Here is a 225,544-nt window from a genome sequence, read left to right on the forward strand (position 1 = left end):
CTGTTCTCGGCCGCGAAGGCCGAATTCAAGCACCTGGAATTCTTCTACTTCCACAACTGCGTGTACGACCACCTGTGGAAGAACAACCGCCGCCGCCACTCGGAGCGCACCGCGACGTGGGACGTGCTGCACAAGTTCACGCCCGACTACAAGCTGATCTTCGTCGGCGACGCGACGATGAGCCCGTACGAAGTGCTGCAGCCCGGCGGCTCGGTCGAATACAACAACCCGGAAGCCGGCGCCGTATGGCTGCGCCGCCTCGCCGACCAGTTCCCCCATCATGCGTGGCTCAACCCCGAGCCCGAGCGGCTATGGGAATACCGGCAGTCGGTCGCGGTCATCCGCGACCTGCTCGGCCATCGCATGTATCCGCTCACGCTCGCGGGCCTCGAAACCGCGATGCGCGCACTCAGCAAGTAACGCATCCAACCAGCAGACACGAAGGCCGCGTCCAGGCGGCCTCCTCCCGGAGATAGCATGAACCCCTCGCCCACCGCGAGCGCGGGCCGCGCCGGCGGCCGCCGCTTTTTCGCCGACACGTCCGTCTCGGCGCTCGTCGCCGGCTTCGTCGCGATGATGACGGGCTACACGAGTTCGCTCGTGCTGATGTTCCAGGCCGGCCGCGCCGCGCACCTCACCGATGCGCAGATCTCGTCGTGGATCTGGGCGCTGTCGATCGGCATGGCGCTGACGACGATCGGCCTGTCGCTGCGCTTTCGCGCGCCGGTCGTCGTCGCGTGGTCGACGCCCGGCGCAGCGCTCTTGATCGCGTCGCTGCCCGGCGTGCCCTACGCCGAGGCGATCGGCGCGTTCGTCGTGTGTGCGCTGCTGCTGACGGCCATCGGCGTAAGCGGCCTGTTCGACACGCTGATGCGCCGGATTCCGGCCGGCATCGCAGCGGCCTTGCTCGCGGGCATCCTGTTCGAGATCGGCATCGAGATCTTCCGCGCCGCGCAGTTCCAGACCGCGCTCGTGCTCGCGATGTTCTTCACGTACCTGATCGTCAAGCGGCTCGCGCCGCGCTATGCGATCGTAACGACGCTGATCGTCGGCACGGCGGTGGCCGGCGGCCTCGGCCTGCTCGACTTCAGCCGCTTCCACGTCGCGCTCGCGCAGCCCGTGTTCACGATGCCCGCGTTTTCGATCGCGTCGATCGTCAGCATCGGCATTCCGCTGTTCGTCGTCGCGATGGCGTCGCAGAACGTGCCGGGCATCGCGGTGCTGCGCGCGGACGGCTATCGGACGCCGTCGTCGCCGCTGATCGCGACGACCGGCCTCGCGTCGCTGCTGCTCGCGCCGTTCGGCTCGCACGGCGTGAACCTCGCGGCGATCACCGCCGCGATCTGCACGGGCCCCGAAGCGCATGAAGATCACGCGAAGCGCTACACGGCCGCCGTGTGGTGCGGCACGTTCTACCTGGTCGCCGGAGTCTTCGGCGCGACGATCGCCGCGCTGTTCGCGGCGCTTCCGAAGGCGCTCGTCGTGTCGGTCGCCGCGCTCGCGCTGTTCGGCTCGATCATGAGCGGGCTCGCGAACGCGATGCAGGACGTGAAGCAGCGCGAAGCCGCGCTCGTCACGTTCATGGTCACCGCGTCGGGCCTCACGCTGCTGTCGATCGGCTCGGCGTTCTGGGGGCTCGTCGCGGGGATCGTCACGCAGGTGATCCTGAACGCGCGACGCCCGGCGTGACGCGGCTCGCCGCCCGCCGCGGCGGTTGACGTGCACACCGCGGGACGTCCCAAAACGTGCCCGACACGAATCGGGCCTAAAATGATGGATCGAAAGCGGCGCCCGGCGCCGCTTCGCTTCGCCGCCGCGCTCGCGCGGCCCGTGAGAACCCGGCGCCCCGCGCCCTTCTTCCGAATCGCCATGACTACCGCACTCGACCAGCTGAAGCAGTACACGACCGTCGTCGCCGACACGGGCGACTTCCAGCAGCTTGCGCAATACAAGCCGCAGGACGCGACCACGAACCCGTCGCTGATCCTGAAGGCCGTCCAGAAGGATGCGTACAAGCCGATCCTCGAGAAAACCGTCCGCGATCATCGCAACGAAAGCACCGACTTCATCATCGACCGCCTGCTGATCGCGTTCGGCACCGAGATCCTGAAGCTGATCCCGGGCCGCGTGTCGACCGAGGTCGACGCGCGCCTGTCGTTCGACGCGAAGCGCTCGATCGACAAGGCGCACGAACTGATCAAGCTGTACGAAGCAGCCGGCATCGGCCGCGAGCGCATCCTGATCAAGCTCGCGTCGACGTGGGAAGGCATCCGCGCGGCCGAGGTGCTGCAGAAGGAAGGGATCAAGTGCAACATGACCCTGCTTTTCTCGCTCGTGCAGGCCGCCGCGTGCGCGGAAGCCGGCGCACAACTGATTTCCCCGTTCGTCGGCCGCATCTACGACTGGTACAAGAAGCAGGCCGGCGCGGAATGGGATGAAGCGAAGGACGGCGGTGCGAACGACCCTGGCGTGCAGTCGGTGCGCCGCATCTACACGTACTACAAGACGTTCGGCTACAACACCGAAGTGATGGGTGCGAGCTTCCGCACGACCAGCCAGATCATCGAACTCGCCGGCTGCGACCTGCTGACGATCAGTCCCGATTTGCTGCAGAAGCTGCAGGACAGCAACGAGACGGTTTCGCGCAAGCTGTCGCCGGAAGCGCTGCAGGACAAGCCGGCCGAACGCGTGGCGATCGACGAGGCGTCGTTCCGCTTCCAGTTGAACGACGAAGCGATGGCAACCGAAAAGCTCGCCGAAGGCATCCGCGTGTTCGCCGCCGATGCGGTGAAGCTCGAGAAGCTGATCGACGCGCTGCGCTGAAGCGTGCCGCGCGTCAGCGGCTGTCAGCAGCACTGACAACAGCCGTCAGCAAGCGCGCCGCAAACGGCCGCGAACGTGATGTTCGCGGCCGTTTTATTTTTCATTCCATCGTCAAGCACGCGCACTACAATCCACGTCACGGGTGCGCCGGCCGCCTCTCGACGTGCCCCTTCCCAGTCAATCTTGCACGACGCCGAACCCGCGCCGACGCGCGGGCCCGACCCACTACAGGAGACAACGATGCAAGTTCAACCGTACCTGACGTTCTACGGTCGCGCCGACGAAGCCCTTCGATTCTACGAAAAGGCGCTCGGCGCGAAGACGATGTTCAAGATGCACTTCAAGGATGCGCCGCCGAATCCCGAACACGCGATCACGCCCGAGATGGCCGACAAGGTAATGCATGCGAGCTTCACGATCGGCGACTCGATGATCATGTGCTCGGACGGCGACTGCAGCCAGCCGGCCGGCACGCACGCCGGCTATTCGCTGTCGCTGAACCCGGCGACGGTCGAGGAAGGCAAGAAGCTGTTCGATGCGCTCGCCGACGGCGGCGAAGTGACGATGCCGTTCGGCAAGACGTTCTGGGCGCTCGGCTTCGGGATGGCGAAGGACCGTTTCGGCGTGCACTGGATGGTCAACGTCGAGGATCTGTCGCAACGCGAGGAACTCGCGAAGCGCGCACAGGGCTGACGTAAAAAACACGCCCGCCACCTCACGGTGGCGGGCGTGTTCGTTGTTGCGTCGCGCGAGCCGCGGCGGCGGCCGTCGCGCCGCCCGCGTCAGCCTTCGACGACGTCGAGATAATCCTCCGGCCGCGTGCGATCCTCCGCATGCGCCATGCCCAATACGCGCACCAGCACGCTCACCACGATCGATACCACGAGGTTCACGATCAGCGACCACACGGCCGCGTAGCCGGGAATCGCGAGGCCGAACAGGTGGATCGTGAAGATCGAGCTCGCGAGCTTCAGCGACACCGCCATCCACGTGCCGCACACGATGCCGGCCGCCCAGCCGATCAGCAGGCCGCGATGGTCGAGCAGCCGCGTGTACAGGCCGAGCACGATCGCGGGCAGCGTCTGGATGATCCAGATTCCGCCGAGCAGTTGCAACTGGATCGCGTAGGTCAGCGGCAGCCCGAGGATGAACGCGACCGCGCCGACCTTCACGATCAGCGAAGTGAGCTTCGCGACGTGCGTCTCCTGGTCGTGCGTCATGTTGCGGTTGATGAACTCGCGGTGGATGTTGCGCGTGTACAGGTTCGCGGCCGCGATCGACATGATCGCCGCCGGCACCAGCGCGCCGATGCCGATCGCCGCGAACGCGACGCCGACGAACCACGACGGGAAATACTCGAGGAACAGCGCGGGCACCGCGAAGTTCGGGCCGAACGCCTTGAAGTACGGCGCGTACTGCGGCATGTCCTTCACGCCCGCCGCAAGCGCCATGTAGCCGAGCAGCGCGAGCAGGCCGAGCACGAACGAGTAAGCGGGCAGCATCGCCATGTTGCGGCGGATCGAGTTGCCCGACGACGACGACAGGATGGCCGTGACCGAGTGCGGATACAGGAACAGCGCGAGCGCCGAGCCGATCGCGAGCGTCACGTACGCGCTGTAGCCGTTCAGGCTCGCCGCGTCCGGCGCCTTCAGCAGCAGCTTCGCGGGCGGCACGTGAGCGAAGATCTGCCCGAAGCCGCCGAGCTTCGCGGGAATCACGATGACCGCCGCGGCAATCGTGATGTAGATCAGGACGTCCTTCACGATCGCGATCATCGCGGGCGCGCGCAGCCCCGACGTGTACGTGTACGCGGCGAGGATCGCGAACGCGATGATCAGCGGCAGGTCGCCGACGAAGCCGGTCGTGTCGAAACCGAGCGCGCCGATCACCACCTCGATGCCGACGAGCTGCAGCGCGATGTACGGCATCGTCGCGAGGATGCCCGTCACCGCGATCGCGAGTGCGAGCATCCGGCTGCCGTAGCGCGCATTGACGAAGTCGGCGGCCGTCACGTAGCCATGCCGCTTCGCGATGCTCCACAGCTTCGGAAACACGACGAACGCGAACGGATAGATCAGGATCGTATAAGGCAGCGCGAAGAAGCCCATCGCGCCGGCGCCGAACACGAGCGCGGGCACCGCGACGAACGTATATGCCGTGTAGAGGTCGCCGCCGAGCAGGAACCATGTGACGATCGTGCCGAAGCGGCGTCCGCCGAGGCCCCATTCGTCGAGATGGGCAAGATCGCCGCGCCGCCAGTTCGCAGCCAGGAAACCGATGATCGTGACGCCGATGAACAGCAGGACGAAGACGAAGGTTGCGCCGAGATTCATCGCGCACCTCCCTGCGGGCCGCTCGCCTTCCACGCGTTCTTGGTCTTGAAGTACACGAACGCGGTGATCGCCGCGCTAATGAAGACCCACAGCAACTGGTACCAGTAGAAAAACGGAAAGCCGAGCCATTGCGGATCGACCTTGTTGTACGACGGCACCCAGACCATCGCGATCAGCGGCAGTACCAGCAGCCAGAGCCAGCGCTTGGCGGCTCGGTTGGCGTCGGCATCGTGAGCCATGACGTCTCCTCATCTTTCCCGGTTATCGATCTTGTTGAGCGGGTACGGCGGCGAGAGGAGCGGCAAAACGGGTAGGCTGCGGCTCCGCTGGCTTCGCGCCAGTATAGGAGCCGCGAGCACGCGGTCAAGCAGGGGCGAACCCGAGGTGATCCGCCCCTTGTCGCGCGGTTGCACCGGCATGCCGCCGGCGCATGAAGCGTCAGATCGCGAACGACGCGTCGCGTGCGCCGGTCGTTTCTTTCAAAGCTTTCACCCACTTGCGCGCGGGCAGCTTCAGCGTGTCCTCGATCAGCTTCGCGCGTGCGTCGAGCTGCGCGAACGGCACGTCGAGCGCGGGGCCCGAGAACGCGATCGCGATCCGGTTGCCGTCGTGCACTTCGGGCAGCGCGATCACGCGATGATCGAACGCCGCGTTCAGGTGCTTCATGTTGCGCACGAAGCTCGGATGATCGCCGAACAGATTGATCGTCGCGATACCCGCGTCGGCGAGGCAGCCGCGCACCGCGCGGTAGAACGCGACGCTGTCGAGCACGGGGCCGCGCGCGGTCGCGTCGTACAGGTCGATCTGGATCGCGCCCGTCGTGCCGCGATTGGCCGGATCGTTGACGAAATCCCAGGCGTCGGCTTCGTGCACGGCGAGGCGCGCGTCGTCAGGCGGCATCGCGAACATCGTGCGCGCGGCGACGATCACGGCCGGGTTCAGCTCGACGGCCTCGACCTTCGCGTGCGGCAGGAAGCGGTGCGAGAACTTGGTCAGCGCGCCGGTGCCGAGCCCGAGCTGGACGATCCGCTCGGGCGTTTCGAGGAACAGCAGCCACGCCATCATCTGCTGTGCGTATTCGAGTTCGATATGCAGCGGCTTCGAAATCCGCATCGCACCCTGCACCCATTCGGTGCCGAAGTGCAGGAAGCGCACGCCGCCCTCTTCGGAGAACGTGACGGGCGCGAAGCGCGGCTTGCGCGGCGCTTCGAGCACGGGCACGTCGTCGTATTCGTCGATTTCCGGGCGGCGCTTCACGCGCGGCGGCTGGAGTTTTTCGGAGCCGTTGTAGGAGGACGGCTTGCCTTGCTTGAACGCACGCGCCTCGGCGGACGCACGCTTGATCAGTCGGGTCATGATTGAATCTCGTTGGGTGACGCTGGATGAGCGGACGAGAGGATAGCATTGGTGCGGGTGGGGGCCGCCGAGACGGATCGCCCCTTGCGCTCCGTCGACCGACCGACGTGCAACCGCGCTCGGCGTGAACGATAATGCATCGCATCGGCGTTAGAGGAAGTTGCCTGATGAAGACCGCCACCTTTCCGCCCGTCCACGTCGAGCCGCAACGGCTCGCTGCCACGACGAGGGACCACATGGCCTCGAACGACAAGAAGAGTTGCTGGAATGGCTCATACTGGAAAACCTGGAGGTTTCAATGGCCGATCACGACAGACAACATCCACTACGCCCGTTCCTGAAAAACTGGGTTTGGGAGCACGGTCGAATCGGGACTCGCTATCTCGACTGCGTCGATGGCGAAATCAAGTTCGACGAAGGCAAGAAATCGCATTTCGCTGCCGAGAAATATATCTACGTGCCCCTGGGTAAGAACGCTGACGACGATGCCTCTGCGGATGGTCCTGCGATCCACGAGTCGGGACTCGCCCGCTTTTTGCGGGCTGCGCAGTTGGGCACGCCAGAGGAAGCCGGTTCCGTAGCGGAGGTTCAGCGCGCAGTGCAGGACTGCGTGGAGATCGGCATGTTCAGCGCGTATCAATGGGAGGCTCGAAAGGCATTTGCCCGCTACGCGCAGGAACCCATGTTCGAGGACGAGATCCGCGCGGCGGTTGTCGACGACATCCGGCGAATTTACGTCGGCATGAGAGAGCAGCTGGCGCTGTACGATTTCAGTGTGCTCTACGGCTTGCCCACGCCGCTGCTGATCAGCGATACACCCTTCATCGACTGGCGCGTGATCGCCAGTCCGGCACTTCCGTTCGTATCGCTTCCGCTGGGACCTTACTGCCTGCTGGTAGGCGCGCCGTCGGGCAGGAGCAGCCGAGTCGGCCCGGTGGTCTGGAAGGCCGCTGCCGCGATGGGTCCGTTGAAGGACCACAACCGTCGGATCGAGGAGCACGCACGTCTGTGGCTGGTGGCGACCACCGATGACCAACTCGTCGCTGCACAAAGTCGCATTGCCGCGGCCATGGGCGCCAAGCAAGGCGATGCGAAGCCCTGACCCGTGGAGTCGAGTCGTGGCGCGGCAGCTTCGGGTTCGGTTTGTCCGTTGCCGCTCCTTTCGATTTCGCAACCGGCCGTTCGGCGCGGAGAAGTCGAACGGCACTGAAGGTTCGCGAGGCACGATCGCGTACTGCTGCATCGCGACGCGCCTCTCCTGGCATCCATAGTATGCCGATCGGGAGGATCGATGGATCGCCGCCATTTCCTCAAGTCGTCGACCTTTTTCACGATTGCGGCAGCCACCGGTACGCTTGGCGTTCCGCGGTCGGTCCCGTCTGCCGGCACAGTGCGCAAAGGCCGGTATCGGTTCCCGCAGGGCGTCGCCAGCGGCGATCCGCGCGATCGCTCCATCGTGTTCTGGACGCGATGCGTGCCAGTCTTCGAGGACGCGCGGCACCGCGCAAAAGGCGTCGCGCACACGATACCGTTACGGCTCGAAGTATCGACGCGGCCGGATTTCTCGACTCTCGTCGCCAGCGTACCGTTGAGGGCACGCGCCACCTATGATTTCACCGTGCGCGCGAAGGTCACGCAGCTCTCACCGAATATCACGTATCACTACCGGTTCGTCGCCGGCGACGACGCGAGTGCCAGCGGCGTCGCGCGCACGGCTCCGGATGCCCATGAGGCCAACGACCGCGTTCGCTTCGCATGGCTCACCTGCCAGGACTGGAGCATCAATCACTGGCAAGCCATGAGCCTGCTGGCAGCCGAAAGCGATCTCGATTTCGTCGTGCATGTGGGCGATTACATCTATGAAACGGTTGGGGCCTCGAGACCCGGCGCAGTCGAGGCGGCGCATCCTCCGCTGCGCCTGCCTGACGGAAAACCTCTCGCCGATGGCCGCCTGTATGCCGATACGCTCGAAGACTATCGGACGCTCTACCGCACCTATCGTACCGACCCGCGCTTGCAGACGCTGCACCGGCGCCTGCCGATGATCGCGATATGGGACGACCACGAATTTTCCGACGACTGCTGGCAGGATCGTCAGGTCTACACCAACGAGGAAAGGCAGGAGACGCAGCGTCGCCGCAACGCCAGTCGCGCATGGGCGGAGTACATGCCGGTGGACTGGAGCGACGTGCGCTTCGAACCGGACAATCCGTCGTACACCAACATTCGCATCTATCGCGAATTTCGCTTCGGCATGCTGATGCATCTCGTGATGACGGACGAGCGGCTGTATCGCGACGACCATGTCGTAAGCGAGGCGGCTGTCGCGCGCACACACGGGCACGACCCGGTCAATGGCGATGACGCAGCCGGCTCGCGCTACTTCGTCAACCAGAATGTGCTGCAGCGCTTCGAGGCGCGGGATACCGCGCAGCTTGGTCGCGCGCCGTCGATGCTCGGCCCGGAGCAGACGCAATGGTGGAAGGCTACGCTAAAGGGTTCGCCCGCGACCTGGAAGGTGTGGGGCAACGAGGTGATGTTGAACCGTCTGTGGGCCGTGATGCCAGGCGCGCCGAAGACACCGGCAGCACGCCTCGTGGTCGATTGCGACGCATGGGACGGTTATCCGGCGCACAAACACGAACTGCTCTCATACTTGAACGAACAGGGGATCCGCAACGTCGTCGCGATCAGCGGGGACCTGCATGCGTTTCAGTGCGGCGTCGTGCGGGACGACCCCGATCCTGCAACAGGTACGCCCGTGGCAGTCGATTTCGTCTGCGCAGGCATCAGCAGCGCGTCCTTCTATTCCTACGTGAAAGCCGCATGGGGCGGCACGCCGCTTGCGTCGCTGGCCGCCACCCCGGCCAAACTCGACACCTTCCTGATGACGAACAACCCCGACCTGCGCTACGCCGACCACGACGCACAGGGTTATGCGTCGGCCACCGTCACGCCGGAGCGTTTTTCCGTGGTGTTCAACAAAGTGAGGCCGTTGAACCCGGACGGCACCGCACCCGCTGATGCCCTGCTCGACCGCACGCGGCTGACCGTGCCCAAGGACTCGGTCGAGGTACGCGTCGAGCGCTTCTAGCTTCTAGCTTCACGCTTCAGCGATGGCGCATGCTCGCGCAGCGCATCGAAGTCGTTCGAACCGGTTGAGGTCTGGCTAATTTTCGACTTCGCGCCAACGCAGCAGCTTTTGCTCGAACGAAAGCGAAGCATTTGCCGGGCTCGAAGACGGCAGAACGAGCGTTTCGTAACCGGCGGCGCCGATCACTTCAGCAAACCGCCCTGCCGTCTTGCCGTTGAAGCAGACCTTCTTCAGCAACGGCGCATGCTCACGCAATGAGTCGAAGTCGTTCGGCTTCGCATTCCGAATCGCCGAATCGAGACTGCCTTCGCGATGGCACGCGGCGAGCACGTCCCAGATGCCGATGCCGTGCTTCAGCACGCGTTCGAGCCGCGCATCGTAAGCGAGCGCGTGCAGTTCCGGCTCACGCAGAACCGCCCCCAAAAGCCGCCAGAACTGATTGCGCGGATGCGCGTAATACTGCGCGGCATCGAGCGATGCCTCGCCCGGAAAGCTGCCGAGGATCATCGTATGCGTATTCGGCCCGACCACCGGCCCGAAGCCCTGCAGCATCACGCGCCTCCGCCCTGGCCGCCCGAGCGCGGCCCGTCGCCATGCGCGTCGAGATGACGCCACAGCGCCGGCAGCATGCACTCGGTGACCATCAACGGTTTGCCGTGACGCTGGAACACCGAGCGCCGCGCCACGAACGCGTGCGGCGCTCGCGCGCCTGCGCCAAGCGCATGACTGGCAAGCGCATACAGCGGATGGCCGGCGATCACGCGCCGGCTGACGAGCGCCGAGCGCTCGACCTGCGGATCGCTGTACAGCAGCTCCGCAAGCGGCCGCGTGCGCAGCCGCCGCATCGCCTGCCATACGCCCTTGCTTGCGGCGAGCGGCGCGATGCTGTGCGCGGCGACGTACGGCGTACCGTCGACCGACAGGATCACCTCGCGCACCCACATCGGTGCGCGCGGCGAACTGGCGAGCGCGTCGGGCTCGTCGAACCACGGACAGTCGACGGCCTCGCGCGTCACGCGCACGTTCACGCGGCCGAGCCGCGCGAGATGCGCGGTCAGCGATCCGCCGCGCGTCAGCCAGTCGCGCTGATCGAGCGTGCAGCCAGGCCGCGGCGTCTCGCGCCAGCCGGCCTGACCGCCGTCGAATCGCATGCGCGCGTTCACGCGGCGCGCGACAGCAGCAGCGCGTTGGTCCGCTTCACGAAGCTCGCCGGATCGTCGAGCATGCCGCCTTCTGCCAGCAGCGCCTGGTCGAACAGCAGATGGCACCAGTCGCCGAAATCCGCGCTGTCGGCGTTCAGCTGTTTCACGAGCGCATGCTCGGGGTTGATCTCGAGGATCGGCTGCATCGCCGGCGCGTTCTGGCCGGCCGCCTTCAGCATCCGCTGCAGGTAGCCGCTCATGTCGTTGTCGTCCGCGACGAGGCACGACGGCGAATCGGTCAGGCGGAACGTGACGCGTACTTCCTTCACCCTGTCGCCGAGCGCTTCCTTCATCTTCTCGACCACGGGCTTGATCGCCTCGCCCGCCTGTTCCTGCGCCTTCTTCTCTTCGTCGTTCAGTTCGCCGAGATCGAGGTCGCCGCGCGCGACGCTCGCGAGCGGCTTGCCGTCGAACTCGTTGAGGAACGACAGCATCCATTCGTCGACGCGGTCGGTCAGCAGCAGCACCTCGACGCCCTTCTTGCGGAACACTTCGAGATGCGGGCTGTTCTTCGCGGCCTGCCACGTATCGGCCGTCACGTAGTAGATCTTGCTCTGCTCGGGCTTCATGCGCGACACGTAGTCGGCGAGCGACACGTCCTGCGCGTCGGTGTCGCCGTGCGTCGACGCGAAGCGCAGCAGCTTCGCGATGCGCTCGCGGTTCGCGTGATCCTCGCCGAGGCCTTCCTTCAGCACCTGGCCGAACGCGCCCCAGAACGTCTTGTACTTTTCCTTGCCGGCATCCTCTTCCGCGTTCGCGAGCTCTTCGAGCATCGACAGCGCGCGCTTCGTCACGCCTTCGCGGATCGCCTTCACGTCGCGGCTTTCCTGCAGGATCTCGCGCGACACGTTCAGCGGCAGGTCGGCCGAATCGACGACGCCCTTCACGAAACGCAGGTATTGCGGCAGCAGTTGCTCGGCGTCGTCCATGATGAACACGCGCTTCACGTACAGCTTCAGGCCGCCGCGATAGTCGCGGTTCCACAGGTCGAACGGCGCGTGCGACGGCACGAACAGCAGTTGCGTGTATTCGCTGCGGCCCTCGACGCGGTTGTGCGTCCACGTGAGCGGATCCTGGTGGTCGTGCGCGACGTGCTGGTAGAACTGCGTGTACTGCTCGTCGGTGATGTCGCTCTTCGAACGCGTCCACAGCGCGCTCGCCTGGTTGACGGTCTCGTCCTCGTCCTTCAGGACCATCTCGCCCTTTTCCTGATCCCATTCTTCCTTCTGCATCAGGATCGGCAGCGCGATGTGGTCGGAGTACTTCTGGATGATCGACTTCAGGCGGTGCGACGACAGCAGCTCGTCCTCGCCTTCGCGCAGATGCAGCGTGATCGTCGTGCCGCGCTGCGCGCGCTCGATCGCGTCGATCGTGAAATCGCCCTCGCCCGCGCTTTCCCAGCGCACGGCTTCGTTCGCCGGCAGGCCCGCGCGGCGCGTCTCGACGGTGATCTTGTCCGCGACGATGAAGCCCGAGTAGAAGCCGACGCCGAACTGGCCGATCAGCGCCGCGTCCTTCTGCTGGTCGCCGGACAGTTTCGTGAAGAATTCCTTGGTGCCCGAACGCGCGATCGTGCCGAGGTTCGCGATCGCCTCGTCGCGGCTCATGCCGATGCCGTTGTCGTCGATCGTGATCGTGCGCGCGGCCTTGTCGTAGCCGATGCGGATGCGCAGGTTCGGATCGTTCTCGTACAGCGCGTTGTCCGCGAGCCCCTCGAAACGCAGCTTGTCGGCCGCGTCGGACGCGTTCGACACCAGTTCGCGCAGGAAGATTTCCTTGTTGCTGTAGAGCGAATGGATCATCAGGTGGAGGAGTTGCTTGACCTCTGCCTGAAAGCTCATCGTTTCATGTGCCATGGATATTGTTTCCTCTTACTTGAACTTGAATGGTGTGGCGCAGGCGGCCGGCGCGCGATGCCGCGAGGCCCGCGCACGGGCGACCGCCCGGCGCCGGCGGTTCGCGCGCCTATCTGGGGCCGGTGCGCCCGATTTCAAGGGCCGGCGTGCCGCGCCGCGTCACGACGCGCGCCGCACCGCCGAATCGATATAGCGCGCGAGAAACCCCGGCAACGCCGGATCGCCGCAGTTCGCGACGTTGAAGCGTGTCCACGTCGACGGCGACTGCTGCGGCGAAAACAGGCTGCCGGGCGTCAGCAGGAACCCCTCTTCGTGCGCGGCGGCCGCGAGCGCGTCCGAATCGACGCCCGTGTCGGCCCACAGGAACATCCCGGCCGCCGGCATCGCGAAGAGCCCCAGCCCGGTGCGTTCGAGCATCCGCGCGGTCTTGTCGCGCACGCCGTCGAGCCGCGCGCGCAGCCGTTCGACATGGCGCCGGTAATGCCCCTCGGTCAGGATCTTGTAAAGCACGCGCTCGTTGAGCTCGGGCGTCGTCATCCCGACCAGCATCTTCTGGTCGGTGACCGCCTTCGCGATCTCCGGCGCGCACGCGACGTAGCCGACCCGCAGGTTCGCCGCGAGCGTCTTCGAATAGCTGCCGAGGTAGATCACGCGCTTCAGCTGGTCGAGGCTCGCGAGCCGCGTGGCCGGATAGCTCGGCGGGCACAGGTCGCCGTACACGTCGTCCTCGACGACGAGGAAGTCGTACGCCTCCGCGAGCTTCAGGATCCGGAATGCCTGCGCGGCCGACAGCGACGTGCCGGTCGGGTTCTGCAGCACCGAGTTGATCACGAGCATCTTCGGTCGCCACATCTGCACGAGCGTCTCGAGCGCGTCGAGATCGGGGCCGTCCGGCGTGTACGGCATCCCGACGAGCTGTGCGCCCTGCGACGCGAAGCGGCCGAACATCTGGAACCACGCGGGATCACCGACGATCACCGCGTCGCCCGGCCGAACATAGATCCGCGAGATCAGGTCGATTGCCTGCGTGATCCCCGATACCAGCACGAGCTGGTCAGGCGTCGCGCCGATCTCGACTTCGGCGAGGCGCGTCTGCAGTTGCTGGCGCAGCGGCAGGAAACCCTGCGCGGTGCCGAAGCCGAGCATCTGCGCGCCGGACTGGCGCCCGAGCGCGCGCAGCGCGCCGGTGATCAGCTCGCCGTCGAGCCAGCGGCCCGGCAGGTAGCCGAGACCGGGCCCCTTTTCCGGGCTGACGGTGTGCAGCATGTTGCGCAGCAGCCAGACGACGTCGATCGTGTTGTGCACGGGCGCGGCTTCGGATACGCGCGCCACGTTGTCGACCGGCTGCGGGCCGGCCGTGCGCTCGCGCACGTAGAAGCCGGAGCCGCGCCGCGAGTCGAGGTAACCCTGCGCGACGAGGCGCTCGTACGCCTCGACGACGGTAAAGCGCGACACGCTCTTGTCGAGCGCGAGCTTGCGGATCGACGGCATCCGCATGCCGGGACGGAACACGCGCTCGTCGATGCGCCGCCGGGCCCACTGGACCAGCTGGTCGACGAGCGTGAGCGTGGCCGTATCGTGCGGCACGGGAATCTGGGCGAGGGGGACGGTGGACATGAGGCGGCAACTCCAACTGTACCGAAGGCTATCGCGCCGATTGTACCGTTACTGTGCCGGTGCCGACGATTACAGTTGACCGCAATGGCGACCGTGCGGCCGCCGTTCCGGCCCCGCCGCACCTGGAGCCGCGCCGGCCGGCCTGATCCGCGGCCCGTGCGCCGGCCGGTCCGGCAACCGCCCGGCGCAACGCCCGCCTACCATGACACTTTCGCTCCCCGACCGACGTTCATGCCAGCCCGTTCCCTGACACTCGACCATCTCGTGATCGCCGCGCGCACGCTCGACGAAGGCGTGCGCCATGTCGCCGACGCGCTCGGCATCGAACCGGCCGGCGGCGGCCGCCACCCGCTGATGCGGACCCACAATGCGCTGTTCGGCGCATGGGGCGGGCTCTACCTCGAAGTGATCGCGATCGACCCCGATGCCCCCGCCCCGGACGACGGTGCAGGGCCGCCGCGCGCGCGGCTGTTCGGGCTCGACGATCCGGCGATGCACGCCCGGCTCGCGCAGGGCCCGTTTCTCGCGCACTGGGTTGCGCGCGTCGACCGCCCGCGCCAGCTCGCGCTGTGGCAGAGCCAGTACCCGGCCCGCATCCCGCCCGTCGTCGCGATGCGACGCGGCGACCTGAGCTGGGGCCTCACGGTGCCCGACGACGGCGCGCTCCCCGCATGGCAGGGTGCGGGCGACGGCCTCGTGCCGTCGCTGATCCAGTGGGACAGCCCGCGCCATCCGGCCGAATCGCTGCCGAACGACGGTATCGCGCTGAAGTCGCTCAAGGGCGCCCACCCGCGCGCGGAGGTCATCCGCGAGCAGCTCGACTGGCTCGGCGCCGCCCACCTGCTCGACCTGGAAACCGGCGACGGCCCGCCCGCGCTGGTCGCCGAATTCGATACGCCGCAGGGCTCACGCTCGCTGCGCTGAAAGCCCGTCCATTACAACCACCCTGCAATTCGGAGACACCTTCGACATGAATTCGCGCGAAACCCGGGGCATGCTGCTCGGCCTGATCGGCGTGATGATCTTCAGCCTGACGCTGCCGATGACGCGCATCGTCGTGTCCGAACTCAATCCGCTGCTCAACGGGCTCGGCCGCGCGCTCGCCGCCGCCGTGCCGGCCGGCCTGCTGCTGTGGTGGCGCCGCGAGCCGCTGCCGACGCGCGCGCAGCTGAAAAGCCTCGCGATCACGTCGGCCGGCGTGATCATCGCGTATCCGGTGTTCTCCGCGTGGGCGATGAAATCCGTACCGGCCTCGCACGGCGCGGTCGTCAACGGGCTGCAGCCGCTGTTCGTCGCGCTGTATGCGGCATGGCTGTCGCACGAGCGGCCGTCGAAGGCGTTCTGGGCCAGCGCGGTGGCCGGCAGCGCGCTCGTGATCGCATTCGCGCTGCGCGACGGCGGCGGCACCGTGCAGGCCGGCGACGCGCTGATGCTCGTCGCGGTCGGCATCGGCGCGCTCGGCTATGCGGAAGGCGCGCGCCTCGCGCGCCAGATCGGCGGCTGGCAGGTGATCTGCTGGGCGCTCGTCGTGTCCGCGCCGTTCCTCGTGCTGCCGGTCGGCTGGCTCGCGTGGCTGCAGCATGCCGCGCATCCGGGCCCGCTCGCGCTGCGCACGTGGCTCGCGTTCGGCTACGTGACCCTCTTTTCGCAGTTCATCGGCTTCTTCGCGTGGTACGCGGGGCTCGCGATGGGCGGCATCGCGCGCGTCGGCCAGGTGCAGCTGCTGCAGATTTTCTTCACGATTGCATTTTCCGCGCTGCTGTTCGGCGAAACGGTCACGCCGTCGACGTGGCTGTTCGCGGCCGCCGTGATCGCCACCGTGGTGCTCGGGCGCCGCTCGGCGGTCGCCACCACCGCGCAACCGGCTCGCGCCGGCTGAACAGGTGCGCCATAATGACTGTTTTGCCTGATCGGTTTTGCCCACCCAGCCGCGAAGGCTCGACCGCGCTCGCGCATGCCTACCCGGAAGCGTCGAAGCGATCCGCCCGAACGACCTTTCTTGACTGACCACGATATCCGAACGAGGAGACTATGAATCCGAGCGACCTGCATCCGCCGCACTGGCAGCTTTCCGAACGCGCCCGCAAGCTGACGAGCTCTGCGATCCGCGAGATCCTGAAGGTCACGGAACGCCCCGAGGTCATCTCGTTCGCCGGCGGCCTGCCCGCCCCCGCGACGTTCCCGGCCGAGCGCATGCGCGCCGCCGCCGACCGCGTGCTGCGCGACGCGCCGGCCGCCGCGCTCCAGTACAGCGCGACCGAAGGCTACCTGCCGCTGCGCGAGTGGATCGCCGAGCGCTACAGCGTACGCGTGTCGCAGGTGCTGATCACGACCGGCTCGCAGCAGGCGCTCGACCTGCTCGGCAAGGCGCTTATCGATCCGGGCAGCCCGATCCTCGTCGAAACGCCGACCTACCTCGGCGCGCTGCAGTCGTTCTCGCTGTACGAGCCGCGCTACGTGCAGGTGCCGACCGACGAGCAGGGCCTGCTGCCGGAAGGCCTCACACCCGAACTCACGCGAGGCGCGCGCCTCCTGTACGCGCAGCCGAACTTCCAGAACCCGACCGGCCGCCGCCTGCCCGTCGAGCGCCGCCGCGCGCTCGCCGCGTTCGCGCAGACGAGCCCGTTCCCGGTGCTGGAAGACGATCCGTACGGCGCGCTGAACTACCGCGGCGAGCCGCTGCCGACGATGTTGTCGATGGCGCCCGACCACGTCGTGCACCTCGGCACGTTCTCGAAGGTGCTCGCACCGGGCCTGCGGATCGGCTACATCATTGCCCCCGAGGAACTCCACTTCAAGCTCGTACAGGCCAAGCAGGCCACCGACCTGCACACGCCGACGCTGACGCAGCGCATCGCGCACGAAGTGATCAAGGACGGCTTCCTCGACGAACACATCCCGACGATCCGCGAGCTGTACAGCGCGCAATGCGACGCGATGCTCGGCGCGCTGGCACGCCACATGCCGGAAGGCGTCACGTGGAACCGCCCGGAAGGCGGGATGTTCATCTGGGTGAACCTGCCCGCGCAGATCGACAGCATGAAGCTGCTCGCCACGGCCGTCGACAACCACGTCGCCTTCGTGCCGGGCGCACCGTTCTTCGCGAACGATGCGCAGCCGAACACGCTGCGCCTGTCGTTCGTCACGGTGCCGCCCGAGAAGATCGAGGAAGGCGTAGCTCGCCTCGGCAAGCTGCTGCGCGAGCGCCTCTGATCCCACCCTTTTCCTGTCACGACTCTCTAAGAGGAATCGAACGCATGGCTAACGTCTACGACAAACTGAAGTCGCTCGGCATCGAGCTCCCGACCGCCGGCGCACCGGCCGCCGCCTACGTGATGAGCGCGCAAAGCGGCAATACGGTCTACCTGTCGGGCCACATCGCGAAGAAGGACGGCAAGGTCTGGGCCGGCAAGCTTGGCGCGGATCTGCAGACGGAAGACGGCAAGGCGGCCGCGCGCTCGATCGCGATCGACCTGCTCGCCACGCTGCACGCGCACACCGGCGACCTGAACAAGGTCACGCGCATCGTCAAGCTGATGAGCCTCGTCAACTCGACGCTCGACTTCACCGAACAGCACATCGTGACGAACGGCGCGTCGGAGCTGATCGCCGAAGTGTTCGGCGATGCGGGCAAGCACGCACGCTCGGCCTTCGGCGTCGCGCAGATCCCGCTCGGCGCGTGCGTCGAGATCGAGCTGATCGCCGAAGTCGCGTAACGGGCGCAGCGCGATGCCCGGTCATCTCGTCCGCTTCAAGCAGGTCGACGTGTTCACGTCGGTACCGTTCAAGGGCAACCCGCTCGCCGTGGTGTTCGACGCCGATTCGCTCGGCGACGACGACATGCTCGCGATCGCCCGCTGGACCAACCTGTCGGAGACGACGTTCGTCTGCACCCCGACCGATCCGGAAGCCGACTACCGCGTGCGAATCTTCACGCCGGGCGGCGAACTGCCGTTCGCCGGCCACCCGACGCTCGGCACCGCGCATGCGTTCCTGGAAAGCGGCGCGCGGCCGCGCACGCCGGGCCGGCTGATCCAGCAGTGCGGGGTCGGCCGGGTCGCGCTGCGCGAGCAGGCCAACGGCTGGGCGTTCGCCGCGCCGCCGGCACGCGTCACGCCGCTCGACCGTTCGGACTACGCGGCGCTGGCTGCCGCGTTGCGCAGCGACGCGCTCGACCTGGATGCGCAGCCGTGCGCGGTCGACAACGGCGCGCCGTGGCTGGTCGTGCGGCTGACGTCGGCCGACGCATGCATCGGCCTGTCGCCCGATCCGGCCGCGCTGGAAGCGATCACGCACCGCTACGGCACGCACGGCCTCGCGGTCTATGCGCCGCACGCCGACGGCGGCCCCGCCACGTTCGAAATCCGCTGCCTGATGACGGGCGGCGGCTTCGGCGTCGGCGAGGACCCCGTCACGGGCAGCGCCAACGCCGCGCTGGCCGGGCTGCTGACGCGGCAGGAACGCCGCCCCGGCAGATCGTATACGGCCCGCCAGGGCACGGCGATCGGCCGCGACGGCCGCATCTTCGTCAGCTACGACGAGGACGGCACGACGTGGATCGGCGGCCACACCGTCACGGTCGTCGACGGCACGTTCCGGTCACCTGACTGACATTTCGCGATGTGCGATGGCGCCGGCCCGTCCGGCGCCCCTCCGATTCGCCCAACTATCGCAAAAACCCTCCAGCCAGTAATATCGGGCCTAATCCGTTGTTTCGGAGGTCTGTCGATGGTTGCGCATCCCGCGAACGAACAGACGCCGGGGCGACCCGAACCATAGCCGGCCATCCCGACGGATGGCGCACGCGAGCAGGACGCCACCCTCTTCGATGAGCTCCGCCCGGTCCAACCCTACGCCGCCTACCCGGCCGCTGCGCGCGCCGCGCAAATCGCGCCGGCGTGCGCTATTCGCGATCCCGCTGCTCGGGATGCTGGCGCTTGCGCTGCTGTGGGCCGTGATCGTCGCGCGTCTGTCGGTCGAGAAGGACAGCGCGTACAAGGAAGCCGCGGCGTCCGCGGCGATCCTGTCCTCCGCGCTCGAGCAGCATACGGTCAAGGCGATCCACCAGGTCGACCAGATCACCCGCTTCGTCAAGTTCGAGTTCGAGAAGTCGCCCGCGCGCTTCAATCTCGCGAGCACCGTCGAGAAAGGCGTCGTGCCGAGCGACACGCTGATCCAGGTGTCGCTCGTCAACGCCAGGGGCATCCTGTTCGCGAACACCGCCGAAATCCATCCGCAGCCGATCAACCTGTCCGATCGCGAGCACTTCAAGGTCCACCTCGCGCACAACGACGACCGCCTCTATATCAGCAAGCCCGTGCTCGGCCGCGTGTCGAGCCACTGGACGCTGCAGATGACGCGGCGCCTGAACAACCCGGACGGCAGCTTCGCGGGCATCGTCGTCGTGTCGGAAGACCCGAGCTATTTCACGAACGACTTCTACAACAACGCGGCGATCGGCAAGGAAGGCGTGATCGCGGTCGTGTCCGACACGGGCGGCGTGCTCGCGCGGCGCACGGGCTCGCTCAGCAACGCGCCGGGCGCGTTTTCGGCATCGGGCGTCTACCCGATCGCCGAGCGCGTGACGGGCACCATCATCGACCCGATCGACGGCGTGACGCGCATCGTGTCGTACCGCCACCTCGACGGCTACCCGCTCGCGGTGATGGTCGGGCTGTCGCAGACCGAGGAATTCGCGGATTACTACCACACGCGCAACGTCTACCTGCTGATGACGAGCTTCATCACGCTCGCGATGCTCGCGTTCTTCGGCGTCGCGACGGGCCTGATCGGCAAGCTGCTCGGCCGCGAGCGCGAGATGACGCAGCTGGCGGAATTCGACCTGCTCACCGGCCTCGCGAACCGCTATGCGACGCTGCGCGGGCTGCGCAACGACGTGTCGATGCCGGCGAGCCTGTCGCGGCTCGGCCTGTTGTTCATCGATCTCGACAACTTCAAGACCGTCAACGACACGCTCGGCCACAACGCCGGCGACATCGTGCTGCAGATGACCGCGTCGCGCCTGTCCGATGCGGTCGGCGACGAAGGCTCGCTCGCGCGCATCGGCGGCGACGAGTTCGTCGTCGTGATGAAGGGCGACGACGTCGAGCGGCGCGCGGTGCACCTCGCCGAAGCGATCATCCGGATGTTCGCCGAGCCGTTCGACGTGCGCGGCAGTTCGTTCGTGCTGCATGCGAGCATCGGCATCGCGCTGCACTCCGTCGCGAACGAGAGCGAGATCGACCTGCTGAAGAAGGCCGACCTCGCGATGTACAGCGCGAAGGACGCCGGCAAGAACTGCTACCAGTTCTATGCGCCGCACCTGTCGCACCGTGCCGACCACCTGATGCGCTGGGAACAGCAATTGCGCGTCGCGCTCGCCGAGGGGCAGCTGTTCCTCGCATACCAGCCGAAGATCGACCTCACGCACCGCACCATCACCGGCTTCGAGGCGCTCGCGCGCTGGGACCACCCCGAGCACGGGATCATTTCCGCGAACGAATTCATTTCGATCGCCGAATCGACGGGCCTGATCGTGCCGATCGGCGACTTCGTGATCCGCACCGCGTGCGAGCAGATCGCGCGCTGGCGCGACGAGGGCCACGACACGCTGACGCTCGCGGTCAACATCTCGCCCGTGCAGTTCTGGCGCGGCGACCTGATCGAGACGATCTCGAGCACGCTGCAGGAAACCGGCATCGACGCGAACCGGCTCGAACTCGAGATCACCGAAACCGCGATGATGGAATATCCGGAACTCGTGTCCGAGAAGATCGTCGCGCTGAAGAAGCTCGGCATCCGGATCGCACTCGACGATTTCGGCACCGGCTATTCGTCGCTGTCGTACCTGCACCGCTTCTCCGTCGACACGCTGAAGGTCGACCGCTCGTTCGTGCAGGCGATCCCGACCGATCGCAGCGTGTGCGTGATGGTGTCGTCGATCGTGCATCTCGCGCGCTCGCTCGGCCTGACCGTCGTCGTCGAAGGCACGGAAACCGAGGAGCAGATCACGTGGCTGTCCGCGCTCGGCGAGATCGAGGCGCAGGGCTTCCTGTTCTCTCGCCCGGTGCCGGCCGACGCGATTCCCGCGCTGATCGCGCGCTTCGGCGTGCGCGGCGACCATCCGAACGTCATCGCGCACCGCGCGACGGGCAGCACCGGCGCCTGAGTGCACCGCGGCTGCGGCTGCACAGCCGTGGCACTCGTTGCGCGCTGCCACAATTATTTCGTTTTCCGATCTTATTCTTCAGTTTATTAATTAGCGTTTCCGCGCATGGCAGTGTCGCGATGCGCGGCGGACAATCGGGAGGGCCAACGTATCGGCGGGCCGCCGTCAGCGTCTATACGCGCGAGATCTGGCCTGCGCCAACACCACAATCATGACAACCGTCGAAGTCGAAGTGACCGCTCGTGTCGAAGAGGCACCGGCATCCCTATGGACCTTGTTCAAGGTCGTCGCCGGCATTTCGGCGATCTCGTGGGGCGGGCTTTCGATGATGGCGCAACTCGAACGCCATTACGTGGAACGGCTGCAGCGCATCGAACCGCACGTATTCGGCGATCTCGTCGCGCTCGCGTGGCTCGTGCCGGGTCCCGTCGGCTGCAATGTTGCGGTGCAGGTCGGCCAGACGCTGCACGGTCGCGCCGGCGCATGGGTCGCCGGCCTCGCGAGCGTGCTGCCGTTTTCCATCCTGATGACGCTGTTCGCGATCTTCTATCGCACGCCGCTCGTGCGCTCGCTTGCCGCGCCGATGCTGATCAATCACTTCGGGATGGTGCTCGCCGCGCTGATCGGCATCACGTGGGTCAAGCAGTTGCGCATGCTCGCGCGCACGCGGCTCGAACAGGCGATCGCCGCGCTGTCGACGATTCTGCTCGCGTTCGCGCATAGTCCGGCCGCTTTCGTCGGGATTCTTTTCGCTGCGTTTGCAGCGGGCTGGCTGACCGGGCCGACGCAACGCGACGCGGTCGATTTCACGCTGTCGAGACGCGACCGCAACCTGCTCGTGCTGCTCGGCGTGCTCGTCGCGTTGTTCGCCGTGCCGCTGCCAGGCGATTACCAGGAGCAACTGCTGTGGCCGCGCCTCGCGGGCGCCGGCATGACGCTGTTCGGCGGCGGCTTCTCCGCGCTGCCGGTGCTCAAGACGCTGTTCGTCTCGCCGGCCACGGGCATCTCCGATCACGACTTCACGCTGGCGTTCGCGCTGTCCCCCGTGGCGCCGGGACCGCTGCTGAACGTCGTGCCGTTTCTCGGCTACCTGACCGACGGCTGGGTCGGCGCGCTGCTCGCCACGGCCGCGCTGTTCATTCCGTCGGGTTGTCTCGTCGTGTTTGCTCAGAACCACCTGTCCCGGCTCAAGCGCCATTCGCGCTTCGAGCACGGGATGCGCCTGTTGCGCGCGGCGACGACGGGCTTTCTCGTCGTCGCCGTCGTGAAGATTCTGCATCGCGAGCCGGCCGACCCGATTTACTGGCTGACGGGCGCGTTCGCGACGCTGTGCTTCACGCGCCTCAGGGTGCCCGTCTATGCCGTCTACGGCGCGGTCGCGGTTGTCTGCGGCGTGTGGCTGTGGGCCGCGCGCTGACGGGCGGCCGTCACTCTACCGGACTCGACCGGCACTCACCGGCACCAGGCGGCTTCACCCCGCCTGCACCGCGACCCGGCGTGCCATCCAGCGGGCGCGCAGCGCGTCGTACGCGAGGTTGAAGCAGAACGTGTAGGGCAGGAAGAACAGCACGATGCCGAGGTCGAGCAGCAGCGCCTCGACGAGGCTCACGTTCAGCCACCACGCGGCAACCGGCACCACCATCGCGACGAGGCCGAGCTCGAAGACGACCGCGTGCGCGATCCGCATGCCGAGCGTGCGCGACAGCCCCGCGCGCCGTTCGAAGCGGTCGAACAGCGTGTTGAAGGTCATGTTCCACGCCATCGCGATCAGCGACACCATCACCGTCAGCACGCCGACGTGCGATACCGGCATGTCGAGCAGCCACGCGCCGATCGGCGCGCACAGCGCGATCGCGACCAGCTCGAACGTCAGCGCATGCAGCAACCGTTCCGTCACCGTTTTGTTCATCTGTTTCATGGTTCCCTCCGATTCGTTACGTCATTCATGTCGGTCATTTTGATCGGCGCAACCGTATGAATCCAGTTTGATATCATCGGTTTTACCGATATTACAAAGTCTGGAGCGCCACATGCGCCACGCCCCCGAAGCCCTGCTCGCATTCGCCGAAGCCGCGCTGCTCGGCTCGTTCACGGCCGCCGCGCGCAAGCTCGGCAAGCGCCAGTCGACCGTGTCGGAGGCGATCGCGAACCTCGAGATCGATCTCGGCGTGCAGTTGTTCGACCGCTCGACGCGCGCACCGACGCTGACCGATGCCGGGCGCGCGCTGCTGCCGCAGGTGCAGCGCACACTCGAGGCCGGCGCGGCGATCGACCGCACGGCCGCGCGGCTCGCACGCGGCGAGGAAGCACGGCTGACGCTCGTCGTGTCCGATACGTACCAGTCGAAGCGCTACGAGGAAACGTTGATGGCACTCGAACGGCGCTTTCCGGCGCTCGAGCTCGAATGCCAGATCGCCGAGCACGAAGACGTGCTCGACCTGATCCAGCAGGGTCGCGCGCAGCTCGGGCTGATGGCCGCGCGCGCTGCCTACCCGGCCGATATCGGCGCGGCGACGGTGGCGGAGGAATCGGAGATCGGGCTGTTCGTCGGGCGCACGCATGCGCTTGCGGAATACGGCGATACGGAAGTGCCGCACGCGGCGTTGCGCGACGTGCGCGAACTGCGCCTCAACACCTATGTGAAAACGGAAGGCCGCAGCGCCGACGACCGAATCGTCGTCGGCACGCAGCACTGGCTGGCACCGAGCTACCTGATGCTGCTGGAGATGGCGGTGCTGGGGTTCGGCTGGGCCGAGCTGCCGCGCTGGATGGTCGACCACTTCGCGCGCGATCGCCTGTGCGAACTGCGCGCACGCGGCTGGCCGCGCCGTGTGCGGGTGGATGCGGTATGGTCGCGCAACCGCCCGCTCGGCCCGGCCGGCTCCTGGCTGCTCGACGCGATGCTGGCCGCGTAGCGGCGCATGCCGGCGCGCCCGCGGTTGGCGCCGGCATGCGCCTGAAGATCAGAAGCCGCGCGACAGCACGGCCGCACCGACCGTGACGACACCGAGCACGAGATTGACGACGACGAGCAGGCGCACCGCGTTCACCGCGCGCGCGCCGTCCGGCCAGTTCTGCGCCTGCACCGCGCGGCGGATGCGCGGAAACAGCGCGAAGCGGATGTGCCCGAAGATCAGCATCATCACGACGCCGAGCCCGGCCATCGCGTGCAGCGACCATGTCGCGTGCGCGCCGCCGAATTCCACGAGCAGGAAGCCGCCGGACAGCAGGATCACGATCACGGAACCCGCCACCCAGTTGAAGAAGCGGCCGAACACGCCTTCGATCAGCGGCAACCGGAGCTGCGGCGACAGGTCGGACAATGCCGGACGCAGGCAGAAGTTCGCGAAGACCATCCCGCCCACCCACACGGCAACGGCCAGCAGATGAAGAAACAGCGCGACGGCAACAGCGTGGGACATGGCGACAATCCTGTGATGGGGTGGGTGCTGCGAACGGCCGCGTCGCACGCGGCATCGAACGTCGTTCGACCGGCCTGTCGCCGCGCGGTTCAGGCCCCAGGCGCGATTTGACAATATTTTGCAAGTTCCGCGTGACAGCGCCACGCTTGCTTACCCGAATCACCCGCATCCGCGGTCCCAAAGAAAAGGCCGCACGTCCGCCGAAGCGGAGGTGCGGCCTTCGATCGCGGCCGAACCGGACGATCGCGCGCGGTGTCAGCCGAGCAGCGGACGCAACTCGTTGACGACCTTGAGCTTCGTGTCCGGCGCGCGGCCCTTGCGTGCGCGCTTGCCGATATGCGGCGCGAGCCCCGCATACGACAGCGTGTCGTCCTGCGCCTTGCCGCCGCGGCCGGTGCCGATCAGCACGACGCCCGCCGGATCGATCGCGAGCGCCTGCACGAGCGTTTCCTTGTCGTCGAGCGCCATCAGGATCACGCCGCGGCCGCCGCCGGACAGCGTCTTCATCTCGTCCATCCCGAACACGAGCAGCCGGCCGCCGCTCGACAGGCACGCGACCTGCGTCGCGTTCGGCAGCACGGGCATCGGCGCGAGCGGCACCGCGCCCGTGTCGATCGTCATGAACGACTTGCCGGCCTTCACGCGGCTCACCATGTCGCCGACCTTCGCAAGGAAGCCGAAGCCGTTGCTCGATGCGAGCAGCAGTTGCTGGTCGGCCGGCGCCGCATAGTAGTGCATCAGGTGCGAACCCGATTCGAGCTCGATCAGCGACGTGACCGGCACGCCGTCACCGCGCCCGCCCGGCAGCACCGACACGTCGACCGAATACACGCGGCCGCTGCTGCCCCATGCGATCAGGCGATCGGGCGTGCGGCACTGGAACGCCGCATACAGATGGTCGCCGGCCTTGAACGTGAAGCCGGCCGGGTCGAGCCCGTGGCCCTTCAGCGCGCGTACCCAGCCCTTCTGCGACACGACGACCGTCACCGGCTCGTCGACCACCTTCGCCTCGAACGTCGCGCGCTTTTCCTGCTGGATCAGCGTGCGGCGCTCGTCGCCGTACTGCTTCGCGTCGGCCTCGATCTCCTTGATCATCAGCCGCTTCATCGCGCTTTCGTTCGCGAGCAGTTCCTCGAGCTTCGCCTTCTCGTCGCGCAGCGCTTCGAGTTCCTTCTCGATCTTGATCTTCTCGAGCCGCGCGAGCTGGCGCAGCCGGATTTCGAGAATGTCCTCGGCCTGCCGCTCGGAGAGGCCGAACGCGTTCATCAGCGCAGCCTTCGGCTCGTCCGACTCGCGGATGATGCGGATCACCTCGTCGATGTTCAGGAAGACGATCATCCGCCCTTCGAGGATATGGATGCGGTCGTCGACCTTCGCGAGACGATGGCGCGTGCGCCGCGTCATCGTCAGCTGGCGGAACTTCACCCATTCGTCGAGGATCGTCAGCAGGCCCTTCTGGCCCGGCCGGCCGTCGGCGCCGATCATCACGAGGTTCAGCGTCGCGTTCGATTCGAGACTCGTGTACGCGAGCAGCGTGTTCACGAATTCCGTCTGATCGATCGTGCGCGACTTCGGCTCGAACACGAGCCGCACCGCCGCTTCCTTGCCCGACTCGTCGCGCACCGCGTCGAGCAGGTCGAGCATCGCCTTCTTCGTGTTGAGCTGTTCAGGCGTCAGCGTCTTCTTGCCGAGCTTGAGCTTCGGGTTGGTCAGTTCCTCGATTTCCTCGAGCACCTTCTGGCCCGACGTGCTCGGCGGCAGCTCGGTCACGACGAGCTGCCACTGGCCACGCGCGAGATCCTCGATCTTCCAGCGCGCGCGCACCTTCAGGCTGCCGCGGCCCGTTTCGTAGGCCGCCGCGATTTCCGTGTCGCTCGAAATGATCTGGCCGCCGCCCGGGAAGTCCGGGCCGGGGATCAGGTTCATCAGCTCCGCGTGCGAAAGCTTCGGATTGCGGATCAGTGCAACCGCCGCGGCCGCCACTTCGCGCAGGTTGTGCGACGGGATTTCCGTCGCGAGGCCGACCGCGATGCCCGACGCGCCGTTCAGCAGCACGAACGGCATGCGGCTCGGCAGCGTCTTCGGTTCGTCGAACGAGCCGTCGTAGTTCGGCATGAAGTCGACCGTGCCCTGGTCGATCTCGTCGAGCAGCAGCTTCGCGATCGGCGTGAGCCGCGCTTCGGTGTAACGCATTGCCGCCGCGCCGTCGCCGTCGCGCGAGCCGAAGTTGCCCTGCCCGTCGATCAGCGGGTAGCGCAGCGAGAAATCCTGCGCGAGACGCACGAGCGCGTCGTATGCCGACTGGTCGCCGTGCGGGTGGTATTTACCGAGCACGTCGCCGACCACGCGCGCCGACTTCACCGGCTTCGCGTCCGGGCCGAGGCCCATTTCGTTCATCGCGAACAGAATCCGGCGCTGCACCGGCTTCTGGCCGTCGCACACGTCGGGCAGCGCGCGGCTCTTCACGACGCTGACCGCGTAGCTGAGATACGCCTGCTCCGCGTAGTTGCCGAGCGTCAACGCGTCGCTCTCGGGCGCGTCGGGGCTGGCAAAGAGATCGGAAGTGTTGTCGTCCATCTGAATTCCGTATTCGTAAGTGGCGTGAGGCCGGGCCGGGCGTCATGCCCGGCCGCGCGCAGGGGGCTAGATATCCGCTTCGACGTCGTTGCCCTTTTCCTCGAGCCAGCCGCGCCGCGCGGCTGCCTCGCCCTTGCCCATCAGCATCGTCATCCGCGCGACGGTCGCGTCGAAGTCGAGCTCGCCGAGCTTGATCGGCATCAGGCGGCGCGTGTCGGGGTTCATCGTCGTGTCCCAAAGCTGCTCGGCGCTCATTTCGCCAAGCCCCTTGAAGCGGCTGATGCTCCACTGCGTCTCGCGCGCGCCGTCCTTGCGCAGCTTGTCGAGGATCGCTTCCAGCTCGCCGTCGTCGAGCGCATAGAGCTTCTGCGCGGGCTTCTTGCCGCGCGCGGGCGCGTCGACGCGGAACAGCGGCGGCCGTGCGACATACACGTGGCCGCGCTCGATCAGTTGCGGGAAATGCTTGAAGAACAGCGTGAGCAGCAGCACCTGGATGTGCGAGCCGTCGACGTCCGCGTCCGACAGGATGCAGATCTTGCCGTAGCGCAGATTCGACAGGTCGATGGTGTCGTCCGGGCTGTGCGGATCGACGCCGATCGCAACCGAGATGTCGTGCACTTCGTTGTTCGCGAACAGGCGGTCGCGCTCGGTTTCCCAGGTATTCAGCACCTTGCCGCGCAGCGGCAGGATCGCCTGGTACTCCTTGTCGCGGCCCATCTTCGCGGAGCCGCCCGCCGAATCGCCCTCGACGAGGAACAGCTCGTTGCGCTCGATATCCTCGGTCTCGCAGTCGGTCAGCTTGCCGGGCAGCACCGCGACGCCCGAGCTCTTGCGCTTCTCGACCTTCTGGCCCGCGCGCGTGCGCGCCTGCGCCTGCTTGATCACGAGTTCGGCAAGCTTCTTGCCGTGCTCGACGTGCTGGTTCAGCCACAGTTCGAGCGCGGGGCGCGAGAACGACGACACGAGCTTCACCGCGTCGCGGCTGTTCAGGCGTTCCTTGATCTGCCCCTGGAACTGCGGATCGAGCACCTTCGCGGACAGCACGAACGACACGCGCGCGAACACGTCTTCGGCGAGCAGCTTCACGCCCTTCGGCTGCAGATTGTGCAGCTCGACGAAGCTTTTCACCGCCTGATAGAGACCGTCGCGCAGCCCCGACTCGTGCGTGCCGCCTGCCGGCGTCGGGATCAGGTTCACGTACGACTCGCGCACGAGCGAGCCTTCCTCGCTCCAGGCGACGACCCACGACGCGCCCTCGCCCTCGGCGAACGTATCGTCGCCCGAACGCGAATCGGCGAAACGCTCGCCTTCGAACAGCGGGATCAGCAGCTCGCTGCCGTTCATTTCGTCGAGCAGGTAGCCGCGCAGGCCGTCCTCGTACTTCCACGTCTGGCGCTCGCCGGTCTTTTCGTTGACGAGCACGACCTCGACGCCCGGCAGCAGCACGGCCTTCGAGCGCAGCAGGCGCTGCAGTTCGCCGAGCGGCAGGTTCGGCGAATCGAAGTATTTCGGGTTCGGCCACACCTGTACGCGCGTGCCGGATTTCTTCTCGCCCCGGCCCGCGCCCTGCGTCGTCAGCGGCTTCACGACGTCGCCGTCGGCGAAGCCGAGTTCGGCGATCTTGCCGTCGCGCCAGACCGTTACGTCGAGGCGCGTCGCGAGCGCGTTCGTCACCGACACGCCGACGCCGTGCAGGCCGCCCGAGAACGTATACGCGCCGCCCGCGGCCTTGTCGAACTTGCCGCCCGCATGCAGGCGCGTGAACACGATCTCGACGACCGGCACGCCTTCTTCGGGGTGCATGCCGAACGGGATGCCGCGGCCGTCGTCCTCGACCGACACCGACTGGTCGGTGTGCAGCGTGACCGTGATCTGCTTGCCGTAGCCGCCGAGTGCCTCGTCGGACGCGTTGTCGATGACTTCCTGGATGATGTGCAGCGGATTCTCGGTACGGGTGTACATGCCGGGCCGCTGCTTGACCGGCTCGAGACCCTTGAGCACCTTGATCGATGCTTCGCTATAGGCCGCGCTGGGTTTCTTCGTTGACATAGGCGCTGAATTTCGTCATTCATCGGGACGTTGTCCACACCTCGTGTGGATAACGTCGTGGACAAAACGTTGAGTTCCGTAAAAAAGCGAATCGAAACAACGGTGTGCTTGGACTGCTCCGAAAGCGGGCGCGCGGCGTGCTGCGCTACCCGGGACGCGCGGTATTTTACTGGTTCCACGTGGCATGCCAATCGCGAGATCATCGCGCGGCCATCGCCGGCCGCGCGGCGCGCGACGCGCGACGCGCGTTATGCCGGCTTGCGCTTCGCCTCGAGCGTTTCCCACCGTTCGAGCGAGGCGAGCAATTCGTCGTCGATCGCCGCGAACCGCTCGGTCAGGCGCGTGCCTTCCTGCGGATCCTTCGCGAAAATCGAGCCGTCCTCGAGCTGCGCATTGATCGTCTTCTGCTCTTCTTCGAGCGCGGCGATCTTCTCCGGCAGCGAATCGAGTTCGCGCTGCTCGTTGAACGACAGCTTCACCGTGCGCTGCGCATTGCGGCCCGCGGCGCTCTTCGCCGGCTCTTCCTTGACGGGCGCCGCCTCCTTGACCGCGCGCTTCGCGGCTTCCTGCTGCGCGAGCTGCTCCGAGCGCTCGCTCTGGATCTGCCAGTCGGTGAAGCCGCCGACGTATTCGCGCCACTTGCCGTCGCCTTCGGCCGCGATCACCGACGTCACGACGTTGTCGAGGAACGCGCGATCGTGGCTGACGAGCAGCACCGTGCCGTCGTAGTCGGCCAGCAACTCTTCGAGCAGTTCGAGCGTCGGGATGTCGAGGTCGTTGGTCGGTTCATCGAGCACCAGCACGTTGGCCGGACGCGCGAACAGGCGCGCGAGCAGCAGCCGGTTGCGCTCGCCGCCCGACAGCGACTTCACCGGCGAACGCGCGCGTTCCGGCGCGAACAGGAAGTCGCCGAGATAGCTCATCACGTGCTTGCGCACGCCGCCGATCTCGACCCATTCGCTGCCGGGGCTGATGGTATCCGCGAGGCTCTTCTCCTGGTCGAGCTGCGCGCGCATCTGGTCGAAATACGCGACCTGAAGGTTCGTGCCGGTGCGCACCGTGCCTTCGTCGGGCTTCAGCTCGCCGAGGATCAGCTTGAGCAGCGTGGTCTTGCCCGCGCCGTTCGGGCCGACGAAGCCGATCTTGTCGCCGCGCATGACCGTCGTCGAGAAGCGGTCGACGACCGTACGGCCGCCGTAGCGCTTCGTCACGTCGGTCAGCTCCGCGACGATCTTGCCGGACTTCTCGCCCTGCGCGACGTCGAGCCTTACGTTGCCCTGCGAATTGCGGCGCTCCGCGCGCTCGTGACGCATCTGCTCGAGCCGCGCGACGCGACCGACGCTGCGCGTGCGGCGCGCCTCGACGCCCTTGCGGATCCACACCTCTTCCTGCGCGAGCAGCTTGTCGAACTTGTCGTTTTCCACGCGCTCGACTTCGAGCTGCTGAGCCTTGCGGGTCTGGTACGCGGAGAAATTGCCCGGGTACGACAGCAGCCGGCCGCGGTCGAGCTCGACGATGCGCGTCGCGACGCGGTCGAGGAACGCGCGATCGTGCGTGATGAACAGCAGGCCCGCGCGCTGCGCGACGAGCAGCTCTTCCAGCCAGCGGATGCCGTCGAAGTCGAGGTGATTGGTCGGTTCGTCGAGCAGCAGCACGTCGGGCTGCAGCACCAGCGCGCGCGCCAGCGCGACGCGCTTCTGCATCCCGCCCGACAGCGCGTCGACGCTCGCGTCGCCGTCCGGCAGGCCGATCTGCGCGAGCGTCATCGACACGCGCGTGCGCCAGCTCCATGCGTCGTGCGCGTCGAGCGACGATTGCAGCGCGTTCATCCGCGCGAGCAGCGCATCGTGCTCTGCGCCTTCCGGTATATCCGCGAGGCGGTGCGCGATCGAATCGTATTCTTCGAGCAGTTCGCGCGTGTGCGTGAGCCCCGACGCGACCGCATCGAACACCGTCGCGCCCGGCTCGAATTCGGGCTCCTGCGGCACGTAGACGGTCACCAGTTCCTGCTGGCGCGTGACCAGCCCGTCGTCGGGCTTCGCGAGGCCGGCGACGATCTTCAGCAGCGACGACTTGCCCGCGCCGTTGCGGCCGATCAGGCCGACGCGCTCGCCGGCTTCCAGCGAGAAATCCGCGTGATCGAGCAACGCGACGTGACCGAACGCAAGCTGCGCGCCGGTAATGGAATAGAGCGACATGGGGAGACGGCGGAGAGAGAGGAATCGGAAGCGCCCATTGTACCGGTCGCGGACGCCGCAACCGGTATGGCCGGACGGACTAGCCCTGCGAGCGGCACTCGAACCGCGTCGACGCGGTGCGATGGAGCGTTGCCATGTATGGCTTGCGGCCGGTTTCCGGTTTCCGGTGCCGGATGCCGGCCGCGGATTGCGCGCGACCGGATGCACGGGCGAATGCCGGCCCGATGCCCGCGGCCGGTCGGCCGGCCATCCCGCGGATGGCGCATCGGGCGCCCGCGCGGGATGCGCGGTTACTTCACGTTGACCGTGATCGTCGAACTCATTTCGGGACCGTACGAACGGTGCGCACCGTCGCCGAGCTGCAGCGTCAGCGTGTGCGGGCCGGGCGGCAGCTTCACATCGGTTTCGGTCTGGCCCTTGCCGAAATGCAGAGAATGGTCGGACGCCGGGATCACGTCGCCCTTCGGCACCGGCTTGCCGTCGATCAGCAGGTGATGGTGGCCCGTATTCGGCGTCATGTCGCCGGCCGGCTTGAGCGCCACGCCTTCGAGACCGAACTTCACATGCACGGGGCTGGACACCGTCGCGCCGTCCTGCGGCTCGACAAAGAACACGCGTGCTTCGGCGCGCGCGAGCGTCGACACGGCCAGCGCCGCGACACAAACCGCACCCGCGATCCACTTTCTGTTGAGCATCGTTTCCTCCTTCAGATTGACAGGCCCACGAAGCATACACTGCAAGCCCGCCGCACGCGATGACACCCAATGTTCGCGATGCGTACGTTTAAAACGACGTTGCGCAGGCGTTCGGCGAAATTCCGGTAACATTGCGCCTTTCGTCCGCCGGCGAGGCTGCGGACGGCATCATCGAGTTTCCATTATTCCGAGCGCTACATGAGCGAAGTAACCGAATACCAGAGCTGGGTCTGCCTGATTTGCGGGTGGGTCTACAACGAAGCGGAAGGGCTGCCCGACGAGGGCATCGCACCCGGCACCCGTTTTGCCGACATTCCCGCCGACTGGCGGTGCCCGCTGTGCGACGTGGGCAAGGAAGATTTCGTCGTCGTCGATTTCTGATCGCGGCAGACCGCGCGATACGCGCGTCGGCGTGCAATCCGCCCGCCGAGGCGCCGCGCGTTTGCTATACTCTGCGCGCTGTCCACATCGCCGTCCGGTTCGCGTTTTTCGCGCGATCGGCCGGACATGGCTCTCCCCGTAGTTCAGGGGGTGGAATGAGAAGTGCAAGGCTTATCCAGCACGGCTCCCGCCGCGTGCTGTAGCAAATCTGTAGCACACAAAAAAGCCCGCTCGCAGCGGGCTTTCAAGCTTCTGAGCACCGTCCATTTCGTTGCTACCCACGCCCAGATCCTGGAACCGAGGAGATCAGCGAAGCCCCACACGAAGTCTTGTGGCCATCGAACGACGCAAAGCCACCGTCTACCTCAAAGTCTGCGTCACCTTCGACGATCACGCATTCGCCATGAATCGGACAGGTGCAGCGGTCACCGATTCGCGCGACCGCGCGCCCCATAACCTCGCTATTGGGGGCACCCGACTCGACTCGTCCACCGTGACTGTGAACGTCCCCTACCCGAACAATGCCGCGCATGGAAGCTCCTGCTCCTGATTCAAAATCGATACAGACACTACCGCACAATCTCGTCGACTTCCCAACACAAAGACAATCCGCGCACCGTGGTCATACCGGTTCATTTGCGCGCTCTGAATCCTTTGACCAAACCAATGATGATCAGGATAAGTCCAGCTGCAACGATAAGAACCGGCACGGACAGAACAAAACCTATCTGGGCGTCGCTTTGAATATGCCATTGGTCAAATGCACCAATGGCCAGAAACACAATAAGGATAGAAAAAAGGCCGACTCCCGCGACAAGCATCCCACCTCCCCACGCCAATATTTGAAGATGGCGAGAAGGTTTGTACGCCCCAAGTTCCATGGATCCTCCAAGACAAGCGCAGACGGTACACAGCCGGCGCAGCGCTCACATCGAACACCGCCGCACGACATCATTATCCCTAGAAGCTATAGCCCTGCCCGTACTGACTGTAATCGACATCGTGGCGCTTGCCCCACCACGGCAGATAAGCATTGCCTTCGCCAGCAGCGCGGAACCACGGTTTCTTTGGATCGACGGGATTCACCTTCGCCGGCGGCACCACGACAACTGCGGTAGGGTGTTCCGCGTCTGTGGTACCGACCACGAGTGTGTTGCCACCGAGATGGTTTGCGCGACCGATCGCCAGGGCGACGTCCGTCAACGCGGTACCGGCACCCATCTCGCCGAGGAGCGCCGGCGTGTTGAACGTCTGCTTCTTGTAGTCATATTCCGGCAGCACTTCGGTCAACGTCTGCGACAACGCACCAAGGCGAGCGGACGCAGCGTCGCTCCCCTTGCCCGCGTCGTGGACCACATAATGCAGGTCCGTCGTCACAACACCTGCATTGTGGGCAGCCTGCTCGATGGTCGATTTCCATGCCTGAACCGCGCGCGTCGTGCCGGACTTCTTCTCGAAGTCAGCAAGGTTGCCGACAGCGGCGCGCCCGATCCATGCGAGAGGTTCACGCTCCGTCTTGAAGTCGGGCCCGGTCAGAACGAGCAGCACCATGTTCTCATTCATCTGGTTGTCCTTCGGCGGGAAGCTCGGTGCGTCCCAGTTCATCACCCAAACGCTCCGATCGGGATGCGTTTGCAGGTAATCGAGCGCGCGATTCAGCGAAGTAAAGCCTGCGTTTGGGCCGCCAGGCGTGATATGGACATCAGGGGGGGTGTCGCTGCTCCACAGACTCGGTGCAGCTTTATTCCCTATCTCGTAGTAGTCGACAAACTGGTCGACGAGATATTTACGTGACTCTTCCGGATTGAGCTGTTTCTCAGGGATCGAGAATTCAATATGCGTACCTGCGAGTTCCCGCCAGCCTTTTCGATCCTTCGAGTGCACATTGTAAAAATACACCGGGCTCATCACGTAAATCTCAGCAAACAAGCTGAGCAGCTTATCGACATATTTTTCGTAAAATCCGTCGAACGTCTCGCGCCCATCGTTGCCATACGCAACACCCGCAACCGGTTGAACGGTCGTGAAGCTCTTCGGATCCTCCTTCACCATGTCATCGTGCTCATTGGGTCCGACGAGGCCCATTGTCCAAAGCAATTGCCATTCGGTCGGATAGTCGCGACGCTGGAGCGGGTTTAGCCACGCCAGTCCGACGACTTGTGCGCGGAACGGTTGGTCAGGGGCGGCAGTTGCTGCTGCAACACTTGTCGCTGTGCCGGCCGTTGTCGCCGCAGCCTTTTCTACGCCGGATTTCCGAAGTCCCGCCCAGAGCGCCAATACGGCGACCACAACTAGGAGCGGCAACACAATCAATCGTTTCATCCATTCCTCAACCGAGAGCGGCTGCGGCGCAGCCTGCTGAGCATAATACGTCCACGTGGCCGCTACTGCGACAGACAAGAGCAGAATGGCAAGCGCGACGCCAGTACGTCGCGGCCAAATCGAGAGTAGTGTATTCATAGGGCGTGCGTCGCACCGAGGATCATCCCGCCATCTCGCTCGTCAGCGATCTTCTTCGGCATATGCGCGTCTGCATCGGCCTTAACCCAGTCTGATAGAAACAAACCACTCATCTTTCCTTTTGAGAAATACGACGCGTACTTCCGGTGTGGATTAGATTTGTCCATACCTTCACCGAAGCGCCAGTCCGCCTCGATACGCAAATCCTTCCAATCTTCCGGTGTCAGTTTGCACACGCCGATTGCGACGTCGTAGGCGAGAGCGTGCTCCGCGTGCATCGCGTGCATCGCGTTGGTCATGATCGTCGAATGGTTCGTCGGATTGTTCTTCTCCGTCGCCCCGAGATAGGCTGTCACGGTGGACGACGAATACTGCCTCGCCTTGCCGTCAGCATTGGAACCGGGTTGCTCCGAGGTCACATTACCATCCGCGTCAATGAGCGCGCCATTTCCTTGCTCACGTTGGCGGACGGTCTGTCGCACAACCGCGTGCATTTCGTACCGCATATCTGCTTCGCTATCCTCGTTGCCTAGCGGCGTCGTGCCCTTGTAGTTGTCGATCGCGTCTCCGGGCTTTTTGTCAGCAGCAGCCTTGTTTTTATCGCGAGCGGCCGCGACCGGGTCATTGCCCTCGTTAAAGAGGCTGGTTGCTGCAGGGCCGTCATGGACGGGTGCGATCGGACTTCCAAATTTCATTGCCACAGGGGTGAACGGGTGATCAAGCTTTGGAGCGTCGATCGGAATTGCCCACCAGTCTGGTGGAGTCGCATTGACCGCCGGTCGTGCGAGGTTGACGAGCGAGCCGATACCTCGCATCTGCCAGATCCCCCACATGTCGTGAAGAGTCGTTCGGTTCTGCAATGACTTGACGATCGAGAATCGTGCCTCGGGCGATGGGGGATACCAGAAGCCTTGCGTCTTCCCTTTCTTGTAGCGCCAGTCATTCTTCGTGTAATCGTAAAGTTCGCCGGGCTTCTGGCCTACAAGGTAGCCCGAAGCGAACACCCGCTGCGTGAAGCAATCAGCACCGCCTGTGACTTCTATCTCGTAGGCGGTCAAGCCACGCCAGCCGATCCCCTGCACCGTTGTCGGAGCTAATGTCGGAAGTGGTGTACGGCGGTGTGGAGCGGAATCGGCGGGAGGCGGTGGCGATTGCAGGAGAATGTTGCTTTCCAAGGTAACGAACCCAGCAACCAATCCACCACCATGGCGAAACGTAATCGGGAAGCGAACGACAGTCAAGCAACGGAAACAGAATTCAAGGGGCCCGTCGGCCTGGACGAGTTGATCCAGCAAGGCGCGCGGCAGATTATCCAGCAAGCGATCGAGGCGGAATTGAAGGCATTGCTCGAGCAATATTCGAACGTGAAGACGCTGGACGGCCGGCGGGCGATCGTGCGCAACGGCTATCTGCCTGAGCGAGACGTTGTCACGGCAATCGGACCGGTAACGGTCCAGGTGCCGAAGGTCCGCGATCGCTCGGGCTCGGGGGTAAAGTTCAACTCGGAGATCGTGCCGCCCTACGTGCGCAAGTCGCCGCGTGTGTCGTCGGCGCTGCCGTGGCTGTATCTGCGCGGCGTCTCGACCGGCGACATGAGCGAAGCGCTCAGCGTATTGCTCGGCGACCAGGCGAAAGGCCTGTCGGCAAATACCGTCATTCGTCTCAAAGCGATCTGGGCGGACGAATTCGCGCAATGGAACAATCGGGACTTGTCGGCGGCCCGCTGGGTCTACTGGTGGGCCGACGGCATTCATACTGGGGCGCGCAGCGAGGATTCCGACGGGCAATGTCTGCTGGTGATCATCGGCGTGAAGCCAGACGGCAGCAAGGAACGCGTCGCGCTCGCCGACGGCTACCGCGAGTCGAAGGATTCGTGGGTCGAGCTACTGCTCGATCTGAAGGCTCGCGGTCTACAAGCCGGCCCACTGCTAGCCGTCGGCGACGGCGCGATGGGCTTGTGGGCGGCACTCGAGGAAGTGTTCCCGCAGACGCGGCACCAGCGCTGCTGGTTTCACAAGATCGGCAACGTGCTCAACGCGTTGCCGAAGTCGCAGCAGGGCAAGGCCAAGGCCGCGCTCGCGGAGATCTGGAACGCCGCGACGCGCGCCGATGCGATCGTCGCCTACGATCAGTTCGTCGCGACCTATACGGCCAAATATCCGAAAGCTGTCGAGAAGGTCACGAAGGATCGCGACGAGCTGCTCGCGTTTTACGACTTCCCGGCCGAGCACTGGCAGCATGTGCGCACGACGAATCCGATCGAGTCGACCTTCGCGACGGTCCGCCACCGCACGACCCGCACGCGAAACTGTCTGTCGCGCGCGACCTTCCTCGGCATGGCCTTCAAGCTCATCGAAGCAGCAGAGGAATCATGGCGCCGCATTCGCGGTGTCGACAAAATCGAACAGATCTTGAACGGCGTGCCCTTCAAGGACGGAACACCGGTGACCGAGAGCACACCGGCTCCTGCTCAACCGCTTGCCGCTTGATCATGCTGCTCGACTGTCGTACACCACATTTGACATTAGCTCCCGTTGTCGCCGAGATTACTTGATCATGCGGGCAGCAGTAGAGCGTGACGCGGCCATATGTGCGGAACGTGTTTCCGTAACCCGTCGGCCCCATTGACGTCTTACCCCAAACCTGAAGCCCGTGGGCCTCGCGATCCGCCGCAGCCGTGTACGGCTTGCCCTTCGACGACTTGCACACGTTTGACATCTCTGGATCGATATCGCCCGGTGTAGGTTCGAGGGCTGCACGCGCGCGGATGATGTCGAAGAAGTTCGACAGGGTGTGGACCCGAGCTTCCCATGTCTCGCGGCCGCGTCGACCCTCTGCATCCTTTGCGCGGCGTTGAGTCCAGGAATCGGGCACGTTGCTGGCAACCAAGCTGTACGGCGCGTTTGCCAATACATAGGCGTCGGCGACGCAACGGCCGGACTTCCCCTGACCATCCTTCACATCCGGCAATTGGTCGCCCAGAAACGCTGCTGTGAGCCCGACTATGTTGCCTTGACTATGACAAACCACGGTGATTGGACAATCCGCTTGCTTTTTTCTGATCGACTCGATCAATTTTGCGAGACGCAGTGCAGCCATCACCCCGTATTGACGGTTTGGTGTCGAGTACACCATGCGGGCGTCAACTGGATTCAAATCCTGGACCGACAGCCACAGGAACAGTCGATCGTTGACCCCGACGTTCCACAAATCCGGAAGACTTGAGCACCCATTTGCAAACGGCCCACCACCCCAGTAGTTTTGTTCATTAAGAAAAATGTTGCCGCCAAACTCCTGCAGTTCTTCTTTATTCGCCTTGTGTCCCCAGCGGAAATGGATGACCGGTGACCACGAAGGGGCGGGTTGCACGTAGGTTTGCGGCGTCATCTTCGGATTGATGAAGCCGTCCTTCGTCAGGAACTTGATGTACTTAGCCGGGGTGAGTTGTCCACCTTCCGGTCCTTTGAACATCATCTGATCGTCGAGCCGTCCAAGGCGCCGGTTCAACCCTCTGCAGAGCCCCTCTTCGGCCGGGCCGAACCACTCGCCCTCAGAGTTGACGCCGTGCACGAAAATCACGACGCCGGGCAGCGGCATTGGTTTGACAGCAACGAGTTCCGTCTTCTTGTTCGGCAGCACCGTACCCTTGGCGGTTGCTGCTGGAGTGCGTTGTGATGTTGGCATGACCAGTACCCTATCTCTGGTTTATTCGTCTTTCTTGAAGAATTTCACGACCACCTGTTCGAACTGGTTGTGATCGATCGGAGCCATCGTTCCCGCGCCGTCCGTCTGGCCGTTCGCGATTTCACCGGAAGCGTTGTGAACCTCGCCAACGTAACCTTCGATCGGATTGCCGTCGGAGGCTCGCACGAGCTTCGGCACGCGACCGAGCGGTGCATGATCGAACTTCGGCATGTCCGTACTCATGCTCGCTGGGCCCTGCCACGAATGGCCGGCGGACTTCACGGTGAACTTGCCCGGGCACCCGAGCTCGATGTCGCTGCCGTGCAGCTTCAGGTAGGCCCCACCCGACGTCGTGAAGACCACCTGATCGTTCGCCATACCGGTGATCTTTCCGTCGGCCGCCGTAAACTGAATGTTCTTCGCGGAATCGATCTCCGTGTCGTCGTTCTGGCTCTGCAAAGTCACTTTGCCGTGATTCGCGACTGCCGATACGCCGTCGCTGTGCGCGAACATCGCAACACCACGACCACCATGCATGTTGATACGCTGGCCGCTCGTCAACTGCAAATGGTTCTGTGCAACCTGATCAATGTTCTCCCCTGCGTACGTGACGTGCGTCTTCGGTGTGATGTTCAGCGAGCCCGCCTGTGCGCCGAACGCCATCAGGGCCTTCGAACCACCCGTACCGGCGCCAGCGGGACTATCTGAACCCGGCTTGCCGTTGCCGGGCGTCCACTCCTTGAACGCCTGCGCAATGGCCTGTTGACCCGCCGCATCGGTAGCCTGTCCGCCGTGCTGTCCTGCGTAATCACCGAGCGACTTGAACAGTTCCGTGCATTCACCAAGCAACTGCAGCAACTCGTCGCGATCGAGCTGTCCGCCGCTCGCCTGCGAGCGCGCATAGGTGGTCAACAAAATGCCCTGCGCCGCCCGCAGCGCTGCCGCTGCGTCGGTGCGCAGTTCGGCCCCCTCCCCGCGATCCTGACCAACGCCGTCGTTGCGCGGTTGCGTCAGATACCCGAGGTTTAATTGACTATGGGCGTGTTCGCTGGCTAATTGGGCGCTTATCTGCGACGGCGTATCGTCGAGTCGGAGCTGGTTATAACGCCTGCCCTTTATCTCTTTAGTCTTGATCCCCGACACATAGCGGTTGCCCGGCTGCGAACCGGTATGCGTGAATGCGGCCGGCGGATTCGCACCGTTCCCAAGTACGCAGAGGATCACCAACCGATCTGGATCACCCGCGATACTGCCAAGCAAGACTTCCATTCCGACACGCGGCAGAAACGACGCACCGAACTGCGTGCCCGCAAGACTCGACGCAACCCGGATCGGCGCGCTGTCGCCGACATTGTCGTTCGTGCCCGCTCCCTGCGCGTGCGCATGATCCACGGGATCGAGGCCGTGAATCCGCACGTAGACTCGCCCCATTTCGTCGCAGATCACCTCTTCGCCGTCCCGCGTCACGATCGTGCCGGTCATCAGCGGCACCGGCGGCAAGTCGATGGCAGGATCGTAGGCCGGCGTGAGCGGCACTCTGCGACGCACGCACGTGAAGGTGTTCTCGTAGCGCGTGTCCGGTTCGCCCGATTGCGCAGGCGGTTTCGACGGCGACGAGTTCGCAAGATGTCGGCTTGCCGCGAACAGCTCCATCACGCGTTCGGTGAGTCCTTTCGGGAGGTTGTTCCAAACCTCGTGACTAATCGACGTGATCACGAACTGTCGCTTATCGGTCGGCTGCATGTCCCATTCGGGATCGCCCGCCAGCGTGATCCACGCACCGACAGCCAGATCGCGCACACTGCTCACGCCGTCGTAGCGCTCGGCCTCGAACTGATGCGCGAGCATCCGCGCGCGCGTCAAACGCTCATGATCGGCCCACGAGTCGCCGGCATGCGGGATGTCGATCGCAACGTCGGTCAGCAGTCGCGCCAGGTCGTTGCCGGCCTCGCCCTGATCAACGCTGGCGGCAACCGTCGATTCGTCGACGCGCGCCTTCTTGTAGTCCCACGACGGTCGGCTGGCCGCACCCGGCACAAGCCGCGCATGCAGCGCGAACAACGTGACCGTGTCGCGCTCCTCGGTGCCGGCATCGCGGGGATGCAGGCGCACCGTGCCGGCGGGTGCCTCCGGCAACGACGCGGGATCGTCACAGCACACCAACGTATGTACAGGCGTATCGTCGTGAGCGTTGTTAGACGACTTGACCGGCCCGGCCTTCGCGAAAACCGTAATGCCTTCACGGCGCAACAGGCGACGCACGAACTTGGCGTCCGACTCGTTGACTTGCCGGGTCAGCTCGCGCGCCGGGTAACGATCGCGACTCAGGCCAGACAGATCGAACTCGAACGCGCGAGCGAGCGCGGGGCTGCGCTGCCGCCATTCGTTGAACAACGTAGCGAGAATGTCGACAACGCTCCGGGAACGGAATACGCGGGAATTGGTGCGCTTGTCCATCAGCGACAGGGCGTCGCACACCGTGAGCTGGCAAACGCACAATTCGCCATCGCTCTGACCGATCTGGACGTCCTGAACGATCGCATTGACGAAGTGGAGTTGACCGCGATCAGTAACGAGCCGCAACGAGACGGGCACGCCAATAAACAACTTCGGCGAAAGATCGTGGCGCGTCGATACGCAGGTCAGGTGCCCGTGAATGCCGGTCATCAGCCCTTCGCGAACGTTTGCGTGCTGAAGCGCAAGCAAGCGCCCCAAGCTACTTTGCAGCCGACCGAAATTCAGCGCCACCGAGCGCTTGTTCCAATCGACCATCCCCGACGCAAAGTTACTTATTGTTTCACTTAAAGACACGACCGCCCTCTCGATCTTTGTTGAATTCGTATTGATTCAGGCGATCGGGCCGCGTGTCGAGACGGGCGAACCGCCGATTTCTGGTCGGAGGATATCAAATTCGGCGGCGAGAACAGGAAAACGACACGTGGGTGGCGCGCCGAACGAGACGCTTTTAACCAAAATTGACATGCTGGCGTCCGGGCTTTGCCGTATCTTTCGCGGCGGAAGGATTATTAACGTCCGGTCCTTCCATACGCAGTAGTCGGCCCAAGCAGTAATTCGACCTGCCGCCCCTCTCGACGGCAGGTCGCTTTTCTTATCGAATCAGCACAGTCCCACGGGCTGTGCCGCGTCATCCCAACTGAAGATAATCAGCTCGTTTCGCTCGGCTGCCCTTCCGCCGCCCACGGTGTACTGGATCGGCACGATTTCGATATGAAACCCGGCGAACACCCGCCGAATATCCGGATGGTCGTTCAGGCTGGCTGCGAGTGACAGCATTGTTTGGCGAAATGCGAACCGTGACTGAATCTCGATATCATCCCACTGCGGTAAGGGAATCCAGTCCCGAACAATTCCCGGGCTGCCGAGGCTACGGCCGCTCGGCAAAAAACCGCCGAGCATCATCCAGCGAACTAACGGCACTATGAACGAAACCAAAGATATCGAGAACGCTGACTCTGGACCTTCATCAGGCGCGATCAAACTCGCCATCGCGACTTTCATCGGATTGTGGCTTCCGTGGATCGGATTTGCTTACTGGTATGTGGAGGTCGGCGGCTTTCATAGCGGCATCTTTGCCGAAGGCAGCATGAACTTCCTTGGATTCACCGCTGCTACGTGGGTCGCGACACCGCTCTTTACATTGATTTACCTCATTTATGCGAAGCGCTCAGCGCTTCGCAATACATACGACCAAGTAATGTTCGCCATCGAGTGCTTGGTTCTTCTTGGAATGTGGGCGGTTGCGGCCACTCCATTCCTCCGCCCCTAGATCGTCACGGGCGAGACGTGCGGCACTGCGGCTAACGCCACGATAGAGAGCGATCCGCCTCCATTGTTACGGTAAGGGGAAGCGGGCAAGTGGCGTGGGCGACTTGGCGCGCTAGCGCGCTGACGCGATATGAATGACCTCTGCTCCTGCCTTCGGACGATCTAGATGATCGCCCCATGCCGCATCATTCGCCGTCGTTCCGGCAGGTATTCAGCGTGGACGTAGGCCGCCGTCACTTGATTGCGTTCGGCGTGCGCCACGTCGAGCGCCTGTCGTGACAGCGGCACGATGTGCGGGTCGCGCATCTTCATGCGTTCCGGCGGCACGCGCCATTCTGCGGCGGTCTCGTCAAACTCTGGCCACTCCGCACGGATTATTTCCGTTGTCCGTATGAAGGTGAGTGCCATCAGGCGGAGTGGAGTCGGATGACTAGGTCGCCTTGGTAGGCGTCAATGTCACGCATGAGCTGCGGGATCTCCGTCGCCGTCCGTGAATTTGTACGGGGCCGCGCTGGCCTTCGCGAGCTAGAGGCCCGCCAGACGGGCTTGAGCGGGGGATTTCTTGTGAATCTCGGGGATGGTTTGGGGCATGGCTGGTCCCCCCGACAGGAATCGAACCTGTATCTAGCGCTTAGGAGGCGCTTGTTCTATCCATTGAACTACGGGGAGCGGATAGTTTGGGCGGGATGGATCGAACCCTCGTAAATCAGGTTCTTAGCCTTGTCCCGCTTGCCTTTCGAGGATTTTTGCCCGTTTACGAATGACGCGAAATGACGAGCAGTGAAGCATAGTTTAACGCCCTGCCTGCTACAAATCGACTCTGTAGCAGCGTATATGGGTGATGCATTGCTACAGTCCATAGACGGGGTATTTCATGGCTTCGATCCTGAAGATCGGCGACCGCTGGCGGGCACAAGTCCGCCGGCGGGGACAGAGTATAGCAAAGACATTCCGAACCAAGGGGGCGGCTGAAGCATGGGCGCGTGAGATTGAAGGCGGGATTGTCACCGTAAGTACCGCTAGCTTGGCTTGGCGACATTGCAACATCGAAAGCAATCACTTCCCCCGTCGCTGAGGCGAACGATAAAAAGCAGGTTGCGGCTTGTACCGAGACGTCGTCGCCCGCAGCACAAACACCGTGAGCCTTCCATCGACATGGGTTGACAGGAAGCGCGCAGGTTTCGCATCAATGCATCGCTTTGCACGGCTCCTCGCTTCTTTGTCGTTCCACCGTGACAGCACTACCGCGCCCGGTCATCGTCCGGTTTGACCTGTCGAAAAGCCGCCAGCAGCGACAGGTCATACGCGATCTTCAATGCGCCGCATACGACCAGCGGGGCACCGAGCCAGCCAAGACCGAACAAGCCGCCGGCCAACGTCGGTGCGACAGCGGCTGCGAGGCTGCGCGGAACAGACGTAAAGCTGGCAGCTGCCGGGCGCTCCGAAGGCGTGACGACCGCCATCACGTAGGCGGTTCGCGTCGGCACATCCATTTGCGAAAGTGCGCTGCGCATCAGCAGCAGCGCTAACGCAAGCGGCAGCGACGGCGCGAAAGCGGCGCCAATCAGGCAGACGCTCGACGGGATATGCGTGAACACCATGGTGTTCAGCAGGCCGATCCTGCGCGATAGCGGCGCGGCCGCAAGCTGCGAGCCGGCCGAGAGCAGGCCTGCCCAGAAGAAGAATTGGCCAGCAGCGGCGATCGAGAGTCCGAAGCGCTGCATCAACCACAGCGACAACAACGAGTTGACGACGAGACCGCCCGCGAACGCATCGATGCTGAACAGCATCGCAAGCCGCACGACAATGGGGCGCGACGGGCCGAGCGGGGGCGCCGCCTTCGACGCACGGGCATCGGCGCGCGGCAATCGCCGATACAGCATGAAGACGATGACGCCCGTCACCGCATAGACGAGAAACATGCCGCGCATCGCGCCGAGCGCCGTGATTGCGGTATGCGACGCAACCCAGATCGGCAGTCCTGCCGTCAGGGAACCGACCGCCGCCGATAAGGCCCCGACGAGGCTGTATCGTGCAAACAGTGCAGTGCGAACGTCGCCGCCGGCGGCTTCCGCCAGACGCGACTGTTCGAGCGGCAGAAACAGGCTGACATCGCCCGAACTCGGATTGAGCGTGCCGACGAAGGCGACGACGAGCAGCGGCCACAACGTGGCGAAGCTCACGAAGCCGATGCCCGTTGCGGCCATCAACGCCGCCGCGAGCGTCAACATGCGCCGCTGCGTGAAGCGGCTCGCCAGCATGCCGACTGCGATCGTCGCGATCGCGGAGCCCATCAGCGTCGTGGTGCTGATCAAGCCGACGTCCAGTTGCGAAAACCCGAGCGACAGCAGATACGCAGGCAGCAGCACGGCAATGAAGCCATCGCAGAAACCGCGCATGCCGCGGCTTGCGAGGATGAGCGATGCGGCCCGGTCCGCTCCCGCCGGCAGCATCCGACCGGCAAGCGACGACGCGAACCGGCTGCTAGGCACGTGCCTCACGCTGGCACCACGCGTAGAGCGCGTCGTACATCACCATGCCGTGCCGCAGTTGCTCGTGATCGTCTGCGAAGTTCGTGGAAAGGCCGATCGAGATCGCGTACAGGCCGGTGGCTTCCGGCGCGAGATCGAGCCGTCCGGTATCCGCGCCGCGCACGATCGCGGCGAGTTCGAGCAGCGCCGGGTCATTCAGTCGATACTTGTCGAGAAACGCATCGAAGCTGCAACGCTCGCCGTGGTGGCCAAGCTCGACGCCTGGCACGTCGTAGGGAACCGCGCCCGTTTCGTCCGCCAATCGCAGTACGTCCGCGCCCGGAACGTAGAGAAATTCCGGAGCGTCGTCGATAAACCGGGCGATCAACCATGGGCATGCGATGCGATCGATCTTCGGTCGTTCACGCGTAATCCACTTCATGGCGCTTCTCCTGTCTAGCGAAGTGGGTACGCCGACACCACCGCACGGTCGGTCGTCTTCCTCGCTCACCACCGAACGAATGTCGTCCGGTGCGTCTTGATCGCCGCCGCACCATGCAAATCAATGGTGCAGCAACGGGTAGGCCACCAGCCCGAAGAGTGCCGCCGCAGTGACGATTACCGGTTCCTGCAGCTTCTTGAAACGCCACAACAGCAGAACGGTTGCAATGGCGAGAACAGCGGTTGGAATGTCGACGATCGAGCGCTTCGCGATGACGAGGACGGAGCCCGTAATCGCACCGACGGCAGCCGCCGTGATGCCGTCGACGAACGCCTTGACGCTCGGCAGATGGCCGTACTTCTTCACGTAGGGTGCGGGAATGACCGTGAACAGATAGCACGGCAGGAACGTACCGAGCGCTGCGACGATCGCGCCGGGCAGCCCCGCCACCAGATATCCGATGAAGCCGACCGTGATCACGACCGGGCCGGGCGTGATCATCGCGACCGCGACCGCGTCGACGAACTGCTTGTCGTTGAGCCAGTGATGCTCGGTCACGACGCCGCCGTACAGGAACGGCACGATCGCGAGCCCGGAGCCGAACACGAACGCACCCGCTTTCGCGAAGAACGCGCCGATCTGTACGAGTTGCGGGAGATCGATGCCGCTCAGCATGCCGCTGGCCGCCGGTAGATTGGCGCCGGCGAGCGCATTCAACCCGCTCTTGTTCAGCCATTTGGGCGGAGCGCGCCACAGCCAGCCGATCAGCCCGGCGGCGATGAAGAGCCACGCGATTTCCGATTCCGTCACGAACGTGACGATCATGAGCGTCAGGAAGATCGCCCAAAGCAGCTTGTCGTTGCCGACGGTTTTCGTCGTGAGCTTGTACGCGCTCATCGCGATGATGCCGACCACCGCAGCCCCGACGCCATAGAAAACCGCCTGCATCCACGACAGCCCGCCGAAGTGCGAGTAGGCAAACCCGAGCGCGAGCACCATCAGGAACGACGGCAGCACGAACGCGAATCCGACGAGCGTCGCACCAAGGAGGCGATAGTGGACGAACCCCAGATAGATCGCGAGCTGGGCAGCCATCGGCCCGGGCGCGAGCTGCGCGAGTGTGATGCCTTCCTTGTAGTCCGCTTCCGTGATCCACCCTCGCCGTTCGACGAGATCGCGGCGCATGTATCCGGCGAGCGCCACCGGGCCGCCGAAGCCCAGCGCACCGAGTCTCAACATGTATCCGACCAGCTGGCCCAGCGAGTAACCTGGCGCGTTTGTCGTCACCGTCGCGGTCATGGCCGTCCCCCGGTTTCGTTCTTTCCGTTCGACTCGAAATGCGCATAAAGCGAGTCAAGCACCGCACTCATCTGTTCCAGCAGCTGATCGTCGTTTTCCGTGCGTTGACGCGTGCCGGCCATCACGGCCTCGAAGCCGATCGCCTCGGGCACGGCGGGACCGCCTACATCGAGCGAATGCACGATCTCCCCGAGCCGCAGCAGTGCCGAATCCTGATCGAGCCCAAAACTCGCGAGCAGCACCTCGAACGTGACGCGTTCGCCGACATGGGTGAATGCAGCACCATCGAAATCGAAGCCCAGCGCGTCAGCCGGGCAATCGGAAGACGACGCGAGCCAGATGAAGTGCGCACGCGGGTCGATGAAGCGGCGGATCAGCCACGCGCTGGCGACGCGATCGACCCACATGCGCTGTCGCGTCGCCCACTTGCGGCCCTGGTACTCGTCGATCGCGAGCAGGCGTATGGCGCGCTCTGCGGCGTGCGGCTCGCCCGGCGACAGCACGGTGTCGACAAGCGCGACGAAATCCTGCAGCGCGACTTCGGCACGTGTGGCCGCGTCGTCCGGGAAATAGTCGATCGCCCTGACAGCGTCGAAATCCTTGCGTACGCGGCGAAGCAGGCGCGTGAGTTCCGTGGCGGACTGTCCGGCAAGCGTCTTGCGGGCTTCGGTCAGTGTCTGGATGAAGGCGGCGTAATCCTCTCCGCGATCGAAGAGCATTCGGAATTCCAGCTCCTGCGACGCGTCAAGACTCGGCGCGCGTAACAGGTGAGCGGTGCCGCCGCTTTCGGCAATCACGCCCGCGAGTTCGCGCAGCGCCCCTTCATGCTCTTCCGTGCAGGGCAGAAAGTAGATGCCGTCGCGCAGCACGGCGCAGCCCTTCGCCTTGAGCGCGCGCCAGACCCGCATGCGGGCCGTAGCGTTCTGGGTGGGAAGGGTCAGAACGAGGATCGACCAAGCAGAGATAGCATTCATGTATTGAATGCTACTTTGTTGTAGTTAGCTCTACAAGTTTACCTTCGATGGTGAATCCATGACCGCTGGAACGGATCGGTTGCCGTCGTTCGACCTACCCTGCCTATGCCCCGTCGCCGGTTGGCATTTCTGTCGGCATCGATGGTCGGATATCGCCGCAAGACCCTTTACAGCCGAGAGATCTGCCGGAACCGCGCACGCAGAACGCCATCAGGCGACCGTACCCGTCCGCACGCCGAACCCCGCCCCCGCTCCTCACATCACTCCCGTCCGCACCTGCGGCATAAGACTCACATCCGCCCCCGTCACGGTAAACGCACCCGTCGCCGACGACCCTGACGGTCGTGCCAGCACGCTGCCGTCGCCCAGCCGGTTCGCGTCGACGACGATCTGGCTCGCCGCACAACCGCTCGACAACAGCGACACCGGCGAGCCTGCGATCGACGAGAACGTATTGCCCGTCACGCTGAACGAGCACACGTTTCCATACGCCCGGAAACCCGCATAACCGGAGCCGGACACGCGGTTGCCGGTCACCGCGACGTCCGCGACCGTTCCCGTCCACGTGTCGAGCTCGATCGCCGCCTGCTGCGTCGGCTGCAATCCGTTGTTCACACTCGAATTCTGGATGTTGGACACGACATTGCCGGCGATCACGACGTTCGACACGCCGTAGGTCTTCCAGCTGTCCTCCTGTGCAACGAGGATGCCCGCCGCCTTCTGCACGCCGTCGACCGTGTTGTTCGAGATCGTCACGGCCTGGCCGCCGACCACCGAAATGCCGCGCCCCCACGCGTTGCCGGACACCGCGTTATGGTCGATCAGCACATTGCTGTTGACGCGGCCGTCGCCGACATAGCTGACGACGGCGATCAGGTCGTCGCCGGTACCCGTCACCGTATTGTTCTGCACGAGCACGTTGGTCGAACCGTAGGTCGTATGGATGCCGTCGGCAAGCGTCGCACGAATCGTATTGCCGACGATCGCGACGCCGCTGCCGCCGAACACGAAGATCCCGCCACTGGCGCCGCCGTCTATCGTCACGCGAAGCACCTGGACGCCCGCGCCCGTCACCTCGACCTTGGTCGAAGCCGGCGTCGTGAGCCGCGTCGTGCCGGTGCCGGCCAGCGTCACGCCCACGAGCGTCGAACCGGCGCCGCTCATCACGATGGTCTGGTCGGCCGGATTCGTGGCAGCCAGCGTCGCGCCGTATCCGGAAATCACCACCTGGGGCACGGTCACCGCGAGCGAATGCCCGACGACGTAGCGGCCCGGCGCGATGACCAGGCGCTGGCCGGCCTTCAGGCTGTCGAATGCCCTTTGCATCGCGTCGGCCTGATCGCTGCCGTCGGCGGCCGGAAAGACCGTCACGTCAGCGACGAGAACAGGATTTGCGCCGGGGGTGGGTGAAAGCGTCGCGCCGGGCGTCGTACCGGCCGGACTGGCCGCCGGCGCCGGGCTGACGGGATTCGTCGACGAGGGCATCGTGCCGGATGCCGCGCTGGCAGGCTCGGCGGCGGATGTAGGTGTGCTCGCAACCGTCTGCGTTGCCGGCGCGGCATTGTTGTCGCCGCCGCCGCACGCGGTGAGGCCAAGGCAAAGCGCGGCAAGCATCACTCGATCGACTGTACGCATACGATTTCTTGCGAGCCCGAGGTGGCCTCATCGTAAGTACGCCCGGCGTTTTTGTAAATGAACTCCTTCGCCCGACCGGCTGCGCTGTGCGCCTCACGCGCACACCGTTGGCGGTCCTCTTCGATTCATCTCCACTACATGCGACATGTGATCGCACTTTTCCCGATCGCCACGGACACGCACTGGGCATTGCGTAGAATCCCGAACCTTTGCATGTACAACGGACCCAAGGACCCGACCATGATTCGAACGATCGCGGCACTGGCCGCGCTTTCGACCCTGACCTGCACGGCGAACGCCGCCGATACCGGCACCACATCCGGCACCGCGCACGCGAAGCAGCGCTACGTCAGCCCGGGCATCGCCAACATCACCGGCGCGGCAGCACCGCGCCCGGAAAACGCTTCCCCCGACGCACGCTGCAGGGAACTGGCCGCCGGCATCGATGCTGTCACGCATGCACCCGACCGCGGCCAGAAAATCGTGCGTGGAATCGGCCCGGACGGCAAGCCGCGTAACGAACTGCGCGCTTACGACAAGCGGGCCGACCTGGAAACCGAGCATCAACGGCTCGGCTGCCGATAACGAACGCAACGCCGCCCGGCCAAATCAGCCGGGCATCGGCATTTACGCGTTCGCGCCGCCATCGATCGTCAACCCGGTCCCGTTGATCGACCGCCCTTCCGGCCCGACGACGAACGCAACGAGCGCCGCCACGTCATCAGCCTTGCCGTACTGCGGAATCGCCATCCGCGAACGCTGCGCACCGGCATGTTCGCCGTCGGCCGGATTCATGTCGGTATCCGTCGACCCCGGATGCACGATGTTGACCGTGATGCCGCGCGGCCCGAGATCGCGCGCGAGCCCCTGCGTCCAGCCGATCAGCGCGGCCTTGCTCGCCGCATAGAGGCTCATCCCCGCATCGGGCACACGCGTCGCGAGGCAACTGCCGGTCGACACGATGCGCCCGCCCTCCCCGAGATGCCGCGCCGCCGCCTGCGAAGCGACGATCACCGCGCGCACGTTCACGTTCAGCGTCGCGTCGATATCGTCGAGCGTGAGGTCGCCCAGCGCGCCTGCGCGGAAGATCCCTGCGTTGTTCACGAGGATGTCGAGACCGCCGAACGCTTCCGCGGCACGATCGACCGCGTTGCGGACTGCGACCGGATCGGCACTATCGGCCTGGATCGCGACGGCGCGGCGGCCCAGCGCCTCGATGCCGGCGACGACGGCCTGCGCCCGCTCGGCCGATTTTTCGTAAGTGATCGCGACGTCCGCGCCATCGGCCGCCAGCCGTTTCGCGATGGCCGCGCCGATGCCGCGGCTGCCGCCCGTGATAAGTGCACGCTTGCCGTGAAGTCGATTCATGTTCGCTCCTTTCCTTATTTATGTAACGGTCAACACAGAATGTGGCAAGTTGCGCGGCGCTGTCAATTGAATTATTTTATCGATCGATACAGATATCGACGAAAGGATGGATGCAATGGCTGAACGGGGCCGACCGAGAAGCTTCGACAAGGAGGCGGCGCTGGATCGCGCAATGGAGGTGTTCTGGCGGCTCGGCTACGAGGGTGCGTCGATGGCGGACCTGACGGCCGCGATGGGCATTGCGTCACCGAGCCTGTATGCGGCGTTCGGCAGCAAGGAAGCGTTGTTCCGGCAGGCGCTCGAGCACTACCGCGCAACGGAGGGACGGGAAATCTGGGACGGCGTCGAACAGGCCGGCAGCGCGCACGACGCCATGCGGAACTACCTGATGGATACCGCGCGCGTGTTCACGCGGCGGTCGAAGCCGGCCGGCTGCCTGATCGTGCTGTCGGCGCTGCACCCGGCCGAGCGTTCCGACACCGTCCGGCAAACGCTGATCGCGATGCGCGAAAGCACGGTCGAAGCGTTGCGCGAGCGCCTCAGGCAAGGTGTCGCGACCGGCGAGATCGCGGCGCACGCGAACCTCGACGCAATCGCGCGGTACTACGTGACGGTTCAACAGGGGATGTCGATCCAGGCGCGCGACGGCGCGAGCCGCCGCGATCTGGAGGCGATCGCGCAGGCCGCGCTGGCCGCGTGGCCGGCGCTCGTCGGCGCGAGCGGCGTCTAGCCGCAGGACGCCGAAGCCGCGCGAGCCGGCACGTTACTGCTTCTCCGCCTGTTGCACGTCCTTCGACGCATGCCACACGCGATAGCGCACCTCGAAGCCGTCCGGCACATACACGACGAGCGGCAGGCGGCTGTTGTAGCGCAGCAGCTGGCCGTCGCCGCGCACCTGCACGAACCGCTGCTGCGGCGCCTGGCCCGGGCACGCCATCAGCGTCGATGCCGGCCCCTTCACGTCGGTAAGCCGGTAGTACGTGTAACCCCAGCCCTTCACGTCCTCGGCGGTCAGCTCGCCGCCGAACCACTGCTGGTTGCAGTCGGTCTGCAGCGTCTTGCCGATCATCAGCTCGACGCGTGCATCGCCCTCGTTCTCGAGCGCGGGCAGCGCGATCACGGCGCGCTGCTGGCCGGCCGCTGCTTGCGGAAACATCTTGATCGACTCGGCCGGCACGGTGGGCGCCGATGCGGGGGCGGCCACGCACGCGGCGGCAGTCGTGACGCAAAAAGCGGCCAGCGCGGCCCGGATCGCGAATTTCATCGATGTGCTCCTGAAAAACAAATGAGCCCCGGATGCTAACACTTTCGTCGCGAGACCTTACGACGCTGTAATTTGACGACACAATTCCGAACAGCCGGCAATCCCCGCGCGCGGTACTTATAGAGCAACCAACGGAGAACATCATGCTGAAGCTCATTGCTGCCGCCGGCGTCGCGACCCTGCTGGCCGGCTGCGTCGTCGCTCCCGACGCCGGATACGGATACGGCTATGGACAGCCCTACTATTCCGATCCCGGCTACGCGTACGGCCCTTCCCCCGTGTACGGCACGGTCAACATCTGGGGCGGTGGCGGCGGGCGCGACTGGGATCGCGGCCGGCGCGACTACCATCGCTGGGACGGCGATCGCGGCAACGGCTGGGGGCGCGGCGGCGGACGCCGCGGCGACTGGAACGACGGCGGCGGGCGCGGCGAAGGCGGCGGCGGCCATCGCCACTGACGCACATTTGCAACCGTTTGTATCCGCGCACGGCCCGCCGACGGCCGGCGCGTCACGCGGACGAACGGACGGGCGCGGAAAAACAAAGGCCCTCGCGTAAAAGCGAGGGCCTTTTGTCGTCCGGTCCGGCAAAGCAAACTTCAGTGGGTGCCGGCCAGCCGGCACCGAACCCGATCACGCGTCGCACACCCGCCTGCCCTGCCTGCTTACCAGCCGGCCGGTTGCGCGTAGCCGCGCGACACCGGCGCACCGCACACATACGCGCGCTGGTAGCGGTCGTAGCAATAGTTCGGGCCGTCGTCCTGGTACTCCGCCTGCTGGTAGGTCGGATAGGCAGGCTGCTGGTACGCAGGCGCCTGATAGTACGTCGGCGGCTGATAGGCCGGTGCCTGGTACACGGGCGCCTGGTACGCGACGGGCGGATTCATCGCGGACGTCACGATCGCGCCCAGCACCGCGCCGCCGATCAACGCGCCGATGACGGCGCCGCCGTCGCGGCCATGCGCTGACGCCGGGCCCGCCACGGCGAGCGAACCGGCGAGGACACACACTGCGGCAATCTTTTTCATGATGGACTCCCACGCGAAGTGGTACTGGATGCGATGCATTGTGGCGGCACGCGGCCGTAATAGATGCAGCAAGTGGTAACGCGCCATTACGCGTATCACGCACGCCGAAACGCGTCACCGCCGTGCTACGATTTTCGGCACACAGGAGACGCCTTCATGCAGCCCGAAACCGCCCGCCGTTTCGATACCGAATTCGCGCCGCGCATCGCGCAGGCAATCGCCGCCTTCTTCGCCGATCACGTGCTGACCGACGTCGTCCCGTACGGCGGGCACGGGCACCCGACGCGCGTACAGATCCGCAGCGCGCCGCACGAGCATGTGAGCGGCTTCGTGCATCCGCTGAATCTCGAACTGACCTGGGACACCGACGAAATCGAGCGGCTGATGGAGCCGGACGGCCCGCAGCGCTTCGAGCACTACCTGGCCGCGCTGCCGAAAAAGCTGGGCGCGTGGCAGGGCGCACGCGACATCGATCTCGCGTCGCGCACGCAGGCCGACCCGCTCGTGCGGCTCGGCGGCCTCGACTTCGAGGGCTGAACGCCAGCGCCGGCCGGCAGCCGCGCGCGCCGGCGTCGCGTAATGCGGCCCGGTGATACACTCGAGCGGCCCCGGTCCGGCGCAGCCGCGCGGGCCGGGCCGTTCATCGCCGCCTCCGCCCTTTCGCATGGTTGCGCACGCAACCGGAAACCGGGCGCGCGGACAACCACGCTTTCGCTCCCGTCATGAACGCCGATACCGGCCTGCCGCTTCCGCAACGCTACTGGGCGATCGTCTGCGTCGCACTGGGCATCACGCTCGCCGTGCTCGACGGTGCGATCGCGAACGTCGCACTGCCGACGATCGCGCGCGACCTGCACGCATCCGACGCCGCGTCGATCTGGATCGTCAACGCGTACCAGCTCGCGGTCACGATCACGCTGCTGCCGCTCGCGTCGCTCGGCGAGCGCATCGGCTATCGCCGCATCTACATCGCCGGGCTCGCGCTGTTCACCGCGGCGTCGCTCGGCTGCGCACTCGCCGGCTCGCTGCCGATGCTGGCCGTGATGCGCGTGATCCAGGGCTTCGGCGCGGCCGGCATCATGAGCGTCAACGCGGCGCTCGTGCGGATGATCTACCCGTCGTCGATGCTCGGGCGCGGGCTGTCGATCAATGCGATGGTGGTTGCGCTGTCGTCCGCAATCGGGCCGACGGTCGCGTCCGCGATCCTGTCGTTCGCGTCGTGGCCGTGGCTGTTCGCGGTCAACGTGCCGATCGGCATCGCCGCGGTACTCGGCAGCCTGCGCGCGCTGCCGGCCAACCCGCTGCACGACGCGCCGTACGATTTCCCGAGCGCGCTGATGAACGCGTGCGTGTTCGGCCTGCTGATCACGGCCGTCGACGGGCTCGGCCACGGCGAACGCCATGCATACGTCGCGGCCGAGCTGGCCGTCGCGTTCGTCGTCGGCTACTTCTTCGTGAAACGCCAGTTGTCGCAGCCGGCGCCGCTTTTGCCCGTCGACCTGATGCGCATCCCGATGTTCGCGCTGTCGGTCTATACGTCGACGGCGTCGTTCACGTCGCAGATGCTCGCGTTCGTCGCGCTGCCGTTCTGGCTGCAGAATTCGCTCGGCTTCTCGCAGGTCGAGACCGGCCTGTACATGACGCCGTGGCCGCTCGTGATCGTGTTCGCCGCGCCGCTCGCGGGCGTGCTGTCCGACCGCTATTCGGCCGGCATCCTCGGCGGGATCGGGCTCGCGCTGTTCGCGGCCGGGCTGCTGTCGCTCGCGACGATCGGCGCGCACCCGGGCACCGTCGACATCGTATGGCGGATGGCGCTGTGCGGTGCGGGCTTCGGGCTGTTCCAGTCGCCAAACAACCGCGCGATGCTGTCGTCGGCGCCGCGCGAGCGCAGCGGCGGCGCCGGCGGCATGCTGAGCACCGCGCGACTGACGGGCCAGACGCTCGGCGCCGCGCTCGTCGCGCTGATTTTCGGGCTCGCGCCCGATCGCGGGCCGACGGTCGCGCTCTATGTCGCCACGGCCTTCGCGGCGCTGGCCGCGGTCGTGAGCATGCTGCGCATCGCGTCGCCGCGGCCGGACGCGGCGGCCTGACACCAACGCGCGCCGCACAAGGCGCACCGGCGCGTCAGGCGGCGTCGAGCGCGTCCATCACGAAGCGCACGCGCGCCTTCACGCTCACGCGCGGCAACTCGATCAGCCGGTACCCGTACGCCGTATAGCAATCGACCATCGCGTCGTAGGTACGCACGGCTTCCGCAAAATCCTGCCGGCGCTCGGTGTCCTGCGCATAGATGTCCGGCCAGGGCGGCGCGATGAACACGCGCCGGTGATAACGGAAACGGCGCGCCGCGGCTTCCGCGTGCGCGGGCACGGCCAGCCCCGTCAGCCGCAGGTAGCCGACCACGTCCGGCACACCGCGGTCGAAGAACACGGGCCCGCGCGCGTGCCGCGCGAGATGGTACGAGCGCATCTCCCAGCTCAGCATCAGCTCGGCGAACGCTGCCGGGTCGCGCCACGGCAGCGCGTGGCCGTCGACGGCCACCTGGTCGCGGATCACGCCTCGGCCGGCCTCCTGCGAGCGCGTGAAACCGGCGCGCTCGAGCGCGTCGAGCAATGTACTCTTGCCCGAGCCCGGGCCGCCCGTCACGACGAAGAAACGGCCGGTGGCATCGCCGGTCGCGTCGTCGCCCTCGGCCCCGGCTCCGTGCACGAACTCACGCATGCGCGACCCGCCGGCCCGCGCGCTGCGTGACCGATACGGCCGCCGCGACACTGCGCAAGTCGGCGACGAACGTATCGCGCCAGACCGACAGGTCGTTCTCGCGCAGCCGCGCGAGGTTCTCCTCGTGACGCGCCTGCCGCTCCGCGAGCGGCATCGACAGCGCGCGCTCGAGCGCCTCGGCCATCTGCGACAGGTCGTACGGATTGACAAGGAGCGCGCCGGTCAGCTCGGCCGCCGCGCCCGCGAACTCCGACAGCACGAGCACGCCCGGATCGGCCGGATCCTGCGACGCGACGTATTCCTTCGCGACGAGATTCATCCCGTCGCGCAGCGGCGTCACGTAGCCGACCTGCGACATCCGGAAGAACGCCATCAACAGGTTGCGCTCGTACTTGCGGCTCAGGTACTGGATCGGCGTCCAGTCGAGCTGCGAAAAACGGCCGTTGATTCGGCCGGCTTCGCCTTCGAGCGTTTCGCGGATGTCCTGGTAGGTCTGCACGTCGGAGCGCGTCGGCGGCGCGATCTGCACGAGCGACACGCGCCCCTGCCAGCCCGGAGCGTTCGCGAGCATCCGCTCGAACGACTGGAAGCGCTCGACGAGCCCCTTCGAATAATCGAGGCGGTCGACGCTCATCACGAGCTTGCGGCCGTCGAGCGCCTCGCGCAGCATCTTCACCGGCTTGCGCGCGCCGTACTGGACGGCCGCCTGCGCGATCGCGTCCGGATGCACGCCGATCGGATAGGCGGCGACCTTCACGACGCGGCCGTGCGCGTGCAGCATCCCGTCCTCGCTCGCCGCGCCGATCCCGCGCCGCTCGATGTAGTCGGTGAACGCCTGCTTGTCGGCATCGGTCTGGAAGCCCGCGACGTCGTACGCGCACATGAACTTCACGAGTTCCTCGTGCGGCGGCACGAGGCGCAGCATGTCGGGCGACGGAAACGGGATGTGCAGGAAGAAGCCGATCGGGTTCTTCACGCCGAGCTCGCGCAGGAAATGCGCGAACGGCAGCAGATGATAGTCGTGCACCCAGATCAGGTCGTCGGGCCGCAGCAGCGCGGCGAGCTGCTTCGCGAGCATCGCGTTCACGCGCAGATACCCTGCGTACTCCTGCCGGTCGAAGCGCGCAAGATCGCCGCGGTAATGGAACACCGGCCACAGCGTCGCGTTCGAGAAACCGCGGTAGTACTGGTCGTAGTCGCGCCGGGTCAGCCCGACCGTCGCGTAGGTCACGTTGCCGTCCCGCTGGATCGCGGGCTCGGCGTCCGGCGCACCGACGATCTCGCCGTTCCAGCCGAACCAGACGCCGCCCGTTTCCTTCAGCGCGTCCATCACGCCGACGGCGAGGCCGCCCGCGCTCGGGCGCGTGTCCTCGCCGGCGGCGACACGGTTCGATACCACGATCAATCTGCTCATGCGGCTTCCCCTCCTCGATTCGATTGGCTGGCGCGGCGCGCGCGCCAAGGCGGACGCGGCTGCCCGAAGGCGGCCGCGCGGCGATTCAGTTCCGAGAAATGCAATGAAATGCGGCAGTGGAATGCGACGACGGGATCAAGCGTCCTGTTCCTGGCCGAGGTCGCGTTGATAGTCGAGCCCTTCCGGGCGGGCGCCGCCCTGGTTGTGATCGCCGTCGGACGGCGTCTCGCCGGGCTCACCGGCAGGCGGTGCGGGTGGTGCGTCGGTCTGCGGACGCGGGTGGTCTGCCCCCGCTTCGGATGGCCGGTGCGAAAACCGTTTCGAACGACGCATGGCTGGGTGTCTCATATGCGGTGCGGCTCGAAGCCGTCGTAGAAACATTCCATAACAAAACAGTCTAGGTCGGTTCCTCGCATGCCAAGGTAACAATTACCTTCAATTTGTAACGTTTCGACCCCTCGTCAGCCACCTGTCCGAAAATAGCGCCGCGCGCACGCGCGACATGCCGTCCGGCGATTTGTCAAAGCTTTGCATTTTTCCTATGACAATTGCGAAACAATGACGCGGCATGGGGCGCGCATGCGTCGCCGCTCACCCAGACAGGACTTGCATTCAGGGATGAACATTCGTTTCGAATCGTCGCGCCGGACCGTGCCGGCGCGCGTCGTGCTGGCCGCACTCGCCACAGCCGCACTGCTGTCCGGCTGCAACTCGCTGTACAGCGAAGGCGCGACAGCCGGTGCCGGTATCGCGGGCGCCGCGATCGCTTCCAAGGTCACCAACAACGCCGCCGTCGCGACGGGCATCGGCCTCGGTGCCGTGGCCGGCGCGCGTGCGGGCGTCCAGTACTCGCAGCGCGTCGCGCACCGCTACACGCAGGAACAGATCGCGAAGGCGGCCGGCCCGCTCGACGTGGGCGGCGTCGCGCCGTGGTCGACGCACCACTCGTTCCCGATCGAGGACGACGAACAGGGCCGCGTGACGGTCAGCCGGACGATCAGCGTCGGTCCGCTCGACTGCAAGGAAATCGTGTTCGCGGTCGACACGCCCGCGAAGCCCGACAAGGCCGCGCAATCGGCGTTCTACGTCGCCACCATCTGCCGCGACGGTCCCGTGTGGAAATGGGCGTCGGCCGAACCGGCAACCGAACGCTGGGGCGCGCTGCAATGAGCGTCGCGATCCGTATCGCGGCAATCGGCGCGCTATGCGCGGCGGCGGCCACGCTGTCGGGCTGCGGGTCGGTCGGCGCGGCGAGCGGCGCGCTCGCCGGCGCGGCGACGGGCCTCGTCACCGCGAACCCGGCGGTCGGCGTCGGCGTCGGGATTGCCGTGCAGGCCGCGACCGACGAGGCCGTCAACCGCACGATGAAGCAGCTCCATCAGAACCAGCAGGACGCGATCGCGAAGGCGGCCGGCAGCCTGGCCGTCGGCGAAGTGAAACCGTGGAAGGTGAAGAACACGCTGCCGCTGGAAAACGGCGAAGGCGAGGTGCGCGTCACGCGCGCGTACTCGTCGGCGCTCGCGCTGTGCAAGGAATTCGCGTTCTCGGTGAAGGACGGCGACAAGGCCGACTGGTATTTCGCGAATGCGTGCCAGCAAGGCACGCACTGGAAGTGGGCGTCGGCCGAACCGGCCGTCGACCGCTGGGGCAATTTGCAGTAACGGGGCGATGCGCCGCATGACGCGCGGCGCACGCGGCTGCCGGGCCGCACGGCCCGGCACGATCGATCAGGACTCGACGTCCTCGAGGCTGAAGATCTCGGTCTGGTCGTTATACGAGAAGATCTCGCCGTAACGGCCCCAGTCGATCACCGCGTCGAGCGTTTCCTCGGCCGCGCCGTCCGACAGGGAATCCTCGAGCTCCTGCTCGAAGCGCACACGCGGCGCACGATGGCCCGGACGCTCGTTCAGCACCTTCTTGATCCGTGCGGCGAGCGGCACGTGCTTCAGCAGGTGATCCGCGAACATCAGCTTGCGCTCCTGCGTGCCGAACTCGGCGAACACGCGCCCCGGCGGCGTCAGGAACACGTCGCCTTCCCGCACGTCCGCGAAACCGAGGTACTGCAGCACTTCGGCGATCGGGAACAGATCGTCGACTTCCAGATGCAGCGTGCGCGCGATTTCCGGCATGTCGGCACGGCCATGGTACGGCGCCATCGCGAGCGTTTCGATCAGGCCGGCCATCAGGTTGGTCGATACCTGCGGCAGCCAGCTGCCGAGCTCGAGCCCCTTCTTCGTCGCCTCGCCGGTCTGGCGGGCCGTCATCTTCGCGTAGATATCGTCGACGAGCTTGCGGAACGCCGGATCGAGACGGTTGCGCGGGTGCTTGAACGGCACCTTGATCTCGGCGATCACACGGCCCGGATTCGACGACAGCACGAGGATCCGGTCGCACATGAACACGGCTTCCTCGATGTTGTGCGTGACGATCAGCACCGACTTGATCGGCATCCGCCCTTGCGTCCACAGGTCGAGCAGGTCGGTACGCAGCGTTTCGGCCGTCAGCACGTCGAGCGCCGAGAACGGCTCGTCCATCAGCAGGATCGTCGGATCGACGACGAGCGCGCGCGCAAAGCCCACGCGCTGGCGCATGCCGCCCGACAGCTCGCGCGGATACGCGTTCTCGAAGCCGTCGAGACCGATCAGGTCGATCGCGGCCAGCGCGCGCTCGCGCCGCTCGCGCGCGCCGACGCCGAGCGCTTCGAGGCCGGCCTCCACGTTCTGCAGCACGGTGAGCCACGGGAACAGCGCAAAGGTCTGGAACACCATCGCGACGCCTTCGGCCGGGCCGCGCAGCGGCTGGCCGAGGTAGGTCACTTCACCGCCGGTCGGCTCGATCAGCCCGGCGATGATTCGCAGCAGCGTCGACTTGCCCGAGCCGGAGCGGCCAAGCAGCCCGACGATCTCGCCTTCGCGCAGCGACAGGTTCGCGTCGTCGAGCACGAGCAGCTCGCCCTGCGTCTTGTTGAAGCCGCGGCAGACGTGATCGACGCGCAGGATTTCCTCGCCGAGGCGCGGCGGCTGGGACGTCTGGACGGGGGCGTTTACAGCATTCGGATTGTGCATCGCGTTTCGCTCTCAATCGGTCTCAGTCGAGCCGCAGCTTCGCTTCGGCGAAGGCATACAGCGGACGCCACAGCAGACGGTTGAACAGGGTGACGAACAGGGACATCACGGCGATGCCCAGGATGATCTTCGGAAAGTCGCCGGCGGCGGTCGTTTGCGCGATATACGCGCCGAGGCCGTGCGCCTCGATCCTGGTGTTGCCCCACTGCACGGCTTCCGACACGATGCTCGCGTTCCACGCGCCGCCCGATGCGGTGATCGCTCCGGTCACGTAGTACGGGAAGATGCCGGGCAGGATCGCCTGCCGCCACCATTGCCAGCCGCGGATGCGGAAGTTCGTCGCCGCTTCGCGATAGTCGTTCGGGTAGGACGTTGCGCCGGCGATCACGTTGAACAGGATATACCACTGCGTACCGAGCACGATCAGCGGCGACAGCCAGATATCGGGGTTCAGGTGGAAGCGCGCGATCACGATCACGAACACCGGGAACAGCAGGTTGGCCGGGAACGCGGCGAGGAACTGCGCGAGCGGCTGCAGCTTCTCGGCCAGCCTCGGGCGCAGCCCGACCCACACGCCGATCGGCACCCAGATCACCGATGCGATCGCGATCAGCACAACCACGCGCAGCAGCGTGATGAGCCCGAGCATGATCACATGGCCGACCTCGGCCATCGTCACGCCGGTCGAAACGAAACTGACGACACGCCACACGATATGGGCCGTGCCGATCAGCACGAGGGCCGCCCATGCGATGTCGACCGTGCGCGACGCCTTCTTCTCGACGCGCGGCAGCGTGAAGCGCATCGCGCCCGACAGCGGCAGGCGCAGCGGAATCCGCGCCGCCTTGGCGAAGAACCAGCCGGCCGGCACGAGCAGTTGATGGATCAGGCGCGTGCGGCGCACGAGGTCGAGCAGCCACGATTCCGGCGCATTGCCCGAGCTCGTGTTCTCCATCCGGAACTTGTCGGCCCACGCGACGAGCGGGCGGAACAGGAACTGGTCATAGGCGAGGATCACGACCGTCATCGTGAGGATCACCCAGCCGATCGCGCCGAAGTTCTTCTCCGAGATCGCCTGCGCGAGATACGCGCCGATCCCCGGCAGTGTGATCGTCTGGTTGCCGACGGTGATCGCCTCCGACGCGACGACGAAGAACCAGCCGCCCGACATCGACATCATCATGTTCCAGATCAGGCCCGGCATCGAGAACGGCACCTCGAGCTTCCAGAAGCGCTGCCAGGACGTCAGGTGGAAGCCCCGCGACACTTCATCGAGATCGCGCGGCACCGTGCGCAGCGACTGGTAGAAACTGAACGTCATGTTCCACGCCTGGCTCGTGAAGATCGCGAAAATCGCCGCAAGCTCCGCGCCGAGCACACGGCTCGGGAACAGCGCGAGGAAGAACGTGACCGTAAACGAGATGAACCCGAGCACCGGCACCGACTGCAGGATGTCGAGGATCGGGATCAGCACCATGCCGGCGCGACGGCTCTTGGCCGCGAGCGTGCCGTAGACGAGCGTAAACACGAGCGCCGCGACCATCGCGGCCAGCATCCGCAGCGTGGTGCGCAACGCGTATTCGGGCAGGTTCGACGGATCGAGCGAGATCTTCTGCGTCTGCAGCACGCCGATCGGCGCCATCGTTTCGTGGAAACCGACGACCGCCATCGCGATCAGGCAGATGATCAGCGGAAACGCGATGAAGTCCCACCGGTTCGGCAGAACGCGCCACGCGGACGCGTTGGCGGTCCGGTTCGGATTGAAGAATCCGACGTCCATCAGGCGCCCTCCCCGGTAAGGCCGAACGAAGCCGGCAGTCGATGTTGATTCATGGCAAAGCGCACGGGCGCGGTAATTCGATTGACTGACGATCTCGCGCGGGCGCAATGCGCCGTGCGTGCAAGCTGCGCCCCGCGCGGTCGCGGTCGAGTCGGCCCGCGACGGCACGACACTACACCAACCTGTATTTCAGGTACAACCGTCCGGGGACGGCGCGACGGCGGCCGCCGCGCAGGCGGCGCACGGATCGTGCCCGGCGCGCGGGCGGCGGGTGCACGGTACGGAGCAGCCCGGCCGCAGTCCTTCGGCCGGCATGCAGGCCCGAATTATGCCGTGATCCGGGCCGGCCGTGAACCCGCCATCGGCACGCGGGTGCAAACCGTGCCGGGCATCAACAGCCGGACAAGGCGAAGCGGGTATGATCGGGGCTAGCCCCCAGGGTCTGTTGCGGCCGTTCTCGTGGCAACGCATGCGCGCTCCATACGTAAACAGACCTCGGGGATCGATCGACGAGCGGGAGGAAGGGAATGGCAGGAAACTTGGTGATCGTCTGCCGCGATCAGGATGCCGACGCGTTCTACGAACTGATGCAGGAGTACGGGTCGTTCCAGACGCGGCTGTCGTCGACGGCGTGGTACCTGAACATGAACGTCGTGCCGGAATCGCTGCAGGAGGAAATCCTGGAGCGCCTCGGCCGCTATACGACCGTCTACATCTTCGAGGCCACCACCGTGACCTACAACACGATCGACAGCAATGCAGCCGAGACGCTCGGCACGCTGTTCGGCGAATGACGCCGCGCGGCGCCTGCTCGGGCAGGCGCCGCAGCCGCTTACGCGGCTTGTTCGTGTGGTTCGTCCTTCGGCACGACCTCGAACGGGAACGTCATCGCGACGCGCAGGCCGCCTTCGGGGCGGTTGCCGATGTCGCACGTCCCGCCCAGCCTGAGCACGAGCCGCTCGACGATCGCAAGCCCGAGCCCGCTGTGGCCGTTGCCGCCGCGTGCGGGGTCGAGCCGCACGAACGGCCGCGTCGCGACCGCGAGGTCGCGCGGCGCGATCCCGCCGCCGCTGTCGCTGACCGCCAGCACGTAGCCGGTCGGCGTGCGCGCCGTCTCGACGAATACGGGCGGCGCGCCGTACGCATGCGCGTTGTCCAGCAGGTTCGACAGGATCCGGTCGAGCGTCGCCGTCGGCAGCCGGAAGCCCGGATCGGCGTCGAGCCGCGTCTGGACCGTCGGTGCGTTCGGCGCGACCGCACGATAGCTGCGTGCGATCCGCTCGCACGCCTGGTCGACCGGCACCGGCTCGCTGCGATCGGACCCGCCGTGCGCAAACACCAGAAACTGGTCGACGATGTGCGACATCGAGTCGACGTCGCGCACGACGCCGTCGCGCAAGCGCGCGTCGTCCATCATTTCCGCGCGCAGGCGCATCCGCGCAAGCGGCGTGCGCAGGTCGTGCGCAACGCCCGCCAGCATCACCGCGCGGTCGTTGTCGGCCTGCGACACCTGCTCGACCATCTGGTTGAAGCCATGCGTGAGCTGGCGCAGCTCGCGCGGGCCGCGCTCGCGCAGCGGCGGCACCGGCTGCCCGCGGCCGAAGCGCGCGACCGCGCGCGCGAGCGAGCGCAGCGGCTGCTGCAGCTGCCAGGCCGCGAACAGCGCGGCGATCACGCCAGCCGAGAAGATCGTGCCGAGCCACAACAGCATCCGGTCCAGCGAGCGCGGCGGACGCAGCGGCTGCACGGGCACCACGATCCAGTTGCGGTCGGTCGGCTCCTTGACCCACAGCACCGGCGGATGGCCCGGCGCGCCGATCTCGACGCGCGTACCGGGCGGCATCCGCTCGCCGACATCGTCGCGGAACCGCTTGAGTGCCGCCGGCAGGTTCGACAGATCGCCGTTCGGCACGTCGGCGCTGTCCGGCGTCACGAGCCGCACGCGCGACGGCAACGGCTGGTCGGGCGTGCGTTCGACGTGCTGGCGCACCGCGTCGACCAGGAACGCGGCCTCCTCGACCGCGTAGCGCGTCTGCATCTGGTTGCGCTCGAGCCGCATCGCGAAAAACCACGCGAAGTGCGACAGGAGCAGGACGCCGACGACGAGCAGCGCGAGCCGCCCGAACAGCGAATCAATGGGTTTGCGCATGGGCCTCGCCGTCGGGCACGAACACGTAGCCGCGCCCGCGGACCGTCTGGATGAAGCGCGGCGTCGACGGATCCGTTTCGAGGATGCGGCGCAGGCGCCACACCTGGACGTCGATGCCGCGGTCGGTGCCGTCGTACTCGGGCCCGTGCAGCAGCTCGAGCAGCCGCTCGCGCGTGAGCGTGCGCAGCGCATGGTTCACGAAGATCTTCAGCAGCGCGAATTCACTGCTCGACAGCGTCGCCGGCTTGCCGTCGACCGACAGCGTGCGCGCCTGGAAGTCGAGCACGAAGCGGCCGAACGCGAACGGTTCGCGCTGTTCGGGCGCGGCCGCCGACGGCGTCGCGCGGCGGCGGCGCAGCACGGCCTGCACGCGCGCGAGCAGCTCGCGCGGGTTGAACGGCTTGCCGAGGTAGTCGTCCGCGCCGAGTTCGAGCCCGACGATGCGGTCGACGTCGTCCGCACGCGCGGTCAGCATGATCACGGGAATGTCGTCGCCGGCCGCGCGCAACTGGCGCAGCGCGGTCAGGCCGTCCACGCCCGGCATCATCAGGTCCAGCACGATCAGGTCGGGCCGCTCGCGCTCGAGACGCTTCTCGAGCGTCGCCGCGTCGTGCAGCACGGACACTTCCATCCCCTGGCGCACGAGATAGTCGCGCAGCAGGTCTCGGAGTTCTTGGTCGTCGTCGACGATGAGGATCTGGGTAGTCATGGCTCGAAGTTTACCGCGCGAGGGCGGAGTCGAAGAACGAAACAAAGGGATGAAAGGGTTACTGCGGGTTACCGCGCAAGGGAACTGTAATGCGCGGTAACCGGGCCGCCGCCCCACGTAACACCGGCCGGGGCCGGCATCGCTAACCTGCTTCTTACCGGATGCGGTACACGGCTTTCCCCGTACCGCATCGCCGGACCCTTTGGATACAAGGAGTTTCTGAAATGTATAAGAAGACTTCCCGCGTGGCCATCGCGGCCGCCACTGTGCTCGCTCTCGCATTCGGCACCGCGCATGCCGCGCAGCCCACCGACATGCCGCCGCCGGGCGGCCCCGGCATGCACCAGATGCACGGGCACGACGGCGGCCCGTTCGGCGCAATCATGAAACTGCACGACCAGCTGAAGCTCAACGCGTCGCAGGAACAGCAATGGCAGACGGCCGTCAATACGATGAAGCAGAACCGTGATGCGATGCGCAAGAGCCACGAGCAGATGCGCGAGCAGTTCAAGGCGCAGCAGAACCAGCCGATCCTCGACCTGAACGCGATGCACGCCGCGCGCCAGCAGGCCGAACAGCAGAACGCGCAACTGCGCGAACAGACGTCAGCCGCGTGGCTCGCGTTCTACAACGGACTGAACGACCAGCAGAAGACCACGGTCAGCACGGCGCTCAAGCAGCAGTACGCGCAGATGCAACAGCGCCACGAGAAGATGAAGGAGCGCTGGGAACAGCATCGTGCGGCCAAGGGCGCATCGGCGCCGGTGCAGTAAGCCGGCAAGCCGCTCCGCGGAGCGGCGCCGAAGGGGACGCGGGCACCGGCTCGCGTCCCTTTTTTTGTTTCACACGACGTCGAACAGCAGCACCTCGGCCGCGCGCGAACGTGACCGCGTCCACGCCGCAATCCATCGACCGCGCGCCGGATCGTTGCATCCACGACCGCAATTGACGCAATACCCGCCGAGAATACCGCGATTGCCGCAACAGCCGAATCGAAGAATCGATCGATCGCGCCGGATTGCCGTTTTCCGGGTATCGCGTTCGGGTAAAATACCGCCCTTTTGGCGTTCGCCCGTCCGGCGGCCGCCATCGCCAGAACGCCGATCGGCGAATTTTGGCCGTCTAGAATACGCCGCGGCGCCCGGTCCGACCGGCCGCGAGCGCCCCCGGAAAGTCAGCAACAGAAGGATGGAAATGAAGAAGGCCGCCCTGTGCGCCGCCCTCGCCCTCGTGGCGGGCAGCGCCTTCGCGAAGGAGTGGAAGACCGTGCGGATCGGCGTCGATGCCAGCTACCCGCCGTTCGAGTCGACCGCGCCGAGCGGCGAGATCGTCGGTTTCGACGTCGATCTCGCCAAGGAGATCTGCAAGCGGATCAACGTGAAATGCGTGTGGGTGGCGCAGGACCTCGACGGGATCATCCCGGCGCTGAAGGCGAAGAAGTACGACGTCATCGTGTCATCGCTGACCGTCACGGACAAGCGCCGCGAGCAGATCGACTTCTCCGACAAGGTGTACGACGCACCGGCGCGGATGATCGCAAAGACCGGCTCGCCGCTGCTGCCGACGGTCGCGTCGCTGAAAGGCAAGCGCGTCGGCGTCGAGCAGGGCTCGACGCAGGAAACCTACGCGAAGGCGTACTGGGAACCGCAGGGCGTGACGGTCATTCCTTACCAGAATCAGGACCAGGTCTATACCGATCTCGGCTCGGGCCGCCTCGACGCGACGCTGCAGGACGAACTGCAGGCCGACTACGGCTTCCTGCGCACGCCGCGCGGCAAGGGCTTCGCATTCGCCGGGCCGGAAGTGAAGGATCCGAAAACGATCGGCGACGGCACCGCGATCGGCCTGCGCAAGGAAGATACGGACCTGAAGCTCAAGATCAACAACGCGCTGGCCGACATGCACAAGGACGGCACGTACGACCGGCTGTCGCACAAGTACTTCTCGTTCAGCGTCTATTCGGCTTCGGCCCGCTGAGCGCCGACAAGAAGAAGCAACGGATGCGGGGGCGGCCCTGCGTCCGGGCAGTACTGGCAGTACTGGCAGTACTGGCAGTCAACCACGCGCCGCCCGCCCCCTTGCCCGCCGCTCGCGCGACGGGCTGGCCCGGCACCGTTGCCGGGGCGGACGGTCATGATACGCACGGGGCGTTCCGCGCAGCTTGGCGGGCGCGTCTTTCGCGGCGCACCGCGTGCGCCCTCAGGGACCACACCAGGGACCACATATGTTTCTACAAGGTTACGGCCCGCTGATCCTCGCAGGCACCTGGCAAACCGTCAAACTGGCGGTGCTTTCGCTCGCGCTGTCGTTCCTGCTGGGTCTGCTCGGCGCGGGTGCAAAGCTGTCGCGCAACCGCGTGACGCACGGCATCGGCACCGTCTACACGACGCTGATCCGCGGCGTGCCCGACCTCGTGCTGATGCTGCTGCTGTTCTACAGCCTGCAGATCTGGCTGAACATCGCGACCGACGCGCTCGGCTGGGACCAGATCGACATCGACCCGTTCCTCGCCGGCGTGCTCGTGCTCGGCTTCATCTACGGCGCGTACTTCACCGAGACGTTCCGCGGCGCGTTCCTGTCGGTGCCGCGCGGCCAGCTCGAGGCCGGCAGCGCGTACGGGATGACGAACTGGCAGGTATTCACGCGGATCATGTTCCCGCAGATGATGCGCTTCGCGCTGCCGGGCATCGGCAACAACTGGCAGGTGCTCGTGAAGTCGACCGCGCTCGTGTCGATCATCGGCCTGGCCGACGTCGTGAAGGCGTCGCAGGACGCCGGCAAGGGCACGCTGCGGTTCTTCTTCTTCACGCTGATCGCGGGAGCGGTCTACCTCGCCATCACGACGATCTCGAACTTCGTGCTGATGTGGCTCGAAAAGCGCTACTCGACCGGTGTCCGCAAGGCTGACCTATGATCGAACTCATCCAAGAATACTGGCGCAACTATCTCTACACCGACGGCTATCGCATCACCGGCGTCGCGATCACGCTGTGGCTGCTGGTCGTGTCGATCGGCCTCGGCTTCTGCCTGTCGGTACCGCTCGCGGTCGCGCGCGTATCGAAGAGGAAGTGGCTGTCGAGCGCCGTGTGGCTCTACACGTACGTGTTCCGCGGCACGCCGCTCTACGTGCAGCTGCTGCTCTGCTACACGGGCCTCTACAGCCTGCAGGCCGTGCGCGGCACGCCGATGCTCGACGCGTTCTTCCGCGATGGGATGCACTGCACGCTGCTCGCGTTCACGCTGAACACCTGCGCGTACACCACCGAGATCTTCGCGGGCGCGATCAAGGCGACGTCGTACGGCGAGATCGAAGCCGCGCGCGCGTACGGGATGACGCCGTTCACGATGTACCGCCGCGTGATCCTGCCGTCGGCGCTGCGCCGCGCGCTGCCGCTGTACAGCAACGAAGTGATCCTGATGCTGCACGCGACGACGGTGGCGTTCACCGCGACCGTGCCGGACATCCTGAAGATCGCCCGCGACGTGAACTCGGCGACCTACATGTCGTTCCACGCGTTCGGCATCGCCGCCCTGCTCTACCTCGCGATCTCGTTCGCGCTCGTGTGGCTGTTCCGCCAGGCCGAGCGCCGCTGGCTCGCGTATCTGCGCCCGCAAGGCAAGTAAGTTTCCGCAGGACTATTGATGAATTCCCAGACCCAGAAGCTTTTCGTCGACGATCTCCACAAACGCTACGGCAGCAACGAGGTGCTCAAGGGCGTGTCGCTGAAGGCGAACGCCGGCGACGTGATCAGCGTGATCGGCTCGTCCGGCTCCGGCAAGAGCACGATGCTCCGCTGCATCAACTTCCTCGAACAGCCGAACGCCGGCCGCATCTTCGTCGACGGCGAGGAAGTGCGCACCGCCCTCGACAAGGCCGGCGCGCTGCGCGCGGCCGATCCGAAGCAGTTGCAGCGCGTGCGTACCAAGCTGTCGATGGTGTTCCAGCACTTCAATCTCTGGTCGCACATGAACGTGATCGAGAACGTGATGGAAGCACCGGTGAACGTGCTCGGCATCCCGAAGAAGGAAGCCGAGGATCGCGCGCGTGCGTATCTCGAGAAGGTCGGCCTCGCGCCGCGCGTCGAGAAGCAGTATCCGTCGCACCTGTCGGGCGGCCAGCAACAGCGTGTCGCGATCGCGCGCGCGCTGGCAATGCATCCGGACGTGATGCTGTTCGACGAGCCGACGTCGGCGCTCGACCCGGAGCTGGTGGGCGAAGTGCTGAAGGTAATGCAGAAGCTCGCCGAGGAAGGCCGCACGATGATCGTCGTCACGCATGAGATGGGCTTTGCGCGCAACGTGTCGAATCACGTGATGTTCCTGCACCAGGGCCGCGTCGAGGAAGAAGGCGTGCCGGCCGAGGTGTTTGCCAACCCGAAGAGCGAACGCCTGCGCGGGTTCCTGTCGGGCAGCCTCAAGTAACGCACGCAACGCACGACGTGCGAACGGGCGCCCCGCGGGGCGCCCGTTTTGCGCTTACGCGGCGCTCACCGGTGCGCCGTCGGCGAACGCGCGCAGTTCGTCGCCCGCGAGCCGGTAACGCACCCATTCGCTCTGCGGCGCGGCGCCGACGCTCTCGTAGAAACGGATCGCCGGCTCGTTCCAGTCGAGCACGCTCCATTCGAATCGCCCGCAGCCCGATTCAACCGCGATCCGCGCGAGCGCCTTCAGCAGCCGCAACCCGGCGCCCGCGCCGCGAAAGCGCGGCGACACGTACAGATCCTCGAGATACAGCCCCTGCCGGGCAAGCCAGGTCGAATACGAGAAGAAATACACGGCGAAGCCGGCCGGCTCGCCGTCGACCTCGCACACCAGCGCGCGCGCCGGTGAACCTTCGCCGAACAGGCTGCGCTCGAGCGACGCTGGCGTCGCGATCACTTCGTGCTCCGCCTTCTCGTAGACGGCCAGCTCGGTAATGAAACGCAGGATCAGCGGCACGTCGGCGACGGTGGCAGTACGGATGTCGATTTGCACGAGTTGAGCCCTCCTCCGGCCCGGACTTGAAACGGAAAACGGCGCCGCGCAACCGCGCTGGCGCCGATCGGACCGTCATGCTACGTTCATGCCAAGCCTGCAGGAAGTGCAGTTTCTTCATCTTGACCTGAACATGATGCATCCCGACCTGCGCCGTCTCGACCTGAACCTGCTGCTCGCGTTCGACGCGCTGTACCGCCACCGGTCGGTCGCCGCGGCCGCGCACGAGCTCGCGATGAGCCCGTCCGCGCTGAGCCACGCGCTCGCGCGGCTGCGCGACGCGATCGGCGACGCGCTGTTCGTGCGCCTCGGCAACGAGATGCAGCCGACCGTGCGCGCCGACGACATCGCCACGTGGGCCGGCGACGCGCTCGACGCAATGTCGAAGGGGCTCGCCCGCGCGCGCCGCTTCGATCCCGCGCAAAGCGATCGCACGTTCGTGTTCGCCGCGACCGACTACACGGCGTTCGCGGTGCTGCCGGCGTTCCTCGCCCGCATCCAGCATGTCGCGCCGCGGCTGCGGATCCGCGTCGTGCATTCCGACCGGAAGATTTCCGTCGACGAGCTGGCGGCCGGCCGCATCGATTTCGCGCTCGGCTACCACGAGGAATCGACGGCCGACGCGCCGGGTATCGAGGATTTCGACTGGTTCTCCGACGACTACGTCGTGATCGCAAGCGCCGCGCATCCGGACATCCGCCGGCGGCTGACGCTCGACCAGTACCTGGCGGCCCGCCACGTGGTCGTCACGCCGTGGAACGAAGCGCGCGGCGTCGTCGACTACGTGCTCGACCGGCTCGGCCTCGCGCGGCAGGTCGCCGTGCAGTTGCCGACCGTGCTCGCCGCGCCGTTCGTGATCGCGGAATCCGCACTCCTGATGACCGTGCCGAACCGCGCCGCGCAGGCGCTGCGGCACGCGGCGCCGATCCGCATCTTCCCCGCGCCGTTCGAAATCCCTCGCTACACGCTGAAGGTCTACTCGCACGCGAAGCATGCACGCACCGATGCGCACCGCTGGATTCGCGCGCAGTTGCTCGACGCACGGCCGGGCCCCGGCTGAACTCGATACGCCGCAGCCGCACGCCTTATGCGGCGGGCGTTGCAGGCATGGGACAGCGGCATCCGGCGGCCGCCGAATCATTACGAAATACTTACCGATTTCACCTCTTTCGCGCTTACGCCCGCGCCCCTGCAACGTCAATAGTGGCAATCCTTGACCCATGTACGCGGAATTCATGTCTCCCTTGCGGGACAAGGGTTTTCCGGTAATTGCGAACCCTTATGGCACCTGTTGCGCACTGTGTTGCATGGCAAATTGGCGACAGGTGTTAGTCAAACAACGATTTCCATCGCCACAAAATTGTATTTTTGCTAAATTAGTAACCAAAGTAGCAAAACGAAGTTCGTGAAATGTAGTTTAGCTTCACGACAATACAAGGAGACCCCGCAGGCCGACCCGGCTGCGCGGGACCGCTCAACGGTTTTCCGTCTGCTTGCCCGCGTGCCGCGCTTACCGGCCCTGCACGAGGTCTCCCTGGTTATCCCGCTTTTGCCCGGCGCTCGCGCTCCGGGCATCTCGTGCAGTCTGGGTTGACTTTTTGACAGGGTATGGAGGAGATGATGAAGAAAGCTTTGGTCGCGGCCGCGCTGATGGCTGCTGGGGTGGTGACGGCGCACGCGCAGAGCAGCGTCACGCTGTATGGCCGCCTGGATGCAGGCATCGAGTACATGAACGGCCTGCAAGACGGCCACCGAGTACGCGCTGAAAGCGGCGACTGGGGCACGAGCCTGTGGGGCTTGAAGGGTAGCGAGGACATCGGCGGCGGCAACAAGGTCCTGTTCCACCTCGAAGGCGCGTTCAACACGATGAACGGCGGTCTCGGCACGTCCGGCTCGATCTGGGATCGTTTCGCGACGGTCGGCATCTCGAACGACCGCTACGGTACGCTGCTGTTCGGTCGCGAACTCGCGATCGCGAACGGCGTGTGGGACTTCGATCCGCTGGGCCAGTCGAGCTGGTCGTCGGCATCGCTGGTGCGCGGCCGCAACTGGAACAAGACCAGCAACAACGTGTCGTACCAGTCGCCGCAGTTCTACGGCTTCGACTTCTACGGCCAGTTTGCGTTCTCGAACTCCACCAGCTTCAACGGCAACACGACGGCCGGCCAGCCGGGCCGTGCAGCCGGCGCGCAGATCACTTACACGAACTCGCTGTTCCAGTTGCGCGGCATCTACGACGAAACGCGCGACAGCAACGGCCGCTTCTCGGACGTGTTCAACTACTCGCGTGAATACTTCGCGGGCGCGAACGTGTTCCTCGGCCAGTTCAAGCTGCAGGCCGCCTACCAGTCGTCGCACGCGGACGGCAGCGGCGGCCCGGCCGTCAACAACGGCATCACCGGCACCCAGCAGGTCTGGGGCGGCGTGACGTGGCAGGCCACGCCGGCGGCGGCGCTGATCGCGGCCGTGTATCACGTGAACGCGAACCACGGCGGCGGCAACGCGAACATCTACACGGTCGGCGGCACGTACAACATCTCGAAGCGCACGCTGTTCGACGTGCAGGTCGCGACGGTGCGCAACAGCTCGACGGCCAACTTCAGCCTGAACGCGAACGGCGCGGGCACGGCCGTGTCGACCGGCAACCCGCATCCGGGCGGCAGCCAGACCGGCGTCTACGCCGGCATCCAGCACCTGTTCTGATCAGGCGCCGTCCAAAGAACGATTCGGCAACACTTTCCACGCTGCTGCGAGAGGCGCGTATCGGTGCGGTACCCTACCGGGTATCGCACCGTTTTTTATTGGCGGGCCGGTTTCGCACGGCCCACTGACGAATACGGTGCTCAGACGGCCGCTTCGTTCTCTTCGCCGGTACGGATGCGGATCACCCGTTCGACGTCCGACACGAAGATCTTGCCGTCGCCGATCTTGCCGGTGCGCGCCGCGCCGATCACCGCGTCGATCACCTGGTCGACCTGCGCTTCCGCGACGACCACCTCGATCTTCATCTTCGGCAGGAAGTCGACCACATATTCGGCGCCGCGATACAGCTCGGTATGCCCCTTCTGGCGACCGAAGCCCTTCACTTCCGTCACGGTCAGGCCCGTGAGACCCACTTCGGCGAGCGCTTCGCGGACTTCGTCCAGCTTGAACGGCTTGATGATGGCTGTGATGCGTTTCATGATGGTTGTCCCTCAATGCTCGTTTGGATGAAAAATCGCGATCCCGATTGTAAGCCGTGCAGTAAGCCGTGCGGCAAGCCGCGCACGGGTCAGTCGAGACGCTCGGTAAAGCGTGACGTGATCGGATAGCGCCAGTCGCGCCCGAATGCGCGATGCGTGACGCGGATACCGATCGGCGCCTGGCGGCGCTTGTATTCGTTGATCTTGATGAGCCGCGTCACGCGTTCGACGTCGGCCTGCGCGTAACCGGCCGCGACGATCTCGGCGAGCGGCCGGTCTTCTTCCATGTACATCCGCATGATCGCGTCGAGTACGTCGTACGGCGGCAGGCTGTCCTGGTCGGTCTGGTTCTCGCGCAGCTCGGCCGACGGCGCGCGCGTCAGGATTCGCTCGGGGATCACGTTGCGCAGCACGTAGTCGGCCGTCTCGTTGCGATAGCGGCAGAGCCGGTACACGAGCGTCTTCGCTATATCCTTGATCACCGCGAAACCACCGGCCATGTCGCCGTACAGCGTGCAGTAACCGACCGCCATCTCGCTCTTGTTGCCGGTCGTCAGCACGATCGAGCCGAACTTGTTCGACAGCGCCATCAGCAGCGTGCCGCGGATGCGCGCCTGGATGTTCTCCTCGGTCGCGTCTTCAGCGAGGCCCGCGAACTCGCCCGCGAGCGACGCGCGGAATGCGTCGAACATCGGCGCGATCGCGATCTCGTCGTAGCGCACGCCGACGCGCCGCGCCATCTCCGCCGCATCGGTGGTCGAGATGTCGGCCGTGAAGCGCGACGGCATCATCACCGCGCGCACGCGTTCGGGCCCGAGCGCATCGCATGCGACGGCCAGCACCAGCGCCGAATCGACGCCGCCCGACAGCCCGACGAGCACGCCGGGAAACCCGTTCTTGCCGATGTAGTCGCGCACGCCGGTCACGAGCGCGCGGTACACCTGCGCATCCGTCGATAACTCGGGCGCGATCGCGCCGGGCAGCGGCCGCGCGCCGTCGAATTCGACGATCGCGTGCCCTTCGTCGAACTGCGGCATCTTCGCGACGAGCGCGCCCTGCGCGTCGAGCACGAACGAGCCGCCGTCGAACACGAGCTCGTCCTGGCCGCCGACGAGGTTCACGTACACCATCGGCAGCCCGGTCTCGCGAATCCGCGCGCGCAGGATGTCGATGCGCACCGCTTCCTTGTTCATGTGGTACGGCGAGCCGTTCGGGATCAGCAGCACCTGCGCGCCGGCCGCCTTCGCGATCTGCGCGGCCGACGCGTGCCACGCGTCCTCGCAGATGATCACGCCGTATTTCACGCCGTTCAGTTCGAACACGAGCGGCTCGGCGTCCGTCGCGAAATAGCGCTTCTCGTCGAACACCTCGGCGTTGGGCAGATCCTGCTTGCGGTAGGTGCCGACGATCTCGCCGCCGACGATCAGCGACACCGCGTTGAAAGTGTCGGTGGGCGGCACGCCGCGCTCGATCGGGCGGTTTGCATTACCATCGACGGCTGACGCGAGCGGAGCGCCGCCCGGCGGATCGCCGCCCACGCCGCGCAACGGATGGCCGACCAGCACCGCGAGCCCGTCGAACGCCTTCAGCGCGTCGGCGAGCGAGTCGAGCGCGGCGGCGGCCGCCGCATAGAACGCGGGCCGCAGCAGCAGGTCTTCCGGCGGATAGCCGGACAGCGCGAGTTCGGGCGCGACCATCAGGTGCGCACCATCGTTGTGCGCGGCGCGCGCGGCCGCGACGATGCGCGCGACGTTGCCGGCGAAATCGCCGACGGTGACGTTGATCTGGGCGAGAGCGAGTCGGGTCTTCATGACGGGATCGGCGCAGCCCGGCGGCGCGCCCTGAACGGCTGACGAAATCGTCCCGGACGCGGGCCACGGCGGCACGCGTCCGGCAACATCCAACGGTACGGATTCACGCTTGAAACACGAACGCATCGATTATCGCACGGGCATCCTGTCGTCTCCCGCGGAGGTGCCGGCCGAAGAATGGAACGCGCTGCTCGCGCGCGACGCGCAGCCGACGCCGTTCCTGCGCCACGAATTCCTCGACGCGCTGCACGTCGCGCGCTGCGCGGTCGACGATACCGGCTGGTCGCCGCACTTCGTCACGCTGACCGATGCGGGCACCGGCCGCCTCGTTGCCGCCGCGCCCGTCTACGCGAAGCAGCATTCGTACGGCGAATACGTGTTCGACTGGGCGTGGGCCGACGCGTACCAGCGCAACGACCTGCCCTACTACCCGAAGCTGCTGTGCGCGGTGCCGTTCACGCCGGTGCAGGGCACGCGCCTGCTCGCGGCCGACGACGACGCGCGCCGCCGGCTCGCGGCCACGCTGCTCGCATTCGCCGAGCAGAGCGACGTGTCGTCGCTGCACGTACTGTTCCCGACGGGCGACGAAGCGCGGCTCCTCGAATCGATGGGGATGATGCTGCGCGAAGGCGTGCAGTTTCACTGGATCAACGACGGCTACCGCCACTTCGACGATTTCCTCGCCACGCTCGAGCAGAAGAAGCGCAAGAACATTCGCGCGGAGCGGCGCAAGGTGCACGATGCGGGCGTGACGTTCCGGCGGCTCACCGGCGACCGGATCACCGACGCCGACTGGCGCTTCTTCTCGCGCTGCTACCGGCAGACCTACCGCGAACACTTTTCGAGCCCGTACCTGAACCTCGACTTCTTCCGCACGATCGGCGCGACGATGCCCGAGAACCTGCTGCTCGTGATCGCGGAAGCCGACGGCCAGCCGATCGCGAGCGCGCTCGCCATCTATCGGCGCGGCGAGCACGGCGGCGGCACGCTGTACGGCCGCTACTGGGGTGCGCTCGAACACGTGCCCTGCCTGCATTTCGAAACGGCCTACTATCAGCTGCTCGAATTCTGCATCGAGGCCGGGCTCGATACGTTCGAAGGCGGCGCGCAAGGCGAGCACAAGCTCGCGCGCGGTTTCCTGCCGACCGTCACGCACTCCGCGCACTGGCTCGCGCACCCGGCGTTCTCGGATGCGGTCGCGCGCTTTCTCGAACGCGAGACCGAGCAGATTCACGCGTACGTCGACGAACTGCGCGAACACGATCCGTTCCGGCGCGGCACCGAGTAGCGCGAGACGGCTCGTGCGCCGCCCGCATCGGGCGAATTCGGCGCAGGGCCGGCCGGGGCGCCGCCCCGGGCCTGCCCTGCACATGATGCGGCCGGTCAGCGCGCCGCGAGCGACACCGCCTGCGACAGCGCCTGCGGATCGCGCGACGACGCGGCGGCCGTGAGCGTATAGCTGCCCGCGCTCACCCGCCATGCATGCGTGCCTACATCCCAGGTCGCAAACCGCTGCGCCGGCACCACGACGCTGACCGTGCGCGCTTCGCCCGGCTGCAGCGCAACCTTCGTCCAGCCGACGAGCCGCTTCGGCGGTTCGCCGAGCGATGCGGGCAGCGCCGCATAGATCTGCACCGTCTGCACGCCGGCCCGCGCGCCCGTGTTCGTCACCGTCACGCCGACCGTCACGTTGCCCGATGCGTCAGCCGCCGCGGTCATCCCGGAGAGCGCATACGTCGTGTACGACAGCCCGTAGCCGAACGGGAACAGCGGCTCGATTCCCTTCGCGTCGAACCAGCGATAACCGTACGGGAGGCCTTCCGCATAGACCGATTGCCGGCTCGCCGGGTCGATCGCCAGTTGCGGCAGGTCGGCTTCCTGCTTCGGGAACGTCAGCGGCAGCCGGCCCGACGGGTTCGCATCGCCGAACAGCAGGTCCGCGATCGCCTGGCCGCCCTGCACGCCTGGATACCACGCGTCGAGCACGCCGTGCACGTTCGCGAGCCACGGCATCAGCACGGGGCTGCCGTTCTCGAGCACGACGATCGTGCGCTTCGCCTTCGCCGCGACTGCCGCGATCAGCGCGTTCTGGTCGTACTGCTGGTTGTACGGATCGGCCTTCGCATCAGGCAGCGACAGGCTCGCCAGGTCGAGCCCTTCCGTCTGCCACTGCGTCGCGAACACGATCGCGACGTCGGCCTGCGCGGCCGCGGTCGCGGCGGCATTCGCGTCGTTCCCGTCGAAATAGCTGACCGACGCGTTCGGCGCCTTCGCGCGGATCGCCGCGAGCGGCGCGGACTTGTACCAGGTCGCGCAGCCGCCGAACAACGTGCCGGCCGGCTGCTGGCAGGTCGTCACCGCATTGCCGTCGATCGCCGGCACCGCACCCGAGCCGCCGCCCGACAGCACACCCACGTCAGCACGCCCGCCGATCACGACGACCGACTTGAGCGCACCGGCCGCCAGCGGCAGCACGGGCTGCGCATCGCCGGACGCGGCCGCGTTCTTCAGCAGCACCGCGGATTGCCGCGCGATCGCGAGCGCATCGGCGTTGCCCGCCGCTTCGTCGATCGCACCGCCCGCCTTCGGCGGCGCGTCCATCACGCCGATGCGGATCAACGTGCGCAGCTTGCGCTGCACCATGTCGTTCAAACGCGCGACCGATACGCTGCCGGCCTGCAGCGCCACACGCAGCTTCGTGTTGAAGAACGAGCCGAGCGGCGCGTTGCCGTCGTCGGCCGCGCCCGGCTGTTCCTCGTCGAGTCCCGCCTGTACGGCCGCGACCGTCGAATGCGTCGCACCCCAGTCCGACTGCACGACGCCCTTGAAGCCCCATTCGTTCTTCAGCACCGTCGTCAGCAGATACGGGTTCTCGCACGCATACACGCCGTTGAGCTTGTTGTACGAGCACATCACGTTGCCCGGCTGACCGTCCTTCACGCCGATCTCGAACGCGAGCAGCTCGGCCTCGCGCATGGTCCGTTCGTCGACGACCGAATCGATCGTCATCCGGTTGGTTTCCTGGTCGTTGAACGCGAAATGCTTGATCGTCGCGATCACCTTCTGCGCCTGCGTCGCGTTCGTGCGCGCGGCGCTCAGCGTGCCCGCGAGCACCGGATCCTCGCCCATGTATTCGAACGTGCGGCCGTTGCGCGGCTCGCGCGCGAGGTTCACGCCGCCGCCGAGCCCTTCCGCGAAACCGAGCGCGCGCAATTCGAGCGCGATGCGCGTGCCGTAGGTGCCCGCGAGCGCCGTATCCCACGTCGCCGCGAGCGCGACCGGCGCGGGCAGCGCGGTCACGCGCGCGTTCTTCACGTTCACGCCGCCCGCCGAATCGGCGCTGCTGACGCCCGGAATGCCGAGCCGCGGCACGCCCGGGATGTAGCTCGCGCCGTTCAGCGCGTCGGCCGGAAACGGGCCGCCCAGGCCGAGTGCGGGCATGCCCGTGCCGTGCACGAGTTGCAGCTTCTCGTCGGTCGTCAGTTGCGCGACGAGCGCGGCCGCGCGCTGGTCGGCCGCGGCATCGGGGTCGGCCGGCGCAACCGGGCCCGGCTGAATGTCGTCGCCGCCGCAAGACGCGAGCAGCACCGTGAGCGCGCACGCGGACGCGATCGTCGAACACCGGAACAGCGAAGTTTTCATTGATCCTCCTGAATCGATCTGTTGTACTTGTTGCCACACTCCAGCGTCCGAGTCTAAAAATCGACCGGTCACCACGCTTGACCGGCAGGAGCATGCGTTGACCTCTCGCAGCGGGGACAAACCCGAACGGCATGACGACAGGGAGACAGACATGGAGTTGAGACAGAAATCGGTATCCGTCCGGATCTACCGCTGGCTGTGCGAAGACGCGCGCGCGAACGGCATCGACATCGCGCCGCTGTACGAGACGCTCGGCATCGGCCCGGCCGAACTGGCCGACGACACGCGCCGCATCGCGGGCGACCGGCACGTCGCCGCGATGCGGCTGACGAGCGGATGGCCGCTGTCCTGGCACCGCTCGCCGCCGCAGGCCGTGCCGTGGCTCGTGCCGTTCCCGGAGCTCGCAGGCGTCACGTGCAACGCGGCGACGCTGCGCGACGCGCTGCACGGTTACCTGCACTATCGCGAACTGATCGGCAACGTCGACTGGGTCTTCGCGCACGAGAACGGCGATGCGATCGCGCTCGAATACGTGAACGAAGGAGAGGGCCGGCATGCGGGCAGCGCGCTCGCGAACCTCGCGATCCTCGCGGCGCTCGCGCGCCTGTACGATCCGCACGTGCGCGTCGGCGACGCGGAATTTGCGGGCCGGGCGTTCGCGCCCGCGGCCGCGCTGCGCGACATGCTCGGCGCGCCGGTGTCGTTCGACGCCGCGCACAACCGCATCGTGCTGCGCTCCGCGCACTTCGACACGCCGTTCGAGCGCTACAACGCGCCGCTCGCCGGCATCCAGCGTCATGCGGCCGACGCCGCGCGCGACCGGGTTCGCGTGCGCTCGACGTTCGGCTCGTCCGTCGAGCAATGCGTGCGGGACTGGCTGCGTACCTCCGACGACGCCGACGTGCCGACCGACACGCTGATGCAGCACGTGTGCACGCGCTTCGCGATGTCGCGCTGGACGCTGCGCCGGCGGCTGCATCGCGAAGCCGTCGGCTTTCACGCGCTCGTCGCGCAGGCGCGGCTCGGCGAGGCGCGCGACCTGCTGCTGAATACGCAATTGCCGATCGGCGAGATCGGCGTGCGCGTCGGCTTCCGGTCCACCAGCGCGTTCACGCGTTTCTTCACGCGCGAACTCGGCGCGGCGCCGAGCCGCTTCCGCGACGGACACGGCGATCGGTGGCGTTGACGCATGCCTTTTCTGAGACACTGGCGGCTTCGCATCCCGCCGCCCTGCCATGTCCTGGTTTCTGTATCTGATCGAATGCGCTGACGACAGCGTCTACACGGGCATCACGACCGACGTCGCCGCGCGCTTCGACGAGCATGCCGCCGGCAAGGGCGCGCGCTACACGCGCTCGCGCAAGCCGCGCGCGGTGCTCGCGTCGTTTCCGCTGCCCGACCGGTCGAGCGCGTCGCGCGCCGAATACTGGGTGAAGCGACTCACACCCACGCAGAAACGCGAGCTGGCGGCCGGGTTGCGGACGCTGGAATCGGTGCTGCCGGTTGGTGTGGCGGTCGACGGGAGTGGTGAGGCTGCCGGGTTGAAGGCGGGTGCGCGCGGGCGGAAGAAGGTGAAGGCAAAAGCGGAGAACGTCGATAGCGCGACGAAGACGGCTGAAACGGAGCAGCCTGCCGCGAAGACCGCAAAAGCCGGGAAAGCCGAGAAAGCCGAGAAAGCCGAGAAAGCCGAGAAAGCCGAGAAAGCCGAGAAAGCCGAGAAAGCCGAGAAAGCCGAGAAAGCCATCAAGTCTGCGAAAACCGCGAAGACCCGACAAGCCGCCAATGCTCCAAAGGCGGCAAAAGCCGCGCCGATCGCGAAGAACGCGAAGACCGGCGGCGATGCGGTCGTAAAAAAGACCTCGTCGCGCGGCACACCGGCAAAAAAAGACCAACCGGCCGCGTCCCCGTCGTCGAAAAGAAAAACGTCGGCAGCCAGCAGCAAACCCGTCGCGCCCGCACCGGTTCGCCGCCGTCCGTCGGCCACGAAACCCGCCGAAGCCACCGAAATCTCCGTTGTCCGTCGCCGCGCCGAACGCGCGAAGGACACACTGGATACCACCACCCCGCCCGCACCCGCATCGCCTTCCGCACGCAAGAAAACCGCGCGCGCAAAACAAAACCGCGCGGCCTCCTGAGGAGACACGCGCGGTTTTGCGTTTCACACGAACCGGCCGTCCGCCGGCGCGCCGCTTACTTCTTGTAGTTCGCGGCGCCGTCGGTGATTTCCTTGTGCGCGGCTTCGATGCCGGCCCAGCCTTCGACCTTCACCCACTTGCCCTTCTCGAGCGCCTTGTATTGCTCGAAGAAGTGCTTGATCTGGTCCTTCAGGTACTCGGGCACGTCGTCGATCGACTTCAGGTTCGCCGTCATCGGGCAGATCTTGTCGTGCGGCACCGCGACCAGCTTGGCGTCGACGCCCGACTCGTCGGTCATCTGCAGCATGCCGAGCACGCGCGAACGCACGATCGAGCCGGCCAGCAGCGGGAACGGCGTGATCACCAGCACGTCGACCGGATCGCCGTCGCCCGACAGCGTCTGCGGGATGTAGCCGTAGTTCACCGGATAGCGCATGCCCGTGCCGATGAAGCGATCGACGACGAGGAGGCCCAGCTCCTTGTCCGCCTCGTACTTCACCGGATCGCTTTGCGCGGGAATCTCGATGATCACGTTGAAATCTTGCGGCAGGTCCTTGCCGGCCGGAACATGATTGAAGCTCATGAGCGCTCTCTGTAGGTCGATGGGAATTCGGGACAGGGCGCCGCGGCCGATGCACCGCCGCAGGCGTCCCTCAACGGAATGCGCCATTATAGCCAATCGATCGGTGGCGTCCGGATGACGATCGGCGCGATAATCGTTCCGGATGTCCGGCCGTCGAACCACAAGCGGCGTTGCATGTCGACAGGAGCAGGCATGGAAGAGGCGAAGCACTTCATCGCGGGCGAATGGACGTTGCCCGCGCAACTGGAAACGATCGCGGTCGTCGATCCGTCCGACGGCCAGCCGTTCGCGACGATCGCGCGCGGCACCGCGCCCGACATCGAGCGCGCGGTCGCCGCGGCCCGCGATGCGTTCGCAGGCGCATGGGGCGCCGCGAGCGCCGCCGAGCGCGGCCGCGTGCTGATGCGGCTGTCGGCGCGCGTGGCCGATTCCATCGAGGAACTCGCGGCGATCGAGGCGCGCGACACCGGCAAGCCGCTGAAGCAGGCGCGCGCCGACGCGGCCGCGCTCGCGCGCTACTTCGAGTTCTATGCAGGCGCCGCCGACAAGCTGCACGGCGAAACCCTCCCCTACCAGGCCGGCTATACGGTGCTGACGGTGCGCGAGCCGCACGGCGTCACCGGCCACATCGTGCCGTGGAACTACCCGATGCAGATCTTCGGGCGCAGCGTCGGCGCGGCGCTCGCGGCCGGCAACGCTTGCGTCGTCAAGCCGGCCGAGGATGCGTGCCTGTCGGTGCTGCGCGTCGCCGAGCTGGCCGCCGAGGCCGGGCTGCCGGCCGGTGCGCTCAACATCGTCACCGGCTACGGCCATGAAGCCGGCGCCGCGCTCGCGCGCCATCCGGGCATCGACCACATCTCGTTTACGGGTTCGCCGGCCACCGGCAAGCTGGTCACGCAGATGGCGGCCGAGAACCACGTGCCGGTCACGCTCGAACTCGGCGGCAAGTCGCCGCAGATCGTGTTCGCCGATGCCGATCTCGAAGCGGCGCTGCCCGTGCTCGTGTCGGCGATCGTGCAGAACGGCGGCCAGACCTGCTCGGCCGGCAGCCGTGTGCTGGTCGAGCGCGCGGTCTACGAGCCGCTCCTCGAGCGCCTCGCCACCGCGTTCAACGGGCTGCGCGTCGGCCCGAGCCGCGCCGACCTCGACTGCGGCCCGCTGATCAACGCGAAGCAGCAGCAGCGCGTGTGGGATTTCCTGTCCGACGCGCAGCACGACGGCATTCCGATGGCCGCGCACGGGCAGGTCGTCGCCGACGCGCCCGAAAGCGGCTTCTACCAGGCGCCCGCGCTGTTGCGCGACGTGCCGCCGTCGCACCGGCTCGCGCAGGAGGAAGTGTTCGGCCCCGTGCTCGCCGCGATGCGCTTCGTCGACGAAGACGAAGCCGTCGCACTCGCGAACGGCACGCCGTATGGCCTCGTCGCAGGCATCTGGACGCGCGACGGCGCGCGCCAGATGCGCGTCGCGCGGCGCCTGCGCGCGGGCCAGGTGTTCATCAACAACTATGGCGCGGGCGGCGGCGTCGAACTGCCGTTCGGCGGCGTCGGCCACTCGGGTCACGGCCGCGAAAAAGGCTTCGAGGCGCTGTACGGCTTTACCGCGCTGAAGACGATCGCGATCCGGCACGGCTGAACGCGCGGCACGCGAAACGCGGCCGGCAGCGGCCGGCCGCATCGCGCAACACGACGACTCTCATAACCAGCACAGGAGACACACCATGCGGTTGAGCGGCAAGACGGCAATCGTCACGGGCGGCGGCTCGGGTTTCGGCGAAGGCATCGCGAAGACGTATGCGCGCGAAGGCGCGAACGTCGTCGTCAACGACGTGAACGGCGCGGCGGCCGAGCGCGTCGCGAGCGAGATCGCGCTCGCGGGCGGCAAGGCGATCGCGGTGGCGGGCGACGTGTCGAAGCAGGACGACTGGCACGCGCTGCTGCAGGCCGCGCTCGACGATTTCCATTCGGTGCAGATCGTCGTGAACAACGCAGGCACCACGCACCGCAACAAGCCGGTGCTCGACGTGACGGAAGCCGAGTTCGACCGCGTGTACGCGGTCAACATGAAGAGCCTGTTCTGGAGCGTGCAGACCTTCGTTCCGTACTTCCGCGCACAGGGCGGCGGCGTGTTCGTGAACGTCGCGTCGACGGCCGGCGTGCGGCCGCGCCCGGGCCTCGTCTGGTACAACAGCACGAAGGGCGCGATGATTACCGCGAGCAAGTCGCTCGCGGCCGAGCTCGGCGCCGACCGCATCCGCGTGAACTGCATCAACCCCGTGCTCGGCGAGACGGCCCTGATGACCGAATTCATGGGCTGCGAGGACACGCCCGACAACCGCAGCCGCTTCCTCGCGACAATCCCGCTCGGCCGCTTCTCGACCCCGCAGGACATCGCGAACGCAGCGCTTTACCTCGCGTCCGACGAGGCCGAATTCATCACGGGCGTCTGTCTCGAAGTCGACGGCGGACGCTGCATCTAGCCGCACCGGGCTGTTCGCGTGCCGCGTCGGGATTCACCGGCCGGCACGGCATTCATGTATTGCTTCGCACGAAACCGGATCGGGTGCCGATGTATCGGCTCCGGTCAACCATAAAAACCGCAAAGCATGGGATCCAAGCAAGCGCTAAAGCGCCAACTTGGGTCGACCGCATAGCATGGGACCCAAGTAAGCGCTAAAGCGCCAACTTGGGTCGACAGGAGACAACATGGCAACATCGACGCAATCGCTGCCGGGTTCGTCCGGCGCATTCGAGGAAGCAACCTACCGCAAGGTGTCGTGGAGGCTCACGCCGCTCCTGCTGCTGTGCTACGTGGTCGCGTATCTCGACCGCGTGAACGTCGGGTTCGCGAAGCTGCAGATGGCGAGCGACCTGAACCTGAGCGACACCGTCTACGGGCTCGGCGCCGGGATCTTCTTCTTCGGCTATTTCCTCTTCGAGGTGCCGAGCAACATCATCCTGCACAAGGTCGGCGCGCGCGTGTGGATCGCACGCATCATGGCGACGTGGGGCGTGATCTCGATCCTGACGATGTTCGTCACGACACCCACGATGTTCTACGTGATGCGCTTCCTGCTCGGGCTCGCCGAAGCCGGCTTCTTCCCCGGCGTGATTTTGTACCTCACCTACTGGTATCCCGCGCACCGGCGCGGCCGGATGACGACCTTCTTCATGACGGCAGTCGCCTTGTCCGGCGTGATCGGCGGGCCGCTGTCGGGCTTCATCCTGAAAGCGTTCGACGGCGTGAGCGGCTGGCACGGCTGGCAATGGCTGTTCCTGCTGGAAGGCATCCCGTCGGTGCTGGTCGGCGTGCTCGTGTTTCTCAAGCTCGACGACCGGATCGCGAAGGCGAACTGGCTGACCGACGACGAAAAGGCGCTGCTCGCGCGCAACGTCGATGCGGAGGAAGCGACGAAGGAAGACCTGCCGCTCGGCGCCGTGATGTCGAGCCCGCGCGTGTGGCTGATGGCGCTGATCTACTTCTCGTTCGTGATGGGGCTCTACGGCGTCGGCTTCTGGCTGCCGACGATCATCAAGGCGACGGGCGTCACCGACACGTTCGCGATCGGCCTGCTGTCGGCGATTCCGTATGCGGCTGCGGTGGTCGCGATGATCCTGATCGCGCGCAGCGCGGACAAGCGCCGCGAGCGCCGCTGGCACCTCGCGATTCCGGCCGCGATCGGTGCGCTGGGGCTCGTGCTGTCGGTGATCTGGGCGCACCAGACCGCGCTCGCGATGCTCGGCCTCACGCTCGCGACGATCGGCATCCTGACGACGCTGCCGCTGTTCTGGAGCCTGCCGACCGCGTTCCTCGGCGGTGCGGCCGCCGCGGCCGGCATCGCGATGATCAACTCGATCGGCAACCTCGCGGGCTTCCTGAGCCCCTACCTGATGGGTTGGCTCAAGCAGGCGACGGGCGTCAACGATGCGGGCATGTACATGCTCGCGGGGTTCCTCGTGCTCGGCGGGCTGCTCGCGCTGTCGGTGCCGAAGCGGCTGGTCGACAAGTGATGCGCGGGGCATAACGATCATGTCGACGGAGCCAACCCTCGTGCCCCACCGAATCGTTCAGGCGGCCGACAGCCGCGTACTGGTCCTGGATCCTTCCGCCGGCCGCGTGCAGCGGGAAAGCGATGCGCTCGACCTCGTCGCGCTCGCGCACGAGCATGAAGCCGACTGGGTCGCGGTCCCCGCCGACGCGCTGCACGACGACTTCTACCGGCTCGACAGCGGACTGGCCGGCGCGGTACTGCAGAAACTCGTCAACTACGGCGTGCGGCTCGGCGTGGTCGGCGACATCGACCGCTGGCTCGCGCGCAGCGAAGCGCTACGCGCGCTCGTTCGCGAGTCCAACCGCGGGAAATCGGTGTGGTTCGTCGCGAACGAGGACGACCTGCTGCGCAGGCTCGGTGCGTAGCGTATAAAGCGTCCGGCGCCGGCTCGCAACGAACAAAAAATGCCCCGAAAGCCGATCGGCTTTCGGGGCATTTTGCGCGGCGCAGCGGGCCGCCGGCAGCAGGCGGTCGCGGCTTGCGTCAGACCACGGTAATCGCGAGCGCGCTTTCGCGGTAGTGCTTCGCGGCCTTGTCGGTTTCGCCGAGCTGCTCGAACAGACGCGCGAGCGCGCGATGCGCACGCACCTTCAGCGCCTCGTTGTCGGCCAGCTTCAGCGCCGCTTCGAGGAACGATTGCGCCTTGCCCCACAGTTGCTGCTGCTGGCAGAGACGGCCGAGCGCGAACAGCAGGTCGGCATCCTCCGGGTGATCCTTCTTCCACCCTTCCGCCTTCTGGATCAGCGGCAGCGCATCGGCGCCGGCCGTGTCCGGGTAACGGCGCAGCAGGCGCGCATCCCAGTTGTGCGCGAGCGCTTCCTCGACGATGCGGCGCGCTTCGTTGCGACGCTCGAGCGACACGAGCAGGTCGGCCGCGAGATCGGCAAGACGCGGCGACTGGCGCTCGGCCGGCGACAGCGACTGCCACACCTCGAGCAGCGCGTCCGGGTCGTGCCGGCGTTCGCGCAGTAGGTTTTCCGCGGCCTGCTGGCGCAACCGCACGGCCGCGGCCGGATGCAGCGCCTCGCGCTTCTCGAGCGCCTTCGCGAGCTTCAGCACCTCGGCCCAGTTCTTCAACTGCTGCTGTGCGCGCAGCGCAACCTGCTGCGCATGGATGCGCTTGCCGCCCGCCTGCATGTCGGCCAGCGCGGCAAGCGCGCCGTCGGCATCGCGCGCGTCCGCGCGCATGTCGGCCGCGGCGAGCAAGCGCGCGTCCTGCCATTCGGGTGCATCGACCTTCGACAGCCAGTCGTCGCGGCGCGTGTACTCGTGCATCCGGTGCGCGGCGGTGGCCGCGACGAGACTCGCGGCGCCCAGGTTCGCGTCGACCGACAGCGCGTCACGCGCGGCCTTCTCCGCGCGCGAGAACCGGCCCGCGTACAGGTTCGAGATTGCATCGCGCAGCGACGCCTGCGCCTTCTCGTTGCGCGAACGCGCACGATACGCGGCGACCCGCTGCGGCATGCGCCAGATGTTGCGCACGATGCGCAGCAGCGCATACACGGCGATGAACAGCACGACGATGGCGATCACGAACAGGTTCAGCGACACGTCGATCCGGTACGGCGGATAGACGAGCAGCACCTGCCCCGCGTCGAAACGGCCGACGGTGGCGAGCGCCGCGGCGATCGCGAACAGGATCGCGAGCCAGACGATTCCTCGAAGCGTCATCGTTACCCCCGGCTCTTGAACTGCTGAACGGCGTTCAGGCTTGTGTTCAGGTTCGGCACCGCGACCGTCAGCGATGCGCCGTCAACCTGCTTGAGCAGATCCTCGACGGTCTGCGTGTCCTTCGACGCCTGATCGAAATACTTCCCGAGCGACGCCTGCGCGGCGTGCAGGTCGGCCTTCATCGCGCTGTCGTTGCGCGCGAGCAGCGACAGCCGCGCGGTGAGCAGGCGCAGCTTCACGTTCTCGCGCACGAAGTAGCCCTGGTCGGGCGACGCGAGCATCGCGTCCGCGTTGTCGATCCGGCGCACCTGCACGAGGCCCTTCAACTGCTGGCCGAGGCCGGCCGAGAAGTCGTGCCACCAGACCTTCCAGCGCGGCTCGCCTGCCACGGCCGTCGATGCGGCGGCGGCCGGCGCGGCCTTCGGCGCCGCATGCGGCACGATCGCCTCGCCGGACAGCGGCAGCGCGTCGATCTTGGCGATCGCGTCGTCGAGCTTGATCGCGAGGCCCGTGAGATCGGCCGCCGGCGCGGCCTTCAGCTTCTCGATGTCCAGCGCGAGCGCCTTGCGCACCGTGACGGCCTGCGCGCTCTGCGACGTCGCGAGACGCGCGTCGGCGTTCTGCAGCGCGATCAGCGCGAGCTGCGTGTTGCCCGTCAGCTGAAGCTGCTGGCTCGCGCTCGACAGCATCTGGTCGACTTCCTCGAGCATCCACGCATCGCGGTTGCGCGACAGGTCCTGGTATTGCTGCTGCAGCGCCTGCTGCGCGCTCTGCGCGTCGGCGAGCTTGCCGTCGAGCTGCGCGAGCTGCGTGTCGACCTGGTGCGTGCTCGCGAGCGCCTGCTCGGTCTTCATGCGCGTCTCGGCCGCCTGCGCGTCGAGCGCCTTCTGGCGCGCGACGAACGTGCCGTCGAGCCGGTCGATCTTGCGGTTCAGCGCATAGCCGCCGACGCCCGCCGCGCAGCCGAGCACGACGACGACGAACCACAGCAGCGCGCTGCCACCGCGGCGCGCGCGCGGCTCGGGCGCGAGATAAGGGGAACTGGACGGCGGTGCGGATGCAGCGGCCGGCTGGGAAGCGACGCTTTTGGAATCGTTGGTATCTGTCATGCGTTTAGTCACCGGTGCGGCTGTCGCCGGTTGGACGGCCTCGTCGGCCATCGTTCGAAACGCGCGGACGATGCGCTCATCGCCCGCGCCGGTCAGCGTAATCCTATCAAAACCCAATGCGCGCGCGGTCTGCTCGATCCGCGGGTGCGGCGTCACGAGCGGCGCATGCTTCAGCGCGTCGATTTCGGCATCGTTCAGGTGCGCCCGCGCGAGTTCGTGCAGGTTGCGCACGCCTTCCGAGCTCGTGACGAGCCACGCATGCGGTGCGCCGTCGAGCAGCGCATGCACGCGCTCCCATGCGCCGACGCGCGGCTCGGGCACGACGCGCCGGTACGCGGCGACGAGCGTGACGTCCGCGCCGGCCTCGCGCAGCCGGTCGGCAAGCCATTCGCGCCCGCCGTCGCCGCGCACGATCAGCACGCGCTTGGCCGCCAGCGCCTGCGCGCCGCCGAACGCGGCCTCGATGCACGCGAACAGGCTTTCCGAATCGTAACGGGGCACGCCGCCGTCGGCCGGCGCCTGCGGCGCGATCACGCGATGCGCGGGCGCCGCGATGCCGTGCCGCTCGAGCGCCGCGACGCTGCCCGGCCCGACCACGCCGACCGGCAGCGCATTCGGCCAGATCGCGCCGTACTGCGCGAGCGCGCGATCGATCGCGTTCGGCGACACGAAAATCACGAGCGCGTAGTCGGCAAGCGCCGCGAACGCGGCGTCGAGCGGCGCCGGATCGTCGACCGGCGCGATGTCGATCAGCGGGAATTCGAGCACGTCGCAGCCGGCATCGGCCAGTTGCGACGCAAGCGCGTCCGACTGGCCGTCCGGACGCGTCAGGACAGCGGTGAACGCGCGCCCGCCGCCCGCCATCAGGCGTCGCCCTTGCCGGCCTGCGAGCCGGCGAGCAGCGCCTTGACGATGTCGAGCGCGCCTTGCGCCTCGAGTTCGTCGGACACCGCGCGGCCGAGCGCGAGCGCATCGGCGACGGTCATGACGGCCCCGCACTCCTCGGCCGTCAGCACACGCTTGCCGTCGGTCGTCGACACGCGGCCCGTCAGGTACAGTTCGCCCGCGCGCCACACCGCGTGCGCGGCGAGCGGCACCTCACAGCTGCCGCCGAGCGCACGCGACACCATCCGCTCGGCCTCGACCGCGAGCGCGGTCCGCGGGTCGTGCAGCGGCGCGAGCCATGCGGCGACGTCGTCGCGGTGCGCGGCGATCTCGATGCCGAGCGCACCCTGGCCGGCCGCGGGCGGGCTGGTCTCGACGTCGAGCAGTGTGCGGATCCGCGCTTCGAGGCCGAGGCGCTTCAGGCCGGCCGCAGCGAGAATGATCGCCGCGTAGTCGCCGCGGTCGAGCTTCGCGAGGCGCGTATCGAGATTGCCGCGCAGCGGCAGCACGTCGAGGTGCGGATAGCGCGCGCGCAGCATCGCTTCGCGGCGCAGGCTCGACGTGCCGACGACCGCGCCGGCCGGCAGCGCGTCGAGCGACGCGTAGTCGTTCGACACGAACGCGTCGCGCGGGTCCTCGCGCTCCATGATCGCGGCAAGCGAGAAGCCGTCGGGCAGCGCCATCGGCACGTCCTTCAGCGAATGCACGGCGAGATCGGCGCGGCCGTCGGCCAGCGCGCTCTCCAGTTCCTTCACGAACAGGCCCTTGCCGCCGACCTTCGACAGCGTGCGATCGAGAATCTGGTCGCCGCGAGTCGTCATCCCGAGGATTTTCACGTCACAAGCTGGATATAATTTGCGCAGCGCATCACGCACATGTTCGGCTTGCCACATCGCCAGGCGGCTCTCGCGCGAAGCAATCGTCAACGTCGCGGGCGGCTGTGCCTGTTGCGGCCCGGCCGCAAGGGTCTCGGAATTCATTGCTGGAACATCGAAGGACGGGATTGAAGACCGAACAATGGTAGCACGCACGCCCCGGCCCGCCCGGGCCCGGAGCCTGCGCCAGGCCGGCCGCCGAGCGGGTCGCGGCGCCGATGCGCGGATGTGCCGCACGTAGCTGGTTGCTTGACCGCAGTTCCCGCAGTTTCGCAGTTCCTTTTGACTCGAGCTTTCCCAAGGAAACCCATCGTGAAGTCTTCCGGATCGGCGCGTACGGCGCGCCGCAATGCTGCCCTGTCCTCCTCCGACGCCCCGACGGACACCGTCGCCACCGCCGCGAACGGCCGTGCGAAAACGGCAACGAAACCGAAAGACCCGATACATCAGACAAAACGCACGACGAAAGCCGCCGGCCCCGCTGCCCGCAAGGCCGGCGCGCCGAAGTCCGGCACGCGCACGCGCGAGGACAAGGACGGCCCGCTGTTCGAGGACATCCGCTTCCTCGGCCGCCTGCTCGGCGACGTCGTGCGCGAGCAGGAAGGCGACACCGTGTTCGACGTCGTCGAGACGATCCGCCAGACCGCGGTCAAGTTCCGCCGCGAGGACGACAGCGAAGCCGCGCAGACGCTCGAGAAGAAGCTGCGCAAGCTGACGCCGGAGCAGACGGTGAGCGTCGTGCGCGCGTTCAGCTATTTCTCGCATCTCGCGAACATCGCGGAAGACCGCCACCACAACCGCCGCCGCCGCATCCACGCGCTGGCCGGCTCCGCGCCGCAGCCCGGCACGGTCGCGTACGCGCTCGATCAGCTGAAAACGACCGGCAACGCGTCGAAGCGCCTGCTGCAGCGCTTCTTCGACGATGCGCTGATCGTGCCGGTGCTGACCGCGCACCCGACCGAGGTGCAGCGCAAGAGCATCCTCGACGCGCAGCACGACATCGCGCGCCTGCTCGCCGAGCGCGACCAGGAGCTGACCGCGCGCGAGCGCCAGCACAACGAATCGATGCTGCGCGCGCGCGTGACCGCGCTGTGGCAGACGCGCATGCTGCGCGACGCGCGCCTGACGGTCGGCGACGAGATCGAGAACGCGCTGTCGTACTACCGCGCGACGTTCCTCGACGAGCTGCCCGCGCTGTACGGCGACATCGAGGCCGCGCTCGCCGAGCACGGCCTGTCCGCGCGCGTGCCCGCGTTCTTCCAGATGGGCAGCTGGATCGGCGGCGATCGCGACGGCAACCCGAACGTGACGGCGCCGACGCTCGACGAGGCGATCAACCGCCAGGCCGCGGTGATCCTCGAGCACTATCTGGAACAGGTGCACAAGCTCGGCGCCGAGCTGTCGGTGTCGAACCTGCTGGTCGGCGCGAGCGATGGCGTGAAGGCGCTCGCGGCCGCATCGCCCGACCAGTCGCCGCACCGCGTCGACGAACCGTATCGCCGCGCGCTGATCGGCATCTATACGCGGCTCGCCGCGAGCGCACGCGTGCGCCTGGGCGAAGGCACGGTGCCCGTGCGCAGCGCGGGCCGCGGCGCGCCGCCCGTGCGTGCGATCCCGTATGAGGATTCCGAAGCGTTCGTCGCCGACCTGAAGGTGCTGACCGCGTCGCTCGACGAACACCACGGTACGTCGCTCGCCGCGCCGCGCCTCGCGCCGCTCGTGCGCGCGGCCGAAGTGTTCGGCTTCCATCTCGCGAGCATCGACCTGCGCCAGAGCTCCGACATCCATGAAGCGGTGGTCGCCGAACTGTTCGCACGCGCGGGCGTCGAGGCCGACTACGCGGCGCTCGCCGAGGAAGACAAACTCCGCGTGCTGCTCGCCGCGCTCGCCGATCCGCGCCCGCTGCGCTCGCCGTACTTCGAATACTCGGCACTCGCGCAGAGCGAGCTCGGCGTGTTCGAGAAAGCGCGCGAGGTGCGCGCGCAATTCGGCGCGCGCGCGGTACGCAACTACATCATTTCGCATACGGAAACCGTCAGCGACCTCGTCGAGGTGCTGCTGCTGCAGAAGGAGACGGGGCTGCTCGAAGGTGCGCTCGGCGTGCCCGGCGGCCATGCAAGGAACAGCCTGATGGTGATTCCGCTGTTCGAGACGATCCCCGACCTGCGCGACGCGTCGCGCATCATGCGCGAATACTTCGCACTGCCGGGCGTCGACGCGCTGATCGCGCACCAGGGCGCCGAGCAGGAAGTGATGCTCGGCTACTCGGACAGCAACAAGGACGGCGGCTTCCTCACGTCGAACTGGGAGCTGTATCGCGCGGAACTCGCGCTCGTCGACCTGTTCCGCGACCGCAAGATCACGCTGCGGCTGTTCCACGGCCGCGGCGGCACGGTCGGCCGCGGCGGCGGCCCGACCTACCAGGCGATCCTGTCGCAGCCGCCGGGCACCGTGAACGGCCAGATCCGCCTGACCGAACAGGGCGAGGTGATCGCGAGCAAGTTCGCGAACCCCGAGATCGGCCGGCGCAACCTCGAGACGGTCGTCGCCGCGACGCTCGAGGCGTCGCTGCTGCCGCAGTCGAACGCCCCTGCGCAACTGCCCGCGTTCGAGGCTGCGATGCAGACGCTGTCCGACTCGGCGATGGCCGCGTACCGTGCGCTCGTCTATGAAACGCCCGGCTTCACCGACTACTTCTTCTCGTCGACGCCGATCACCGAGATCGCCGAGCTGAACATCGGCAGCCGCCCGGCTTCGCGCAAGCTGCAGGATCCGAAGCAGCGCAAGATCGAGGATCTGCGCGCGATTCCGTGGGGCTTCTCGTGGGGCCAGTGCCGGCTGCTGCTGACGGGCTGGTACGGCTTCGGCAGCGCGGTGAGCGCGTATCTCGACGGCGCGCAGGATGAAGCCGAGCGCACGAAGCGCGTCGCGCTGCTGAAGAAGATGAACAAGACCTGGCCGTTCTTCTCGAACCTGATGTCGAACATGGACATGGTGCTGGCGAAGACCGACCTCGCGGTCGCGTCGCGCTACGCGCAACTCGTCTCCGACCGCAAGCTGCGCAAGCACGTGTTCGAGCGGATCGTCGCGGAATGGGAGCGCACGTCGAACGCGCTGGCGGAAATCACCGGGCACGAAGGCCGCCTCGCGACCAACCCGCTGCTCGCGCGCTCGATCAAGAACCGCTTCCCGTACCTCGATCCGCTGAATCACCTGCAGGTCGAGCTGATCAAGCGTCACCGCGCGGGCGACACGAACGCGCGGCTGCGCCGCGGGATTCACCTGACGATCAACGGGATCGCGGCCGGCCTGCGCAACACGGGCTGATCCGCATGCGGCGCGGACCCGTTCCGCGCCAGCCGGCATCGCAAAAGCCGCGCTACGCCACCGTACCCACGGTGCGTATCGCGGCTTTTTTCATCGGAAGGCCGGCGCACATCGGCGTGCCGCGCCGGCTGGCCCGGTCAATGCGCGTCGATCAGCAGCGCGTCATGCTCGAACGAACCGTCGGGCCGCACCGCGTAGTAGCCGCGCACCTCGTCGGGCGCATGTGCCCACAGCGCGCGAATGCCGGCGACGCTGTCGGCCGGCGTGCGGATGCGCGCGACCCACGTGTCGAAATCGATCGGCAGCCGCCAGCGGCTGTGCACGTGCGCGTCGAAACCGGCATCGCGGAACATCGCGAGCCATTCGTCCGCGCGGTAGTCGCGCACGTGCGACGCGTCGCGCAGCACTTCGGCCGCCTGCAGGTACGTGTCGAGCAGCGGATGGTCGTTGCCCGCGATGTCGATCATCAGCACGCGTCCGCCCGGTTTCAGCACGCGGCGCACCTCGGCGAGCGCCGCGCGCATGTCGTGCCAGTGGTGCGCGCTCATCCGGCTCACGACCCAGTCGAACGTCGCCGTGTCGAACGGCAGCCGTTCCGCCGGGCCCTGCTGCGTGCGGATGTTCGCGAGCCCGCGCCCGCGCGCGGCCGCGTCGACGGTCGCGAGCATCGGCGCGGCGAGATCGTATGCAACCACGTCGCGCACGTGCGGCGCGACCGCGAAGCTCGCGTGGCCGGCACCGCAGCCGAGATCGAGCACGGCGGCATCGGGCGTCGCGCGCACCGCGTCGGCGAGCGTCTGCAGATCGGCGCCCGTCGCGTGGACCGTGCTGGTCAGATAGGCGGCGGCCGTCGTGCCGAATGCGTCGGCGACCTGGTCGTGGTGTTTCATCGTTCGCTCCTTTGTGCTGTCGACCGGAGTGAGCGCTTCGGCGCTTGTTCCGGCCCCTGCAACGCGTTTTGTGGGACGCCCGCTGCCTGCCAGCGCGCGAGCCGCTACAATAGGCCTGCGTTTGTACCAGTACAAGTTAAGCAGTTATTCTGGTATTCGATACACCTGTCTGATCGTTGCCGCGCCCTCGCCTCCACTTCGCCGTTTCCGCATGAACCAGCCGTCCTCCGCTCCCGTCCCGCCGCTCGACGCCACGCCCGCCCGCGCGCTCGGCGAATTCATCCGCGCCCACCGCGAGCGGCTGTCGCCGCAGACCGTCGGCCTGCCGCCCGGCCCGCGCCGCCGCACGCCGGGGCTGCGGCGCGAGGAAGTCGCGCAACTGTGCGGCGTCAGCCCGACCTGGTACACGTGGATCGAACAGGGCCGCCCGGTGTCGGCGTCGGCCGACGCGCTCGCGCGGATCGCCGTCGCGCTGCAGTTGTCGAAGGCCGAGCGCGCGTACCTGTTCGAACTGGCCGCGCAGCGCGATCCGGCCGAGCCCGACGTCGCTGGCGGCGACCTGCCGCCGACGCTCGCCGCGACCGTCGCGGCGATCGCGACACCCGCGTACGTGCTCGACCGGCAATGGAACGCGCTCGCGTGGAATGCGCCGGCCGCCGCGCTGTTTTCCGGCTGGCTCGACGGCGAGCACGACCGCAACCTGCTGCGCTTCACGTTCATGTCGCCGGCCGCGCGCACGCTGATCGTCGACTGGGAAACCCGCGCGCGGCGCCTCGCGGCCGAATTCCGCGCCGATTCGATCCGCCACCTGGCCGACGCGCCGACGCGCGCGCTGATCGACGCGCTGACTGCCGGCAGCGACGCATTCGCGCAGTACTGGGCGTCGCAGGACGTGTTCGAGCGCGAAGGCGGCCTGCGCGAATTCGACCATCCGGCCGACGGCCGCCTCGTGTACCAGCAGATCACGCTGAAGCCCGCGCACCGCGAGGACCTGAAGCTGGTCGTGCTGGTGCGCGACTGAGCCGGCTCAAAAACTGATCGTCGCGGTGATCGTGTCGCTGTAGCTGCCCGGCGCGGGCGTCGCCTGCGCGGGCACGCGACCGTAGACGGTGAGCGCCTGCGCGAACCCGCTGCCGGTGCCGGTCGCCATCGACGTGCCGCCGGTGCCGTCGCCCCATGGCGTCGTCAAGCCGCTGTCCTGGTAGAGCTGATAGCCGACCGAGCCGCCGCCGCCCGAGCGCTGCATCGTGCGGGCTGCGACGTTGCCGCTGCTGCCGCCGTTCAGCGCGATCTGGAACGCATCGCCGTTCGTGCATTGCGCGCTGATCGAGCCGCTCGCCGTCAGCGCCGACGCGAGCACGCCCGTTGCGGGAAACGCAACATTCGTCGCACTGATGAAGCAATTGTTCACGATGGTCGCGTTCGTCGAATACGCGAACGTGCCCGCCGACGCCTGCGACGTGCATGGCACCAGCTGGATGCCGAGCAGTGCGAAGTTGTAGCTGTACGACGCCTGGTTCCCGGCGAACGTCTGCGAGTAGAGCGTGCTGCTGTTGTTCACGCTCGGCACGGTCGGCTGGTTCGGCGCGATGCGGCCGTAAACGGTCAGGGTCGCATTCGCGCTCGTGCCGATCCCCGGCTTCGCCAGCGTGACCGACATCGGCGTCGTGCCGCTGGCGACCGCGCCCCAGACCTGCGTATAGCCGTTGTCCTGGTACAGGTCGTACTGCATCTGGTTGGCCCCGTTCGTCATCGCGCGCGGGCTCGTGGCGCCGAGATTCAGGCAGACCAGCGCGGTCGTGTTGAGACTCAACGTATCCCACGTGCACGTTACGCCCACCGTGCTGGTCGTCGTGTACGCTGCCTGCGTGATCGGGCTGACCGAACCGAAGCTCGTCGTCTGCGCGCTCACCGTGCAGCTGTCCGCCTGCGCGGACAGCCACGGCCCGCACAGCAGCGCGGCCAGCAGCCAGCACGCCACCCGATGCAGATACCGGTAAGCCCGCACGACTCGCCGCTCCGCCATGGTTTCCCCCGATAGAAAAGCATTCGCTCCGGTCGCTGCCCGGCTGCCGCCCCAACCGTTGATCCAGATCAAGCCGCCCGCCCGCACAATATTCAGACAATGCGAACTAGTCCTCATTTCTATCATTGCATGCAACCAAATGCGTAGAGTAATCTAGTCAGACGAATGTGCGGTTCGGTCGACACGTCGAATCACGCGGTTCGGGCACTGCAGGCCGGGGCGACATGCCCAGAACGGCTGGAGATCATCACAATGAACGCCATCACGCGTCACGGGCTGTCCACCGCCATCGCGGCGACCATCGCACTCACGCCGGCCTGGCGCCCTGTCGCCGCCGCCGTCTATTCCAACGGCACCGCCACCGCGCAATTCAACGTCACGCTGACCATCCAGGCGAACTGCTCGGTCAGCGTGAACCCGCTCGCCTTCGGCGCCTCGGGCGTACTGACGTCCGCGATCAACCAGCAGACCACGCTCTCCATCACCTGCAGCAACACGACGCCCTACAACGTCGGGATCGACGCCGGCGGCGTCTCCGGCTCGACGGTCAGCGCGCGGCTGATGGCCGGCACGACCAGCGGCAACACGGGCACGACGGTCGGTTTCCAGCTGTTCCAGGACAGCGGCCACACGACGATCTGGGGGAACACGCAGGGCACCGACACCGTCGGCGGCACCGGCAACGGCTCCGCCCAGACGATCAACGTATACGGTCAGGTGCAGACGCAAGCCACCCCGACACCGGACACCTACCAGGCCACCGTCACCGCGACCGTCTACTTCTGACCCGCCGTGGCGATCGGCCCCTGTTTTGTCGCCGCGCTGTGCGCCGCGTCGGCTGCAACCGCGCCGGCCGCGACGCTGCAGATTTCGCCGGTAACGCTCGAGCTGTCGCCGTCGGTCACGGCGGCGGGCGTCACGCTCAGCAATTCGGGCGTGCAGCCGATCTACGGCCAGGTGCGCACGTTCCGCTGGACGCAGGAGAACGGCGAGGACGTGCTGACGCCGACCGATTCGCTCGCCGCGTCGCCGCCGTTGCTGCAGATCAGCGCGAACGCCGAGCAGCTGATCCGCCTCGTGCGCACCACGCGCGCGAGCCCGGTCACGGAGGAAAGCTATCGCGTGCTGATCGACGAGCTGCCCGCGCCCGGCACACCGGCGCAGAACGGCATCACGATCCGCGTGCGCTACTCGGTGCCGGTGTTCGTCGAACCCGCCGCACCGCCCACCCCGCCGCAGCTCGACTGGCGCATCGAGGCCGATTCGCAGGGCCTGCGGCTGTCGGTCGCGAATCTCGGCGGCCGGCGCGCGCAGCTCTCCGCGGTGCAGCTCGTCGATGCGCACGGCAACGCGCACGAAGTCGCGCGCGGGCTGCTCGGCTACGCACTGGCCGGCAGCATGCGGCACTGGCCGCTCAAGCTCGACGCGCGCCCGTCGCCGTTCGTGAAAGTCCGCGCGACAGTAAATACGCAACCCGTCGAGGCCCGGCTGACGCCGCGCTGAATCCGGCGCTGGCGCCCTCCCGCCCCCGTTGCGCGTGCCGACGACGCGACATGCCAATCGAACGACGCCTGCCAGGCGATACGCGTGGCTCGCCGCCCTCACGCTGGCGCTGCGCGCGGGCACCGCGGGCGCGCAGCCGGCCCCCGAACTGCCCCCTTCCGCCGCCCCGGAGCCCGGCGTGCTGTACCTCGACGTGTCGATCAACGGCGAGCCGACCCACCGGATCGCGCGCTTCCGGCAGGCCGACGGGCACCTGTTCGCGGCGTCGGCCGACCTGAACGACTTCGGCATCGCCAGCGGCGACCGCGCGCAGCCGCTGTCGAACACGCCGGTCGCGCTCGACGCGCTCGCCGGCCTGCGCTACGACTACGATCCGGGCCGCCAGACGATCGACCTGCGCGTGCCCGACGCGCTGCGCATTCCGCACACGTTCGACGCGCGCGGGCTCGCCGCCACGCCGCCCGCGACGTCCGGCCGGGGCATCGTGCTGAACTACGACGCATACGCGCAGACCGCCGCGCATTCGCCGCTCGCGGTGTGGACCGAGGCGCGCTACTTCGATCCGGCCGGCGTGTTCAGCAACACCGGCATCGGCTACTTCCGTCGCGACGGGCAACGCTACATGCGCTACGACACGTCGTGGACGGTGTCCGACCCGCGCACGCTCACGACGACCCAATTCGGCGACACCATCTCGTCGTCGCTGTCGTGGACCCGCTCGTTGCGCATCGGCGGCGTGCAGTGGCGCAGCAACTTCGGCCTGCGCCCCGATCTCGTGACCTTCCCGGTGCCGGCGCTGTCGGGCAGCGCGGTCGTGCCGTCGGCGGTCGACCTGTACGTGAACAACGTGCGCCAGTTCAGCGGCAACGTGCCGGGCGGCCCGTTCGTGATCAACAGCGTGCCGGGCATCACCGGCGCCGGCAACGCAACGGTGATCACACGCGACGCGCTCGGCCGCACGATCGCCACGTCGATCCCGCTCTACGTCGACACGCGCCTGCTCGCGCCCGGCCTCGCCAGCTATTCGGTGGAGGCGGGCTTCCTGCGCCGCGCATACGGCCAGGACGCGTTCGACTATGCGCGCACGCCGGCCGCGAGCGGATCGGTGCGCTACGGCGTCACCGAGCGGCTGACGGCCGAGGCGCACGCCGAGGCGACGAGCGGCGTCTACAACGCCGGCGCGGGCGTGCTCGCGCGCATCGGCGGCGGGGGCGTCGCGAACGCGTCGCTGGCCGTCAGCGCCGGGCGCTTCTCCGGCGCGCAGGCCGGCCTCGGCTACCAGTACGTGACGCCGCGCTTCTCGGTCGACGCGCAAACGCTGCGCGCGTTCGGCGGCTACGGCGACCTCGGCGCGCGCGAAGGCACGCCGGTCGCGACCATCAGCGACCGCGTGACGGTGTCGTTCCCGTTCCTCCGCGCGCAGACGCTGTCGTTCAGCTATCTCGGCCTCAAATACCCGGGCGCGCCTGCATCGCGGATCGGCTCGGCGGCGTGGTCGGTCAACTTCGGGATGCTCGCGTCGATGACCGTCAGCGCATTCCAGGATTTCCGGCAGCACAACGCGCGTGGCTTCTTCGTCAGCCTGAGCGTCGGCCTCGGCGACAACACGTCGGTCGCGGCGAGCGTCGGCCGGCAGAACGGCGAGGCGACCCGCGCGGTCAGCGCGTCGCGCGCGCCCGACTACGACGGCGGCTTCGGCTGGAACGTGCAGGCTGGCGAGAACGGCCCGCTGCGCTACGGCCAGGGGCAGCTGCAATACCTGGGCCGCGCGGGCCAGGTCACGCTGCTCGGACAGTCGTTCGGCGGGCAGCGCGACGCGTCGGTCGACGTGACCGGCGCGCTCGTGCTGATGAACGGCCAGTTGCTGACGTCGCGCCGCATCGACGACGGCTTCGCGCTCGTGTCGACCGATGCCGGGCGCGTGCCGGTGCTGCACCAGAACCGGCCGATCGGCGAGACCGACCGCACGGGCTACCTGCTGGTCCCCGATCTGAGCGCGTACCAGCACAATCGCGTCGCGATCGACGGCACGACGCTGCCGGCCGATGCGCGCCTCGCGGACACGACGCTCGACGTCGTGCCGCAGGCCCGCTCGGGCGTGCTCGCGCGCTTCCCGGTCACGCGCTACCGCGCGGCGTCGATCGCGCTGCGCACGCCGGACGGCGCGCCGCTGCCGCCCGGCCTCGACGTCGTGCACGTCGAAAGCGGCCAGCACACGATCGTCGGCTACGACGGCCTCACGTTCGTCGACGGTCTGGTCGCGAACAACCACCTGGAAATCTCCGGCGGCGGCCACGACTGCGTCGTCGCGTTTGCGTACCGACGGCCGGACGACGGCACGCTGCCGCGGATCGGCCCGCTGACCTGCACGCCCCGCTAGCCCGCGCCGGCCGCCAGGCCCGCGAATGTTAGAATTGCGGGATTCCCTCGGCGGCGCACGCCGCCCAACTCCCCTTCGAAGAATCGCCATGACGTCCCAACTGCACAAAAAGGGCGAGGCCTGGTCGGCCCGCTTCTCGGAACCGATGTCGGAGCTGGTCAAGCGCTACACGTCGTCGGTGTTTTTCGACAAGCGCCTCGCGCTCGTCGACATCGCCGGCTCGCTCGCGCACGCGAACATGCTCGCCGCGCAGAAGATCATCAGCGCGGACGACCTGGCCGCGATCGAACGCGGGATGGCGCAGATCAAGGGCGAGATCGAGCGCGGCGAATTCGAATGGCAGCTCGATCTCGAGGACGTCCACCTGAACATCGAGGCGCGCCTGACCGCGCTGATCGGCGATGCCGGCAAGCGCCTGCACACGGGCCGCTCGCGCAACGACCAGGTCGCGACCGACATCCGCCTGTGGCTGCGCGGCGAGATCGACCGCATCGGCGGCCTGCTGAACGACCTGCGCGGCGCGCTGCTCGACCTCGCGGAACAGAACGCCGCCACGATCATGCCGGGCTTCACGCACCTGCAGGTCGCGCAGCCCGTCACGTTCGGCCACCACCTGCTCGCGTACGTCGAGATGTTCTCGCGCGACGCGGAGCGCATGCGCGACTGCCGCACGCGCGTGAACCGCCTGCCGCTCGGCGCGGCCGCACTCGCGGGCACGAGCTACCCGATCGATCGTCACGCGGTCGCGAAGACGCTCGGCTTCGACGGCATCTGCGCGAACTCGCTCGACGCCGTGTCGGATCGCGATTTCGCGATCGAATTCACGGCGGCTTCCGCGCTCGTGATGACGCACGTGTCACGTTTCTCCGAAGAACTCGTGCTGTGGATGAGCCCGCGCGTCGGCTTCATCGACATCGCCGACCGCTTCTGCACCGGCAGCTCGATCATGCCGCAGAAGAAGAACCCGGACGTGCCCGAGCTCGCGCGCGGCAAGACGGGCCGCGTGAACGGCCACCTGATGGCGCTCCTGACGCTGATGAAGGGCCAGCCGCTCGCGTACAACAAGGACAACCAGGAAGACAAGGAACCGCTGTTCGACACGGTCGACACCGTCGCCGACACGCTGCGGATCTTCGCCGAAATGGTCGCGGGCATCACCGTGAAGCCGGACGCGATGCGCGCAGCCGCGCTGCAGGGCTTCTCAACCGCCACCGACCTCGCCGACTATCTCGTGAAACGCGGCCTGCCGTTCCGCGACGCGCACGAAGCCGTCGCGCACGCGGTGCGGATCTGCGACGACCGCGGCATCGATCTCGCCGACCTGACGCTCGACGAGATGAAGCAGGAACTGCCGAACGTCGCGCACCTGATCGGCGACGACGTGTTCGGCTACCTGACGCTCGAGGGTTCGGTCGCCAGCCGCAACCATCCGGGCGGCACCGCACCCGACCAGGTGCGTGCGGCGGTCAAGGCCGCCCGCGCCGCACTCGGCCGGTAAGCCCGTTGTCCCGGACGGACGCCTTCGGCGTCCGTTTTTCATTCGGGCGGCCGTCGCGCCGCCCATTGCCTGCCCCGCTTCCCGGATGCCGCCGATGACCTTTTCCGCCGCACTCTTCGACATGGACGGCCTGCTCGTCGATTCCGAGCGGACCATCATGAACACGTGGATCGACGTGTCGAGCGCACACGGTGTCGTGCTGACGGCCACCGACTACCTGCAGATCGTCGGCCGCTCGTTCGCCGAGGGCCAGGTCATCCTGGCCCGGCTGATCGGAAACCCGGATACGTTCGACGCCGTGCGCATCCGCGTACGCGAACAGCTCGCGTCGCCCGAGCCCCATCCGAAGTTCCCGTTGAAGCCCGGCGCGTTCGCGCTGCTCGACACGCTCGCGCAGGCCGGCATCCCGTGCGCGGTCGCGTCGTCGTCCGCGTGCGACGTGATCCGCGCGCGGCTCGACGCGGTCGGCGTGCTGCCGTTCTTCCGCGCGATCGCGGGCGGCGACGAAGTCGCGCGCGGCAAGCCCGATCCGGCCGTCTACCGGCTCGCGGCCGAACGCCTCGGCGTGCCGGCACATACGTGCGTCGCGTTCGAGGACAGCGACTTCGGCGCGCAATCGGCCGCCAGCGCCGGCGCGTCGGTCGTCACCGTGCCCGACCTGAAGGCGCCGACGCCCGAAATCGTCGCGCTGAGCCTGCACGTGCTCGCGTCACTCGACGATGCGGTCGCGCTCGTGCCGTCGTGGTTCGGCCGGTACGATACGCAGAAGCCCGCGTAGCGCACGCGAGCGCGAAACACGGTGCGTTGCGCACCGCCGAATGCAAACGGGCACCCAAGGTGCCCGTTTTGCGTTGCCGCCGAACGACTGACGTCGCGACGGCTTCTAGTTGTTGCCGGCCGTCTCCGACAGCCGTTTCATCGTCGCGATGCGCGCGCCGATCAGGTCGACGCGCCCGTCCTCGCCGACGAGCGGCGCCGTCGCATCGCGGAACGCGACCCACGCGCGCTGCGCGCGCACCAGTGTCGCGGCCGAATGCGCAGGCATCTTGCGGCGCAGCTTCTGGTAATAGCGGTTCAGGTCGAACAACGCGTGCTCGCACGCGGCATCCTGTTCGCACGGCCGCACGCGGCGCACGGCCGGATCGCGCGGTGCGTTCGCAGCCGGCTTGCCGTTCGACGCGGCCCCGCCCTGGGCCCCGCCCTGGGCCGCGCCCTCGGCCGCGCCCGTGCCGCTCGTGGCCGCGACCGGTACGGCGGCGGGCAGCGGCGCATAACGATCGGCCGCGCCGCGCAGCGCCAGCGCGCGATCGCGCACGGGCTGCAACTGCATGTCGGCGCTCGACATCGTGTACGCGGTGCCGCGCGTCGTGTCGTACACGGCCTTCAGCAGAAGGACTTCATCCTTGCGCCACGTGACCCAGCGGCGCTGGCTGTCCTGCCAGCCGCGCTTCGCATCGGCCGGTGCATCCTTCAACAGGCGCTGGTACGCGCCGTCCATCACCGCCTGCCACTGCTGCTGTGCTTCGCCCATGCACTGGATCTGGCCGGCCGTCGACGACCGGTCGCGCCGCGCGAGGCATTGCCGCATCGCGACGTCGATCGGGTCGGCCGCCGCGACTTCCGCGTGTGCGACGCCCGACCCCGCCGGCCCCGCCGCCCCTGCCGCCCAGACGACGAGCGCGGCCACCGCCGCGCGCATCGCCCGGAATCGTCCGTGCGTCGCCATCAGTCGCGCACGCAGTCGACGTAGTACTCGACGCGGCCGTTCACCTCTTCCGCGACGAGGCCGTGGATGTCGGTGTGGAAGCCCGGGAAACGCTCGTTGAAGTCGCGCGCGAACCGCAGGTAGTTCACGATCGTCTTGTTGAAGCGCTCGCCCGGGATCAGCAGCGGAATGCCCGGCGGGTACGGCGTGAGCAGGATGCTCGTCACGCGGCCTTCGAGCTCGTCGAGCGGCACGCGGTCGATCTTGCGGTGCGCGAGCTTCGCGAACGCATCCGACGGCTTCATCGCCGGTTCCATGTCCGACAGGTACATCTCGGTCGTCAGGCGTGCGATGTCGTTCGCGCGGTACACGTCGTGGATCTGCGTGCACAGGTCGCGCAGGCCGACGCGCTCGTAGCGCGGATGCTGCGCGACGAATTCCGGCAGCACGCGCCACAGCGGCTGGTTGTTGTCGTAGTCGTCCTTGAACTGCTGCAGCTCGGTCACCATCGAGTTCCAGCGGCCCTTCGTGATGCCGATCGTGAACATGATGAAGAACGAGTACAGGCCGGTCTTCTCGACGATGATCCCGTGCTCGGCCAGATACTTCGTGACGATCGCGGCCGGAATGCCCGTCTCGCCGAACTCGCCGTCGACGTCGAGCCCCGGCGTGATGATCGTCGCCTTGATCGGGTCGAGCATGTTGAAGCCTTCCGCGAGCGGGCCAAAGCCGTGCCAGTGGTCATTCGGCTTCAGCATCCAGTCGTCGCGCGAACCGATGCCCTCTTCCGACAGGTTGTCCGGGCCCCACACGCTGAAGAACCAGTCGTCGCCGTATTCGGCATCGACCTTGCGCATCGCGCGGCGGAAGTCGATCGCCTCGGCGATCGATTCCTCGACGAGCGCGGTGCCGCCCGGTGGCTCCATCATCGCGGCCGCGACGTCGCACGACGCGATGATCGCGTACTGCGGGCTCGTCGACGTATGCATCAGGTACGCCTCGTTGAAGCGATGCTTGTCGAACGTGCGGTTCTCCGAATCCTGCACGACGATCTGCGACGCCTGCGAGATGCCGGCGAGCAGCTTGTGCGTCGAGTGCGTCGCGAACACGAGCGCGCCCGTGCGCGGGCGGCCGTCGCCGATCGCGTGCATGTCGCGGTAGAAATCGTGGAACGTCGCATGCGGCAGCCACGCTTCGTCGAAGTGCAGCGTGTCGAGCAGGTCGCCGAGCAGGTCCTTGATCATCTCGACGTTGTAGACGACGCCGTCGTACGTGCTCTGCGTGATCGTCAGGATCCGCGGCTTCATGTCCGGGTTCTCGCGCAGCGCCTCGCGCGCGAACGGGTTCGCCTCGATCTTCTTGCGGATGTTCTCCGGCTTGAATTCGTCGCGCGGGATCGGCCCGATGATGCCGAAATGGTTGCGCGTCGGCGTCAGGAACACCGGGATCGCGCCCGTCATCGTGATCGCGTGCAGGATCGACTTGTGGCAGTTGCGGTCGACCAGCACGATGTCGCCGGGCGCGACCGTCGCGTGCCAGACGATCTTGTTCGACGTCGACGTGCCGTTGGTCACGAAGAACAGGTGATCGGCGCTGAAGATACGCGCCGCATTGCGCTCGGACGCCGCGACCGGGCCCGTGTGATCGAGCAGCTGGCCGAGTTCGTCCACCGCGTTGCAGACGTCCGCGCGCAGCATGTTCTCGCCGAAGAACTGGTGGAACATCTGGCCGAGCGGGTTCTTCAGGAACGCGACGCCGCCCGAGTGGCCCGGGCAGTGCCACGAGTACGAGCCTTCGTCCGCGTACTTGACGAGTTCCTTGAAGAACGGCGGCGCGAGCGAGTCGAGATAGACCTTCGCCTCGCGGATGATGTGGCGCGCGACGAACTCCGGCGTGTCCTCGAACATGTGGATGAAGCCGTGCAGCTCGCGCAGGATGTCGTTCGGCAGATGCCGCGACGTGCGCGTCTCGCCGTACAGGAAGATCGGGATGTCCGCGTTGCGGCGGCGCACTTCGGTGACGAACGCGCGCAGCTCGATGATCGCGGTCGCGAGCTCGGGCAGCTCGCCGTCCGGGCCGGTTTCGCCGAGCATGAGTTCGTCGTCGTCGATCGACAGGATGAAGCACGACGCGCGGCTCGACTGCTGCGCGAACGACGTCAGATCGCCGTAGCTCGTGAGGCCGAGGACTTCGACGCCCTCTTTCTCGATCGCTTCGGCCAACGCCCGGATGCCGGAGCCCGAGATATTCTCGGAGCGGAAATCTTCGTCGATGATGACGACGGGGAAACGAAACTTCATGGGCGATTCTCCAAAAAGAACGACCGCGGCGCGTCACGCGCAGCGGTCACCCGGAAACTGGTGAGACGATATGCAACCAGATCAGGTTTTCGGCAGCGTGACACCGCGCTGCCCCTGATACTTGCCGCCGCGATCGGCGTACGACACGTCGCACACTTCGTCGCTCTCGAAGAAGAGCACCTGCGCGACGCCTTCGTTCGCGTAGATCTTCGCGGGCAGCGGCGTGGTGTTCGAGAATTCCAGCGTGACGTAGCCTTCCCACTCGGGCTCGAACGGCGTCACGTTGACGATGATCCCGCAGCGCGCATAGGTCGACTTGCCGAGGCAGACCGTCAGCACGGTGCGCGGGATGCGGAAATATTCGACGGTGCGGGCCAGCGCGAACGAGTTCGGCGGGATGATGCACACGTCGCCCTTGAAATCGACAAACGAACCCTCGTCGAAGTTCTTCGGATCGACGATCGTCGAGTTGATGTTCGTGAAGATCTTGAATTCGTCTGCGCAGCGGATGTCGTAGCCATAGCTCGACGTGCCGTAGCTGACGATCCGGCGGCCATCCTCGGACGCGCGAACCTGATCGGGCACGAACGGCTCGATCATCTTGTGCTCTTCGGCCATGCGCCGAATCCACTTGTCGGACTTGATGCTCATGTGAGCCTCCGCCGGGCCGTCCCAAGGAGGCTGACCGCCCCCTCGGGGGGCAGCGAACAAAGTGAGCGTGGGGGTCGATTCATATCGGGGCGCCAGGAAACGCTGCGTGACAGTCGGGAACGGCCGCTCGCGCGAGGCGGCGGCCGGGAAGGCGGACATTTTACGCGATCATCGGCCCGCGCACGCGGCAGCCGTCAGCGGATCACGCCGCAGGCGAGCGCGGGCCCCGCGCCATGCTGCGGAAACGCGGGATCGCCCGGGTCGCGGTGCACCAGCGCCGCGCGGCTCATCGCCGAGCGCACGCCATCGAGGGCCAGATCGGGAGCGACGATGAAGCCGGCCGCGACACCGTTCGCATCCGCATGGATGTTGCCGAGGTCGCCGGCGACGCGGGCGCCCGCGCGCAGACGGTCGGCGGCCGGCGCGAACACCTGGCCGGCGCTCGAGCCGTCGCCCGCGTTGCAGTCGCCGCGCTCGTGCACCTGCAGCGCGTGATCACTGTTCGGCGGCAGGCCGACCAGGTTGTAGGTGACCTGGACGCCGTCCGGACGCTCGACGAACGTCACCGCGCCGCGCGCCTGCGAGCCGACCGTCGGCTGCAGTTGTGCGTCGGCCCGTTTTTCGTGCGACGAGGAAAAGGAGGTGCAGCCGGCCAGCAGGCCCAGCGCGGCGCCGGCCAGCAGCGCGTGCCGCGCGCGGCCGGCGCGCACCCCGTGATGTCGTTGTTTCATTCGATCCTCATGCCGGCTGACGGCCGTTTGACACGGCGGCCGTGCCGGGCGGGTAAAGGGACCCGGGAAAAGTCGCCATGATACCGCGCCTCGCGGCGCCGTAAACAGCGTGAGGCCCCGCCCCGCAAGGGTTTTACGTATTTTGAACAACGATGGTCGGGAACTTCGACGTCATGTCGCGCGCGCGCTCGGCAATCGCCAGCGCGACCCCGCGCGCGATGTCGCGGTAGCGCCGCGCCAGCGCGCCGTCCGGATCGGCCGCGACCGTCGGCGTGCCGCTGTCGGCCCGCTCGCGGATCGCGATGTCGAGCGGCAGGCTGCCGAGCACGTTCACATCGTAGTCCTTCGCCATCCGCTCGGCCCCGCCGGCGCCGAAGATGTGCTCCTCGTGGCCGCAGTTCGAGCAGATGTGGATGCTCATGTTCTCGACGATGCCGAGGATCGGAATCCCGACCTTCTCGAACATCTTCAGGCCCTTCTTCGCGTCGAGCAGCGCGATGTCCTGCGGCGTCGTGACGATCACCGCGCCCGTGACGGGCACGCGCTGCGCGAGCGTCAACTGGATGTCGCCCGTGCCGGGCGGCATGTCGACGATCAGGTAGTCGAGCTCGCGCCAGTTGGTCTGGCGCAGCAACTGCTCGAGCGCGGAGGTCGCCATCGGGCCGCGCCACACCATCGGGTTGTCTTCCTCGATCAGGAAGCCGATCGAGTTCGCCTGCAGCCCGTGGCCGACGAGCGGGTTCATCGACTGGTTGTCGGGCGACTCGGGGCGCTGGCCGTGGATGCCGAGCATCGTCGGCAGCGACGGGCCATAGATGTCGGCGTCGAGAATGCCGACCGATGCGCCTTCCGCGGCGAGCGCGAGCGCGAGGTTCACGGCCGTCGTGCTCTTGCCGACACCGCCCTTGCCCGACGCCACCGCGACGATGTTCTTCACGTTCGGCAGCAGCTTCACGCCGCGCTGCACCGTGTGCGCGACGATCTCCTGCGACACGGCGACGCGCGCGTCGCGCACGCCCGGCACGGCCTGGAGCGCCGCCGCAACGCGTGCGCGCACGTCGTCGTGCTGACTGCGCGCGGGATAACCGAGCACCACGTCGAGCGCCACGACATCGCCGTCGATCGCGACGTTGCGCACGCCCTTGTTCGCCGCATACGGCCGGCCGGTATTGGGGTCGACGACAGCCGCCAGTGCGGCGTCGACTTGTGCCCGGTCAATGCTCATCGAAACTCCATGAAAACGTTTTTCTCGCGCGCAAACGTCAAAAAATATCAAATTACGCTGCGAAAATCGAGAAAAGTGAAAGAATCTGTTGCATGCCATTGCGCGAACGCGCGACCCGGCGCACTCTTCGCGTGCGGCACGCTATGGGGCCAAATCGGCCACTAACCGCCTATATTGTAGAGGCTGACACGTCGCGCTGTCCGAACAGCCATGTTGACGGACAGGGCATGCGGCCGCCTCGGCGGCTGCCGCGAGCGCCGGGCCCGCCCCTCCTTTTTCGGGCGGCCTGTGCGGGGAGCCGTAACTGTAGTTGTCGTTGTCGACTCGTTCAACCAAGAGAGGAATCCAAGATGAACATGAAAATCGCGACTCGCCTGTCCGTCTTCGCCCTGGCCGGTGCAGTGCTGGCCGGCTGCGCATCGCCGCAAGGCACCAACACGGCCGTCGGTACCGGCACGGGTGCGGCGCTGGGCGCGGGCATCGGCGCACTGGCGGGCGGCGGCAAGGGCGCGGCGATCGGCGCGGGCGTCGGCGCGCTGGTCGGCGGCGTGACGGGTTACAACTGGCAGGCGATCAGGAACAAGCTCGCGCCGTCGGCAGCGCAGACGGGCACGCAGGTGACCGAGCAGCCGGACGGCTCGCTGAAGCTGAACGTGCCGAGCTCGGTGACGTTCGCGACGAACCAGTACGCGATCACGCCGGCATTCACGCCGCTGCTGAACGACCTGGCGACGACGCTGAACCAGAACCCGCAAGTGACGGCATCGGTCGTCGGCTACACGGACAGCACGGGCTCGGCGCAGCTGAACCAGACGCTGTCGCAGAACCGCGCGCAAAGCGTCGTGAACGCGCTCGCGCAGCGCGGCGTCAACGGCGGCCGTCTGTCGGCGCAAGGCATGGGCGCATCGAACCCGATCGCGGACAACGCGACCGAAGCCGGCCGCGCACAAAACCGCCGCGTCGAAATCTACCTGCGCGCAGCGCAGGCGCAATAAGCGCACGACGAGGGGAAGGCGCGGGCACGCCGCCCGCGCAGCCCCGCCGGACAAGGCATCCGTCGGGGCCGGTAACAAATCGAAAAAATTTTCGAACTTCCGTGGCGGGCCGTGGTCAGTATTTACGGTACGTGGCTGGGAGTTGCCGGCGCGTCACCATTCTCCTCTTGTCGTTGTTGCTCCGGGGCCATATCCGCCCCGGTTTTTTTTGCCCGCAGAATTCGTGCTGCAGCGCAGCAGCACCGCCGGGCACGCCGTTTGCGCGACCCCGCCCGTTCCGGCACCGGCCACGCGGCGCCGGCCCGCCTCCCCGGCCCGCGCCCCTGCTAGAATCGCAGTTTCCCGTCGTATTTCCGCCGTTCCTCTACAGACCTTATGTCCGCAACCGACCTCACTTCCGTGCAGGCTGCGGCGCCGCAAGGCGCGCGCCAGATCCTCGTTACGTCCGCACTGCCCTATGCCAACGGGCAGATCCACATCGGCCACCTGGTCGAATACATCCAGACCGACATCTGGGTGCGGACGCTGCGAATGCACGGTCACGAGGTCTACTACATCGGCGCCGACGACACGCACGGCACGCCGATCATGCTGCGCGCGGAGAAGGAAGGCCTGAGCCCGAAGCAGTTGATCGATCGCGTCTGGACCGAGCACAAGCGCGATTTCGACAGCTTCGGCGTGCAGTTCGACAACTTCTACTCGACCGACTCGGACGAGAACCGCGTGCTGAGCGAGCAGATCTACCTCGCGCTGCGGGAAGCCGGCCTGATCGCCGAACGCGAGATCGAGCAGGCGTACGACCCGGTCAAGGAAATGTTCCTGCCGGACCGCTTCATCAAGGGCGAGTGCCCGAAGTGCCACGCGAAGGACCAGTACGGCGACAACTGCGAGGTGTGCGGCTCGACCTACCTGCCGACCGAACTGCTGAACCCGTATTCGGTCGTGTCGGGCGCGACGCCGGTGCGCAAGACGTCGAAGCACTACTTCTTCCGCCTGTCCGACCCGCGCTGCGAGACGTTCCTGCGCGAATGGGTGAGCGGCCTCGCGCAGCCCGAAGCGACCAACAAGATGCGCGAATGGCTCGGCGACGCCGGCGAGGCCAAGCTCGCCGACTGGGACATCTCGCGTGACGCGCCGTACTTCGGCTTCGAGATCCCCGGTGCGCCCGGCAAGTATTTCTACGTGTGGCTCGACGCGCCGGTCGGCTACTACGCGAGCTTCAAGAACCTGTGCGACCGCAACGGCATCGATTTCGACGCGTGGATCCGCGCGGGCTCGAAGGCCGAGCAGTACCACTTCATCGGCAAGGACATCCTGTATTTCCACACGCTGTTCTGGCCCGCGATGCTCGAGTTCTCGGGCCACCGCACGCCGACCAACGTGTTCGCGCACGGCTTCCTGACGGTCGACGGCGCGAAGATGTCGAAGTCGCGCGGCACGTTCATCACCGCGCAGAGCTACATCGACACGGGCCTGAACCCGGAATGGCTGCGCTACTACTTCGCCGCGAAGCTGAACGCGACCATGGAAGACATCGACCTGAACCTCGACGACTTCCAGGCACGCGTGAACAGCGACCTCGTCGGCAAGTACGTGAACATCGCGAGCCGCGCGGCCGGCTTCCTGCTCAAGCGCTTCGACGGCCGCGTGCAGGACAGCGCGATGAACCATCCGCTCGTCGCGAAGCTGCGCGATGCGATTCCCGCGATCGCCGCGAACTACGAAGCACGCGAATACAGCCGCGCGCTGCGCCACACGATGGAGCTCGCGGACGACGTGAACGCGTACGTCGACGGCGCCAAGCCGTGGGAGCTCGCGAAGGATCCGGCCAACGCGGTCGCGCTGCACGAAACCTGCAGCGTGAGCCTCGAGGCGTTCCGCCTGCTGTCGCTCGCGCTGAAGCCGGTGATGCCGCGCGTCGCCGAATCCGTCGAGTCGTTCTTCGGGATTGCGCCGCTCACGTGGGCCGATGCCGCGAAGCCGCTGTCGTCGGAACAGCCGATCAAGGCTTACCAGCACCTGATGACGCGCGTCGACGCGAAGCAGATCGACGCGCTGCTCGCCGCCAACCGCGATTCGCTGCAGGCCGACGCGGCCGCTCCGAGCGCGAACGCCGCGAAGGACTCGAAGGATGCGAAGAACGCCAAGGCGAACGCGAAGCCGGCCGTCGTGAACGGCGCCGACGACGCCCCCATCTCGATCGACGATTTCGCGAAGATCGACCTGCGCATCGCGAAGATCGTCGCGTGCCAGGCCGTCGAAGGCTCGGACAAGCTGCTGCAGCTCACGCTCGACATCGGCGAGGAAAAGACCCGCAACGTGTTCTCGGGCATCAAGTCCGCGTACCAGCCCGAGCAGCTCGTCGGCAAGCTGACGGTGATGGTCGCGAACCTCGCGCCGCGCAAGATGAAGTTCGGCCTGTCCGAAGGGATGGTGCTCGCGGCGTCGGCAACCGACGAGAAGGCCGAGCCGGGCCTCTACATCCTCGAGCCGCACAGCGGCGCGAAGCCCGGCATGCGCGTGAAGTAAGCAGCACACGCCACTGCTTGAGAAGAAAGCCTCGAACGATACGTGCGGGGCTTTTTTTCATGGCGTGGCGCACGCAGCACCGCCCGACGCGCAGCGCGCGAGTTCGGCTAACATGGCGACGACATCGGGCCCGCCGGATTCCGAAGACCGCATCCAGCGGTCCACCCAGGCCGTGGCGGCAGGCCCCACCCAAGAATAACGACATGACACACACTTCCGACACCCCGCCAGCGGAACGCACGCGTGCTTCGCCGCGCGCGAGCCATGCCCGCGCCCCGATCACGATTCCGCTCGTGCCGATCGCGCACGCCAACGCCGTCGCGCCGCTCGTCGCGCGCAGCCGCGCGTTCGACACGCTCGCCCGGCGCTTCGCGTGGCTCGCGTTGCGCGAGCCGCCCGCCGACGACAGCCGCCGCTGGCATGTCCATACCGTTGCCGGCCGAACGATCCGCTTCGCGCAGCCGCTCACGTTCACGCCGTACGCGGCGGCGCAGCCCTGCTCCGCGCGTTGCCGGTTCTGCTCGGAAACGCTGGTCGACGAAACCGCGTCGGGCCCGGTAGCGGCAGGCCTGCGCCCGGCGGCCGACTATTTCGACACGCTGCGGCGTGCGCTGAGCACCCTGCGCGGCGTGCCGCTGTCGTATTCGCTGTCCGGGCTCGAGAACACGGACGATCCGCGCTGGCTGCTGTCGCTCGTCGCGACGCTCGGCGCGGCCGGCGACGACGGTCCGGACGCAACCGGCAGCGTGCTGTACACAAACGGCGCCGGGCTCGTCGAACACGGCGACGCGCTGCTGCCGGCCCTCGCGGACTTCGGCATCTCATGGCTCGAATGGTCGCGGCATCACGACCGCGACGACGTGAACCAGTCGATCATGCGCTTTCGGCCAGGCCGGCACGTGAGGCACCAGCACGCGTTCGAAACGGCATTTGCCGCCGCGCGCGCGCACTTTCCGGTCAAGCTCGTCTGCATCGTGCAGCGCGGCGGCATCGAGACGCCGGCGGACGTGCTCCGCTATCTGGCCCATGCACGCGCGCTCGGGGCCCGCTCGGTGATCTTCCGCGAGTTCTCCGCGCTGCCCGACACCTATCGGCACAACGCGACGCGGCGCTACATCGACCGCACACGTGTTCCGATCGACGCGCTGCTGCTCGCCTGCGCGGCGGACGCCGCGTTTTCCGCGCAGTACGAACCGATCGCGCTGACGGCCGGCTACTACTTCTGGAATGCGCGCTGGACGCATCGCGACGGCTTCGAGGTCGTGTTCGAGACGTCCGACTACGGCGCGATGCGCGAGCACGAGTTGCGCGATGCCGTGTACAAGCTCGTGTTCCACCCGAACGGCAACCTGTGCGCCGGCTGGCATCCGGCGCGCGACATCCTGTGGAGCAACGATGACCGTCGTGACTAGCTGGCTGCGCCTGACCGACGAGGCCGCCGACACCACCCTGCCCGCCGACCTGCGCGCGCGGGATGCGTTTGCCGCGCGCGATTGCGGCTGGGTCGAGCAGATGATGCCATTCATCGGCAGCCACGCGACGCCGGGCGGCTGGATCGTCGATCCGTTCGGCGGCTTCGGCACGACGCTCGTCGCCGCCGCGCGATGCGGCGTGCCGGCGCTCGGCGTCGAGATCGACCCGGCGCGCGTCGCATTCGCACGCGAACGACTCGCGCGCACGGGCGCGCCACCCGCCCGCTATCCGGTGCTGGCCGGCGACCTGTCGAGCGACGCGACGCAGGCCGCGGCACGCCGCGCCGGCGGCCCGTTCACGCTGTGCCTGACGAGCGTGCCCTACTTCGGCTGCACGGGGTTGCCCGACAGCCCGCGCGACGGGCAACTGTACGGCGTCGATTGCTATGCGCCGTATCTCGAGCGGATGCGCAACGTGTTCGCCGGCGTGCATGCGCTGCTCGAGCCGGGCGGCTGGTGCATCGCGATGGCGCAGAACCTGCGGGTCGGCGGCCGGTTCGTGCCGCTGGCATGGGATGTCGCGCGATTGCTCGGCGAGCGCTTCGTGTTGCACGACGAACGCGTGCTGATCTACGAACGCGCCGACGGCCCGGCGCCGCACGGCGCCGGCGCCACCGACCGCACGCATGAATACGCGCTCGTGTGCCGCAAGGCGCCGCTCGCGAGTGACGTCGACGCAGCCCGCGCGCTGGTGGCCGCGCTGACGCGCGAGGGCTTCGCGTTCGCGGCGATCGGCGGCTTCGCGCAACGGCTCGCGGCGGCAGCGGACGATGCCGCCGCTGCGCCGCTGAACGACGTCGACCTCGTCGTGCCGCCCGACGATGCGGATCTGTCACGGCTGCTGCAATGGCTCGACGCCGACGGCTTCTCGATCGAATCGTGGAATGCGCGGGTGACGCCACCGGTCGCGGCTGCCGCGCTGCAATACCGCCACTACTTCCGCGCACGGCGGCTTGATGCACGTGGCCGCTGGCTGCAGGTCGACGTGACGGTCGCCGCTACGCGCGAAGCCTTCGACGCATGCCTGCGCGCCGACCCGAGGCCGGGCGCGTCGGGCTGAGCGGGGGCCGGAGCGCGCCCCTTGATCACCGCTGCCCGAACCAGCGATCGAAGCGCCGCGTGTAGTTCAGGTCGACGCCCTGGAACGTGCCGCCGTACGCGGACACCGACCAGAAGCGCGTCAGGTTGATCGTCGCCTTGAACGCGTTGCTGGCCGACTGCAGCCCCTGCTCGTAGCCGAGCACGAAGCGCTCGTTGATCGCCTTCGACACCTGCACGACCTGCGGGTCGGTCAGGCCGACGTCGCTGCGGCCGATCGAGAATTCGTCGAGGCCGATGGTCTGCGCGACGCGCTTGCCGGTCGCGCTGCCGAGCAGCGCGAGCGCGGCCGTCATCGCGCCCTGCTGGCCGACGTTGTTGCCCTGGTCGGTGCCGTGCCCGAACAGCAGCCACGACAGCTTCTCGTTGTCGGTGACGTTCGGCTCGGACACGAGCTTGACCGTCGACGACTGGATCATGCCCGTCACCTGCACGCCGGCCTCGACCTCCTGGTTGCGCCGCATCGCGAGGATGTTGACGCCCGGGTTCGACACGGGCCCGTTGAACGTGAAGAAGCCGTTCTCGATCGCGAGCTTGCGGCCGAACGCCGTGTACGTCGATCCTTCGGTCACGCGCACGTTGCCGACCGCACGCAGCGGCACGCCCGGCGCGCTCATCACGGTGATCGTGCCGCGCAGCCCGAGATCCGCGCCGTGGCCCTTGAAGCGGAAGTTGTTGCCGAGGCCGATGTCGATGTTCGCACGCGGCGCGACCGACGGCGCCGGCTTGTCCGTGGCCGGCGGCGGCTTCGCGACCGCGGTGCCGGTCGGCGTCTCGCCGCGCACCGTGCCGTCCGGCCGCACGATCACGACATCGTCGGACAGGTGCGGCGCCGTTTCCTCGGGCAGGTCGAACAACGCGCGGTCGACGACGAACTTGCCGTCGATCGACAGCGCGCCGCGCGGCCCGTCGTTCGCGACCGTCGCCTTGCCCGACAGCGACAGCTTGCGGTCCGGCGCAGCGAACAGTTCGAGCTTCTCCGCGACGATGCTCGCGGTCAGGTCGGGCGCCTCGCCGTCGAGGCGCACGCGGCCGAGCGCGCGCAGCGTGCCGTCGCCGCCGTGGAACTCGACCTGCTGGAATTCGACGAGGTTTTCCGAGAGCTTCACGCGCACAATGCCATCCTTCAACTGCACGCCCTGGTCGACGAGCGTCGCGGACAGGTCGTCGCCCGTCAGCATCCCCGACAGGTTCGGCTTCACCGGCGTGCCGGCGACCGTCAGCTTCAGCGCCGCGCGCCCGCCGAGCAGGTAGCTCGGCCCGAACAGGTTGCCGGTCGCTTTCAGCGACGGGATATCGGCGTCGATGCGGCCCGACAGCGGGCCGTCGTCGACGACCCCGAACATGCCGTCGCGCAGCGCGAACGGCACCGCGACGTTCGCATCGAGCGTGCCGATCCGGTTCGCCTTCGCGAGCGCCGTCACGTTGAGCCGGTTGCCGGGCGCGAAGCTCGCGCGCGCGGACAGGTCGGTCAGCCCCAGCGACGCGATGCCGCGCCCGCTCTCGATCGTCACGTCGCCGCCGCGGCGCTTCACCTGCACGTAGCCCGTCGCGTTCGCGCCGAGCGAGAAATCCCAGTCGGCATCGAGCACGACGTCGGTGCGCACCGGCGGCCGCTGGCCCGTCAGCTCCTGGCGAACCTCGAGGAAGCGTGCGACCGATGCGCCTCTCACCGAGCCCGCCGAGCGCATCTGGCCGTGATCGAACACGAACGACTTCAGGTCGATCGCCGCACCTTCGAGCGTGAGCCGCGTCGCGCCGAGCGCCACGCGGCCGGCGCCGGCCGACACGGTGAGCGGCGCCTGCAGCGCGACGGCCGGCGTGCCGCGGTTCGCGAGGCGCGTGACGGTGCCGTCCCAGCGCATCCCGTCGCGGTTCTCGACCACGCCGCCGTTCGCCGCGAGCGTCACGTCGATCACGCGGCCGCCGGTCGTCCCGAGCGCCGATACGTCGAGCGTGTGCTTCGCGCGCGTGCCGTTCAGATTCGCGCGCAGCGATTTCAGCTTCAGCGAGCCGAGCGCGATGTCGGTCGCGTCGGCCGTGAACACGAGTGCGCCGTGCGCGCCGTCGCGGATGTCCGCGCGGCCCTGTGCGGCGCCGATCCGGTTCGATCCGACGACGACGCGCTCGGCCTTGTAGGTGGCCGTCACGTTCGGGTGCGCGAAGCTGCCGGTCAGGTCGCCCTGCGCCTGCACGAGCCCTTCCACGCCGAAGCCGAGCCGGTCGAGCTGCGGCGCGTCGACGACGAAGCGCAGCCGGTCGCCGGGCGCGCCGAAGCTGCCGCGCAAATCGACGTGGTTGCCCGCGATCGACAGGTTCGCGTTGCTCGGCAGGATTCGCGAGCCGGCGAGCTGCACGACGCCGGCACCGGTCAGCGGCACGCCGTCGTACAGGCTGTCGCCGAGCTTGAAGGTCGCCTTCGTCGACACCTGCGGCGCAAACGCGCCCGACGCGGTCAGCGTGCCCGACACGCGCGTCTCGCCGCGCCTGGCCGGCGCCTTTGCGTTGGCGGCCGCCTTGCCGCCGCCAGCCTTCGGCGCGCTCATCGCGGCGAGCAGCAGCGGATCGAACGCCGTCAGCGTCGCCTTCGCGTCGTAGCTCGAGTGCGCGTCGTGGCGAAACACGCCCGTCAGGTCGATACGACCCTTGGCCGCAGTCACGCGCGCGTCGGTCAGCACGGTCTGCTGCGGCGTCAGCGCGACCTTCGCGCGCGCGCCGAGCGCGAGCTTCGGGTCGTTCAGGTCGAAATCGACGGTCGTCACGTCGCCCGCGAGCGTCACGCCGAGCGGGCCGCCCAGGCGCATCGGCCGCAACTCGGCGACGAATGCGTTCAGGTCGAGGTTCGCGACCTTCAGGTCGAAGCGGCCCTTGCCGCCCGTCAACGTGCCGTTGCCCGTCACGCTGCCGTCGCGGATCAGCTTCAGCGCGAGATCGTCGATCCGCTGCGCGTGCGCGTCGAGATGCACGTTCGCGTGCGCGTCGATCACCGGCAGCAGGTGATCGCCGAGCGTGCCGGGCTTCGCGTTGACGATCGACACGGGGCCCGTCACCGCGAAACCCTTCGCGGGTGCGGTGCCGGCAGGCGCGGTCACGGGCGCGAGCTCCGCGCGCACCGCGAGATCGGCGGCCGGCGCGCCGGGTGCGAGCGCCTGCGGATTCACGTGATCGAATGCGAGCGATGCGCGCGTGAGCGGCACCGCGCCGAACGGCGCGGCCTCGACGTGCGCGCGCCCGCTCAGCTTCATCCCGCTCGCATCGACGTCCGCGACGAGCGCCTCGAGCGAACCCGACACGCGGGCCCGCGCGTCGACCGGCTCGTCGGACAGCTTGCCCGCGTAGGTGGCTTCGCCCGTCAGCGCGAACGGCTTCACGCCGTCGAGCTTCGCGCGCGCGGTCAGCGCGCCGTACGGCGTGTCGATGCTGTCGAGCACGAGTTCATGATGACGGCCGTCGCTGCGGCCGTTCAGCGCGAGATGGTCGAGCTGCGTCGTCGATCCGCCGTCGTGAATCGCGAGGCGATCGACGCGCAGATCGTCGATCCGCAACTGCAGCGGCAGGCTGAGATCCTGCGGCGTCGTGCTCGGCGTCGACGGCCCCGGCGCGATCCGCACGTCGATCGTGCCCGCGCGAAGATAGGCGATGGACAGCCGCCACGGCGCGCGGGTCAATGCCCAGCTGCCGTCGAGCCGGTCGATGCGGACCTCGGTGCCGGTGCCGTCGGGGCTCGTCCACGCGAAGCCGCGCAACCGCACGCCGGTCGCAAGCGAGCCGCCTTCGAGCGTGCCCGCGAGCCGTGCGCCGAGCACGCGCCCGGCCACCTGCCACGCGAGCCGCGTGCCGCGCTCGGTCGTCGCCGCGGCCAGCACGAGCCCGGCGGCCAGCACGACGAGCAGCACGGCCGTGGCGAGCGTCCACGCGACGACGCGCACCGCGCGTCCGCGGCGCGGCGCGCGCGGCGGCGCGTCGGGCGCGCCGTCGGGCGAGTCCGGATCGTGAGGCGGCGGCGTGTCGTTCGGGTCCTTCGTCATGCGGTTCGTCGTGGATGAAACGGTACGTTCAGAAAGCGATGCCGAGCGTCAGGTACGGGCGCACGCTATGGTTGCGCAACCCGTACGCGACGTCGACGTTGATCGGGCCGACGGGGCTTCGCCAGCGCGCACCGATGCCGACGCCCGGATAAAACACCTTCTCGCCCCACGCATCGGTCGCGGTGCCGATGTCGAAGAACGTCGCGGCGCCCCAGTCGCGGTTGAACCAGTGCTGGTATTCGGCGGTGCCCGTCATCAGGTACTTGGTCGGCAACACGGAGCCGGCGACGCTGTTGCCGATGCTCTGGTAACCGTAACCGCGCACCGAGTTCGAGCCGCCCGCGCGGAACAGCAGCGACGCCGGCACGCCGGTCGAGCTGCCGCTCGTGAACACGCCGCCGAGCTCCGCGCGGAACACGAACAGGTCGCGCTTGCCGATCGGCAGGTACTGCTGGCCGCGCGCGTAGCCGCGGATGAAGGTCTGGTCGGTTGCCACGCCCTTGATCGCGAAGCCGGCCTCCGCGTGGATCAGGTTGCCCGAGCGCGGAAACAGCGGATCGTCGATGTTGCGGCGCGTCCAGGCCCATTGCGGTACGAGCGCGCGGCTCGTGGTCGGCCCCGCGCCGTTCTGGTCGAGCCGGTCCTGGTAGAACATCAGCGAATACGCATAGTCGATGAACTGGCCGGTGCGCGTGCGCTGCACGCCGACCCGCGCGCTGTAGATGCGCGTGTCCGACACGTTGGTGTTCGTATACGACGCGAGCACGCTGTTGGTCCACCCTTTCTCGCCCGGCGGCATCGACAGCTGGACCTGCCCGTACTGCTGGATCTGGTCGAGCCGGCCCGACACGGTCAGCGGCCATGCGGCGCCGAACGTGTCGAGATACGTATAGGAGCCCTGCACATGCGGGCCCGTGTCGGTTGCATAGCCGACGCCGCCGCGGATGTTGTTGTACGGGAACTCGCTGACCTTCACGTGCACGGGCGTGCGCTCGGGCTTCGTCGTATCGTCGCCGACGTCGATCGCGACGCTCGCGTAGTACGGCGTGTTCTGCAACTGCCGCTGCAATTCGGTGATCCGCTGCGCGTCGTAGATCTCGCCTTCCGACAGCGGATTGACGTTCGTGACGATCTTCTCCGGATAGCGGCGCACGCCGTCGACATCGACCTTGCCGATCGTAAACGTCGGGCCGCTGTCGAACGCGACCGCGAGCGTCGCGCGCTGCGTGCGCGGGTCGACGCGCGCCTCGGACGACACGATCTTCGCGCCGAGATAGCGGCGCGACTGCAGTTGCTTGAGCGCCGCGCCCTTCGCGCCGTCCCAGTCGGACTGCGTGAACGGGTCGCCCGGCTTCAGCGAGAACGCGAAGCGGGTCGCGGCCTCCTGCTTCGGATCTTCGGTGTCGACGGGGCCCTTGAACGTCAGGTCGACCGTCGACACGACGGTCTGCGGCCCCGGATCGACCGCGATGCGCACGTCGCGCTTGCCGTCGCGCATACGCACGTCGGTGCGCACGACCGGCGAGAAATAACCGGCCGTCGCGGTCAGGTCGCGCACCTGCTGCGGCGTGGCGGTCACGAGGAAGTCGAACTGGTCTTCGCTGATGTCGTCGCGCTTCGCGAAGCGCGCAATATCGAGATGCGACTTGAGCAGCTTGCGGACCGAGCGCGGCGCGTCGATGTCGACGTCGTACTTCGCGTGGGCCGGCAGCGCGAAGAACGCGGCGACGCACCCCGCGAGGGCCGCCCGCGCGGCGCGGGCCGCGGCGCCGGCGCGCTTGCGTGCCGCGCGCGGGCCCGGGTCATGCGCCATGTGTGCTTGCTGGTTCGACTGCCCCGCCAAATATGACCTCGCCCTCGGTTGTCACGGTTTCGTGGAAACCCTGTATTTGACCACAGGGCAGCGGCCATGCCCGCACGCGCAAGGCTTTGACGCTTGCGCGCAACGGCGCGCGCACCGGCCGGGGCCGCTTCGCCGCAGGTGCGGGCCCGCGGATTCGACGCGCGATTGGCGCCGGCCGTTCCCGCGATGCGGTAAAATCCCGCCAACGCGAATCCGGCGCATCGTGCGCCGCCCGAAACGGAAAATCCAGCCATGCCGTACCAGTCCGACGTCACGCAGTTCCTGAACCAGCTCAAGCAGCAGAAGCCGACGCTCGAGGAAGAGCAGCGCAAGGGCCGTTCGCTGCTGTGGGACAAGCAGCCGATCGACCTCGAAGAGCGCGCCGACCAGCAGGAATCGCGCGTGAAGCAAACGTCGTACGTCTACTACCAGAACTTCTGACGACGTGAGCGCCGCCGACGAGGCCAGCGCCGCCCGGCAGGACGACGCGATCGCCGCGCCCGCGGGCGCCGATTCGACGCCCGACACGGTCGACGGTGTCGCGGCGTTCGCGCGCCTGTACGGCGAGCCGCTCTTCAAGCTGCCGCAGGATCTCTACATCCCGCCCGACGCGCTCGAGATCTTCCTCGAGACGTTCGAAGGCCCGCTCGACCTGCTGCTGTACCTGATCCGCAAGCAGAACTTCAACGTGCTCGACATCCCGATGGCGCAGGTCACCGCGCAATACCTGGGCTATGTCGACCAGATCCGCACGTCGAACCTCGAACTGGCGGCCGAATACCTGCTGATGGCCGCGATGCTGATCGAGATCAAGTCGCGGATGCTGCTGCCGGTCAAGAAGGTCGACACCGGCGACGAAGCGGAGGATCCGCGTGCCGAACTCGTGCGCCGCCTGCTCGAATACGAGCAGATGAAGCTCGCCGCGCAGCGCCTCGACCAGTTGCCGCAACTCGGCCGCGACTTCCTGCGCGCCGAGGTCTACATCGAGCAAAGCATCACGCCGCGCTTTCCCGACGTGAACTCCGACGACCTGCGCGCCGCGTGGGCCGACGTGCTCAAGCGCGCGAAGCTCGTCCAGCACCACAAGATCTCCCGCGAGGAGCTGTCGGTACGCGAACACATGAGCCTGATCCTGCGCCGGCTGCAAAACGCGCGCTTCATGGAGTTCGCCGACCTGTTCGACACGTCGCGCGGCGTGCCGGTCGTCGTCGTGAACTTCATCGCGATGCTCGAACTCGCGCGCGAATCGCTCGTCGAGATCACGCAGCCGGAGCCGTTCGCGCCGATCTACGTGCGCCTCGCGTACCTCCCCGCTTAAGGCCCGCGCCCGCCCTTCCCGTTCTCCCGATTCACGCCGACGCTCGCCGCTTCGCCGCGGCGGGTGGCCGCGCCCCCCAGTCGCCGCTCGTTTTTCGGCACGCCCGATTAAAAAGTGAACGATCGTTCTCTTTTCGATGCGTTTGGCGGCCAAATCCTCTACAATCCGCCGACGCCCGATGCGCCGCCCGCGCGCCGGCGTTCTCCGCTTCGACCCCGACGCCGCTGCCGCGGCGCCAACGCGCGCATGCGCGAGGAACCCGCTACCCGATCATGAAAGTCATCAGCTCGATCCATGAACTGCGCGACCAGCTGCGCGGCCAGAACCGCACGGCGTTCGTGCCGACGATGGGCAACCTGCACGAAGGGCACCTGTCGCTGATGCGCCTCGCGCGCCAGCACGGCGACCCGGTCGTGGCGAGCATCTTCGTCAACCGGCTGCAGTTCGGCCCGAACGAGGATTTCGACAAATACCCGCGCACGCTGCAGGACGATATCGAGAAGCTGCAGAAGGAAAACGTCTACGTGCTGTTCGCGCCGACCGAGCGCGACATGTACCCGGAACCGCAGGAATACCGCGTGCTGCCGCCGGACGATCTCGGCGGGATCCTCGAAGGGGAATTCCGGCCCGGCTTCTTCACCGGCGTGTGCACGGTCGTGTCGAAGCTGATGGCCTGCGTGCAGCCGCGCGTCGCCGTGTTCGGCAAGAAGGACTACCAGCAGTTGATGATCGTGCGCCGCATGTGCCAGCAGCTCGCGCTGCCGGTCGACATCATCGCGGCCGAAACCGTGCGCGACGAGGATGGCCTCGCGCTGTCGTCGCGCAACCGCTACCTGTCGGCCGACGAGCGCCGGGAAGCGCCGGAACTCGCGAAGACGCTGCAGCGCATGCGCGAAAGCGTGCTCGGCGGCGAGCGCGATCTCGGCAAGCTCGAGCAGCAGGCGCGCACGCACCTGGCCGAGCGCGGCTGGGCGCCCGACTACCTGTCGATCCGCCGCCGCGCGAACCTGATCGCGCCGAGCGCCGCCGAACTCGAAGCCGGCGAGCCGCTCGTCGTGCTCGCGGCCGCGAAGCTCGGCGCGACGCGCCTCATCGACAACCTGGAAATCTGACGGGCCGCCCGCCCGCGCCTCTCACGACGCATCACGGAGACACCATGCAGCGCCACATGCTCAAATCGAAGATCCACCGCGCGGCAGTCACGCACTGCGAGCTGCATTACGAAGGCTCGTGCGCGATCGACGAAGACCTGCTCGAGGCGTCGAACATCGTCGAAAACGAACGGATCGACATCTGGAACATCAACAACGGCGAGCGCTTCTCGACGTACGCGATCAAGGGCGAGCGCGGCAGCGGGATGATCTCGCTGAACGGCTCGGCCGCGCGCCGTGCGCAGCTCGGCGACCTCGTGATCATCGCGGCGTTCGCGATGGTCGACGAAGCCGAACTGCAGGCCGGCTGGAAACCGAAGCTCGTGTTCATCGACGACGGCAACAAGATCAAGGGCCACCGCGATCACGTGCCGACGCAGAACTGGACCTAACCTGACTGACCGCCCGCCCGCGTGCCGTGGCGCGCGGGAGCGGCTGCGCCGCCTGCGGTTGAAGGGCCGGATCCCGTGCGACACGGGATCCGGCCCTTTCTCATTTCGCCGCGCACCGGCCTCACGGCCGCGCGCCCGGATCAGGACGCCTTGGCGGCCTTCTCCGCTTTCTCCGCCTTCGTCGCGCGGCGCTCGGCCCATTCGACGATCGGCCGCCACTGTTCGAGATCCTTTTCGACCCGGCTCTTCGCGACGTCCCACAGCGTGAGGCCGTGCGCGGCGATCTGCACGTAGTTCTGCGTGTCGCGCACGTAGCCGAGCACCGGCAGGCCGAGCCCTTCGACGAAGCGGTGCAGCTGGTCCGACGAGCGCGTGCGCGCATCGACCCGCATCCCGACGATCCCGACCTCGACGCTGCCCTTGCGCATGGCCTTCTCGCCGGCGAGGCGCTCCAGAAACTGCTGGGTCGCGAGGATATCGAACATCGACGGCTGCAGCGGCACGATCACCTTGTCGGCCAGTTGCAGCGCGACGCCGAGCCGGTTGCCGTGCAGGCCGGCCGGCGTATCGATCACCGCATATTCGAGGCCGCGCGGCGGCTTCGACGGCGCGTCCGGATCGAGATCCCACGACTCGATCGCCGGCAAGCCGGCCGGCCGCAGGTCGAGCCACGCATGCGCGGACTGCTGCCGGTCCAGGTCGGCGAGCGCGACCCACGCGCCCTGCGCCGCGAAATAGCCGGCAAGATTGGTGGACAGCGTGCTTTTCCCCACGCCGCCCTTCGGATTCGCCACCACGATCACCGTCATGAATTCCCCCGAAAAAGCCACGCGGCGCCGGCCGCATGGCTGGCGCCGCTCGATTGCGGATACAGGGAGCGATGATATCGGCAAACGGGGGATCACCGGAACGGGTCGCGCCGAACCGCGCGCCCCCGATACTTCCTTACACGCGCTGAACCGCGGCCTCCCGGGCGCCGATCGCGAACGCGCCGCCGCCCAGCAGCGCCTGCACGGCAAGCGTGACGGCCCAGAAGGCCGGATATTCCCAGCCACCGTTCGGCGACGAGAAGCTCCAGCCGTTCGGCAGATGCGCGGCCGTCGCGCCGAGCATGAACGGCAGCAGCGCGAGCGCGGCAACCCGCACGCGGAAACCCGCGAGCAGCGCCAGGCCGCCGGCCAGTTCGACGAACGTCGTCAGGTATGCGAGCCAACCCGGCAGGCCGATCGACGCGAAGAACTGCGCGGTGCCGGGCAGCGTGAAGACGAACACCTTCTGCGCGACGTGCGCGAGGTACAGCACGCCGAGCGCGACGCGCAGCAGCATCGCGGCGAAATCGTTCAGGCGATTGGGGTTCATGGCGGATTCCTTCGTGAGTGGATGAGAATGGGCCCCACTCTATTCGAACCGATTTGGCCGATAAACATGCCAATCCGCTTTAACTGATTCCCAACAGGAACGAATAAGATTCAAAAAAAAGGGGCACGACCGATCATGCCCCGATCCCCACTTCAGTACCCGCTCTTGCCTTGTGTGGCGTCGCCGGAACCGGACTGGCCGCCGCCCGGTGTGTACGAATCGCACGCGTGCGCAACCGCCGATGCGCCCAGCAGCGCCGCGAGCAGCACGCTCCACCACCATCGAACCTTCATCATCGGACTCCTTCAGGCGGACCTCCGCCCTCCTTGTGTTGTACGCGATCCGGCGGAAAAAGCGAGGGCGGCCCGGAGCCGCTTCAGCGAAACTCGGCGTACAGCGCGTCCAGGTCGAGATGTTCGGCGAACGTGTCGGCCAGCCGTTCCAGCGATGCCTCGCGCAGCGCCGGATAGTCGATGCGCTCCGCGCCGTCGAGCCCGGCCCACGCGAGCAGCGCCGCGCACGCGTCGGGCGCGTCGAACAGCCCGTGCACGTAGGTCGCGAGGATCTGGCCGTCGGCCGAAACCGCGCCGTCCGGGCGCGCGCCGTCCTGCGCGGTGTCGGCTGCCAGCGCCAGCGCGGGCGCGGCGAGCGCGGGCCCGCGCGTGTCGCCCATGTGGATCTCGTAGCCGCGCACGGCGGCCCCGCCCGGCAGCGCGAGATGACCGGTCACGTTCTTCAGCGTCTTGTCGGGCTGCAGCGTCGTGTCGAAATCGAGCAGCGCGAGCCCCGGCACGCTGCCGGGCGCGCCTTCGAGGCCGAGCGGATCGTCGAGCGTGCGGCCGAGCATCTGCATCCCGCCGCAGATGCCGATCACCTTGCCGCCGTAGCGCAGATGGCGACGGATCACCGCGTCCCAGCCCGCGTCGCGCAGCCATTCGAGATCGCGCTGCACGCTCTTCGAGCCGGGCAGGATCAGCAGGTCGGCATCCGGCACCGGGCCACTCTTCCAGTACGTGAACTCGACCTGCGGATGCGCGCGCAGCGGATCGAAATCGGTGTGGTTGCTGATGCGCGGCAGCGCGGGCACGACGACGCGCAGTACGCCGGCGGCGCCACGTGCGGCGGCGCTGCGCGCCTGCGCGGGCAGCATGTCCTCCGCATCGAGCAGCAGCCCGTGCAAGTACGGCAGCACGCCGAACACGGGCTTGCCGGTCTGCGCGCGCAGCCAGTCGAGCCCCGGTTCGAGCAGCTTGAAGTCGCCGCGGAAACGGTTGATCACGAAGCCGCGCACGCGCGCGCGCTCGCTGTCCGACAGGCACGCGAGCGTGCCGACCAGATGCGCGAACACGCCGCCGCGGTCGATGTCGGCGACGAGCACGACCGGGCAGTCGACGCGTTCGGCAAAGCCCATGTTCGCGATGTCGCCGTCGCGCAGGTTGATCTCGGCCGGGCTGCCTGCGCCCTCGACGATCACCGTGTCGTAACCGGCACGCAGGCGCGCGTACGACTCGAGCACCGCGTCGAACGCGACCGGCTTGTAGCCGTGATACGCCCGCGCGTCGAGGTTCGTGCGCGCCTTGCCGTGAATGATCACCTGCGCGCCGCGGTCGCTCGTCGGCTTCAGCAGCACGGGGTTGAAATCCGTATGCGGCGCGACGCCCGCGGCCAGCGCCTGCAGCGCCTGCGCGCGGCCGATCTCGCCGCCGTCGGCCGTCACCGCGCTGTTGAGCGCCATGTTCTGCGGCTTGAACGGCGCAACGCGCGCGCCGGCACGGCACGCCAGGCGGCACAGGCCCGCGACGAGCGTGCTCTTGCCCGCGTCGGAGGTCGTGCCCTGGATCATCAGCGTACCGCGCGGCCGCGGCTCGGGTGCATTCATCGTGTTAAAGGTCGTCGCGAAGCAAAGGCCGCATTATCGCCCGCACCGGTACGCCTGCGCCGTTACAATCACGCGATGATTCCGCACGACCTCACCTTCGTCCTCGGCGGCGCGCGCTCGGGCAAGAGCGCGCATGCCGAGCGGCTCGCGGCCGACAGCGGCCGCCCCGTCACCTACATCGCGACCGCGACCGCCGCCGATGCCGAATTCGCGCAGCGCATCGCGCATCATCGCGCGCGCCGGCCGGCCGACTGGGGGTTCGCCGATGCACCCGTCGACCTCGCCGGCACGCTCGCGCGGCTCGACGATCCGCATGCATGCCTGCTGGTCGACTGCCTGACGCTGTGGCTCACGAACCTGCTGTGCCCGGCCGACGGCGAACCGCTCGACGATGCGCAGTACGCCGCGCAGGTCGAGCGGCTCGAACACGCATTGCGCGGCACGCGTGCGAAGGTGATCGTCGTCAGCAACGAGATCGGGCTCGGCGTCGTGCCGCTCGGGGCGGCCACGCGCCGCTACGTCGACGAACTCGGGCGCCTGAACCAGCGCGTCGCCGCGCTCGCGACGCGCGTGACGCTGCTCGTCGCCGGGCTGCCGCTCGACCTCAAGACGGGAGCGCCGTCATGCTGATGCTGTCGCTGCCCGTCGTCGCGATGCTCGCGGTCGCGGCCGCGATCGTCGACCGCGCGATCGGCGAACCCGCCGGCTGGCATCCGCTCGTCGCGTTCGGCCGGCTCGCCGCGCGCATCGAAGGCGCATTGAACACGGGCCGGCGCGGCCGCGTGGTCGGTGTCGCCGCGTGGGCCGCGGCCGTCGTGCCGCCAGTGGCCGTCGCCGCATGGCTTGTGGCCGTGCTGCCGTGGCCGCTCGCGGCCGCGCTGCATGTCGCGCTACTGTGGTTCGCGCTCGGCGCGAAAAGCCTCTCCGACCATGTCGCGCCGATCGCCGCGGCGCTGCTGCGGCGCGATCTCGACGCCGCGCGTAAGCTGACCGCGCGCATCGTGTCGCGCGACACGAGCGACGCCGACGAAGGCGCGTTGTCGCGCGCGGCCGTCGAATCGGCGCTCGAAAACGGCAACGACGCGATCTTCGGCGCACTCTTCTGGTTCGTCGTCGCGGGCGGCCCCGGCGCGCTGCTGTTCCGGCTCGCGAACACGCTCGACGCGATGTGGGGCTACCGCACGCCGCGCTTCCTGACCTTCGGCTGGGCCGCCGCGCGCCTCGACGACGCGCTGAACTGGATTCCCGCGCGCCTCACGGCAGCAAGCTACGCGCTGCTCGGCGACACGGCCGCCGCATGGCGCTGCTGGCGCACGCAGGCGCGCCACTGGGACAGCCCGAACGCGGGCCCGGTAATGGCCGCGGGCGCCGGCAGCCTGAACGTCCAGCTCGGCGGCCCGGCCGTCTATCACGGCGAGATCGAGGATCGGCCGGCGCTCGGCACCGGTGCAACGGCGACCGCCGTCCACATCGTCGCCGCGCTATCGCTCGTCACACGCACGCTCGCACTGTGGCTCGCGCTGCTGGTCGCGAGCGGCGCTCTCGTCATGGCCACCCATCATGTCTGACACACGCATCGCGCACGGCGGCAACCTGCATGAAGCCGCACGCCGCCACGGCATTCCATACGACGCGTGGCTCGACCTATCGACCGGCATCAATCCGGTCGGCTATCCGGTGCCGCCCGTCCCGGCCGACGCGTGGCGCCGGCTGCCCGACGACGGCGACGGCCTCGCGGCCTGTGCCGCGCAGTACTACCACGCGCCCGATCCCGCGCACGTGCTGCCGGTCGCCGGCAGCCAGGCCGCGATCCGCGCATTGCCTGCGTTGCTGCCGACCGGCGACGCCGGCGTCGCGTCGCTCGCGTACGGCGAATACGCGCCCGCGTTCGCGCGTCACGGCCATCGCGTCGTTCCGCTCGACATCGGCACGGATACGCTGCCGGCGACGCTGCGCCACGTCATCGTCGGGAATCCGAACAACCCGACCGCCGAATTCGTGCCGGCCGAGCGCCTGCTCGGCTGGCATGCACAGTTGTCGGCCCGCGGCGGCACGCTGATCGTCGACGAGGCGTTCGCCGATACGGGCGCGACGCAATCGCTCGCGCCGCAGGTTGATCGGCCGGGGCTCGTCGTGCTGCGCTCGGTCGGCAAGTTCTTCGGTCTCGCCGGTATCCGCGCGGGCTTCGTGCTCGCATGCCCCGAACGGATCGTCGCGCTGCGCGACGTGCTCGGCGCATGGACGGTCGGCGGCCCCGCGCGTCACGCGGTCGCCGCGGCGTTCGCGGATCGCGCATGGCAGGCCGCCGCCCGCGAACGGCTCACGGCCGACGGCGAGCGGCTGGCCGCACTGCTGCGCGCGCACGGCTTCACGGTTCGCGCGACACCGCTGTTCAGCTGGACCGACGACCCGCGCGCCGCGGCGCTGCATGCGGCGCTCGCGGCACGCGGGATCTGGACGCGATACTTCGCGAAGCCGTCGAGCGTGCGCATCGGCCTGCCGGACAGCGAAGCCGAATGGCAGCGCCTCGGTGTTGCGCTCGCGCACTGCGTGCCGACGCTGCAACAGGAATCCGCATGAACCCACGCATGTTCCGCCGGCTGGCGCGGGCCGCGACGCTGGCCGCGCTCGCTCACGCGCCGTTCGTTCATGCCGATGTCACGACGCGCGACGACGCCGGCAATACGGTTACGCTGCCCGCGCCCGCGCAGCGCGTAATCAGCCTCGCGCCGCACGCGACCGAGCTGGTCTACGCGGCCGGCGGCGGTACGAAGCTCGTCGGCACCGTCACGTACAGCGACTATCCGCCCGCCGCGCAAGCGGTGCCGCGCGTCGGCGACAACAAGGCGCTCGACCTCGAACGAATTGCAGCGTTGAAGCCGGACCTGATCGTCGTCTGGCGGCACGGCAACGCCGAGCGGCAGACCGACGCGTTGCGCGCGCTGCATATCCCGCTGTTCTTCAGTGAGCCGAAACATCTCGACGACGTGTCGTCGTCGCTGCGCCGGCTCGGCACGCTGCTCGGCACGCAGCCGGCAGCCGATGCGGCCGCGGCGTCCTTTGCGCACGACATCGCGACGCTGCGCACACGCTACGCCGCGCGGCCGCCCGTCACGATGTTCTTCCAGGTCTGGGACCGCCCGCTGACGACGCTCAACGGCGCGCACCTGATCAACGACGTGATCGCGCTGTGCGGCGGCCGCAACGTGTTCGCGTCGCTCAAGCCGCTCGTGCCAAGCGTCACCGACGAGGCCGTGCTCGCGGCGAATCCGGAAGCGATCGTGACGACGAGCGCCGGTGCGACGCGCTCGGACGAACCGCTGCCGAGCCTTGCACGCTGGCGCGCGTGGCCCGCGCTGACGGCCGTGGCGCGCAACAACCTGTTCGCGATCGACGGCGATCTGCTGACGCGGCCGTCGCCGCGGATCGCGCAGGGCGCGGCCGCGCTGTGCGAGGATCTCGATGCCGCGCGTGCACGGCGGCCGGCGCGCTGATTTCCGCTGACTTGCGCGTTTGCCGCGCACCTACTGATGCGTTCGTGCTTGAGGTGGTTCGATCGCGCGTTGTGTCGTTCACATGCTGACTCAGGCGAGCCTATTCGTCCCAGTGCACGACTTCCCATGTTCGCGCCGCGTCGTCCGCACGCAGCCAGACGACACCGCCCGTCGGCACCGGCCGCGACAGCAGCGTATCGAGCGGCACACGCAACACATGCGATACGAACGCGCGGATCACGCCCGCATGCGTGACCGCCCATTGCGTCCGATCGACCTGCGCAACCGCGTCAGCCTGCCGCGCAACCCGCGCGGCGAACCGCGCGACGCTTTCGCCGCCATGCGCGCACGCATGCATCAGGTCGGCCGCCCACGCATCGAGCGCTGCACGGTCGATATCGTCCCAGCGCCGCATTTCCCACGCGCCGAAATCCATTTCCTGCCAGCCGGCATCGCGCTGCAGCGGCACATCGAATGCGTGCGCGAGCCGTTCGGCAACCGAAGCGCATCGCGTCAGCGGGCTCGTCCGGAGCTGTTCGGGCGGCGGCGCGCCGAGAGCCGACAGATGCGCACGCACGGCATGCGCGCCGACGTCGGCCGACGCGGCGAGCGGCACGTCGCTGCGTCCGTAACACATGCCCGGCTCGACGCCGACGGCCGGATGACGGATCAGGACGACGTCCATCCGAGCACCACGAGATAGATCACCAGTTCGCTCAGTTGCTGCGCGAAGCCGAGACAGTCGCCCGTATAACCGCCGATCCGTTTCACGAAGTAGCGGGCCACCCACACGCGCACGAGCACGAGCGCGACGCCCGCGGCGACACCCGTGCGCCAGTCCGGCCAGAACAGCCACGGCAACCCGAATACCGCCGCGACGCACGCCGCGCGTGCGCCCATCCGTTGCGCGACCGGCTTCGCCTTGCCTTCGGGCCGCACATAGTCGAGCGACATCAGCAGGCTGACGGCCGCCGCACGGCTCGCCGCATGCGCGGCGATCATCGTCCACGCGGCGCGCAGCGGCGGCATGGCCGCGAGCGCCTGCCATTTCAGGCCGAGCGCGATCACGAGCGCGACCGCGCCGAACGTGCCGATCCGCGAGTCGTGCATGATGCGCAACACGTCGTCGCGCGTATAGCCGCCGCCGAACGCATCGCAACTGTCGGCGAGGCCGTCCTCGTGGAATGCGCCGGTCGCGAGCAGCGTCGCAGCCATCGACAGCCCGACCGCGATCGACGCGGGCAGCACGCGCAACGCGGCGAGATAGACGAGCGCACCCCACGCGCCGACGCATGCGCCGACGAGCGGGAAATAGCGCGCGGCCTGGTCGAGATCGCCGGCTGCGTAGCCGATCGCGCGCGGCACGGGCACGCGCGTGAAATAGCCGAGCGCGACGAAGAAGTAGCGCAGTTCGGCACGCATGCCGCTTGCGCGATCAGGCGTCACGATTGTCGACGCCGGCGGACTCGAAGCTCGCCATCTCGCTGAGGAACGCGGCCGCCGCGCGCACGAGCGGCAGCGCGAGCGCCGCGCCCGTGCCTTCGCCGAGCCGCAGGTCGAGCGCGAGCAGCGGCTTCGCACCGAAATGCTCTAGCATGCGCCGGTGCCCGGCCTCGTGCGACGTATGCGAGAACACGCAGTAGTCGCGCACGCCGGGCGCGATGCGCTCGGCGACGAGCAGCGCGGCCGTCGCGATGAAACCGTCGACGAGGATCGTCATCCGCTCGCTCGCGGCCGCGAGATACGCGCCCGTCATCATCGCGATCTCGAAGCCGCCGAACGTCGCGAGGACGTCGAGCGGCGCGATCGCGTGCGAGTGCTTGACGAGCGCGCGGCCGAGCACCGCGCGCTTGTGCGCGAGGCCCTGGTCGTCGAGGCCCGTGCCGCGCCCGACGCACGCGTCGATCGGCACGTCGAGCAGGCGGCTCATCAGGCACGCGGCCGACGACGTGTTCGCGATCCCCATCTCGCCGAAGCCGATCACGTTCGTGCCGAGCGTTGCATGCAGGCGCACGCGTGCCGCACCGGCCGCGAGCGCCGTCATCGCCTCGTCGCGCGTCATCGCCGGCTCCGCCGCGAAGTTGCGCGTGCCGCGCGCGACCGGCAGCGACACCAGCCGGTCGGACAGCGGAAGCGGCGACGCAACGCCCGCATCGACGATCTCGAGCGTGCTCTGCGCGACGCCTGAGAACGCGTTGATCGCCGCGCCGCCGGCCAGGAAGTTCGCAACCATCTGCGCGGTCACCGCTTGAGGGTAAGGACTCACGCCCTCGGCCGCGATCCCGTGGTCGCCGGCGAACACGATCGTCACCGGGCGCTGCACGGTCGGCCGCTCGGTGTGCTGGATCAGGCCGATCTGCAGCGCGACCGCCTCGAGCTGGCCGAGGCTGCCGGGCGGCTTGGTCTTGTGGTCGATCACATGCTGCAGGCGCTTGCGCAGCGCGTCGTCGAGCGGCGCGATCGCGGGTGGGAAGTGGGTCGGAGTCGTCATCGGGAAGCCGTGTCGTTGGCGCGGCCTGCGCCGCGCATCGGAAAGGAAAAGGTCATTGTCGCTCGGGCCACGCAGGCAGCAGCGCGTCGCGGCCATGCTCGCGGATCAGCACGAGCGGATAGCCGAACGCATCACTCGCACGCTCGGGCGTCAGCACATCGTGCACGGGGCCGGCCCACGCATGACCGCGGCCGTCGAGCAACAGCGCATGCGTCGCGAAACGCCGCGCGAGATTCAGGTCGTGGCACGAGAACAGCACGGTGCGCGGGCCGGCGTCAAGCCACGCTGCCAGCGCCGTCAGGCAGTCGATCTGGTGATGCAGGTCGAGATGCGCGAGCGGCTCGTCGAGCAGCATCAGCGGCGCATCCTGGCACAGCGTCGCGGCCAGCGCGACGCGCTGCCGCTCGCCGCCCGATAGCGACAGCACGTCGCGCGACGCGAGCGCGGTCAGGTCGAACGTCGCGAGCGCGTCGTGCGCGGCCGCGCGGTCGCCGTCGCGCTCCCAGCCCCAGCCGCCGAGATACGGAAAGCGATTGAGCAGCACCGTGTCGAACACGGTCGCGCTGAATGCATCGTGCAGTTGCTGCGGCATCAGCGCACGGCGCTGCGCGAGTTGCGCCGGCTGCCACGCGGCGAGCGGCCGGCCGTCGATCTCGACCCGGCCGCCGGCCGGCGGCTGCAGCCCCGCGAGCGTCGCGAGCAGCGTCGTCTTGCCCGCGCCGTTCGGCCCCGCGACGCACCAGATTTCGCCGGGACGGAAGGCCTGCGTGAAGCCATCGAGCAGCGTGCGCGCGCCGGCCTTCAGCGTCAGGTCGACGGTCGCGCAGGCCATGTCGTTGACGGAAGCAGCGGCGTGCCGCGCAGTACCTGTCATCGCATCGGCCTCCTCAGCAACATCCACAGGAACACCGGCACGCCGATCAACGCGGTCATCACGCCGACCGGCAGTTGCGCGGGGGCGATCGCGGTGCGCGCGAGCAGGTCGGCCGCCATCACGCCGCCGCCGCCCGCGAGCATCGCGGCCGGCAGCAGCATGCGCTGGTCGTTGCCGAATGCGAGCCGCAGCGCGTGCGGCACGACGAGGCCGACGAAGCCGATCGTGCCCGCCGTCGTCACCGCGGCCGCCGCGGCCAGCGACGCGACGAGATAGATCCGCACGCGCAGGCGCGCGACGGGTACGCCGAGCGCAAGCGCGGTCGCGTCGCCACGCAGCAGCACGTTCAATTGCGGCGCGGCCGGCAGCGCGACACATGCGGCCAATAGCAGCGCGCCCCACGCGAACCACGGTGCGGTCACGCCGTTCAAGTCGCCCGTCAGCCAGAAGATGATCCCGCGCAACCGCGCATCGGGCGCGAGCGACAGCAGCAGCGTAACGAGCGCGCCCCACCCTGCCGCGATCACGACACCGGTGAGCAGCAGCCGCGGCGACGCGTCGCGCGCATCGCCGCGCCACAGCTCGCGGCGCGCGAGGCCGAGCACGAGCGCAACCGACACGAGCGCGCCGGCGAACGCCGACGCATCGACGAGCCACCACGCACCGCCCGCGATCATCGCGACCAGCGCGAACCCCGCCGCGCCGCCGGACACGCCGAGCACGTACGGTTCCGCGAGCGGGTTGCGCAGCAGCACCTGCAGCAGTGCACCGGCAAGCGCGAGCAGCGCGCCGCACGCGAAGCCCGCGAGCGCGCGCGGCAGGCGCAGCGTGCGGACGATGTCGGCGAACAGCGCATCGCCGCCATGCGGCGCGAGCGACGCGAGCGCCTGCCACGGCGACATCGGCACGCTGCCGATCGACAGCGACGCGACGAACAGCAACGCGACCGCGGCGGCCAGCGCGGCCCAGATCGCGGCGGCGCGCGCGGCGCTCATGCCGCGCACGGCGCTGCGCACGACGCGCGGCGCATCCGCTTACTGCTGCTGCCAGCCGAGCGTGACATAGGCGCCGCGCTTCGGCGTGTTGTAGGCATATGCAAGCTCGTAGTCCTTGTCGAGCAGGTTGTCGATACGCGCGCTGACGTACCACGACTTCGTGATGTTGTAGCGCGCGGACAGGTTGACGATCCCATAGCCGCCGAGCCGCCCGCCGCCCGAATCGTCGCGCGCGCCGCTCACGAGCCATTCGCCGCCGACACGCCACGCGCCGAACGCGCGGTTCACGGCCATCGACGCGAAACGTCGCGCGCGGCGGTCGAGATCCTGATTCTGCGTTTCGTTGACCGGGTTCTGCAACGTGGCGGCAACCCGTACGTCGGTCGCGCCGACATGCCCCTGCCACGATCCTTCGAGTCCCTGCACCTTCGCGCTGCCGACGTTCTGCGCAATATAGTAGAAACCGCTCCCGTCGGGCCGATAGTTGATCAGGTTCGCGTAGCGCGTCTGGAACGCGGTGAGCCGCATCACGCCCACTGTGTCGGACGCGTACTGCAGCGCGGCCTCGATCGAATGGCTGTGCTCCGGCTGGATCGACGGGTTGCCGGCCATCGGGTAATAGAGGTCGTTGAAGCTCGGCGCGCGAAACGCGTCCGAATAGCTCGCGGTCACCTTCCAGCGATCGGTCAGTTCGAGGCCGTAGCCGAGATAGTACGAGTTGGCACCGCCGAAGTCCGAGTACTGGTCGCGGCGCAGGTTCGCCTGGAACTGCTGGCGGCCGAAGCGCCCCGAATAACCGATCCAGCCGGAATTCACGTGACGCTGCGGCGCGGCATACGCATTCGACATGAATTGCTGGTCGAGCCGCTCGTAGCCGGCCTGGATCAGGTGATCCGGTGCGATCCGGAAATCGTTCTGCCACGTGTACTGGCGGTTGTCGGTATTGAAGTGATCGGTATAGACGCCGTTCAGCGCCGACTGGCTGCGATCGTTGCCGGTCGACACGCTCAGGCGAGCGGTCCACCAGTCGGTCAGCTTGCCGTTCGCGAACGCACGCACCTGCTGCACGCGCGAATAGAGGTTGTTCAGGTCGGTCGGCACGCCCCACGCATTGTCGTAGCTGTTGTTGCCGTTCGACTGGAAATAGCTGACGCCCGCATCCCAGCGATCGTTGAAGCGGTGGCGCAGCGCCGCGGTGATGCTCTCGTTCAGGTAGCCGTTCGCATTCGGGTTCGCGTTCGGCTTCTTCGCCGGGTCGAGCGCGGAAAAACCGTTGTCCTTGTCGCGTGCGATCGACACGCTGAACGTCGTCTTCCCGTCGCTGTCGAGCCGGCCCGCTACGCCGGCCTGCTGCGTCTGCGTGCCGTAGCTGCCGACGCCGACCGCGAAGTTGAAGCGCGGCGGATGATTGCCGCCGTCCTTCGTGAACACCTGCACGACGCCGCCGATCGCGCCCGAGCCGTACAGCGACGACACGTTGCCATTCACGATCTCGACGCGCTCGATCTGATCGAGCGGCAGCAGGCTCAGTTGCGCGGCACCGAGACTCGCGGAATCGACCCGCACGCCGTCGATCAGCACGAGCGACTGCGTCGACTCCGCGCCGCGCAGAAACATCGTCGTGCTCGCGCCGGGGCCACCGTTACGCACGATCTGCGCGCCCGGTGCGAACGCGAGCAGCGTCGGCAGGTCGGCGCCCGGATGCGCGGCGATATCCTGCGCGTCGAATACGGTGGTTTGCGGAATCGTGTCGGCCAGCGCCTGCGGCGCCCGCTGCGCGGTGACGACGACCGGTTCGAGCATGGTCGCAGCGGCAGGCCGGGCCGTTGGCGCGGCGGACGTTGCCGCGGGTACGGCGGGCGCCGCGGCATCGGCATTCGCCGCGGTCTGCGCGGCGGCGGCAAGCGGCAATCCGCAGAGCGCGCCGAGCGCCGTGCGGACGATTGGGGTCAGCATGAAGATAAATCCCGTGAAGCACTGCGCACCCCGCCTCCCCGCAGGCCGCGCGTCACGAAGCCCGTGCGGGCTCCCCGCCTCGGCCGGTATCCGGGCTGGCGGCGTACCGGCTCGCCTTCCCGCGCGATGACGCGCAGTGGCCCGCGCCCGCGTGCGAAACCTGCAGGCGGAACGCGCCTGAGCCGGCCTGCGTCACGGGACGCGGCCGCTTACCGTTGCGGGGGCAGCGCAGGTTGGCGGCCTCCCGGCGGAGCCCGCGCCCTGCTTCCCGTTTAACCGCGCGTTTCACGCGCGAGCACCGAGGCGGCGCCAGTTTAGGAGCCGCTCGCGCGAGCGTCAAGGAAGCGTCCGGACCCGCACGTGGCGCGCCTATTCGCGGCAAGAAGCGGGGGTGTTACGACTGGAAACGTTACAGATGTCGGATTGCGCGTTATTCCGCGCTAAAATGCTGGGTCTTTAGAGGACGCAGCAAATGCTCAACGAACTCGAAACCCTATCTCAAAATATTGGCCGTCTGATTTCGCTGAACAAGCGCTATCACTCGGAACGGCTCGCGCTCGAGGAGCAGGTCGCGCAATTGCGCGCGGAAGCGGACACGGTCCGCGCGGAACTCGCGCAACTGCGCGATGAACGCAATGCGCTCGCGGCCGAGCGCGACACGCTGTCGGCAAAGATCGACGACGCGCAGGTGAAACTGAACGCGATTCTCGAAAAGCTGCCGCGCTCGAAAAGCGCGGAGCAAGCCGACAACCAGCTCGACCTGCTGGATGCGCAGGCGCGTACGGATGGCGATGACGCGGCCAGCCACGGAGAACATGCATGAGCACCAAGCAGATCGAAGTCTCGATTCTCGGTCAGGCCTATCGTCTCGCCTGTTCGGCCGAGACCGAAGCGGCACTGCTCGAGGCGGTCGCGCGCGTCGACGCCGAAATGTCGAAAATCCGCTCGAACAGCTCGGTACGCGGCACCGATCGCATCGCGGTCATGGCGGCACTGTCGCTCGCATCGGAATTGCTGCGGCTGCAAACGAGCGTGCGGCACGGTGAAGCATTTCCGGCGGAGGAAATCCGTCGTACAATGCACCAGATGAACGAACAGCTCGGCGCTGTGCTCGCACAGCACGAGACGCAGTAACGTTTTAATCGATGCGTCGATTCCCCTTGATCTCGGCGATCAACGGTGGTCAAATTGGCGCATCGAAACACAGTTCAGTCAGCTTCCCTGCCTGGTTCGCCAAGGTCATATATTCCTTGAACCAATGCCATGTGCACGGTTGCGGAAATTTGTAGCACGGGCGCGCGCGTCACTCTGTCTGATGTACCCGAAGTGCTGCTAACTGCGACCAATTCTGAACCTCAGGTTCAGGATGCCGGCCTAGCGGCCAAGGCGGGGGCCTATCCAACGGCATCGGGCGAGTCCCGGTGCCGTTTTCTTTTTCAGGGTCTGTTTGCATGCGGAACGCGCATGCAAACAGACCATCATGCCTCCTGCTGCGTCGATCACGATCCATGCAATACTGGCTGATGAAGTCCGAACCGGACGAAGCAAGCATCGACGATCTCGCCAACGCACCGCAGCGCTCGCTGCCGTGGACCGGCGTGCGTAACTATCAGGCGCGCAATTTCATGCGCGACACGATGAAGATCGGCGACGGCGTGCTGTTCTATCACTCGAGCTGCCCCGAGCCGGGCATCGCGGGCCTCGCCGAAGTATCGTCGACGCCCTACCCCGATCCCACACAGTTCGATCCGAAAAGCCCCTATTACGACCCGAAGTCGACGCAGGAAGCGCCGCGCTGGCTGCTCGTCGACGTGCGCTACGTGAAAAAGTCGCCGCTCGTGCCGCTCGCCGCACTGCGCGAACACGACGAACTCGCCGACATGCGCGTGCTCGCACGCGGCAACCGGCTGTCGATCACGCCCGTCACGCGCGCCGAATGGCGGTTCATCACCGAAAAGCTGATGAAGTAGGCGCACGCAGTAGGCGCACGCGCCAAACGTCAAATCTGGTCAGCACGCGCTGCCGCCGCGGAACTCGCGGGTCTTTCGCGCAGCCTAAGCAACCGCTGTCGGCCAATCGGGCCGGCTGTTGTTTTCTTCGCGCGGTACGCCCGCGTCGCGCACGCGTGATCCGCGTGCGCGCCCTCGCACAAGGAGTCCAACAATGACCAAGAAATCCGCACTCGCGCTGTCGCTCGCACTCGCCGCCGCCGTTCCCGTCGCACTGACGCTCGCGTCGCCCGCCGCGCACGCGCAGACCGCGAACCCGCACTTCCCGGAACCGGCGGGCGTGCTGTCGCTTTCGTCGCAGGCCAGCGCCGACGTGCCGCAGGACATCATCCACATCACGCTGTTCTACGAGCAGCAGGCAAAGGATCCGGGCAGCCTCACGTCCGCGCTGAACCAGCGTGCCGATGCCGCGCTGTCGCAAGCGAAGGGCGTATCGGGCGTCACCGCGCACACGGGCGCATTCTCCGTGTATCCGAGCACCGATCGCGACGGGAAGATCTCCGCATGGCGCGGCCGCACCGAGGTCGCGCTCGAATCGCGCGATTTCGCCGCGGCGTCGAAGCTTGCAGGCCAGTTGTCGAACCTGATGCAGGTCGCGAACGTCGAGTTCTCGCTGTCGCCTGAAGCGCAGCGCACGGCCGAGCAGAAGCTCACGACCGAAGCGATCAAGTCGTTCCGCGCCCGCGCTGACGAAGCCGCGAAGGCGTTCGGCTACAGCAGCTACACGATCCGCGACGTCAACGTCGGCAGCGGCCGCAACGTGCAGCCGTACCCGCGCATGATGGCGATGGCCGCGGCGCCGATGGACAGCGCGAAGATGAGCGCACCGATCGCGGTCGAAGGCGGCAAGGCCACCGTGTCGGTCACCGTCAACGGCTCGGTGCAGATGAAGTAACGCGCAACGCGCGGCTGTCGGAAACGAAAAACGCCGGCCCGAGGGCCGGCGTTTTTCGTTTGCATCCGTGTTGCCGATACACGCGCCAGTTGCGCGCGCATCGGTATCGCATCACGCAACCGCATTCACCGCGCGGCGACGATACGCCCAGACCATCAGCGCGATGCCCCCGAGGATCATCGGCAGCGACAGCCACTGCCCCATCGACAGGCCGAGCGCAAGCAGGCCCAGGAAGTCGTCGGGCTCGCGCGCGAACTCGACCGTGAAGCGCGCGAGGCCGTAGCCGATCAGGAACAGCGCGGACACGGCGCCCATCGGCCGCGACTTGCGCGAGAAGAAGAACAGCGCGAAGAACAGCGCGATGCCTTCGAGCGCGATTTCATAGAGCTGCGAAGGATGGCGCGGCAGCATCTGGTACTGCATGAACACATCGGCGAGATGCCACTTCTCGACGAGCGCCGGATGTTTCGGCAGCCATGCCGCATCGTCGCGCATCGCGCCCGGGAACAGCATCGCCCACGGCGCCGCCGGGTCGGTCACGCGACCCCACAGCTCGCCGTTGATGAAGTTGCCGAGACGCCCGGCCGCGAGCCCCGTCGGCACCATCGGCGCGACGAAATCGGTGACCTGCAGCCAGTGGCGCTTGCGCTGCCACGCGAACAGCATCATCGCAAGCGTCACGCCGAGGAAGCCGCCGTGAAACGACATGCCGCCCTCCCACACCTTGAACACGTCGAGCGGATGCGAGAAGTAGAAATCGGCCTTGTAGAACAGCACGTAGCCGAGCCGGCCGCCGAGCACGGTGCCGAGCACGCCGTAGAACATCATGTCGTCGATGTCCTTCGCGGTCCAGCCCTGCGCCGCGACGTGCGGCAGCTTCAGGCGGACCCGGCCGACGACGATCGCCGCGATGAAGCCGACGAGATACATGAGGCCGTACCAGCGCACGGCCAGCGGCCCGAGATGGATCGCAACGGGGTCGAAATTCGGGTGAATGATCATGGGTTAGCGAAGAAGTTTTCGAATGCGGTACGGCCATCGCGAACGCGCAGCACCGCGCGTTGGACGGCACCGGCGCTCCATCGTTCACGTCACGCGGCGAGGCCCTGCGCGCGCACGACGTCGATGAAGCCGGCGAGCACGGGACTCACGTCGCCCGTGCGCCACACGAGGCCTGTCTCGACGACCGGTGCGTGACCGGCGAGCGGCCGGTAGACCACGCCGGTGCGCCGCAGGTTACGCAGCGATTGCGGCACCAGTGCGACGCCCATGCCGGCCGACACGAGGCTGACGATCGTCTGCATCTGGATCGCCTCCTGGCCGATGCGCGGAGTTTCCCCCGCCGCGCCGTAGCAGCCCGTAATGATGTCATAAAAGCCGGGCGCCAAACGACGCGGAAAGATCACGAGCGGCAATGCGGCGACATCGGCGAGATGCACGGGTTCGTCCTCGGGTGCGTCGGATGCTGCGGCCGGCATCGCGACCACCAGCGGCTCGCGCACGACGGGCAGGTACGACAGCCCGGCCGCGTGACGCGGCGGCACGGGCGGAATGACGAGCCCTGCGTCGATGCGGCCGGCGACGAGCTCGTCGATCTGCACGTCGCTCGTCGCCTCCGCGAGCTGCAGGCGCACCTGCGGATAGCGCGCGCCGAACGCGCGCAACAGCGACGGCAGCAGCCCGTAATCGGCGGTCGACACGAACGCAAGCGACAGCGAGCCGGCCTCGCCGCGTGCGAGCCGCCGCGCGAGCGGCGGCAGCGCATCGGCCGACGCAAGCAGCCGGCGCACGTCGGGCAACAGCGCCGCGCCGACCGCCGTCAACGCCACCGAGCGCTTGGTGCGCACGAACAGCGCGACGCCGAGCGCATCCTCGAGCGCCCGGATCGCCTGCGACAGCGGCGGCTGCGTCATCGACAGGCGTTCGGCCGCGCGGCCGAAATGGCGCTCGTCGGCAACGGCCATGAAATAGCGCCACTGGCGCAGGTCGGGTGTCGGATCGGCCATATGTCACTCATTCGCAAAACGACTTAATAGGCGACAAATAATATATTGGACATCCCAATCCGGACACTCCATTCTTGTTTCATCCGAACCGGCGCGCCGCTCACGGGCGTCGCCCAGACAACGATGGAGTCCCCCATGCCGTACAACCGTCGCTCGAAGCACATCACGCAAGGCGTGGCCCGTTCGCCGAATCGCTCGATGTATTACGCACTCGGCTACCAGAAGGACGATTTCGACAAGCCGATGGTCGGCATCGCGAACGGCCATTCGACGATCACGCCGTGCAATTCCGGCCTGCAGCGCCTGTCGGACGCGGCCGTCGCGGCCGTGAAGGCGTCCGGCGCGAACCCGCAGATCTTCGGCACGCCGACGATTTCGGACGGCATGTCGATGGGCACCGAGGGCATGAAGTACTCGCTCGTGTCGCGCGAGGTGATCGCCGACTGCATCGAGACCTGCGTGCAAGGGCAATGGATGGACGGCGTGGTCGTCGTCGGCGGCTGCGACAAGAACATGCCGGGCGGCATGATCGCGCTCGCTCGCCTGAACGTACCCGGCATCTACGTGTACGGCGGCACGATCCGCCCCGGCCACTGGAAGGGCCGCGACCTGACGATCGTGTCGTCGTTCGAGGCCGTCGGCGAATTCACCGCGGGCCGGATGTCGCAGGAGGATTTCGATGGCGTCGAGCAGAACGCGTGCCCGACGTCGGGTTCGTGCGGCGGCATGTACACCGCGAACACGATGAGTTCGTCGTTCGAGGCGCTCGGGATGTCGCTTCTGTACTCGTCGACGATGGCGAACCCCGACCAGGAGAAGGTCGATTCGGCGGCCGAATCGGCGCGCGTGCTCGTCGAGGCCGTGAAGCGCGACCTGAAGCCGCGCGACATCATCACGAAGGCGTCGATCGAGAACGCGGTGTCGGTGATCATGGCGACCGGCGGCTCGACCAATGCGGTGCTGCACTATCTCGCGATCGCGCATGCGGCCGAGGTCGACTGGACAATCGACGACTTCGAGCGCATCCGCAAGCGCGTGCCCGTGATCTGCGACCTGAAGCCGTCGGGCCGGTACGTCGCGACCGACCTGCACCGGGCCGGCGGGATTCCGCAGGTGCTGAAGATCCTGCTCGATGCGGGGCTGCTGCACGGCGACTGCATGACGATCACCGGCCGCACGATCGCCGATGAACTGAAGGACGTGCCGAGCGTGCCGCGCGCGGACCAGGACGTGATCTTCCCGATCGACCGCGCGCTGTACAAGGAAGGCCACCTGGCGATCCTGAAGGGCAATCTCGCGGAAGACGGCGCGGTTGCGAAGATCTCGGGCCTGAAGAACCCGGTGATCACGGGCCCGGCCCGCGTGTTCGACGACGAGCAGAGTGCGATGGATGCAATCCTCGGCGACCGGATTCGCGCAGGCGACATCCTCGTGCTGCGCTACCTTGGCCCGCAGGGCGGCCCCGGCATGCCGGAAATGCTCGCGCCGACGTCCGCGATCATCGGCAAGGGGCTCGGCGAATCGGTCGGCTTCATCACGGACGGCCGCTTCTCGGGCGGCACGTGGGGCATGGTGGTCGGCCACGTCGCGCCCGAGGCGTTCGTCGGCGGCACGATCGCGCTCGTGCAGGAAGGCGACTCGATCACGATCGACGCGCACCAGCTGCTGCTGGAGCTGAACGTCGACGATGCCGAGCTCGCGCGCCGTCGCGCCGCGTGGAAACAGCCGGCGCCGCGCTACACGCGCGGCGTGCTCGCGAAATTCGCGGCCCTCGCCCGGCCGGCGAACCAGGGCGCCGTCACGGGTTGACGCGATATCGCCGCCGCATGCGCCCCCAATGGATATGGCCGCCGGGGGAACGCGCAAAACGTGCGTTCCCTTTGCTTTTATAATGCGCGGACCATGAAGCCGGCCGTCCCCGCCGGCGGAGAACCGCATGAAACAGACGATATTGCGCGCGCTGCTCGTGATGCTGCTGACCGGCGGCGCAGCGGCGGCGCGCGCCGAACAGGCCGACGGGCTCGCGCTTGCGCAACGCAAGAACTGCATGGCCTGCCACGCGGTCGGCAAGCCGCTGATGGGCCCGTCGTTCCGCGACATCGCCGGCAAGTATGCGGCGCGCGGCGATGCCGTCGATTACCTTGGCCAATCGATCGTGAAAGGCAGCGTCGGTGTATGGGGCAGCGTGCCGATGCCCGCCAATACGCAACTGACGAGCGGCGAAGCCCACGCACTCGCGCAATGGGTACTGTCGCTGCGCTGAACCGGATGCCCCGGCGGGCATGACCGTTGTGCCGGGCGCCGCCGACAGGCGGGCTTGCCCGTCGCCGGCAGCTTCGCCGGCACTTACTGGAACCGCCCCTTTTTTCTGTCGCCGGAACGACCGGGCGTTCAGCCCGAATGACCGGCGCGGCGACGTGCAATTTCTTCGTCGACCGCGTCGCGGACCCAGTCCATGACCTCGGTTTCCAGCGTCAGCGCCACCTCGCGCGTGACCTGGCCGACCAGCCAGGCCGAATGCTCGTGCAGCGCGTCGCGGCAGCGGGCCTCGATGGCCTCGCGCCCTGCTCCGGTCAGATAGCTCGTCAGCCGATTGCGCAGGCGCTCGGCGATATGCTGCGCATCTTCCGGCGTCAGCCCGACGGCTGCCTGCCCATCCGGCTGCGGCGCCGCGACCGATACGACCACCTCCGGCATGGCCGCTTCAGACGCGTGGTCAACCGCATCACGCGCCACCTCTGCGAACGCATGCTGCGGCACATCGTCGTCGGCCAGCGACGACCGGAGCGGCGCATTCATGACCGCTGCGTCCGCGGCGACCACGTGCTCCGCGGCGCCCGGTTCGGCCGGCGCATCGGTCTCGCCCATTGCCGCCGCAGCAGCCGTCGCGACGTCGCCCGGCAGCTCGACCGCCGGCACGTGCAGCGTCGGCACGGGTTCGATCACGACGAATTCGGGGTCGGCCTCGGTTTTCGTGGAATCGGCCGGCGCGATCACGTCGGTCAACACCGGAATCGCCGCGCCGGCGTGCGGCTGCGGCGCGTCGGGCGCGGGCGAGCGCGCCGGCACCGGCTTGCCCGGCACCAGCACGTCGGTCAGCGTCGGGATCGAGGATGAATCGGCTTGTGTCACGGGAACGCTCCGTCGACGGTTGCGGCTAGCTGCCCTGCTTGTAGTTGTTCAGCGCGTATCCGCGATCGCGGTAGAAGCGATAGCGGTCGCGGCCCGCGGCCAGTTCGTCCGGCGCGTTGCCGACCACTTCGAGCAGGCGCTCGAAGCGGGCGAACTGCGCGGGCACGGCCGCGCCGAGGTTCAGCAGCACGTGATGATGCGGCGCCTTGTCGAGATCGGCGGCCAGCACGATCGGCGTGCCGGCCGCGTGCTCGCTGTCGACGCCGCAATGCGGAATGAAATCGAGCGGCGAGAACGTCCAGAGCCGCTCGTCGAGCGCGCGCAGGCGCGCGGGCTCGGCGAGCACGACGACCGGCTGCCCGGCCTGGTAGGCCTTGCGCAGCAGCCGGCACGCGTACGCGAGCGAATCGCCGACGTTCGAGTGGAAATCGATCCGCGTCATTGCCCGCGCACCCGCATCGTCGTCAGCACCGCCATCACTGGCCGGCGCGGTCGATCAGGAACTGCGCGAGCAGCGGCACCGGACGGCCCGTCGCCCCCTTCGCGGCGCCGCTCTTCCACGCGGTGCCCGCGATGTCGAGGTGGGCCCACGGGTAGCTCTCGGTGAAGCGCGACAGGAAGCACGCGGCCGTCACGCTGCCGGCCGGACGTCCGCCGATGTTCGCGAGATCCGCGAAGTTCGACTTCAACTGATCCTGGTACTCGTCGTCGAGCGGCAGGCGCCATGCCGGGTCGCCCGCCTCGCGCGACGCGTCGAGCAGTTCGCCCGCGAGCGCGTCGTCCTTCGAGAACAGGCCGCTGTTGTGATGGCCGAGCGCAATGATGCACGCGCCCGTCAGCGTCGCCACGTCGATCACCGCGGCCGGCTTGAAGCGCTCCGCATACGTGAGCGCGTCGCACAGGATCAGGCGGCCTTCGGCGTCGGTGTTCAGCACCTCGATCGTCAGGCCCTTCATGCTCGTGACGATGTCGCCCGGCTTCGTCGCGTTGCCGCCCGGCATGTTCTCGCAGGTCGGCACGATCGCGACGACGTTGATCTTCAGGCCCATCTCGGCAACCGCGCGCATCGTGCCGAGCACGGAACCGGCGCCGCACATGTCGTACTTCATCTCGTCCATGCCCTCGCCCGGCTTCAGCGAGATGCCGCCCGTGTCGAACGTGATGCCCTTGCCGACCAGCACGACCGGCGCGGCCTTCGCGGCGGCGCCCTGGTAGTGCAGCACGATGAACTGCGGCGGTTCGACCGACGCGCGTGCGACCGACAGGAACGAGCCCATCTTCAGCGCCTGGATCTGCTTGAGCCCGAGCACCTCGGCCTTCAGGCCCCAATCCTTCGCGAGCTTCTTCGCGGTATTGCCGAGATAGGTCGGCGTGCAGACGTTGCCGGGCAGGTTGCCGAGGTCGCGGGTGAGATCCATCCCGTTCGCGAGCGCAACGGCCTGCTTGACCGCGACCTTCGCAGCCTTTTCGTCCGACGGATCGACGCTGAACACGACGCGCTTGAGCGTGTGCGACACCGGTTCCGGCTTGCTCTTCATCTGCGTGAAGCGGTAGGTCTCGTTGCGCAGCGCGAGGATCGCCGCGCGCACGCCCCAGTCGGAGCTGCGCTCGTCGACCGGCAGTTGTGCGAGCGTGAACGTGACCTGGACGACCTTGGTCGCCAGCAGCGCGCGCCAGGCGGCCGTGGCCGCGTCGTTATAGGCTTTCTGGTTGAAAGCATCCTGCTTGCCGAGGCCGACGAGCAGCACGCGCGACGCGCCGATGCCCGACACTTCGTGCAGGAACAGCGTCTTGCCGCGCTTGCCGTCCATGTCGCCGGCCTTCACCACGCGCGAAATCAGCCCCTTGGTGGCCGTGTCGATGTCGAGCGCCGCGCCGGAAAGCGTCTGCGCCTCGAAGATGCCGAGCACGATGCAGTCGGACTTCCCGGTCAGGAACCCCTTGGCCTCGCCTTTGCTCCAATCACAGCCTTTTATGCTAAAGTCCATCGCGCTTGTCCTCGGATAAAATCTGGGCTAAGGATGAAAGCCGCAATTATCCGCTATTTTTCCCGTGGCGGCGCGAGCGCTCCACCACGCGTGCGCAGCCTCCCGCCCTCTTCTCATCAAGAATGATCTTCGAACGCTCCCTCCAGCGCGAGCTTGCGTATACGGCTGGCGCCGTGTTCATGGTGCTGCTCACGATCATGCTCACGACGATGATGATCCGCATCGTCGGCTACGCCGCGTCCGGCGAAATCGACCCGCGCGACGTGCTCGTGCTGATCGGCCTGACCGTGATCGGCTATCTCGCCGTGATGCTCGTCGTCACGCTGTTCGTGTCGATCCTGTTCGTGCTGACCCGGTGGTACCGGGACTCCGAAATGGTGGTGTGGCTCGCGTCGGGCGTGAGCCTCACGCGCCTCATCAAGCCGATCGGCGTGTTCGCCACGCCGATCATCCTGCTGATCGCGTTCTTCGCGTTCGTCGGCTGGCCGTGGTCGAACCAGCAGAGCAAGATGATCAAGGCACGCTTCCAGCAGCGCGACGAGATCTCGCTGCTCGCGCCGGGCCAGTTCCGCGAGTCGGCCTCGAACCATCGCGTGTTCTTCATCGAGAAGATGACGCCCGACCAGAGCAAGGTGCAGAACGTGTTCGTGACGTCGACCGAGAACGGCAAGGTCAACGTCGTCGTGTCGCAGACGGGCCATACGGAAACGTCGAAGGACGGCGACCGCTTCGTCGTCCTGGAAGACGGCCGCCGCTACGACGGCACGCCCGGCCAGCCGAACTTCAAGATCATGGAGTTCGAGCGCTACGGCGTGAAGATCACCAGCAAGCCGGTCGTGAACGTGCAGACCACCAACAGCACGCCGACGCCCGAGCTGCTGCGCAACCCGACGCGCGACAACCTCGCGGAATTCGCGTGGCGCGCGGGGCTGCCGCTGATCGCGCTCAACCTGATGGTGCTCGGCATCCCGCTCGCGTACCAGAACCCGCGCCGCAGCCGCACGATCAACCTCGTGATGGCCGTGCTGATCTACCTCACCTACTCGAACCTGCTGAACGTCGTGCAGGCGCAGATCGAGCAGGGCAAGATGTCGTTCGGCGTCGGCCTCGTCGGCCTGCACGCGCTCGTCGCGGCGATCGTCGCCGTCATCTTCTGGTTGCGCGTGCGCAATCGTCCGCTGTTTACACGCGCGCTGTTCGGCCGCTCGGGAGCATGATCGATGCGGCTCTATGAAAAGTACTTCGCGCGACAGATCTACGTCACGTTCATCTTCATCCTGTTCGCGTTCTCGGGCCTGTTCTTCTTCTTCGACCTGATCAGCGAACTGAATTCGGTCGGACACGGCAACTACAAGTTCGGCTACGCGGTGATGCGCGTCGCGCTGCAGACGCCGTCGCGCTTCTACGAGATCATCCCGGTCGCCGCGCTGATCAGCGCGATCTACGTGTTCGCGCAGATGGCCGCGAATTCGGAATTCACGATCTTCCGCGTATCGGGCCTCGCGACCAACCAGGCGCTGCGCTCGCTGCTGAAGATCGGCGTGCCGCTCGTGATCGTCACCTACCTGATCGGCGAATTCGTCGGCCCGTACGCCGACCAGTTGTCCGAACGCGTGCGGCTGCAGGCGCTCGGCGCGTCGGTGTCGTCGAACTTCCAGTCGGGCGTGTGGGTGAAGGACACGCTCGCGGCCCGCGAAAACGGCGAACAGGTCACGCGCTTCGTCAACGTCGGCAGCCTGTCGCCCGACTCGACGATCAGCAACGTGCGCATCTACGAGTTCGACTCGAAATTCCAGCTGCAGAACGTGCGGATCGCGCAGACGGGCCGCTACGAGCCGCCCGGCCACTGGCTGCTGACGGGTGTCACCGAAACGGAGCTCACGCCGATCAAGCCGATCAGCGGCCAGCCGGCCGACGCGCTGAACCCCGTCTACCGGTCGCAGCAGGTATCGCTGCCCGAATACCGGCTGCGTTCGGACCTGACGCCGCAGATCCTGTCGGTGCTGCTCGTGTCGCCGGAGCGCATGTCGATCATCAACCTGTTCCGCTACATCCAGCACTTGCGCGAAAACCAGCAGGACACGCAGCGCTACGACATCGCGCTGTGGCGCAAGCTGCTGTATCCGTTCGCGGTGTTCGTGATGCTCGTGCTGTCGCTGCCGTTCGCGTATTTGCACACACGCGCCGGCGTGGTCGGCGTGAAGGTGTTCGGCGGCATCATGCTCGGCATGAGCTTCCAGCTGCTCAATACGCTGTTCTCGCACATCGGCACGCTGAACACGTGGCCCGCACCGCTCACCGCCGCGACGCCGGGCCTGATCTATCTCGCGCTCGGCCTGTTCGCGCTAAAGTGGGTCGACCGGCACTGAGCGCCGCATCACGACGGAGACTTCGACATGAGCTCGCACGGCATCGTCCTGTTCGGCCACGGCGCCCGCGATCCGCGCTGGGCCGAGCCGTTCGAGCGGCTCGCCGCGCGGCTGCGCGGCGCCGGCTCCCCGGCGTCGCACGTGTCGCTCGCATTCCTCGAACTGATGACGCCGTCGCTCGGTGAGGCCGTGGCCGCGCAAGTTGCCGCCGGCTGCACGCGCATCACCGTGGTACCCGTGTTCTTCGGCCAGGGCGGCCATGTCCGCCGCGACCTGCCGCAGCTCGTCGATGCATGCCGCGCCGCGCATCCGGGCGTCGAGATCCGCTGCGCGACGGCTGTCGGCGAAGACGACGGCGTGCTCGATGCGATCGCACGCTATTGCATCGACCGGATCGGCGACGACGCGTAGGCGCAACGGCGGCTCCAAATAAAAAAGCGCTGGCTTCCGCCAGCGCTTTTTTCGTTTCGGACTGCGGCCGGATTCCGCTCAAGCCGCATCCCGCAGCGGATCGCCCGTTTTCGCGTGCCGTGCGCGCTCGGCGAACGCGTCGCCGATCATCAGCAGGCTCGGTTCCGCGGGATCGAGCCACGCCTGCGCGTCGCCCGCCGCCATCTGCGCGAGCGTCAGCGTCAGCGAGCGCTCGCGCGCGGTGCTGCATGCCTCGACGATCGCCACGGGCGTCGCCGGCGCACGGCCGGCATCGATCAGCTCCTGCGCGATGCCGGGGGCGCTGTCGCGGCCCATGTAGTAGACGATCGAATCGGCGCGCGCGGCTTCGCGGATCTCGTCGCTGCCCGGCGCACGGCTGTGCGTCGCGAACGCGACGCTGCGCGACACGCCGCGCAGCGTCAGCGAACGCTTCAGCGTCGCCGCGCCGGCCAGCGCCGCGGTGATGCCCGGCACGACCTCGTAGTCGATGCCGGCCTCATCGAGCGCGCGCATTTCCTCTTCGGCGCGACCGAACAGCATCGGGTCGCCGCCCTTCAGCCGCACGACGCACGCATGCTCGCGCGCCGCATCGACGATCTGCTTGTTGATGAAGTGCTGCGCGGTCGAGCGCTGCCCGCAGCGCTTGCCGACCGCGATCCTGCGCGCGTTCGGCGCGTAGTCGAGCATCGCGGGCTCGACCAGCGCGTCGTGCAGCACGACGTCGGCCTGCGCCAGCAGCCGCGCGCCGCGCACCGTGATGAGGTCCGCTGCGCCCGGCCCTGCTCCGATCAGATATACCTTGCCCATGTTGGTCGCTTCGCTTGTCCTGCGGACGGCGGCGTCCGGCTCGCGCCGCCGCATGGCGGCGCGGTTTGCCGGTGGTTACGCCGAGAACGCCCGGATCATGCCTGCGGCGACCGTGTGGTGCGTCGCCTCGTCGATCAGCACGAACGCGCCCGTGCCCGGATGCGCGTCGTAGGTGTCGCAGACGATCGGCTTCTGCAGCGTCAGCGCGACGCGGCCGATGTCGTTCATCTTCAGTTCGTGACGGTCGGTCGCGTGCGACAGCGTATGCACGTCGAGCACCTGCTTGACCGCGCCGATCTTCGCGAACACCGTGCTCGTGGTCTGCTTCAGCAGGTACTTGCGCTGCGGCGACAGCGGCGCTTCGTCGAACCAGCACAGGTCGGCCTCGAGCTTCTTGGCCGGCTCGACCGGCTCGACGGTCGTGACGAACATGTCGCCGCGCGACACGTCGACATCCTGTTCGAGACGGATCGTCACCGTCTGGCCCGCGAACGCTTGCGCGACGGACGCGGTGCCGCCCGGCACCGGCGCGACGATCTCGGCCACCGTCGCGGTACGGTTCGACGGCAGCACGACGATCTCGTCGCCGACCTTCACTTCACCCGACTCGATGCGGCCCATGTAGCCGCGGAAATCGTCGGCCGAGCTGCCGTCCTGGCGCGCGACCCACTGCACCGGGAAGCGCAGCGCGTCATGCGCCTGCGTCTCGACCGGCAGCGCCTCGAGCACGTCGAGCAGCGGCTCGCCCGCGTACCACGGCATGCGCTCGCTCGCGCCGACGATGTTGTCGCCCTTCAGCGCCGACACCGGCACGAAGCGCACGTCGTCGAGGCCGAGCTGCTTCGCGAGCGAAACGTACGCGTCGCGGATCTCGTTGAAGCGCGCCTCGCTGTAGTCGACGAGGTCCATCTTGTTGATCGCGACGATCACGTGCTGCAGCGCGAGCAGCTTGACGATCGCGCTGTGGCGTTTCGTTTGCGGCAGCAGTTCGGCAACGCCGTTCTCGACCGTCACGCGCGTCGCGTCGATCAGGATGATCGCCGCGTGCGCGGTCGACGCGCCGGTCACCATGTTGCGCGTGTACTGCTCGTGGCCCGGCGTATCGGCGATGATGAACTTGCGCTTCGCGGTCGCGAAGTAGCGGTATGCGACGTCGATCGTGATGCCCTGCTCGCGCTCGGCTTCCAGGCCGTCGGTCAGCAGCGCGAGGTCGAGCTCGTCGCCGACCGTGCGCTTGTTCTTCGCCCGCGACAGCGCGGACAGCTGGTCCGACAGCACGGCCTTGCTGTCGTACAGCAGGCGGCCGATCAGCGTGCTCTTGCCGTCGTCGACGCTGCCCGCGGTGATGAAGCGCAGCACGCCGAGGTCTTCGTGATTTTCGATGATGCTCATGATGTGAATGTCCTCGTGTGCTTCAGAAATAACCTTGCTTCTTGCGCTGTTCCATCGCGGCTTCGGAGGTCTGGTCGTCCATCCGCGTCGCACCGCGCTCGGTGATCTCGGTCACCGCCGTCTCGGCGATGATCTTCTCGACGTCGTCCGCGTCGCTCTCGACCGGGCACGTGCAGCTGATGTCGCCGACCGTGCGAAAGCGCACCTGGGCGACTTCGCTCGTCTCGCCGTCGCGCATCGGCGTAAGCGGCGTGACGGGCACGAGCAGGCCGTTGCGGCGCACGATCTCGCGCTGATGCGCGTAATAGATCGACGGCAGCTCGAGGTTCTCGCGCGCGATGTACTGCCACACGTCGAGCTCGGTCCAGTTCGAGATCGGGAACACGCGCAGGTGTTCGCCTTTATGCAGCCGTGCGTTGAAGAGGCTCCACAGCTCAGGGCGCTGTGCCTTCGGGTCCCACTGGCCGAATTCGTCGCGGAACGAGAAGATGCGCTCCTTCGCCCGCGCCTTCTCTTCGTCGCGGCGCGCGCCGCCGATCAGCGCGGTGTAGCCGTGCTGCTCGATCGTCTCGAGCAGCGTGACGGCCTGCGCGGCGTTGCGCGAATCGGTTTCGCGGCGCAGCACGACCGTGCCGCGCTTGATCGAATCCTCGACGTGGCCGACGATCAGCTCGGCGCCGAGCTCCTGCGCGCGGCGGTCGCGGAAATCGATCACTTCGTCGTAGTTGTGGCCCGTGTCGATGTGCACGAGCGGGAACGGCAGCGTCGTCTTGCGGTTCGCGCCGAGACCAAACGCCTTCAGTGCCAGATGCAGCACGACGACCGAATCCTTGCCGCCCGAGAACAACAGCGCCGGCTTGCTGCATTCGGCGACCAGTTCGCGCAGGATGTGGATCGACTCGGCTTCGAGCCAGTCGAGGTGGCCCATGCGGCTGTCGCCGCCGGTGGCCGGGGCAAAGGCGGATTGCTCGAGCGTCGTGCTCATGATTTCAGTCCTTCTCTTCTGGGTTCGTGCCGCCCGCTGTCGCAGGCGGCGCAATATTCAGTTTCTTGTCGGGCTTTCAGCGCGCGGCGCCTGCTTCGGCGGTCGCGGGAATCGGCGTGATCGTGATGTGCAGCCCGCATTCCTTCGTGTCGCGCGATTCCCACCACCAGCGGCCCGCGCGGCTGTCCTCGCCGGGGCGGATCGCGCGCGTACACGGCTCGCAGCCGATGCTCGGGTAACCGCGCGCATGCAGCGGGTTGACCGGCACGTCGAACGCGCCAAGGTACGCCCACACGTCGGCTTCCGTCCAGTCGGCGAGCGGGTTGTACTTCGCGATCCCGCGCGCTTCGTCCTGTTCTTCCTCGTGCAGCTCCGCACGCGTGACCGACTGCTCGCGGCGCTGGCCCGTGACCCACGCGCCGACGTCCGCCAGCGCGCGGTTCAGCGGCTCGACCTTGCGGATGTGGCAGCACGACTTGCGCAGCTCGACGCTCTCGTAGAACGCGTTCAGGCCGTGCTCGGCGACGTACTGGTCGACCGCATCCTGCTGCGGGTGGAACTGCTCGATCTCGTAGCCGTAGCGCTCGCGCACGCGGTCGATCATGCCGAGCGTTTCAGCGTGCAGACGGCCCGTGTTCAGCGAGAAGATGCCGATCGACACGCCCTTCGACAGGATCGCGTGCGTGAGCAGCATGTCTTCCGCGGCGAGGCTGCTCGCGAACTTCACCTTCTCGTGACGTGCGCCGATCTGCGCGAGCAGCGCGTCGAGGCGCTCGACCTTCGCGGCGAGTTCCGGCGTCAGCGCGGTAGCGGTACTCATGCGCCCACCTTGGCGTCGGCCGCGGCGGCGCGGCGGCGGAACAGCGGCGCCGGCTCGTCGAACGCGCCCTGGTAGCGCTGCGTGAATTCCGTGAACGCATTCAGCGCGTCGTGGATGTCCCTGTCGGCACGCACCGCGAATGCGTCGAAGCCGCAACGCGACATGTACAGCAACTGGTCGCGCAGCACGTCGCCGATCGCGCGCAGCTCGCCCGTCCAGCCGTGACGCTCGCGCAGCAGGCGCGCGATGCTGTAGCCGCGGCCGTCCGCGAAGCGCGGGAAGTCGACGGCAATCAGCGAAATCGCGCCGAAATCGGCCGCGAGATCGGCCGGCTCGCTGTCCGGCGCGAGCCACACGCCGAGTTCGTCTTTCGTCTTCGCGGCGACGAGCGCCGCGCGCTCGGCCTGCCACAACGCGAACGGCACCAGCACCTTGCCGGCCGGCAACGCGTCGATCGCGGGCAGCGCACCGTCTTCCGCCGCGCGCACGACCTGCCATGCATCGTCGATCACTGCGCGGTTCTTGATAATCGAAGCCATCTGCAAATTCCTTCTACCCGGTTGGTTACGCGTTCACTGCCTGGCGCGCCGCATACACGCGCTCCTTGAACGGCGCGATGCCGATGCGGTCGTACGTGTCGACGAAACGCTCGCCGTCGATGCGTGCTTCGACGAACGTGTCGATCAGCTTCGCGATCACGCCCGGCACTTCTTCCGCCGAGAACGACGGCCCGATCACGCGGCCGAGGCGCGCGCCGTTCCGGCCCGTGCCCTGCTCGCCGCCGAGCGACACCTGGTACCACTCGGCGCCGTCCTTGTCGACGCCCAGGATGCCGATGTTGCCGACGTGGTGATGGCCGCACGAATTCATGCAACCGGAAATGTTCAGCGACAGGTCGCCGAGGTCGTACACGTAGTCGAGATCGTCGAAGCGCTGCTGGATCGCCAGCGCGATCGGGATCGACTTCGCGTTCGCGAGCGAGCAGAAATCGCCGCCCGGGCACGCGATGATGTCGGTCAGCAGGCCGATGTTCGGCGTCGCGAAACCGGCCGCCTTCGCCTTTTCCCACACCGCGAACAGATCGCGCTTCTTCACGTTCGCGAGGATCAGGTTCTGCTCGTGCGACACGCGCAGCTCGCCGAACGAGTATGCGTCGGCCCAGTCGGCGACCAGTTCCATCTGCTGGTCGGTCGCGTCGCCCGGCGCCACGCGGTGATCCTTCAGCGACAGCGTGACGGCCGCGTAGCCGGACACCTTGTGCGGCGCGACGTTGCGCTCGACCCAGCGCGCGAACGCCTTGTTCTCGAGCAGGTGCTGTTCGAACGATGCGTCGGTGTCGGCCAGCTTCTCGTAGACGGGCGGCTTGAAATACTGCGACACGCGGTCGACTTCCGCCTGCGTGAGCGTCGACGGGCCGTCCTTCAGGTGCTGCCACTCTTCCTCGACCTGCTGCGCGAACTTCGCGGGCGACAGCGCCTTCACGAGAATCTTGATGCGCGCCTTGTACAGGTTGTCGCGGCGGCCGAAGCGGTTATACACGCGCAGCACGGCTTCGCAGTAGGTGAGCAGGTGCTGCCACGGCAGGTCTTCCTTGATCACCGCGCCGATGATCGGCGTACGGCCGAGGCCGCCGCCCGCGAGGATGCTCGCGACCACCTCGCCCTGCGCGTTCTTCTTCAGGTACACGCCGAGATCGTGGATCTGCACGGCCGCGCGGTCGTGTTTCGAGCCCGACACCGCGATCTTGAACTTGCGCGGCAGCCACGCGAATTCGGGATGGAACGTCGACCACTGGCGCAGGATTTCCGACCACGGACGCGGATCGATCTCCTCGTCCTGGGCGACGCCCGCGAACTGGTCCGCCGTGATGTTGCGGATACAGTTGCCCGAGGTCTGGATGCCGTGCATCTGCACCGACGCGAGCTTCGCGAGGATCTCGGGCGTGTCTTCGAGCTGGATCCAGTTGAACTGGATGTTCGAACGGGTCGAGAAGTGGCCGTAGCCGCGATCGTGTTCGCGGGCAATGCGCGCCAGCATCCTGAGCTGGTCGCTGCGCAGGTTGCCGTACGGAATCGCGATGCGGTGCATGTACGCGTGGCGCTGCATGTACAGGCCGTTCTGCAGACGCAGCGGACGGAATTCGTCTTCGCTCAACTCGCCCGACAAGCGGCGGCGCACCTGATCGCGGTACTGCGCGACACGCTCGTCAACGATCGTCTGGTCGTATTGGTCGTACTGATACATTCGGGGACCCCAGGGGTTTTCGTGGTGACCGCGCGACGTCCTAGCCACGTCGCGCCCGAATCTCCGTTCCGCCGCCCTCGCCGGCCTTCCGCTGCCCGGCTGGATTGCTAATGACGAAAACAGATATCCATATTTGAAAAACTCCGGTGAATCGTAATAAACTCGCCTTATATTTCAAACGACTAAAAAATTCTGTTGATATGCGGAAGGGTTATAAATGAACCTGCACCAATTTCGCTTCGTGCGCGAGGCCGTCCGGCAGAATTTCAACCTCACCGAGGCCGCCAAGGCGCTCTACACGTCGCAGCCGGGGGTGTCGAAGGCGATCATCGAGCTCGAGGACGAGCTGGGCGTGGAGATCTTCACGCGGCACGGCAAGCGCGTGCGCTCGCTCACCGAGCCGGGCAGGATCATCCTCGCATCGGTCGAGCGGATCCTGCAGGAGGTTGAAAGCCTTAAAAGGGTCGGGAAGGATTACGCCGCGCAGGACCAGGGCAACCTGACCATCGCAGCCACCCACACGCAGGCCCGCTACTCGCTGCCGGCCGCGATCGCCGAATTCAAGAAGCGCTTCCCGAAGGTGCACCTGTCGATCCTGCAGGGCAGCCCGACGCAGGTGGCCGAGATGGTGATCCACGACCAGGCCGATCTCGCGATCGCGACCGAGGCAATCTCCGACTACAAGGAACTCGTGTCGCTGCCCTGCTTCCAGTGGCACCACGCGGCCGTCGTGCCGGCTGATCACCCGCTGCTCGAACGCAAGCCGCCGTCGCTCGACGATCTCGCGCAATATCCGCTGATCACGTACGACGACGCGTTCGCGGGCCGCAAGAAGATCAACCAGGCGTTCGCGCTGCGCGGGCTGTCGCCGGACATCGTTCTCGAGGCGATCGACGCCGACGTGATCAAGACCTACGTCGAACTCGGCCTCGGCGTCGGCATCATGGCCGACATCGCGTTCAATCCCGAGCGCGACCGCAACCTGCGCCTGATCCCGGTCGGCCACCTGTTCGGCAGCAACGTGACGCGCGTCGCGCTCAAGCAGGGCGCCTACCTGCGCAGCTATGTGTATACGCTCGTCGAACTGCTGTCGCCGACGCTGAACCGCAAGCTGATCGAGCAGGCGCTCAAGGGCGAATCCGAATCGTACGAACTGTAAGCGCCCCCCGGACCTGTCGCTTCGCGCCAGGCCCCCCAAGGCGGTCATCCCCCTAGGGGACTTCCTTCGGGGCGGAAAACTTGGGGCGGCCCGGCGTTTTCCTGAAATCGGCGTGTATAAATACAGGGGCGCATATCGCGCCCCTTTTTGCTGCCCGACGGAGATTCCCGCATGACGCTTCCCGCCCTGCTGCGCCGCGCCGCCGGCGCCGCCCTCGTGCTGGCCTGCGCGGCCGCGCAGGCCGACCTGAAGGTCGGCGTCGACCTGTCGTCGACCGGCCCCGCCGCCGCGATCGGCATCACGAGCAAGAACGCGATCCTGATGTGGCCGAAGACGATCGCCGGGCAGCCGGTGCAGGTAACGGTGCTCGACGACGCATCCGACCCTGGCACCGCGGTGCGCAACATCCGCAAGCTGGTCGACGAGGATCACGTCGACGTCGTGATCGGGCCGAACATCACGCCGGCCGCGCTCGCGGCGCTCGACGCGGTGGCCGCCGCGCAGACGCCGATGATCACGCTGGTCGGCTCCGGCGCGATCGTCGAGCCGCAGGAAGGCGCGCGGACCTGGGCGTTCAAGATGGCGCAGAGCGACCGCGCGATGGCCGACGTGATGACGCGCGCCATGTCGAACCGCGGCGTGAAGACGGTCGGCTTCATCGGCTTCGCGGACAGCTACGGCGACAGCTGGCTGAACGAGTTCACGCGCTTCGCCGACCTGCGCAAGATCCGCGTCGTCGCGACCGAGCGCTTCAACCGCACCGATGCGAGCGTCACGGGCCAGGCGCTGAAGCTGATCGCGGCGAAACCCGACGCGATCCTGATCGCGGGCTCAGGCACGCCGGCCGTGCTGCCGCAGCGCACGCTGATCGAGCGCGGCTACAAGGGCGCGATCTATCAGACCCACGGGATCGCGACGCCGGAATTCATCAAGCTCGGCGGCAAGGACGTCGACGGAACGCTGTTCCCGACCCAGCCGGTCGTCGTCGCACGCACGCTGCCGGCCGACCATCCGGCGCGCAAGGCCGCGCTCGCGTTCGTCGACGCGTACGAGGCGAAGTACGGCGCAGGCACGGTCACGCAGTTCGCGGGCGACGCGGCTGGCGTCTACCCGCGCCTCGCCGACGCGGTCGGCCGCGCACTGAAGACCGCGCAGCCCGGCACGCCGGCGTTCCGCGCGGCGCTGCGCCGCGAACTCGAACGCGCGCACGAGCTCGTCGTGCCGAACGGGGTCGTCAACACCAGCGACAAGGATCATGTCGGACTCGACCAGCGCGCGAGCGTGATGGGGATCGTGAAGCAGGGCCGGTTCGTCTACCTGAGCCAGTAACTCGCGCGTCGGCAACCGGGTAGCTTGCCCGGCATCCGGATTTCCGCCATAATCCGCGTTTCTCCGCACACAATCGCGTGCGCGGCCAGGAACAAGCCCAGGTGGTGAAATTGGTAGACGCAGGGGACTCAAAATCCCCCGCCGCAAGGCGTGCCGGTTCGATTCCGGCCCTGGGCACCAGTTAAAAAGCGCAAGAGAATCAAGAGCTTGCGCGATGCCTTCCCTAAGAAGGTAGCAGACGGCTGAAGCATTAGACACCTGATGTGCCACAAAATGTGCCAAAAGGTGTGCCAAACAAGAGCCCCGTGTCAGCGATGACCGGGGCTTTTTCTTTGGCCCTTCGCGTCAGATTGCCTCGCAATACACGCGCAGTTCGAGAATGAGGTTCTGGAGGTCTTCCTCAAACTGCCCCGCCCCCAGCTTGGCCACTGCTAGCTCCATGAGCTTCACCATCGAAGCCAGTCCCGCGCGGAAAGTCTCACCTAAGCCCTCATCCGTGGGGTTGAAGATGAACTGGTGCATGTCTCCACCATCTTTGGCCTGTACGTGCCGATTCAGGGCCTCCAGCGTTGCATGAGCGGCGTCCCCGGACGTGAACCGATAGGCGGCTTCGTGGATGGTACCGACGCCGACCTCATACGCCAGTGCCGACCACTTAATGGACCGTGGCCTTTCGCCATACTCGGCCGTAACTTCAGCTACCGTTTGCTCGAAGCGGGATAGGTCCGCGCCGGTTCGGCCCGCGATGTTCATCTGGATAACCGCGTTCGCGACGCCCTTACAATGAGCTGCGTGGTCCTCCCGAAGTCGCTCAAGCATGTCGGGCTTCTCGAACAGGCCAAGGGCTAAGAACAACGTTTCCGCCAGTGACCTCAGCAGGATACGAGCCTCCGTGACTGCGCCGCGTTCGGACATGAGGATGACGCCTTGGAAGTTCTGAACTGCGCGGGCATAGCACATGATCGCGTGGGCCATAGCCTCATCCAAATCTGCGAGTGGCAGCGTCCATATGATGCGCATCGCCAGCGCGTTGGCCTGTTCCATGTAGTGAAAGCCGGCCGCATGCGCGGTCCTGACGTTCGCCCTGAACTGCGTCAGCTCATCCCCCAGGAATCCCACCTCTGTGAAGTCCGGCATCTCGCCTCCCCTATGCGGTGGATGATTGTAACGAGACCCTGCGCAACCTCTATCGGCGCGAGTTCGAAAAGATCACGGAACAGCAGGCATCTCCGGACGATCCGCTGAAGGCTGCCCAGGTCGAAAACTTGCGCGCACGAACGAAGCTGACCGATCACGAAATTGCGCAATCGGAAAGCGAGTTGATGCCCGTCGCGGGGCATATCGAGCAGATGAGCGCCCTACGGGCCTACTTCGCTCAGTTCCTTGAAACGCTCCCGGAGACGTTGCGACAGGCGGCGTCGCTTGATCCCGCGCAGATGGCCGAACTCGATCGCACGGTATCGCGTGTACGTGCGGAACTGTACAAGGATGCTCTGCAGATTGTGAGGCCGTAAGCCTAGCAACCAGGTTCATTCAAGATACAGGGCTCCGGCCATGTGATTTTCAAATACCCCTCAATTACCGGAATGCTCTCTCCGTGGGGGCGTTTCCGGCAATGCTTCAGTTTCTGTTACGGCGCCAATCGCGAATCCTTCGCCTTGTCAAAACCGTCGTCTAGGCTTATGAGCCGGTAGATAGCGAACATCAATAATTGACAAATTCGGATTCGTCCCATGGACGCCGTCATGCGTTCTCCGCTACCAATAGCGGTTCCGATGTTTCTGCTTGCTCGCTCGGATTTCAAGGGACGTGGCACGCCCTAAATCACATTTCAGACCGCTCGGTGCGTGACACCGACTAGCGCCGGGGAATTCATGACGGATAACGCGCAATCACTGCAATCGTTCATCGATACCGCAATCGTGCCGATTAATCAGATCGGCGTCGCTGATCTACACGCGGGTGCGGGCCGCTTCGATGCGTGGCTGCAAGAAATCTCGGGGGGATGGGTCACGCTCGCCCGTCTCCAGCAAGCCGCCGGATCGCTGCCGGTACTCGGCAACATCATGGCCGCCGTCGATTTGTGCGGTGACATCGTGACGATGTACGAGGCCCGAAACGAGCGCCGTTCGGACATCGAAAAGACCCTTGATTGGGCCACCCTTGGCATTGACCTGCTCGGCTCCGTGCCGGCCCCCGGAACAGGCCCGGCGCGCATGGCGTTGCGTCCCACGCTCGCGGTCGTTCGGCAAGCGGTAAAGCGGGAAATGAAGGAAATCCCCACCGCTGTCGTTGCCGTCATCGAAAATAATTTCAGCGCGACGTTAATGGGCGAACTGAGTCAGTACGTCGACAAGGCCATCGCTCTTCTGCCGAGCCTGCTGAATGAGTGCGCCGCAAAGATTGAGCAGATCCTGAACGAATTGGCGCACGCTCTGCTCGCCCTGGCCACGGGACAATTGACCGATCCGCGACAAGACCTGAGGCGTGCCCAAGCCGCTGCCGGGCAGTTGATGCGCGACCCGTTGCAGCACTACGACAAGCTGTTTACCGCTGTCTGGTACGCCTATATGGCGGGCGCTAAAGCCGAAGCCAACGCGGTCGGTGAACTTGCGTCGCACGTGGTCGGCAAAGAGAAGATGGTCGCCGCCGCCCATTGGCTACAGAAATCGGCTCGGGAAGCGAAGGCGGCAGTCTCCGCGCTGTCGGGCAGGGACGTAGGCACGATTATGTCGATGCTCGTCATGCTCAAAAAAGCGGTCTCGACCTACGAGAAACACAAGCATCCTGTCGCGGCAACCGTCGACCCGAACAAGCCCAATCAGGCGCGCAAGAAAGCCACCGGCGAGGCTCTTGAACCGCGTCAAGACGAGGCGCGTGCCCGCAAACCCGGCGCGTCGGACTGCGTGGCCTGCCAAATCGGCCAGCCGGCCAATCGCGGCCCGAAATCAATCGGTTATGCGCTGGGCGACGAGTCGTTCACGCATGCCGATTTCGTGCTGCCGGGCATCGTGCCGATCGAATGGGCGCGCACCTATCGCTCGAATTTCGGCGCACACGACGAAGGCGGCCCGCTCGGCCCGCGCTGGACGACGCCCTATCACGTCAGCTTCGAGCCGTCCGGCGACGGATGGACCTATCACGACGCGACCGGCCGCAGCGTCGAGTATCCGTCGTTTGACGAATTTCGGCACCACCACGACCGGACGGAGTCCTGCGTTCTCTCGCGGCTGGCCGACGGCGGAATCCGCGTCGTGCGCGCCGAGACGATCACGGAAACCTATACGCAGCATGGCGAGCGCTTCCGCCTGACGCGAATCGAGGACCGGTCGGGCAATACGGCGTCCCTGATATGGGACAACGGTCGACTGGTGCGTGTGGTCGGCAGTACAGGCGATGTCGCCCGCCTGACGCACGACCCGGCAGGCCGTATCGTCCGGATCGAACGGGTGGCCGATGAGGGGCCCGCGCGCACGCTCGCGCACTACCGTTACGACGAAGCCGGCGATCTGGTGGAAGCGACCGACGAGGACGGCGCATCGTGGAACTACGCCTATTCGCATCATCTCGTCACGCGCTACACCGACCGGACCGGGCGCGGGATGAATCTGGAATGGGACGGCACGCACCTGGACGCGAAAGTGGTTCATGAATGGGCCGACGACGGCACGTTCGACATGCGCCTGACGTGGCACGACCGGTTGCGGCTGACCTTCGTCACGAATGCGCTCGGTCAAACGACGCAGCAGTATTACGACATCGACGGCTACGTGTACCGGATCGTATATCCGGACAACACGGAGGAATGGTTCTTCCGGGACGACGCCAAGCACGTCACGCAACACGTGTTTCCGGACGGCACGCAGGAATCGTTCACGTGGGACGACGACGGGCATTTGACGTCGCACACGCAGCAGGACGGGCGCACCACGTATTACGTCTACGATCGACGCGGTGACATGACCGGCCTGCAGGACCCGGAGGGCCATCGCTGGCAACGGTACTACGACAGCAAGGGCCGCGTGACGGAGGCGACCGACCCGCTCGGGCGCGTCACGGCGTACGAATACAACCGCGCGGGCTTGCCGATCGCGATCACCGACCCGAAAGGGGGAACCAAGCGGATCGCGTGGCGCGACGACGGCCAGATCGAGCGCTACACCGACTGCTCGGGCAAGACGGCCACGTGGCAATACGACGAGCGCGGCCGACTCGTTCAGCAGCAAAGCGCGGCCGGTGAAATCACCCGATACGGCTACGAAGCCGGACAGCTTGCGTGGGTGATCGGTCCCGATGGCCATCGGGAAACGTTCGAGCGCGACGCCGAAGGCCGGTTGCTGACGCACACGGACGCACTGAACCGGCAGACGCGCTACAGCTATACGCGCGCGGGCCTGCTGGCCAAGCGGACGAACGCACGCGGGGATGTACTGGAATACGCGTGGAATCCGCTCGGTCAGATTATGACGTTGCGTAACGAGAACGGCAGCGCGTACACGTTCGGCTACGCCCCCTTCGGGCGGCTCATCAGCGAAACCGACTTCGACCGACGTGGCACGCGTTACTACCGGAGCGCGCACACGGGGCGCGTCACGCACCGGCTGGCGGGTGGGGTCATGCAGGCATTCGAATATGACGCGGCGGGTCGGCTGACCAAGCGCACGGGCTGGGCCGCTCGCTACGACGAGCACGGTGCGGCCTATAGCGTGCCGCAGGCGGGACAGGATGCGCAGTGGGAAGCGTTCGACTATGACGGGCTGGGACGGCTGGTTGTGGCCCTGAATGATCACACGCGGGTACGGCGCCTCCACGATGAGGTCGGCAACTTCATCGCTGAGAGTGTGATCACGACGGTCCAGACCACGGATGACCCGCAGACGCCCGGCGAGGTGCACGAATTCCGCTGGCAACATATGTACGACGAGATCGGCACGCGCCTCACCACGTTGCGCCCGGATGGTCGCCGTATCGACTGGCTGACCTATGGCACGGGTCACGTACACGGGATGACAGTGGATGGCGAAACGCTGGCGAACTTCGAGCGCGACGACGCGCATCGGGAGACGCTGCGCGAGCTGGGCAATGGTCTGACGCAGGCAACGCAGTACGACGCGGCCGGCCGGCTTGCCCGACAGACGTTGCAAGGCACAGGCGGCAAGGTCGCGGAACGCCGCTATCAGTACGACAAGGCGGGACAACTGACCCAGATCGCCGACCTGCGACGCGGCGAAATCCAGTACGCGTATGACCCGCTCGGCCGGCTGCTGCGCGCGCAGTCGTCGTTGGGCGTGGAGACGTTCGCGTTCGATCCGGCGAGTAACCTCGTGGAGACGACCGAACGGGATCAGCACGGGATCGGCGCGGAAGGCGGCAAGCGATCGACACCGTTACTCGACAATCTGCTGAAGGACTACGCGGGTACGCGTTTTGAATACGACGATCGAGGCAACCTGATTCGTCGTCACGTCAACGGCGCGGAGATGGGATTTGAGTGGGATGTGTTCGGGCGGATGACGCAGGCGGTCGACCGGCGGATGCGGGCGACGTATCGGTACGATGCGCTGGGACGGCGTATCGAGAAACTGACGGAACCCCACGTGCCGTATCTGCCGAGCGCCGGCAGTGGCTGGCGCGACGCCGAGCGACGCCGGCTGAAACAGGCGCACGGCTACGGGCGAACGCTGTATGGTTGGGACGGTGATTTACTGGCCTACGAAACGTCGCTGGAACGGCAGGAAACGGTGCATTACCTGTACGAGCCGGACAGCTTTGCGCCGCTGGTCCTGCTGCAATGCCCGTCTGCACTGCATAGTGGCGGCAAGCCCACGTCGGTGAAGCGGCGGGCGTATTATCATTGCGACCAGATCGGCACCCCGCAGGAGCTAACCGACTGGAGCGGCGAGTTGGCGTGGTCGGCGCATTATCGGGCGTGGGGCGAAGCACAGGAGATTCTGAGCGAGACGGCAAAGCGGGTGGGCATCCGTAATCCGCTGCGCTTTGCGGGGCAGTACTTCGACGCCGAGACGGGCCTGCACTATAACCGGCATCGGTACTATGATCCGCAGAGCGGCCGGTTCGTATCGAAGGATCCAATCGGGCTGGCGGGTGGCATTAACGTCTATCAATATGCGCTCAACCCGGTCGAGTGGGTCGATCCATTTGGTTTGACCGCTACCAATCCTGGTCGAAAGCAAAGCTCCCTCAAACCGAATCAAAACGCGAAATGTCCGTGCAGGAACAAATGGGAAATAAATCGGTACGACAGGATCTGTTCCGGCAACGTGGCTGGCGTCGGATACGCGAAATACTTGCGTGATCCTAGTACCGGCTTGTGGTGGTCCGAAGACCAGACCGGGCACGGAAGCAGTGCTTGGAAGGTGTATGATAAAAATGGTTCATGGGTGGCGGATGCTGACGTTTACGGTGACTACATGAACAAACACAAGAGTGAAACGGGCAAGAAAATTGATTTCGACTCTCTAAAATGCAAGGACTCGAAATGATTAAATCTGCCGAAGAGTTTGTTGCGCTGAGAGGTAGTCAGATCAAAGATGAGTATGATCGCGCCGCATCAGATGAAGCGCCCGTTTCCGTGTGGAGAGATGTTATTTCAAGATTTCCAGAATACAGAAAATGGGTTGCTCACAATAAAACGGTTCCCTTGGAAATCCTTCAGGAGCTTTGTCAGTACGAGTCCGAGATCCGACGCCAGGTTGCGGTTAAGAGGAAATTGTCTGGAGAAATATTTGAACTCCTTGCTAAGGATTTGGATTCCGTCGTAAGGCAGGGCGTTGCATCAAATAAAAAGACCCCGCTTTCAATACTTGATGCACTGATGCGAGATGAAGATGAGGATGTAGCAAGGGTAGCGAGGTACAATTTCGAGCATAGGTGACGCATGGAAGTGTGGCCGCGACGAGTACCCGCCGCGGCGTAACGGGTGCGAACCTGCACCATGCGCTCGGCGCAACTCTCGAGCAATTGCGGCGCGCTGTACGACCATTGGTCGAGAGCGGTTTCACCCGCGTTTGCGGCACGGTAGAGCCTCAACATGAGAAGAAATATCAGCTCGTGCCTGAAAACGATCTAGACCGGCGCTGCAGACGACGAGGTAGCTTCAACAATCCGGGGGCAACTCTGGGGGCAACTCTGTAGCGCAGGCCAAGCAATTCCCTTACCCAACGGGCCTCTCATATACCTATTTCAGTCCGGCCCTGGCACCAGTTTTTCGCAGCGCTCATCCGCTGCATCCGTCGAAACCCGCGCAAGCTCGCTGCTTCGCGGGTTTTTTGTTTTTGCGCGCGCCACGCCCTTCGCAACGCCCGCCCTTCCCCACCGGTCCAAGCATCATGACGGACGAGCCGTACGGAGGCAGGCCATGTCCATGCGCACGATGTCGTCCACGCTCTGTCGCAGCGCGCTGGCCGCGCTGCTGTCGCTCGTCGTCGGCGGATGCGACGTGCTGAGCATGCCGCCCGTCCCCGAATGGCCGGGGCCGCATGCGCCCTACCCGTTCCCCGACAACGTTCCACACCGTACCGAGTAAGCCGGCGGCGGCCTGGCGCGCGCGTCGCTCAGGCCGTCAACTCGCGGACGAAGTCGAGAAACACCCGCACCTTCGCGGCCACGAGGCTCGACGCATGGTGATACGCGTAGAGCGGAAACGTCTCGTCCGACCACTCGGGCAACAGCTGGACCACCCGACCGTCAGCGACGATGTCGCGCGCGTACAGCGCCAGCAGTTGCGCGATGCCGACACCGCCGATACACGCGCCGAGCAGCCCGCCCGTGTCGTTGACCGTCAGCCTGCCGGCCGCCTCGACCGGCACGACCTCCTTGCCGCGATGGAACTCCCATTCATACGGCCGGCCGGTCACCGGATCGCGGATCAACACACAGTGGTGCCCTTGCGCGAGATCGCTCGGATGCCGCGGTTCACCGTAGCGCGCGACATAGGCCGGCGACGCACATGTGAGCACGCGCGTCTCGAGCAGCAGCCGCGCGCGGTACGACGACGGCTCGGGCACGCCGAAACGCACCGCCACGTCGAATCCGTCGGCGACGAGGTCGCCCATCCGGTCCCGCACGCTGATCTCCACCGACAGCTCGGGAAAGCGGTCGAGGAATTCCGCCATTCTCGGCGCGAGCACCGCGTGGCCGAACGTGCCGTCCACGTTGACGCGCAGCCGCCCACGCACGCGCGCCTTCGACTGGCCGGCGTCGACCGCCGCCTCCTCGATCCCCGCCAGCAGCGGCGCGACCGCCTCGTAAAAGCGCCGCCCTTCGTCGGTCAGCGTGATCGCCCGCGCGGTGCGATTGAAGATTCGAATGCCGACCCGCTCTTCGAGCCGGGCGACGGCGCGGCTCACGGCCGGCTGCGTCAACCCCATCGCCTCGCCGGCGCGCGCGAACGTGCCCGCCTCGATTACCGCCGAGAGCACCCCAATGCCGCTGAGCAGCCTGCTGTCGAAAGCCATTGACTTACTTTTAGTCATTCATCCACTGATCATTATTCATTATTTTTATTTATCGAGGAAGCCTACAGTAGTCCTGTCGCCGGATCGCACGGCACTTATCCCCTACCAAGGAGCAGGACATGAGCACATCTGAACAGGTCGCACTCGTCACGGGTTCGTCGCGCGGCATCGGCGCGGAAATCGCCCGCCATCTCGCCCGGGACGGCTTCCGGGTCGTCGTCAACTATGCGGGCAGCGCCGGGCCGGCGCGCGAAGTCGTCGACGCGATCGTCGGCGACGGCGGCCAGGCCGTCGCGGTGCAGGCGAACGTCGCCGATCCGGCGGGCGTGGCCGCGCTGTTCGATGCGGCGCGCGACACGTTCGGCGGACTCGACGTGGTCGTCAATTCGGCGGGCGTGATGAAGCTCGCCGCGATCGCCGAGTTCGACGATGCGGTGCTCGACGAGACGCTCGCGATCAACGTGAAGGGCACCTTCAACGTCTGCCGCGAAGCGGCGAAGCGCGTGCGCGACGGCGGACGCATCATCAACCTGTCGACCAGCGTGATCGGCATGCGCATGCCGACTTACGGCCTGTACGTCGCGAGCAAGGCCGCGGTCGAAAGCCTCACGCAGGTGCTCGCTCAGGAAATGCGCGGGCGCGGGATCCGCGTGAACGCGGTAGCGCCGGGGCCGGTCGCGACCGAGCTGTTCCTCGACGGCAAGAGCCCCGAGCTCATCGACCGGCTCGCGAAGCTGAATCCGCTCGAGCGGCTCGGCCAGCCCGACGACATCGCGCGCGTCGTCGCCTTCCTCGCCGGCTCCGACGGCGCATGGGTCAACGGCCAGATCCTGCGCGCCAACGGCGGCATGTGCTGACGCACCGGGCACGCCCGCCCCATCCTGCTGCCAGGAGATCCATCATGAACGAAGTCATCCTCGTCACCGGCGCGTCCAGCGGCTTCGGCCTGCTGACGGCCCAGGCGCTGGCGCGCGCCGGCCATACGGTCTACGCGTCGATGCGCGAAACCGCCGGCCGCAACACGCCGCGCGTCGCGGCGGTCGCCGCCTATGCGCGTGAGCACGGCGTCGATCTGCGCACCGTCGAACTCGATGTCGGCGACGACGCGTCCGTCAATGCCGCAATCGGCCGCGTGATCGCCGACAACGGCCGCCTCGACATCGTCGTCCACAACGCCGGCCACATGGTGTTCGGCCCGGCCGAGGCGTTCGCGCCCGAACAGTTGGCGCAGCTCTACGACATCAACGTCGTGTCGACCCAGCGCGTGAACCGGGCGGCGCTGCCGCACCTGCGCCGCCAGGGGCGCGGCCTGCTGGTGTGGGTGTCGTCCTCGTCGGCGCGCGGCGGCACCCCGCCGTTCCTCGCGCCCTACTTCGCCGCGAAGGCCGCAATGGATTCGCTCGCGGTGTCGTATGCGGCCGAGCTCGCCCGCTGGGGCATCGAAACGTCGATCGTCGTGCCGGGCGCATTCACCCGGGGCACGAATCACTTCGTCCACGCTGGCAAGCCGGCCGATGCCGTCGTGCTGGCGGCCTACGACAGCGGGCCGTACGCGGGCGTCGCCGAGCAGGCGCTGCAGGGCCTCGCCGCGCTCGAACCCACGGACGCCGATGCCGGCGCCGTCGCGACGGCGATCGCCGACCTCGTCGCCGCGCCGGCCGGCAAGCGCCCGTATCGCGTGTTCGTCGATCCGTCGCAGGACGGCGCGGAGGAAGTGTTCCGCGTCGGCGATCGCATCCGCCGCGAGATGTTCCGGAACATCGGCCTCGCCGACCTGCTCGCGCCCCGCGTCGGCGGTTGATCCCCTGCGCGCCGGGCCGGCCGGCGCGCGTCAGTCGCGCTCGCAGAACCCGAGGATCGCGTCGGCGACCGCCGCCGGCGCCTCGCGCTGCGGAAAATGCCCCACGCCGTCCAGCACCTGCCGCGCGTAGCGCCCGGCGAAGAACCGTTCGCGCCCAGCCGAGCTGTCCGGATGATTGCAGGTGTCCGCGCCGCCGTGCAGCACGAGCGTCGGCACCGACAGCACCGGCGCCGGATTCAGCCGCGCATTGTCGTCGGCATAGGCCGGCGCGCCCGGCGCGAAACCCCAGCGATGCCGGTACGAATGCAGCACGACGTCGATCCAGTCGGGCCCGTCGAACGCGGCGGCGGCCGCATCGAAATCGCTGTCGCGATACCAGCCGGGCGGCGACCACGTGTCCCACATCACGCGGGCAAACGCGCGGCGATCGTCGCGCAGCGCCTGCTCGCCGCGCGGCGTCGCCATGAACCAGTGATACCAGTAGTTGCGCGCCTGCTGCAGCGACAGCAGTTGACCGGGATCGTTGGTGCCGTACCCGACCGACAGCATCACCAGATGCGATGCGACGCCGTCGCGCAACCCGCACGCGTTCGCGACCGCACGGGCCCCCCAGTCGTGCCCGACCAGCACGGGCCGCTCGACGCCGAGCACATCGACGAATTCGAGCAGGTCGCGCCCGAGCGCCGCGAGCTCTCCGCTGCGCGGCACGGATGCGTCGCGAAAGCGCGTCGGCGCAAAGCCGCGCAGCGCGGGCGCGAGTACGCGGTAGCCGCGCGCGGCAAGCGCCGCCGCCACGGGCTCCCAGCCGACCGGGCTGTCCGGCCAGCCGTGCAGCAGCACGGCCACGCGTTCGCCGCGCGGGTTCCATTCGAGATAGGCGATATCGAGCGACGCGGTCGTCGCATACGCATAGGCAGTCATCGTGTTCTCCGTCGGGTCAACTTGAGCAAACGATGGTAGGTCGGCCTTTCATCACGATTCACGGAGTATCATGATTCATTCATCGAATATCGCGTTGAATTGACCTATGGAACCGCTGACCGACCCCGCGTCGACCTCGCTCGACATCGCGCTGCTGCGCACCTTCCTCGAAGTCGTCGACAGCCGCGGGTTCGCGCCGGCAGCAGAACGCCTCGCGCTGACGCCGTCCGCCGTCAGCGGCCATATCAAGCGGCTCGAACAAGCGGCCGGCACCGTGCTGCTCGCGCGCACGACGCGCCGTATCGCGCTCACGCCGGCCGGCGACACGCTGTACGCGTATGCGCGCAACATCGTCGACATGGAGCGCGAGGTGCGCGCAAGGCTGCGCGGCGCGCCGGCGCACGGGCGGCTGCGCGTCGGCGCGTCGGAGGATTTCGCGGGTGCGTGGCTGCCTCACGTGCTGCGCACGTTCCGCGACCGCCATCCGCGTACGGCGATCGAGCTGAAGGTCGGGATCACCGCGTCGCTGCTGCGCGAGCAGGCGCTCGGCCGGCTCGATGTCGTGTTCGGCAAGCAGTGCCGGCAGGTCGACGCGTCGGGCGAACTGCTGTGGGAAGAACCGCTCGTATGGGCATTCGCGTCGGACCGCACGCTCGAGGCCGGCGGCGAAGTGCCGCTCGCGCTGTTTCCGGAACCGTGCGTCTATCGGGAAGCCGCCGTATCGGCGCTCGCCGCCGCGCTGCGGCCGTTTCGCGTGCTGTTCGAGAGCAGCAGCATGGCCGGCTGCGTGTCGGCCGCGCTCGCGGGCTTCGCGGTCACCGCACTGGCGCGCAGCCAGCTACGCGACGGGCTGCGCGCATGCGGGCCGCAGGACGGCCTGCCCGCGCTGCCGGCCGCGCGTTTTTATGCGTTCGCGTCGAAGCCGGACGGCACCGGCGCGGCGCTGATCGAAGCGGTGCGGGAAGTCGGGCGCAACCGGCGGTTCGCAGCGCTGGCCGACTGAGACACGCGCGACGGCGCACGACGCAAACCGGCCGCCCCGGTCAATCGCCTTCCGCGCCCTTCCCGGCCGCCGCCCCCGTCAACGCATCCGCCATCAGCTCCCCGAACCAATCCACGAACGCATTGAGCCGGCGCGACCGGTGCCGCCGGTGCGGATACACGGCCGACACCCCCATCGGCTCGGCGCGATGGCCAGGCATCACGTCGACGAGCGCGCCGCTGTCCAGCAGATGCTCGACGTCGAACCGCGGAATCTGGATCAGCCCCATCCCGGCGATGCAGCCGGCGATATAGGTTTCGGCGTTGTTGACGATCACGCGGCTCGGCAGCGTCAGCGTGTGCCGCTCGCCGTCCACGCAGTATTCCCACCCGAGCTCGCGCCCCGTCGTCGGCGACGCATAGCCGATCGCCCAGTGCCCGTGCGCGAGCGCATCCGGATGCTCGGGCACGCCGCATTCGCGCAGGTAGTCGGGGCTCGCGCAGTTGATCAGCGTGAACTGTCCGAGCGGCCGCACGACGAGGCTGCTGTCCGCGAGCCGCCCGACGCGGATCGCGCAGTCGACGCCCTCCTGAACCAGGTCGATCGAGCGGTCCGTCGAGCCGAGCGACAATTGCAGCTTCGGGTAGCGGCGAAACAGCGACGGCAGCGCGGGCGCGATCACGCGGCGCGCGATCCGGCTAGGCACGTCGACGTTCAGCCGCCCGACCACGTCGCGGTCGCGGCGGCGGAACAGTCGATCGAGCTCGTCGGCCTCGGCGAGCAGGCGCCGGCCGCGTTCGAGCAGCAGCGCGCCGTCGGCGGTCAACTGCACCTGGCGCGTCGTGCGGTGCAAGAGGCGCGTGCCGAGCCCCGCCTCGAGCTGCTGGACGGCCGCCGACACGGTCGCGCGCGGCACGTCGAGCGCATGCGCGGCCTTGATGAAGCTGCCCATCTCGGCAACCTGCAGGAAGATTCTGACCTGATCCAGCTTGTCCATCGGCGGGGAACGTGGGTTCGGACGACCGTCGCCGCCAGCCGTCGCGCATCGCGGCAGGGTCCGGCGGCACAGAGAAAACGGGCGCGCGGCCTCGCGGCTGCGCGCCCGTCCATTGTCCACGCAAACGAGCCATTGCGGTGCGCCGTGCGCCCGCGGCGGCGGCCGGTGCGGCCCATTAAGCGGTCGGTTACTTGGTCGTATAGCCGCCGTTGATCAGGATCGTCTGGCCCGTGATCCACCAGCCGTCGGTCACGAGATGGCGGATGAACGGCACGACGTCCTCGATGTCGGTCAGGCCCGTCTTGCTGAACGGCGACAGCGCGGCCGCCGTCTTGTGATATGCGACCGCATCGGCGCCCTCGGCCGGATAGAAGAACGGCGTGTCCATCGGGCCGGGCCCGACGGCCGTCACCGAAATCCCGCGTGCGCCGTACTCCTTCGACGCCGCGCGCGTGAAGTGCTCGACCGGTGCCTTCGACCCTTCGTACGCCGCATAGAACGGCGTGAACGCGCCGAGCAGCGACGTCACGAGCGTGACGAGCTTGCCGTGATCCTCGAGGTGCCGCCCCGCTTCCTTGATGAAGAAGAACGCCGACTTGCTGTTGACCGCGAACATCTCGTCGTACTCGGCTTCGCTGATCTCGGTGAACGGCTTCTTCAGCACCTTGCCGACCGTGTTGATCGCGATGTCGATCTTGCCGAAGCGCTGCTTCGCATCGTCGAACAGCTTCTCGACCGCGGCGGCCGTCGTCAGGTCGGCCTGGAACGTCGCGGCCTCGGCACCGGCCGCGCGCACCGCGGCGGCCGTCTCCTCGGCCTGCGCCTGCGACGCCGCGCTGTTGTAGTGAATCGCCACCGCCTTCGCGCCGTGGCCCGCCAGGTCCCGCGCGATCAGGCCGCCGAGATTCTTTGCGCCGCCTGCGATCAGGACGACCTTGTCTGCGAGCGTGTGAGTTGCCACGGTTGACTCCTTTTCTCGTTGAACGAAGCTTGGAGTGTAGGCACGCGCGCCGCGCCGGTCAGCCGGTCGCGGCTGGATGGATTATCCAGAAAACCGATCCAATCGGAACGTCACAGTGTGCGCTGCCGCACCGACGGCGGCACCGGAATCCGCTCGCGGTGGCGCGAGCGCCGGCCGGTTCAGCGTGCGTACAGCGCCGCGTCGATCTTGCCGAGCAGCCATTGCATGCCGGCAAGATGCTGCTGATCGTGGCTGCACAGGTAATGGACGAGCCCGCGCACGGTCAGCGAGCCGTAGCCGTCGAACTCGCCGATACGCTCGAACTGTTCGGGCGTGAGGCGCGACACGAGGTCCAGCGTCTCGCGTCTCGCTTCGCGGATCGCCGCGAGCACGTCGGACGCATAGGCATCGTTGTAGCGGCGCTCGACCGCGAGCGCATCACCGTCGATCGACACGAGCAGCGGCCGATCTTCGTCGAGCATCCGCCGCAGCCGCACGTGATAACCGTCGATCTCGATGTCGCGCACATGGCAGAGCTGCCCGAGCGGCGAGAAGTGCTCGCTCGGGATCCCGGCCCAGTCGTCGGGCGTCCAGCGCGCGTAGCCGTCGGGCACGGCCGCGAAATGGGCTTCGAGCAGACGGGGGAAATCGGCGAGTGCATCGAGCGTCGTCGGATTCATGCGGGAAACTCCCTGTCGGATAAGAGCGGCGGCAGCCCTGGCACGGGCCTGCCGCCGCCATTGCGTCACTTCACGCCGAAGCCGTACGCCCCTTGCGTGCGGTGCCCGTCGGTCGCGACGGCCACCCATTTCACCGTATAGGCGCCCGTGCCGACCGCCGTGAGCGGCACCGTCATCCGCTTGCGGTTCGACGCATCGATGCGCGCGTTGCCGTCCGACACCGTCTTGCCGTCGCCGTCGACGACGACGATCGAGCTGAACGCCGGCTCCAGCGGCTCGGTGAAGTCGATCGTGACGGCGGCCGGTGCCGCGGCCAGCACCACGCCCGCCGCCGGATCGCTCTTCGCGAGATGCGCATGCGCGAACGCGGCCGACGAAGCGGTCGCGGCAAGGATGACTGCGGCAGCCTTGCGGCCGAACGGGAACGAATCGAAATGCATGGATTTTCCGTGAAGAATGAACGAGCGTCGCGCGGCGTTCCGGGAGCTTACCAGCGCATGCGTGTTCATGCCGACCGCGCGCCGCTTGATAGAATGCGCGCGCTATGGATCTCGAAAGCATTCTCTACACCCAGGGCTTCGGCTCGCGCCGCCAGTGCCGCGGCCTGATCGAAGCGGGCCGCGTCGCCGTCTCGGGCGCCCGCGCGACCGACCCCGACGCGTCGTTCGACACCGACGGCCTCGTATTCTCGGTCGACGATACGGCCTGGCCGTTCCACGCGCACGCGTATCTCGCGCTCAACAAGCCGGCCGGCTACGAGTGTTCGCGCGATCCGCAACATCATGCAAGCGTGTTCAGCCTGCTGCCCGCGCCGCTCGTCGCGCGCGGCGTGCAATGCGTCGGCCGTCTCGACCAGGACACGACAGGCCTGCTGCTGCTGTCCGACGACGGCCAGTTCGTGCACGCGTACACGTCGCCGAAGCGCAAGGTGCCGAAGACCTACGTGGCGACCGTGCGCCATCCGCTCGACGACGCGCAACTGCACGCGCTGCGCACCGGCGTGCAGCTCCACGGCGAGCCGAAGCCGATCGCGGCGGTCGCCGCCGATGCGCGCGACACGCACGCGCTCGCGCTGACCGTTCTGGAAGGCAAGTATCACCAGGTGAAACGCATGGTCGCGGCGGCAAGCAATCGCGTCGAGTTGCTGCACCGCGAAAGCATCGGCGGCTTCGCGCTGCCGGACGACCTCGAACCCGGCGGGTGGCGGTGGCTCGATGACGCCGACCTTTCAGCGTTGCGCAATCCCGACAAAACCCTGTAAGGGAAAATCCGCACGACCGTTCGGTGTCCGGCCGCGTCTCGGCCTCACGATCCCCCGCTATACTCAAATCACAAGCTGCACGAGCAGCGATGCAGGGGGAGACATCATGAACATCAACCATTCTTTCGAACTGCCGTACGTGATGATCGCGTTCGCGGTCGTCGGCGTCATCGTGATCGGCGGGCTGCTGGCCGCGATGCACCGGAAGCACAAATATCATCCGAACCTGATCGGCGCGCTGATCGGCGCGCTGCTGTGCTTCCTGCTGATCGAGGCGTTACCGGCGCTGACCTGACGCGCTGCCCGGCGCGAGCGTTTGAAGGAAATCGTCTACGGTCGGATAACGCAACGTCACGCACAATTCGGCCTTGAGCCGTGCGTTGGACAGGCGCCGCGACTCGCGCATGAACGACAGCAGCGCCGGTTCGAGCTGGCGTTCGGCGTCCGCGCGGCTGACGCGCGGCGGCCGCGGCAGGCCGAGCGCCTGCGCGACCCGGTCGAAATACTCCCCCATCCGCAGTTCGCTGTCGTCCGACGCGTGCACGGCGCGCGCCGGCCTGCCGCGCTCGGCTGCGCGGCGCAGGATCGCCGCGAGATCGTCGGCGTGGATGTGGTTCGTATAGACGTCGTCGGCCGGCTCGAGCGCCGGCGTGCCGCGCTCGAGCCGCGCGACCGGCAGACGGTTCGCCGCGTAGATGCCGGGAATGCGCACGATGCGCGCGGACAGCACGCCGCGCACCGTCGCCGCGCGCAGTTGCCGCTCGGCCGACACGCGCCGGAACGCGCGCGGATTCGCGGGACGCAGCGGGTGCGTTTCGTCGATGCGCGCGCCGCCGCAATCGCCGTATACGCCCGTCGTGCTCGCGTAGACGAGCCTCGGCGCGCGAAGACCGTCGGGTACAATACGCGCTGCCCGAACGGGCGCGCCGGCCTGCCGGGCAGCGGCGCGCAGCGTTCGGAGCCGGCCGACCGCAGGGGCCGGCGGTGCCGACGGTCGCCGCATGGGCACGGTCGTTGCGGCGATCAGCGCACGCGTGCGCCGGTCGTCGCGGCCGTCGGACTGCGGCGGCGCGAGATGCAGGATCGTGCGGGCAAGGCCCGCGAGGCGGCCGAGCGTCGCCGGGCGATCGAGGTCGCCGACGATCGGCGTCGCGCCTGCGGCACGCAGCTCGTCGCGGCGGGCCGGGTGGCTCGTCAGCGCGAAGATCCGCAGATTGCGGCGCGTGTCGCGCCATTGCGCGACGCAGCGCATGCCGACGTCGCCGCAGCCGACGATCAGTGCGCGCGGCCGGCGCAGGATTCGTGTCGCGATCATGTTGGTTGCGAAATCAGTAGCCACCGTTGCGCGACGCGCAACGGGTTTGCATTGTAGCTGCCGTGCTCGACATGCACGGTCCCCACATTTTGTTCTAGTTTGGTTCTATGGCATTCAACGTCACTCTCAAGCAAAGCGGCCGGCAATTCCAGGTCGAGTCGGACGAAACCGTGCTGGCGGCCGCGCTGCGCCAGAACGTCCATCTGCCGTACGGCTGCAAGAACGGCGCGTGCGGCTCCTGCAAGGGCCAGATCGTGTCGGGCCAGATCGAACAGGGCCCGCATGCCGCGTCGGCCCTGTCCAATGACGAGCGCACGCGCGGCCTCGCGCTGCTGTGCTGCTCGAAGGCGCAGTGCGATCTCGAGATCGACGTGCGCGAAATCGCCGGCGTCGACGGCGTGCAGGTCAAGAAGCTGCCGTGCCGGATCGCCGCGCTCGAGCGCAAAGCCGACGACGTGATGGTCGTGAAGCTGCAGTTGCCCGCCAACGAGCGCCTGCAGTACCTCGCGGGCCAGTACGTCGAGTTCATCCTGAAGGACGGCTCGCGCCGCAGCTACTCGATGGCAAACGCGCCGCACGAGGAAGGCCCGATCGAGCTGCACATCCGCCACATGCCGGGCGGCAAGTTCACCGACCACGTGTTCGGCGCGATGAAGGAGCGCGACATCCTGCGCTTCGAAGGCCCGCTCGGCACGTTCTTCCTGCGCGAGGATTCCGACAAGCCGATCGTACTGCTTGCATCGGGCACGGGCTTCGCGCCGATCAAGGCGATCATCGAACACGTGAAGCACCGGGGTATCACGCGCCCGATGACGCTCTACTGGGGCGCACGCCGCAAGAAGGACATCTACCTCGGCGAGCTCGCCGAGCAGTGGGCCGGCGAAATCCCGAACTTCAAGTACGTGCCGGTGCTCTCCGAGCCCGACGACGGCGACCAATGGACGGGCCGCACGGGCTTCGTCCATCGCGCGGTGATCGAGGACCTGCCCGATCTGTCGGGTCACCAGGTGTACGCGTGCGGCGCGCCGGTGATGGTGGAATCCGCGCAGCGCGACTTCACGCAGCACCACGCGCTGCCGGCCGACGAGTTCTACGCGGATTCGTTCACGAGCGCTGCCGATCTCGCGCATCCGGTCTGAGTACGGCACACCCGCGTTCCGCGCCGCGCTGTCACATCCGTGGCGTCGCGGCGGTTTACAGTGGGGCGCCGGATGCCTTATGCTTGCGCACATGAACCGCTTCCTGTCCGCTCTTCGACGTCGCCGCTCGCCGCTCCGCCCGGATGCCGCAGGCTCGTCACGGACTCGCGCGTAACCCCACACTGCTTCACCGGTTACGCACAAGCTGTTCGAACCCACCAGCCACGGCCTTCCGTGGCTTTTTTATTGCCCGTTTCCCTTTCAACGCCCGCTGGAGTCTGCTGCCATGCCCTTGAACGATTACCCGATCGACTCGCTGATGTACATCACGAACCGCCCCGACATCGTGTTTACGCACGGCAAGGGTTCGTGGCTCTACGATCACACGGGCAAGCGCTATCTGGACTTCATCCAGGGCTGGGCCGTCAACAGCCTCGGCCACTGCAACGACGGTGTCGTCGAAGCGCTGAAGACGCAGGCCGAAAAGCTGCTGAACCCGTCGCCGGCGTTCTACAACGAGCCGATGGCGAAGCTCGCGGGCCTGCTCACGCAGCACAGCGTGTTCGACAAGGTGTTCTTCACGAACAGCGGCGCCGAGGCGAACGAAGGCGCGATCAAGCTCGCGCGCAAGTGGGGCCGCAAGTTCCGCAACGGTGCATACGAGATCATCACGTTCGACCACAGCTTCCACGGCCGCACGCTCGCGACGATGTCGGCCAGCGGCAAGCCGGGCTGGGACACGATCTACGCGCCGCAGGTGCCGGGCTTCCCGAAGGCCGAACTGAACAACATCAACTCGGTCGAGAAGCTGATCACCGACAAGACCGTCGCCGTGATGCTCGAACCGATCCAGGGTGAAGGCGGTGTGATCCCGGCAACGCGCGAGTTCATGCGCGAACTGCGCGCGCTGACGAAGCAGCACAACCTGCTGCTGATCGTCGACGAAGTGCAGAGCGGCTGCGGCCGTGCGGGTACGCTTTTCGCGTACGAGCTCGCCGACATCGAGCCGGACGTCATGACGCTCGGCAAGGGCATCGGCAGCGGCGTGCCGCTCGCGGCGCTGCTGTCGAAGGCCGACGTCGCGGTGTTCGAGGCCGGCGACCAGGGCGGCACGTACAACGGCAACCCGCTGATGACGGCGGCCGGCTATTCGGTGATCTCGCAGCTCGTCGCGCCCGGCTTCCTCGAAGGCGTGCGCGCACGCGGCGAATACCTGAAGCGCAAGCTGCTCGAGCTGTCGGAGGAGCGCGGCTTCGAAGGCGAACGCGGCGAAGGCCTGCTGCGCGCGCTGCTGCTCGGCAAGGATATCGGCCCGCAGATCGTCGAGAAGGCGCGCGACATGCAGCCCGACGGCCTGCTGCTGAACGCCGCGCGGCCGAACCTGCTGCGCTTCATGCCCGCGCTGAACGTGACGACCGACGAGATCGACCAGATGATGGCGATGCTGCGGTCGATCCTCGACACGCTCTAAGGAGACCGCCGCGATGGATGCCGCCGCCGATGCTGTCGCGATCCGCCCGTTCGAACGCGCCGACACCGATGCCGTGCTCGCGGTATGGCGCGACGCGTTCCCGCAGTACGACGAAGCCGGCGCGCCGCCGCACCGCGATCCGCTGCGATCGATCGAGCTGAAGCTCGCGACGCAGCCCGAGCTGTTCTTCGTCGCGACCAGCGGCGCGCGCGTCGTCGGCACGCTGATGGCGGGTTTCGACGGACATCGCGGCTGGCTCTACTCGTTCGGCGTCGCGAACGACGCGCGGCGGCTCGGCGTCGGCCGCGCGCTGATCGCGCACGCGGAAAGCGCGCTCGCCGCGCGCGGCTGCCTGAAGATCAACCTGCAGGTGCTGCCCGGCAACGACGATGCGTGCCGCTTTTATGCGGCGCTCGGCTATCGCGTCGAGGAGCGCATCTCGTTCGGCAAGACGCTGCCGGCCGCGTGATGCAGCCGGCAGCGACAGCGGCCGGCCTCAGCGCGTGATCGGCCCCGCGCCCGGCAGCGGATTGCCGAGCGCATCGGTGGGCACGGCCTGCTGTTCGAACGCCGCGAAATACGCGGCCCACTGCGTATCGCTCACGCGCACGATCAGCGCGCCGTCCTGCCAGACGTCGTTGTGGTCGTTATGGTCGTCGCCTGCGCGATGCAGGTAGTTCGGGCCCGTCGAGCCCTGGTTCATGTGCGTGTCGTGAATACCGTTGCCTTCCGCATACGTGCGGCCGAACACGACGACGTCGAGGCCCTGCGACTGCGCGGCGCTCACGAGCCGCAGCAGCGACGGGATCGGCTCCGGGTTCTCGGTGCCGTCCATCACCGCGCTCGCGCGCCACGCGCCCGTCTCGTTCAGGATGTCGCTGCGCAGGTAGTCGAGCGCGGGCAGCGCGGCCTGCCCCGTGAGGTCGGTGTAGCCCTCCGCCGCAGCCGCGAGCGTCTGCGTGACGGGATGGTGGAAATCGTAGACCAGCTTGTAGTTCAGCAAGTCGTCCGCATCGCTGGTGCCGACGTTGATCGCGACATCCCAGTCGCCGGCCGGCAGCGCCAGCGTCAGGTGGATGTGATACTGGATCTCGCTGCCGTGCGGCGAGCCCTTCAGCTTCGCCACCGATGTCACCTTCGCCTTCACGAAACCGTAGTCCAGACTCATGCGTGTTCTCCGTGTGCCGATGGGCCGTCGATGCTACGCGGCCCGCGTGTCGGTTTGCGGGCGACCGGCGGCGGGCGACCGGCTGCGGGCGACCGGCTTCGGGTGGCCTGCCCTGCCGTTTCCCGCGTCGCGTGCGTGGTGCAACAGTCGAATGGAGTCGCCTTCGCACACACAGTTCGACACGAATCGCACAACACGAAAAAAAGGCTGTCACGGCATCCCGTGACAGCCTTTCGAAAGCCCTTGCACGACGCGCGCGGCGTATGCCGCCGCGCGTCACCGGGCCCGCTCATTCATTCACTTACTCACCCAGATACGCTGCACGCACCTTCGGATCGTCGAGCATCTGCTTCGCGTCGCCTTCCATCGTGACCATGCCCGAGTCCATCACGTAGCCGCGGTCGGCCGCCTGCAGCGCGAGGCGCGCGTTCTGCTCGACGAGCAGCACCGTGATGCCCTCCTTCGAGATCTCGCGCACGACTTCGAAGATCTTCTCGACCATGATCGGCGACAGCCCCATCGACGGCTCGTCGAGCAGCAGCAGCTTCGGCTTGGAGAGAATCGCGCGCGACATCGCCAGCATCTGCTGCTCGCCGCCCGACAACGTGCCCGCGAGCTGCGACGCACGCTCCTTCAGGCGCGGGAAGAAGCCGAACATCCGGTCGACGTCCTTCTTGATCTGCTCGGTGTCGTTGCGCAGGTACGCGCCCATCTGCATGTTCTCGACGATCGACATCCGCGCGAAAATCCCGCGGCCTTCCGGCACCATCGCGAGGCCGCGCTTGAGCAGCTCGTGTGCCGGGATGCCCTTGATCGACTTGCCGTCGTACTCGATGTCGCCCGCCGAATACGGCTTCAGACCCGTGATCGCCTTCATCGTCGTGGTCTTGCCCGCGCCGTTCGCGCCGATCAGCGTCACGAGCTCGCCCTGACGGACTTCCATGTCAACGCCCTTGACGGCCTGGATGCCGCCGTAGTTGACCTGCAAGCCCTTGATTTTCAACATTGCCGCTGCCATCAGTGCACCCCTGCGCCGAGATATGCCTCAATCACCTTCGGGTTCTTCTGCACGTCCTGCGGCAGACCCTCGGCGATCACCTTGCCGTAATCGAGCACCGTCATCCGGTTGCACAGCCCCATCACGAGCTTCACGTCGTGCTCGATCAGGAGAATCGTGCGGCCGTCCGAGCGGATCTTGTCGAGCAGGCGCGTGAGTTCGACCTTCTCGGTCGCGTTCATCCCGGCCGCCGGCTCGTCGAGCGCGAGCAGCTTCGGGTCGGTCGCCAGCGCCCGCGCGATCTCGAGACGGCGCTGGTGGCCGTACGACAGGTTGCGCGACGTGTAGTCCGCGTACTGCAGCACGCCCACGTATTCGAGCAGCTCGATCGCGCGTTCCTTGATCTCGCGCTCCTCCTGGCGTTCGGCCGGCGTCTGGAACACCGCGCCGAGCAGGCCGTGCTTGGTGCGCACGTGGCGGCCCACCATCACGTTCTCGAGGGCCGTCATCCCGCCGAACAGGCGGATGTTCTGGAACGTGCGCGCGATACCGGCCTTCGCGACCTGGTGCACGGCCGTCGGCGTGTAGTTCTGGCCGTCCAGCTTGAAGTCGCCGGAGTCCGGCGTGTAGAGGCCCGTGATCACGTTGAAGAACGTCGTCTTGCCGGCGCCGTTCGGGCCGATCAGACCGTAGATCTCGCCTTCCTTGATCTGCAGGCCGACGTCGGACAGTGCCTGCAGGCCGCCGAAGCGTTTGTTCACGCCCTGCACGGACAGTCGGATTTGCTTGTCGCTCATGTGTGTATCCCCTTGTCCGTTCGTTACGCGCGCACCGGCTTCTTGCTGGCGCGCTTCGCCAGTTTCGCGATCTTGTCCTCATGCTTCGGCGCGGGCCACAGGCCTTCCGAGCGGTACAGCATGATGATCACCATCGCGAGGCCGTACAGCGCCTGACGGATCACTTCCGTATCGACGATGTCATGACCGAACAGCGCATGCTGCAGCGGGCTCATCGTCGAGCGCAGGAATTCCGGGAAGATCGCGAGCAGCACCGCACCCAGGATCACGCCCGGGATATGGCCCATGCCGCCGAGCACCACGCACGCCAGCACCACGATCGATTCCCAGAACGTGAACGATTCAGGCGACACGAAGCCCTGGAACGAACCGAACATCGCGCCCGACAGGCCGCCGAACGATGCGCCCATCGCAAACGCGAGCAGCTTCACGTTGCGGGTGTTGATGCCCATCGCCTTCGCCGCGATCTCGTCCTCGCGGATTGCCGCCCATGCGCGGCCGATGCGCGAGTGCTGCAGGCGCGTACACGTCCAGATCACCAGCAGCGAGCACAGCACGAACAGGTAGTAGTACATGTAGACCGACGGCAGCTGGAGGCCGAACAGCGAGTGCGTCTGCGACAGGTTGAAGCCGCCGACATGCACCGGATCGATGCCCGTGATCCCCTTCGGGCCGTTGGTGATGTTCACCGGACGGTCGAGGTTGTTCATGAAGATCCGGACGATTTCGCCGAAGCCGAGGGTCACGATCGCCAGGTAGTCGCCGCGCAGGCGCAGCGTCGGCGCACCGAGCAGGATCCCGAAGGTGGCCGCCAGCGCCATCGCGATCGGCACGATGATCAGGAACGGGATGTGCAGCCCGCCGGGCGCGATCGCCGCGATCCACTCGAACTGCGAGGTCAGGTGCGGCGAAGACAGCAGCGCCGCCGTATACGCGCCCACCGCGTAGAACGCGATGTAGCCGAGGTCGAGCAGGCCGGCGAAGCCGACCACCACGTTCAGGCCGAGCGCGAGCATCACGTACAGCATCGCGAAGTCGAGCACGCGGACCCAGTAGTTGCCGCCGGCCGAGCCGATGATGATCGGCGCGGCGATCACGAACACAGCGGTCAGGATGCCGATGATGACGGTCTTGGCGGTATTGCGCTCTTCGACGAGCGACGTCGAGGATTCGATCGGTTGAATGGATGTCATGTTGTTTGCTCCCTTCCGTTACGCGCGATCCGCGACCCGTTCGCCCAGCAGGCCCGACGGACGGAACACCAGCACGATGATCAGCACGATGAAGGCGAACACGTCCTGGTAGTTGCTGCCGAATACGCCGCCGGTGAGGTTGCCGATGTAGCCGGCACCGAGCTGCTCGATCAGGCCGAGCAGCACGCCGCCGACCATCGCACCGCCGAGGTTGCCGATACCGCCGAGCACCGCCGCCGTGAACGCCTTCATGCCGGGGATGAAGCCCATGTAGAAGTGCACGTTGCCGTATTCGGACGCGATCATCACGCCGGCCAGCGCGGCGAGCGCGGAGCCGATCATGAATGTCGCGGAAATCACGAAGTTCGGGTTCACGCCCATCAAGCTTGCCGTGTTCGGGCTTTCGGCGATCGCGCGCATCGCGCGGCCGAGCTTGGTCTTGTGCACGAGCAGCAGCAGGCCGCCCATCACGATGAACGCCACCGCGATGATCACGATTTCAGTCACCGAGATCACGGCGCCGGGCGTCGTGTCGGTCGCCTTGATCACGTTGATCGGATCGGTCGGCAGCAATTGCGGGAACGGCAGCGGGTTGCGCGACCAGATGATCATCGCGGCCGTCTGCAGCAGGATCGACACGCCGATCGCGGTGATCAGCGGCGCGAGGCGCGGCGCGCGGCGCAGCGGCCGGTACGCGACACGCTCGATCGTGAAGCCGACGAATGCACAAACGACCGCGGCGATGCCCAGGCCGATCGTCAGCGTGGCGATGTTGCCGAGTCCGGGGAAGTGGTTCTGCAGCACGGTGATGGCCGACAACGCGACCATCGCGCCGATCATCAGCACGTCGCCGTGCGCGAAGTTGATGATGCCGAGAATGCCGTACACCATCGTGTAACCCAACGCGATGATGGCGTACACACTGCCGAGCACCAGCCCGTTGAGAACCTGCTGGACGAAAATATCCATTTAAAGCTCCTTGGCCCGTGCTGCCGGAGGACGTTGCGCCCCGCGGGTAAGCGAGGAATCGCGCCTTCTCGGCGACACTGCGGGTACTAGTCGATACCGGTAAGGGTGTGGATCGTCCCGGCGCGCGCCGCCCGGCCTGTACGGCCGGACCTGCCGCCGGAGCGGATACAAAAACGGCACCGCACTGTTCCGGTGCCGTCATGAGTCCCGTCGCTAAATCGTCACGACGTCGAGGACGGTGTTCGAGGCCTCCTTGAAGTCGTAGGGCAGCATGCCGGGACGGCCATCGTCCGGTTGCCCGGCATCCGTGCCTTTTTCCGTCCGGTGCGAGGCAAGCCCCGCATCCGGGCGGATCGGATTCCGTGCCGCGTCGCCTGGCAAGGCATCGCGAAAGCCGCGCCCGACATGCGTCGGGGCTGCGTCGGAATCCATCGTACGAACCAGACCGCACACCACGACACCACCGCTCGCGGCGACACGCTGTTTCGTCGAATCGAAATGAAAAGGGGGCGGTGACATCCGCACGATGTGCGCATCGCCGCATGCATGCGGCGCCGTAGCCGTCATCCGTCGATCGGCACGCACGGTCGCTGCCACACCGCGACCGGCGGCTTGTTGCAATGCAACCTCCATGCCCGCTGCCCGGCCGTTCGCCAGGCCAAGCGCGTTGATTTCCTCGATCGCCAAACGTGCCCCGTTTTCCTTGTCCTTGCCCAATTGCGCGATGCGGCACGCCGATGGTGCCGCACGACCGGTTCCGGCGACGCGCACGCCGCTGGCCGGCGATGCCGCGAACACCGCAGCCTCCCTGCCCGCCCCGTCGTCGCTCTTTTTGCTGCAACCGGCACGCATTGCAACCGGTACGGCGACGGACACGGCGTAAGCCAACTTCACATGCATTGAATGGTCTCCCGCGCCTTGCCAAAATCCGATTTCAAAGCCATTCAGGCTTGAAAACGGGCGCATTGTAACTCCATTTATAGGACGCCAATAATCCTGATTCGATGGGGTTTTCCTGCATTGCAACCAATTTTGAGAGACAGTCACGAACACGCGGAGCAACCGGGTTGCACCATGACCGCGAATAATGGTTGCGATCTCGATTTCAACGTACAAAAAAAAGCGCGCCGGGAGGCGCGCTTCGGTGTTCCGCGAGTGCGATGCGGCAATCAGGCAGCGGGCGGCAGGTTCAACCCGCGCGGCAGCGGAAACGACACGTTTTCCTCGATGCCGTCGAGCGCGCGAACGTTGCGCACGCCGAGCTCGCGCAGTCGCGCGATCACGGCCTGGGCGAGCACTTCGGGTGCCGACGCGCCGGCCGTCACGCCGATGCGGCGTTTGCCTGCGACCCATGCCGGATCGATCTGATCGGGCGCGTCGACCATATACGCATCCACACCGCGCTTCTCGGCCACTTCGCGAAGCCGGCTCGAATTCGAGCTGTTCGGGCTGCCGACGACGATCACGACATCGCACTGCGGCGCCATGAACTTCACCGCATCCTGGCGGTTCTGCGTCGCGTAGCAGATGTCCTGCTTCTTCGGTTCGCGGATCTTCGGGTACTTCGCCTTCAACGCGGCGATGATCTCGGCCGCGTCGTCGACCGACAGCGTCGTCTGCGTGACGAGCGCGATGCGCTCGGGATCGGCGAGCTCGAGCTTCTGCACGTCCTCGACGCTCTCGACGAGATGCATCCCGCGCTCGACCTGCCCCATCGTGCCTTCGACTTCCGGGTGGCCCTTGTGCCCGATCATCACGATATCGACGCCGTCCTGACGCATTTTCGCCACCTCGACGTGCACCTTCGTGACCAGCGGGCAGGTTGCGTCGTAAATGCGCAACCCGCGCACGTCGGCCTCGTCGCGCACGGCCTTCGACACGCCGTGCGCGCTGAAGATCACGGTATTGCCGGCCGGCACTTCCTCGAGTTCCTCGACGAAGATCGCGCCTTTCTTCTTCAGATCCTCGACCACGTACTTGTTGTGGACGATTTCGTGACGGACATAGATCGGCGCACCGTGCATCGCGATCGCGCGCTCGACGATCTCGATCGCGCGGTCGACGCCCGCGCAGAAGCCGCGCGGCTGGGCCAGCAGGATTTCGGCGTCGGCGGCGACGGTCTGCCCGGACAGCGTATCGGTGGTGCTCATGATTACAGGATTCCGATGATTTTCACTTCGAACGTGAGCGCCTGGCCCGCGAGCGGATGGTTGAAGTCGAACAGCGCCGAGGTTTCGCCGACTTCCTTCAGCACCCCCGCATACCGGCCGCCGTCCGGCGCATTGAACTCGATCAGCTCGCCCGGCGTGAAATCGTCGCCGACCATCCCGTTCTCGCGCAGCGTCGACAGCGTCACGCGCTGGAGCATGTCGGGATTCCGGGGACCGAACCCCTGTTCGGGCGTTAGCTGAAAAGTCGAGTGGTCTCCAACCCTGAGCCCGAGCAGAATCTGTTCCAGCGACGGCGCCAGTTGCCCCGCGCCGAGCAGCAGCGTGGCCGGCTTGTCGGTGAAGGTGTTGACGATGTCGGCACCGTCGGCCAGTGCGAGCCGGTAATGCAACGTGACGTGGGAACCGGGCTTCACTTCGGATAGGTCGATGAGGCTCATGAATTACTCGTTCAGTCGGCGCCCGATACGGCCGAAAAGGCCCGGCGCAAAACCAATATTGTAAGTCACCTGAGCGCGCAAGGCGGAAAGTGCGACGACGTCGCGCAGACCGCCCGCCGCCAATGGAGTTTCGAGCATGCTGTCACCCTGCCTCGCCCTGCCGCCGGTCGAATGTCGCGACGACGCCGATGCGCCGACCGATCCGCCCCGCCGCGCCCTCCCGATTCGCCGGAGCAAGCGCCGCCCGGGCGACTGGCGGCCCGAGCGGCCGCGCGAGCGATTGCTGGAGCGCGGACCGGCCGCGCTGACCGACGACGAACTGATCGCGCTGCTGCTCGGCACCGGCAAGCCAGGACACGACGTATTCGTCAGCGCCCGCGCATTGGTCAAGCAGTTCGGAACGTTGCGCGGGCTGCTCGAGGCGACGACCGACGATTTCGAGGCGCACCCCGGCATCGGCCCTGCGCGCTCCACACGGCTGGCCGCGGTCACCGAGATCGCGCGGCGCATGCTGAAGGAGAAAGCATCCGAACGTACGCCGATCGATTCGCCCGGCGCGGTAGAGGATTATCTGCGGCTGAAGATCGGCTCGCACCCGCACGAAGTGTTCGTCGCGGTCTACCTCGACGCCCGCCACGGCCTGATCGAGACGGAGGAAATCACGCGCGGCTCGCTGACGCGCATGGCCGTCTACCCGCGCGAGATCGTGCGCCGCGCGATGACGCATAACGCCGCGGCGCTGATCGTCGCGCACAACCATCCGTCGGGCGCGGTGCAGCCGAGCGCGGAGGACCGCCGCCTGACCCGCGTGCTGCGCGACGCGCTCGAACTCGTCGACGTGCGGCTGCTCGATCACGTCGTCGTCGGCACCAGCGACACTTTCTCGTTCGCACGTGCCGGTTGGCTGTAGACTGTGGCGCGGCGGCCCGCCTCGGGGCGCCACAACGGCGAAGCGAAATTAGGTTTGATTTTCCTGAACTTTTTCTGCTAGAATCGCCGTCTGTCTTTTTTCCAACCAGTTCTAGCCATCGAAGGGCCTTGTCTGCAAGGGCTACGGCGTTCTGAGAGTGCAGCCATGGATCACGTGGCGGCGCGATGAGAACCTTCATCGGCGATCGAACCCCGAATTTAGCGTATTAGGAGTGCTCTCATGGCACGCGTATGCCAAGTAACTGGGAAAGCGCCGATGAGCGGCAACAACGTTTCCCACGCCAACAACAAGACCAAGCGCCGCTTCCTGCCGAACCTGCAAAACCGCCGGTTCTGGGTAGAGAGCGAAAACCGCTGGGTGCGCCTGCGCGTTTCGAACGCCGGCCTGCGCCTGATCGACAAGAACGGCATCGATTCCGTGCTCGCTGACCTGCGCGCACGCGGCGAAGCCTAAGCCCAAGGAGCACAATCATGGCAAAAGGCGCACGCGACAAGATCAAGCTTGAGTCGACCGCTGGTACGGGTCACTTCTACACGACCACGAAGAACAAGCGCAACATGCCGGAAAAGATGGCGATCAAGAAGTTCGATCCCGTCGTCCGCAAGCATGTGGAATACAAAGAAACCAAGATCAAGTAATCTCCGGTTTCTGCCAGCCTGACGGCGACCGAAAAGCCCCGCGCATGCGGGGCTTTTTGTTTTGCGCGCACGCTCGGGCCCGACGCGGTATGCTCTCCCCTTTCCGCGGCCATGGCCGCCGGAACGCACAAGATCAAAAGCGTAACGATGGAGATGCAGCATGAAATTCGACGTGGCGATCGTCGGCAGCGGCCTGGCAGGCCTGTCGGTCGCACTCAATCTGGCCAGCACGCGACGTGTCGCGCTGATCGCGAAACGTTCGATGATGGAGGGCGCAAGCGATAACGCGCAGGGCGGCATTGCGGCGGTCCTCGATTCGGCGGACAGCATCGAGAACCACGTCGGCGACACGCTGGTCGCCGGTGGCGGCCTGTGCGACGAAGGCGCGACGCGCTATATCGTCGAGCACGGCCGCGAAGCGATCGAATGGCTGATCTCGCAAGGCGTGCCGTTCACGAAGGACGACGCAGCCGAACTCGGCTTCCACCTGACGCGCGAAGGCGGCCACAGCCACCGCCGGATCATTCACGCGGCCGACGCGACCGGCCATGCGGTGCTTGCGACGCTGTCGGAGCGCGCGCGCCAGCATCCGAACATCACGTTCTTCGAAAATCACCATGCGATCGACCTGATCACGTCGGACCGGCTCGGCCTGCCCGGCCGCCGCTGTCACGGCCTCTATGCGCTCGACGTCGACAACGACCGCACGATCACGATCGAGGCACCGCACACGGTGCTCGCAACGGGCGGTGCCGGCAAGGTCTATCTGTACACAACGAATCCCGACACGGCGACCGGCGACGGCATCGCGATGGCATGGCGCGCCGGCTGCCGCGTGTCGAACATGGAATTCATCCAGTTCCACCCGACCTGCCTGTTCCATCCGTATGCGAAATCGTTCCTGATTTCGGAGGCCGTGCGCGGCGAAGGCGGCCTGTTGAAGCTGCCTGACGGCACGCGCTTCATGCCCGCGCACGATCCTCGCGCCGAGCTCGCGCCGCGCGATATCGTCGCGCGCGCGATCGACTTCGAGATCAAGAAGCGCGGGATCGACTGCGTGTATCTCGACATCAGCCATCAGCCGGAAGCGTTCCTGCGCGAACACTTCCCGACGATCCATGCGCGCTGCCTCGAATTCGGCATTGACATCGCGAAACAGCCGATCCCCGTCGTGCCGGCCGCGCACTACACGTGCGGCGGCGTCGTGACCGATCTCGCCGGGCGCACCGATCTCGCGGGCCTGTACGCGGTCGGCGAAACGTCGTACACGGGGCTGCACGGCGCGAACCGGCTCGCGAGCAACTCGCTGCTCGAATGTCTCGTGATCGGCCGCGCGGCGGCCGAAGCGATCGAGGCGGCAGGCTTCGATTCGGACACGCCGGCCACGCTGCCCGCATGGGACGAAAGCCGCGTGTCGGATGCGGACGAGGAAGTCGTCGTCGCGCACAACTGGGACGAGCTGCGCCGCCTGATGTGGAACTACGTCGGCATCGTGCGCACCGACAAGCGCCTCGAACGCGCGAAGCACCGGCTGTCGCTGCTGCGCGACGAGATCCACGAGTACTACGCGAACTTCCGCGTGACGCGCGACCTGCTCGAGCTGCGCAACCTCGTCGACGTGGCGACGCTGATCGTGAAGAGCGCGCAGTCGCGCCGCGAAAGCCGCGGGCTGCACTACAGCCGCGACTGGCCGCACACGCTGCCGAAGGCGCTGCCGAGCGTGCTCACGCCGCGCGCGCGTCGCTGAACCGCTGCGCCTTCCCGGCTGCGGCCGCACAGGAAAAAAGCCGTTGGCGTTTGGGCGCCAACGGCTTTTTTGTCTGATCACATCACGCTCGGTCAGTCGACGATCCGCATCGAATAATCCGTCGCACGCACGTCCTTTGTCAGCGCGCCGATCGAGATGCGATCGACGCCCGTCTCTGCGAACGCGCGGACCGTGTCGAAATTGACGCCGCCCGACACTTCGAGCACGGCCTTGCCGGCCGCCACACGCACCGCTTCACGCATCATGTCGAGCGTGAAATTGTCGAGCAGCACCGACTGCGCGCGATGCGCGAGCGCCGTGTCGAGCTGCGCGAGCGTCTCGACTTCAACCTGCACGGGCACGCCCGAATCGAGTGCGAACGCCGCGTCGAGCGCCTCGCCGACGCCGCCCGCCGCGGCGATATGGTTCTCCTTGATCAGGATCCCGTCGTACAGCGCGAGACGCTGGTTCTCGCCGCCGCCGACGCGCACCGCGTACTTCTGCGCGAGGCGCAGGCCCGGCAGCGTCTTGCGCGTGTCGAGGATCTTCGCGCGCGTGCCTTCGACGCGGTCGACGTAACGGCGCGTCGCGGTCGCGACACCCGACAGCAGTTGCAGGAAATTCAGCCCGTTGCGCTCGGCCGTCAACAGCGCGCGCGCCGGCCCTTCGAGTTCGCAGACGGTCGAATCGGGCATCATCCGGTCGCCTTCGCGATAGCGCCATTGCACGGCGATCGCCGGATCGATCCTGCCGATCACGGCCTCGAACCACGGCACGCCGCACAGCACGGCTTCCTCGCGCACGATGATGCGCGCGCGGCGACGCCCGCCGGCCGGCACGAGCCGCCCGGTCTGGTCGCCGGTGCCGACGTCTTCCGCGATCGCATCGGCGACGTTGCGCGCGATCGCGTCGTCGAATGCCGCGCCGTATTGCTTGCGAACGATGTCGTAAAGCGGAGATACGGCCGCGCCGCCGGACGGCAGCGATCGAATGTGAGCGTGCGGGCCGTCCATTACGCTGCCCCCACGTTCGCAAACAGTTGCTGGTCGCGCTGCAGGTCGCCGCTCGCCTGCACGCGCTTCTTGTGCGCGGCCGCGAAATCGAGCATCCGGTCGATCGGCAGGCGCGCACGTTCGCCGATCGCCGGATCGACGAAGATCTCGTTGTGACCGCGTTCGAGCACGTCGGCGAGGTTCGCAAGACCGTTCATCGCCATCCACGGGCAGTGCGCGCAGCTCTTGCAGGTCGCACTGTTGCCGGCCGTCGGCGCTGCGATGAAGGTCTTGCCGGGCGCCGCGAGCTGCATCTTGTGCAGGATGCCGAGATCGGTCGCGACGATGAAACGCGTCGCGTCCAGCTTCACGGCCGCATCGATCAGTTGCGTGGTCGAGCCGACGACATCGGCCTGCGCAACGACGCTTTCCGGCGATTCGGGATGGACGAGCACCTTCGCGTCCGGATATTCGGCGCGCAGCAGGTCGAGCTCGATGCCCTTGAACTCGTCGTGGACAAGGCACGAGCCCTGCCACAGCAGCATGTCGGCGCCGGTTTTCTTCTGGATATAACTGCCGAGATGGCGATCCGGCGCCCAGATGATCTTCTCGCCTCGCGCGTGCAGGTCGGCCACGATCTCGAGGCCGATCGACGACGTGACCATCCAGTCCGCGCGGGCCTTCACGGCCGCGCTGGTGTTCGCATAGACGACGACGGTACGATCGGGATGCGCATCGCAGAACGCCGAGAATTCATCGACCGGACAGCCGAGGTCGAGCGAACAGGTCGCATCGAGATCGGGCATCAGGATCCGCTTGTTCGGGCTCAGGATCTTCGCGGTTTCGCCCATGAAGCGCACGCCGGCGACGACCAGCGTCTGCGCGTCGTGATCGCGGCCGAAGCGGGCCATTTCGAGCGAATCGGCAACGCAGCCGCCGGTTTCGTCGGCGAGTTCCTGCAGCTCGGCATCCACGTAGTAGTGCGCGACCAGCACGGCCTTTTCGCGCACGAGCAGCGCCTTGATGCGCGCCTTCAGCGCAGCGCGTTCCTCGGCGGACGGCGCATCGGGCACCTTGGCCCATGCCTGCCCCACGCCGCACACGGTCCCTGCTGCGACGGGCCGGTCGTACTCGACGGGTTTGATCGTCGATTGCATCTCCATATCTCCTGTCGATCAGAGTTAGCGCTTTAGCGCTTACTCTGATCCCATGCTTCGCGGTCGGTCCGAGTTGGCGCTTTAGCGCTTACTCGGACCCCATGCTTCGCGGTCAACCAGAATCAGCGCTTCAACACTACTCCGATCCCATCCTCTACGCTCGCCCCGGGGCACCATTGCGCCGCTGCCCCAAGCCTCATACAAATTCGAGCCCTGCCGATTTCTTTCGTCAAAAACCGGCGGCCCAAATGAAAAAACCCCGCCAACGCGGGGTTTTTGACGTCCTGAGATTCTAATCGATTTCGAATCAGGCGTAGCGACGCAGGCGTGTCGCGAATTCCTGTAGCGCCTTGATGCCGCTTTGTTCCGCGCGATGGCACCAATCCTGCAATTGCGCGAGAAGCTGTTCGCGCGACGCGGTCGAACGATCCCAGATCGCGGCGAGATCCTGGCGCAACTGGAAGTAGGTATGCAGCTTCTGGCTGTTCGCGAAGATTTCCGGCAGCAGCTTCTTCTGCGGCTCGTCGAGGCCGTCGGCGTCCTTGTGGAACCACTTGCGCGCGCCGCGCATCAACTGGTACTTCTCGCTCGAACCGAGCTCCTTCAGGTGCGCGAGCTCCTGACGGTACGCACGCTTCACGGCCTTGCCGTAGCGCGCCATCACTTCGTAGCGGTTCGACAGCACGGCCTGCAGCGTTTCCTGGTCCAGCACCGTCTTCGGCTTGTTCAGGCGCGGCGTCGGCGCGACCTTCTTCACCTTCGCGAGACCGAACGCCGACATGATGCGGATGTACATCCAGCCGATGTCGAACTCGTACCACTTGTTCGACAGCTTCGCCGACGTCGCGAACGTGTGGTGGTTGTTGTGCAGCTCTTCGCCGCCGATCACGATGCCCCACGGGAACAGGTTCGTGCTCGCGTCGGCCGAGTTGAAGTTGCGGTAGCCCCAGAAGTGGCCGAAGCCGTTGACGACGCCTGCCGCCCAGAACGGAATCCAGACCATCTGCACGGCCCATACGGTCAGGCCGAGCACGCCGAACAGCGCAACGTCGATCACCATCATCAGGCTCACGCCGAGGATCGGGTACTTCGAGTAGACATTGCGCTCGATCCAGTCGTTCGGCGTGCCGTGACTGAACTTGCGCATCGTCTCTTCATTCTTCGCTTCCGCGCGATACAGCTCGGCGCCCTCGAGGAACACCTTCCAGATGCCGCGCGTCTGCGGGCTGTGCGGATCTTCCTCGGTCTCGCACTTCGCATGGTGCTTGCGGTGAATCGCGGCCCACTGGCCGGTCAGCATGCCGGTCGTCATCCACAGCCAGACGCGGAAGAAATGGCTCGCGATCGGATGCAGTTCCAGTGCGCGGTGCGCCTGGCAACGGTGCAGGTAAACCGTCACGCCGATGATCGTGACGTGCGTGACGGCAAGCGCGAACAGCGCGACCTGCCACCACGAAAAATGCAGGAGCCCGTGGGAAAGAAAATCGAGCAGGGAATTCAACAAGGCAGTTACCTGTGATGAGATGAGAGCGATGCCGGCTCGCGCAGGCGTCAGAAAAATGAAAGCATACCGCGAATAGACTTGGATTTTACTTCAACCGTTCCAAGTCTTTGTAAAAAATGAATATTTTCTTGCCCTGGCGCAACCGGAACAGTCCACGGGCGGACTTGGAAAGGCCCGCGATCCGGTTCCGACCGCGGGATCGATACGATTGACGACCGACGCGCGCTATGCAGCCGGCACGCGCCCGTCCGCCGCACCGTTGCCGGCCGCCGGATCGTGCCCCGCCGCCGCACCAGCGGCGGCAAAACCGTCCGGCAGCCCGACGACGCGCACTTCGCGCTGCGGAAACGGAATCGAAATCCCATGCTCGCCGAACAGCCGCCAGATGTTGCGGTTCACGGCCGAACGCACGCCCGACGTGCCTTTCGCCGAATCCTCGATCCAGAAGCCGAGTTCCAGGTCGATCCCGTCCGCGCCGAAGCTCACCAGATAAGGGGTCGGCGCAGGCTCCGCCAGCACGCGCGGCACGTCCTTCGCGGCGTCGGCGAGCAGCACGAGCGCGTGCTCGACATCGCTCGTGTACGCGACCTGCACCGCGACCTTCGCATAACCGCGCGTCAGGTACGACGACTGGTTCTGCACGACGTCGGTGATCAGCTTCTCGTTCGGGATCAGCGTCTCGTTGCCGTCGAGGCCGCGCACGACCGTGTAGCGCGTGCGGATCTGCGTGACGACGCCCTGCAGCCCGCCGACGCTGATCGCGTCGCCGAGCCGCAGCGAGCGGTCGAGCAGGATGATGAAGCCCGACACGTAGTTGCTCGCGATCTTCTGCAGCCCGAAGCCGAGGCCGACACCGACCGCGCCGCCGAACACGCCGAGCACCGTCACGTCGATGCCGACGAGCGACAGCCCGATCAGGATCGCCGCGAACACGAGCAGCGCGCGGCCGACCCGCGACAGCACGACCTTCAGGTTCGCATCGAGCGTGCTCGCGCGCGTGAGGCGATCCTCGAGCACCGAGCCGAGCCACATCGCGACCATCAGCGTCACGCAGACCCACAGCGCGCCGGAGATCAGCGACAGCAGCGTGAGGTGCGCATTGGCGACGCGGAACTGCACGCTGTCGAGCCAGCCGAGCACGTCGTGCTGGATGCCGAGCACGGTCAGCACCATCGCGGCCCACACGACGGTCGACACGATCTTCTCGACGATCGACAGCCACGCATGCGTGTGGCCATCGCGCGCGAACACGCGCCGCGCGAAGAAGAACAGCACGTAGATCAGCCCGATGCCGAATAACGGCACGAGCGCGAGCGACAGCAGCGCCGTCGACATGAACGGGTCGAACGCAAGCTGCGCGACGCCCACGAAGATGCCGCCGAACAACGGAAACAAAGCGCGTTTCAGGCTATGCGCACCCGCACCGGGCGCGCGTCCGGCCGCCCGCCGGCGCGCATCGATCCGGCCGTGCACGAAGCGTGCCGCCACCCATGCGAAACACAGCGCGCCGACGAGGATCGCCGCCTGCCAGATCATCACCGGCTGGTGAAAGTCGCGAATCACCGATGCCAGCCGGTGCGACAGCAGGCGGCTCTGCAGATTCTCCATCGTCCGTCCGTGCCGCCGTTACTGCGCGCGCCGCTCGAGCACCGCGGCGAAGAAGCCGTCGGTCGCGTGACGGTGCGGCCACAACGACAGGTAGTCGCCCGTCTCGAGTTCGATGCGCTGGTCGGCCAGCACCTTCTGTGCAGGCACCAGCACGAACTCGGGATGGTCGGCCAGGAACTGCTCGACGATGCGCTCGTTCTCGGCGTCGAGCACGCTGCAGGTCGCGTAGACGAGCCGGCCGCCCTTCTTCACGAGGCGCGCGGCGCTCGCGAGAATCGACGCCTGCTTCGGCGCCAGTTCGTCGATCGCCGTGCGCGTCTGGCGCCACTTCAGGTCCGGATTGCGGCGCAGCGTGCCGAGGCCGCTGCACGGCGCGTCGACCAGCACGCGGTCGATCTTGCCGGCGAGCCGCTTGATCTTCGCGTCGTGCTCGCTGTCGATCAGCACCGGGTTCACGTTCGACAGCCCGCTGCGCGCGAGGCGCGGCTTCAGCTTCGCAAGGCGCTTTTCCGACACGTCGAACGCATAGAGGCGCCCGGTCGAGCGCATCATCGCGCCCAGCGCGAGCGTCTTGCCGCCCGCGCCCGCGCAGAAATCGACGACCATCTCGCCGCGGCGCGGCGCGACCAGCGAGCACAGCAACTGGCTGCCTTCGTCCTGCACCTCGATCTCGCCTTCCTCGAACAGCTTCAGGCGCGTCAGCGCCGGCTTGCCGACCACGCGCACGCCGAACGGCGCGAACGGCGTCGCACCCGCATCGATGCCGTTCGCGCGCAGCGCGTCGATCACCTGGTCGCGGGTCGCCTTCTGCGCGTTGGCGCGCAGGTCGAGCGGCGCCGGGTAGTTCAGCGCGGCGGCAAGCTGCGCGAGCTCCTCGGCATCGAAACGTGCCGACAGCGCCTGGTGGATCCAGTCCGGCAGGTTCGTGCGCACGCGCACCGGCAGGCTCGCGGGATCGATCTTCGATACGTGCTCGAGCCATGCGGACTCGGTGTCGGACAAAAACGGCTTCAGCGCATTGCGGCCGGCCGTCTGCATCAGGCCGAGCAGCGTGAGGCGCCGCGCGGGCGTGCCCGTGCCGCTCTCGGCGAGATGCGAAAACTCCATCTTCCGGCGCAGCACCGCGAACACGGCCTCGGCGATCACGCCGCGCTCGGCATGTCCGAGCTTCGGGTGCGCGCGGAAGAACCGGCTCGTCGTCGCGTCGGCGGGGCCGGCGAACTTCAGCACCTCGGCCAGCAAAGTCTCGGTCTGGCCGATCAGGAATCCGTGCAGCTTCATACGCCCTCACTCGTTTCGGTATGCGGTTGATCCGCGAAAATCCAGCGCGCCTCTTCCGGCGCCACCACTGCCCGGCCGTTCTCGAGGCGCAAACGCCCGTCGACGAACCAGCGCACCGCGCGCGGATACAGCACATGCTCGACCGTCAGCACGCGCCGCGCGAGCGCGGCCGCGTCGTCGCCCGCGCGCACCGGCACCGCGCCCTGCGCGACGATCGCACCGCTGTCGAGCTCGGGAATCACGAAGTGCACGCTCGCGCCGTGCAGCGCGACACCCGCGTCCAGCGCCTGCTGGTGCGTGTGGATGCCCTTGAAGCTCGGCAGCAGCGACGGGTGAATGTTCAGCAGCCGGCCTTCGTATCGTCTGACGAATGCCGGCGTGAGGATGCGCATGAAGCCCGCGAGGATCACGAGATCGGGGGCAAAGCGGTCGATCTCGGCGGCGAGCGCCGCGTCGAAGCTGTCGCGGCCGTCGAATGACCGGTGGTCGACCACCGCGGTCGCCACCCCGTGCGACGCGGCAAAAGCCAGGCCGGCCGCATCGGGCCGGTTGGCGATCACGGCAGCAACCTCGGCCGGCCAGCGTTCCTGCGCGCACGCGCGGACGATGGCCTCCATGTTGCTGCCGCGACCGGAAATCAGGATCACGAGTTTTTTCATCCGAGAATTTTACCATTCGCCCCCGCGTTTCCCGCCTTCTCGGCCGCCGGCCCGCCCGAACGTTTATAATCTTCTGCTTTGCGGCATCCCACCGCTCATTCCCCGACGCTGCATCCGCTATCGTGAAAGTCTTCCGCGGCCTGCCCAACGCCGAGAGCCGCGCCCCGTGCGCGCTGACGATCGGCAACTTCGACGGTGTCCATCGCGGCCACCAGGCCCTGCTCGCGCGCGTGCGCGCGGCAGCGGACGCGCGCGGCCTGCCCGTGTGCGTGATGACTTTCGAGCCGCACCCGCGCGAATTCTTCAACCCGGCCGGCGCGCCGCCGCGCATCGCGATGCTGCGCGACAAGCTCGAGGCGCTGCGCGAGCACGGCGTCGACCGCGTGGTCGTCGAGCACTTCAATCACACGTTCGCGAGCCAGTCGCCGCAGGCGTTCGTCGAGCGCACGCTGGTGAACGGGCTGCACACGCGCTGGATGATGGTCGGCGACGATTTCTGCTACGGCGCGAAGCGCGCGGGCACCTTCGACACGCTGAAGGCGGCCGGCGAGCAATACGGCTTCGAAGTCGAGCAGATGGGCACGGTGGCCGGCAGCGACGGCACGCGCATCTCGAGCTCGGGCGTGCGCGCCGCGCTCGCGGCCGGCGATCTCGACGCGGCCGCGCGGGCGCTCGGCCACGGTTATGCGATCAGCGGCCACGTCGCGCACGGGCTGAAGCTCGGCCGCGACCTCGGCTTCCCGACGCTGAACTTGCCTATTGCGCACAAGCGGCCGGCGCTCGCAGGCATCTTCGTCGTGCAGGTGCACGGCCTCGGCCCCGACCCGCTGCCGGGCGTCGCGAGCCTCGGCCTGCGTCCGACCGTCGACGATTCGGGCCGCGTGCTGCTCGAAGTCCATCTGCTCGACTGGCACGGCGATGCGTACGGCAAGCTCATCCGAGTCGAATTCCTGAAGAAGCTGCGCGACGAAGCGAAATTCGACGATCTCGAGGCGCTGTCGCGCGCGATCGCACTGGACGTCGCGAATGCGCGCGCGTATTTCGTCGAGCGCGATCGTGCGCCGGGCAGCCGCGCAACGGGCTTCTCGACGTCGGCAACCGACCGAATTAGCTGATCCGGACGGCGGCGCCCCGCGCCGCACCCACGCGCCGCACAGTCGCGCGCATACCCGATTCACGACGCACGAGCGTCCCCCGATTTGATAGCGATCCCATCATGAGCAACAAGAAAGCCGATTCGAAACCGCAGGCCAAGTATCCGGTCAACCTGCTCGACACGCCGTTCCCGATGCGCGGCGACCTGCCCAAGCGCGAGCCGCAATGGGTCAAGGAATGGGAAGAGCGCGGCATCTACGACAAGATCCGCGCGGCCAGCAAGGGCCGGCCGAAGTTCATCCTGCACGACGGCCCGCCGTATGCGAACGGCGACATCCACCTCGGCCACGCCGTCAACAAGATCCTGAAGGACATCGTCGTCAAGTCGCGCAACATGGCCGGCTTCGACGCGCCGTACGTGCCGGGCTGGGATTGCCACGGGATGCCGATCGAGATCCAGATCGAGAAGCAGTTCGGCAAGTCGCTGCCGGCGGCCGAAGTGATGAGCAAGGCGCGCGCATACGCGACCGAGCAGATCGAGAAGCAGAAGGTCGGCTTCAAGCGCCTCGGCGTGCTCGGCGACTGGGCCAACCCGTACAAGACGATGAACTTCGTCAACGAGGCGGAAGAGATCCGCGCGCTCGGCAAGATCATCGAGAAGGGTTATGTGTATCGCGGGCTGAAGCCGGTGAACTGGTGCTTCGACTGCGGCTCGGCGCTCGCCGAAGCGGAAGTCGAGTACAAGGACCGCACCGATCCGACGATCGACGTGATGTTCGCGTTCGCGGAACCGGAAAAGACCGCGCAGGCGTTCGGCCTGCCGGCACTGCCGCGCGCCGAAGGCGGCATCGTGATCTGGACCACCACGCCGTGGACGATTCCCGCGAACCAGGCGCTGAACCTCCATCCGGAAATCGTCTACGCGCTGGTCGACACCGAGCGCGGGCTGCTGATCATCGCGGAAGAACGCGTCGCCGCATGCATGGAGGAATTCAAGCTGACGGGCCGCGTCGTCGCGACCGCGCCGGGCGTGAAGCTCGCGAACCTGCGCTTCCACCACCCGCTCGCACCGGCCCACCCCGGCTACAAGCGCACCGCGCCCGTCTACCTCGGCGACTACGTGACGACCGACACGGGCACCGGCGTCGTGCACTCGTCGCCCGCGTACGGCATCGAGGACTTCATGTCCTGCAAGGCGCACGGGATGACCGATTCGGACTTCATCAACCCGGTGATGGGCGACGGCCGCTATATCGAATCGCTGCCGCTATTCGGCGGCCTGTCGATCTGGGATGCGAACCCGAAGATCGTCGACGCGCTGAACGCGGCCGGCTCGCTGCTGCGCAGCGAGAAGTACACGCACAGCTACATGCACTGCTGGCGCCACAAGACGCCGATCATCTATCGCGCGACGTCGCAGTGGTTCGCCGGCATGGACGTCACGCCGCGCGCCGGCGGCAAGACGCTGCGCGAAACGGCGCTCGAAGGCGTCGACGCGACCGCGTTCTACCCGTCGTGGGGCAAGCAGCGCCTGTTCAGCATGATCGCAAACCGTCCCGACTGGACGCTGTCGCGCCAGCGCCAGTGGGGCGTGCCGATGGCGTTCTTCGTTCACAAGGAAACCGGCGAGCTGCACCCGCGCACGCTCGAACTGCTCGAGGAAGTCGCGAAGCGCGTCGAGCAGTCGGGCATCGAGGCGTGGCAGACGCTCGATCCGCGCGAGCTGATCGGCGACGACGCGAACCTGTACGAAAAGAACCGCGACACGCTCGACGTGTGGTTCGACTCGGGCACGACGCACTGGCACGTGCTGCGCGGCTCGCACAAGGATCAACTGCAGTTCCCGGCCGACCTGTACCTCGAAGGCTCGGACCAGCATCGCGGCTGGTTCCACTCGTCGCTGCTGACCGCGTCGATGATCGACGGCCGCGCACCGTACAAGGGCCTGCTCACGCACGGCTTCACGGTCGACGGCGAAGGCCGCAAGATGAGCAAGTCGCTCGGCAACGGCGTCGACCCGCATGAAGTCGCGAACCGCCTCGGCGCGGAAATCATCCGCCTGTGGATCGCGTCGACCGACTATTCGGGCGAGCTCGCGATCTCCGAGGAAATCCTGAAGCGCGTGACCGAAGGCTATCGCCGCATCCGCAACACGCTGCGCTTCCTGCTCGCGAACCTGTCGGACTTCGACTACGCGCAGCACGCGGTGCCGGTCGGCGAATGGCTCGAGATCGACCGCTATGCGGTCGCGTTCTCGGCGCAACTGCAGACGGAACTGCTCGGGCATTACGAGAAGTACGAATTCCACCCGGTCGTCGCGAAGCTGCAGACGTACTGCTCGGAAGATCTCGGCGGCTTCTACCTCGACGTGCTGAAGGACCGCCTGTACACGAGCGCGGCCGATTCGCGCGCACGCCGCTCCGCGCAGACGGCGCTGTACCACCTGACGCACGGCCTGCTGCGCGTGCTCGCGCCGTTCCTGTCGTTCACGGCGGAAGAAGCATGGAAGGTGTTCCAGCCGGCCAGCGACACGATCTTCACGGAAACCTACTACGCGTATCCGGAAGTCGCCGGCTCGGCCGCGCTGATCGAGAAGTGGGCGCTGCTGCGCGACGTCCGCGGCAACGTGACGAAGGCGCTCGAGGAAGCGCGCACCGCGAACCGCATCGGTTCGTCGCTGCAGGCCGAAGTGACCGTGCACGCGAGCGGCGCGCGCCACGACGCGCTCACGAGCCTCGGCGAAGACCTGAAGTTCGTGCTGATCACGTCGGCCGCGACGGTCGTCAAGGTCGACGACGAAGCGCAGGAAAGCGTCGACGTGGCCGCGTCGAAGTACCAGAAGTGCGAACGCTGCTGGCACTACCGCGAAGATGTCGGCGCGCACGCCGATCATCCGACGCTGTGCGGCCGCTGCTTCTCGAACCTCTTTGAAAACGGCGAAATCCGGAGCGCTGCTTGACTATGGCGAAAACCCTGTCGAAACCGGCCAGCGGCGCGCTTGCGCCCTGGCTCGGCATTTCGCTGATCGTGATCCTGTTCGATCAACTGTCGAAGATCGCGATCCTGAAAACGTTCGCGTACGGCGCGCAGCATGCGCTGACGTCGTTCTTCAACCTCGTGCTGGTGTACAACCGCGGCGCCGCGTTCGGCTTCCTGTCGACCGCAGGCGGCTGGCAGCGCTGGGCGTTCACCGCGCTCGGGATCGGCGCGACGCTCGTGATCTGCTTCCTGCTGAAGCGCCACGGCCACCAGCGGCTGTTCAGCCTGTCGCTCGCGCTGATCCTCGGCGGCGCACTCGGCAACGTGATCGACCGGCTCGTCTACGGTCACGTGATCGACTTCCTCGATTTCCACCTCGGCGCCTGGCACTTCCCGGCGTTCAACCTCGCCGATTCCGCGATCACGGTCGGCGCGGTGCTGCTGATCTACGACGAACTGCGTCGCGTGCGCGGCTCGCGCTAAGCGCGCATACTCGGCGTCGACGGCCGGCCTCGCGCCGGCCGTCCCGTTTGACCCTTGGAGGCCTGAGTTGGCACACGCAGAACTCGCAGGAAAACACCTCGTTCTCGGCCTGACGGGCGGCATCGCCTGCTACAAGATCGCCGAGCTCACGCGGCTGCTCACGAAGGCCGGCGCGACCGTGCAGGTCGCGATGACCGAAGCCGCCACGCAGTTCATCACGCCCGTCACGATGCAGGCGCTGTCGGGCCGGCCCGTCTACACGAGCCAGTGGGACGCGCGCATCGACAACAACATGGCGCACATCGACCTGTCGCGCGAAGCCGACGCGATCGTGATCGCGCCCGCGTCGACGGATTTCCTCGCGAAGCTCGCGCACGGGTTCGCGGACGACCTGCTGTCGACGCTGTGCGTCGCGCGCGATTGTCCGCTGCTCGTCGTTCCCGCGATGAACCGCCAGATGTGGCAAAACCCGGCCACGCAGCGCAACGTCGCGCAGCTGCGCGCGGACGGCGTGTCGGTGCTCGGCCCGGATTCTGGCGCGCAGGCGTGCGGCGAAGTCGGCGACGGCCGCATGCTCGAACCCGACGCGATCTATGAAGCGATCGTCGCGCACTTCGCGCCGAAGGTGCTCGCGCACCGGCGCGTGCTGATCACGGCCGGCCCGACGTTCGAACCGCTCGACCCGGTGCGCGGCCTCACGAACCGCTCGAGCGGCAAGATGGGCTTCGCGCTCGCGCGCGCCGCGCAGCAGGCCGGCGCCGACGTGCATCTCGTCGCGGGGCCGGTCGCGCTCGACACGCCGTGGGGCGTGACCCGCCAGGACGTGCAGACCGCACAGCAGATGTACGACGCGGTGATGCAAGCGGTTGCCGATGCCGACATCTTCATCGCGGTGGCCGCGGTCGCCGACTGGCGCGTCGACCAGCCTGCCGAGCACAAGATAAAGAAGACGGCCGACCGCAAGATGCCGGCGCTCGCGTTCGTCGAGAACCCCGACATCCTCGCGTCGGTCGCGGCGCTGCCCGATCCGCCGTTCTGCGTCGGGTTCGCGGCCGAAAGCGGCGACCTCGACGTGCACGGCGACGAGAAGCGCAAGCGCAAGAACGTGCCGCTGCTGGTCGGCAACCTCGGCCCGCTGACGTTCGGCCGCGACGACAACGAAGTCGTGCTGTTCGAAGCCGCCGGCCTCACGCGCCTGCCGCGCGCGCCGAAGGACGAACTCGCGCATGCGCTCGTCGCGGAAATCGCGAAGCGCCTGCCCGACAACCACCTGATCTGATCCCCGCGCGGCGGCCCTCGCCGCCGCGCCCTTCCCGACCGCTTCGACGACCGCATGAAACTCGACCTGAAGATTCTCGACGCGCGCATGCGCGACTACCTGCCCGCCTACGCGACCACCGGCAGCGCGGGCCTCGACCTGCGCGCGTGCCTCGACGCGCCGGTCACGCTGCAGCCGGGCGAAACGACGCTCGTGCCGACCGGCCTCGCGATCCACCTCGCCGACCCCGGCTATGCCGCGCTGATCCTGCCGCGCTCGGGCCTCGGCCACAAGCACGGGATCGTGCTCGGCAACCTCGTCGGCCTGATCGACTCCGACTACCAGGGCCAGTTGATGGTCTCGACGTGGAACCGCGGCCAGACCGAGTTCGTGCTGAACCCGTTCGAACGGCTCGCACAGCTCGTGATCGTGCCGGTCGTGCAGGCACAGTTCAACATCGTCGACGACTTCGCTGAAAGCGATCGCGGCGAAGGCGGCTTCGGCAGCACCGGCCGTCACTGAACGACGCAACGCAAAAAAAAGGGCCGCGAGGCCCTTTTTTTCGTTCGCCGTCATTCGCCGGCCGGCTGCGCGATCCGCGCGGGTACCGGTTCGCGCCGCCGCGTCTGCGCGACGCCCGCATAGATCACCATCGCGACCAGCACGCCGAGCAGCACGATCGACGAGCCGACCGTACCGAGCGCGAGCCCGCCCTTCGCGACCGGCTTCGTCAGCAGGTCGCCGACCGTCGCACCGAACGGGCGCGTGAGCACGAACGCGGCCCAGAACAGCAGCACGCCGGAAATCCGCGTGAAATAGTGCGCGAGCACGATCACCGCAAGCAACCCGCCGATCAGCAGCGCGCCGCCGCCGAAGCCGAGGCCCGAGCTGTCCGCGAGGAAATCACCGAGCGCGGTGCCGAGCGTGTTCGAGAACAGGATCGCGATCCAGTACAGCAGTTCGACCTTGCGCGTGCGGATCAGGTCGACCGACAGCGATTCGCCGCTGAGCCGCCAGACCGCGAAGATCGCCAGCAGGATCGCGACGAGGATCGACGAGCCGGCCGCATAACCGAGGCCGAGCGTGCGATCCATGAAGTCGGACATCGTCGTGCCGGCCGTGCTCGTCGCGACGATCACGGCCCAGTAGACCGCCGGGCGATAGCGCGTCGTCTTGAGCTGCGCGCCCAGCGTCACGAGAAAGAAGCCGAACAGCAGGATAGAACTCACCGCATAACCGACGTTCAGCGTCATCGACAGCAAATCGCCGCCAGTTTCGCCGAGCGTCGTCGCGCAGATCTTCATGATCCAGAACGCAAGCGTGATTTCGGGAAGTTTGTTCATTCGAACCCCTTTTTGCAGGAAAGCGGCGAGCCGGCGCGTGCCGGCCCGCGTTGCAGACAGGATCGAATGTAGCCGCCGTCGGCTTAACGGAACCTTAGCGAATGTGAAGAACGGGATGGCCTGCGGGCGCGGTCGTCGTGACCGCGTCGGCGCCGTCAGCGTGCGTGCTGGTGCCGGTAGTGCAGCGCATACGCGAGCGTCAGCAGCACGACGAACACGACGCCGACCACCATCGTCATCCGGAATTCGCGCGTGAACGCGGTCGTGAACAGGATCGCCGCGACGAGTCCCGCGCCGAGCAGGCTGCCGAACGGGTGACCCCACATCCGGAACGCGAGCGCGGGGCCGCGATACCGCAAACGGAAGCGCAGGTGCGTGACGAAGATCATCAGCCATGTGAACAGCGCGCCGAACATCGCGATCGCCATCATCACGGTGAACGCCGTGTCGGGCGCCAGCGCGACCAGCACGGCTGCCACCGCGACGCCGCTCGTCGAGATCCACAGCGCCGCACGCGGCACGCCGTTCGTGCCGAGCCGGCCGAATACCGCGGGGGCGAGCCGTGCGCGCGACAGGCTGAACATCATCCGCGTCGTCACGTAGAGCTGGCTGTTCATCGCCGACAGCGCCGCGATCAGCAGCACGAAGTTGATCACGCCCGCCGCGTACGGTACGTGCGTCGCGGCCATCACCTTCACGAACGGGCTTTCGTCGGTGCCGGCCTGCGTCCACGGCACGATCGCGAGCATCAGCGACAGCGTCAGCAGGTAGAACAGCACGAGCCGGAACACCGTCGAGCGAAACGCGCGCGTGACCGCGTGCTGCGGATCGCGCGCTTCGCCCGCCGCGATCGCGACGGCCTCGATGCTCATGTAGCTGAAGATCGCGACGATCACCGCGACCCAGGTGCCCCACGGCCCCTTCGGCATGAAGCCGTCGTGCGCGGTGTAGTTCGCGAAACCGATACCCGATGCGGCCGGCGCCGACCACACGAGGTACGCGCCGAGCACGATGAACACGACGATCGCCGCGATCTTCAGCAGCGAGAATGCATACTCGACCGAGCCGTACAGCGTGACGCTCGCGAGGTTCACGGCGATCAGCAGCGCGGAGAAGCCGATCACCCAGTACCAGCCGGGCACGGCCGGGAACCAGTACTTCATGAACACGGCGATCGCACTGATCTCGGTGCCGATCGCGAACACGACCGCGAACCAGTACGCATAACGCACCAGAAAGCCCGCGAGCGGGCCGACGTAGTGTTCGGCATACGCGCCGAACGAGCCGGCCGTCGGATGCGCGACGGTCATTTCAGCGAGCGCGCCCATCAGCAGCAGCGCGATCAGCGCGCCGATCGCATAAGACACCAGCACGCTCGGGCCGGCGAGCCCGATCGCGAACCCGCTGCCGAGGAACAGCCCCGTGCCGATCGCGCCGCCGATCGCGATCATCGCCATTTGCCCCGACGTCAGCGCGTGGCGCAACCCTTGTTCGCGCGCGACGATGCTGTCGAACGATCGTTGTTGTTGTGTCACTGCGTTACCACTCCCCTGCACCACCATTGCGCCGCCGGCGCCGGATAAAACGAAACGGCGCGGAGAACTTCCCGCGCCGTTCGCATGAACAACGAATTATCGCTTACTCGACTTCGACCGTCTCTTCGTTCGGCTTGTGCGGCGGATTCGCCAGCTTGTCGAACGACAACTGCACCTTGTCGCTTTCGTCGACGTCGACGGTCACGTGACCGCCGTTGACGAGCTTGCCGAACAGCAGCTCGTCGGCGAGCGCGCGACGGATCGTGTCCTGGATCAGCCGCTGCATCGGCCGCGCGCCCATCAGCGGGTCGAAGCCGTGCTTCGCGAGATGCTTGCGCAATGCGTCGGTGAAGAGCGCGTCGACCTTCTTCTCGTGCAGCTGTTCCTCGAGCTGGATCAGGAACTTGTCGACCACGCGCATGATGATTTCCTCATCGAGCGAGCGGAAGCTGATGATCGAATCCAGGCGGTTGCGGAACTCCGGCGTGAACAGGCGCTTGATGTCGGTCATCTCGTCGCCCGTTTCGCGGCGCGTCGTGAAGCCGATCGTCGCCTTCTGCATCGACTCGGCGCCCGCGTTCGTCGTCATGATGATGATGACGTTGCGGAAATCCGCCTTGCGGCCATTGTTGTCCGTCAGCGTGCCGTGGTCCATCACCTGCAGCAGCACGTTGTAGATGTCCGGATGCGCCTTCTCGATTTCGTCGAGCAGCAGCACGCAATGCGGCTTCTTCGTGACGGCTTCGGTCAGCAGCCCGCCCTGGTCGAACCCGACATAGCCCGGCGGCGCGCCGATCAGGCGGCTCACCGCATGACGCTCCATATACTCCGACATGTCGAAACGGATCAGCTCGATGCCGAGCGTGAACGCGAGCTGGCGCGCCACTTCGGTCTTGCCGACGCCCGTCGGGCCGGAGAACAGGAACGCACCGATCGGCTTGTCCATCTTGCCGAGGCCCGCGCGCGCCATCTTGATCGATGCCGCCAGCGCGTCGATCGCCGGATCCTGGCCGAACACGACGCTCTTCAGGTCGCGATCGAGCGTCTGCAGCTTGCTCCGGTCGTCCTGCGACACGCTCTGCGGCGGCACGCGCGCGATCTTCGAGATGATTTCCTCGATCTCGCTCTTGCCGATCGTCTTCTTCTGCTTCGACTTCGGCAGGATGCGCTGCGCGGCGCCCGCTTCGTCGATCACGTCGATCGCCTTGTCCGGCAGGTGACGGTCGGTGATGAAGCGCGCCGACAGTTCGGCCGCGGCCGACAGCGCACCCGACGAATACTTGACGCCGTGATGCTCCTCGAAGCGCGACTTCAGCCCGCGCAGGATCGCGACCGTCTGCTCGACGGTCGGCTCGCTCACGTCGACCTTCTGGAAGCGCCGCGACAGCGCCGCATCCTTCTCGAAGATGCCGCGATACTCGGTGAACGTGGTCGCGCCGATGCACTTGAGCGTGCCCGACGACAGCGCCGGCTTCAGCAGGTTCGACGCATCGAGCGTGCCGCCCGACGCGGCGCCCGCGCCGATCAGCGTATGGATTTCGTCGATGAACAGGATCGCGTGCGGGCGCTCCTTCAGTTCCTTCAGCACCGTCTTCAGGCGCTGCTCGAAATCGCCGCGATACTTGGTTCCCGCGAGCAACGCGCCCATGTCGAGCGAATAGACCTGCGCATTCGCGAGGATGTCGGGCACTTCGCCGCGCGTGATGCGATAGGCGAGCCCTTCCGCGATCGCGGTCTTGCCGACGCCGGCCTCGCCGACGAGCAGCGGATTGTTCTTGCGGCGGCGGCACAGCACCTGCACGACGCGCTCGACCTCGGGCTCGCGCCCGATCAGCGGATCGATGCGGCCGTCCTTCGCCATCTGGTTCAGGTTCTGCGTGAACTGCGCGAGCGGCGTTTCCTTCTGCGCATTCGCGTCTTCGCTTTCCGCGTTCGCATCGGTCGACTTCGCGGCCTCGCCGTTGTTCGTCTTCGCGATGCCGTGCGAAATGAAGTTCACGACGTCGAGGCGCGTGACGCCCTGCTGCTGCAGGTAGTACACCGCGTGCGAATCCTTCTCGCCGAAGATCGCGACCAGCACGTTCGCGCCGGTCACTTCCTTCTTGCCGTTCGACGTCGACTGCACGTGCATGATCGCGCGCTGGATCACGCGCTGGAAACCGAGCGTCGGTTGCGTATCGACGTCGTCGGTGCCCGGGACGGTAGGCGTGTTGTCGTGGATGAAATTGCGCAGGTTCTGACGCAGATCCTCGATGTTTGCCGCGCACGCGCGCAACACCTCGGCTGCCGTCGGATTATCCAGCAGGGCCAGCAGCAGATGCTCGACCGTAATGAACTCATGGCGCGCCTGGCGTGCTTCCATGAACGCCATGTGCAGGCTGACTTCCAATTCCTGGGCAATCATGCTTCCTCCATCACGCACTGCAGCGGATGCCCGGCCTGCCGCGCATGGGTAACGACTTGCTCAACCTTGGTCGACGCGATGTCCCGCGTATAGACCCCACAAACCCCTCGCCCTTCGCGATGGACCTTCAGCATGATCTGCGTGGCCGTCTCGCGATCCTTCTTGAAATACTCCTGGACGACCATCACGACGAATTCCATCGGCGTGAAGTCGTCGTTCAGCAGCACCACCTTGTACATCGAAGGCGGCTTGAGCTTCTGCTGCTTGCGTTCCAGGACGGTACTGTCCTGCTTGTCCGGGATAATCGCCATACACCCATTCTAAACAACTCGGACAGGCCCGCAATCCTGCCATTACCCGACCGACCGGCCGGCGCCCTCCCCGGTATCCCGGAACACGCGATCTTCTTCGTGCCATACGAAAGCCGGCTGCGGTGCCGGCTTTCACGCGTGGCGCGGAACACGAACCGTCAGGGGGAACCGCACCGGAACGTCGTATCCGCATCCAGTATCCCACAAGCCGGGACGACTCGAACGCGTGTCACTCGAGCCTGGTATATGAGCCGATTATGCGGCTTTTCAAGTCCTCGCGCTTGGCCGCATGCTGCGAAGCAAAGCCGGAAAAACCCTGAAAATGGGTTCTTTACAACGGCCCTCCATACGTCTAAAAATTCCTCTTGACACTCCAATAAAGAGCGCCAACAATCAAGCTGGCACTTTTTTCAAATCGCCGGTTGGTGAAATGAAAGAGGCCGAGGTGAGCTTGTGAGGGGGGAACGGCTGCATTTTCCGGTCGTTTAGCTTTTCGAGCGTGCTCGTGGTAAGTAGCAGCGACTGTGTGACAGGGGAAGTAGGTATGGCAACTGGTATCGTTAAGTGGTTCAACGACGCGAAGGGCTTCGGTTTCATCACTCCCGACGAGGGCGGTGAGGATCTGTTTGCGCACTTCTCGGCTATCACCATGAATGGCTTCAAGACGCTGAAGGAAGGCCAGAAGGTGAGCTTTGACGTCGTTCAAGGACCGAAGGGCAAGCAAGCGTCGAACATCCAGGCCGCATAAAGGCATCGGATATCGGACGAAGAAACCCGGCGCATTGCGCCGGGTTTCTTTTTTTTCAGGCCGGCCCATCGATAATCGATTGACCGGCCTTTTCGTTCAATCCCGATAATTGAACATGCATTGTCTTGTCACGCATGCAGATCGAATACCTATCCGGCATGTGAAACATATTCACCGTTTCGTTACACGACCTTCAGCGTGCCCATCATGCCGAGATCCTCGTGTTCGAGAATGTGGCAATGAAACATGCGCTCGCCGGGCATGTCTTGCGTGACGAGAATCGTCACGGTTTCGCCGCTGCGCACATTCACGGTATCGCGCCATGCGCGCAATGGTTCGCTCGAGCGCGAGCCGCCCGACGCGCGCTCGGTCACCTGAAACTGCGTGCCGTGCAGGTGGAACGGGTGATCCATGTCGGTGGTATTGCGAATCTCCCACCGCTCGACGTCGCCGCGACGGCTCGTCAGCGTCGCGCGGTGCGGCGCGTAGGTTTCGCCGTTGATCGTGAAGCGCATGCCCGCCGGGCGGCCGTGCGCCGCGCCCTTCATCATCGCGTCCATGTCCATTTCTTCGCCGAACTCGACCGTCTTGTGCGCAACCGGTTCGCCCAGCAGCGGCACCGCGCGCAGCACGGCGGGCAGCGCGCGCGCCTCGGCGGGCGCAAACGCGACATCGGCCAGCGCCAGCGCCGGATCGGGCGGCAGGCTGCCGTGGCCGTCGTCGTGCGACATCGCCATCTTGCGCCGGTCGTATTCGGCCGCCTGCAGCACCGCGCGCGACGCACGATCGCCGGCGCGCACCAGCAACTCCGCGCGCTCGCCCGGCGCAATCAGCAGCGACGTCACGCGGCGCGGTGCGTCGAACAGCCCGCCGTCGGTGCCCGCGTGCTCGAACGCACGACCGTCGTCGAACGCGACGCGCAGGTAGCGCGCGCTGCACGCATTCCATACCCGCCAACGCTCGTCGCCGGCGACGTCGATCCGCGGTCGGCGTGCGCCGTTGACCAGCACGAACTGACCTTCACGGCCGTTCATCCAGTCCATCATGTCGTTCGGTGCAATCGTGCCGTCGCGCGCAAGCTTCAGGTCCGACACGAACAGGTTGCGCTCGGGCCAGCCGGCGAGCGGGTCGTCCGCGGCGCGCACGACGAACGGGCCGGCCAGCCCGCGATACACCTGCTCGGCCGTCATCATGTGCGGATGCGGGTGGTACCAGTAGGTACCGGCGCTGCCCTTCGGCAACGTGAAGCGGTACACGCGCGACGCGCCGGGCGCGACCGGATCGGACGGATTGCCGTCCTGGTCCGGCGGCACGGGCAGCCCGTGCCAGTGGATCGTCGACGGCTGCGGCAGTTTGTTCACGAACCGGATCTCGACCGTGTCGCCCTCGCGCACGTCGATCAGCGGGCCGACGACGGGGCCCTGCGTGCCCGCGCCGAACTGCCAGAAGGTGGTCGGCCGCGCACCGTGCAGCATCGGCCGCGCAACGGGCTGCGCCACCAGCGTGGCCCGGAACGTGCCGGGCTCGCGGCTTTCGTTCGCGAGCGTGCGCAACGTCGCGAGCGGCGCGCCGGCCGGCAGCGCGTCGGCGGCCGCGAGCGCGGCCGGCGCGGGCTTGACGTGCTGCGCGTGACCCGACATCCCTGACATGCCGGGCATGTCGTCCATCGAATCCATGCCGGCCATGCCCTCATGACCGGCATGCTGCGCCCACGCGGTGCGCGCGAACAGCGACGCGGCCGCGACACCGATGGCGCGCGACAAGAAGGTTCTCCGTATCATCAATCGTTCCTCGTTATCCATGCTGCGTCGCGCGGCAGCCGCGACGCCCGCGCCGGCCGGCTCGAATGCCGATGCGCGACGCGAAACCTGATGCCCGCGTCATCATAACCGCGAGCCCGATCGAAACGCGCCGCCGCCGGTCGGGCGACAATACGCGGCAGCGCGCGGCGCTGCCGCACCGAATTCGATACGCATCGGCCGGCATCATCGAGCAGCGCTGTACGCCGGTTCACCGGCGACCGCCTCCGCCACTCATCCGCTCCGATTACGGACTCCTGGCCACCGCTTGGCGCCTGCCGTTCGTCCCTGCATTGCCGCTCGCCGCGTCATCCCCCGCGAAACCGCAAATATTTCACGATGCGGAACAAGTCTCTGCGTTGTAAAAATTCTTGGTGCAGGGCACAAATTTCCTGTTTCGCGATGCCAAAAAACGTTCCGCAATACAAAACGACAGAAATAACGCAATGTTTTTAAACGGGATTTTTTGTTTCGAGAAGCCGTTCTACACGCGCCATCCGACCGGGTCGCGGACGTAGACTTTGTTCCATGCACTGACGCTTCGCCACGACGTTCGATACGGAACCCGGCACAAGCAGCCAGTCGGGCCATGGCCGGCCGAGCCGGCAGGCGGCACAACAGAATCGCATGTGATCAGAAAGGGAGAACGGAAATGAAGGGATTTCGCTTTGGTTCAGCGCTCGGGTCGTTCTACATCCTGCCGGGTAACGGCGGCTGGGAAGCGACGTTCGGCAACGCCCTGCTCGGCGCGTTCTCGTGCCCCGAAGTGGCAGCCGACCACATCTCCCGCGGCGACTGCCCGCAACTGTCCGACATGGACACGGCGACGCTCGAAGTACCGCACGAAATCGCCGAGTGGGAAATCGTTCACGTCTGAATGGCAAGCCTGCAACGAAAAACGCCCCGGCGTCCGGGGCGTTTTTTCTTTTGCGTGGAGCGGCGGACGGTGAAACCCGCCGCGCCGACTCCCGCGCTGGCCCGCGCGATTGCGCGGCCGGCGTCAGGCGACCGCGTCGACGATGCCGTTCAGCGTCGCGCTCGGGCGCATCGCCTGGCTCGTCAGATCGACGTTCGGACGGTAGTAGCCGCCGATGGCCTGCGGCTTGCCCTGCGCGGCCGCCAGTTCTTCCAGGATGCGCGCTTCGCTGCCGGACAGCGCCTTCGCCACGCCTTCGAACTGCGCCTTCAGCGCGGCGTCCTCGGTCTGCTCGGCGAGCGCCTGCGCCCAGTACAGGCACAGGTAGAAGTGGCTGCCGCGGTTGTCGAGGCCGCCGACCTTGCGCGCCGGCGACTTGTTCTCGTCCAGGAACTTGCCGGTCGCCTGGTCGAGCGTCTTCGCGAGCACGACCGCCTTCGGGTTCTGGTACGCGTGGCCGAGGTGTTCGAGCGACGCTGCCAGCGCGAGGAATTCGCCGAGCGAATCCCAGCGCAGGAAGCCTTCCTCGACGAACTGCTGCACGTGCTTCGGCGCGGAACCGCCCGCACCCGTCTCGAACATCCCGCCACCGGCCATCAGCGGCACGATCGACAGCATCTTCGCGCTGGTGCCGAGCTCCATGATCGGGAACAGGTCGGTCAGGTAGTCGCGCAGCACATTGCCGGTGACCGAGATCGTGTCCTTGCCCGCGCGGATACGCTCGAGCGAGAAGCGGGTTGCGTCTTCCGGCGTCATGATGCGGATGTCGAGGCCGTTCGTGTCGTGATCCTTCAGGTAGCGTTCGACCTTCGCGATGATCTGCGCATCGTGCGCGCGCGCCGGATCGAGCCAGAACACGGCCGGTACGCCGGTCGCGCGGGCGCGGTTCACCGCGAGCTTGACCCAGTCCTGCACCGGCGCGTCCTTCGTCTGGCACATGCGCCAGATGTCGCCCGACTCGACCGCATGCTCGAGCAGCACGTTGCCGGCTTCATCGGTGACGCGCACGACGCCGTCCGAAGGAATCTGGAACGTCTTGTCGTGCGAACCGTATTCTTCGGCCGCCTGCGCCATCAGGCCGACGTTCGGCACGCTGCCCATCGTGACCGGATCGAATGCGCCGTGCTGCTTGCAGTCCTCGATCACGGCCTGGTAGACGCCCGCGTAGCAGCGGTCCGGGATCACGGCCTTCGCGTCGTACAGCTCGCCGTCCGGGCCCCACATGCAGCCCGACTCGCGGATCATCGCCGGCATCGACGCGTCGACGATCACGTCGCTCGGCACGTGCAGGTTCGTGATGCCCTTGTCCGAGTTGACCATCGCGAGGCGCGGGCGCACCGCGTATTCGGCCTTGACGTCGGCTTCGATCGCTTCGCGCGTGTCGGCCGGCAGGTCCTTCAGGCGCGCGTACAGATCGCCGATCCCGTTGTTCGGGTTGAAACCGACCTGCGCCAGCACGTCCGCGTGCTTCGCGAGCGCGTCGCGGTAGAACACCGACACGAAATGGCCGAACAGGATCGGATCGGAGACCTTCATCATGGTCGCCTTCAGGTGCACCGAGAACAGCACGCCCTGCGCCTTCGCATCGGCGATCTGCGCTTCGATGAAGCTGCGCAGCGCGTTGCGGCTCATCACCGATGCGTCGATGACTTCACCGGCCTTCACGGCCGTCTTTTCCTTCAGCACCTTCCTCGCGCCGTCGGTCGTCGTGAGTTCGATCTTCACGCTGCCGGCATCGGCGATCAGCGCCGACTTCTCGCTGCCGTAGAAGTCGCCTTCGCTCATGTGCGCGACGTGCGCCTTCGACGTGGCCTGCCACGCACCCATCTTGTGCGGATGCTTGCGGGCGTAGTTCTTGACCGACAGCGGCGCGCGGCGGTCGGAGTTGCCTTCGCGCAGCACCGGGTTCACCGCGCTGCCCTTGATCTTGTCGTAGCGGGCCTTGACGGCCTTTTCCTCGTCGGTCGACGGGTCTTCCGGATAAGCCGGCAGCTTGTAGCCCTGCGCCTGCAGTTCGGCGATCGCGGCCTTGAGCTGCGGCACCGACGCGCTGATGTTCGGCAGCTTGATGATGTTCGCTTCCGGCTTCAGCGTGAGCTGGCCCAGCTCCGCCAGATCGTCGGAACCCTTCTGCTCCGGCGGCAGGATGTCTGCGAATGCCGCGACGATGCGGCCGGCGAGCGAGATGTCGCGCGTTTCGACGGCGACGCCGGACGAACGCGTGAAGGCCTTGACGATCGGCAGCAGCGAATAGGTCGCGAGCGCGGGCGCTTCGTCGGTGAGGGTATAGATGATCTTGGGCGAAGTGGACATGGTCGATGCGTTGCTACGTGAATATTGGAACTGAAGATCGCCGGCGATAACCGGCGGAGGGGCGACCGGATCGGTCGCGAATGGGGCCGCGCCGGCTCAGCCGGGCGGTGGTATTGCGAGGGCCGTCATGTTCTACCTTGCAGGGCATCCGGGCCGCATCGCGGCGCCGCGGCCCGCATGCCGGACCGCCCTGCCAACAAACCTGCCATCCACGAAACGCCCCGGCGCCGGCAGTAGGCGCCGGGGCGGCCGGAAACGCTCCGGCCCACCCCGGAAGGGGACTTACATGTTCTCGATCAGCACTTCGCCGAAGCCCGAGCACGACACCTGCGTCGCGCCTTCCATCAGGCGCGCGAAGTCGTACGTGACGCGCTTCTGCAGGATCGACTTCTCCATCGACGCGATGATCGTGTCGGCCGCTTCCGTCCAGCCGAGATGGCGCAGCATCATTTCCGCCGACAGGATCTCGGAACCCGGGTTCACGTAATCCTTGCCCGCGTACTTCGGCGCGGTACCGTGCGTCGCCTCGAACATCGCGACCGAATCCGACAGGTTCGCGCCCGGCGCGATCCCGATGCCGCCGACCTGCGCGGCCAGCGCGTCGGAGATGTAGTCGCCGTTCAGGTTCAGCGTCGCGATCACGTCGTATTCGGCCGGACGCAGCAGGATCTGCTGCAGGAACGCGTCGGCGATCGAATCCTTGATCACGATCTCGTTGCCCGTCTTCGGGTTCTTCACGCGCATCCACGGGCCGCCGTCGATCAGCTCGCCGCCGAACTCCTTCTGCGCCAGCGCGTAGCCGGCGTCACGGAACAGGCCTTCCGTGAACTTCATGATGTTGCCCTTGTGCACCAGCGTGACCGACTTGCGATCGTTGTCGATCGCGTACTGGATCGCCTTGCGCGCGAGGCGCTCGGTGCCTTCGGTCGACACGGGCTTGACGCCGATCCCCGAGGTTTCCGGGAAGCGGATCTTCTTCACCCCCATCTCGTCCTGCAGGAACTTGATCACCTTCTTCGCCTGCTCGGAACCCGCGGCCCATTCGATGCCCGCGTAGATGTCTTCCGAGTTCTCGCGGAAGATCACCATGTCGATCTTTTGCGGCTCGCGCACCGGCGACGGCACGCCCTTGAAGTACTGGACCGGGCGCAGGCACACGTACAGGTCGAGTTCCTGGCGCAGCGCGACGTTCAGCGAGCGGATGCCGCCGCCGACCGGGGTCGTGAGCGGCCCCTTGATCGACACCACGTATTCCTTCAGCACCTGCAGCGTTTCGTCCGGGAGCCACACGTCCGGACCGTACACCTTCGTCGCCTTCTCGCCCGCGAAAATCTCCATCCAGTGGATCTTGCGCTTGCCCTTGTAGGCATGCGCGACCGCCGCATCGACGACCTTGATCATGACCGGCGTGATATCGAAGCCCGTACCGTCGCCTTCGATATAGGGAATGATCGGCTGATCGGAAACGTTGAGCGAGAAGTCCTTGTTGACGGTGATCTTGTCACCGCCTTCCGGAACCTTGATGTGCTGATACGGCATGATCGACTCCAGTGACGTGGCTGAGCAGGTGATGCTGGTCGAAGCTGCGCGCGCGACGGGGGCGCGGCATGGCCACCCCGTGACGGCAACAGCGAGCCGCTATTCTAGCGCCCCAACCGGGCACTTCGGCATGAAGCGCGGCACTGCGTATCAAGACCTCACTTATGTCTTATATAAGACAGAGGACTTGCCGTTCCGTATTATGCATTAAGATTCCGCCATTTGCCATAGACCGCCCTGCCCGCTTGCTGCGGCCCGCCGGGCGGGCGCCCCGCCATGAACCTGATCGCCCTCAACAAGCCGTTCGGCACGATTTGCCAGTTTTCCGCGCACGAGACGCGGCCGTCGCTAGGCGACTGGGTAAAAACGCCCGGTGTCTATGCAGCCGGCCGGCTCGACGCGGACAGCGAGGGTTTGCTGCTGCTCACCGACGACGGCGCACTGCAGGCGCGCATCGCGGAGCCGCGCCACAAGCTCGTCAAGCGCTACTGGGCGCAGGTCGAAGGTGCGCCCGGCCCCGCCGACCTGAAGGCGCTCGCGCGCGGCGTCGATCTTGGCGACTACGTGACGCGCCCATGCCGCGCCGAATTCATCGAGCCACCCGACGCGCTGTGGCCGCGCAATCCGCCGATCCGCTATCGTGCCGCGATCCCGACCACGTGGATCGAGCTCGCGATCACCGAAGGCAAGAATCGGCAGGTGCGCCGGATGACGGCGGCCGTCGGCTTCCCGACGTTGCGTCTGGTGCGCGTCGGCATCGGCGCGCTGGATATATTCGCGCTCGGCATTGCACCGGGCGAAACAATCGCACTGCCGCCGCGCGCGCCGTGGGACGGTTTCGCGCCCGCCGGATAACGGATTCGGGACGCACGATTTTTTTCGTCGTCTGTTTCGTCAACCACCTGCAAAGATCGCGCGTTAAACCACGCAGATGCCACTCTGAGCTATCCGGTATCGGCAGCCGAACGTGTTTGCGTCACGAAAGCGACGTCTTTTTCGAATACGATTCGGCGCCCGCAGCGCAATGAGAAATTTCTCGAAGCGTCTGTCAACCGAAAGGTGGATGGCACCGTTAGACGTCATGACTCCTATGCCGGGTCATTTGGTTAATTAACTAAAGCTGAGGAACACAACATGAACAAACTGATCGCCGCTCTGGTCGCTGGTCTCTTCGCAACGGCTGCTTTCGCACAAGCTTCGGCTCCGGCCGCTCCGGCTGCTGCTGCTCCGGCAGAAGCTGCTTCGGCACCGGCTAAGAAGGCAACGCACAAGAAGCACCACGCAGCGAAGAAGCACCACGCTGCGAAGAAGGCAGCTAGCGAAGCCGAAGCCCCGGCAGCTGCTTCGAACTAAGCAAGCAAGTTGTAATAACGCAGTCAAGAACACGCAGTCTTGCCGTTCTTACGGCGTTGAAAGGCAGATCACCGCAAGGCGATCTGCCTTTTTCTTTTTTGTGCCCGCCGGCGCGCATCGCGTACCATGCGGGTCTCGTTTTCCAGATAGGAGCCTTGCTGTGCAATTCTCCCTGCGCTCGTCGCTCGGCCGCCTTGCGCGCGCCGCCGTGTTTCCCGCCGCGCTCGCCGTCCTCGCGCTCGGCATGCAGGCCGCCAGCGCGCAGATGCCGCCCGGCGCCAAGCAGCCGAGCGAGTTCCCGCACGTGAAGCTGCGCGCCGGCATGTACGTGATCGACGCGGCCGTCGCCGCAAACGACGCCGACCGCGAACAGGGGCTGATGTACCGTTCGCAGCTCGCGCCGAACGAAGGCATGCTGTTCGTGTTCAACGAGAATGCCGTGCACTGCTTCTGGATGAAGAACACGCTGATCCCGCTGTCGATCGCGTTCATCCGCGCGGACGGCACGATCACCGACATCGACGAGATGAAGGCAGAGACGACCGACAACCACTGCCCGCGCAACAACGGCGTCTATGCGCTCGAAATGAGCAAGGGCTGGTTCGCCGCGAAGGGCATCAAGCCCGGCATGAAGCTCGAAGGCCTGCCGAAGGCCCAGTAACGGCGGTCCGCGGCCTCGCGCCGTGCCCCGACCGAAGCCGGCTGCCCGTTGCGCGCCGGCTTTTTTTTCGCCGGCGGCCGACGCTGCCCGGCTTGATTCCGCCGGCGCTGGCCGCATCTGCAAAAGCCACGCGCAAGCGCTATGCTTTAAGTCTCGCTTGTTCCAAACCCGGGCCGGCCCAGCCTGCCCGCTTACGATCCGAACCACCAGGAGGTTCACGTGCCCCGCAAAACCCCCATCGAGCGCTATCGCAATATCGGGATCAGCGCTCACATCGATGCCGGCAAGACCACGACGACCGAGCGCATCCTGTTTTATACCGGCGTGAGCCACAAGATCGGTGAAGTGCACGACGGCGCGGCCACGATGGACTGGATGGAGCAGGAGCAGGAACGCGGCATCACGATCACGTCGGCGGCGACCACGGCCTTCTGGAAAGGCATGGCCGGCAACTATCCGGAACACCGGATCAACATCATCGATACCCCGGGCCACGTCGACTTCACGATCGAGGTCGAACGCTCGATGCGCGTGCTCGACGGCGCGTGCATGGTCTACGACTCGGTCGGCGGCGTGCAGCCGCAGTCCGAAACCGTGTGGCGCCAGGCGAACAAGTACAAGGTGCCGCGCATCGCGTTCGTCAACAAGATGGACCGCGTCGGCGCCGATTTCTTCCGCGTGCAGCGGCAGATCGGCGAGCGCCTGAAGGGCGTCGCCGTGCCGATCCAGATTCCGGTCGGCGCGGAAGATCATTTCCAGGGCGTCGTCGATCTCGTGAAGATGAAGGCGATCGTCTGGGACGACGAAAGCCAGGGCGTGAAGTTCTCGTACGAGGAGATCCCCGCGAATCTCGTCGAGCTCGCGCACGAATGGCGCGAGAAGATGGTCGAGGCCGCGGCGGAAGCGAGCGAGGAACTGCTCGAGAAGTACCTGCACGACCATGAATCGCTGACCGAGGACGAGATCAAGGCCGCGCTGCGCAAGCGCACGATCGCGAACGAGATCGTGCCGATGCTGTGCGGCAGCGCGTTCAAGAACAAGGGCGTGCAGGCGATGCTCGACGCGGTGATCGACTACCTGCCGTCGCCGGTCGACGTGCCTGCGATCCTCGGCCACGACTTCGCCGATCCGGAAAAGCCGGCGGAACGTCATCCGAGCGACGATGAGCCGTTCTCGTCGCTCGCGTTCAAGATCATGACCGACCCGTTCGTCGGCCAGCTGATCTTCTTCCGCGTGTATTCGGGCGTCGTCGAATCCGGCGACACGGTGCTCAACGCGACGAAGGACAAGAAGGAACGGCTCGGCCGGATCCTGCAGATGCACGCGAACGAACGCAAGGAGATCAAGGAAGTGCGCGCGGGCGACATCGCGGCGGCCGTCGGCCTGAAGGAAGCGACGACGGGCGACACGCTGTGCGATCCGACCAAGCCGATCATCCTCGAGAAGATGGAATTCCCGGAGCCGGTGATCTCGCAGGCCGTCGAGCCGAAGACGAAGGCCGACCAGGAAAAGATGGGCCTCGCGCTGAACCGCCTCGCGCAGGAAGACCCGTCGTTCCGCGTGCAGACGGACGAAGAGTCCGGCCAGACGATCATTTCGGGGATGGGCGAGCTGCACCTCGAAATCCTGGTCGACCGGATGAAGCGCGAGTTCGGCGTCGAAGCGACGGTCGGCAAGCCGCAGGTCGCGTATCGCGAGACGGTGCGCACGACCGCGTCCGACGTCGAGGGCAAGTTCGTCAAGCAGTCGGGCGGCCGCGGCCAGTACGGCCATGCGGTGATCACGCTCGAGCCGAACCCGGGCAAGGGCTACGAGTTCCTCGACGAGATCAAGGGCGGCGTGATTCCGCGCGAATTCATCCCGGCCGTCGACAAGGGCATCACCGAAACGCTGAAGAGCGGCGTGCTCGCGGGCTACCCGGTCGTCGACGTGAAGGTGCACCTGACGTTCGGCTCGTACCACGACGTCGACTCGAACGAAAACGCGTTCCGGATGGCCGGCTCGATGGCGTTCAAGGAAGCGATGCGCCGCGCGAAGCCCGTGCTGCTCGAGCCGATGATGGCCGTCGAGGTCGAGACGCCCGAGGACTTCATGGGCAACGTGATGGGCGACCTGTCGAGCCGGCGCGGCATCGTGCAGGGGATGGAGGACATCGCGGGCGGCGGCGGCAAGCTCGTGCGCGCCGAAGTGCCGCTCGCGGAGATGTTCGGCTATTCGACATCGCTGCGTTCGGCCACGCAGGGCCGCGCGACGTACTCGATGGAGTTCAAGCACTACGCGGAAACGCCGGCCAACGTATCGGAAGGCGTGATCAACGCGAAGACGAAGTAACGCGCCGGGCGCTTGCGCCCTGCCGCATCGTGCAAAGCCCGTCCGGTTGCGCCGGACGGGCTTTTTTTCCGATGCGCACCGCTCGCGGCTTTTTGATCGGCCCGCCACGCGTTTTTCTCGCATGCCACAATGCAATGCGATTCGTCCGATGGAACCGTCCCGATGCCGCCCACCGCAGCCCTGCGCCGCCTGCTGACCCTCTATGCCGGCCTGATCGCCGCGAACGTCGCCGTCTGGCTGTGGGCGCTCGCGGTGCTGCGCGACCATCCGTTGCTGCTCGGCACCGCGGCGATCGCGTACGGGCTCGGGTTGCGTCATGCGGTCGACGCCGATCACATCGCCGCGATCGACGTCGCGACGCGCAAGCTGATGCAGGACGGCCAGCGTCCGGTGAGCGTCGGGCTGTTCTTCTCGCTCGGCCATTCGACGATCGTGATCGCCGCGACGCTCGGCATCGCGCTGACCGCGTTCGCGCTGCGCGACAGGTTCGACGCGTTTCGCGAGATCGGCGGCACGATCGGCACGGCGGTATCGGCCACCTTCCTGCTCGTGCTCGCGTGCGTGAACCTGATGATCCTGCGCGACGTGTGGCGGCGTTATCGCGGCGCGCCGGAGCACGCGCACGGCGCCCCGCACGTGCACCGCCCGGCCGGACTCGTGTCGCGGCTGCTGCGCCCGCTGTTCCGGTTCGTGTCGAAGAGCTGGCACATGTATCCGGTCGGCGTGCTGTTCGGGCTAGGTTTCGATACTGCAACCGAAATCGGCCTGCTCGCGATTGCCGCCGCACAGGCGAGCCAGGGGTTGCCGGTCTATACGGTCATGCTGTTTCCCGCCTTGTTCACCGCCGGCATGACGCTGATCGACTCGACCGACAACGTGCTGATGATTCATGCGTACGGCTGGGCGATGGACGATCCGCAGCGCAAGCTGCTCTACAACGCGAGCATCACGTTCGTGTCGGCGGCCGTCGCGCTTGCGATCGGCGGGATCGAGGCGGCCGGCCTGCTCGCCGACAAGCTGTCGCTGACGGGCCCCGTGCGCGACGCGCTCGATGCGCTCGGCGAACGCTTCGGCTCGATCGGCTACGGCATCGTCGCGCTGTTCCTCGTCTGCTGGATCGCATCGATCCTGTTCCACCGCTGGCAGCGCGCGGCCGACGCGCCGGCGCGCTGAGCATCGTTCAGACGTTTCATTTCGGATACAAAACTCCCGCAACGACGTTGCATGCGCCGTCGCATGCATGCGCGCGCCTTGCGCCACGGGCGTAAGCGGCCGCTGGCACGAATCTCGCAGATAGAGCTTCGCACGGCGGGCCCGCGTGCCGATTCGCGTTCGCGGCTGGCTTCAAGGGCCAGCCCGAAGGCAATCGGCCACCGATAGGACAACGAATCTTTATTGGCCCCCTGCACCACACGTAGATAGCCGCGCGGCGACGAGGCTTCGCGCGCATTGGGAGGCCATAATGATGAAGACAAAACAGCCGTTCCGCGCGGCGGGACGGTGCTATCGCGCGACCTTGATGGCCGCAGCCGCGTTTGCGTGCTGCTGCTCGTATGCAGTCGCGCAGAACTCGGTGCCTGACTCCGCGCCCGACGCGGTCGCCAACGCCGACACCGTCATGATGCTGGTCGACGACGCTTCGTCGTGCGCAGCCAATCCGGCTGCATGCGCGGTGCATGTCTTTGCCGGCGGTGGCATCGGCGGTCACGGTGCCGGCGCGAACGGCAGTGGCGGCAACCCCGGCGGCGGCAGCGGGAGCGGCGGAAATAACGGAAACGGCGCTGTCGGACCTGCTGGTGTCGGCGGAGCGACAGGTGCAACGTCCGGCGGTACGAACGGCACGGGCCGCGGAGGCAATGCATCCGGCAACAGTGGTTCGGGTGGCAGTACTTCCGGTGGCGGCACTTCGGGTGGCGGCACTTCGGGCGGCGGCACTTCGGGCGGCGGCACTTCGGGCGGCGGTACTTCCGGCGGCGGTACTTCCGGCGGCGGTACTTCGGGCGGCGGCACTTCGGGCGGCGGTACTTCCGGTGGCGGCACTTCAGGTGGCGGTACTTCCGGTGGCGGTACTTCGGGTGGCGGCACTTCGGGTGGTGGTACTTCGGGTGGTGGTACTTCGGGTGGCGGCACTTCGGGTGGTGGTACTTCGGGTGGTGGTACTTCGGGTGGTGGTACTTCGGGTGGCGGAGGCCATGGCGGACATGGTGGCCATGGCGGCGGTGACGGAGGTGGCCAAGGCAATGGCGGTGGCCACGGCAATGGCGGTGGCCACGGCAACGGTGGTGGCCATGGCGACGGTGGCGGCCATGGCGACGGTGGCGGCAACGGTGGTCACGGCAATGGCGGTGGTAACGGCAGTGGCGGCTCGGGTAACGGGGGCGGTAACGGCAATGGCGCCGGCGGCAACGGTGGTCACGGCAATGGCGGGGGCACCGGCAGTGGCGGCTCGGGTAACGGTGGCGGTAACGGCAGTGGCGCCGGCGGCAACGGTGGTCACGGCAATGGCGGGGGCACCGGCAGTGGTGGCTCGGGTAACGGTGGCGGTAACGGCAGCGGCGCCGGCGGCAACGGCGGCCACGGCAATGGCGGGGGCACCGGCAGTGGCGGCTCGGGTAACGGTGGCGGCAACGGCAGCGGCGCCGGCGGCAACGGTGGCCACGGCAATGGCGGGGGCACCGGCAGTGGCGGCTCGGGTAACGGTGGCGGCAACGGCAGTGGCGCCGGCGGCAACGGCGGTCACGGCAATGGCGGAGGCAATGGCAACGGCAACGGCAGTGGTGGCGCCGGCAATGGCGGTGCCAACGGTGTCGGCAATGGCGGCCACGGCAGCGGCGGATCGTCCGGAGGCAACCACTGACCGGAAGCGTTGCCCGGCCGGGTGCCGTCAGAGCATCTCGAGCGCGCGCTTGGTACGCGGCGCACGGAAGTACGCGTCAAGCTGCGCGCGCTCGTCATCGCTCAACACGAAATCGAGCGCGGCACGGTTGTCGCGCACATGTTCGATCCGCGACGCCTTCGGAATCGCGAATACGCCCGGCTGCGCGAGCACCCATGCCAGCGCGACGCGCATCACCGACACGCCGCGCTGCCGCGCGATCTCGTCGAGCGGCGAGCGCTTCGGCAACCGTCCGTGATCGACCGGGCTGTACGCCATCGCCGGCATCCGGTGTTCGGCAAGCCACGGCAGCAGGTCGAATTCCGGGCCGCGCCGCGCGATGTTGTAGAGGATCTGGTTGGTCGCGCACGCGTCGCCGCCCGCGTCGTCGACGAGCTCGGCCATGTCGGCGGTATCAAAGTTGCTCACCCCCCAGTGACGGATCTTGCCCGCGCGTCGCAGCGCCTCGAATCCCTCGACCGTCTCCTCGAGCGGCACCGAGCCACGCCAGTGCAGCAGGTACAGGTCGAGGCGATCGGTACGCAGGCGCTTGAGGCTCGCATCGCACGCGGCGACGACGCCGCGCCGGCTCGCATGGTGCGGGTAGACCTTGCTGACGAGGAACACGTCGTCGCGCAGGCCGGCGAGCGCCTCGCCGACGAGCGACTCGGTCGCGCCTTCGCCGTACATCTCGGCGGTGTCGACCAGCGTCATCCCGAGTTCGACGCCTTCGCGCAGCGCGGCGATCTCGTCCGCGCGGCGGGCCGGCCGCTCGCCCATTTCCCAGGTGCCCTGGCCGAGCTTCGGAATCGTCTCGCCGTCGGGCAGGACGACCGTGGAGATCGTGTCTGTCATGCGCTCCTCGCTGCGAATTCATGGCCGCGCACCGCGGCCGAAGCATGGAATACGACGCATCAGTGTAGTCAATCGGCGCGACACCGGCCTATCGCACGGCAAAAACCGGTTATAACGGCGCCGCATGATGACTTAGAATGGCCGCAATCTGATCGATACCCATTCCATGAAGGCACCCACGGACGACCGCTGGCAGGACCTGCGCCCCGACCCCGACAACGACACGCCGCTCTACCTGCAGCTCGCCCGCAAGCTCGGCGACGCGATCCACGACAACCGCTGGACGGCCGGCGAGGCGCTGCCGTCCGAGCGCGTGCTGTCCGATGCGCTCGGCGTGTCGCGCATCACCGCACGCAAGGCGATCGCGCTGCTCGTCGAGCAGGGCCTGATCCGACGCACGCAGGGCGCAGGCAACTTCATCCAGCCGCGCTACGAGGATCCGCTGTCGCGACTGTCGAGCTTCAGCGAAATGCTCGAGCGTCGCGGCTTCAAGCCGAGCTCGCAATGGATCGCGCGCGAGATCCAGCCCGCGAACCGCGACGAGGTGATCCAGCTCGGACTGTCGCCAGCCGCGTCGGTTACGCGCCTGAAACGCCTGCGCCTCGCCGACGGTATCGTGATGGCCGTCGAGAACTCGACGTTCCCCGCGACGCTGATTCCCGATCCGCAGGCGATCGGCGGTTCGCTGTACAGCTATCTCGAAGCGCGCGGCACGCCGATCGTGCGCGCGCTGCAGCATTTCCGCGCGGTCAACGCGACCGACGAGATCGCCGAACAGATGGGCATCGCGCCGCACGACGCGCTGCTGCTGATCACGCGGATCGGCTATACGTCGGACCAGCGCGCGATCGAGTTGACCGATACCTACTGCCGCAACGACTACTACGACTTCGTCGTCGAGCTGCGCAAGTAACGCAAGCCGCGCCGCCGGCGCTCACAGCCAGCTCGCATCGTCGGTGCCGAGCGGCACGGGCGGCCGCGTGAACGACGGCGGCGTCGCCGACAACCGCTCGGCCGGCCGCACGGCATCGATCGTGCCGAACGGCGATGCGATGCGATCGATCCGGTCACGCACGTCGGCAGCCGCGAGATCGGGCGCCTGCAGGCCGTCCGGCACGGCGCCGAACGACTGCAGCCAGCGCCCCGTCTGCGCGAGCGACAGCCGCACGTGCCAGCTTCCCCCTTCGCGCGCCCGGCGCGCAAGCGCGATCATCGCGCCGAACGCCGCGAGATAACCCGTCGCATGATCGAGCGCCTGGCACGGCAGATGGCGCGGTTGGTTCGCGTGCGCGGCCTGCTGCTCCTGCCACGCGATCCCGCTCGCCGACTGCACGAGGCTGTCGAAACCGCGCCGCTTCGCCCATGGCCCCGCGTGCCCGTATGCGGACACCGACACGCACACGATGCCGGGCCGCAACTCCGCCAGCGCCTGCGGTGCGAAACCGCGCGCCGCGAGCGCGCCGGGCCGGTACGACTGCAGGAACACATCCGCGTCGCACGCGAGTGCGTGCAGCGCATCGACGCCAGCCGCATCGCGCAGGTCGATCCACGTCGAACGCTTGCCGCGCCCGTTGTCGATCACGAGCGGCGCGATGTTCGGCAGGTGCGGACCGTTGACGAGCAGCGTCTGCGCGCCGTGCGACGCCAGCGTGCGGCCCGCGACCGGCCCCGCGATGATGCGCGTGAGATCGAGCACGCGCACGCCGGCGAGCGGCTGGCCGGCTTCGCCGCGGCCGATCGGCTCGACCGGCGCGTCGGCGATCCGCTCGATCTCGAACAGCGGCAGCGACGCAATCGCGCGCGCCTGCTCGTGCGCCGCCCATTCATCAGGTGTTCTGATCAATGCCGCGCACAGGCCGGCCTCGGCCAGCGCGGTATCGAGCGCCGCGCCATCCCACGTGCGGATCGCCGCGGCGACGTCGGCCGGCTGCGCGCCGCAACCGAGCACGTCGAGGATCCCGTGCAGGTGATGCGGAAAATTCGCGTGCAACTGGATCCAGCGCCCGTCCCGCGTCTCAAAGAAGCCCGTCACCGGGTGACGCAACTCCGGCGGCGGACCGTCGTCCACGCGCAGGTAGCGTTCGCTGCGGAACGCGACGAGCGCGTCGCGCACCGACACGTCGACGGATTGCGCGACGCCGGTGCGAAGCCGGTGGCATTCGGCCGCCGCGAGCCCGGCGGCTGCGATCGTCGCCGCGGCGAGCGTGCCGACATGGAACGTCGACGGCAGCGTCGGGTCCCGGCCCGTCACGGTCGCGCGAGCCAGCGCGTCGCGGTCGCCGTGCGCGAGTTGCCACAGATGGGTCAATGCGAGTTCGGGTGTCATGGTGAAGTGAGCGCCTCAGCGTCGGAGGGGAGACGAAATCGAGTCTAGAATTCGCGACAGGCGCAATCAATCTTGATTGCACGAATCAATACATAACGAATAGTTGTAGCCGGGCAGCGCTTCATGCGCCCCGACAGGAGCGACCGGCATGACATCCCTCAGCGCGCAGGAAGCCGCCGGCACCCTCGGTGTCAGCGTGAGCACGCTCTATGCGTATGTGAGCCGCGGGCTGCTGCGCTCGCTGCCCGACGGCGCGACCAAGCGCCGCCGCTACGACGCGGACGAGGTGCGCCTGCTCGCGCGCCGCCGCGCCGACGCGAAACGCGCGGGCGGCGTCGCCGAGCGGTCGCTCGACTGGGGCGTGCCGGTGCTCGAATCGCGGATCACGCAGATCGCCGACGGCCGCCTGCGCTACCGCGGCGCCGATGCGATCACGCTTGCCGACGAGGCGACGCTGGAACAGACGGCCGCCAGGCTCTGGGACTGTCCGCCCGCGCGGCTTGACGCCGCGTCGCTCGCGTCGACCGGTTTCGACGCCGCGCAGTGGGACGACTG

At 66.9% G+C, this 225,544-nt stretch carries 204 protein-coding genes, 2 tRNA genes, 1 other RNA gene, 3 pseudogenes and 1 riboswitch (2 of these 211 cut by a window edge); of the genes and pseudogenes, 103 read left to right on the forward strand and 107 right to left on the reverse strand.

Annotated elements, in window-relative coordinates; translation table 11 throughout:
* From FPJ27_RS31115 to FPJ27_RS31130, 4 genes are all read left to right on the forward strand, one after another.
* A protein-coding gene (locus FPJ27_RS31115) for a VWA domain-containing protein (RefSeq protein ID WP_204424002.1) crosses the window boundary here: on the forward strand, positions 1–420 show its final stretch. The gene continues 756 nt to the left of window position 1, outside the view; only the last 420 of its 1,176 coding nucleotides appear in the window; its start codon lies beyond the left edge, outside the window; it ends in the stop codon at positions 418–420.
* A 57-nt stretch (positions 421–477) separates the two neighbouring features.
* Positions 478–1,689, forward strand: a complete 1,212-nt coding sequence (locus FPJ27_RS31120; RefSeq protein WP_204424004.1) for a benzoate/H(+) symporter BenE family transporter — start codon at positions 478–480, stop codon at positions 1,687–1,689.
* Positions 1,690–1,869: 180 nt separating this feature from the next.
* Entirely contained in the window at positions 1,870–2,823 is a 954-nt protein-coding gene (gene tal / locus FPJ27_RS31125; protein ID WP_204424006.1) for a transaldolase, read from the forward strand.
* A 240-nt stretch (positions 2,824–3,063) separates the two neighbouring features.
* Positions 3,064–3,516 carry a VOC family protein gene (locus FPJ27_RS31130; protein ID WP_072440943.1) on the forward strand — a complete coding sequence of 151 codons (453 nt, stop codon included), beginning with the start codon at positions 3,064–3,066 and terminating at the stop codon, positions 3,514–3,516.
* Between the two features lie 89 nt (positions 3,517–3,605).
* Here the strand turns inward: FPJ27_RS31130 and FPJ27_RS31135 are convergent, their stop codons facing one another.
* From FPJ27_RS31135 to FPJ27_RS31145, 3 genes are all read right to left on the reverse strand, one after another.
* The gene (locus FPJ27_RS31135) at positions 3,606–5,156 is read right to left on the reverse strand and encodes a sodium:solute symporter family protein (RefSeq protein ID WP_204424008.1); all 1,551 of its coding nucleotides are present in this window, start codon (positions 5,154–5,156) and stop codon (positions 3,606–3,608) included.
* Positions 5,153–5,395, reverse strand: coding sequence for a DUF3311 domain-containing protein (locus FPJ27_RS31140; RefSeq protein WP_072440815.1), 243 nt, complete (start codon positions 5,393–5,395; stop codon positions 5,153–5,155). The genes FPJ27_RS31135 and FPJ27_RS31140 overlap by 4 nt, the downstream gene beginning before the upstream one ends.
* A gap of 199 nt (positions 5,396–5,594) precedes the next feature.
* Complete coding sequence (locus tag FPJ27_RS31145) at positions 5,595–6,512, reverse strand: spermidine synthase (protein ID WP_204424010.1); 918 nt, start codon at positions 6,510–6,512, stop codon at positions 5,595–5,597.
* Between the two features lie 298 nt (positions 6,513–6,810).
* On the opposite strand from FPJ27_RS31145, the gene FPJ27_RS31150 reads away from it, so the two are divergent.
* Positions 6,811–7,614: a hypothetical protein gene (locus FPJ27_RS31150; RefSeq protein ID WP_072440944.1), complete on the forward strand. Its 804-nt coding sequence runs from the start codon at positions 6,811–6,813 to the stop codon at positions 7,612–7,614.
* A gap of 189 nt (positions 7,615–7,803) precedes the next feature.
* Positions 7,804–9,606 (forward strand): alkaline phosphatase D family protein, encoded by a 1,803-nt coding sequence (locus FPJ27_RS31155; RefSeq protein WP_204424012.1) that lies wholly within the window; start codon positions 7,804–7,806, stop codon positions 9,604–9,606.
* 75 nt (positions 9,607–9,681) lie between these two features.
* Here FPJ27_RS31155 and FPJ27_RS31160 read toward each other — a convergent pair whose 3' ends face one another.
* The 4 genes from FPJ27_RS31160 to FPJ27_RS31175 all read right to left on the reverse strand — a co-directional run bounded on the left by FPJ27_RS31160 (position 9,682) and on the right by FPJ27_RS31175 (position 14,281).
* Positions 9,682–10,158: a DNA-deoxyinosine glycosylase gene (locus tag FPJ27_RS31160; protein ID WP_072440820.1), complete on the reverse strand. Its 477-nt coding sequence runs from the start codon at positions 10,156–10,158 to the stop codon at positions 9,682–9,684.
* Complete coding sequence (locus FPJ27_RS31165; RefSeq protein ID WP_204424014.1) at positions 10,158–10,757, reverse strand: chorismate lyase; 600 nt, start codon at positions 10,755–10,757, stop codon at positions 10,158–10,160. Before FPJ27_RS31165 ends, FPJ27_RS31160 begins: the two co-directional genes overlap by 1 nt.
* A gap of 8 nt (positions 10,758–10,765) precedes the next feature.
* On the reverse strand, positions 10,766–12,664 hold the full coding sequence (gene htpG / locus FPJ27_RS31170; RefSeq protein WP_204424016.1) for a molecular chaperone HtpG: 1,899 nt from the start codon (positions 12,662–12,664) through the stop codon (positions 10,766–10,768).
* A 159-nt stretch (positions 12,665–12,823) separates the two neighbouring features.
* Positions 12,824–14,281, reverse strand: a complete 1,458-nt coding sequence (locus tag FPJ27_RS31175; protein WP_072440824.1) for a PLP-dependent aminotransferase family protein — start codon at positions 14,279–14,281, stop codon at positions 12,824–12,826.
* A gap of 231 nt (positions 14,282–14,512) precedes the next feature.
* Here FPJ27_RS31175 and FPJ27_RS31180 point away from each other — a divergent pair, with 231 nt between their 5' ends.
* The 7 genes from FPJ27_RS31180 to FPJ27_RS31210 all read left to right on the forward strand — a co-directional run bounded on the left by FPJ27_RS31180 (position 14,513) and on the right by FPJ27_RS31210 (position 22,866).
* Positions 14,513–15,205: a VOC family protein gene (locus FPJ27_RS31180; RefSeq protein WP_204424018.1), complete on the forward strand. Its 693-nt coding sequence runs from the start codon at positions 14,513–14,515 to the stop codon at positions 15,203–15,205.
* 46 nt (positions 15,206–15,251) lie between these two features.
* Positions 15,252–16,160, forward strand: coding sequence for a DMT family transporter (locus FPJ27_RS31185; RefSeq protein WP_204424020.1), 909 nt, complete (start codon positions 15,252–15,254; stop codon positions 16,158–16,160).
* Positions 16,161–16,312: 152 nt separating this feature from the next.
* On the forward strand, positions 16,313–17,494 hold the full coding sequence (locus tag FPJ27_RS31190; protein ID WP_204424023.1) for a PLP-dependent aminotransferase family protein: 1,182 nt from the start codon (positions 16,313–16,315) through the stop codon (positions 17,492–17,494).
* Between the two features lie 44 nt (positions 17,495–17,538).
* Complete coding sequence (locus FPJ27_RS31195) at positions 17,539–17,997, forward strand: RidA family protein (RefSeq protein WP_034208050.1); 459 nt, start codon at positions 17,539–17,541, stop codon at positions 17,995–17,997.
* 13 nt (positions 17,998–18,010) lie between these two features.
* Positions 18,011–18,892, forward strand: coding sequence for a PhzF family phenazine biosynthesis protein (locus FPJ27_RS31200; RefSeq protein WP_204424026.1), 882 nt, complete (start codon positions 18,011–18,013; stop codon positions 18,890–18,892).
* Between the two features lie 217 nt (positions 18,893–19,109).
* The gene (locus FPJ27_RS31205; RefSeq protein WP_204424029.1) at positions 19,110–21,449 is read left to right on the forward strand and encodes an EAL domain-containing protein; all 2,340 of its coding nucleotides are present in this window, start codon (positions 19,110–19,112) and stop codon (positions 21,447–21,449) included.
* A 211-nt stretch (positions 21,450–21,660) separates the two neighbouring features.
* Positions 21,661–22,866, forward strand: a complete 1,206-nt coding sequence (locus FPJ27_RS31210) for a chromate transporter (protein WP_204424032.1) — start codon at positions 21,661–21,663, stop codon at positions 22,864–22,866.
* Positions 22,867–22,920: 54 nt separating this feature from the next.
* On the opposite strand, the gene FPJ27_RS31215 is transcribed toward FPJ27_RS31210, so the two are convergent.
* On the reverse strand, positions 22,921–23,367 hold the full coding sequence (locus FPJ27_RS31215; protein WP_072440835.1) for a multidrug/biocide efflux PACE transporter: 447 nt from the start codon (positions 23,365–23,367) through the stop codon (positions 22,921–22,923).
* A gap of 112 nt (positions 23,368–23,479) precedes the next feature.
* On the opposite strand from FPJ27_RS31215, the gene FPJ27_RS31220 reads away from it, so the two are divergent.
* A complete protein-coding gene (locus FPJ27_RS31220) occupies positions 23,480–24,364 on the forward strand; it encodes a LysR family transcriptional regulator (protein ID WP_034184790.1) in 885 nt (294 codons plus the stop codon).
* Between the two features lie 48 nt (positions 24,365–24,412).
* Here the strand turns inward: FPJ27_RS31220 and FPJ27_RS31225 are convergent, their stop codons facing one another.
* The 5 genes from FPJ27_RS31225 to FPJ27_RS31245 form a co-directional block, all read right to left on the reverse strand.
* Positions 24,413–24,871, reverse strand: a complete 459-nt coding sequence (locus tag FPJ27_RS31225; RefSeq protein ID WP_047898700.1) for a CopD family protein — start codon at positions 24,869–24,871, stop codon at positions 24,413–24,415.
* A 255-nt stretch (positions 24,872–25,126) separates the two neighbouring features.
* The gene (gene parC, locus FPJ27_RS31230; RefSeq protein ID WP_204424034.1) at positions 25,127–27,448 is read right to left on the reverse strand and encodes a DNA topoisomerase IV subunit A; all 2,322 of its coding nucleotides are present in this window, start codon (positions 27,446–27,448) and stop codon (positions 25,127–25,129) included.
* A gap of 66 nt (positions 27,449–27,514) precedes the next feature.
* Positions 27,515–29,497 carry a DNA topoisomerase IV subunit B gene (gene parE / locus FPJ27_RS31235; protein ID WP_072440843.1) on the reverse strand — a complete coding sequence of 661 codons (1,983 nt, stop codon included), beginning with the start codon at positions 29,495–29,497 and terminating at the stop codon, positions 27,515–27,517.
* Positions 29,498–29,745: 248 nt separating this feature from the next.
* Complete coding sequence (locus tag FPJ27_RS31240) at positions 29,746–31,695, reverse strand: ATP-binding cassette domain-containing protein (protein WP_072440845.1); 1,950 nt, start codon at positions 31,693–31,695, stop codon at positions 29,746–29,748.
* Positions 31,696–31,985: 290 nt separating this feature from the next.
* Positions 31,986–32,390 carry a DUF4399 domain-containing protein gene (locus tag FPJ27_RS31245; protein ID WP_204424036.1) on the reverse strand — a complete coding sequence of 135 codons (405 nt, stop codon included), beginning with the start codon at positions 32,388–32,390 and terminating at the stop codon, positions 31,986–31,988.
* 198 nt (positions 32,391–32,588) lie between these two features.
* Here FPJ27_RS31245 and FPJ27_RS31250 point away from each other — a divergent pair, with 198 nt between their 5' ends.
* A complete protein-coding gene (locus FPJ27_RS31250; RefSeq protein WP_006398668.1) occupies positions 32,589–32,771 on the forward strand; it encodes a rubredoxin in 183 nt (60 codons plus the stop codon).
* 274 nt (positions 32,772–33,045) lie between these two features.
* Here the strand turns inward: FPJ27_RS31250 and FPJ27_RS31255 are convergent, their stop codons facing one another.
* From FPJ27_RS31255 to FPJ27_RS31270, 4 genes are all read right to left on the reverse strand, one after another.
* Positions 33,046–33,303, reverse strand: a complete 258-nt coding sequence (locus tag FPJ27_RS31255; RefSeq protein ID WP_204424038.1) for a PAAR domain-containing protein — start codon at positions 33,301–33,303, stop codon at positions 33,046–33,048.
* A gap of 100 nt (positions 33,304–33,403) precedes the next feature.
* The gene (locus tag FPJ27_RS31260) at positions 33,404–33,652 is read right to left on the reverse strand and encodes a hypothetical protein (protein WP_204424040.1); all 249 of its coding nucleotides are present in this window, start codon (positions 33,650–33,652) and stop codon (positions 33,404–33,406) included.
* 79 nt (positions 33,653–33,731) lie between these two features.
* Positions 33,732–35,231, reverse strand: coding sequence for a virulence factor (locus tag FPJ27_RS31265; RefSeq protein WP_204424042.1), 1,500 nt, complete (start codon positions 35,229–35,231; stop codon positions 33,732–33,734).
* Complete coding sequence (locus FPJ27_RS31270) at positions 35,228–36,289, reverse strand: hypothetical protein (protein WP_204424045.1); 1,062 nt, start codon at positions 36,287–36,289, stop codon at positions 35,228–35,230. The genes FPJ27_RS31265 and FPJ27_RS31270 overlap by 4 nt, the downstream gene beginning before the upstream one ends.
* Before the next feature lie 147 nt (positions 36,290–36,436).
* On the opposite strand from FPJ27_RS31270, the gene FPJ27_RS31275 reads away from it, so the two are divergent.
* Complete coding sequence (locus FPJ27_RS31275; RefSeq protein ID WP_204420906.1) at positions 36,437–37,720, forward strand: IS256 family transposase; 1,284 nt, start codon at positions 36,437–36,439, stop codon at positions 37,718–37,720.
* Between the two features lie 43 nt (positions 37,721–37,763).
* On the opposite strand, the pseudogene FPJ27_RS31280 reads toward FPJ27_RS31275, so the two are convergent.
* The 3 genes and pseudogenes from FPJ27_RS31280 to FPJ27_RS31290 form a co-directional block, all read right to left on the reverse strand.
* Positions 37,764–38,915, reverse strand: a pseudogene (locus FPJ27_RS31280) (hypothetical protein); the annotation flags it as partial.
* Between the two features lie 21 nt (positions 38,916–38,936).
* Entirely contained in the window at positions 38,937–41,687 is a 2,751-nt protein-coding gene (locus FPJ27_RS31285; RefSeq protein ID WP_204424050.1) for a type VI secretion system Vgr family protein, read from the reverse strand.
* Positions 41,688–42,032: 345 nt separating this feature from the next.
* Positions 42,033–42,191, reverse strand: a pseudogene (locus FPJ27_RS31290) (DNA adenine methylase); the annotation flags it as partial.
* A 163-nt stretch (positions 42,192–42,354) separates the two neighbouring features.
* Between FPJ27_RS31290 and FPJ27_RS31295 the strand changes: the two are divergent.
* Positions 42,355–42,702 carry a hypothetical protein gene (locus FPJ27_RS31295; RefSeq protein WP_204424052.1) on the forward strand — a complete coding sequence of 116 codons (348 nt, stop codon included), beginning with the start codon at positions 42,355–42,357 and terminating at the stop codon, positions 42,700–42,702.
* Positions 42,703–42,813: 111 nt separating this feature from the next.
* Here FPJ27_RS31295 and FPJ27_RS31300 read toward each other — a convergent pair.
* The 7 genes and pseudogenes from FPJ27_RS31300 to FPJ27_RS31330 form a co-directional block, all read right to left on the reverse strand.
* A pseudogene (locus FPJ27_RS31300) lies at positions 42,814–43,186 on the reverse strand (tyrosine-type recombinase/integrase); the annotation flags it as partial.
* A 109-nt stretch (positions 43,187–43,295) separates the two neighbouring features.
* Positions 43,296–43,370, reverse strand: a tRNA-Arg gene (locus tag FPJ27_RS31305).
* A 572-nt stretch (positions 43,371–43,942) separates the two neighbouring features.
* The gene (locus FPJ27_RS31310) at positions 43,943–45,100 is read right to left on the reverse strand and encodes an MFS transporter (RefSeq protein WP_239483398.1); all 1,158 of its coding nucleotides are present in this window, start codon (positions 45,098–45,100) and stop codon (positions 43,943–43,945) included.
* 85 nt (positions 45,101–45,185) lie between these two features.
* Positions 45,186–45,614 carry a chromate resistance protein ChrB domain-containing protein gene (locus FPJ27_RS31315; protein WP_204426379.1) on the reverse strand — a complete coding sequence of 143 codons (429 nt, stop codon included), beginning with the start codon at positions 45,612–45,614 and terminating at the stop codon, positions 45,186–45,188.
* A 120-nt stretch (positions 45,615–45,734) separates the two neighbouring features.
* A complete protein-coding gene (locus tag FPJ27_RS31320; protein WP_204424057.1) occupies positions 45,735–46,913 on the reverse strand; it encodes a chromate transporter in 1,179 nt (392 codons plus the stop codon).
* Complete coding sequence (locus FPJ27_RS31325) at positions 46,910–47,887, reverse strand: chromate resistance protein ChrB domain-containing protein (RefSeq protein ID WP_204424060.1); 978 nt, start codon at positions 47,885–47,887, stop codon at positions 46,910–46,912. The genes FPJ27_RS31320 and FPJ27_RS31325 overlap by 4 nt, the downstream gene beginning before the upstream one ends.
* A 255-nt stretch (positions 47,888–48,142) precedes the next feature.
* Entirely contained in the window at positions 48,143–49,501 is a 1,359-nt protein-coding gene (locus tag FPJ27_RS31330; RefSeq protein ID WP_239483337.1) for a right-handed parallel beta-helix repeat-containing protein, read from the reverse strand.
* Positions 49,502–49,579: 78 nt separating this feature from the next.
* On the opposite strand from FPJ27_RS31330, the gene FPJ27_RS31335 reads away from it, so the two are divergent.
* A complete protein-coding gene (locus FPJ27_RS31335) occupies positions 49,580–50,107 on the forward strand; it encodes a hypothetical protein (protein WP_239483338.1) in 528 nt (175 codons plus the stop codon).
* A 42-nt stretch (positions 50,108–50,149) separates the two neighbouring features.
* On the opposite strand, the gene FPJ27_RS31340 is transcribed toward FPJ27_RS31335, so the two are convergent.
* Positions 50,150–50,890 carry an SDR family NAD(P)-dependent oxidoreductase gene (locus FPJ27_RS31340; RefSeq protein ID WP_072440859.1) on the reverse strand — a complete coding sequence of 247 codons (741 nt, stop codon included), beginning with the start codon at positions 50,888–50,890 and terminating at the stop codon, positions 50,150–50,152.
* Between the two features lie 115 nt (positions 50,891–51,005).
* Here FPJ27_RS31340 and FPJ27_RS31345 point away from each other — a divergent pair, with 115 nt between their 5' ends.
* A complete protein-coding gene (locus tag FPJ27_RS31345; protein WP_072440861.1) occupies positions 51,006–51,620 on the forward strand; it encodes a TetR/AcrR family transcriptional regulator in 615 nt (204 codons plus the stop codon).
* Positions 51,621–51,653: 33 nt separating this feature from the next.
* Here FPJ27_RS31345 and eco read toward each other — a convergent pair whose 3' ends face one another.
* Entirely contained in the window at positions 51,654–52,154 is a 501-nt protein-coding gene (eco, locus tag FPJ27_RS31350) for a serine protease inhibitor ecotin (RefSeq protein WP_204424062.1), read from the reverse strand.
* Positions 52,155–52,297: 143 nt separating this feature from the next.
* Between eco and FPJ27_RS31355 the strand changes: the two genes are divergently transcribed.
* On the forward strand, positions 52,298–52,612 hold the full coding sequence (locus FPJ27_RS31355; protein WP_072440865.1) for a hypothetical protein: 315 nt from the start codon (positions 52,298–52,300) through the stop codon (positions 52,610–52,612).
* A gap of 206 nt (positions 52,613–52,818) precedes the next feature.
* On the opposite strand, the gene FPJ27_RS31360 is transcribed toward FPJ27_RS31355, so the two are convergent.
* On the reverse strand, positions 52,819–53,220 hold the full coding sequence (locus FPJ27_RS31360) for a hypothetical protein (protein ID WP_034184779.1): 402 nt from the start codon (positions 53,218–53,220) through the stop codon (positions 52,819–52,821).
* Between the two features lie 117 nt (positions 53,221–53,337).
* On the opposite strand from FPJ27_RS31360, the gene FPJ27_RS31365 reads away from it, so the two are divergent.
* Both FPJ27_RS31365 and FPJ27_RS31370 read left to right on the forward strand, forming a co-directional pair.
* Complete coding sequence (locus tag FPJ27_RS31365) at positions 53,338–53,718, forward strand: DUF5594 family protein (protein ID WP_047898717.1); 381 nt, start codon at positions 53,338–53,340, stop codon at positions 53,716–53,718.
* A 185-nt stretch (positions 53,719–53,903) separates the two neighbouring features.
* Complete coding sequence (locus FPJ27_RS31370; RefSeq protein ID WP_204424066.1) at positions 53,904–55,271, forward strand: MFS transporter; 1,368 nt, start codon at positions 53,904–53,906, stop codon at positions 55,269–55,271.
* A 34-nt stretch (positions 55,272–55,305) separates the two neighbouring features.
* Here FPJ27_RS31370 and FPJ27_RS31375 read toward each other — a convergent pair whose 3' ends face one another.
* From FPJ27_RS31375 to FPJ27_RS31385, 3 genes are all read right to left on the reverse strand, one after another.
* A complete protein-coding gene (locus FPJ27_RS31375) occupies positions 55,306–55,902 on the reverse strand; it encodes an AAA family ATPase (protein ID WP_204424069.1) in 597 nt (198 codons plus the stop codon).
* On the reverse strand, positions 55,895–57,316 hold the full coding sequence (gene otsA, locus FPJ27_RS31380) for an alpha,alpha-trehalose-phosphate synthase (UDP-forming) (RefSeq protein WP_204424072.1): 1,422 nt from the start codon (positions 57,314–57,316) through the stop codon (positions 55,895–55,897). The genes FPJ27_RS31375 and otsA overlap by 8 nt, the downstream gene beginning before the upstream one ends.
* Positions 57,317–57,451: 135 nt before the next feature.
* Entirely contained in the window at positions 57,452–57,649 is a 198-nt protein-coding gene (locus FPJ27_RS31385) for a hypothetical protein (RefSeq protein WP_204424074.1), read from the reverse strand.
* 246 nt (positions 57,650–57,895) lie between these two features.
* Here FPJ27_RS31385 and FPJ27_RS31390 point away from each other — a divergent pair, with 246 nt between their 5' ends.
* Together FPJ27_RS31390 and FPJ27_RS31395 are read left to right on the forward strand one after the other, a co-directional pair.
* On the forward strand, positions 57,896–58,486 hold the full coding sequence (locus FPJ27_RS31390) for a hypothetical protein (RefSeq protein WP_083534159.1): 591 nt from the start codon (positions 57,896–57,898) through the stop codon (positions 58,484–58,486).
* The gene (locus FPJ27_RS31395; protein ID WP_175749798.1) at positions 58,483–58,977 is read left to right on the forward strand and encodes a hypothetical protein; all 495 of its coding nucleotides are present in this window, start codon (positions 58,483–58,485) and stop codon (positions 58,975–58,977) included. The genes FPJ27_RS31390 and FPJ27_RS31395 overlap by 4 nt, the downstream gene beginning before the upstream one ends.
* A 66-nt stretch (positions 58,978–59,043) precedes the next feature.
* Here the strand turns inward: FPJ27_RS31395 and FPJ27_RS31400 are convergent, their stop codons facing one another.
* Positions 59,044–60,381: a nitrate/sulfonate/bicarbonate ABC transporter ATP-binding protein gene (locus tag FPJ27_RS31400; protein ID WP_034184771.1), complete on the reverse strand. Its 1,338-nt coding sequence runs from the start codon at positions 60,379–60,381 to the stop codon at positions 59,044–59,046.
* A 22-nt stretch (positions 60,382–60,403) separates the two neighbouring features.
* Positions 60,404–62,161 (reverse strand): ABC transporter permease subunit, encoded by a 1,758-nt coding sequence (locus tag FPJ27_RS31405; protein ID WP_204424076.1) that lies wholly within the window; start codon positions 62,159–62,161, stop codon positions 60,404–60,406.
* Positions 62,162–62,688: 527 nt separating this feature from the next.
* Here FPJ27_RS31405 and FPJ27_RS31410 point away from each other — a divergent pair.
* Positions 62,689–62,955 (forward strand): hypothetical protein, encoded by a 267-nt coding sequence (locus FPJ27_RS31410; protein ID WP_011545926.1) that lies wholly within the window; start codon positions 62,689–62,691, stop codon positions 62,953–62,955.
* A gap of 38 nt (positions 62,956–62,993) precedes the next feature.
* On the opposite strand, the gene FPJ27_RS31415 is transcribed toward FPJ27_RS31410, so the two are convergent.
* Positions 62,994–64,310, reverse strand: a complete 1,317-nt coding sequence (locus tag FPJ27_RS31415; protein ID WP_072440880.1) for an ATP-binding protein — start codon at positions 64,308–64,310, stop codon at positions 62,994–62,996.
* Positions 64,294–65,019, reverse strand: coding sequence for a response regulator (locus tag FPJ27_RS31420; protein WP_009693256.1), 726 nt, complete (start codon positions 65,017–65,019; stop codon positions 64,294–64,296). Before FPJ27_RS31420 ends, FPJ27_RS31415 begins: the two co-directional genes overlap by 17 nt.
* A 224-nt stretch (positions 65,020–65,243) precedes the next feature.
* Here FPJ27_RS31420 and FPJ27_RS31425 point away from each other — a divergent pair, with 224 nt between their 5' ends.
* The 5 genes from FPJ27_RS31425 to FPJ27_RS31445 all read left to right on the forward strand — a co-directional run bounded on the left by FPJ27_RS31425 (position 65,244) and on the right by FPJ27_RS31445 (position 69,441).
* Positions 65,244–65,792, forward strand: a complete 549-nt coding sequence (locus FPJ27_RS31425; RefSeq protein ID WP_204424078.1) for a periplasmic heavy metal sensor — start codon at positions 65,244–65,246, stop codon at positions 65,790–65,792.
* 421 nt (positions 65,793–66,213) lie between these two features.
* Complete coding sequence (locus FPJ27_RS31430) at positions 66,214–66,996, forward strand: ABC transporter substrate-binding protein (RefSeq protein ID WP_204424082.1); 783 nt, start codon at positions 66,214–66,216, stop codon at positions 66,994–66,996.
* A 247-nt stretch (positions 66,997–67,243) separates the two neighbouring features.
* Entirely contained in the window at positions 67,244–67,933 is a 690-nt protein-coding gene (gene hisQ, locus FPJ27_RS31435) for a histidine ABC transporter permease HisQ (RefSeq protein ID WP_034184766.1), read from the forward strand.
* On the forward strand, positions 67,930–68,643 hold the full coding sequence (locus FPJ27_RS31440; protein WP_072440885.1) for an ABC transporter permease: 714 nt from the start codon (positions 67,930–67,932) through the stop codon (positions 68,641–68,643). Before hisQ ends, FPJ27_RS31440 begins: the two co-directional genes overlap by 4 nt.
* Before the next feature lie 18 nt (positions 68,644–68,661).
* The gene (locus FPJ27_RS31445) at positions 68,662–69,441 is read left to right on the forward strand and encodes an ABC transporter ATP-binding protein (RefSeq protein WP_204424085.1); all 780 of its coding nucleotides are present in this window, start codon (positions 68,662–68,664) and stop codon (positions 69,439–69,441) included.
* Between the two features lie 54 nt (positions 69,442–69,495).
* Here FPJ27_RS31445 and FPJ27_RS31450 read toward each other — a convergent pair whose 3' ends face one another.
* Positions 69,496–69,993: a GNAT family N-acetyltransferase gene (locus FPJ27_RS31450; protein WP_072440889.1), complete on the reverse strand. Its 498-nt coding sequence runs from the start codon at positions 69,991–69,993 to the stop codon at positions 69,496–69,498.
* Positions 69,994–70,126: 133 nt separating this feature from the next.
* Here FPJ27_RS31450 and FPJ27_RS31455 point away from each other — a divergent pair, with 133 nt between their 5' ends.
* Both FPJ27_RS31455 and FPJ27_RS31460 read left to right on the forward strand, forming a co-directional pair.
* A complete protein-coding gene (locus FPJ27_RS31455; protein ID WP_072440891.1) occupies positions 70,127–71,053 on the forward strand; it encodes a LysR family transcriptional regulator in 927 nt (308 codons plus the stop codon).
* Between the two features lie 557 nt (positions 71,054–71,610).
* Positions 71,611–72,696 (forward strand): porin, encoded by a 1,086-nt coding sequence (locus tag FPJ27_RS31460; RefSeq protein WP_072440952.1) that lies wholly within the window; start codon positions 71,611–71,613, stop codon positions 72,694–72,696.
* A 140-nt stretch (positions 72,697–72,836) separates the two neighbouring features.
* Here FPJ27_RS31460 and FPJ27_RS31465 read toward each other — a convergent pair whose 3' ends face one another.
* The gene (locus FPJ27_RS31465) at positions 72,837–73,175 is read right to left on the reverse strand and encodes a P-II family nitrogen regulator (protein WP_006398637.1); all 339 of its coding nucleotides are present in this window, start codon (positions 73,173–73,175) and stop codon (positions 72,837–72,839) included.
* A gap of 89 nt (positions 73,176–73,264) precedes the next feature.
* Positions 73,265–74,986, reverse strand: a complete 1,722-nt coding sequence (locus tag FPJ27_RS31470) for an NAD+ synthase (protein WP_204424087.1) — start codon at positions 74,984–74,986, stop codon at positions 73,265–73,267.
* A 109-nt stretch (positions 74,987–75,095) separates the two neighbouring features.
* Between FPJ27_RS31470 and FPJ27_RS31475 the strand changes: the two genes are divergently transcribed.
* A complete protein-coding gene (locus FPJ27_RS31475; protein WP_204424089.1) occupies positions 75,096–76,274 on the forward strand; it encodes a GNAT family N-acetyltransferase in 1,179 nt (392 codons plus the stop codon).
* A 95-nt stretch (positions 76,275–76,369) separates the two neighbouring features.
* Here the strand turns inward: FPJ27_RS31475 and FPJ27_RS31480 are convergent, their stop codons facing one another.
* Positions 76,370–78,628 carry a glycoside hydrolase family 3 C-terminal domain-containing protein gene (locus FPJ27_RS31480; RefSeq protein ID WP_204424092.1) on the reverse strand — a complete coding sequence of 753 codons (2,259 nt, stop codon included), beginning with the start codon at positions 78,626–78,628 and terminating at the stop codon, positions 76,370–76,372.
* Positions 78,629–78,779: 151 nt separating this feature from the next.
* On the opposite strand from FPJ27_RS31480, the gene FPJ27_RS31485 reads away from it, so the two are divergent.
* Together FPJ27_RS31485 and FPJ27_RS31490 are read left to right on the forward strand one after the other, a co-directional pair.
* On the forward strand, positions 78,780–79,814 hold the full coding sequence (locus FPJ27_RS31485) for an AraC family transcriptional regulator (protein ID WP_204424095.1): 1,035 nt from the start codon (positions 78,780–78,782) through the stop codon (positions 79,812–79,814).
* Between the two features lie 49 nt (positions 79,815–79,863).
* Entirely contained in the window at positions 79,864–80,763 is a 900-nt protein-coding gene (locus tag FPJ27_RS31490; protein ID WP_204424098.1) for a GIY-YIG nuclease family protein, read from the forward strand.
* Between the two features lie 55 nt (positions 80,764–80,818).
* Here FPJ27_RS31490 and ppa read toward each other — a convergent pair whose 3' ends face one another.
* Complete coding sequence (gene ppa, locus FPJ27_RS31495; RefSeq protein WP_034178734.1) at positions 80,819–81,346, reverse strand: inorganic diphosphatase; 528 nt, start codon at positions 81,344–81,346, stop codon at positions 80,819–80,821.
* Between the two features lie 192 nt (positions 81,347–81,538).
* Between ppa and FPJ27_RS31500 the strand changes: the two genes are divergently transcribed.
* The 4 genes from FPJ27_RS31500 to FPJ27_RS31515 all read left to right on the forward strand — a co-directional run bounded on the left by FPJ27_RS31500 (position 81,539) and on the right by FPJ27_RS31515 (position 85,759).
* Complete coding sequence (locus FPJ27_RS31500; protein ID WP_072440956.1) at positions 81,539–82,978, forward strand: aldehyde dehydrogenase family protein; 1,440 nt, start codon at positions 81,539–81,541, stop codon at positions 82,976–82,978.
* A gap of 85 nt (positions 82,979–83,063) precedes the next feature.
* Positions 83,064–83,822: an SDR family oxidoreductase gene (locus FPJ27_RS31505; RefSeq protein WP_204424100.1), complete on the forward strand. Its 759-nt coding sequence runs from the start codon at positions 83,064–83,066 to the stop codon at positions 83,820–83,822.
* Positions 83,823–84,048: 226 nt separating this feature from the next.
* Positions 84,049–85,353: an MFS transporter gene (locus FPJ27_RS31510; protein ID WP_072440902.1), complete on the forward strand. Its 1,305-nt coding sequence runs from the start codon at positions 84,049–84,051 to the stop codon at positions 85,351–85,353.
* Positions 85,354–85,393: 40 nt separating this feature from the next.
* Positions 85,394–85,759, forward strand: a complete 366-nt coding sequence (locus FPJ27_RS31515) for a DUF4180 domain-containing protein (protein ID WP_239483339.1) — start codon at positions 85,394–85,396, stop codon at positions 85,757–85,759.
* Between the two features lie 118 nt (positions 85,760–85,877).
* Here the strand turns inward: FPJ27_RS31515 and FPJ27_RS31520 are convergent, their stop codons facing one another.
* Genes FPJ27_RS31520 through hemC form a run of 3 tightly spaced genes read right to left on the reverse strand, consistent with a single transcriptional unit; the run spans position 85,878 to position 90,039 of the window.
* Positions 85,878–87,065, reverse strand: coding sequence for a heme biosynthesis protein HemY (locus FPJ27_RS31520; RefSeq protein ID WP_072440906.1), 1,188 nt, complete (start codon positions 87,063–87,065; stop codon positions 85,878–85,880).
* A gap of 2 nt (positions 87,066–87,067) precedes the next feature.
* The gene (hemDX, locus tag FPJ27_RS31525) at positions 87,068–89,038 is read right to left on the reverse strand and encodes a fused uroporphyrinogen-III synthase HemD/membrane protein HemX (RefSeq protein ID WP_204424105.1); all 1,971 of its coding nucleotides are present in this window, start codon (positions 89,036–89,038) and stop codon (positions 87,068–87,070) included.
* The gene (gene hemC, locus FPJ27_RS31530; protein WP_034178741.1) at positions 89,038–90,039 is read right to left on the reverse strand and encodes a hydroxymethylbilane synthase; all 1,002 of its coding nucleotides are present in this window, start codon (positions 90,037–90,039) and stop codon (positions 89,038–89,040) included. The genes hemDX and hemC overlap by 1 nt, the downstream gene beginning before the upstream one ends.
* A gap of 207 nt (positions 90,040–90,246) precedes the next feature.
* Between hemC and ppc the strand changes: the two genes are divergently transcribed.
* Positions 90,247–93,261, forward strand: coding sequence for a phosphoenolpyruvate carboxylase (gene ppc, locus FPJ27_RS31535; protein ID WP_204424107.1), 3,015 nt, complete (start codon positions 90,247–90,249; stop codon positions 93,259–93,261).
* A gap of 137 nt (positions 93,262–93,398) precedes the next feature.
* Here the strand turns inward: ppc and FPJ27_RS31540 are convergent, their stop codons facing one another.
* Positions 93,399–94,151 carry a class I SAM-dependent methyltransferase gene (locus FPJ27_RS31540; protein WP_204424110.1) on the reverse strand — a complete coding sequence of 251 codons (753 nt, stop codon included), beginning with the start codon at positions 94,149–94,151 and terminating at the stop codon, positions 93,399–93,401.
* 211 nt (positions 94,152–94,362) lie between these two features.
* Between FPJ27_RS31540 and FPJ27_RS31545 the strand changes: the two genes are divergently transcribed.
* The gene (locus tag FPJ27_RS31545) at positions 94,363–95,172 is read left to right on the forward strand and encodes a helix-turn-helix transcriptional regulator (RefSeq protein ID WP_204424112.1); all 810 of its coding nucleotides are present in this window, start codon (positions 94,363–94,365) and stop codon (positions 95,170–95,172) included.
* Between the two features lie 6 nt (positions 95,173–95,178).
* On the opposite strand, the gene FPJ27_RS31550 is transcribed toward FPJ27_RS31545, so the two are convergent.
* On the reverse strand, positions 95,179–96,177 hold the full coding sequence (locus FPJ27_RS31550) for a spore coat U domain-containing protein (protein ID WP_204424115.1): 999 nt from the start codon (positions 96,175–96,177) through the stop codon (positions 95,179–95,181).
* A 252-nt stretch (positions 96,178–96,429) separates the two neighbouring features.
* On the opposite strand from FPJ27_RS31550, the gene FPJ27_RS31555 reads away from it, so the two are divergent.
* The 5 genes from FPJ27_RS31555 (at position 96,430) to FPJ27_RS31575 (ending at position 102,336) form a co-directional block, all read left to right on the forward strand.
* Positions 96,430–96,963, forward strand: a complete 534-nt coding sequence (locus tag FPJ27_RS31555) for a spore coat U domain-containing protein (protein WP_204424118.1) — start codon at positions 96,430–96,432, stop codon at positions 96,961–96,963.
* A gap of 6 nt (positions 96,964–96,969) precedes the next feature.
* Positions 96,970–97,680 carry a fimbria/pilus periplasmic chaperone gene (locus FPJ27_RS31560; RefSeq protein WP_072440919.1) on the forward strand — a complete coding sequence of 237 codons (711 nt, stop codon included), beginning with the start codon at positions 96,970–96,972 and terminating at the stop codon, positions 97,678–97,680.
* A gap of 34 nt (positions 97,681–97,714) precedes the next feature.
* A complete protein-coding gene (locus tag FPJ27_RS31565; RefSeq protein WP_239483340.1) occupies positions 97,715–100,060 on the forward strand; it encodes a fimbria/pilus outer membrane usher protein in 2,346 nt (781 codons plus the stop codon).
* Between the two features lie 88 nt (positions 100,061–100,148).
* Entirely contained in the window at positions 100,149–101,558 is a 1,410-nt protein-coding gene (argH, locus tag FPJ27_RS31570; RefSeq protein ID WP_034178748.1) for an argininosuccinate lyase, read from the forward strand.
* Between the two features lie 94 nt (positions 101,559–101,652).
* Positions 101,653–102,336, forward strand: a complete 684-nt coding sequence (locus tag FPJ27_RS31575) for an HAD family phosphatase (RefSeq protein WP_204424122.1) — start codon at positions 101,653–101,655, stop codon at positions 102,334–102,336.
* Between the two features lie 105 nt (positions 102,337–102,441).
* On the opposite strand, the gene FPJ27_RS31580 is transcribed toward FPJ27_RS31575, so the two are convergent.
* From FPJ27_RS31580 to apbC, 5 genes are all read right to left on the reverse strand, one after another.
* Positions 102,442–103,284: a lysozyme inhibitor LprI family protein gene (locus FPJ27_RS31580; RefSeq protein ID WP_204424125.1), complete on the reverse strand. Its 843-nt coding sequence runs from the start codon at positions 103,282–103,284 to the stop codon at positions 102,442–102,444.
* The gene (locus FPJ27_RS31585; protein ID WP_034178750.1) at positions 103,284–105,563 is read right to left on the reverse strand and encodes an arginine/lysine/ornithine decarboxylase; all 2,280 of its coding nucleotides are present in this window, start codon (positions 105,561–105,563) and stop codon (positions 103,284–103,286) included. Before FPJ27_RS31585 ends, FPJ27_RS31580 begins: the two co-directional genes overlap by 1 nt.
* A gap of 81 nt (positions 105,564–105,644) precedes the next feature.
* Positions 105,645–106,214: a dCTP deaminase gene (dcd, locus tag FPJ27_RS31590; RefSeq protein ID WP_006398615.1), complete on the reverse strand. Its 570-nt coding sequence runs from the start codon at positions 106,212–106,214 to the stop codon at positions 105,645–105,647.
* Positions 106,215–106,408: 194 nt separating this feature from the next.
* Entirely contained in the window at positions 106,409–106,945 is a 537-nt protein-coding gene (gene sodC, locus FPJ27_RS31595; protein ID WP_204424127.1) for a superoxide dismutase [Cu-Zn], read from the reverse strand.
* 133 nt (positions 106,946–107,078) lie between these two features.
* On the reverse strand, positions 107,079–108,170 hold the full coding sequence (apbC, locus tag FPJ27_RS31600) for an iron-sulfur cluster carrier protein ApbC (RefSeq protein WP_034178752.1): 1,092 nt from the start codon (positions 108,168–108,170) through the stop codon (positions 107,079–107,081).
* A gap of 350 nt (positions 108,171–108,520) precedes the next feature.
* Here apbC and FPJ27_RS31605 point away from each other — a divergent pair, with 350 nt between their 5' ends.
* The 4 genes from FPJ27_RS31605 (at position 108,521) to FPJ27_RS31620 (ending at position 114,226) form a co-directional block, all read left to right on the forward strand.
* On the forward strand, positions 108,521–109,165 hold the full coding sequence (locus tag FPJ27_RS31605) for an OmpA family protein (RefSeq protein WP_072440929.1): 645 nt from the start codon (positions 108,521–108,523) through the stop codon (positions 109,163–109,165).
* Between the two features lie 375 nt (positions 109,166–109,540).
* The gene (metG, locus tag FPJ27_RS31610; protein ID WP_204424130.1) at positions 109,541–111,694 is read left to right on the forward strand and encodes a methionine--tRNA ligase; all 2,154 of its coding nucleotides are present in this window, start codon (positions 109,541–109,543) and stop codon (positions 111,692–111,694) included.
* 203 nt (positions 111,695–111,897) lie between these two features.
* Complete coding sequence (locus FPJ27_RS31615) at positions 111,898–113,106, forward strand: hypothetical protein (protein ID WP_239483341.1); 1,209 nt, start codon at positions 111,898–111,900, stop codon at positions 113,104–113,106.
* Positions 113,090–114,226 carry a DNA methyltransferase gene (locus tag FPJ27_RS31620; protein ID WP_204424132.1) on the forward strand — a complete coding sequence of 379 codons (1,137 nt, stop codon included), beginning with the start codon at positions 113,090–113,092 and terminating at the stop codon, positions 114,224–114,226. The genes FPJ27_RS31615 and FPJ27_RS31620 overlap by 17 nt, the downstream gene beginning before the upstream one ends.
* 25 nt (positions 114,227–114,251) lie before the next feature.
* Here FPJ27_RS31620 and FPJ27_RS31625 read toward each other — a convergent pair whose 3' ends face one another.
* Both FPJ27_RS31625 and FPJ27_RS31630 read right to left on the reverse strand, forming a co-directional pair.
* Positions 114,252–118,292 (reverse strand): translocation/assembly module TamB domain-containing protein, encoded by a 4,041-nt coding sequence (locus FPJ27_RS31625; RefSeq protein ID WP_204424134.1) that lies wholly within the window; start codon positions 118,290–118,292, stop codon positions 114,252–114,254.
* A gap of 28 nt (positions 118,293–118,320) precedes the next feature.
* The gene (locus FPJ27_RS31630; protein ID WP_204424136.1) at positions 118,321–120,135 is read right to left on the reverse strand and encodes an autotransporter assembly complex family protein; all 1,815 of its coding nucleotides are present in this window, start codon (positions 120,133–120,135) and stop codon (positions 118,321–118,323) included.
* A gap of 252 nt (positions 120,136–120,387) precedes the next feature.
* Between FPJ27_RS31630 and FPJ27_RS31635 the strand changes: the two genes are divergently transcribed.
* The 4 genes from FPJ27_RS31635 to panD all read left to right on the forward strand — a co-directional run bounded on the left by FPJ27_RS31635 (position 120,388) and on the right by panD (position 122,996).
* Complete coding sequence (locus FPJ27_RS31635) at positions 120,388–120,576, forward strand: DUF3460 family protein (RefSeq protein ID WP_034178757.1); 189 nt, start codon at positions 120,388–120,390, stop codon at positions 120,574–120,576.
* 4 nt (positions 120,577–120,580) lie between these two features.
* Positions 120,581–121,453, forward strand: a complete 873-nt coding sequence (locus FPJ27_RS31640; RefSeq protein ID WP_204424139.1) for a ScpA family protein — start codon at positions 120,581–120,583, stop codon at positions 121,451–121,453.
* A 272-nt stretch (positions 121,454–121,725) separates the two neighbouring features.
* Positions 121,726–122,565, forward strand: coding sequence for a pantoate--beta-alanine ligase (gene panC, locus FPJ27_RS31645; RefSeq protein WP_174384252.1), 840 nt, complete (start codon positions 121,726–121,728; stop codon positions 122,563–122,565).
* A gap of 44 nt (positions 122,566–122,609) precedes the next feature.
* Complete coding sequence (gene panD / locus FPJ27_RS31650) at positions 122,610–122,996, forward strand: aspartate 1-decarboxylase (protein WP_031398432.1); 387 nt, start codon at positions 122,610–122,612, stop codon at positions 122,994–122,996.
* 140 nt (positions 122,997–123,136) lie between these two features.
* Here panD and FPJ27_RS31655 read toward each other — a convergent pair whose 3' ends face one another.
* The 4 genes from FPJ27_RS31655 to FPJ27_RS31670 form a co-directional block, all read right to left on the reverse strand.
* Positions 123,137–123,805: a ParA family protein gene (locus FPJ27_RS31655; protein ID WP_204424141.1), complete on the reverse strand. Its 669-nt coding sequence runs from the start codon at positions 123,803–123,805 to the stop codon at positions 123,137–123,139.
* A 136-nt stretch (positions 123,806–123,941) separates the two neighbouring features.
* On the reverse strand, positions 123,942–124,355 hold the full coding sequence (locus FPJ27_RS31660) for a DoxX family protein (RefSeq protein ID WP_072443535.1): 414 nt from the start codon (positions 124,353–124,355) through the stop codon (positions 123,942–123,944).
* A 152-nt stretch (positions 124,356–124,507) separates the two neighbouring features.
* On the reverse strand, positions 124,508–124,651 hold the full coding sequence (locus tag FPJ27_RS31665) for a hypothetical protein (RefSeq protein ID WP_175964185.1): 144 nt from the start codon (positions 124,649–124,651) through the stop codon (positions 124,508–124,510).
* An 80-nt stretch (positions 124,652–124,731) separates the two neighbouring features.
* Positions 124,732–126,234 (reverse strand): cobyric acid synthase, encoded by a 1,503-nt coding sequence (locus tag FPJ27_RS31670; protein ID WP_204424143.1) that lies wholly within the window; start codon positions 126,232–126,234, stop codon positions 124,732–124,734.
* A 75-nt stretch (positions 126,235–126,309) separates the two neighbouring features.
* Between FPJ27_RS31670 and cobU the strand changes: the two genes are divergently transcribed.
* From cobU to FPJ27_RS31690, 4 genes are read left to right on the forward strand one after another with little or no spacing between them, the layout of a single operon-like run.
* Positions 126,310–126,864 (forward strand): bifunctional adenosylcobinamide kinase/adenosylcobinamide-phosphate guanylyltransferase, encoded by a 555-nt coding sequence (gene cobU, locus FPJ27_RS31675; protein WP_204424145.1) that lies wholly within the window; start codon positions 126,310–126,312, stop codon positions 126,862–126,864.
* Positions 126,858–127,802, forward strand: coding sequence for an adenosylcobinamide-phosphate synthase CbiB (cbiB, locus tag FPJ27_RS31680; protein WP_204424147.1), 945 nt, complete (start codon positions 126,858–126,860; stop codon positions 127,800–127,802). Before cobU ends, cbiB begins: the two co-directional genes overlap by 7 nt.
* The gene (cobD, locus tag FPJ27_RS31685) at positions 127,795–128,814 is read left to right on the forward strand and encodes a threonine-phosphate decarboxylase CobD (RefSeq protein ID WP_204424149.1); all 1,020 of its coding nucleotides are present in this window, start codon (positions 127,795–127,797) and stop codon (positions 128,812–128,814) included. The genes cbiB and cobD overlap by 8 nt, the downstream gene beginning before the upstream one ends.
* The gene (locus tag FPJ27_RS31690) at positions 128,811–129,728 is read left to right on the forward strand and encodes a cobalamin-binding protein (protein ID WP_204424151.1); all 918 of its coding nucleotides are present in this window, start codon (positions 128,811–128,813) and stop codon (positions 129,726–129,728) included. The genes cobD and FPJ27_RS31690 overlap by 4 nt, the downstream gene beginning before the upstream one ends.
* A gap of 100 nt (positions 129,729–129,828) precedes the next feature.
* Here FPJ27_RS31690 and cobC read toward each other — a convergent pair whose 3' ends face one another.
* Genes cobC through FPJ27_RS31720 form a run of 6 tightly spaced genes read right to left on the reverse strand, consistent with a single transcriptional unit; the run spans position 129,829 to position 136,044 of the window.
* Positions 129,829–130,413 carry an alpha-ribazole phosphatase gene (gene cobC, locus FPJ27_RS31695; RefSeq protein ID WP_204424154.1) on the reverse strand — a complete coding sequence of 195 codons (585 nt, stop codon included), beginning with the start codon at positions 130,411–130,413 and terminating at the stop codon, positions 129,829–129,831.
* Complete coding sequence (locus FPJ27_RS31700) at positions 130,398–131,150, reverse strand: adenosylcobinamide-GDP ribazoletransferase (protein ID WP_204426383.1); 753 nt, start codon at positions 131,148–131,150, stop codon at positions 130,398–130,400. Before FPJ27_RS31700 ends, cobC begins: the two co-directional genes overlap by 16 nt.
* 13 nt (positions 131,151–131,163) lie before the next feature.
* The gene (gene cobT, locus FPJ27_RS31705; protein WP_204424156.1) at positions 131,164–132,219 is read right to left on the reverse strand and encodes a nicotinate-nucleotide--dimethylbenzimidazole phosphoribosyltransferase; all 1,056 of its coding nucleotides are present in this window, start codon (positions 132,217–132,219) and stop codon (positions 131,164–131,166) included.
* Between the two features lie 52 nt (positions 132,220–132,271).
* Positions 132,272–133,093, reverse strand: coding sequence for an ABC transporter ATP-binding protein (locus FPJ27_RS31710; RefSeq protein WP_204424160.1), 822 nt, complete (start codon positions 133,091–133,093; stop codon positions 132,272–132,274).
* Entirely contained in the window at positions 133,090–134,088 is a 999-nt protein-coding gene (locus FPJ27_RS31715) for an iron ABC transporter permease (protein ID WP_072443665.1), read from the reverse strand. The genes FPJ27_RS31710 and FPJ27_RS31715 overlap by 4 nt, the downstream gene beginning before the upstream one ends.
* Before the next feature lie 39 nt (positions 134,089–134,127).
* The gene (locus FPJ27_RS31720) at positions 134,128–136,044 is read right to left on the reverse strand and encodes a TonB-dependent receptor (RefSeq protein WP_204424163.1); all 1,917 of its coding nucleotides are present in this window, start codon (positions 136,042–136,044) and stop codon (positions 134,128–134,130) included.
* Between the two features lie 63 nt (positions 136,045–136,107).
* Positions 136,108–136,362: riboswitch (cobalamin riboswitch) on the reverse strand.
* A 154-nt stretch (positions 136,363–136,516) separates the two neighbouring features.
* On the opposite strand from FPJ27_RS31720, the gene FPJ27_RS31725 reads away from it, so the two are divergent.
* From FPJ27_RS31725 to FPJ27_RS31745, 5 genes are all read left to right on the forward strand, one after another.
* Positions 136,517–136,867, forward strand: a complete 351-nt coding sequence (locus FPJ27_RS31725) for an ATPase (RefSeq protein ID WP_006478092.1) — start codon at positions 136,517–136,519, stop codon at positions 136,865–136,867.
* Positions 136,864–137,178 carry a cell division protein ZapA gene (locus FPJ27_RS31730; RefSeq protein ID WP_011352906.1) on the forward strand — a complete coding sequence of 105 codons (315 nt, stop codon included), beginning with the start codon at positions 136,864–136,866 and terminating at the stop codon, positions 137,176–137,178. The genes FPJ27_RS31725 and FPJ27_RS31730 overlap by 4 nt, the downstream gene beginning before the upstream one ends.
* An 81-nt stretch (positions 137,179–137,259) precedes the next feature.
* Positions 137,260–137,441, forward strand: a non-coding RNA gene (ssrS, locus tag FPJ27_RS31735) — 6S RNA.
* Positions 137,442–137,552: 111 nt separating this feature from the next.
* Positions 137,553–138,014: an EVE domain-containing protein gene (locus FPJ27_RS31740; RefSeq protein WP_034178770.1), complete on the forward strand. Its 462-nt coding sequence runs from the start codon at positions 137,553–137,555 to the stop codon at positions 138,012–138,014.
* 193 nt (positions 138,015–138,207) lie between these two features.
* On the forward strand, positions 138,208–138,948 hold the full coding sequence (locus FPJ27_RS31745; protein ID WP_072443552.1) for an SIMPL domain-containing protein: 741 nt from the start codon (positions 138,208–138,210) through the stop codon (positions 138,946–138,948).
* A 111-nt stretch (positions 138,949–139,059) separates the two neighbouring features.
* Here FPJ27_RS31745 and lgt read toward each other — a convergent pair whose 3' ends face one another.
* A complete protein-coding gene (gene lgt, locus FPJ27_RS31750) occupies positions 139,060–139,950 on the reverse strand; it encodes a prolipoprotein diacylglyceryl transferase (RefSeq protein ID WP_204424165.1) in 891 nt (296 codons plus the stop codon).
* Positions 139,951–140,039: 89 nt separating this feature from the next.
* Positions 140,040–140,954, reverse strand: coding sequence for a LysR substrate-binding domain-containing protein (locus FPJ27_RS31755; RefSeq protein ID WP_204424168.1), 915 nt, complete (start codon positions 140,952–140,954; stop codon positions 140,040–140,042).
* Positions 140,955–141,089: 135 nt separating this feature from the next.
* Between FPJ27_RS31755 and ilvD the strand changes: the two genes are divergently transcribed.
* Both ilvD and FPJ27_RS31765 read left to right on the forward strand, forming a co-directional pair.
* Positions 141,090–142,763 (forward strand): dihydroxy-acid dehydratase, encoded by a 1,674-nt coding sequence (ilvD, locus tag FPJ27_RS31760; RefSeq protein ID WP_204424171.1) that lies wholly within the window; start codon positions 141,090–141,092, stop codon positions 142,761–142,763.
* 127 nt (positions 142,764–142,890) lie between these two features.
* Positions 142,891–143,217 (forward strand): c-type cytochrome, encoded by a 327-nt coding sequence (locus tag FPJ27_RS31765; protein ID WP_204424173.1) that lies wholly within the window; start codon positions 142,891–142,893, stop codon positions 143,215–143,217.
* A gap of 128 nt (positions 143,218–143,345) precedes the next feature.
* Here FPJ27_RS31765 and FPJ27_RS31770 read toward each other — a convergent pair whose 3' ends face one another.
* From FPJ27_RS31770 to FPJ27_RS31780, 3 genes are read right to left on the reverse strand one after another with little or no spacing between them, the layout of a single operon-like run.
* Positions 143,346–144,086 carry a DUF2486 family protein gene (locus tag FPJ27_RS31770; RefSeq protein WP_204424175.1) on the reverse strand — a complete coding sequence of 247 codons (741 nt, stop codon included), beginning with the start codon at positions 144,084–144,086 and terminating at the stop codon, positions 143,346–143,348.
* 25 nt (positions 144,087–144,111) lie between these two features.
* Positions 144,112–144,528: a DNA polymerase III subunit chi gene (locus FPJ27_RS31775; RefSeq protein WP_048250341.1), complete on the reverse strand. Its 417-nt coding sequence runs from the start codon at positions 144,526–144,528 to the stop codon at positions 144,112–144,114.
* Positions 144,529–144,562: 34 nt separating this feature from the next.
* Positions 144,563–146,074 carry a leucyl aminopeptidase gene (locus FPJ27_RS31780; RefSeq protein WP_204424177.1) on the reverse strand — a complete coding sequence of 504 codons (1,512 nt, stop codon included), beginning with the start codon at positions 146,072–146,074 and terminating at the stop codon, positions 144,563–144,565.
* Positions 146,075–146,196: 122 nt separating this feature from the next.
* On the opposite strand from FPJ27_RS31780, the gene lptF reads away from it, so the two are divergent.
* The 3 genes from lptF to FPJ27_RS31795 are packed head-to-tail and all read left to right on the forward strand — an operon-like array spanning position 146,197 to position 148,854.
* Positions 146,197–147,291 (forward strand): LPS export ABC transporter permease LptF, encoded by a 1,095-nt coding sequence (gene lptF, locus FPJ27_RS31785; protein ID WP_072443565.1) that lies wholly within the window; start codon positions 146,197–146,199, stop codon positions 147,289–147,291.
* A 3-nt stretch (positions 147,292–147,294) separates the two neighbouring features.
* Positions 147,295–148,443 carry an LPS export ABC transporter permease LptG gene (gene lptG / locus FPJ27_RS31790; RefSeq protein WP_175964197.1) on the forward strand — a complete coding sequence of 383 codons (1,149 nt, stop codon included), beginning with the start codon at positions 147,295–147,297 and terminating at the stop codon, positions 148,441–148,443.
* A 27-nt stretch (positions 148,444–148,470) separates the two neighbouring features.
* The gene (locus FPJ27_RS31795; protein ID WP_072443569.1) at positions 148,471–148,854 is read left to right on the forward strand and encodes a CbiX/SirB N-terminal domain-containing protein; all 384 of its coding nucleotides are present in this window, start codon (positions 148,471–148,473) and stop codon (positions 148,852–148,854) included.
* Positions 148,855–148,932: 78 nt separating this feature from the next.
* Here the strand turns inward: FPJ27_RS31795 and cobA are convergent, their stop codons facing one another.
* The 6 genes from cobA to FPJ27_RS31825 all read right to left on the reverse strand — a co-directional run bounded on the left by cobA (position 148,933) and on the right by FPJ27_RS31825 (position 155,123).
* Positions 148,933–149,682, reverse strand: coding sequence for a uroporphyrinogen-III C-methyltransferase (cobA, locus tag FPJ27_RS31800; RefSeq protein WP_175964196.1), 750 nt, complete (start codon positions 149,680–149,682; stop codon positions 148,933–148,935).
* A 75-nt stretch (positions 149,683–149,757) separates the two neighbouring features.
* Positions 149,758–151,074: a sulfate adenylyltransferase subunit 1 gene (locus tag FPJ27_RS31805; protein WP_204424179.1), complete on the reverse strand. Its 1,317-nt coding sequence runs from the start codon at positions 151,072–151,074 to the stop codon at positions 149,758–149,760.
* Between the two features lie 22 nt (positions 151,075–151,096).
* The gene (gene cysD / locus FPJ27_RS31810; RefSeq protein WP_072443575.1) at positions 151,097–152,059 is read right to left on the reverse strand and encodes a sulfate adenylyltransferase subunit CysD; all 963 of its coding nucleotides are present in this window, start codon (positions 152,057–152,059) and stop codon (positions 151,097–151,099) included.
* Positions 152,060–152,135: 76 nt separating this feature from the next.
* A complete protein-coding gene (locus FPJ27_RS31815) occupies positions 152,136–152,879 on the reverse strand; it encodes a phosphoadenylyl-sulfate reductase (RefSeq protein WP_204424181.1) in 744 nt (247 codons plus the stop codon).
* Positions 152,876–153,418, reverse strand: a complete 543-nt coding sequence (locus FPJ27_RS31820; protein WP_204424184.1) for a DUF934 domain-containing protein — start codon at positions 153,416–153,418, stop codon at positions 152,876–152,878. Before FPJ27_RS31820 ends, FPJ27_RS31815 begins: the two co-directional genes overlap by 4 nt.
* Positions 153,419–153,443: 25 nt before the next feature.
* Entirely contained in the window at positions 153,444–155,123 is a 1,680-nt protein-coding gene (locus tag FPJ27_RS31825) for a nitrite/sulfite reductase (protein WP_175964193.1), read from the reverse strand.
* Between the two features lie 217 nt (positions 155,124–155,340).
* Here FPJ27_RS31825 and FPJ27_RS31830 point away from each other — a divergent pair, with 217 nt between their 5' ends.
* From FPJ27_RS31830 to FPJ27_RS31840, 3 genes are all read left to right on the forward strand, one after another.
* Positions 155,341–156,282, forward strand: a complete 942-nt coding sequence (locus FPJ27_RS31830) for a CysB family HTH-type transcriptional regulator (RefSeq protein WP_034178788.1) — start codon at positions 155,341–155,343, stop codon at positions 156,280–156,282.
* Positions 156,283–156,453: 171 nt separating this feature from the next.
* Positions 156,454–157,611, forward strand: a complete 1,158-nt coding sequence (locus FPJ27_RS31835; protein WP_204424186.1) for an ABC transporter substrate-binding protein — start codon at positions 156,454–156,456, stop codon at positions 157,609–157,611.
* A gap of 95 nt (positions 157,612–157,706) precedes the next feature.
* Positions 157,707–157,791 (forward strand) — tRNA-Leu (locus tag FPJ27_RS31840).
* A 165-nt stretch (positions 157,792–157,956) separates the two neighbouring features.
* Here the strand turns inward: FPJ27_RS31840 and FPJ27_RS31845 are convergent.
* Positions 157,957–158,748, reverse strand: a complete 792-nt coding sequence (locus FPJ27_RS31845) for a DUF5677 domain-containing protein (protein WP_204424189.1) — start codon at positions 158,746–158,748, stop codon at positions 157,957–157,959.
* A 17-nt stretch (positions 158,749–158,765) separates the two neighbouring features.
* On the opposite strand from FPJ27_RS31845, the gene FPJ27_RS31850 reads away from it, so the two are divergent.
* From FPJ27_RS31850 to FPJ27_RS31865, 4 genes are all read left to right on the forward strand, one after another.
* Positions 158,766–159,125 (forward strand): hypothetical protein, encoded by a 360-nt coding sequence (locus FPJ27_RS31850; protein WP_204424191.1) that lies wholly within the window; start codon positions 158,766–158,768, stop codon positions 159,123–159,125.
* A gap of 360 nt (positions 159,126–159,485) precedes the next feature.
* The gene (locus FPJ27_RS31855; RefSeq protein ID WP_204424194.1) at positions 159,486–164,114 is read left to right on the forward strand and encodes an RHS repeat-associated core domain-containing protein; all 4,629 of its coding nucleotides are present in this window, start codon (positions 159,486–159,488) and stop codon (positions 164,112–164,114) included.
* Complete coding sequence (locus FPJ27_RS31860) at positions 164,111–164,506, forward strand: hypothetical protein (RefSeq protein ID WP_204424196.1); 396 nt, start codon at positions 164,111–164,113, stop codon at positions 164,504–164,506. The genes FPJ27_RS31855 and FPJ27_RS31860 overlap by 4 nt, the downstream gene beginning before the upstream one ends.
* Positions 164,507–164,989: 483 nt before the next feature.
* Positions 164,990–165,157, forward strand: coding sequence for a hypothetical protein (locus FPJ27_RS31865; RefSeq protein WP_177318441.1), 168 nt, complete (start codon positions 164,990–164,992; stop codon positions 165,155–165,157).
* A gap of 28 nt (positions 165,158–165,185) precedes the next feature.
* On the opposite strand, the gene FPJ27_RS31870 is transcribed toward FPJ27_RS31865, so the two are convergent.
* Positions 165,186–166,088: a LysR family transcriptional regulator gene (locus FPJ27_RS31870; protein WP_072444847.1), complete on the reverse strand. Its 903-nt coding sequence runs from the start codon at positions 166,086–166,088 to the stop codon at positions 165,186–165,188.
* Between the two features lie 119 nt (positions 166,089–166,207).
* On the opposite strand from FPJ27_RS31870, the gene FPJ27_RS31875 reads away from it, so the two are divergent.
* Positions 166,208–166,945 carry an SDR family oxidoreductase gene (locus FPJ27_RS31875; RefSeq protein WP_072444849.1) on the forward strand — a complete coding sequence of 246 codons (738 nt, stop codon included), beginning with the start codon at positions 166,208–166,210 and terminating at the stop codon, positions 166,943–166,945.
* 44 nt (positions 166,946–166,989) lie between these two features.
* A complete protein-coding gene (locus tag FPJ27_RS31880; protein ID WP_204424198.1) occupies positions 166,990–167,889 on the forward strand; it encodes an SDR family oxidoreductase in 900 nt (299 codons plus the stop codon).
* Between the two features lie 30 nt (positions 167,890–167,919).
* Here FPJ27_RS31880 and FPJ27_RS31885 read toward each other — a convergent pair whose 3' ends face one another.
* Positions 167,920–168,810 carry an alpha/beta hydrolase gene (locus FPJ27_RS31885; protein ID WP_204424201.1) on the reverse strand — a complete coding sequence of 297 codons (891 nt, stop codon included), beginning with the start codon at positions 168,808–168,810 and terminating at the stop codon, positions 167,920–167,922.
* Between the two features lie 106 nt (positions 168,811–168,916).
* On the opposite strand from FPJ27_RS31885, the gene FPJ27_RS31890 reads away from it, so the two are divergent.
* Complete coding sequence (locus tag FPJ27_RS31890) at positions 168,917–169,813, forward strand: LysR substrate-binding domain-containing protein (protein ID WP_204424203.1); 897 nt, start codon at positions 168,917–168,919, stop codon at positions 169,811–169,813.
* Between the two features lie 40 nt (positions 169,814–169,853).
* On the opposite strand, the gene FPJ27_RS31895 is transcribed toward FPJ27_RS31890, so the two are convergent.
* From FPJ27_RS31895 to FPJ27_RS31910, 4 genes are all read right to left on the reverse strand, one after another.
* Entirely contained in the window at positions 169,854–170,789 is a 936-nt protein-coding gene (locus FPJ27_RS31895) for a LysR family transcriptional regulator (protein WP_204424205.1), read from the reverse strand.
* A 187-nt stretch (positions 170,790–170,976) separates the two neighbouring features.
* Positions 170,977–171,750, reverse strand: coding sequence for an SDR family oxidoreductase (locus FPJ27_RS31900; protein WP_006478064.1), 774 nt, complete (start codon positions 171,748–171,750; stop codon positions 170,977–170,979).
* A 179-nt stretch (positions 171,751–171,929) separates the two neighbouring features.
* Positions 171,930–172,430: a DinB family protein gene (locus tag FPJ27_RS31905; RefSeq protein ID WP_072444858.1), complete on the reverse strand. Its 501-nt coding sequence runs from the start codon at positions 172,428–172,430 to the stop codon at positions 171,930–171,932.
* Between the two features lie 65 nt (positions 172,431–172,495).
* The gene (locus FPJ27_RS31910) at positions 172,496–172,870 is read right to left on the reverse strand and encodes a copper resistance protein CopC (RefSeq protein ID WP_204424208.1); all 375 of its coding nucleotides are present in this window, start codon (positions 172,868–172,870) and stop codon (positions 172,496–172,498) included.
* A 104-nt stretch (positions 172,871–172,974) separates the two neighbouring features.
* Here FPJ27_RS31910 and FPJ27_RS31915 point away from each other — a divergent pair, with 104 nt between their 5' ends.
* Positions 172,975–173,691 (forward strand): 16S rRNA pseudouridine(516) synthase, encoded by a 717-nt coding sequence (locus FPJ27_RS31915; RefSeq protein WP_072444861.1) that lies wholly within the window; start codon positions 172,975–172,977, stop codon positions 173,689–173,691.
* A 106-nt stretch (positions 173,692–173,797) separates the two neighbouring features.
* On the forward strand, positions 173,798–173,986 hold the full coding sequence (locus FPJ27_RS31920) for a hypothetical protein (RefSeq protein WP_072444863.1): 189 nt from the start codon (positions 173,798–173,800) through the stop codon (positions 173,984–173,986).
* Here FPJ27_RS31920 and FPJ27_RS31925 read toward each other — a convergent pair.
* Positions 173,969–175,006 (reverse strand): NAD-dependent epimerase/dehydratase family protein, encoded by a 1,038-nt coding sequence (locus tag FPJ27_RS31925; RefSeq protein ID WP_204424210.1) that lies wholly within the window; start codon positions 175,004–175,006, stop codon positions 173,969–173,971. The genes FPJ27_RS31920 and FPJ27_RS31925 overlap by 18 nt on opposite strands.
* Before the next feature lie 107 nt (positions 175,007–175,113).
* Here FPJ27_RS31925 and FPJ27_RS31930 point away from each other — a divergent pair, with 107 nt between their 5' ends.
* The 3 genes from FPJ27_RS31930 to FPJ27_RS31940 all read left to right on the forward strand — a co-directional run bounded on the left by FPJ27_RS31930 (position 175,114) and on the right by FPJ27_RS31940 (position 178,085).
* Entirely contained in the window at positions 175,114–176,145 is a 1,032-nt protein-coding gene (locus FPJ27_RS31930) for a CDP-6-deoxy-delta-3,4-glucoseen reductase (RefSeq protein WP_072444867.1), read from the forward strand.
* 286 nt (positions 176,146–176,431) lie between these two features.
* Complete coding sequence (locus FPJ27_RS31935; RefSeq protein WP_034178802.1) at positions 176,432–177,616, forward strand: acetylornithine transaminase; 1,185 nt, start codon at positions 176,432–176,434, stop codon at positions 177,614–177,616.
* Between the two features lie 13 nt (positions 177,617–177,629).
* The gene (locus tag FPJ27_RS31940; protein WP_111016302.1) at positions 177,630–178,085 is read left to right on the forward strand and encodes a GNAT family acetyltransferase; all 456 of its coding nucleotides are present in this window, start codon (positions 177,630–177,632) and stop codon (positions 178,083–178,085) included.
* Positions 178,086–178,112: 27 nt separating this feature from the next.
* On the opposite strand, the gene FPJ27_RS31945 is transcribed toward FPJ27_RS31940, so the two are convergent.
* From FPJ27_RS31945 to FPJ27_RS36855, 9 genes are all read right to left on the reverse strand, one after another.
* Complete coding sequence (locus FPJ27_RS31945; protein ID WP_204424212.1) at positions 178,113–178,784, reverse strand: DUF2278 family protein; 672 nt, start codon at positions 178,782–178,784, stop codon at positions 178,113–178,115.
* 301 nt (positions 178,785–179,085) lie between these two features.
* Entirely contained in the window at positions 179,086–179,802 is a 717-nt protein-coding gene (locus tag FPJ27_RS31950; RefSeq protein ID WP_034178805.1) for an ABC transporter ATP-binding protein, read from the reverse strand.
* Positions 179,802–180,578: an ABC transporter ATP-binding protein gene (locus FPJ27_RS31955; protein ID WP_034178806.1), complete on the reverse strand. Its 777-nt coding sequence runs from the start codon at positions 180,576–180,578 to the stop codon at positions 179,802–179,804. The genes FPJ27_RS31950 and FPJ27_RS31955 overlap by 1 nt, the downstream gene beginning before the upstream one ends.
* Positions 180,579–180,601: 23 nt before the next feature.
* Positions 180,602–181,771, reverse strand: a complete 1,170-nt coding sequence (locus tag FPJ27_RS31960; protein ID WP_072444872.1) for an ABC transporter ATP-binding protein — start codon at positions 181,769–181,771, stop codon at positions 180,602–180,604.
* Between the two features lie 18 nt (positions 181,772–181,789).
* On the reverse strand, positions 181,790–182,740 hold the full coding sequence (locus FPJ27_RS31965) for a branched-chain amino acid ABC transporter permease (RefSeq protein WP_034178808.1): 951 nt from the start codon (positions 182,738–182,740) through the stop codon (positions 181,790–181,792).
* A 213-nt stretch (positions 182,741–182,953) separates the two neighbouring features.
* Positions 182,954–183,706 (reverse strand): amino acid-binding protein, encoded by a 753-nt coding sequence (locus tag FPJ27_RS31970; protein ID WP_239483342.1) that lies wholly within the window; start codon positions 183,704–183,706, stop codon positions 182,954–182,956.
* Between the two features lie 203 nt (positions 183,707–183,909).
* Positions 183,910–184,890, reverse strand: a complete 981-nt coding sequence (gene ispH, locus FPJ27_RS31975; protein ID WP_034178810.1) for a 4-hydroxy-3-methylbut-2-enyl diphosphate reductase — start codon at positions 184,888–184,890, stop codon at positions 183,910–183,912.
* 2 nt (positions 184,891–184,892) lie between these two features.
* The gene (locus FPJ27_RS31980) at positions 184,893–185,348 is read right to left on the reverse strand and encodes a peptidylprolyl isomerase (RefSeq protein WP_034178811.1); all 456 of its coding nucleotides are present in this window, start codon (positions 185,346–185,348) and stop codon (positions 184,893–184,895) included.
* A 3-nt stretch (positions 185,349–185,351) separates the two neighbouring features.
* Positions 185,352–185,486 (reverse strand): hypothetical protein, encoded by a 135-nt coding sequence (locus tag FPJ27_RS36855; RefSeq protein WP_258170484.1) that lies wholly within the window; start codon positions 185,484–185,486, stop codon positions 185,352–185,354.
* On the opposite strand from FPJ27_RS36855, the gene radC reads away from it, so the two are divergent.
* The 4 genes from radC to nadB all read left to right on the forward strand — a co-directional run bounded on the left by radC (position 185,485) and on the right by nadB (position 188,664).
* Entirely contained in the window at positions 185,485–186,258 is a 774-nt protein-coding gene (gene radC / locus FPJ27_RS31985; protein WP_204424215.1) for a DNA repair protein RadC, read from the forward strand. The genes FPJ27_RS36855 and radC overlap by 2 nt on opposite strands.
* A gap of 240 nt (positions 186,259–186,498) precedes the next feature.
* Positions 186,499–186,732 (forward strand): 50S ribosomal protein L28, encoded by a 234-nt coding sequence (gene rpmB / locus FPJ27_RS31990; protein WP_004186391.1) that lies wholly within the window; start codon positions 186,499–186,501, stop codon positions 186,730–186,732.
* Positions 186,733–186,749: 17 nt separating this feature from the next.
* Complete coding sequence (rpmG, locus tag FPJ27_RS31995; protein WP_006478046.1) at positions 186,750–186,917, forward strand: 50S ribosomal protein L33; 168 nt, start codon at positions 186,750–186,752, stop codon at positions 186,915–186,917.
* Positions 186,918–187,077: 160 nt separating this feature from the next.
* The gene (gene nadB, locus FPJ27_RS32000; protein ID WP_072444879.1) at positions 187,078–188,664 is read left to right on the forward strand and encodes an L-aspartate oxidase; all 1,587 of its coding nucleotides are present in this window, start codon (positions 187,078–187,080) and stop codon (positions 188,662–188,664) included.
* 92 nt (positions 188,665–188,756) lie between these two features.
* On the opposite strand, the gene nadC is transcribed toward nadB, so the two are convergent.
* The 6 genes from nadC to purN all read right to left on the reverse strand — a co-directional run bounded on the left by nadC (position 188,757) and on the right by purN (position 195,865).
* Entirely contained in the window at positions 188,757–189,677 is a 921-nt protein-coding gene (gene nadC / locus FPJ27_RS32005) for a carboxylating nicotinate-nucleotide diphosphorylase (protein ID WP_204424219.1), read from the reverse strand.
* Entirely contained in the window at positions 189,677–190,813 is a 1,137-nt protein-coding gene (gene nadA / locus FPJ27_RS32010) for a quinolinate synthase NadA (protein WP_204424223.1), read from the reverse strand. The genes nadC and nadA overlap by 1 nt, the downstream gene beginning before the upstream one ends.
* A 307-nt stretch (positions 190,814–191,120) precedes the next feature.
* Complete coding sequence (locus FPJ27_RS32015; RefSeq protein ID WP_072444883.1) at positions 191,121–192,317, reverse strand: acyl-CoA desaturase; 1,197 nt, start codon at positions 192,315–192,317, stop codon at positions 191,121–191,123.
* Positions 192,318–192,542: 225 nt separating this feature from the next.
* Positions 192,543–193,925, reverse strand: coding sequence for a mechanosensitive ion channel domain-containing protein (locus tag FPJ27_RS32020; protein ID WP_204424234.1), 1,383 nt, complete (start codon positions 193,923–193,925; stop codon positions 192,543–192,545).
* Positions 193,926–193,943: 18 nt separating this feature from the next.
* Positions 193,944–195,206 carry an RsmB/NOP family class I SAM-dependent RNA methyltransferase gene (locus FPJ27_RS32025; RefSeq protein ID WP_072444887.1) on the reverse strand — a complete coding sequence of 421 codons (1,263 nt, stop codon included), beginning with the start codon at positions 195,204–195,206 and terminating at the stop codon, positions 193,944–193,946.
* Positions 195,203–195,865, reverse strand: a complete 663-nt coding sequence (gene purN / locus FPJ27_RS32030) for a phosphoribosylglycinamide formyltransferase (RefSeq protein WP_034178818.1) — start codon at positions 195,863–195,865, stop codon at positions 195,203–195,205. The genes FPJ27_RS32025 and purN overlap by 4 nt, the downstream gene beginning before the upstream one ends.
* Positions 195,866–195,987: 122 nt before the next feature.
* Between purN and FPJ27_RS32035 the strand changes: the two genes are divergently transcribed.
* The 5 genes from FPJ27_RS32035 to dut all read left to right on the forward strand — a co-directional run bounded on the left by FPJ27_RS32035 (position 195,988) and on the right by dut (position 202,202).
* Entirely contained in the window at positions 195,988–196,980 is a 993-nt protein-coding gene (locus tag FPJ27_RS32035; RefSeq protein ID WP_204424236.1) for a bifunctional riboflavin kinase/FAD synthetase, read from the forward strand.
* A gap of 101 nt (positions 196,981–197,081) precedes the next feature.
* Positions 197,082–199,919, forward strand: coding sequence for an isoleucine--tRNA ligase (ileS, locus tag FPJ27_RS32040; protein WP_204424238.1), 2,838 nt, complete (start codon positions 197,082–197,084; stop codon positions 199,917–199,919).
* Positions 199,920–199,921: 2 nt separating this feature from the next.
* Complete coding sequence (lspA, locus tag FPJ27_RS32045) at positions 199,922–200,422, forward strand: signal peptidase II (RefSeq protein ID WP_034178821.1); 501 nt, start codon at positions 199,922–199,924, stop codon at positions 200,420–200,422.
* A gap of 67 nt (positions 200,423–200,489) precedes the next feature.
* Entirely contained in the window at positions 200,490–201,701 is a 1,212-nt protein-coding gene (coaBC, locus tag FPJ27_RS32050; protein WP_204424246.1) for a bifunctional phosphopantothenoylcysteine decarboxylase/phosphopantothenate--cysteine ligase CoaBC, read from the forward strand.
* A 54-nt stretch (positions 201,702–201,755) separates the two neighbouring features.
* Entirely contained in the window at positions 201,756–202,202 is a 447-nt protein-coding gene (gene dut / locus FPJ27_RS32055; protein WP_021160741.1) for a dUTP diphosphatase, read from the forward strand.
* A gap of 50 nt (positions 202,203–202,252) precedes the next feature.
* On the opposite strand, the gene FPJ27_RS32060 is transcribed toward dut, so the two are convergent.
* From FPJ27_RS32060 to clpS, 4 genes are all read right to left on the reverse strand, one after another.
* Positions 202,253–203,023 (reverse strand): hypothetical protein, encoded by a 771-nt coding sequence (locus FPJ27_RS32060; protein ID WP_204424249.1) that lies wholly within the window; start codon positions 203,021–203,023, stop codon positions 202,253–202,255.
* A gap of 155 nt (positions 203,024–203,178) precedes the next feature.
* Complete coding sequence (locus FPJ27_RS32065; protein WP_072444900.1) at positions 203,179–204,558, reverse strand: amino acid permease; 1,380 nt, start codon at positions 204,556–204,558, stop codon at positions 203,179–203,181.
* A gap of 103 nt (positions 204,559–204,661) precedes the next feature.
* Positions 204,662–206,962, reverse strand: a complete 2,301-nt coding sequence (gene clpA, locus FPJ27_RS32070) for an ATP-dependent Clp protease ATP-binding subunit ClpA (RefSeq protein WP_072444902.1) — start codon at positions 206,960–206,962, stop codon at positions 204,662–204,664.
* Complete coding sequence (clpS, locus tag FPJ27_RS32075) at positions 206,959–207,273, reverse strand: ATP-dependent Clp protease adapter ClpS (RefSeq protein WP_006398529.1); 315 nt, start codon at positions 207,271–207,273, stop codon at positions 206,959–206,961. Before clpS ends, clpA begins: the two co-directional genes overlap by 4 nt.
* 544 nt (positions 207,274–207,817) lie before the next feature.
* Here clpS and FPJ27_RS32080 point away from each other — a divergent pair.
* Positions 207,818–208,021 carry a cold-shock protein gene (locus FPJ27_RS32080; protein WP_006478030.1) on the forward strand — a complete coding sequence of 68 codons (204 nt, stop codon included), beginning with the start codon at positions 207,818–207,820 and terminating at the stop codon, positions 208,019–208,021.
* Positions 208,022–208,203: 182 nt separating this feature from the next.
* On the opposite strand, the gene FPJ27_RS32085 is transcribed toward FPJ27_RS32080, so the two are convergent.
* A complete protein-coding gene (locus tag FPJ27_RS32085) occupies positions 208,204–209,802 on the reverse strand; it encodes a multicopper oxidase family protein (protein ID WP_204424251.1) in 1,599 nt (532 codons plus the stop codon).
* A gap of 71 nt (positions 209,803–209,873) precedes the next feature.
* Between FPJ27_RS32085 and FPJ27_RS32090 the strand changes: the two genes are divergently transcribed.
* Positions 209,874–210,185, forward strand: coding sequence for a hypothetical protein (locus FPJ27_RS32090; protein WP_204424254.1), 312 nt, complete (start codon positions 209,874–209,876; stop codon positions 210,183–210,185).
* Positions 210,186–210,472: 287 nt separating this feature from the next.
* On the forward strand, positions 210,473–210,697 hold the full coding sequence (locus FPJ27_RS32095; RefSeq protein WP_034178827.1) for a hypothetical protein: 225 nt from the start codon (positions 210,473–210,475) through the stop codon (positions 210,695–210,697).
* 123 nt (positions 210,698–210,820) lie between these two features.
* Here the strand turns inward: FPJ27_RS32095 and FPJ27_RS32100 are convergent, their stop codons facing one another.
* Together FPJ27_RS32100 and icd are read right to left on the reverse strand one after the other, a co-directional pair.
* The gene (locus FPJ27_RS32100) at positions 210,821–213,049 is read right to left on the reverse strand and encodes an NADP-dependent isocitrate dehydrogenase (RefSeq protein WP_204424256.1); all 2,229 of its coding nucleotides are present in this window, start codon (positions 213,047–213,049) and stop codon (positions 210,821–210,823) included.
* Positions 213,050–213,331: 282 nt separating this feature from the next.
* Entirely contained in the window at positions 213,332–214,588 is a 1,257-nt protein-coding gene (gene icd / locus FPJ27_RS32105) for an NADP-dependent isocitrate dehydrogenase (RefSeq protein WP_204424258.1), read from the reverse strand.
* 276 nt (positions 214,589–214,864) lie between these two features.
* On the opposite strand from icd, the gene FPJ27_RS32110 reads away from it, so the two are divergent.
* The 6 genes from FPJ27_RS32110 to FPJ27_RS36685 all read left to right on the forward strand — a co-directional run bounded on the left by FPJ27_RS32110 (position 214,865) and on the right by FPJ27_RS36685 (position 221,790).
* The gene (locus FPJ27_RS32110; RefSeq protein ID WP_034178831.1) at positions 214,865–215,443 is read left to right on the forward strand and encodes a pseudouridine synthase; all 579 of its coding nucleotides are present in this window, start codon (positions 214,865–214,867) and stop codon (positions 215,441–215,443) included.
* Positions 215,444–215,722: 279 nt separating this feature from the next.
* Positions 215,723–215,941: a hypothetical protein gene (locus FPJ27_RS32115; protein ID WP_072444916.1), complete on the forward strand. Its 219-nt coding sequence runs from the start codon at positions 215,723–215,725 to the stop codon at positions 215,939–215,941.
* A gap of 160 nt (positions 215,942–216,101) precedes the next feature.
* Positions 216,102–216,602, forward strand: a complete 501-nt coding sequence (locus FPJ27_RS32120; protein ID WP_034178832.1) for a DUF192 domain-containing protein — start codon at positions 216,102–216,104, stop codon at positions 216,600–216,602.
* A 219-nt stretch (positions 216,603–216,821) separates the two neighbouring features.
* On the forward strand, positions 216,822–218,933 hold the full coding sequence (gene fusA, locus FPJ27_RS32125; RefSeq protein ID WP_034178833.1) for an elongation factor G: 2,112 nt from the start codon (positions 216,822–216,824) through the stop codon (positions 218,931–218,933).
* Positions 218,934–219,095: 162 nt separating this feature from the next.
* A complete protein-coding gene (locus FPJ27_RS32130) occupies positions 219,096–220,106 on the forward strand; it encodes a HoxN/HupN/NixA family nickel/cobalt transporter (RefSeq protein WP_204424261.1) in 1,011 nt (336 codons plus the stop codon).
* Between the two features lie 289 nt (positions 220,107–220,395).
* Positions 220,396–221,790, forward strand: coding sequence for a hypothetical protein (locus tag FPJ27_RS36685; protein ID WP_239483343.1), 1,395 nt, complete (start codon positions 220,396–220,398; stop codon positions 221,788–221,790).
* Positions 221,791–221,817: 27 nt separating this feature from the next.
* Here the strand turns inward: FPJ27_RS36685 and FPJ27_RS32145 are convergent, their stop codons facing one another.
* Complete coding sequence (locus tag FPJ27_RS32145) at positions 221,818–222,663, reverse strand: aldo/keto reductase (RefSeq protein WP_204424265.1); 846 nt, start codon at positions 222,661–222,663, stop codon at positions 221,818–221,820.
* Positions 222,664–222,829: 166 nt separating this feature from the next.
* Here FPJ27_RS32145 and FPJ27_RS32150 point away from each other — a divergent pair, with 166 nt between their 5' ends.
* Positions 222,830–223,576, forward strand: coding sequence for a GntR family transcriptional regulator (locus FPJ27_RS32150; RefSeq protein WP_069747238.1), 747 nt, complete (start codon positions 222,830–222,832; stop codon positions 223,574–223,576).
* A gap of 21 nt (positions 223,577–223,597) precedes the next feature.
* Here FPJ27_RS32150 and FPJ27_RS32155 read toward each other — a convergent pair whose 3' ends face one another.
* Positions 223,598–224,989, reverse strand: a complete 1,392-nt coding sequence (locus FPJ27_RS32155; RefSeq protein ID WP_204424267.1) for a CoA transferase — start codon at positions 224,987–224,989, stop codon at positions 223,598–223,600.
* Positions 224,990–225,137: 148 nt separating this feature from the next.
* On the opposite strand from FPJ27_RS32155, the gene FPJ27_RS32160 reads away from it, so the two are divergent.
* Positions 225,138–225,544, forward strand: the beginning of a protein-coding gene (locus FPJ27_RS32160) for a citrate/2-methylcitrate synthase (protein WP_204424269.1). 826 nt of this gene lie beyond the right edge of the window; the window shows 407 of its 1,233 coding nt (coding positions 1–407); its start codon is at positions 225,138–225,140; its stop codon lies beyond the right edge, outside the window.

The sequence above is a fragment of the Burkholderia sp. MS455 genome, assembly GCF_016899445.1.
GTDB lineage: Bacteria > Pseudomonadota > Gammaproteobacteria > Burkholderiales > Burkholderiaceae > Burkholderia > Burkholderia pyrrocinia_C.

Excerpts from the sequence above, each read along its gene's own strand:
- FPJ27_RS31215 (WP_072440835.1), bottom strand. The coding sequence starts at position 23,367 with ATGAAACAGATGAACAAAACGGTGACGGAACGGTTGCTGCATGCGCTG.
- parE (WP_072440843.1), bottom strand. The coding sequence starts at position 29,497 with ATGTCAACGAAGAAACCCAGCGCGGCCTATAGCGAAGCATCGATCAAG.
- FPJ27_RS31830 (WP_034178788.1), top strand. The coding sequence starts at position 155,341 with ATGAACCTGCACCAATTTCGCTTCGTGCGCGAGGCCGTCCGGCAGAAT.
- hisQ (WP_034184766.1), top strand. The coding sequence starts at position 67,244 with ATGTTTCTACAAGGTTACGGCCCGCTGATCCTCGCAGGCACCTGGCAA.
- FPJ27_RS31660 (WP_072443535.1), bottom strand. The coding sequence starts at position 124,355 with ATGAACCCCAATCGCCTGAACGATTTCGCCGCGATGCTGCTGCGCGTC.
- FPJ27_RS31945 (WP_204424212.1), bottom strand. The coding sequence starts at position 178,784 with ATGAGTCTGGACTACGGTTTCGTGAAGGCGAAGGTGACATCGGTGGCG.
- FPJ27_RS31440 (WP_072440885.1), top strand. The coding sequence starts at position 67,930 with ATGATCGAACTCATCCAAGAATACTGGCGCAACTATCTCTACACCGAC.
- FPJ27_RS31955 (WP_034178806.1), bottom strand. The coding sequence starts at position 180,578 with ATGAGCGACAAGCAAATCCGACTGTCCGTGCAGGGCGTGAACAAACGC.
- lptF (WP_072443565.1), top strand. The coding sequence starts at position 146,197 with ATGATCTTCGAACGCTCCCTCCAGCGCGAGCTTGCGTATACGGCTGGC.
- FPJ27_RS31275 (WP_204420906.1), top strand. The coding sequence starts at position 36,437 with ATGGCGAAACGTAATCGGGAAGCGAACGACAGTCAAGCAACGGAAACA.
- FPJ27_RS31835 (WP_204424186.1), top strand. The coding sequence starts at position 156,454 with ATGACGCTTCCCGCCCTGCTGCGCCGCGCCGCCGGCGCCGCCCTCGTG.
- FPJ27_RS31260 (WP_204424040.1), bottom strand. The coding sequence starts at position 33,652 with ATGGAACTTGGGGCGTACAAACCTTCTCGCCATCTTCAAATATTGGCG.
- FPJ27_RS31310 (WP_239483398.1), bottom strand. The coding sequence starts at position 45,100 with ATGCGCGGTTTCTGCGATGGCTTCATTGCCGTGCTGCTGCCTGCGTAT.
- FPJ27_RS31355 (WP_072440865.1), top strand. The coding sequence starts at position 52,298 with ATGCTGAAGCTCATTGCTGCCGCCGGCGTCGCGACCCTGCTGGCCGGC.
- FPJ27_RS31405 (WP_204424076.1), bottom strand. The coding sequence starts at position 62,161 with ATGGACGTCGGATTCTTCAATCCGAACCGGACCGCCAACGCGTCCGCG.
- FPJ27_RS31895 (WP_204424205.1), bottom strand. The coding sequence starts at position 170,789 with ATGGACAAGCTGGATCAGGTCAGAATCTTCCTGCAGGTTGCCGAGATG.
- FPJ27_RS31385 (WP_204424074.1), bottom strand. The coding sequence starts at position 57,649 with ATGCGTCGTTCGAAACGGTTTTCGCACCGGCCATCCGAAGCGGGGGCA.
- FPJ27_RS32080 (WP_006478030.1), top strand. The coding sequence starts at position 207,818 with ATGGCAACTGGTATCGTTAAGTGGTTCAACGACGCGAAGGGCTTCGGT.
- FPJ27_RS31665 (WP_175964185.1), bottom strand. The coding sequence starts at position 124,651 with ATGATGAAGGTTCGATGGTGGTGGAGCGTGCTGCTCGCGGCGCTGCTG.
- FPJ27_RS31455 (WP_072440891.1), top strand. The coding sequence starts at position 70,127 with ATGATGCATCCCGACCTGCGCCGTCTCGACCTGAACCTGCTGCTCGCG.
- FPJ27_RS31295 (WP_204424052.1), top strand. The coding sequence starts at position 42,355 with ATGAACGAAACCAAAGATATCGAGAACGCTGACTCTGGACCTTCATCA.
- FPJ27_RS31470 (WP_204424087.1), bottom strand. The coding sequence starts at position 74,986 with ATGAAGACCCGACTCGCTCTCGCCCAGATCAACGTCACCGTCGGCGAT.
- FPJ27_RS31465 (WP_006398637.1), bottom strand. The coding sequence starts at position 73,175 with ATGAAACGCATCACAGCCATCATCAAGCCGTTCAAGCTGGACGAAGTC.
- FPJ27_RS31625 (WP_204424134.1), bottom strand. The coding sequence starts at position 118,292 with ATGACGAAGGACCCGAACGACACGCCGCCGCCTCACGATCCGGACTCG.
- otsA (WP_204424072.1), bottom strand. The coding sequence starts at position 57,316 with ATGAGCAGATTGATCGTGGTATCGAACCGTGTCGCCGCCGGCGAGGAC.
- FPJ27_RS31670 (WP_204424143.1), bottom strand. The coding sequence starts at position 126,234 with ATGAATGCACCCGAGCCGCGGCCGCGCGGTACGCTGATGATCCAGGGC.
- FPJ27_RS31195 (WP_034208050.1), top strand. The coding sequence starts at position 17,539 with ATGGCTAACGTCTACGACAAACTGAAGTCGCTCGGCATCGAGCTCCCG.
- FPJ27_RS31460 (WP_072440952.1), top strand. The coding sequence starts at position 71,611 with ATGATGAAGAAAGCTTTGGTCGCGGCCGCGCTGATGGCTGCTGGGGTG.
- purN (WP_034178818.1), bottom strand. The coding sequence starts at position 195,865 with ATGAAAAAACTCGTGATCCTGATTTCCGGTCGCGGCAGCAACATGGAG.
- FPJ27_RS31855 (WP_204424194.1), top strand. The coding sequence starts at position 159,486 with ATGACGGATAACGCGCAATCACTGCAATCGTTCATCGATACCGCAATC.
- cobA (WP_175964196.1), bottom strand. The coding sequence starts at position 149,682 with ATGGGCAAGGTATATCTGATCGGAGCAGGGCCGGGCGCAGCGGACCTC.
- FPJ27_RS31620 (WP_204424132.1), top strand. The coding sequence starts at position 113,090 with ATGACCGTCGTGACTAGCTGGCTGCGCCTGACCGACGAGGCCGCCGAC.
- FPJ27_RS31925 (WP_204424210.1), bottom strand. The coding sequence starts at position 175,006 with ATGATCGCGACACGAATCCTGCGCCGGCCGCGCGCACTGATCGTCGGC.
- FPJ27_RS31970 (WP_239483342.1), bottom strand. The coding sequence starts at position 183,706 with ATGCGCCCGTTTTCAAGCCTGAATGGCTTTGAAATCGGATTTTGGCAA.
- FPJ27_RS32025 (WP_072444887.1), bottom strand. The coding sequence starts at position 195,206 with ATGAAGCTGCACGGATTCCTGATCGGCCAGACCGAGACTTTGCTGGCC.
- FPJ27_RS31330 (WP_239483337.1), bottom strand. The coding sequence starts at position 49,501 with ATGCTTGCCGCGCTTTGCCTTGGCCTCACCGCGTGCGGCGGCGGCGAC.
- eco (WP_204424062.1), bottom strand. The coding sequence starts at position 52,154 with ATGAAATTCGCGATCCGGGCCGCGCTGGCCGCTTTTTGCGTCACGACT.
- FPJ27_RS32020 (WP_204424234.1), bottom strand. The coding sequence starts at position 193,925 with ATGGAGAATCTGCAGAGCCGCCTGCTGTCGCACCGGCTGGCATCGGTG.
- lptG (WP_175964197.1), top strand. The coding sequence starts at position 147,295 with ATGCGGCTCTATGAAAAGTACTTCGCGCGACAGATCTACGTCACGTTC.
- radC (WP_204424215.1), top strand. The coding sequence starts at position 185,485 with ATGCTGTCACCCTGCCTCGCCCTGCCGCCGGTCGAATGTCGCGACGAC.
- FPJ27_RS31485 (WP_204424095.1), top strand. The coding sequence starts at position 78,780 with ATGGAGTTGAGACAGAAATCGGTATCCGTCCGGATCTACCGCTGGCTG.
- FPJ27_RS32150 (WP_069747238.1), top strand. The coding sequence starts at position 222,830 with ATGAAGGCACCCACGGACGACCGCTGGCAGGACCTGCGCCCCGACCCC.
- FPJ27_RS31930 (WP_072444867.1), top strand. The coding sequence starts at position 175,114 with ATGGCATTCAACGTCACTCTCAAGCAAAGCGGCCGGCAATTCCAGGTC.
- FPJ27_RS31820 (WP_204424184.1), bottom strand. The coding sequence starts at position 153,418 with ATGGCTTCGATTATCAAGAACCGCGCAGTGATCGACGATGCATGGCAG.
- FPJ27_RS31520 (WP_072440906.1), bottom strand. The coding sequence starts at position 87,065 with ATGACGCTTCGAGGAATCGTCTGGCTCGCGATCCTGTTCGCGATCGCC.
- FPJ27_RS31585 (WP_034178750.1), bottom strand. The coding sequence starts at position 105,563 with ATGAAGTTTCGTTTCCCCGTCGTCATCATCGACGAAGATTTCCGCTCC.
- FPJ27_RS31130 (WP_072440943.1), top strand. The coding sequence starts at position 3,064 with ATGCAAGTTCAACCGTACCTGACGTTCTACGGTCGCGCCGACGAAGCC.
- FPJ27_RS31445 (WP_204424085.1), top strand. The coding sequence starts at position 68,662 with ATGAATTCCCAGACCCAGAAGCTTTTCGTCGACGATCTCCACAAACGC.
- cobU (WP_204424145.1), top strand. The coding sequence starts at position 126,310 with ATGATTCCGCACGACCTCACCTTCGTCCTCGGCGGCGCGCGCTCGGGC.
- FPJ27_RS31365 (WP_047898717.1), top strand. The coding sequence starts at position 53,338 with ATGCAGCCCGAAACCGCCCGCCGTTTCGATACCGAATTCGCGCCGCGC.
- FPJ27_RS31490 (WP_204424098.1), top strand. The coding sequence starts at position 79,864 with ATGTCCTGGTTTCTGTATCTGATCGAATGCGCTGACGACAGCGTCTAC.
- FPJ27_RS31865 (WP_177318441.1), top strand. The coding sequence starts at position 164,990 with ATGTCCATGCGCACGATGTCGTCCACGCTCTGTCGCAGCGCGCTGGCC.
- FPJ27_RS32085 (WP_204424251.1), bottom strand. The coding sequence starts at position 209,802 with ATGATACGGAGAACCTTCTTGTCGCGCGCCATCGGTGTCGCGGCCGCG.
- FPJ27_RS32110 (WP_034178831.1), top strand. The coding sequence starts at position 214,865 with ATGAACCTGATCGCCCTCAACAAGCCGTTCGGCACGATTTGCCAGTTT.
- FPJ27_RS31160 (WP_072440820.1), bottom strand. The coding sequence starts at position 10,158 with ATGCTGCAGGGCTTCGGGCCGGTGGTCGGGCCGAATACGCATACGATG.
- FPJ27_RS31340 (WP_072440859.1), bottom strand. The coding sequence starts at position 50,890 with ATGAATCGACTTCACGGCAAGCGTGCACTTATCACGGGCGGCAGCCGC.
- FPJ27_RS31635 (WP_034178757.1), top strand. The coding sequence starts at position 120,388 with ATGCCGTACCAGTCCGACGTCACGCAGTTCCTGAACCAGCTCAAGCAG.
- FPJ27_RS31375 (WP_204424069.1), bottom strand. The coding sequence starts at position 55,902 with ATGCGTGAGTTCGTGCACGGAGCCGGGGCCGAGGGCGACGACGCGACC.
- FPJ27_RS31245 (WP_204424036.1), bottom strand. The coding sequence starts at position 32,390 with ATGCTCAACAGAAAGTGGATCGCGGGTGCGGTTTGTGTCGCGGCGCTG.
- FPJ27_RS31395 (WP_175749798.1), top strand. The coding sequence starts at position 58,483 with ATGAGCGTCGCGATCCGTATCGCGGCAATCGGCGCGCTATGCGCGGCG.
- FPJ27_RS31240 (WP_072440845.1), bottom strand. The coding sequence starts at position 31,695 with ATGTCGCTCTATTCCATTACCGGCGCGCAGCTTGCGTTCGGTCACGTC.
- FPJ27_RS31505 (WP_204424100.1), top strand. The coding sequence starts at position 83,064 with ATGCGGTTGAGCGGCAAGACGGCAATCGTCACGGGCGGCGGCTCGGGT.
- FPJ27_RS31905 (WP_072444858.1), bottom strand. The coding sequence starts at position 172,430 with ATGAATCCGACGACGCTCGATGCACTCGCCGATTTCCCCCGTCTGCTC.
- cbiB (WP_204424147.1), top strand. The coding sequence starts at position 126,858 with ATGCTGATGCTGTCGCTGCCCGTCGTCGCGATGCTCGCGGTCGCGGCC.
- cobD (WP_204424149.1), top strand. The coding sequence starts at position 127,795 with ATGTCTGACACACGCATCGCGCACGGCGGCAACCTGCATGAAGCCGCA.
- FPJ27_RS31725 (WP_006478092.1), top strand. The coding sequence starts at position 136,517 with ATGCTCAACGAACTCGAAACCCTATCTCAAAATATTGGCCGTCTGATT.
- FPJ27_RS31185 (WP_204424020.1), top strand. The coding sequence starts at position 15,252 with ATGAATTCGCGCGAAACCCGGGGCATGCTGCTCGGCCTGATCGGCGTG.
- lgt (WP_204424165.1), bottom strand. The coding sequence starts at position 139,950 with ATGATCATTCACCCGAATTTCGACCCCGTTGCGATCCATCTCGGGCCG.
- FPJ27_RS31400 (WP_034184771.1), bottom strand. The coding sequence starts at position 60,381 with ATGCACAATCCGAATGCTGTAAACGCCCCCGTCCAGACGTCCCAGCCG.
- FPJ27_RS31155 (WP_204424012.1), top strand. The coding sequence starts at position 7,804 with ATGGATCGCCGCCATTTCCTCAAGTCGTCGACCTTTTTCACGATTGCG.
- FPJ27_RS31700 (WP_204426383.1), bottom strand. The coding sequence starts at position 131,150 with ATGCGTGCCGAACTGCGCTACTTCTTCGTCGCGCTCGGCTATTTCACG.
- FPJ27_RS31360 (WP_034184779.1), bottom strand. The coding sequence starts at position 53,220 with ATGCATCGCATCCAGTACCACTTCGCGTGGGAGTCCATCATGAAAAAG.
- FPJ27_RS31200 (WP_204424026.1), top strand. The coding sequence starts at position 18,011 with ATGCCCGGTCATCTCGTCCGCTTCAAGCAGGTCGACGTGTTCACGTCG.
- FPJ27_RS36855 (WP_258170484.1), bottom strand. The coding sequence starts at position 185,486 with ATGCTCGAAACTCCATTGGCGGCGGGCGGTCTGCGCGACGTCGTCGCA.
- parC (WP_204424034.1), bottom strand. The coding sequence starts at position 27,448 with ATGGACGACAACACTTCCGATCTCTTTGCCAGCCCCGACGCGCCCGAG.
- FPJ27_RS31265 (WP_204424042.1), bottom strand. The coding sequence starts at position 35,231 with ATGAATACACTACTCTCGATTTGGCCGCGACGTACTGGCGTCGCGCTT.
- FPJ27_RS31745 (WP_072443552.1), top strand. The coding sequence starts at position 138,208 with ATGACCAAGAAATCCGCACTCGCGCTGTCGCTCGCACTCGCCGCCGCC.
- FPJ27_RS31880 (WP_204424198.1), top strand. The coding sequence starts at position 166,990 with ATGAACGAAGTCATCCTCGTCACCGGCGCGTCCAGCGGCTTCGGCCTG.
- ispH (WP_034178810.1), bottom strand. The coding sequence starts at position 184,890 with ATGAGCACCACCGATACGCTGTCCGGGCAGACCGTCGCCGCCGACGCC.
- FPJ27_RS31910 (WP_204424208.1), bottom strand. The coding sequence starts at position 172,870 with ATGCATTTCGATTCGTTCCCGTTCGGCCGCAAGGCTGCCGCAGTCATC.
- FPJ27_RS32155 (WP_204424267.1), bottom strand. The coding sequence starts at position 224,989 with ATGACACCCGAACTCGCATTGACCCATCTGTGGCAACTCGCGCACGGC.
- hemC (WP_034178741.1), bottom strand. The coding sequence starts at position 90,039 with ATGAATTCCGAGACCCTTGCGGCCGGGCCGCAACAGGCACAGCCGCCC.
- FPJ27_RS31615 (WP_239483341.1), top strand. The coding sequence starts at position 111,898 with ATGACACACACTTCCGACACCCCGCCAGCGGAACGCACGCGTGCTTCG.
- FPJ27_RS31545 (WP_204424112.1), top strand. The coding sequence starts at position 94,363 with ATGAACCAGCCGTCCTCCGCTCCCGTCCCGCCGCTCGACGCCACGCCC.
- hemDX (WP_204424105.1), bottom strand. The coding sequence starts at position 89,038 with ATGGCGGGCGGCGGGCGCGCGTTCACCGCTGTCCTGACGCGTCCGGAC.
- FPJ27_RS31915 (WP_072444861.1), top strand. The coding sequence starts at position 172,975 with ATGGATCTCGAAAGCATTCTCTACACCCAGGGCTTCGGCTCGCGCCGC.
- FPJ27_RS32145 (WP_204424265.1), bottom strand. The coding sequence starts at position 222,663 with ATGACAGACACGATCTCCACGGTCGTCCTGCCCGACGGCGAGACGATT.
- cobC (WP_204424154.1), bottom strand. The coding sequence starts at position 130,413 with ATGGACGTCGTCCTGATCCGTCATCCGGCCGTCGGCGTCGAGCCGGGC.
- FPJ27_RS31655 (WP_204424141.1), bottom strand. The coding sequence starts at position 123,805 with ATGACGGTGATCGTGGTGGCGAATCCGAAGGGCGGCGTGGGGAAAAGC.
- dut (WP_021160741.1), top strand. The coding sequence starts at position 201,756 with ATGAAACTCGACCTGAAGATTCTCGACGCGCGCATGCGCGACTACCTG.
- FPJ27_RS31605 (WP_072440929.1), top strand. The coding sequence starts at position 108,521 with ATGAACATGAAAATCGCGACTCGCCTGTCCGTCTTCGCCCTGGCCGGT.
- ileS (WP_204424238.1), top strand. The coding sequence starts at position 197,082 with ATGAGCAACAAGAAAGCCGATTCGAAACCGCAGGCCAAGTATCCGGTC.
- FPJ27_RS31870 (WP_072444847.1), bottom strand. The coding sequence starts at position 166,088 with ATGGCTTTCGACAGCAGGCTGCTCAGCGGCATTGGGGTGCTCTCGGCG.
- FPJ27_RS32060 (WP_204424249.1), bottom strand. The coding sequence starts at position 203,023 with ATGAACAAACTTCCCGAAATCACGCTTGCGTTCTGGATCATGAAGATC.
- lspA (WP_034178821.1), top strand. The coding sequence starts at position 199,922 with ATGGCGAAAACCCTGTCGAAACCGGCCAGCGGCGCGCTTGCGCCCTGG.
- htpG (WP_204424016.1), bottom strand. The coding sequence starts at position 12,664 with ATGGCACATGAAACGATGAGCTTTCAGGCAGAGGTCAAGCAACTCCTC.
- FPJ27_RS31710 (WP_204424160.1), bottom strand. The coding sequence starts at position 133,093 with ATGACAGGTACTGCGCGGCACGCCGCTGCTTCCGTCAACGACATGGCC.
- FPJ27_RS32090 (WP_204424254.1), top strand. The coding sequence starts at position 209,874 with ATGCGCGACGCGAAACCTGATGCCCGCGTCATCATAACCGCGAGCCCG.
- ppa (WP_034178734.1), bottom strand. The coding sequence starts at position 81,346 with ATGAGCTTCAATCATGTTCCGGCCGGCAAGGACCTGCCGCAAGATTTC.
- FPJ27_RS31210 (WP_204424032.1), top strand. The coding sequence starts at position 21,661 with ATGACAACCGTCGAAGTCGAAGTGACCGCTCGTGTCGAAGAGGCACCG.
- FPJ27_RS31690 (WP_204424151.1), top strand. The coding sequence starts at position 128,811 with ATGAACCCACGCATGTTCCGCCGGCTGGCGCGGGCCGCGACGCTGGCC.
- FPJ27_RS31775 (WP_048250341.1), bottom strand. The coding sequence starts at position 144,528 with ATGACGCGGATCGATTTCCACTCGAACGTCGGCGATTCGCTCGCGTAC.
- FPJ27_RS31580 (WP_204424125.1), bottom strand. The coding sequence starts at position 103,284 with ATGGCGACGCACGGACGATTCCGGGCGATGCGCGCGGCGGTGGCCGCG.
- FPJ27_RS31755 (WP_204424168.1), bottom strand. The coding sequence starts at position 140,954 with ATGGCCGATCCGACACCCGACCTGCGCCAGTGGCGCTATTTCATGGCC.
- FPJ27_RS31165 (WP_204424014.1), bottom strand. The coding sequence starts at position 10,757 with ATGCGATTCGACGGCGGTCAGGCCGGCTGGCGCGAGACGCCGCGGCCT.
- argH (WP_034178748.1), top strand. The coding sequence starts at position 100,149 with ATGACGTCCCAACTGCACAAAAAGGGCGAGGCCTGGTCGGCCCGCTTC.
- FPJ27_RS31325 (WP_204424060.1), bottom strand. The coding sequence starts at position 47,887 with ATGAATGCTATCTCTGCTTGGTCGATCCTCGTTCTGACCCTTCCCACC.
- FPJ27_RS31780 (WP_204424177.1), bottom strand. The coding sequence starts at position 146,074 with ATGGACTTTAGCATAAAAGGCTGTGATTGGAGCAAAGGCGAGGCCAAG.
- FPJ27_RS31420 (WP_009693256.1), bottom strand. The coding sequence starts at position 65,019 with ATGACTACCCAGATCCTCATCGTCGACGACGACCAAGAACTCCGAGAC.
- FPJ27_RS31175 (WP_072440824.1), bottom strand. The coding sequence starts at position 14,281 with ATGTCCACCGTCCCCCTCGCCCAGATTCCCGTGCCGCACGATACGGCC.
- FPJ27_RS31500 (WP_072440956.1), top strand. The coding sequence starts at position 81,539 with ATGGAAGAGGCGAAGCACTTCATCGCGGGCGAATGGACGTTGCCCGCG.
- clpS (WP_006398529.1), bottom strand. The coding sequence starts at position 207,273 with ATGGCGATTATCCCGGACAAGCAGGACAGTACCGTCCTGGAACGCAAG.
- FPJ27_RS31145 (WP_204424010.1), bottom strand. The coding sequence starts at position 6,512 with ATGACCCGACTGATCAAGCGTGCGTCCGCCGAGGCGCGTGCGTTCAAG.
- FPJ27_RS31935 (WP_034178802.1), top strand. The coding sequence starts at position 176,432 with ATGCCCTTGAACGATTACCCGATCGACTCGCTGATGTACATCACGAAC.
- nadA (WP_204424223.1), bottom strand. The coding sequence starts at position 190,813 with ATGCAATCGACGATCAAACCCGTCGAGTACGACCGGCCCGTCGCAGCA.
- FPJ27_RS31940 (WP_111016302.1), top strand. The coding sequence starts at position 177,630 with ATGGATGCCGCCGCCGATGCTGTCGCGATCCGCCCGTTCGAACGCGCC.
- FPJ27_RS31920 (WP_072444863.1), top strand. The coding sequence starts at position 173,798 with ATGAACATCAACCATTCTTTCGAACTGCCGTACGTGATGATCGCGTTC.
- FPJ27_RS31135 (WP_204424008.1), bottom strand. The coding sequence starts at position 5,156 with ATGAATCTCGGCGCAACCTTCGTCTTCGTCCTGCTGTTCATCGGCGTC.
- FPJ27_RS31140 (WP_072440815.1), bottom strand. The coding sequence starts at position 5,395 with ATGGCTCACGATGCCGACGCCAACCGAGCCGCCAAGCGCTGGCTCTGG.
- FPJ27_RS31390 (WP_083534159.1), top strand. The coding sequence starts at position 57,896 with ATGCGTCGCCGCTCACCCAGACAGGACTTGCATTCAGGGATGAACATT.
- sodC (WP_204424127.1), bottom strand. The coding sequence starts at position 106,945 with ATGAAACAACGACATCACGGGGTGCGCGCCGGCCGCGCGCGGCACGCG.
- FPJ27_RS31120 (WP_204424004.1), top strand. The coding sequence starts at position 478 with ATGAACCCCTCGCCCACCGCGAGCGCGGGCCGCGCCGGCGGCCGCCGC.
- FPJ27_RS31430 (WP_204424082.1), top strand. The coding sequence starts at position 66,214 with ATGAAGAAGGCCGCCCTGTGCGCCGCCCTCGCCCTCGTGGCGGGCAGC.
- dcd (WP_006398615.1), bottom strand. The coding sequence starts at position 106,214 with ATGAGCATCAAGTCCGACAAGTGGATTCGGCGCATGGCCGAAGAGCAC.
- FPJ27_RS31150 (WP_072440944.1), top strand. The coding sequence starts at position 6,811 with ATGGCCGATCACGACAGACAACATCCACTACGCCCGTTCCTGAAAAAC.
- FPJ27_RS31285 (WP_204424050.1), bottom strand. The coding sequence starts at position 41,687 with ATGGTCGATTGGAACAAGCGCTCGGTGGCGCTGAATTTCGGTCGGCTG.
- cysD (WP_072443575.1), bottom strand. The coding sequence starts at position 152,059 with ATGAGCACGACGCTCGAGCAATCCGCCTTTGCCCCGGCCACCGGCGGC.
- rpmG (WP_006478046.1), top strand. The coding sequence starts at position 186,750 with ATGGCAAAAGGCGCACGCGACAAGATCAAGCTTGAGTCGACCGCTGGT.
- FPJ27_RS31255 (WP_204424038.1), bottom strand. The coding sequence starts at position 33,303 with ATGCGCGGCATTGTTCGGGTAGGGGACGTTCACAGTCACGGTGGACGA.
- FPJ27_RS31220 (WP_034184790.1), top strand. The coding sequence starts at position 23,480 with ATGCGCCACGCCCCCGAAGCCCTGCTCGCATTCGCCGAAGCCGCGCTG.
- FPJ27_RS31345 (WP_072440861.1), top strand. The coding sequence starts at position 51,006 with ATGGCTGAACGGGGCCGACCGAGAAGCTTCGACAAGGAGGCGGCGCTG.
- FPJ27_RS31805 (WP_204424179.1), bottom strand. The coding sequence starts at position 151,074 with ATGAGCATCATCGAAAATCACGAAGACCTCGGCGTGCTGCGCTTCATC.
- FPJ27_RS31885 (WP_204424201.1), bottom strand. The coding sequence starts at position 168,810 with ATGACTGCCTATGCGTATGCGACGACCGCGTCGCTCGATATCGCCTAT.
- FPJ27_RS31205 (WP_204424029.1), top strand. The coding sequence starts at position 19,110 with ATGAGCTCCGCCCGGTCCAACCCTACGCCGCCTACCCGGCCGCTGCGC.
- icd (WP_204424258.1), bottom strand. The coding sequence starts at position 214,588 with ATGCCGTATCAGCACATCAAGGTTCCGGAAGGCGGTGACAAGATCACC.
- FPJ27_RS31250 (WP_006398668.1), top strand. The coding sequence starts at position 32,589 with ATGAGCGAAGTAACCGAATACCAGAGCTGGGTCTGCCTGATTTGCGGG.
- ilvD (WP_204424171.1), top strand. The coding sequence starts at position 141,090 with ATGCCGTACAACCGTCGCTCGAAGCACATCACGCAAGGCGTGGCCCGT.
- rpmB (WP_004186391.1), top strand. The coding sequence starts at position 186,499 with ATGGCACGCGTATGCCAAGTAACTGGGAAAGCGCCGATGAGCGGCAAC.
- FPJ27_RS31815 (WP_204424181.1), bottom strand. The coding sequence starts at position 152,879 with ATGAGTACCGCTACCGCGCTGACGCCGGAACTCGCCGCGAAGGTCGAG.
- nadC (WP_204424219.1), bottom strand. The coding sequence starts at position 189,677 with ATGGACGGCCCGCACGCTCACATTCGATCGCTGCCGTCCGGCGGCGCG.
- FPJ27_RS31950 (WP_034178805.1), bottom strand. The coding sequence starts at position 179,802 with ATGGCAGCGGCAATGTTGAAAATCAAGGGCTTGCAGGTCAACTACGGC.
- tal (WP_204424006.1), top strand. The coding sequence starts at position 1,870 with ATGACTACCGCACTCGACCAGCTGAAGCAGTACACGACCGTCGTCGCC.
- FPJ27_RS31480 (WP_204424092.1), bottom strand. The coding sequence starts at position 78,628 with ATGAAAACTTCGCTGTTCCGGTGTTCGACGATCGCGTCCGCGTGCGCG.
- nadB (WP_072444879.1), top strand. The coding sequence starts at position 187,078 with ATGAAATTCGACGTGGCGATCGTCGGCAGCGGCCTGGCAGGCCTGTCG.
- FPJ27_RS31825 (WP_175964193.1), bottom strand. The coding sequence starts at position 155,123 with ATGTATCAGTACGACCAATACGACCAGACGATCGTTGACGAGCGTGTC.
- FPJ27_RS31845 (WP_204424189.1), bottom strand. The coding sequence starts at position 158,748 with ATGCCGGACTTCACAGAGGTGGGATTCCTGGGGGATGAGCTGACGCAG.
- FPJ27_RS31410 (WP_011545926.1), top strand. The coding sequence starts at position 62,689 with ATGGCAGGAAACTTGGTGATCGTCTGCCGCGATCAGGATGCCGACGCG.
- clpA (WP_072444902.1), bottom strand. The coding sequence starts at position 206,962 with ATGATTGCCCAGGAATTGGAAGTCAGCCTGCACATGGCGTTCATGGAA.
- FPJ27_RS32100 (WP_204424256.1), bottom strand. The coding sequence starts at position 213,049 with ATGTCCACTTCGCCCAAGATCATCTATACCCTCACCGACGAAGCGCCC.
- panD (WP_031398432.1), top strand. The coding sequence starts at position 122,610 with ATGCAGCGCCACATGCTCAAATCGAAGATCCACCGCGCGGCAGTCACG.
- FPJ27_RS31180 (WP_204424018.1), top strand. The coding sequence starts at position 14,513 with ATGCCAGCCCGTTCCCTGACACTCGACCATCTCGTGATCGCCGCGCGC.
- FPJ27_RS31510 (WP_072440902.1), top strand. The coding sequence starts at position 84,049 with ATGGCAACATCGACGCAATCGCTGCCGGGTTCGTCCGGCGCATTCGAG.
- FPJ27_RS31425 (WP_204424078.1), top strand. The coding sequence starts at position 65,244 with ATGTATAAGAAGACTTCCCGCGTGGCCATCGCGGCCGCCACTGTGCTC.
- FPJ27_RS31715 (WP_072443665.1), bottom strand. The coding sequence starts at position 134,088 with ATGAGCGCCGCGCGCGCCGCCGCGATCTGGGCCGCGCTGGCCGCCGCG.
- apbC (WP_034178752.1), bottom strand. The coding sequence starts at position 108,170 with ATGAGCATTGACCGGGCACAAGTCGACGCCGCACTGGCGGCTGTCGTC.
- FPJ27_RS31765 (WP_204424173.1), top strand. The coding sequence starts at position 142,891 with ATGAAACAGACGATATTGCGCGCGCTGCTCGTGATGCTGCTGACCGGC.
- cobT (WP_204424156.1), bottom strand. The coding sequence starts at position 132,219 with ATGACGACTCCGACCCACTTCCCACCCGCGATCGCGCCGCTCGACGAC.
- FPJ27_RS31890 (WP_204424203.1), top strand. The coding sequence starts at position 168,917 with ATGGAACCGCTGACCGACCCCGCGTCGACCTCGCTCGACATCGCGCTG.
- FPJ27_RS31415 (WP_072440880.1), bottom strand. The coding sequence starts at position 64,310 with ATGCGCAAACCCATTGATTCGCTGTTCGGGCGGCTCGCGCTGCTCGTC.
- FPJ27_RS32095 (WP_034178827.1), top strand. The coding sequence starts at position 210,473 with ATGAAGGGATTTCGCTTTGGTTCAGCGCTCGGGTCGTTCTACATCCTG.
- FPJ27_RS31540 (WP_204424110.1), bottom strand. The coding sequence starts at position 94,151 with ATGAAACACCACGACCAGGTCGCCGACGCATTCGGCACGACGGCCGCC.
- FPJ27_RS31720 (WP_204424163.1), bottom strand. The coding sequence starts at position 136,044 with ATGCTGACCCCAATCGTCCGCACGGCGCTCGGCGCGCTCTGCGGATTG.
- FPJ27_RS31190 (WP_204424023.1), top strand. The coding sequence starts at position 16,313 with ATGAATCCGAGCGACCTGCATCCGCCGCACTGGCAGCTTTCCGAACGC.
- metG (WP_204424130.1), top strand. The coding sequence starts at position 109,541 with ATGTCCGCAACCGACCTCACTTCCGTGCAGGCTGCGGCGCCGCAAGGC.
- FPJ27_RS31860 (WP_204424196.1), top strand. The coding sequence starts at position 164,111 with ATGATTAAATCTGCCGAAGAGTTTGTTGCGCTGAGAGGTAGTCAGATC.
- FPJ27_RS31740 (WP_034178770.1), top strand. The coding sequence starts at position 137,553 with ATGCAATACTGGCTGATGAAGTCCGAACCGGACGAAGCAAGCATCGAC.
- FPJ27_RS31320 (WP_204424057.1), bottom strand. The coding sequence starts at position 46,913 with ATGACCGCGACGGTGACGACAAACGCGCCAGGTTACTCGCTGGGCCAG.
- FPJ27_RS32130 (WP_204424261.1), top strand. The coding sequence starts at position 219,096 with ATGCCGCCCACCGCAGCCCTGCGCCGCCTGCTGACCCTCTATGCCGGC.
- FPJ27_RS32115 (WP_072444916.1), top strand. The coding sequence starts at position 215,723 with ATGAACAAACTGATCGCCGCTCTGGTCGCTGGTCTCTTCGCAACGGCT.
- FPJ27_RS31730 (WP_011352906.1), top strand. The coding sequence starts at position 136,864 with ATGAGCACCAAGCAGATCGAAGTCTCGATTCTCGGTCAGGCCTATCGT.
- FPJ27_RS31960 (WP_072444872.1), bottom strand. The coding sequence starts at position 181,771 with ATGACATCCATTCAACCGATCGAATCCTCGACGTCGCTCGTCGAAGAG.
- FPJ27_RS31225 (WP_047898700.1), bottom strand. The coding sequence starts at position 24,871 with ATGTCCCACGCTGTTGCCGTCGCGCTGTTTCTTCATCTGCTGGCCGTT.
- FPJ27_RS36685 (WP_239483343.1), top strand. The coding sequence starts at position 220,396 with ATGATGAAGACAAAACAGCCGTTCCGCGCGGCGGGACGGTGCTATCGC.
- FPJ27_RS31555 (WP_204424118.1), top strand. The coding sequence starts at position 96,430 with ATGAACGCCATCACGCGTCACGGGCTGTCCACCGCCATCGCGGCGACC.
- FPJ27_RS31575 (WP_204424122.1), top strand. The coding sequence starts at position 101,653 with ATGACCTTTTCCGCCGCACTCTTCGACATGGACGGCCTGCTCGTCGAT.
- FPJ27_RS31370 (WP_204424066.1), top strand. The coding sequence starts at position 53,904 with ATGAACGCCGATACCGGCCTGCCGCTTCCGCAACGCTACTGGGCGATC.
- panC (WP_174384252.1), top strand. The coding sequence starts at position 121,726 with ATGAAAGTCATCAGCTCGATCCATGAACTGCGCGACCAGCTGCGCGGC.
- FPJ27_RS31980 (WP_034178811.1), bottom strand. The coding sequence starts at position 185,348 with ATGAGCCTCATCGACCTATCCGAAGTGAAGCCCGGTTCCCACGTCACG.
- FPJ27_RS31315 (WP_204426379.1), bottom strand. The coding sequence starts at position 45,614 with ATGAAGTGGATTACGCGTGAACGACCGAAGATCGATCGCATCGCATGC.
- FPJ27_RS31875 (WP_072444849.1), top strand. The coding sequence starts at position 166,208 with ATGAGCACATCTGAACAGGTCGCACTCGTCACGGGTTCGTCGCGCGGC.
- FPJ27_RS31335 (WP_239483338.1), top strand. The coding sequence starts at position 49,580 with ATGAACTCCTTCGCCCGACCGGCTGCGCTGTGCGCCTCACGCGCACAC.
- FPJ27_RS31550 (WP_204424115.1), bottom strand. The coding sequence starts at position 96,177 with ATGGCGGAGCGGCGAGTCGTGCGGGCTTACCGGTATCTGCATCGGGTG.
- FPJ27_RS31965 (WP_034178808.1), bottom strand. The coding sequence starts at position 182,740 with ATGGATATTTTCGTCCAGCAGGTTCTCAACGGGCTGGTGCTCGGCAGT.
- FPJ27_RS31795 (WP_072443569.1), top strand. The coding sequence starts at position 148,471 with ATGAGCTCGCACGGCATCGTCCTGTTCGGCCACGGCGCCCGCGATCCG.